At 62.8% G+C, this 230,686-nt stretch carries 210 protein-coding genes and 3 tRNA genes (1 of these 213 cut by a window edge); 86 read left to right on the forward strand and 127 right to left on the reverse strand.

The window, feature by feature from the left end:
- Positions 1-9: 9 nt before the first annotated feature.
- Genes H6955_18505 through H6955_18535 form a run of 7 tightly spaced genes read right to left on the reverse strand, consistent with a single transcriptional unit; the run spans position 10 to position 8,105 of the window.
- Positions 10-1,380 (reverse strand): HAMP domain-containing histidine kinase, encoded by a 1,371-nt coding sequence (locus tag H6955_18505; GenBank protein MCP5315557.1) that lies wholly within the window; start codon positions 1,378-1,380, stop codon positions 10-12.
- Positions 1,377-2,042: a response regulator transcription factor gene (locus tag H6955_18510; GenBank protein MCP5315558.1), complete on the reverse strand. Its 666-nt coding sequence runs from the start codon at positions 2,040-2,042 to the stop codon at positions 1,377-1,379. Before H6955_18510 ends, H6955_18505 begins: the two co-directional genes overlap by 4 nt.
- Positions 2,042-2,362, reverse strand: a complete 321-nt coding sequence (locus H6955_18515; protein ID MCP5315559.1) for a PepSY domain-containing protein — start codon at positions 2,360-2,362, stop codon at positions 2,042-2,044. The genes H6955_18510 and H6955_18515 overlap by 1 nt, the downstream gene beginning before the upstream one ends.
- 59 nt (positions 2,363-2,421) lie before the next feature.
- Positions 2,422-2,727 (reverse strand): DUF3240 family protein, encoded by a 306-nt coding sequence (locus H6955_18520; protein MCP5315560.1) that lies wholly within the window; start codon positions 2,725-2,727, stop codon positions 2,422-2,424.
- Position 2,728: 1 nt separating this feature from the next.
- Complete coding sequence (locus tag H6955_18525) at positions 2,729-5,803, reverse strand: efflux RND transporter permease subunit (GenBank protein ID MCP5315561.1); 3,075 nt, start codon at positions 5,801-5,803, stop codon at positions 2,729-2,731.
- Positions 5,803-6,888 (reverse strand): efflux RND transporter periplasmic adaptor subunit, encoded by a 1,086-nt coding sequence (locus H6955_18530; protein ID MCP5315562.1) that lies wholly within the window; start codon positions 6,886-6,888, stop codon positions 5,803-5,805. The genes H6955_18525 and H6955_18530 overlap by 1 nt, the downstream gene beginning before the upstream one ends.
- Positions 6,885-8,105: a TolC family protein gene (locus H6955_18535; GenBank protein ID MCP5315563.1), complete on the reverse strand. Its 1,221-nt coding sequence runs from the start codon at positions 8,103-8,105 to the stop codon at positions 6,885-6,887. The genes H6955_18530 and H6955_18535 overlap by 4 nt, the downstream gene beginning before the upstream one ends.
- A gap of 236 nt (positions 8,106-8,341) precedes the next feature.
- Between H6955_18535 and H6955_18540 the strand changes: the two genes are divergently transcribed.
- Positions 8,342-8,764, forward strand: coding sequence for a hypothetical protein (locus H6955_18540; protein ID MCP5315564.1), 423 nt, complete (start codon positions 8,342-8,344; stop codon positions 8,762-8,764).
- 133 nt (positions 8,765-8,897) lie between these two features.
- Here H6955_18540 and H6955_18545 read toward each other — a convergent pair whose 3' ends face one another.
- Positions 8,898-9,392 carry a hypothetical protein gene (locus H6955_18545; protein MCP5315565.1) on the reverse strand — a complete coding sequence of 165 codons (495 nt, stop codon included), beginning with the start codon at positions 9,390-9,392 and terminating at the stop codon, positions 8,898-8,900.
- Positions 9,393-9,850: 458 nt separating this feature from the next.
- Positions 9,851-10,039 (reverse strand): acetyltransferase, encoded by a 189-nt coding sequence (locus tag H6955_18550; GenBank protein ID MCP5315566.1) that lies wholly within the window; start codon positions 10,037-10,039, stop codon positions 9,851-9,853.
- Positions 10,040-10,384: 345 nt separating this feature from the next.
- On the opposite strand from H6955_18550, the gene H6955_18555 reads away from it, so the two are divergent.
- The gene (locus H6955_18555; protein ID MCP5315567.1) at positions 10,385-11,401 is read left to right on the forward strand and encodes a hypothetical protein; all 1,017 of its coding nucleotides are present in this window, start codon (positions 10,385-10,387) and stop codon (positions 11,399-11,401) included.
- Between the two features lie 64 nt (positions 11,402-11,465).
- Positions 11,466-12,167, forward strand: coding sequence for a hypothetical protein (locus H6955_18560; protein MCP5315568.1), 702 nt, complete (start codon positions 11,466-11,468; stop codon positions 12,165-12,167).
- A gap of 39 nt (positions 12,168-12,206) precedes the next feature.
- On the opposite strand, the gene H6955_18565 is transcribed toward H6955_18560, so the two are convergent.
- From H6955_18565 to H6955_18575, 3 genes are all read right to left on the reverse strand, one after another.
- Positions 12,207-12,368, reverse strand: a complete 162-nt coding sequence (locus H6955_18565) for a DUF3096 domain-containing protein (protein MCP5315569.1) — start codon at positions 12,366-12,368, stop codon at positions 12,207-12,209.
- A gap of 102 nt (positions 12,369-12,470) precedes the next feature.
- Positions 12,471-13,280: a PDZ domain-containing protein gene (locus H6955_18570; GenBank protein ID MCP5315570.1), complete on the reverse strand. Its 810-nt coding sequence runs from the start codon at positions 13,278-13,280 to the stop codon at positions 12,471-12,473.
- Positions 13,281-13,944: 664 nt separating this feature from the next.
- Complete coding sequence (locus H6955_18575; GenBank protein MCP5315571.1) at positions 13,945-15,591, reverse strand: methyl-accepting chemotaxis protein; 1,647 nt, start codon at positions 15,589-15,591, stop codon at positions 13,945-13,947.
- Between the two features lie 755 nt (positions 15,592-16,346).
- On the opposite strand from H6955_18575, the gene H6955_18580 reads away from it, so the two are divergent.
- Both H6955_18580 and H6955_18585 read left to right on the forward strand, forming a co-directional pair.
- Positions 16,347-17,501: a glycosyltransferase gene (locus H6955_18580; GenBank protein MCP5315572.1), complete on the forward strand. Its 1,155-nt coding sequence runs from the start codon at positions 16,347-16,349 to the stop codon at positions 17,499-17,501.
- 8 nt (positions 17,502-17,509) lie between these two features.
- On the forward strand, positions 17,510-18,499 hold the full coding sequence (locus H6955_18585) for a glycosyltransferase family 2 protein (protein ID MCP5315573.1): 990 nt from the start codon (positions 17,510-17,512) through the stop codon (positions 18,497-18,499).
- Between the two features lie 6 nt (positions 18,500-18,505).
- Here H6955_18585 and H6955_18590 read toward each other — a convergent pair whose 3' ends face one another.
- Complete coding sequence (locus tag H6955_18590) at positions 18,506-19,258, reverse strand: glycosyl transferase (GenBank protein ID MCP5315574.1); 753 nt, start codon at positions 19,256-19,258, stop codon at positions 18,506-18,508.
- A gap of 260 nt (positions 19,259-19,518) precedes the next feature.
- On the opposite strand from H6955_18590, the gene H6955_18595 reads away from it, so the two are divergent.
- The 12 genes from H6955_18595 to H6955_18650 all read left to right on the forward strand — a co-directional run bounded on the left by H6955_18595 (position 19,519) and on the right by H6955_18650 (position 33,178).
- Positions 19,519-20,877, forward strand: coding sequence for an O-antigen ligase family protein (locus H6955_18595; protein ID MCP5315575.1), 1,359 nt, complete (start codon positions 19,519-19,521; stop codon positions 20,875-20,877).
- Between the two features lie 31 nt (positions 20,878-20,908).
- Positions 20,909-21,367 (forward strand): DUF2231 domain-containing protein, encoded by a 459-nt coding sequence (locus H6955_18600; GenBank protein MCP5315576.1) that lies wholly within the window; start codon positions 20,909-20,911, stop codon positions 21,365-21,367.
- A gap of 605 nt (positions 21,368-21,972) precedes the next feature.
- Positions 21,973-23,790 (forward strand): asparagine synthase (glutamine-hydrolyzing), encoded by a 1,818-nt coding sequence (gene asnB, locus H6955_18605; protein MCP5315577.1) that lies wholly within the window; start codon positions 21,973-21,975, stop codon positions 23,788-23,790.
- 488 nt (positions 23,791-24,278) lie between these two features.
- Complete coding sequence (locus H6955_18610; protein ID MCP5315578.1) at positions 24,279-25,115, forward strand: phosphatase PAP2 family protein; 837 nt, start codon at positions 24,279-24,281, stop codon at positions 25,113-25,115.
- A gap of 189 nt (positions 25,116-25,304) precedes the next feature.
- On the forward strand, positions 25,305-25,820 hold the full coding sequence (locus H6955_18615; GenBank protein ID MCP5315579.1) for a hypothetical protein: 516 nt from the start codon (positions 25,305-25,307) through the stop codon (positions 25,818-25,820).
- A 287-nt stretch (positions 25,821-26,107) separates the two neighbouring features.
- Positions 26,108-26,785 carry a response regulator transcription factor gene (locus tag H6955_18620; protein ID MCP5315580.1) on the forward strand — a complete coding sequence of 226 codons (678 nt, stop codon included), beginning with the start codon at positions 26,108-26,110 and terminating at the stop codon, positions 26,783-26,785.
- Positions 26,786-26,828: 43 nt separating this feature from the next.
- The gene (locus tag H6955_18625) at positions 26,829-28,730 is read left to right on the forward strand and encodes a HAMP domain-containing histidine kinase (GenBank protein ID MCP5315581.1); all 1,902 of its coding nucleotides are present in this window, start codon (positions 26,829-26,831) and stop codon (positions 28,728-28,730) included.
- 513 nt (positions 28,731-29,243) lie between these two features.
- The gene (locus tag H6955_18630; GenBank protein MCP5315582.1) at positions 29,244-29,597 is read left to right on the forward strand and encodes a PepSY domain-containing protein; all 354 of its coding nucleotides are present in this window, start codon (positions 29,244-29,246) and stop codon (positions 29,595-29,597) included.
- A 60-nt stretch (positions 29,598-29,657) separates the two neighbouring features.
- Positions 29,658-30,443 carry a hypothetical protein gene (locus H6955_18635; protein MCP5315583.1) on the forward strand — a complete coding sequence of 262 codons (786 nt, stop codon included), beginning with the start codon at positions 29,658-29,660 and terminating at the stop codon, positions 30,441-30,443.
- Complete coding sequence (locus H6955_18640) at positions 30,440-31,204, forward strand: hypothetical protein (protein ID MCP5315584.1); 765 nt, start codon at positions 30,440-30,442, stop codon at positions 31,202-31,204. The genes H6955_18635 and H6955_18640 overlap by 4 nt, the downstream gene beginning before the upstream one ends.
- Positions 31,205-31,232: 28 nt before the next feature.
- Positions 31,233-31,895, forward strand: a complete 663-nt coding sequence (locus H6955_18645; protein MCP5315585.1) for a response regulator transcription factor — start codon at positions 31,233-31,235, stop codon at positions 31,893-31,895.
- Positions 31,892-33,178 carry a two-component sensor histidine kinase gene (locus tag H6955_18650; protein MCP5315586.1) on the forward strand — a complete coding sequence of 429 codons (1,287 nt, stop codon included), beginning with the start codon at positions 31,892-31,894 and terminating at the stop codon, positions 33,176-33,178. Before H6955_18645 ends, H6955_18650 begins: the two co-directional genes overlap by 4 nt.
- An 877-nt stretch (positions 33,179-34,055) precedes the next feature.
- On the opposite strand, the gene H6955_18655 is transcribed toward H6955_18650, so the two are convergent.
- Positions 34,056-35,036 (reverse strand): AraC family transcriptional regulator, encoded by a 981-nt coding sequence (locus H6955_18655; GenBank protein ID MCP5315587.1) that lies wholly within the window; start codon positions 35,034-35,036, stop codon positions 34,056-34,058.
- 212 nt (positions 35,037-35,248) lie between these two features.
- Between H6955_18655 and H6955_18660 the strand changes: the two genes are divergently transcribed.
- The 3 genes from H6955_18660 (at position 35,249) to H6955_18670 (ending at position 36,826) form a co-directional block, all read left to right on the forward strand.
- Positions 35,249-35,641 carry an ester cyclase gene (locus H6955_18660; GenBank protein MCP5315588.1) on the forward strand — a complete coding sequence of 131 codons (393 nt, stop codon included), beginning with the start codon at positions 35,249-35,251 and terminating at the stop codon, positions 35,639-35,641.
- 68 nt (positions 35,642-35,709) lie between these two features.
- Positions 35,710-36,204 (forward strand): DUF1772 domain-containing protein, encoded by a 495-nt coding sequence (locus tag H6955_18665; protein ID MCP5315589.1) that lies wholly within the window; start codon positions 35,710-35,712, stop codon positions 36,202-36,204.
- A gap of 88 nt (positions 36,205-36,292) precedes the next feature.
- A complete protein-coding gene (locus tag H6955_18670) occupies positions 36,293-36,826 on the forward strand; it encodes an adenylate kinase (GenBank protein ID MCP5315590.1) in 534 nt (177 codons plus the stop codon).
- A gap of 67 nt (positions 36,827-36,893) precedes the next feature.
- On the opposite strand, the gene H6955_18675 is transcribed toward H6955_18670, so the two are convergent.
- A complete protein-coding gene (locus H6955_18675) occupies positions 36,894-37,634 on the reverse strand; it encodes an SDR family oxidoreductase (protein MCP5315591.1) in 741 nt (246 codons plus the stop codon).
- Between the two features lie 126 nt (positions 37,635-37,760).
- Positions 37,761-38,684 (reverse strand): LysR family transcriptional regulator, encoded by a 924-nt coding sequence (locus tag H6955_18680; GenBank protein ID MCP5315592.1) that lies wholly within the window; start codon positions 38,682-38,684, stop codon positions 37,761-37,763.
- Positions 38,685-38,804: 120 nt separating this feature from the next.
- On the opposite strand from H6955_18680, the gene H6955_18685 reads away from it, so the two are divergent.
- From H6955_18685 to H6955_18700, 4 genes are read left to right on the forward strand one after another with little or no spacing between them, the layout of a single operon-like run.
- Positions 38,805-39,350, forward strand: a complete 546-nt coding sequence (locus H6955_18685) for a peroxidase-related enzyme (protein ID MCP5315593.1) — start codon at positions 38,805-38,807, stop codon at positions 39,348-39,350.
- A gap of 59 nt (positions 39,351-39,409) precedes the next feature.
- A complete protein-coding gene (locus H6955_18690) occupies positions 39,410-40,042 on the forward strand; it encodes a pyridoxamine 5'-phosphate oxidase family protein (protein ID MCP5315594.1) in 633 nt (210 codons plus the stop codon).
- Entirely contained in the window at positions 40,039-40,509 is a 471-nt protein-coding gene (locus H6955_18695) for a nuclear transport factor 2 family protein (protein ID MCP5315595.1), read from the forward strand. Before H6955_18690 ends, H6955_18695 begins: the two co-directional genes overlap by 4 nt.
- Before the next feature lie 56 nt (positions 40,510-40,565).
- Positions 40,566-41,150, forward strand: a complete 585-nt coding sequence (locus H6955_18700; protein MCP5315596.1) for a sigma-70 family RNA polymerase sigma factor — start codon at positions 40,566-40,568, stop codon at positions 41,148-41,150.
- A 124-nt stretch (positions 41,151-41,274) separates the two neighbouring features.
- Here the strand turns inward: H6955_18700 and H6955_18705 are convergent, their stop codons facing one another.
- Together H6955_18705 and H6955_18710 are read right to left on the reverse strand one after the other, a co-directional pair.
- Entirely contained in the window at positions 41,275-42,192 is a 918-nt protein-coding gene (locus tag H6955_18705) for an NERD domain-containing protein (GenBank protein ID MCP5315597.1), read from the reverse strand.
- Positions 42,193-42,441: 249 nt separating this feature from the next.
- The gene (locus H6955_18710; protein MCP5315598.1) at positions 42,442-42,984 is read right to left on the reverse strand and encodes a DUF2380 domain-containing protein; all 543 of its coding nucleotides are present in this window, start codon (positions 42,982-42,984) and stop codon (positions 42,442-42,444) included.
- Between the two features lie 431 nt (positions 42,985-43,415).
- Here H6955_18710 and H6955_18715 point away from each other — a divergent pair, with 431 nt between their 5' ends.
- Complete coding sequence (locus H6955_18715) at positions 43,416-46,655, forward strand: FG-GAP repeat protein (GenBank protein MCP5315599.1); 3,240 nt, start codon at positions 43,416-43,418, stop codon at positions 46,653-46,655.
- Positions 46,656-46,663: 8 nt separating this feature from the next.
- Complete coding sequence (locus tag H6955_18720) at positions 46,664-46,942, forward strand: hypothetical protein (protein MCP5315600.1); 279 nt, start codon at positions 46,664-46,666, stop codon at positions 46,940-46,942.
- Positions 46,943-46,988: 46 nt separating this feature from the next.
- Here H6955_18720 and H6955_18725 read toward each other — a convergent pair whose 3' ends face one another.
- Positions 46,989-47,882, reverse strand: coding sequence for a hypothetical protein (locus H6955_18725; protein ID MCP5315601.1), 894 nt, complete (start codon positions 47,880-47,882; stop codon positions 46,989-46,991).
- A 317-nt stretch (positions 47,883-48,199) separates the two neighbouring features.
- On the opposite strand from H6955_18725, the gene H6955_18730 reads away from it, so the two are divergent.
- Positions 48,200-48,649, forward strand: coding sequence for a hypothetical protein (locus tag H6955_18730; GenBank protein MCP5315602.1), 450 nt, complete (start codon positions 48,200-48,202; stop codon positions 48,647-48,649).
- Positions 48,650-48,652: 3 nt separating this feature from the next.
- On the forward strand, positions 48,653-49,195 hold the full coding sequence (locus tag H6955_18735; GenBank protein MCP5315603.1) for an RES domain-containing protein: 543 nt from the start codon (positions 48,653-48,655) through the stop codon (positions 49,193-49,195).
- Between the two features lie 31 nt (positions 49,196-49,226).
- Here the strand turns inward: H6955_18735 and H6955_18740 are convergent, their stop codons facing one another.
- Together H6955_18740 and H6955_18745 are read right to left on the reverse strand one after the other, a co-directional pair.
- Positions 49,227-50,357, reverse strand: a complete 1,131-nt coding sequence (locus H6955_18740; protein ID MCP5315604.1) for an endonuclease/exonuclease/phosphatase family protein — start codon at positions 50,355-50,357, stop codon at positions 49,227-49,229.
- A 185-nt stretch (positions 50,358-50,542) separates the two neighbouring features.
- A complete protein-coding gene (locus tag H6955_18745; protein MCP5315605.1) occupies positions 50,543-51,997 on the reverse strand; it encodes a DUF4403 family protein in 1,455 nt (484 codons plus the stop codon).
- 174 nt (positions 51,998-52,171) lie between these two features.
- On the opposite strand from H6955_18745, the gene H6955_18750 reads away from it, so the two are divergent.
- Entirely contained in the window at positions 52,172-55,642 is a 3,471-nt protein-coding gene (locus tag H6955_18750) for a TIR domain-containing protein (GenBank protein MCP5315606.1), read from the forward strand.
- Between the two features lie 102 nt (positions 55,643-55,744).
- Here the strand turns inward: H6955_18750 and H6955_18755 are convergent, their stop codons facing one another.
- On the reverse strand, positions 55,745-58,093 hold the full coding sequence (locus H6955_18755; GenBank protein ID MCP5315607.1) for an esterase-like activity of phytase family protein: 2,349 nt from the start codon (positions 58,091-58,093) through the stop codon (positions 55,745-55,747).
- Positions 58,094-58,324: 231 nt separating this feature from the next.
- Entirely contained in the window at positions 58,325-61,069 is a 2,745-nt protein-coding gene (locus tag H6955_18760; GenBank protein ID MCP5315608.1) for an ExeM/NucH family extracellular endonuclease, read from the reverse strand.
- Between the two features lie 703 nt (positions 61,070-61,772).
- On the opposite strand from H6955_18760, the gene H6955_18765 reads away from it, so the two are divergent.
- On the forward strand, positions 61,773-61,982 hold the full coding sequence (locus H6955_18765) for a hypothetical protein (protein ID MCP5315609.1): 210 nt from the start codon (positions 61,773-61,775) through the stop codon (positions 61,980-61,982).
- A gap of 140 nt (positions 61,983-62,122) precedes the next feature.
- Here H6955_18765 and H6955_18770 read toward each other — a convergent pair whose 3' ends face one another.
- Both H6955_18770 and H6955_18775 read right to left on the reverse strand, forming a co-directional pair.
- Entirely contained in the window at positions 62,123-62,527 is a 405-nt protein-coding gene (locus tag H6955_18770; GenBank protein ID MCP5315610.1) for a hypothetical protein, read from the reverse strand.
- 126 nt (positions 62,528-62,653) lie between these two features.
- Positions 62,654-63,106 carry a hypothetical protein gene (locus tag H6955_18775; GenBank protein MCP5315611.1) on the reverse strand — a complete coding sequence of 151 codons (453 nt, stop codon included), beginning with the start codon at positions 63,104-63,106 and terminating at the stop codon, positions 62,654-62,656.
- Positions 63,107-63,319: 213 nt separating this feature from the next.
- Here H6955_18775 and H6955_18780 point away from each other — a divergent pair, with 213 nt between their 5' ends.
- The 3 genes from H6955_18780 to H6955_18790 all read left to right on the forward strand — a co-directional run bounded on the left by H6955_18780 (position 63,320) and on the right by H6955_18790 (position 67,302).
- Positions 63,320-64,522, forward strand: a complete 1,203-nt coding sequence (locus H6955_18780; protein ID MCP5315612.1) for a BtaA family protein — start codon at positions 63,320-63,322, stop codon at positions 64,520-64,522.
- Positions 64,519-65,229 carry a methyltransferase domain-containing protein gene (locus H6955_18785; GenBank protein MCP5315613.1) on the forward strand — a complete coding sequence of 237 codons (711 nt, stop codon included), beginning with the start codon at positions 64,519-64,521 and terminating at the stop codon, positions 65,227-65,229. Before H6955_18780 ends, H6955_18785 begins: the two co-directional genes overlap by 4 nt.
- A gap of 216 nt (positions 65,230-65,445) precedes the next feature.
- The gene (locus H6955_18790) at positions 65,446-67,302 is read left to right on the forward strand and encodes a pyruvate kinase (protein ID MCP5315614.1); all 1,857 of its coding nucleotides are present in this window, start codon (positions 65,446-65,448) and stop codon (positions 67,300-67,302) included.
- Positions 67,303-67,375: 73 nt separating this feature from the next.
- Here the strand turns inward: H6955_18790 and H6955_18795 are convergent, their stop codons facing one another.
- The 22 genes from H6955_18795 to H6955_18900 form a co-directional block, all read right to left on the reverse strand.
- Positions 67,376-68,665 (reverse strand): glycerophosphodiester phosphodiesterase, encoded by a 1,290-nt coding sequence (locus tag H6955_18795; GenBank protein ID MCP5315615.1) that lies wholly within the window; start codon positions 68,663-68,665, stop codon positions 67,376-67,378.
- Positions 68,666-68,852: 187 nt separating this feature from the next.
- Positions 68,853-69,269, reverse strand: coding sequence for an HNH nuclease family protein (locus tag H6955_18800; protein ID MCP5315616.1), 417 nt, complete (start codon positions 69,267-69,269; stop codon positions 68,853-68,855).
- A gap of 240 nt (positions 69,270-69,509) precedes the next feature.
- On the reverse strand, positions 69,510-69,719 hold the full coding sequence (locus H6955_18805; GenBank protein ID MCP5315617.1) for a hypothetical protein: 210 nt from the start codon (positions 69,717-69,719) through the stop codon (positions 69,510-69,512).
- Between the two features lie 139 nt (positions 69,720-69,858).
- Positions 69,859-71,334 carry a metallophosphoesterase gene (locus H6955_18810; protein MCP5315618.1) on the reverse strand — a complete coding sequence of 492 codons (1,476 nt, stop codon included), beginning with the start codon at positions 71,332-71,334 and terminating at the stop codon, positions 69,859-69,861.
- Positions 71,327-71,902, reverse strand: coding sequence for a serine/threonine protein phosphatase (locus H6955_18815; protein MCP5315619.1), 576 nt, complete (start codon positions 71,900-71,902; stop codon positions 71,327-71,329). The genes H6955_18810 and H6955_18815 overlap by 8 nt, the downstream gene beginning before the upstream one ends.
- Before the next feature lie 136 nt (positions 71,903-72,038).
- On the reverse strand, positions 72,039-73,304 hold the full coding sequence (locus H6955_18820; protein ID MCP5315620.1) for an inorganic phosphate transporter: 1,266 nt from the start codon (positions 73,302-73,304) through the stop codon (positions 72,039-72,041).
- An 86-nt stretch (positions 73,305-73,390) separates the two neighbouring features.
- On the reverse strand, positions 73,391-74,071 hold the full coding sequence (locus tag H6955_18825; protein MCP5315621.1) for a TIGR00153 family protein: 681 nt from the start codon (positions 74,069-74,071) through the stop codon (positions 73,391-73,393).
- A 406-nt stretch (positions 74,072-74,477) separates the two neighbouring features.
- Positions 74,478-74,942 (reverse strand): hypothetical protein, encoded by a 465-nt coding sequence (locus H6955_18830; GenBank protein MCP5315622.1) that lies wholly within the window; start codon positions 74,940-74,942, stop codon positions 74,478-74,480.
- 3 nt (positions 74,943-74,945) lie between these two features.
- A complete protein-coding gene (locus tag H6955_18835; protein ID MCP5315623.1) occupies positions 74,946-75,188 on the reverse strand; it encodes a hypothetical protein in 243 nt (80 codons plus the stop codon).
- Positions 75,189-75,308: 120 nt separating this feature from the next.
- Positions 75,309-75,551 (reverse strand): hypothetical protein, encoded by a 243-nt coding sequence (locus tag H6955_18840; GenBank protein MCP5315624.1) that lies wholly within the window; start codon positions 75,549-75,551, stop codon positions 75,309-75,311.
- A gap of 19 nt (positions 75,552-75,570) precedes the next feature.
- Positions 75,571-77,382, reverse strand: a complete 1,812-nt coding sequence (locus tag H6955_18845) for a Na/Pi symporter (GenBank protein MCP5315625.1) — start codon at positions 77,380-77,382, stop codon at positions 75,571-75,573.
- A 245-nt stretch (positions 77,383-77,627) separates the two neighbouring features.
- Positions 77,628-78,899 carry a 2,3-bisphosphoglycerate-independent phosphoglycerate mutase gene (apgM, locus tag H6955_18850; protein MCP5315626.1) on the reverse strand — a complete coding sequence of 424 codons (1,272 nt, stop codon included), beginning with the start codon at positions 78,897-78,899 and terminating at the stop codon, positions 77,628-77,630.
- 40 nt (positions 78,900-78,939) lie between these two features.
- The gene (locus tag H6955_18855) at positions 78,940-80,121 is read right to left on the reverse strand and encodes a hypothetical protein (protein ID MCP5315627.1); all 1,182 of its coding nucleotides are present in this window, start codon (positions 80,119-80,121) and stop codon (positions 78,940-78,942) included.
- Positions 80,122-80,327: 206 nt separating this feature from the next.
- Complete coding sequence (locus H6955_18860; protein ID MCP5315628.1) at positions 80,328-80,597, reverse strand: hypothetical protein; 270 nt, start codon at positions 80,595-80,597, stop codon at positions 80,328-80,330.
- A gap of 97 nt (positions 80,598-80,694) precedes the next feature.
- Complete coding sequence (locus tag H6955_18865; GenBank protein MCP5315629.1) at positions 80,695-80,925, reverse strand: hypothetical protein; 231 nt, start codon at positions 80,923-80,925, stop codon at positions 80,695-80,697.
- Between the two features lie 146 nt (positions 80,926-81,071).
- Entirely contained in the window at positions 81,072-82,085 is a 1,014-nt protein-coding gene (gene gnd, locus H6955_18870; protein MCP5315630.1) for a decarboxylating 6-phosphogluconate dehydrogenase, read from the reverse strand.
- 98 nt (positions 82,086-82,183) lie between these two features.
- Positions 82,184-82,678: a DUF1269 domain-containing protein gene (locus H6955_18875; protein ID MCP5315631.1), complete on the reverse strand. Its 495-nt coding sequence runs from the start codon at positions 82,676-82,678 to the stop codon at positions 82,184-82,186.
- 334 nt (positions 82,679-83,012) lie between these two features.
- Positions 83,013-84,413 carry a sigma-54-dependent Fis family transcriptional regulator gene (locus tag H6955_18880; GenBank protein MCP5315632.1) on the reverse strand — a complete coding sequence of 467 codons (1,401 nt, stop codon included), beginning with the start codon at positions 84,411-84,413 and terminating at the stop codon, positions 83,013-83,015.
- Positions 84,406-85,854, reverse strand: a complete 1,449-nt coding sequence (locus H6955_18885; GenBank protein MCP5315633.1) for an ATP-binding protein — start codon at positions 85,852-85,854, stop codon at positions 84,406-84,408. The genes H6955_18880 and H6955_18885 overlap by 8 nt, the downstream gene beginning before the upstream one ends.
- Before the next feature lie 463 nt (positions 85,855-86,317).
- Positions 86,318-87,319: a hypothetical protein gene (locus H6955_18890; GenBank protein MCP5315634.1), complete on the reverse strand. Its 1,002-nt coding sequence runs from the start codon at positions 87,317-87,319 to the stop codon at positions 86,318-86,320.
- A 284-nt stretch (positions 87,320-87,603) separates the two neighbouring features.
- Entirely contained in the window at positions 87,604-88,221 is a 618-nt protein-coding gene (locus H6955_18895) for a cytochrome b/b6 domain-containing protein (protein ID MCP5315635.1), read from the reverse strand.
- 176 nt (positions 88,222-88,397) lie between these two features.
- Entirely contained in the window at positions 88,398-89,030 is a 633-nt protein-coding gene (locus H6955_18900; protein ID MCP5315636.1) for an NAAT family transporter, read from the reverse strand.
- Positions 89,031-89,425: 395 nt separating this feature from the next.
- On the opposite strand from H6955_18900, the gene H6955_18905 reads away from it, so the two are divergent.
- The gene (locus H6955_18905) at positions 89,426-92,278 is read left to right on the forward strand and encodes a bifunctional transaldolase/phosoglucose isomerase (GenBank protein ID MCP5315637.1); all 2,853 of its coding nucleotides are present in this window, start codon (positions 89,426-89,428) and stop codon (positions 92,276-92,278) included.
- Between the two features lie 177 nt (positions 92,279-92,455).
- On the forward strand, positions 92,456-93,097 hold the full coding sequence (locus H6955_18910) for an OmpA family protein (GenBank protein ID MCP5315638.1): 642 nt from the start codon (positions 92,456-92,458) through the stop codon (positions 93,095-93,097).
- Between the two features lie 280 nt (positions 93,098-93,377).
- On the opposite strand, the gene H6955_18915 is transcribed toward H6955_18910, so the two are convergent.
- Positions 93,378-94,850, reverse strand: a complete 1,473-nt coding sequence (locus H6955_18915; GenBank protein MCP5315639.1) for a DHA2 family efflux MFS transporter permease subunit — start codon at positions 94,848-94,850, stop codon at positions 93,378-93,380.
- Positions 94,851-94,880: 30 nt separating this feature from the next.
- Positions 94,881-95,867, reverse strand: coding sequence for an HlyD family secretion protein (locus H6955_18920; GenBank protein MCP5315640.1), 987 nt, complete (start codon positions 95,865-95,867; stop codon positions 94,881-94,883).
- Between the two features lie 718 nt (positions 95,868-96,585).
- Here H6955_18920 and H6955_18925 point away from each other — a divergent pair.
- Positions 96,586-96,729, forward strand: a complete 144-nt coding sequence (locus tag H6955_18925; GenBank protein ID MCP5315641.1) for a DUF3096 domain-containing protein — start codon at positions 96,586-96,588, stop codon at positions 96,727-96,729.
- A 131-nt stretch (positions 96,730-96,860) separates the two neighbouring features.
- Here the strand turns inward: H6955_18925 and H6955_18930 are convergent, their stop codons facing one another.
- The 6 genes from H6955_18930 to zwf all read right to left on the reverse strand — a co-directional run bounded on the left by H6955_18930 (position 96,861) and on the right by zwf (position 103,715).
- Positions 96,861-97,295, reverse strand: a complete 435-nt coding sequence (locus tag H6955_18930; protein ID MCP5315642.1) for a TusE/DsrC/DsvC family sulfur relay protein — start codon at positions 97,293-97,295, stop codon at positions 96,861-96,863.
- 126 nt (positions 97,296-97,421) lie between these two features.
- A complete protein-coding gene (locus H6955_18935; GenBank protein ID MCP5315643.1) occupies positions 97,422-98,660 on the reverse strand; it encodes a sodium:proton antiporter in 1,239 nt (412 codons plus the stop codon).
- An 85-nt stretch (positions 98,661-98,745) separates the two neighbouring features.
- A complete protein-coding gene (locus H6955_18940) occupies positions 98,746-101,100 on the reverse strand; it encodes a glycosyl hydrolase (protein MCP5315644.1) in 2,355 nt (784 codons plus the stop codon).
- 82 nt (positions 101,101-101,182) lie between these two features.
- Positions 101,183-101,767, reverse strand: a complete 585-nt coding sequence (locus H6955_18945; GenBank protein ID MCP5315645.1) for an Hsp20/alpha crystallin family protein — start codon at positions 101,765-101,767, stop codon at positions 101,183-101,185.
- Positions 101,768-101,778: 11 nt separating this feature from the next.
- Positions 101,779-102,207: a hypothetical protein gene (locus H6955_18950; protein MCP5315646.1), complete on the reverse strand. Its 429-nt coding sequence runs from the start codon at positions 102,205-102,207 to the stop codon at positions 101,779-101,781.
- Complete coding sequence (gene zwf / locus H6955_18955; protein ID MCP5315647.1) at positions 102,204-103,715, reverse strand: glucose-6-phosphate dehydrogenase; 1,512 nt, start codon at positions 103,713-103,715, stop codon at positions 102,204-102,206. The genes H6955_18950 and zwf overlap by 4 nt, the downstream gene beginning before the upstream one ends.
- A gap of 719 nt (positions 103,716-104,434) precedes the next feature.
- Here zwf and H6955_18960 point away from each other — a divergent pair.
- Together H6955_18960 and lepB are read left to right on the forward strand one after the other, a co-directional pair.
- Positions 104,435-105,136: a glutamine amidotransferase gene (locus H6955_18960; GenBank protein MCP5315648.1), complete on the forward strand. Its 702-nt coding sequence runs from the start codon at positions 104,435-104,437 to the stop codon at positions 105,134-105,136.
- A gap of 111 nt (positions 105,137-105,247) precedes the next feature.
- Positions 105,248-105,928 carry a signal peptidase I gene (gene lepB, locus H6955_18965; protein ID MCP5315649.1) on the forward strand — a complete coding sequence of 227 codons (681 nt, stop codon included), beginning with the start codon at positions 105,248-105,250 and terminating at the stop codon, positions 105,926-105,928.
- A gap of 32 nt (positions 105,929-105,960) precedes the next feature.
- On the opposite strand, the gene H6955_18970 is transcribed toward lepB, so the two are convergent.
- Both H6955_18970 and H6955_18975 read right to left on the reverse strand, forming a co-directional pair.
- Positions 105,961-108,057, reverse strand: coding sequence for a HAMP domain-containing histidine kinase (locus H6955_18970; protein ID MCP5315650.1), 2,097 nt, complete (start codon positions 108,055-108,057; stop codon positions 105,961-105,963).
- Positions 108,058-108,061: 4 nt separating this feature from the next.
- Positions 108,062-108,760 (reverse strand): response regulator transcription factor, encoded by a 699-nt coding sequence (locus tag H6955_18975; GenBank protein MCP5315651.1) that lies wholly within the window; start codon positions 108,758-108,760, stop codon positions 108,062-108,064.
- Between the two features lie 217 nt (positions 108,761-108,977).
- On the opposite strand from H6955_18975, the gene H6955_18980 reads away from it, so the two are divergent.
- The 7 genes from H6955_18980 to H6955_19010 all read left to right on the forward strand — a co-directional run bounded on the left by H6955_18980 (position 108,978) and on the right by H6955_19010 (position 114,779).
- A complete protein-coding gene (locus H6955_18980) occupies positions 108,978-109,526 on the forward strand; it encodes a PspA/IM30 family protein (GenBank protein MCP5315652.1) in 549 nt (182 codons plus the stop codon).
- Positions 109,523-110,095: a hypothetical protein gene (locus H6955_18985; protein ID MCP5315653.1), complete on the forward strand. Its 573-nt coding sequence runs from the start codon at positions 109,523-109,525 to the stop codon at positions 110,093-110,095. Before H6955_18980 ends, H6955_18985 begins: the two co-directional genes overlap by 4 nt.
- A gap of 12 nt (positions 110,096-110,107) precedes the next feature.
- Positions 110,108-111,325 (forward strand): VWA domain-containing protein, encoded by a 1,218-nt coding sequence (locus H6955_18990; GenBank protein ID MCP5315654.1) that lies wholly within the window; start codon positions 110,108-110,110, stop codon positions 111,323-111,325.
- A gap of 264 nt (positions 111,326-111,589) precedes the next feature.
- Positions 111,590-112,099, forward strand: coding sequence for a DUF1269 domain-containing protein (locus H6955_18995; GenBank protein ID MCP5315655.1), 510 nt, complete (start codon positions 111,590-111,592; stop codon positions 112,097-112,099).
- Positions 112,100-112,231: 132 nt separating this feature from the next.
- Positions 112,232-113,065, forward strand: a complete 834-nt coding sequence (locus H6955_19000) for a universal stress protein (protein MCP5315656.1) — start codon at positions 112,232-112,234, stop codon at positions 113,063-113,065.
- A gap of 244 nt (positions 113,066-113,309) precedes the next feature.
- Positions 113,310-113,783 (forward strand): hypothetical protein, encoded by a 474-nt coding sequence (locus H6955_19005; protein MCP5315657.1) that lies wholly within the window; start codon positions 113,310-113,312, stop codon positions 113,781-113,783.
- A gap of 213 nt (positions 113,784-113,996) precedes the next feature.
- Complete coding sequence (locus H6955_19010) at positions 113,997-114,779, forward strand: hypothetical protein (GenBank protein ID MCP5315658.1); 783 nt, start codon at positions 113,997-113,999, stop codon at positions 114,777-114,779.
- An 81-nt stretch (positions 114,780-114,860) separates the two neighbouring features.
- On the opposite strand, the gene H6955_19015 is transcribed toward H6955_19010, so the two are convergent.
- The 7 genes from H6955_19015 to recJ form a co-directional block, all read right to left on the reverse strand.
- Entirely contained in the window at positions 114,861-115,124 is a 264-nt protein-coding gene (locus H6955_19015; GenBank protein ID MCP5315659.1) for a succinate dehydrogenase assembly factor 2, read from the reverse strand.
- A gap of 73 nt (positions 115,125-115,197) precedes the next feature.
- Positions 115,198-115,890, reverse strand: coding sequence for a succinate dehydrogenase iron-sulfur subunit (locus H6955_19020; protein ID MCP5315660.1), 693 nt, complete (start codon positions 115,888-115,890; stop codon positions 115,198-115,200).
- Positions 115,891-115,900: 10 nt separating this feature from the next.
- The gene (gene sdhA / locus H6955_19025) at positions 115,901-117,661 is read right to left on the reverse strand and encodes a succinate dehydrogenase flavoprotein subunit (protein ID MCP5315661.1); all 1,761 of its coding nucleotides are present in this window, start codon (positions 117,659-117,661) and stop codon (positions 115,901-115,903) included.
- Positions 117,662-117,761: 100 nt separating this feature from the next.
- A complete protein-coding gene (gene sdhD / locus H6955_19030; GenBank protein MCP5315662.1) occupies positions 117,762-118,103 on the reverse strand; it encodes a succinate dehydrogenase, hydrophobic membrane anchor protein in 342 nt (113 codons plus the stop codon).
- Positions 118,100-118,480: a succinate dehydrogenase, cytochrome b556 subunit gene (gene sdhC, locus H6955_19035; GenBank protein ID MCP5315663.1), complete on the reverse strand. Its 381-nt coding sequence runs from the start codon at positions 118,478-118,480 to the stop codon at positions 118,100-118,102. The genes sdhD and sdhC overlap by 4 nt, the downstream gene beginning before the upstream one ends.
- A gap of 179 nt (positions 118,481-118,659) precedes the next feature.
- A complete protein-coding gene (locus H6955_19040) occupies positions 118,660-119,178 on the reverse strand; it encodes a DUF615 domain-containing protein (GenBank protein MCP5315664.1) in 519 nt (172 codons plus the stop codon).
- On the reverse strand, positions 119,162-120,910 hold the full coding sequence (gene recJ, locus H6955_19045; protein MCP5315665.1) for a single-stranded-DNA-specific exonuclease RecJ: 1,749 nt from the start codon (positions 120,908-120,910) through the stop codon (positions 119,162-119,164). Before recJ ends, H6955_19040 begins: the two co-directional genes overlap by 17 nt.
- An 18-nt stretch (positions 120,911-120,928) precedes the next feature.
- Between recJ and H6955_19050 the strand changes: the two genes are divergently transcribed.
- From H6955_19050 to H6955_19060, 3 genes are all read left to right on the forward strand, one after another.
- Positions 120,929-121,606, forward strand: coding sequence for a 4'-phosphopantetheinyl transferase superfamily protein (locus tag H6955_19050; protein ID MCP5315666.1), 678 nt, complete (start codon positions 120,929-120,931; stop codon positions 121,604-121,606).
- Positions 121,607-121,684: 78 nt separating this feature from the next.
- On the forward strand, positions 121,685-122,677 hold the full coding sequence (gene galE, locus H6955_19055) for a UDP-glucose 4-epimerase GalE (GenBank protein MCP5315667.1): 993 nt from the start codon (positions 121,685-121,687) through the stop codon (positions 122,675-122,677).
- Positions 122,674-123,474 carry an undecaprenyl-diphosphate phosphatase gene (locus H6955_19060; protein MCP5315668.1) on the forward strand — a complete coding sequence of 267 codons (801 nt, stop codon included), beginning with the start codon at positions 122,674-122,676 and terminating at the stop codon, positions 123,472-123,474. Before galE ends, H6955_19060 begins: the two co-directional genes overlap by 4 nt.
- Here H6955_19060 and H6955_19065 read toward each other — a convergent pair.
- On the reverse strand, positions 123,468-124,292 hold the full coding sequence (locus tag H6955_19065) for a trypsin-like peptidase domain-containing protein (GenBank protein ID MCP5315669.1): 825 nt from the start codon (positions 124,290-124,292) through the stop codon (positions 123,468-123,470). The two genes, H6955_19060 and H6955_19065, sit on opposite strands and share 7 nt — an antisense overlap.
- On the opposite strand from H6955_19065, the gene H6955_19070 reads away from it, so the two are divergent.
- Positions 124,291-125,880: an acyl-CoA ligase (AMP-forming), exosortase A system-associated gene (locus H6955_19070; protein MCP5315670.1), complete on the forward strand. Its 1,590-nt coding sequence runs from the start codon at positions 124,291-124,293 to the stop codon at positions 125,878-125,880. The genes H6955_19065 and H6955_19070 overlap by 2 nt on opposite strands.
- Positions 125,881-125,919: 39 nt before the next feature.
- Here the strand turns inward: H6955_19070 and H6955_19075 are convergent, their stop codons facing one another.
- Genes H6955_19075 through H6955_19085 form a run of 3 tightly spaced genes read right to left on the reverse strand, consistent with a single transcriptional unit; the run spans position 125,920 to position 127,838 of the window.
- Positions 125,920-126,768 carry a hydrolase 1, exosortase A system-associated gene (locus H6955_19075; protein MCP5315671.1) on the reverse strand — a complete coding sequence of 283 codons (849 nt, stop codon included), beginning with the start codon at positions 126,766-126,768 and terminating at the stop codon, positions 125,920-125,922.
- A gap of 7 nt (positions 126,769-126,775) precedes the next feature.
- Entirely contained in the window at positions 126,776-127,585 is an 810-nt protein-coding gene (locus H6955_19080; GenBank protein ID MCP5315672.1) for a hypothetical protein, read from the reverse strand.
- 7 nt (positions 127,586-127,592) lie between these two features.
- Positions 127,593-127,838 carry an acyl carrier protein gene (locus H6955_19085; protein MCP5315673.1) on the reverse strand — a complete coding sequence of 82 codons (246 nt, stop codon included), beginning with the start codon at positions 127,836-127,838 and terminating at the stop codon, positions 127,593-127,595.
- 249 nt (positions 127,839-128,087) lie between these two features.
- Between H6955_19085 and H6955_19090 the strand changes: the two genes are divergently transcribed.
- Entirely contained in the window at positions 128,088-129,881 is a 1,794-nt protein-coding gene (locus H6955_19090) for an asparagine synthase (GenBank protein ID MCP5315674.1), read from the forward strand.
- 21 nt (positions 129,882-129,902) lie between these two features.
- On the opposite strand, the gene H6955_19095 is transcribed toward H6955_19090, so the two are convergent.
- From H6955_19095 to rluC, 7 genes are all read right to left on the reverse strand, one after another.
- Entirely contained in the window at positions 129,903-130,814 is a 912-nt protein-coding gene (locus tag H6955_19095; GenBank protein ID MCP5315675.1) for a polysaccharide deacetylase family protein, read from the reverse strand.
- A 97-nt stretch (positions 130,815-130,911) separates the two neighbouring features.
- Positions 130,912-131,625, reverse strand: a complete 714-nt coding sequence (phoU, locus tag H6955_19100) for a phosphate signaling complex protein PhoU (protein MCP5315676.1) — start codon at positions 131,623-131,625, stop codon at positions 130,912-130,914.
- 84 nt (positions 131,626-131,709) lie between these two features.
- Complete coding sequence (gene phoR, locus H6955_19105; GenBank protein ID MCP5315677.1) at positions 131,710-133,005, reverse strand: phosphate regulon sensor histidine kinase PhoR; 1,296 nt, start codon at positions 133,003-133,005, stop codon at positions 131,710-131,712.
- On the reverse strand, positions 133,002-133,706 hold the full coding sequence (gene phoB / locus H6955_19110) for a phosphate regulon transcriptional regulator PhoB (GenBank protein MCP5315678.1): 705 nt from the start codon (positions 133,704-133,706) through the stop codon (positions 133,002-133,004). Before phoB ends, phoR begins: the two co-directional genes overlap by 4 nt.
- Before the next feature lie 64 nt (positions 133,707-133,770).
- Complete coding sequence (locus H6955_19115; protein MCP5315679.1) at positions 133,771-134,730, reverse strand: S49 family peptidase; 960 nt, start codon at positions 134,728-134,730, stop codon at positions 133,771-133,773.
- A 3-nt stretch (positions 134,731-134,733) separates the two neighbouring features.
- A complete protein-coding gene (locus tag H6955_19120) occupies positions 134,734-135,414 on the reverse strand; it encodes an HAD-IA family hydrolase (GenBank protein MCP5315680.1) in 681 nt (226 codons plus the stop codon).
- Positions 135,404-136,357, reverse strand: a complete 954-nt coding sequence (gene rluC, locus H6955_19125; protein MCP5315681.1) for a 23S rRNA pseudouridine(955/2504/2580) synthase RluC — start codon at positions 136,355-136,357, stop codon at positions 135,404-135,406. Before rluC ends, H6955_19120 begins: the two co-directional genes overlap by 11 nt.
- Positions 136,358-136,836: 479 nt before the next feature.
- On the opposite strand from rluC, the gene rne reads away from it, so the two are divergent.
- Complete coding sequence (rne, locus tag H6955_19130) at positions 136,837-139,365, forward strand: ribonuclease E (GenBank protein MCP5315682.1); 2,529 nt, start codon at positions 136,837-136,839, stop codon at positions 139,363-139,365.
- A 14-nt stretch (positions 139,366-139,379) separates the two neighbouring features.
- On the opposite strand, the gene H6955_19135 is transcribed toward rne, so the two are convergent.
- Positions 139,380-139,862 carry a low molecular weight phosphotyrosine protein phosphatase gene (locus tag H6955_19135; GenBank protein MCP5315683.1) on the reverse strand — a complete coding sequence of 161 codons (483 nt, stop codon included), beginning with the start codon at positions 139,860-139,862 and terminating at the stop codon, positions 139,380-139,382.
- Between the two features lie 53 nt (positions 139,863-139,915).
- On the opposite strand from H6955_19135, the gene H6955_19140 reads away from it, so the two are divergent.
- Positions 139,916-140,203: a hypothetical protein gene (locus H6955_19140; protein MCP5315684.1), complete on the forward strand. Its 288-nt coding sequence runs from the start codon at positions 139,916-139,918 to the stop codon at positions 140,201-140,203.
- Here the strand turns inward: H6955_19140 and kdsB are convergent.
- The 6 genes from kdsB to H6955_19170 all read right to left on the reverse strand — a co-directional run bounded on the left by kdsB (position 140,192) and on the right by H6955_19170 (position 145,661).
- The gene (gene kdsB / locus H6955_19145; GenBank protein MCP5315685.1) at positions 140,192-140,956 is read right to left on the reverse strand and encodes a 3-deoxy-manno-octulosonate cytidylyltransferase; all 765 of its coding nucleotides are present in this window, start codon (positions 140,954-140,956) and stop codon (positions 140,192-140,194) included. The two genes, H6955_19140 and kdsB, sit on opposite strands and share 12 nt — an antisense overlap.
- 3 nt (positions 140,957-140,959) lie before the next feature.
- The gene (locus H6955_19150) at positions 140,960-141,145 is read right to left on the reverse strand and encodes a Trm112 family protein (protein MCP5315686.1); all 186 of its coding nucleotides are present in this window, start codon (positions 141,143-141,145) and stop codon (positions 140,960-140,962) included.
- Positions 141,138-142,193: a tetraacyldisaccharide 4'-kinase gene (locus H6955_19155; protein MCP5315687.1), complete on the reverse strand. Its 1,056-nt coding sequence runs from the start codon at positions 142,191-142,193 to the stop codon at positions 141,138-141,140. The genes H6955_19150 and H6955_19155 overlap by 8 nt, the downstream gene beginning before the upstream one ends.
- A complete protein-coding gene (locus tag H6955_19160; GenBank protein MCP5315688.1) occupies positions 142,123-142,551 on the reverse strand; it encodes a biopolymer transporter ExbD in 429 nt (142 codons plus the stop codon). Before H6955_19160 ends, H6955_19155 begins: the two co-directional genes overlap by 71 nt.
- A 4-nt stretch (positions 142,552-142,555) precedes the next feature.
- Entirely contained in the window at positions 142,556-143,167 is a 612-nt protein-coding gene (locus tag H6955_19165; GenBank protein MCP5315689.1) for a MotA/TolQ/ExbB proton channel family protein, read from the reverse strand.
- A gap of 115 nt (positions 143,168-143,282) precedes the next feature.
- Complete coding sequence (locus tag H6955_19170) at positions 143,283-145,661, reverse strand: DNA internalization-related competence protein ComEC/Rec2 (GenBank protein MCP5315690.1); 2,379 nt, start codon at positions 145,659-145,661, stop codon at positions 143,283-143,285.
- A gap of 183 nt (positions 145,662-145,844) precedes the next feature.
- Here H6955_19170 and H6955_19175 point away from each other — a divergent pair, with 183 nt between their 5' ends.
- Entirely contained in the window at positions 145,845-146,375 is a 531-nt protein-coding gene (locus H6955_19175) for a DUF2062 domain-containing protein (GenBank protein ID MCP5315691.1), read from the forward strand.
- Between the two features lie 15 nt (positions 146,376-146,390).
- On the opposite strand, the gene lolD is transcribed toward H6955_19175, so the two are convergent.
- The gene (gene lolD / locus H6955_19180; GenBank protein MCP5315692.1) at positions 146,391-147,074 is read right to left on the reverse strand and encodes a lipoprotein-releasing ABC transporter ATP-binding protein LolD; all 684 of its coding nucleotides are present in this window, start codon (positions 147,072-147,074) and stop codon (positions 146,391-146,393) included.
- The gene (locus tag H6955_19185) at positions 147,067-148,314 is read right to left on the reverse strand and encodes a lipoprotein-releasing ABC transporter permease subunit (GenBank protein MCP5315693.1); all 1,248 of its coding nucleotides are present in this window, start codon (positions 148,312-148,314) and stop codon (positions 147,067-147,069) included. The genes lolD and H6955_19185 overlap by 8 nt, the downstream gene beginning before the upstream one ends.
- A 147-nt stretch (positions 148,315-148,461) precedes the next feature.
- Between H6955_19185 and H6955_19190 the strand changes: the two genes are divergently transcribed.
- From H6955_19190 to H6955_19200, 3 genes are read left to right on the forward strand one after another with little or no spacing between them, the layout of a single operon-like run.
- The gene (locus H6955_19190) at positions 148,462-148,746 is read left to right on the forward strand and encodes a hypothetical protein (protein MCP5315694.1); all 285 of its coding nucleotides are present in this window, start codon (positions 148,462-148,464) and stop codon (positions 148,744-148,746) included.
- 8 nt (positions 148,747-148,754) lie between these two features.
- A complete protein-coding gene (locus H6955_19195) occupies positions 148,755-149,813 on the forward strand; it encodes an agmatine deiminase family protein (GenBank protein MCP5315695.1) in 1,059 nt (352 codons plus the stop codon).
- Positions 149,810-150,697 carry a carbon-nitrogen hydrolase gene (locus H6955_19200; protein ID MCP5315696.1) on the forward strand — a complete coding sequence of 296 codons (888 nt, stop codon included), beginning with the start codon at positions 149,810-149,812 and terminating at the stop codon, positions 150,695-150,697. The genes H6955_19195 and H6955_19200 overlap by 4 nt, the downstream gene beginning before the upstream one ends.
- A gap of 27 nt (positions 150,698-150,724) precedes the next feature.
- Here H6955_19200 and H6955_19205 read toward each other — a convergent pair whose 3' ends face one another.
- Both H6955_19205 and H6955_19210 read right to left on the reverse strand, forming a co-directional pair.
- The gene (locus H6955_19205) at positions 150,725-151,225 is read right to left on the reverse strand and encodes a cyclic nucleotide-binding domain-containing protein (protein ID MCP5315697.1); all 501 of its coding nucleotides are present in this window, start codon (positions 151,223-151,225) and stop codon (positions 150,725-150,727) included.
- 277 nt (positions 151,226-151,502) lie between these two features.
- Positions 151,503-152,327, reverse strand: a complete 825-nt coding sequence (locus tag H6955_19210; GenBank protein ID MCP5315698.1) for a DUF3530 family protein — start codon at positions 152,325-152,327, stop codon at positions 151,503-151,505.
- 266 nt (positions 152,328-152,593) lie between these two features.
- Between H6955_19210 and H6955_19215 the strand changes: the two genes are divergently transcribed.
- From H6955_19215 to H6955_19250, 8 genes are all read left to right on the forward strand, one after another.
- Complete coding sequence (locus H6955_19215; protein ID MCP5315699.1) at positions 152,594-152,746, forward strand: hypothetical protein; 153 nt, start codon at positions 152,594-152,596, stop codon at positions 152,744-152,746.
- 102 nt (positions 152,747-152,848) lie between these two features.
- Positions 152,849-153,505: a rhodanese-like domain-containing protein gene (locus tag H6955_19220; protein ID MCP5315700.1), complete on the forward strand. Its 657-nt coding sequence runs from the start codon at positions 152,849-152,851 to the stop codon at positions 153,503-153,505.
- 120 nt (positions 153,506-153,625) lie between these two features.
- Positions 153,626-154,099, forward strand: coding sequence for a DsrE family protein (locus H6955_19225; protein MCP5315701.1), 474 nt, complete (start codon positions 153,626-153,628; stop codon positions 154,097-154,099).
- A gap of 94 nt (positions 154,100-154,193) precedes the next feature.
- Entirely contained in the window at positions 154,194-157,727 is a 3,534-nt protein-coding gene (gene mfd, locus H6955_19230) for a transcription-repair coupling factor (protein ID MCP5315702.1), read from the forward strand.
- Positions 157,728-157,737: 10 nt separating this feature from the next.
- Complete coding sequence (locus H6955_19235) at positions 157,738-158,367, forward strand: hypothetical protein (GenBank protein MCP5315703.1); 630 nt, start codon at positions 157,738-157,740, stop codon at positions 158,365-158,367.
- A gap of 109 nt (positions 158,368-158,476) precedes the next feature.
- Positions 158,477-158,617, forward strand: a complete 141-nt coding sequence (locus H6955_19240; protein ID MCP5315704.1) for a hypothetical protein — start codon at positions 158,477-158,479, stop codon at positions 158,615-158,617.
- A 308-nt stretch (positions 158,618-158,925) separates the two neighbouring features.
- The gene (locus tag H6955_19245) at positions 158,926-159,411 is read left to right on the forward strand and encodes a hypothetical protein (GenBank protein ID MCP5315705.1); all 486 of its coding nucleotides are present in this window, start codon (positions 158,926-158,928) and stop codon (positions 159,409-159,411) included.
- 107 nt (positions 159,412-159,518) lie between these two features.
- On the forward strand, positions 159,519-160,358 hold the full coding sequence (locus H6955_19250) for an NYN domain-containing protein (protein MCP5315706.1): 840 nt from the start codon (positions 159,519-159,521) through the stop codon (positions 160,356-160,358).
- Positions 160,359-160,481: 123 nt separating this feature from the next.
- On the opposite strand, the gene H6955_19255 is transcribed toward H6955_19250, so the two are convergent.
- Positions 160,482-161,408, reverse strand: coding sequence for a hypothetical protein (locus H6955_19255; protein ID MCP5315707.1), 927 nt, complete (start codon positions 161,406-161,408; stop codon positions 160,482-160,484).
- An 805-nt stretch (positions 161,409-162,213) separates the two neighbouring features.
- On the opposite strand from H6955_19255, the gene H6955_19260 reads away from it, so the two are divergent.
- Positions 162,214-162,615 carry an OsmC family protein gene (locus H6955_19260; protein MCP5315708.1) on the forward strand — a complete coding sequence of 134 codons (402 nt, stop codon included), beginning with the start codon at positions 162,214-162,216 and terminating at the stop codon, positions 162,613-162,615.
- A gap of 258 nt (positions 162,616-162,873) precedes the next feature.
- Here H6955_19260 and H6955_19265 read toward each other — a convergent pair.
- From H6955_19265 to gltX, 4 genes are all read right to left on the reverse strand, one after another.
- Positions 162,874-162,949: transfer RNA gene (locus H6955_19265), tRNA-Glu, on the reverse strand.
- 15 nt (positions 162,950-162,964) lie between these two features.
- Positions 162,965-163,040: transfer RNA gene (locus H6955_19270), tRNA-Ala, on the reverse strand.
- A 74-nt stretch (positions 163,041-163,114) separates the two neighbouring features.
- Positions 163,115-164,788 carry a glutamine--tRNA ligase/YqeY domain fusion protein gene (locus H6955_19275; GenBank protein MCP5315709.1) on the reverse strand — a complete coding sequence of 558 codons (1,674 nt, stop codon included), beginning with the start codon at positions 164,786-164,788 and terminating at the stop codon, positions 163,115-163,117.
- Between the two features lie 28 nt (positions 164,789-164,816).
- Positions 164,817-166,217: a glutamate--tRNA ligase gene (gene gltX / locus H6955_19280; protein MCP5315710.1), complete on the reverse strand. Its 1,401-nt coding sequence runs from the start codon at positions 166,215-166,217 to the stop codon at positions 164,817-164,819.
- 223 nt (positions 166,218-166,440) lie between these two features.
- On the opposite strand from gltX, the gene H6955_19285 reads away from it, so the two are divergent.
- Positions 166,441-166,515 (forward strand) — tRNA-Val (locus H6955_19285).
- 188 nt (positions 166,516-166,703) lie between these two features.
- Here H6955_19285 and H6955_19290 read toward each other — a convergent pair.
- Positions 166,704-167,357 (reverse strand): VPLPA-CTERM sorting domain-containing protein, encoded by a 654-nt coding sequence (locus H6955_19290; GenBank protein ID MCP5315711.1) that lies wholly within the window; start codon positions 167,355-167,357, stop codon positions 166,704-166,706.
- Between the two features lie 577 nt (positions 167,358-167,934).
- Here H6955_19290 and H6955_19295 point away from each other — a divergent pair.
- The 4 genes from H6955_19295 (at position 167,935) to H6955_19310 (ending at position 171,303) form a co-directional block, all read left to right on the forward strand.
- A complete protein-coding gene (locus H6955_19295) occupies positions 167,935-168,129 on the forward strand; it encodes a hypothetical protein (protein MCP5315712.1) in 195 nt (64 codons plus the stop codon).
- Between the two features lie 364 nt (positions 168,130-168,493).
- On the forward strand, positions 168,494-169,327 hold the full coding sequence (locus H6955_19300; protein MCP5315713.1) for a PEP-CTERM sorting domain-containing protein: 834 nt from the start codon (positions 168,494-168,496) through the stop codon (positions 169,325-169,327).
- Between the two features lie 173 nt (positions 169,328-169,500).
- The gene (locus H6955_19305) at positions 169,501-169,929 is read left to right on the forward strand and encodes a hypothetical protein (protein ID MCP5315714.1); all 429 of its coding nucleotides are present in this window, start codon (positions 169,501-169,503) and stop codon (positions 169,927-169,929) included.
- Between the two features lie 798 nt (positions 169,930-170,727).
- Positions 170,728-171,303, forward strand: a complete 576-nt coding sequence (locus tag H6955_19310) for a hypothetical protein (GenBank protein ID MCP5315715.1) — start codon at positions 170,728-170,730, stop codon at positions 171,301-171,303.
- 55 nt (positions 171,304-171,358) lie between these two features.
- On the opposite strand, the gene H6955_19315 is transcribed toward H6955_19310, so the two are convergent.
- The gene (locus H6955_19315) at positions 171,359-172,633 is read right to left on the reverse strand and encodes a class I SAM-dependent methyltransferase (protein ID MCP5315716.1); all 1,275 of its coding nucleotides are present in this window, start codon (positions 172,631-172,633) and stop codon (positions 171,359-171,361) included.
- 206 nt (positions 172,634-172,839) lie between these two features.
- Between H6955_19315 and H6955_19320 the strand changes: the two genes are divergently transcribed.
- Positions 172,840-173,835 (forward strand): NAD(P)/FAD-dependent oxidoreductase, encoded by a 996-nt coding sequence (locus H6955_19320; protein MCP5315717.1) that lies wholly within the window; start codon positions 172,840-172,842, stop codon positions 173,833-173,835.
- 168 nt (positions 173,836-174,003) lie between these two features.
- On the opposite strand, the gene H6955_19325 is transcribed toward H6955_19320, so the two are convergent.
- A complete protein-coding gene (locus tag H6955_19325; protein MCP5315718.1) occupies positions 174,004-174,306 on the reverse strand; it encodes a hypothetical protein in 303 nt (100 codons plus the stop codon).
- On the opposite strand from H6955_19325, the gene H6955_19330 reads away from it, so the two are divergent.
- The 3 genes from H6955_19330 (at position 174,301) to H6955_19340 (ending at position 175,928) form a co-directional block, all read left to right on the forward strand.
- Positions 174,301-174,609: a ribulose bisphosphate carboxylase small subunit gene (locus H6955_19330; GenBank protein MCP5315719.1), complete on the forward strand. Its 309-nt coding sequence runs from the start codon at positions 174,301-174,303 to the stop codon at positions 174,607-174,609. The genes H6955_19325 and H6955_19330 overlap by 6 nt on opposite strands.
- 115 nt (positions 174,610-174,724) lie before the next feature.
- Positions 174,725-175,339 (forward strand): BMC domain-containing protein, encoded by a 615-nt coding sequence (locus tag H6955_19335; GenBank protein ID MCP5315720.1) that lies wholly within the window; start codon positions 174,725-174,727, stop codon positions 175,337-175,339.
- 16 nt (positions 175,340-175,355) lie between these two features.
- Positions 175,356-175,928 (forward strand): NUDIX hydrolase, encoded by a 573-nt coding sequence (locus tag H6955_19340; GenBank protein ID MCP5315721.1) that lies wholly within the window; start codon positions 175,356-175,358, stop codon positions 175,926-175,928.
- Between the two features lie 34 nt (positions 175,929-175,962).
- Here the strand turns inward: H6955_19340 and H6955_19345 are convergent, their stop codons facing one another.
- The 17 genes from H6955_19345 to H6955_19425 all read right to left on the reverse strand — a co-directional run bounded on the left by H6955_19345 (position 175,963) and on the right by H6955_19425 (position 193,452).
- Entirely contained in the window at positions 175,963-177,012 is a 1,050-nt protein-coding gene (locus H6955_19345; protein MCP5315722.1) for a LysR family transcriptional regulator, read from the reverse strand.
- A gap of 407 nt (positions 177,013-177,419) precedes the next feature.
- Positions 177,420-178,046 carry a ParA family protein gene (locus H6955_19350; GenBank protein ID MCP5315723.1) on the reverse strand — a complete coding sequence of 209 codons (627 nt, stop codon included), beginning with the start codon at positions 178,044-178,046 and terminating at the stop codon, positions 177,420-177,422.
- A 9-nt stretch (positions 178,047-178,055) separates the two neighbouring features.
- Positions 178,056-178,319, reverse strand: coding sequence for a 4a-hydroxytetrahydrobiopterin dehydratase (locus H6955_19355; protein MCP5315724.1), 264 nt, complete (start codon positions 178,317-178,319; stop codon positions 178,056-178,058).
- A gap of 32 nt (positions 178,320-178,351) precedes the next feature.
- Entirely contained in the window at positions 178,352-178,828 is a 477-nt protein-coding gene (locus H6955_19360) for a bacterioferritin (protein ID MCP5315725.1), read from the reverse strand.
- Between the two features lie 35 nt (positions 178,829-178,863).
- Positions 178,864-179,181 carry a BMC domain-containing protein gene (locus H6955_19365; protein ID MCP5315726.1) on the reverse strand — a complete coding sequence of 106 codons (318 nt, stop codon included), beginning with the start codon at positions 179,179-179,181 and terminating at the stop codon, positions 178,864-178,866.
- Positions 179,182-179,248: 67 nt separating this feature from the next.
- Positions 179,249-179,539 (reverse strand): BMC domain-containing protein, encoded by a 291-nt coding sequence (locus tag H6955_19370; GenBank protein MCP5315727.1) that lies wholly within the window; start codon positions 179,537-179,539, stop codon positions 179,249-179,251.
- 41 nt (positions 179,540-179,580) lie between these two features.
- Entirely contained in the window at positions 179,581-179,874 is a 294-nt protein-coding gene (locus tag H6955_19375) for a carboxysome peptide B (GenBank protein ID MCP5315728.1), read from the reverse strand.
- A complete protein-coding gene (locus H6955_19380) occupies positions 179,875-180,129 on the reverse strand; it encodes a carboxysome peptide A (protein ID MCP5315729.1) in 255 nt (84 codons plus the stop codon).
- Complete coding sequence (locus H6955_19385) at positions 180,129-181,640, reverse strand: carboxysome shell carbonic anhydrase (protein MCP5315730.1); 1,512 nt, start codon at positions 181,638-181,640, stop codon at positions 180,129-180,131. Before H6955_19385 ends, H6955_19380 begins: the two co-directional genes overlap by 1 nt.
- A 24-nt stretch (positions 181,641-181,664) precedes the next feature.
- Positions 181,665-183,890 (reverse strand): carboxysome shell protein, encoded by a 2,226-nt coding sequence (locus tag H6955_19390; protein MCP5315731.1) that lies wholly within the window; start codon positions 183,888-183,890, stop codon positions 181,665-181,667.
- Positions 183,891-184,018: 128 nt separating this feature from the next.
- Positions 184,019-184,360, reverse strand: coding sequence for a ribulose bisphosphate carboxylase small subunit (locus H6955_19395; GenBank protein ID MCP5315732.1), 342 nt, complete (start codon positions 184,358-184,360; stop codon positions 184,019-184,021).
- Between the two features lie 54 nt (positions 184,361-184,414).
- A complete protein-coding gene (locus tag H6955_19400) occupies positions 184,415-185,830 on the reverse strand; it encodes a form I ribulose bisphosphate carboxylase large subunit (GenBank protein ID MCP5315733.1) in 1,416 nt (471 codons plus the stop codon).
- Positions 185,831-186,029: 199 nt separating this feature from the next.
- Positions 186,030-186,356 (reverse strand): P-II family nitrogen regulator, encoded by a 327-nt coding sequence (locus tag H6955_19405; GenBank protein MCP5315734.1) that lies wholly within the window; start codon positions 186,354-186,356, stop codon positions 186,030-186,032.
- Positions 186,353-189,469, reverse strand: coding sequence for a DUF2309 domain-containing protein (locus H6955_19410; protein MCP5315735.1), 3,117 nt, complete (start codon positions 189,467-189,469; stop codon positions 186,353-186,355). Before H6955_19410 ends, H6955_19405 begins: the two co-directional genes overlap by 4 nt.
- Positions 189,466-190,224: a hypothetical protein gene (locus H6955_19415; GenBank protein ID MCP5315736.1), complete on the reverse strand. Its 759-nt coding sequence runs from the start codon at positions 190,222-190,224 to the stop codon at positions 189,466-189,468. The genes H6955_19410 and H6955_19415 overlap by 4 nt, the downstream gene beginning before the upstream one ends.
- Before the next feature lies 1 nt (position 190,225).
- Positions 190,226-191,905 (reverse strand): NADH-quinone oxidoreductase subunit L, encoded by a 1,680-nt coding sequence (locus tag H6955_19420; protein MCP5315737.1) that lies wholly within the window; start codon positions 191,903-191,905, stop codon positions 190,226-190,228.
- 536 nt (positions 191,906-192,441) lie between these two features.
- Positions 192,442-193,452: a response regulator gene (locus tag H6955_19425; GenBank protein MCP5315738.1), complete on the reverse strand. Its 1,011-nt coding sequence runs from the start codon at positions 193,450-193,452 to the stop codon at positions 192,442-192,444.
- A gap of 504 nt (positions 193,453-193,956) precedes the next feature.
- Between H6955_19425 and H6955_19430 the strand changes: the two genes are divergently transcribed.
- Complete coding sequence (locus H6955_19430; GenBank protein ID MCP5315739.1) at positions 193,957-194,613, forward strand: hypothetical protein; 657 nt, start codon at positions 193,957-193,959, stop codon at positions 194,611-194,613.
- Positions 194,614-194,675: 62 nt separating this feature from the next.
- Here H6955_19430 and H6955_19435 read toward each other — a convergent pair whose 3' ends face one another.
- The 5 genes from H6955_19435 to H6955_19455 form a co-directional block, all read right to left on the reverse strand.
- Positions 194,676-195,893, reverse strand: a complete 1,218-nt coding sequence (locus tag H6955_19435) for a glycosyltransferase, exosortase A system-associated (protein MCP5315740.1) — start codon at positions 195,891-195,893, stop codon at positions 194,676-194,678.
- Positions 195,894-196,032: 139 nt separating this feature from the next.
- Positions 196,033-197,130, reverse strand: a complete 1,098-nt coding sequence (wecB, locus tag H6955_19440) for a UDP-N-acetylglucosamine 2-epimerase (non-hydrolyzing) (protein ID MCP5315741.1) — start codon at positions 197,128-197,130, stop codon at positions 196,033-196,035.
- A gap of 389 nt (positions 197,131-197,519) precedes the next feature.
- A complete protein-coding gene (locus H6955_19445; protein ID MCP5315742.1) occupies positions 197,520-198,848 on the reverse strand; it encodes an MBL fold metallo-hydrolase in 1,329 nt (442 codons plus the stop codon).
- Positions 198,849-199,213: 365 nt separating this feature from the next.
- Positions 199,214-199,885, reverse strand: coding sequence for a spondin domain-containing protein (locus H6955_19450; protein ID MCP5315743.1), 672 nt, complete (start codon positions 199,883-199,885; stop codon positions 199,214-199,216).
- Between the two features lie 456 nt (positions 199,886-200,341).
- Positions 200,342-202,951, reverse strand: coding sequence for a PAS domain-containing protein (locus H6955_19455; GenBank protein ID MCP5315744.1), 2,610 nt, complete (start codon positions 202,949-202,951; stop codon positions 200,342-200,344).
- 402 nt (positions 202,952-203,353) lie between these two features.
- Between H6955_19455 and H6955_19460 the strand changes: the two genes are divergently transcribed.
- Entirely contained in the window at positions 203,354-205,111 is a 1,758-nt protein-coding gene (locus H6955_19460) for a glycosidase (protein ID MCP5315745.1), read from the forward strand.
- A 49-nt stretch (positions 205,112-205,160) separates the two neighbouring features.
- Complete coding sequence (locus tag H6955_19465) at positions 205,161-205,982, forward strand: HAD-IIB family hydrolase (protein MCP5315746.1); 822 nt, start codon at positions 205,161-205,163, stop codon at positions 205,980-205,982.
- A gap of 39 nt (positions 205,983-206,021) precedes the next feature.
- Here H6955_19465 and H6955_19470 read toward each other — a convergent pair whose 3' ends face one another.
- Both H6955_19470 and H6955_19475 read right to left on the reverse strand, forming a co-directional pair.
- Positions 206,022-207,065, reverse strand: a complete 1,044-nt coding sequence (locus tag H6955_19470; protein MCP5315747.1) for a M48 family metallopeptidase — start codon at positions 207,063-207,065, stop codon at positions 206,022-206,024.
- The gene (locus tag H6955_19475; GenBank protein MCP5315748.1) at positions 207,065-208,261 is read right to left on the reverse strand and encodes a DUF898 domain-containing protein; all 1,197 of its coding nucleotides are present in this window, start codon (positions 208,259-208,261) and stop codon (positions 207,065-207,067) included. The genes H6955_19470 and H6955_19475 overlap by 1 nt, the downstream gene beginning before the upstream one ends.
- 299 nt (positions 208,262-208,560) lie before the next feature.
- Between H6955_19475 and H6955_19480 the strand changes: the two genes are divergently transcribed.
- Positions 208,561-210,198 (forward strand): diguanylate cyclase, encoded by a 1,638-nt coding sequence (locus H6955_19480; GenBank protein ID MCP5315749.1) that lies wholly within the window; start codon positions 208,561-208,563, stop codon positions 210,196-210,198.
- A 50-nt stretch (positions 210,199-210,248) separates the two neighbouring features.
- Here H6955_19480 and H6955_19485 read toward each other — a convergent pair whose 3' ends face one another.
- Positions 210,249-212,570 carry an EAL domain-containing protein gene (locus H6955_19485; protein ID MCP5315750.1) on the reverse strand — a complete coding sequence of 774 codons (2,322 nt, stop codon included), beginning with the start codon at positions 212,568-212,570 and terminating at the stop codon, positions 210,249-210,251.
- Positions 212,571-213,028: 458 nt separating this feature from the next.
- Positions 213,029-213,634, reverse strand: coding sequence for an STAS domain-containing protein (locus H6955_19490; GenBank protein ID MCP5315751.1), 606 nt, complete (start codon positions 213,632-213,634; stop codon positions 213,029-213,031).
- On the opposite strand from H6955_19490, the gene H6955_19495 reads away from it, so the two are divergent.
- Both H6955_19495 and H6955_19500 read left to right on the forward strand, forming a co-directional pair.
- A complete protein-coding gene (locus tag H6955_19495) occupies positions 213,633-213,989 on the forward strand; it encodes a hypothetical protein (protein MCP5315752.1) in 357 nt (118 codons plus the stop codon). The two genes, H6955_19490 and H6955_19495, sit on opposite strands and share 2 nt — an antisense overlap.
- Positions 213,990-214,316: 327 nt before the next feature.
- Positions 214,317-215,051, forward strand: a complete 735-nt coding sequence (locus H6955_19500; GenBank protein MCP5315753.1) for a c-type cytochrome — start codon at positions 214,317-214,319, stop codon at positions 215,049-215,051.
- Between the two features lie 25 nt (positions 215,052-215,076).
- Here the strand turns inward: H6955_19500 and H6955_19505 are convergent, their stop codons facing one another.
- The 5 genes from H6955_19505 to H6955_19525 all read right to left on the reverse strand — a co-directional run bounded on the left by H6955_19505 (position 215,077) and on the right by H6955_19525 (position 221,009).
- Entirely contained in the window at positions 215,077-215,412 is a 336-nt protein-coding gene (locus H6955_19505; GenBank protein MCP5315754.1) for a cytochrome c, read from the reverse strand.
- A gap of 12 nt (positions 215,413-215,424) precedes the next feature.
- Complete coding sequence (locus H6955_19510; GenBank protein ID MCP5315755.1) at positions 215,425-215,757, reverse strand: cytochrome c; 333 nt, start codon at positions 215,755-215,757, stop codon at positions 215,425-215,427.
- Between the two features lie 345 nt (positions 215,758-216,102).
- Positions 216,103-216,552, reverse strand: a complete 450-nt coding sequence (locus H6955_19515; GenBank protein MCP5315756.1) for a CZB domain-containing protein — start codon at positions 216,550-216,552, stop codon at positions 216,103-216,105.
- 295 nt (positions 216,553-216,847) lie between these two features.
- Positions 216,848-219,361, reverse strand: coding sequence for an EAL domain-containing protein (locus H6955_19520; protein MCP5315757.1), 2,514 nt, complete (start codon positions 219,359-219,361; stop codon positions 216,848-216,850).
- A gap of 4 nt (positions 219,362-219,365) precedes the next feature.
- On the reverse strand, positions 219,366-221,009 hold the full coding sequence (locus H6955_19525; GenBank protein ID MCP5315758.1) for a FecR domain-containing protein: 1,644 nt from the start codon (positions 221,007-221,009) through the stop codon (positions 219,366-219,368).
- 267 nt (positions 221,010-221,276) lie between these two features.
- Here H6955_19525 and H6955_19530 point away from each other — a divergent pair, with 267 nt between their 5' ends.
- Together H6955_19530 and H6955_19535 are read left to right on the forward strand one after the other, a co-directional pair.
- The gene (locus H6955_19530; protein MCP5315759.1) at positions 221,277-222,221 is read left to right on the forward strand and encodes an aldo/keto reductase; all 945 of its coding nucleotides are present in this window, start codon (positions 221,277-221,279) and stop codon (positions 222,219-222,221) included.
- Between the two features lie 6 nt (positions 222,222-222,227).
- Complete coding sequence (locus H6955_19535; protein ID MCP5315760.1) at positions 222,228-222,881, forward strand: hypothetical protein; 654 nt, start codon at positions 222,228-222,230, stop codon at positions 222,879-222,881.
- 5 nt (positions 222,882-222,886) lie between these two features.
- Here H6955_19535 and H6955_19540 read toward each other — a convergent pair whose 3' ends face one another.
- Positions 222,887-223,321, reverse strand: coding sequence for a hypothetical protein (locus H6955_19540; protein MCP5315761.1), 435 nt, complete (start codon positions 223,319-223,321; stop codon positions 222,887-222,889).
- A 488-nt stretch (positions 223,322-223,809) separates the two neighbouring features.
- Here H6955_19540 and H6955_19545 point away from each other — a divergent pair, with 488 nt between their 5' ends.
- The 4 genes from H6955_19545 to H6955_19560 all read left to right on the forward strand — a co-directional run bounded on the left by H6955_19545 (position 223,810) and on the right by H6955_19560 (position 230,286).
- Positions 223,810-226,713 (forward strand): cytochrome C, encoded by a 2,904-nt coding sequence (locus tag H6955_19545; GenBank protein MCP5315762.1) that lies wholly within the window; start codon positions 223,810-223,812, stop codon positions 226,711-226,713.
- A gap of 228 nt (positions 226,714-226,941) precedes the next feature.
- Positions 226,942-227,565 (forward strand): TlpA family protein disulfide reductase, encoded by a 624-nt coding sequence (locus H6955_19550; protein ID MCP5315763.1) that lies wholly within the window; start codon positions 226,942-226,944, stop codon positions 227,563-227,565.
- 111 nt (positions 227,566-227,676) lie between these two features.
- Positions 227,677-228,072, forward strand: coding sequence for a hypothetical protein (locus H6955_19555; GenBank protein ID MCP5315764.1), 396 nt, complete (start codon positions 227,677-227,679; stop codon positions 228,070-228,072).
- Between the two features lie 258 nt (positions 228,073-228,330).
- The gene (locus tag H6955_19560; GenBank protein ID MCP5315765.1) at positions 228,331-230,286 is read left to right on the forward strand and encodes a YcxB family protein; all 1,956 of its coding nucleotides are present in this window, start codon (positions 228,331-228,333) and stop codon (positions 230,284-230,286) included.
- Here the strand turns inward: H6955_19560 and H6955_19565 are convergent.
- Positions 230,283-230,686: the 3' end of a hypothetical protein gene (locus tag H6955_19565; GenBank protein ID MCP5315766.1), read on the reverse strand. Its footprint extends 1,066 nt past the window's final position; 404 of the gene's 1,470 nt are visible here — the last part of the coding sequence; its start codon lies off the right edge, out of view; the stop codon is at positions 230,283-230,285. The genes H6955_19560 and H6955_19565 overlap by 4 nt on opposite strands.

Here is a 230,686-nt window from a genome sequence, read left to right on the forward strand (position 1 = left end):
ATCGCGGCGTCAAGCCGCGCGCGCCCGATAGGCCGGTAGCTGGACGCACACCTGAAGCCCGCCCAGATCCGATACCCCGAACTCCAGTTCGCCACCGTAGGCGTTGAGGATATCCTGCGCGATGGCCAGTCCGAGACCGGTCCCGGACGTCTGCTCATCCAGGCGCAGCCCCCGTTGGCCGATCAGGCGTCGTTGCTGCTCGGTGACGCCGGGACCGTCGTCTTCGATCAGGACCTTGCATTTATCGTCGCCCACGCTGCGCACGCGGACCCGGCTGCGTGCCCACTTGGTCGCATTGTCGAGCAGGTTGCCGAGCAGCTCGGCAAGGTCGGCCGGCGGCAGACGGACGTACTCCCGGTCGGGTAAGACGAGCTCCCAGGCAAGCTCTTCGCCGGTCGGCGTGCGTTGCAGGGTCTTGATCACTCCCCGCAATACTTTCACCAGGTCGGCATGCTGCTCGCGGGCGCCCGCCTCGCTGCGCAGCCGGGCCCGGATCAGTTCGCGATCGACGCGCTGGCGCATCGTCTGCGCCAGGTGCTCGAGATCGTCCGCCATGCCGGACTCACCCTGGGTGCGCAGTCGTTGTGCATCGGCGGTCAGGGCGGTCAGGGGCGTCTTCAAGCCGTGCGCCAGGTCGGCGGTCCAGGCGCGCGCCGCCTCGACCGTACGATCACGTGCTTCGAGGAGCTCGTTGATCTCGTCGACCAGGGGTTGCACCTCCTCGGGGAAGCGTTCGGTCAGGCGGTGATGCGCTCCGGAACGCACGGCCTGCACGCCCCGGCGAATACGATCGAGCGGAGAGAGCCCGGTCTTCACCTGGAACCAGCTCGCCAGCATCAAGGCGCCGGCCAACACGGCGATGAACGGCATCAGGTCGACGGCGAATGCGTCGCGCGCGGCGATCAGGTCGGTCCGATCGACGGCGACCACGACGCGCAGTCGATGCGGCTCGGTTGTCGGCAACACGACCACCTGTTGTTCACGTACCAGCAGGAACTGATCCGCCGGCCCCGGCAGCTCGTGACGATGTACGACACCCAGGGTCAGTTCGTCGCGCGGCAGTTTCAGCATGCTGTCCCACAGGGAGCGCGAACGAATCAGCACGTGGTGCTTGTCATCCTGTATCTGCCAGTACAGTCCGCTCAGCGGTTCGTCGAAGCGTGGATCGGACAGTGGCCTGGTCAGCACGAACCCTCCCGCGCCATCGGGCTCGATACGTCCGATCAACTCGGTGAGATAGGACTCGAGTTCCGCGTCCAGCCGGCGTTCGACGTGATGTCCGAACAGCTGCACCATCCCGAAGCCGGCGACGATCGATGCGACGCTGATCGAAATGGCTGCTGCAACCAGCAGCCGAATTCTCAGCGAATGCAGTTTCACGTTTCCGGCTTTTCGATCAAGTAACCGAAACCGCGACGCGTTTCGATCAGCTTGTTGCCCAGCTTCCTGCGGACCCGCCCGACCATCACCTCGATTGCGTTCGAATCGCGCTCGAAATCCTGCGAATACAGTTGTTCGGTCAGCTCGAGCTGCGAGACGACCCTGCCGGCGTGCTGGACCAGGTAGCTGACCAGACGATACTCCTGCGGTGACAGGTGGATCGGTTTACCGTCGACCGTCACCTGCATGCGCCGGGTATCGAGTGTCAGGGCACCGACCTCGATCACCGGGGTCGCCTGCCCGGTGGAACGACGTACGATCGCCCGCAGTCGTGCAAGCAGTTCCTCGATCCGAAACGGCTTGGGCAGGTAATCGTCGGCTCCGGCATCGATGCCCTCGACACGTTCGTTCCAGCTGCCGCGTGCCGTCAGCACCAGGACCGGAAAGTCCCGTCCCTCTTCGCGCCATCCCTTGAGCACCGCAAGACCGTCCATGCCCGGCAGTCCGAGGTCGAGAATCACTGCGGAATAGGGTTCTGTGCCGCCCTTGAACCAAGCGGCCTCGCCGTCGTCGACATGGTCGACGACATATCCCGATGTCTCCAGCGCCGAAACGACGCCTTCGGCGACCTTGGGGTCGTCTTCCACCAACAGAACGCGCATCAGTAGTCCGATTTCATGATGAATTCACCGGTGTGGGCATCCAGGTGAATCTTCTGCAACCGGCCCTCGGGATCGACGATCTTGAACTCGTAGACCCAGCGTTCAAACTCATACTCGTAGTGCGTCGCAACGATCTTTCCCGGTGTCACCTGATGCAGACGACGACGCACCTCGGACAGGGGCAGGGCGTCGCCGCGCGTGACCGCCTCGCGTGCCATTTCGTAGGCACTGTCGCGCTCATGCCAGCCGGGGTCACGCTCACGCTCAGCGGCGATCCCGGCCATCGCGATCAGCGCGATGGCCGTCACCAGAATGCCCATCCTGATATTGCGTTTCCGAAGCATTCGCAAAGCCTACACCGGCAAGAGAAATTCGGCCATCAGTCGAGATGGCCGGATTCGATGACCGGAATCAGCCAGTAGTGCATGCCGCTACCGTGAAATTCCTGCTTGATCTTCGTCAGCAGCAACTGGGCTTCAACGCACGGCAGGTGCAGCTTGAACAATACCTGTCGGCGCCGTCCGGCGACTTGCTCGCGGAGCGACATCGAATGTGCCGAACTCCCGTGCCCGGCGATCGGATAACTGGTGAAACCCTGTACGGTCGGCTGATCCAGCAACCAGTCGGTGACGGCATCCTCCACCTCGGGCGATACCACGATGTCCAGCAAACAGGTCTCGGTCATGTCAGGCTCCTTTCGGTTCCATGCCGAATCTGCGATACAGGATCGGCAAGAGGATCAGTGTCAACGCGGTCGATGAGATCAGGCCGCCGATCACCACGATCGCCAGAGGTCGCTGGATCTCGGAACCCGGCCCGCTGGCGAACAACAGCGGGACCAGGCCGAACGCCGCAATGCTGGCGGTCATCAGTACCGGGCGCAGTCGACGCCTGGCACCCTCGACCACCAATTGCCCGATCGGAATGCCCTGGGCACCGAGTTGGTTGAAATAGGTCACCATGACCACGCCGTTGAGTACCGCGATGCCGAGCAGCGCGATGAAACCCACGGACGCCGGCACCGAGAGGTATTCATTGGTGAGCCACAAGGCGACGATGCCTCCGATCATCGCGAACGGCACGTTGGTCAGCACCAGTGCGGCTTGGCGTACCGAACGGAAGGTCGTAAACAACAACAGGAAGATCAGGCCGAGCGCGACCGGCACGACGACCGACAGGCGTTGTGCGGCGCGCTGCTGGTTTTCGAACTCGCCGCCCCATTCGAAGTAGTATCCGGACGGCAGCTCGACCTGGTCTGCGACGCGCTGGCGTGCCTCCTCGACGAAGCCGACTAGGTCCCGGCCGGCGACATTGGCGACCACCACCGCCATGCGGTTGCCGCGTTCGCGTTGTACCGCCACCGGCCCCTCGGCCCGCTGCAAGGTGACCAGGGAGGACAGCGGCACACGCTGCCCGTCCGGCAGGGTCAGCTGCAGCGCACCGAAGACGGCCGCCGAGTCGCGCAGGTCTGCAGGTCCGCGCACGACCAGCGGTGTGCGCCGCGCACCTTCGTAGACGGTACCGACCTGGACACCCTCGACCTGGGCGCGCAGGCTGTCTTCGAGCGTGTCGACATCGAGGCCCAGGCGGCCTGCCGCCAGGCGGTCGACCTTCAACTCGTAGTACAAGGCCCCTTCGTTGCGCGGCGTGAACACGTCTTCGGCGCCCGCGATCTGTTCGACGACACCCACGATCTGTTCCGCGATCCGGTTCAGCTCATCCTGGCTGTCACCGAAGATCTTGATCGCCAGGTCTCCGCGTACCCCGGTCAGCATCTCGGATACGCGCATCTCGATCGGCTGCGTGAATGCATAGTCGACGCCGGGAAACTTCTCCAGCACCGTGCGGATCTCGGCGATCAGTTCGTCCTTGGTTTCCATGCGCCATTGATCGCGTGGCTTGAGCACCAGGAACGAGTCCGTCTGGTTGAGGCCCATCGGGTCCAGACCCAGTTCATCCGAGCCGGTCCGTGCCACGATGCCGGTCACCTCGGGCACATGCTCGAGGATCGCACGCTGCACGCGCTGGTCCAGCTCGATCGATTTCTCCAGGTTGATCGAAGGCAGTTTCTCGAGCTGCACGATCAGGTCGCCCTCGTCCATCGATGGCATGAAGGCCTTGCCGACCTGCGTGTACAGGGCGCCGGCGGCGGCCAGCATCGCGAGGGCGACGATGACGACCGTTCGGCTGTGCGCCAGGCTCCAATGCAACAGCGGCAGGTAGGTCGCCGATATCTTGCGGACCAGCCAGGGGTCTTCCTCTTTCGGCCGGCCGAGCAGGTACGACGACAGCACGGGTATGATCGTGAGCGACAGGACCAGGGATGCCGTCAGCGCGAAGACGATGGTCAAAGCGACCGGCACGAACAGCTTGCCTTCCAGTCCCTGCAGGGTGAGCAGCGGCAGGAACACGATCACGATGATCATGATGCCGGAAGTCACAGGCACGGCGACCTCGCGGGTGGCGCGATAGATCAGGTGCAGACGCGGCAGTTTCGCCTTGTCGCCATGGTGCGCGAGGGTTGTGACGATGTTCTCGACCACCACGACGGCCGCGTCGACCAGCATACCGATCGCGATCGCAAGCCCGCCGAGCGACATGAGGTTCGCCGAGAGGCCGAAGCTGTTCATCAGAATGAAGGTGGCCAGCGCCGCGAGCGGCAGAATCAACGCGACCGTGAGTGCGGCGCGCAGATCCCCCAGGAACAGCACGAGCAGTATGAGTACCAGCACGATCGCTTCCGTCAGTGCCTTGGAGACGGTGCCGACGGCACGTTCGACGAGGTTGCCACGGTCGTAGAACACGCGGATGTTCACGCCGGTGGGTAGGCTGGGTGTCAGCTCCTCGATCTTGGCGCGCACCCCCTGGACGACGTCGCGTGCGTTCGCACCCCGCAATCCCAGCACCAGGCCTTCGACGATCTCGCCGACGCCGTCGTGCGTGACGGCGCCATAGCGGGTCAGCGCGCCGAGACGGACGTCGGCGACGTCGCCGATGCGCACGGGTTGCGCCGGGTCGGCCTTGACGACGATCTGCGCGACGTCATCCAGGGTGCGGATGCTGCCCTCGGTGCGTACCAGTAGCGATTCTTCGCCATCGTTGAGTCGTCCGGCGCCGTCGTTGCGGTTGTTGCGTTCCAGGGCTTCGCGCAGCTGCATCAGGCTGATGCCGCGCGCGGTCAACCGGGTGTTGTCGGGCACGACCTCGAAGGTACGCACCAGGCCCCCGAGGGCGTTGACATCCGCGACTCCGGGTACGCTGCGCAGCGCGGGGCGGATCACCCAGTCGAGCAGTTCGCGCCGCTGCATCGTGTCGAGTTCGCCACCTTCGATCGTGAACATGAACATCTCGCCCAGCGGCGTGGTCAGCGGTGCGATACCGCCACTGATGTCGGTCGGCAGGTCACCCCAGATGGCATTCAGCCGCTCGCTGACCTGCTGGCGTGCCCAGTAGATATCGGTACCTTCCTCGAAATCCACCGTGATGTCGGTCAGCGCGTACTTGGCCACCGAGCGCAGCATCGCCTGGCGTGGGATGCCAAGCATCTCGACCTCGATCGGTGCCGTGATACGCGTCTCGACCTCCTCGGGTGTCATGCCGGGTGCCTTGACGATGATCTTGACCTGCGTGGTCGATACGTCCGGAAAGGCATCGATCGGCGTGCTGCGAAATGCCTGCCAGCCGCCTCCGATCAACACCAGCATCGACAGCAGCACCAGCAGGCGCTGTGTCAGCGCGAACTGAACGATTCTGGCGAGCATCACTCGACTCCCGCGGCGAGTGCCGCCTTCAATGCCACGGTACCGCTGACCACGACCTGGTCGCCTACCGAAAGACTTCCCTTGACATCCACTTCGTCGGCCTCGCGGTTGAGGACATGGACCGCAACGGCTTCGAAACCGTCAGGCCGCTCGATGAACACCTGGTCCACACCGTCGATGCGCAGCAGGGCCGGTGCCGGCACACGCACGGCGCTGTCGTCGGTCTGTTGGACCAGGCGCGCCTCGACGAACTGGCCGGGACGCAGCGCCTCGGTCCCTTCCCTGACCTCGGCCCTCACGAGGACACCCTGATCGGTGCCGTGCACCATGCGTCCCACGGTGATCACCTTCGCCGCGAGTCCTTGTGACAGCCGCACATCACTGCCGGGGCCGATATCGCCGAGCGCGTCCAACGGCACGTGCACCTCGACCCAGAGGCTGGAGAGGTCGCCGACACGGTAGAGCGGATCGGAAGCGGCGAGACGCTGCCCTGCGGTCGCCAGCTGTTCGAGGACGACCCCGTCGAGCGGTGCGGACACGTCCAGCGTCGTGGTCAGCTGCTGTGTCTTGGTCAGCGTGTCGATGGCGGATTCCGGCATGCCGGCCAACACCAATGCCTGGCGGTCGCGCGACTCGGCGGTCAACATCTCCCGGTGTGCGGACTCGCTCTCGAGCAGGCGCCGGCGGGCGACAATGCCTTCCTTATGCAGCTGTCGGTCGCGTGCCAGGGTCTCGCCGCTGAGCAGTCGACGGGTACGCGACTCGAGGTACGCAGCCTGCAGCTCGAGCAGCCCCTGGCTGCGCATGCGTGCAAGCGGCTGACCGGCCTTCACCGGTTCACCCTCGGCGACCAGCAGGGTCTCCACCACACCGTCCAGCGGGGCGCTGATCACACGGTGTTGGGCGTTGGGCACAGCGACCTTCGCGGGATAGGGTTTGCTCATCGGACTGCTAGCCGGCTGCACCGCAACCGTCTGGATTCCGAATGCAGCACGTTGCGCTTGATCGATCGGCGCTTTCTGCGCGGCATTGGCGCCGACAGTCAACGCAGCCGTCAGCATCATCGTGACGAGGCGTGTATTCATTGAGGGATCACTCCTTGGGCTTGATTGAGCCGGGCGACCGCCTGGCCAAGTTCCAGTTGACGAATTTCGAGATCGTGGCGCGCCGCCAGCGCGTCCGCCTGCGCCTGGAGCAGGCGGATCAGATCGGTCTCTCCGAGCGAGAAGGCACGACGGCTGAGTTTCAGGCTCTCTTCGGCAAGGCGGCTGCGCCTTTCGGTCTGGGCGGTTGCGGCCCTGGCACGTTCGAGCTCCAGCGCGGCGCGGGCCAGCTCGTCTTCGAGCGCGAGACGTGTCGCGGTGGCCTCGACCTGGGCCTGGGTCAGTGAAGCCTCGGCCTCGGCCAGGGCGGGGGCCGTGTGGCCGCCGGTGCCAAACGGCATGCTGATCTCGACACCGATCGCCGAGTCGTAGTCGCTGCCGGCCATGGCCTTCGCGCTCTTTCCACCCACCCAGACGCTCGGTCCGGTGCGGCGCTCGCTGCTGACACGGTCGCGTCGTGCACGCGCTTGTTCGACGCGTGCTTGGGACAGCCGCATGGCGGGGTGATCCTCGCCGATCTGATCTTCCAGCAGCGGTTGTTCCTGATCGGGCCGCTCGGGAAGATCGAGGCCGGTATAGCGGTCGAACAACAGGGCGGCCTGGCGGGCGCGCGTCTTGGCCTGCTCGGCGGACTCCTGGTGTTCGAGCAGCGTCTTCTCGGCCAGCAGCCGGTCTGAGCGGGGGAGCTCACCGGCCTCGACGCGACGCTGCACGTCGACGAATAGTTCGTTGGCCGCCTCGACGGCGGCTTGTGACTGGGCGGCCTCGCCGCGCGCAATCAGTGCCGACCAGAGCCGTTCGCGGACTTCGCCCGCGATATCCAGGCGCTTTGCGGACAGCAGGGCGTCAGACGCCGACAGCGCCTGTTCGCCCTCGCGCGCATAGCTGCCTGCATGACCCGGCAGCCAGAGCGGCAGTTCGACGCCGCTTTCCCATTCCCGGTAGCCAGAACCGCTGCCGACCGCATCGGTCTGGTATTTGATGTTGAAGGTCGGATCGCCGGATAGCGGCTGCGCCGCCTTGCGTTGCAGTGCCTGACCGACATTGCGTTCGGCATCGGCCAGCTCGACGCCCGGATTGCGCGCCAGGGCGGCGTCCAGCATCTCGGCCAACGACGGCGACGGCTGCGCCGCCATCGCCGGGGTACTGCAGATCAAGATGGCCACAAGACCCAGGTGGCTCAATCGTTCGTAAATCACCGTCACTTTCTCCTTGACCACGCGAAATGCCGCTCGGGCATCGCTCTGGAAGACGGTGGCGATTCGAACATGCGGCGGCTGACAGACCGCTGACATGCATTGTCAGCGAACGGTCAGCAGGCATCGCGTAGCGTGGTGGCCAGAGAGGAAAAGCGGTTTCGACACCCAACGGATGCGACATCAAACCCGAGGGCGCCGTGCAAAGCCGTAGCAGGATCAACCTAACGAGGCATCAGATGCAGAATAATCGTAAAACGCCAATGTGGGCGAAAGGGTTGCGTAGCGCGGCCATTCTGGGCGCTGCGCTCTATATCACCGGATGTTCGACCTTGAATCAGAGCGCCACCGCGGGTCACGCGGTACAGGTGGTCACCCAGGATTCACGGAACGGCCATGTGTCGATGGTGCAGACGCACGTGCTCGACGGGAGCGTCGCCGTGACCGGGTACGTCGAGAAGCCGTTCCCGATGCGCGGCATGATACCCGGGAGACTGCTGGTCACCGCCGTCGGCAGCGATGGCGGCGTATTGCAGGAGATCGAGAGCAACTACCACAGGCGTTCGAGCAAGTCGAAGCGCGCCTATTTCTCGGAAACGCTCGATGTCGATCCGAGTGCGATCGAGCTGGTACGGGTGACGCACCTGGGCATCGGGGAATGATCGTCGTGCCGGTCGACGGAGCGTTCTATACGCATCCCGTCGACCGGCAGATTCGACCAACGGTCAGGCGATGGCTGCGCGGAGCGCATCCACGGAAACCGGCCGCGCCGACGGCGCGACCGCGGGTGCCGAACTAGAAGTCGTCTTCGAGGTAACCGGAAAACTTCACCGACACCACGGACGAGCAGGTCGTAACGCTGCGGTTGAGCAACAGGTGCACAGACGTGCCCGGGTCGCCGTAGAGCTGCACCTGGGCGGACATCAGGTTTCTCCGGAAGTTGTTGCTGGACGAGTAGGAAGGGGCGATCGGCATATCGTGACCGAGTGCGTTGCCCCCGGTCGTCAGCGTGACCCGGGTGAACATGTTGAAGCTGCAGGACGTGGGCGCTGTGCTGGCCGACACGTATTCCAGGACGAAGCGCTTGCCGAGCGGCACGGTGAATATGCTGTTGTCGGAAGTCGCCACGGCGCCGTTGGCGAAGCTGATCACCGAGAAGAAGTTCACGGGCTCTTTGGACGGCGTCGTGCCGACGGGTTGTTCGACGACACGGACCGGCGTGGAATAGGCCGCAAGGGCGCTCGCGCTCAAGAAACCTGACAACACAAGCGTTGCGATAGCTGATTTCATCATCGTTCTCCTTTTTGTTTCCAATCGATGGGGTCCCCAGCGGCGGAACCCGCCGATCCCTGCGGGAGTCGCCGAGCCTGCCGTCTCAGCCATGGACTGCGCCGAGTGTTCGCGACCGCCTTTTCAGGTGCCAGCCACCGTCAGTGGGAATCGCTGGCTGCGACAGCCAGAGGTCGACCCGATGTCGTCGGGCACAGCCGGCGCAGTCGTTGATTGAACAGCCAAAGCAGGAATTACGCCACGAAGACATTCACACGAATTGTCAATCACTTGATGGCTTTTTCTCGACCAGTACTCAATATGGGAGACCCTGAATGTAAAGAAACTCGACAGTCGGATGGGGTGTCGGGATCGGGGGTGCCGGGCGAGGGTGCGCGACCGGTCAGGTGCTGATCCAGCGCGACCCAGCTGCAGGCGGCCGGCGCTGCCCATCGGCGATTCCGCGCCGGAACCCGCTGTCACGGGTCCTCTCGGTCCGCCGCTGTGGTCAATAATGGGCGCAAGTCCAGGCAGCGCATCGCCTGGATCGCGAGTTCCCAACGGCCTTCCGCGCACAGGCCGCTGATGCCAGCGCTTTCGTACGCCTCCAGCGCCGCCGCGATGCACCCCTGGCGCACCGATTCGGCCAACTCCGCTTCGTTCTGCATCGTGCCTCCTTCGTACCCGCATCCACCACCTGTCGAAGATCGCGATGGAAACTCTCTCCGGGTCATCTTTGTCGAAACAACTGCACCACAGCATGTAGATGCCATCAATGCGCCCGCGCGAAACAGGTGTCGCAACGACGGCGCCCTGAGGCGTGGCTTGTACCGCCCGGGCAGAACATGCAAGGTGACAGGGTACCCGACGCTGTAGGTGGTCGGGCGGGAGCAGGCCGGTTGAAGGTGCACGACAACTACCGGAACGCATGCGGCAGGGCCAGGGGTACGGCGCAAGACGCGCTAGCGCGCCGACCCATTCATCGGCATTGTGAAGCGATTCGGTCGCGGGCCGTGCCAACCGCGATGCTGACGCTGATGCTGATCGCCGGTGCCACCTCGGCCGGTGACGCGACGCAGGCGGATTGCGAGGGACCGACCGCAGACGTCGAGCGGATCGAGATCATGTCGCCGGCCGGACATTGGCGGCGCGAGGAATTCGCCGAGATGGTGCCGGCGATCCGCCTGCCGACGACCCATGACACGAGCGATGTCATCCGGGTATTTCTGAAGGTGCCGTCGGGCGCTCGCATTGCCGCCAGGATGCTGCCCGACCAGCGACGTGCGACGCTGATCTTTCCGCCCGGCACCCAAGCGGACCGCGTGGAGATGTTCGCTTTCCAGAACCCGGATGGCGCGTCGGAGGAAACGGTGGTCGACGTACGCGGGACCACGATCGATGACCAGGGTCGCCAGCGTTTTCATGCGCTTCGCCCGGAACACGGGGGCGCACAGGCGCCGGTTCTCGGGTGGTCGTGGCCGGCGGGCGACGAAGACGCGCGGAATCTGGCGACCTGTCTGCTGATGCGGCTCAGCCGGCAGGCACGCACGCCGGTCGGGCGCCCACCGCTGGACGACGAAGGCCTGCGGATGTTGCAGCGCCTCAACGACTGCAGCCGTTGTCACCTGGCGAATCACCAGCGCGACCACTCCATCCACCACGCGCCGATGCCGCGACGCGAGACGGATCAGTCCGGCTTCTATACGCCGTTGTCGGTGCTCAACGATGCGGTGGCGCTGGCCGCCACCAGGCCGTTGGATCTCAATGCCGGCGATCCCTACGTGAGCGTGAGCTGCGATTCCGGTCCGGCGATGCTGGCGCGCGAGCAGGGATGGATCTGGTACCGCTGCGCGGACGACAGCGTACCGGTCGGACGGCGGGACATCAGCGCAGGCCTGCGTGATGGCGACAGTTACACCAGGTCAGTCTGCGCCGCGCGACGTTACCTGTTCGAACACATGGACCAGGATGCCAGGAAGGCGTTTGCCGAAGCCTTTGCCGTCTGTGGTATCGGCCGTGACCACCGTTGATGTGTGCGTCGACCCGATGTTATCCAGGGTCGTCGTGCCGAAGACAAATCCAGGAGAGAGATGTATGAATGGAACGTTGCGTACCCGGGTCCTTGCGCTCTTGCCCGCCATCATGTTGGCGCTGCCGTCTGCACCATTCGCGGCAGACAACGTCAAAGACACCGCCCATCCCGAGGTGAAATCCGGGACCTATTGCCCGGACGAGGCATCCACCTTTCTTGTGCTGGAGGAGCTGACAGTTGCGATCAAGAGCGTATCGCAAGCGCGTGAAAGTCTACTGGTCCTCAGTGATGTCGAGGCCGCGACAACGTTGCTCACGCGGGCCGATGCCGCGCTGGCGTTGGCCAATGGTCGTGGATCCGGCGCGCGTGTTGCGAACCTGATCGACGCGGCGCTTGCAGCGAAAAGGGACGGGCAGCCGAAGGCGACGCTGACCTGGATGTTGCCCATACGGCTCGCGCTGAAAGGACTCCCCGACGATCCGGCACGCAGTGCGGCTGCGCGGCACATCGACAGTGCGGAGGCCATCATTCAGGGCCAGGAAACGGGTGACGTCGTCAAGACCCTGCTGCAGGCAAAGCAGTACCTGATGTGCGACCCTCTGCACATACCGCTGCGGCAGGCGCTATCCCACCTGGCGCGACTGCGCAGAGACATCGCCGCCGGCACGAAACCATCCGACGACGATTTTTCTGTCGAGATCGATCAACTCAATCGCGCGATGGACTACGGCCTGCGCCATCTCAACGAACTCGAAAAGCGATGATGGCCGTGCGCAAGCCGGGCACGACGCATCGTGCAGCCTCTACCATGGCCCGAAGCCACCGCGATGCCCCAACAAGCCGATCAAACCGATCATGATCAGGTACAGCGCGACAATGTAGTTCAGCACGCGTGGCCAGATCAGAATCGCGATGCCCGAAAGCAATGCCAGCAGCGACGGTACGATCAAGATGTTGCCAGGCATTCGGCCCTCCCGTGATTTGAGATTTTGGCGAATGGTCGACCAGGCCGTGCTTATCGGCCTGGCCCAACGACTTACGCCTTGCACGCCGGTATCCGTGCGCGATCAATAGTCCGGCCAACCCTCGAAAGCCCGCGGTCTGAACGGATGTAGACCGAACATGGGTCCGCGCATGAACGGGACATCACCCCGCGCGGACAACGCCTCGAGCAGTTGCGACCGCTCGACCGAAGGCAGGTCATCCGCGTGGGTGAGTTGCTGCCGAATGGCTTCGCGTGTGCCGGTGAATGTCTTGCTCACCAGCTCGCCATTCGAATCCAGGTAACCGATCCTGGCCTGGTAGGTCCCGTCATCCAACTTTTTCAGCGACAGCTCGTCGAAACGCTCCCAGCCACGCGCGGCATCGTCCGACCGGAATCCGTACGGTTGGAAGTGATTCCTCGGCATCGACATCCAGGGCGAACGGGGCCCCGGGATACCAGGCGCCGCAAAGTCCGCGACCTGTCGCTGTCCAAGCGTTACATCGACCTCCTGCAAGGTGCCTCCGCGGACGACCGTCAACACCGCCTTGCGGTTCGGCGCGTCCGCCCTGACGAGCCGACTCAACTGGTCGGCGGAATAGAGTTTTTGATCGTCGTACGACAACAGGATGTCGTAAGGCTGTAGTCCACTGGCAGCAGCGGGGGAATCGGCTGCGACATCGCGAATCATCACACCCTGTCCACCTTGCAGCACATCGCCAAGCTGAGCGCGGACCTCGTCGCTCACCGGCACCAGGCCAATGCCCAGGTAGCCACCACCATTCTCCAGCTGCGCGGCCGGTGCCGCGACCGTATCCGGGGCCGCGACACTCACGCCGGCGATCGGCAGCAACATTGCAACGGCGAGCGACAAGGCCAAACGTTTGGTCTTCATGATCACAACCTCCTCGTGGATCAATTCACTCGATTAGATTGGCTTTGCCGCGCGTTGTTCCCGATCCTCGGATGAACGACGGAGGTACCGTGCGCCGGGTACACGCGTCTTAACGCTCGCTTAACATTTCTCCAACCGGTATCGCCCCGGGGTGTTGGTTAGGGGACCGCGAGTACGTATCAGGGAGCAGGGCAGTCCCTTGTGCTCGCCGCGCTGGCGTGCCCAGTGAGACCAGCCTTTCGCGGGCGCGGTACTGGACTCCTGCCTGCACCACGGGATGAACGCGTTGATGCGGATGCCGGGAAGCAGTGCCATCTGCAACAGCCGCGCCGGGGATCGCATCAGGGGCAGGGGCATCGACTGAGAGGCGGGTGATCGTGCGCACTTTTCGGCGGAAAGCGCAGGGAAGCCACCAGGCCGGCGGGGCGGCCCGCTCGTACGGGTTGCACGCGCCCAAATACGCGCAGGCGTTCAACGCGACGATCGCCACCTGCCTGCCGGTGCGACACAAAAATGGAGCGCCCGCTTCGCGCTTGATCTCAACCGGTTACCGTGAAGGACAGCAACTCGGCGAAGTTCGAAACCCGAAATCGGCCATTGCGGTTAAGAGCGGTTTGGACGACTCCTAGACCGCGGATCGCTCGACCCGGCGAGATACCGCCTCTCAGATCTTGAAGTTCTTCACGACCGCGTCGAGTTCCTCGGCTTGTTCCGACAATGTGCCGCTGGCGTGTGAAACCTCTGCTGCGGTCTGCGCCGAGAGCGCCGCGGTCGCGTTGATTTCGGTGACGTTGCGATTGATATCCTCGGTCACAACGGTCTGTTCCTCGGCCGCGCTCGCGATCTGCGTGTTCATATCGTTGATCGAAGCGACAGCTGCGGCAATCTCATTGAGCGACTGTTGCACCGACTCCGCCCGCTCCACACCGAGCGTGACCTTTTTCTGGCCTTCGGTCATCACCGTCACGGCACTGCGTGCTCCCGCCTGCAGCTGCTCGATCATGGCCTGAATCTCGGTGGTCGACTGCTGGGTTCGGCTGGCCAAAGTGCGCACTTCATCCGCTACCACCGCGAAACCACGGCCTTGTTCACCGGCCCGCGCGGCTTCGATCGCAGCGTTCAGTGCCAGCAGGTTGGTCTGTTCGGCAATGCCGCGAATCACATCCAACACCGAACCGACCTTTTCCGATTCGCCCTCGAGTCTCTGGATCACCTCGGCCGCGCGCGCGACATCCTGTGCCAATTCGTGGATCGAGGCCAAGGAGTCCTGGACACGCGCGTTACCGCTTCTCGCGTCGGCATCCGCACGGCCCGCCGAACTCGCCGCGTCCGAGGCGCTCTTCGCGACCTCTTGCACCGTGGCCGCCAGTTCATTCACGGCGGTCGCCACCGAATCTGTGGCGGTATGCTGGGCAGCCAGCATCTCCTGTGCCTTGTCGTTGAGTTGAGCCAGTCGTCCGGAGCCGTCTTTCACGGTGCTGGCGGTTGCGGCCAGACGCGAGATCAGGTCGTGCAGCTTGTCGAGGAACTGATTCAGGCTGCTTGCGAGGTGGCCGAGTTCGTCTTTGCTGTCGGCCGGGACGCGCAGCGTCAGGTCACCATTGCCGTTCGCCAGGTCGTCGATCGTATGGATCACCCGACGAAGGGGGCGGGTGATCAGGGGAGGGAAGACGAACGCCAACAGAACGCATACCGCCAAACCGGCCGCCAACGACAGGGATTGCATCCAAAAGCTGCTGTCGACGCGGTCATGCGCTTGACCGACTGCGGCGGCGATCTCTTTCTGAACCTGTTCTGTGAGCTGGTCGAGCACGTCGCGCATCGCCCCGAACTGCGCCTCGCCTTCGTTGAAGCTCAGCTTGATGGCATTGCTCCTGCCGACCGGGCCGCCTTCGCGACGTTGTCGCTCGATCTCACCGGTGGTGGTCGCCCAGTTACCGAACAGCGCCTGGAACTCGTCGGCCCGGGCGCGCGCCGTCTCCGATTGCGTGGTTTCGAAAAACTTCGTCGCCCGCGTCTGCGCCTGCTCGATGTTTTCGTCATGCATCGCGGCCAATTGTTTGAATTCGTCCGAGTTTTCGTCGACGAACATCATGCTGCGCTCGGCGACCAAGGCCTGATAGAGATCGCGATCCGCCTGCAGCAGGTAGTCGAGTGCCTTGACGTACTCATCGGCCAATTGGTTGACGGTCCCGCCCAGCTGTCCAACTTGGCGCATCGCGAGCGTCGCGACAGATGCCAGCAGTACGGCCAACACGGTAATCGGCAAAACCAGCTTCCAACGAAAGCCCAGATTGTTAAACCACGACATAGCGATACCTCCGCGATTCCGCCGTTTGCTTCGCCTCAAGCCCGTCCATTTCGATGTCGATCGTCATGGCGCCGACCGCTTCTGGAAAACTGTGTTGCGACTTGGACCTAGTGGTAGTTACTAGCGCCGCGACGGCGGCGTACTTTAATTGGCTAGGAGTTATCGCCCTTGGGCATGCGCCGGAGTCGTTAGGGTGAATGGGATGCGGACCGTCGAACCGAGACCCGGAGGAATGCGGCGGCTTCGTCTGACGACAATCCGCACTCGTACTGAAGTGACCGCAGGGAGGACAAATTGTCCGCAAGGTAGTTTTCGCGGAATCAAGGGGACTTGCTGTCGCGCCTTGTCACAGCGGGCCTCCGGGCCGACTGCCCCCCATCCGTGAATGCGCATAATACATATTATGTTAAAACTTAAGTGAAGGCGATGGGACCGAGTTGAGAATAAGTTCAAGTGTTTAAGGCCACCAATTCATCCAAGTCCGCCTCGCGCGGCATAATTGTTTCCCGCATCGTGCACGCGTAGCTTTTCCGCTGGCAAAAGAATGGCCCCTCAGCGCTCACCTGCTGACAGTGATACGTCGGTATCTTTAGTGCCACACGCTTGCGCCTGGACCGAAGATGGCGCCATCGATCAAGAGATGGGACGCGTTCGTGATCCCGGGCGATTCGCCGCGACAAGGTATGGTGTGCAGCAAACGGATAGGATGGACTCTGTTTCCCGTTGGGTCGGCAAGGCCCCCACTTCGAAGGTCGATGTACGATCCAAACCGAATTGCGTGCTTCTTTTCCACATCCGGCCACAGCGGTGTAGATCGTGCAGCCCGGCATCTGATTCCAGCCCTGGCGCGAAGGGGTTACGACGTAGACCTGCTAAAGGTTCGCCGTCATGGGCCGCACCTCGATTGTGAACACGGTGAGTGTCCCCCCGGTGTCGCAATCGTCGACCTCGGGTCTCGCCATACGTACGGCAGCCTTGGAGCCGTGGTGCGTTATCTGCGTCGCACCCAGCCGGCAGTGCTGCTCGCCGACAAGGATCGGGTCAACCGGACAGCGCTGTTAGCTCGTTTACTGTCGCGGCAAAACACGCGCCTGATACTGTCCTCAGGGACGACGATATCGATCGACCTCGCGACCCGCGGGGCGCTCGAACGCTGGGTGCAACGCAATTCCATGGGTCGGCTGTACCCGCTCGCCGACCGTGTCATCGTGACCAGCGCCGGCGTGGCCGACGACATGGCCTGTTACACGGGGCTCGACCGGCAGCTCATTAGCGTCGTACCGTCCCCGGTCGTCCCGGAAACGCTGTTCGAGAACCGCCAGCACCCACCCGATCATCCCTGGTTCGGTGATCCACAGAGGCCGTTGATCCTTAGTGTCGGGGAACTGTGTGCCCGCAAGGGCTTCGACGTGCTGCTAAAGGCCTTTGCCCGAGTACGTGCGACGCGGCCATGCCGCCTGATGATCCTTGGTCGCGGCAATGCGCGAGACCGCTTGCTCGCGTTGGCCGGCGAGCTCGGGGTTTCAGAGGATTTTGCGCTGCCCGGTTTCGTCCGCGCGCCTTACGCCTGGATGGCCCATGCCAATCTGTTCGCCTTCACTTCCCGCTGGGAGGGCCTGGGATTCGTGATCATCGAGGCGCTGGCCGTGGGTACCCCGGTAGTCGCAACCGACTGCCCAAGCGGCCCGCGCGAGATACTCGCGAATGGAAGCTACGGTGAACTCGTTGCAGTGGACGACGATGCCGCACTGGCGCGCGCGATGCTGGCGACCCTGGACGCACCGCCGGCACGCGAATTTCTCCAGAACGCTGCGCGCCCGTACGAGATCGAAGCAGCCACAAACGCGTATCTCGATGCGTTCGGCCTACCCCACAAGGCACTCCGGGCAAAACCGGTGGCCAAGCCATGACGTACCCGTTGGGCCCACCGGATCCCCGTACCGCGGAGAGATCGCCGCGCACTGCAGAAGGCTCAGGCGGTGACATCCATGACGGGCCAATGTTCACAATATTTGTTCCCACCTATAATCGGGCGTATTGTCTGCCGCGCGCGTTGCAGAGCGTCGCGGAATCCAGTTGCCAAGACCTCGAGGTCGTGGTGGTGGATGATGGATCGACCGACGACACTCCTGACGTGGTACGCGGGTGGCAGGGGCGCGTTCCGTATCCACTGCGTTACGTTCACCAGCCCAACGGCGGCAAGGCGAGTGCCCACAACCACGCGCTGGCGGTCGCCGAAGGCTACTTCTTCATCAATCTCGACTCTGATGATTCGCTTATCCCTGGGGCGCTCGACGCGATCTTGGCGGAGTGGGCATCGGTGCCTGCGGACCGGCAGGCGGAACTATCCGGGATCGCGGGTTTATTGATCGAGGAGGATGGCAGCATCTCCGGAACGCCCTATCCGCTCGACCGCGTGGATTCTGACTACCTGGCCATCCATGCGCTTGGGCATATCCACGGAGACAAGCGCGAGGCGACCCGCACCAGCGTCCTGCGAGAATTTCCGTATCCGATCATCCCGGGCGAACGCCACGTGCGCGATAACCTGATCTTCCGACGCATGGCGCATCGCTACCAGACGCGCTTCGTCAACCTGCCGCTGGTGCTCGGACGCCGTGAAGCCGACGGGATCACCGCGAATATCCGCCACTTTCGCGCGCGCAACCCGCGTGGCATGCGCCTCGCCTTTCTCGAAGAAATCACACTGCACGATGCTTATGCCGACGCCCGTCAGCTGCGGCGCAACTCGATACGGTATATCCGCTATTCCCTGCACAGCGGAATCGGCCCGCTGCGCCAGTTTCGGGAGATCAAGCACTTCGTCGTCTGGTTTACGGCCTTGCCCGAAGGCGTCATCGCCTGGCTTGGCGATCGGCTGAGGCGACTGGTGCAGCGCCATCCATGAGCCGCGTCACCGTCGGCGCAGGTGCATGTGTCTGCGGACGAAGTTGCGCAGACCGTGTTTCATGACCCGGAGATAACGACGATCCCCCGGCAACCCGATGTGCCGCCCACCTCCAATGTGCTCCACATAGACCTCGTCGAGCGTGACGGCGAAATAACCGAGGTCACGAAAGTGCTGCGCGACTGCCGCCTCGCTGCCCAGTTCGGTCAGCGAACCGACCCGGGCAAAGTCCGACATGCGCTTCAGTGTTGGATTGAATGTGAACCCCTGGCAACTGCCCATCTGGTCCAACACGAGGCGATGATACGGAATACCAGTCGGCGACGTCCTGCCTTGCGGTTCGACCGGATGTCCGCTGGTCTCATGCAGGCCACGCAGCCAGACATTGACGATGCGCGAATCGAAATCAAGCAGATCGAACGATCGCTCTATGAATCCACCACGCATAAACTTCCAGTCGTCCTCACAGTGGAACACGTAGGGGGTATCGACCTCCGCATAGGCGCGCTCGATGCTGCCAATCTGCCCGAGTTTGGGGTCGTTCACGAGAACGATATCGAAGATATTGCCGAAGCGACGCCGGACGAACCGTGCCATGGCCTCGTCAGCTGCATCTTCGACCAAGATGTAGCGGGCAATCGGATAGCTGTTGAGCGCCAGAAAGCTATCGACCGTCGTCTTCAGCAGGTCGGGCCGGCCACAGCTGGTAATGACAAAACTGACCGCGCGCGCGGAAGATTGCTCGGATACTGTTGTCATCAGTCAGTAAGACCTATGACAAGGGCCGATTCGCGATTTAAGATCCAGCCAAGCATTGAAAATTCGTCCAGTGATGGAAACGCGCACGTGTCTTGATCGGCCTTGGGCGATAGCCTAGTGGTCGACTAAGCGGCCGGTCAACTCGCCGAACCGTTGCTCGCCACCCTCGAACTCAGTAGATGCCACCCTGAATGCGACACACCACCCGCTCAGAATCATCGACAACGGAAATAGTCGTTAGTACCGCGGAACGTGTCGCGATGCTCGGCATCTACCTTTTCGCGTTGGCGGCCGCACCAAGCGCTGCGGCGGCGAATGTGGGCATCGTGCTATTCACCCTGGCTTTCTTCTGGCAGGGCCGGTCGCTGTGCCCCCTACTCACCGAGCCCGTCGTCCTGCTCGGACTGCTGTTCGCCGCCTTCGTGACAATCCACTCGCTGTTCTGGTACCTGCACGCACCCGATTCGGACTATGCCAGCATGGTGCTGCGCAGCGCGGGCGACTGGATCAAACTTTTGTTCTTCATCCCCTTCGCATGGTGGCTCAGCTCACGACCGCAGGAGATCGGGCGCATCCTGTTCATTGCGGCCGTCGGCCTGGCCCTCGGCTTCCTGCACAAAATCAACTGGCCCGTCCTCGACCAAGGTTTCCTGCACCGCCAGTTCACGGCGTATCTGCAGCCGCTTGCGATGGGCCTGTATGCGGGTGTCGCCGTGCTCGGCCTGCTGACTTGCCGCTCGCCGTTGCTGCGCCGATGGCGCGCCGGGCCGAGGCGGTGGCTGGCCGTCTTTGGCTATTTGACGCTCGTCGCCGTGCTGGTGGAACTGTTGATCCTGTCGTACTCACGCACAGCCTGGCTTTGCTTTGCGGCGGGTCTGATCCTGTTGGCGCTTCGCTATGTGTTCCTGTCTCAGCGTGAGCACGCCCTCCGCAACTGGCAGATGGGCCTGTTGGCTGGGCTCGTACTGTTCTCGCTCTTGGTGGTAAACCTCGACGACCTGAGAGATCGCATGAATGCCGAGGTGCCGGTGATCGAACAGATAATCGAAGGCCAGTTCAGCGAGGACGCACGCGGTTCGATCGCCGTCCGGCTACATGGCTGGCAATTCGCGCTCGAATCATGGCAACAACGTCCCTGGTTCGGCTGGGGGGCGGGGACCAGCCACCTGCTGATTCCGGCCAGCGGCCTGCCGCAACTGCGCGTCGGCAACCTCTGGTTGGCGCATTTCCACAACACTTACCTTGAGCTCCTTTTCCAGTTCGGCGCCGTGGGGACGCTGCTGTTCCTTTTGCTGTTGATCGCGCTGGTGGTTGGCGCAATCCGCAGCCGCAGGGCCACGCACCTTTCCTCCGTTCGCGATGGATGTGCCTGTCTTTATCCCCTGCTGTTGGTCGCCGGCGTCTGCACCGCAGCGTGGGTCCTGGCCGACCACCGAGCCACCAACCACGACTGGCGATTCTTCTGGATGCTCCTAGCCGGTAGCGCATTCGCACTGCATCTTTCCGCCAGCGCTCGGGCAGTGGGCACGGCACACGGCGCCCATTCGGCTACCGTCGCCCAGCGCGATTCTGCCCGCCCCCTTCCTTCAGATCGTGTTAAGGCAAGGCGCGCAGAATAGTCGCCCTATCGACTGTTTGAAGGTAGCGTTCATGTTGGACATCGCTCATATTCACCCGATGTTGGTGCATTTTCCGCTGGCCCTGTTGCCGTTGGCGGTCACGGCACAGGCGATATCGCTGGCGACGGAAGGCGGACTATTCGGACGAAACTGCAGCGCACGGATGGGGATGGGGATTCTGGCAGTGACCGCCGTCGCGGCAATCCTTGCCGCGATTTTTGGTGACATGGCATTCGACCAGGCGCTGGCCGCAGGAGTCCCCGAGGCAGCGATGGAAGACCATGAGCACCTGGGAATGCTCAGTGCCATCGCGCTTGCCGGACTGGCCGCCGTCGAGTCAATCTTATACTTGCGTAGCGACAACTCCCGGCTCATTTCCGTCCTTCTCCTGATCGCCGGATTCGGCCTACTCTCAGTCTTGCTGGCAACCGCCTGGTTTGGTGGTCATCTAGTCTACGATCTCGGCATCAACGTCGCGCAGGACCTCTGACGATTGATCCCCGTGCTGCCGCCCACACGACTGAAGCGGTCATATCCGAATCAGCCCTTTTGCCCCTCAAGGTGTTCACGCCCGGACACCTTGTGGCGTTGGCAGGTTGTTGATGGAGACCCTACGCCAAAGCACCGGAAACGGGGGCAAATCATATCGGACCTCGCCGTATGGGCCTCGAACGACGCCTTTCGTGAGTCTCCCGGCACCTATCGATAATCGGCTGTAAGCGGAGAGCCTACCGGCCCTGATACCAGGGCCGTCACGGCGTTCCGAATGCATCCGGCACTCGCCCACTAAGTGGGCCGCCTTCTCCATGAACCGTAACCTTGCCATTCGGTAAGCTGGTCGCAAGGTTCCCGCAATCTGCTCTCTCCTATCCTGGATCGACTTGGTCAATCGCCCCGATTGAACGCCACCGGAGATCCTGGATGACCCGTTCGAAGCATTCCCACTTCCCGAAACCGGGCATCGGCGCACGACGTAAATCAGCGACGTCCGTCGGTTGCCTGACGATACCGCGGCCAAGTCGTGCACCAGCCGCTGGTCCCTTAACCGGCAACTGGAAAATGCCATCACTGGTCGCGGGCTGAGGTGTAGCAATCATGTGTGGAATTGCCGGATTCGTCTGCGATGGCCCTGGCCCTGATGTCGCCCGACTCTGGAAAATGGCCAGAATCCTTCATCACCGCGGGCCTGACGACGCAGGGATTCATGTCGATGAGAACATCGGATTGGTGCACACGCGGCTCGCGATCATCGACCTCGAAGGCGGCCACCAGCCGATGCACGATGACGGGAACACATTGGCGTTGGTTGCGAACGGCGAAATCTACAACCACGTCGAGTTGGCGCGGGACCTCAAGGCGAAAGGGCGCACATTCGAGACCCGCTCTGATTCAGAAACCATCCTGCACGCCTACGCTGTCTATGGCCGCGGGTTCCTGCAGCATCTGAACGGCATGTTCGCCCTGGCATTGCACGACAAATCGAAACGTCAGGTCATCCTCGCGCGCGACCGTCTGGGCATCAAACCCCTATACTTCGCGCAACTCCCCAATTGTGTCGTGTTTGCATCCGAGATCAAGGCGATCCTGCCCTTTCTCGATCATGCGCCAGCACTCGACGCCGACGCGTTCATTCAATACCTCGAGTTTCAATTCAGCACCGGGAGGCGCACCCTGGTGCATGGCATCCAGCGCCTGCTGCCCGGCGAAGCCATGGCCATCGACAGCAACCTCCATATCGAACGCTGGCGCTACTGGTCACCGCTCGACGCCAGACCGAGAAACCGTCGCTTCGAAGAGGCCGCGGAGGAATTCGACGGCATCATAGAGCGGGTGATGACAGAGCATCTGCGCGCCGACGTACCGTTCGGACTGTTCCTGTCGGGCGGCGTGGACTCAGGCGTGTTGGCCGCAATGATTCACAAATACCAGGACCGCCCGATCCGCACATTCTCGGTTGGCTATCGGGGAACGCGCTTCGTCGGCGAACTCGAGGACGCGAGCAGGATCGCAAACCTATTTGCGACCGAGCACACCGTGCTCGAACTCGAAGACAGGCAGATCCTCCGGCGCATCCCGCACATGGTTTGGGCCAATGACGAGTTGATGCGCGACTACGCGTGCCTGCCGACCTCGATTCTTGCCGAGCAGGCCAGCCGGGAGGTCAAAATGGTTTTCACGGGTGAAGGTGGCGACGAGGTGTTCGCCGGCTATGGGCGCTATCGCAAGTCGCCGCTCGAACGCCTGCTGAACCGCACTCTCGCCCCCGGCTCCGGCGGATTCCGCACGCACGGACAATGGCACCGACGCTATGCTCGCGATGCTCTCGGCCCTGGGCTCGCGAGGGCACGCCAGTCGGTTCGTATGCCGTTTGTCAGCGCCTGGAAGGAGACGCCGTCCGACTGGAGCGACGTCCAGCGCAGCCAGTACACCGACATGACCACCGCGCTGCCGGACAACCTGCTGGTCAAAGCCGATCGCATGTTGATGGGCTTCGCCCTGGAGGGTCGAGTGCCGTTCCTGGACCATCGGATCGTCGAATTCGGTCTTTCCCTGCCGGATGACCTCAAGGTGCAGCCCCACCAGGGGAAGTGGTTCCTGAAGCGCTGGGCGGAACGCCATCTGCCCAGCGATCATCTGTATCGCAAAAAACGTGGCTTCAACGTGCCGGTTGGTGAATGGCTGCGCGGTCCCTTCCTGGAGCAACTCGCTGGCAAACTGATTGCCAATCGCGCTATCGGCGAATGGTTCAATGTCGACGGGGTTAAACGTCTCATCGACGATCAAAGGCGCGGCCGTCACGCCACCCGCGAAATCATGGGACTGACACAGTTCGCAATCTGGCATCGGTTGTTTATCGAACGCTTGGGAGAAAAGCCCTCCCCGGATGAAGATCCGCTGGCATGGATTGCGTGAACTTCACATAGCCACAGCCCGCGATTCCTGTTTGCGCAACATATCAGTGCAGATTCGACCGCTCGCATTTCGCTTGCACACCAGGGCCCGGTCGCGTCGTTTCACAGCATGAGAGACTTGCCAGGTGCGACGACGCGATTAGCGAGCGCGAGACATCGCGCATGCCCCAACCTACCGCCCCTGGGCGGACGGGAATCGCTGATCGCCTTCCGAGCTCAACCTTGCCAAATGGTAATGTTCGCCTGGCCGCGTTGTAACGCCGTCGTCGTTAAACTCATCCTCCGATTGATGCGACTTTGGAGGGAACGGCATCGGGTTTCACGAGTGCGGCGACAATTGCCGCTTTCACCCCTCCGCCACGCCGTCCAGTCACAATGCGAATGTGGCACATCCGATTGTGGGCTCGGAATCGTGCGTCCGGACCGAGTCAGCACGAAATTGCGCGCGGAGCATTTATTTCGGAGTGCGCCTTGCAGGCGAAGGCAACCATGCAGATCTCCCTTTCCTTGCAACCGCTGCACAAAACCACGCAAGCCGCAATTGATCGGCTCTCCAGACGCGATCGCAAAGAGATCGCCGAATTGCTCTGGCTGTCCATGGCATTCGTCGTTCTTGCCTTTGGTTTGGCGATCGCGACGGGGGGTTATCACGGCGGATTCGAAACGCTTCACCGGTTGAGTCAAGCCGCATGGCCGGATGAGATCTGGAAGTTGATTACTTGGTTCGGTGACGGACGGGTATTGATCGTCTTTAGCCTGCCCTTCGTTCGGCGACGCCCCGAGATATTTTGGGCACTGATCGTGGGCGTGGTGATCGCCGGTCTTTACACCCGCGGCGCGAAGATCCTATTCGACGTTCCGCGACCGCCGGCTGTATTGCCTCCAGACGAGATTCGAGTCGTCGGGCGCGTTCTGAAACACGGTAGCTTTCCTTCTGGACATACTCTGTCGGCATTCTTGTTCGCGGGAGTACTGTTCGCATTCGGCAACCGATGGCGGGCTCGCCTGCCTTTGCTGGCCGCCGCAACGCTCGTTGGAATCAGCCGGGTCGCACTCGGGGTACATTGGCCGCAAGACATCATCGCCGGCGCATTCAGCGGATTGTTGCTCGCGGCCGCCGCCGTGGCATTGACCCGGAAATGGCGCGTGGGTTTACAGCCGACAGTACACCTGGTCATTGTGGCGACAATGCTGATCGCGATGCTGACGCTGCTTTATGATAACCAGAGCAATCCGCCGATGCCCACACTCGTTTACCCGCTCGTCGTCATCGGCGTGACGTCAATTGCTGTGCAGTATCGTGATCTGGTCTCAATCTCCCGATAGCACCCCAGTCTCGACGTCGAAAGCAGCAACGACTCCGCAATCCTGCTTCTCCCATTCGCCAAGCAGTCATCTTGCCTGCGTGCAACCTTTCCAACTGGTAACTTGCAAGCGAACCTTGAGCAAGGTGGGCAATTGGATACTCAACCCACCGAATGCAGACATTTGAACGCTCGACGTCAGGAAAAACCCATGAACGCGCTTCGAACGGCCACGATGGCTATCGGCAGCTTATTGGCAACTAGTGGTTTCGATGCACTTGCCGTCGACCTTAGGAGTGATCGCGCCACACTGCCTGCCGGCATCCAGGTCACCGAAGCCGTCACGATTGCACAACTACCGACCGATGTTCAGGGCGGATCAATCGGAGCCGACAGCGGCTGTACGCAGACGATACTGGACACCGTGAAGCTCGACGCCGCCGATGCAATTCGGATCGCCACCATGGCGGTCCCAGGTAGGGTTATGGCAGTTCAGCTCGACGAGGAAAACGGCTTCCTGATGTGGGAGGTGTCCGAATGGGGCGCCGATGGCCGAAGGATTCAACTCAAGCTCGACGCCGGCAACGGGCGCCTGTTGGCTGCGGAGACTGGAGATGACTTGGGCGCTGATGACCGTGGCCGCGCGTGCGAGCCCGGCCGAGATCAACGCCACTGGCAGTTCTGGGATGATGACGACGATGAGGACAGGTGTGAGGTTCACGACTGACCCGGCCGACCGGCCCGATAACCGACAGTGCCCCGCGTAGGCAGGCATCGTGCTCAAGCCGCCTCGGCAAGGCTGAACGGCGCGGAGGAAAGTCCGCCTCACTTCAGCCCACCCGCATCCCGATCCACTCTGCCCATGGCATGATCGACGTCGCGCAGAGGCAGCCCCGGTGGCCATCGTTGCACGCGACAAGATCCAACTGATCCAGCTCCTATCAAGACGCCGGCCGGCCGCAGATTCGTGTATTGCAGCTGTGGCAGCTACCGACAATCACCTAGAATATCCAGATGCATCTTCTGATTATCGAAGACGACCGTGAAGCCGCCGCTTGGCTGATCAAGGGTCTGCAGGCCAACGGACATGTGGTTGACCATGCGATCGATGGTGACGACGGCCTGCATCTCGCGATTGCGGGTGAATACGACGTCGTTATTGTTGACCGTATGCTGCCCAAGCGTGACGGGCTTTCGATCGTTCGCATGCTGCGCGCGGATGGCAATGGCACACCGGCTCTGATCCTGAGTGCGCTCGGCGAGGTCGATGATCGAGTAGAAGGTCTGCGTGCCGGTGGTGACGACTATCTCGTCAAACCTTATGCCTTCGATGAACTGATCGCTCGATTGGAGGCGCTCACCCGTAGGCAAAACGGCTCGGAACCCGCAACCCGTTTGAAGATCCTTGACCTTGAACTCGACCTGACCACCCACCGGGTCACTCGAGCCGGGCAATTGATCCGTCTGCAACCCAAAGAGTTGCAGCTGCTCGAGTATCTGATGCGCCACAGAGACCAGATCGTGACGCGCAACATGCTTCTCGAAAACGTCTGGGATTTCCATTTCGACCCGCAAACCAACGTCATCGACACGCAGATTTCACGACTTCGCGCCAAGATCGACAGATCTTTTTCTCCACCGTTACTGCACACCGTCCGTGGTCGCGGCTACCGGCTCAGCGGAAATGAATAGCCGATCACGGTCGAACGGAACACGCGGCTCGTTGCAGCATGCGTTGCTCTACCTCTTGATTGCCGGCGGCGGACTGGCTGTCGTGTACTGGGCCTACAGCTTTTTCTTTGATGCCCAGGAGAAGACCAAGCTTCGGCACGACCTTGCGTCATTTCTGGAAACATACAATGCCAAAGGCAAAGAAGGCATCGAGGCATTGCTCGACGCCAGAGAATCAACGGCGAATACGGACCGTGACAGATTCCTAATATACGTCGATGAATTTGGGAAACGAGTTGCGGGCGATCTCAAAGAATGGCCAGCAGGTGCGCGCGCAGACAATCAGGTCGAAAACATCCAGTTTGACTTCGATATTCTACCTTACGTGCTGGAGGATCACGACGGCGACTGGCTCAGCATTGGTACGACCTTCGTTGATGGCAGCCAGCTTGTGATGGTTCAAAGGGTACAGAGCGCTGAGGACCGGCAGGAGATTTTCTTCGACATCTTCTTGGCAAGCATTGCGGGCTTGATGTTGATGCTGGGGTGGAGAGCAATTCATCGCACGAAAATGAACCGACTGCTGCGCACCAGTGCGATTCGCCTCTCACTGCGCTATACCCTGTTTTATATTCTGATTGCAGGTGGCGGGCTAGCTGTCCTCTACTGGACCACCAGCCGGTATGTTGACGTTCAGATTCGGGCTGGCCTTCAGCAACACCTGACGGCCTTGCAGAAAAAGTACGATGCAGATGGCGCTGCAGGAATCAAGAAGACGCTGGATGTCAGTGACTCGGACGCCGCCGCCGACAATCATCGATTCACTTTGTATATCGACAGTTCCGGCAATCGAATTGCCGGTGACCTGAAAGGGTGGCCTGCAAACGCGCAAACGGATGGCCAAGTCACCAACATCTGGGTCGAAGACGACTTCATTCCAAATGCGCCGGAAGACCACGACGGCTATTGGCCCAGTGTTGCCACGATCTTCGACGACGGTAGCCGCCTTCTGATTGTTCAAAGCGTAAAGAGCGCGGAAGAACTCCAGGATTTCATCGTCGGCATTTTGATTTCGACGTTGACAACTATCATTGCCTTGACCCTCTTGCTGGGTTGGAGATTGGGTCGTCAGCTGTTGGCGCGTGTAGACCAGGTTAACGTGACGGCTGGAAGAATCCTTGATGGATGCCTCGACAAACGAATTCCCATTACTGGTGCGGGTGACGAATTCGACGAACTCGCGAACAAGCTCAATGCGATGCTGGATCATATCAATCGCCTGATCCACGGTATGCGTCAGGTTACGGACAATGTGGCGCACGATTTGCGACGGCCATTGACCCGTATCCGAAGTCGGCTCGATTTCGTATTGCGCGAACCGCGCGATTCGATGGCGTATCGAGAATCGCTCGAACAGACGCAAAAAGACATCGAAGACGTATTGAAGACCTTCAATGCACTACTGGAGATTGCGCAGGCGGAAGCCGGACATTTCCGCGGAGAATTGGGCCCATTGGATATATCGGCATTGGCAACCGAATTGGGAGAGATGTATGCGGATTTTCTCGCGGAGCATGGTCAAGCGCTGTCTCTCGCAATCGACGCTGGACTCTGCGTATATGGCAACCGACAGTTGTTGGCGCAGGTGATTAGCAACCTGATCGAAAATGCTCACAAACATGCGGGCGCAGGGGCCAGGGTGGAATTGCGCGTTTGGCGTGATGGTAACGAGATCGCTCTTGCCGTTTCCGACAACGGCCCCGGCATTCCCGAAGACAAGAGGCAATATGTTCTGCAACGTTACACGCGCCTAGATGCGGCACGCAGCACCACTGGTAATGGGCTCGGTTTAAGTCTCGTGAATGCTGTCGCACGACTCCATGCGGCTGGGCTTTCGCTCGAGGGTAGTGCACCCGGTTTAACTGTGTCACTGCGCTTTCCGTCCCGGAAATGTCCATCACGGTAGCGCATCTCGTGTTGGGCGGCCCCGGGCACGGTAGACACTTCCGGTCTATGAATTCAGCCTAAGGAGGAAGCCCTACTGGGCTAACCCCGGTCCAGTGGGCACTTTCGCGCTAGAAGCCGTCGGGTGAAGATTCTTACCCGTCTGCTCTGGGTCGCAAGCGGTCGTTCGACCTAATTCTCGTCTTGAAATCCGCTTCGGTAGTACGAGTGACCGCCGGGGCGGGTACGACCTAGGCGTGAGATTGTAGACAATCATTAGCGACGCGCCGTGGCGCCAGTTTATTGGTGGCAAATGTCCCGCCGAACGCCGAGGTCGTTCATGACAGTCGCTGGACGCTTTCCCCACGACCTCGCGGTGTGAAGTGCCCTTCCACGGCGAAGACCTGGCAACTGCCTCCTCGTCACTGCATTGGCAACGGCTTGTAGCCTCCGCGCCCCCGCTAATTCTCAGCTAATTCTGCTGCTCTACCTTCGGCATCCATCAATCGATGCACTCAAAGAAGGAGACACGCAGATGAACCGTAAAACCCAATTCGCCATTGCCGCGGCCCTGCTGATCGGTGCCACTGTTGGCGCCGCCTATGCCCTTGTGGCGGAACAGAACGACGCGCTGGGCATTTCCGAAGCGAAGGTCAGTCTCGCTCAGGCGATCGCCGCTGCGGAGCACGACGTTGGCGGTAGGGCCTCGCGCGCCGAATTCGAACGCGAGCCCGGCAAAGGACTTTTCCAGGTCGAGGTGGTAAACGGCCAGACCGTGATGGACGTGACCGTCGACGCCTCAAACGGCGAGGTCCTCTCGGCCGTCCTCGATCGCTTCGATGGTCTGGGCGACGACGATGACCGCATCGATCACGAAAAAGCCGACTGAGCGGAACCGGGACCCACAGAGGTCCCGGTTCTCCCCGACTTCAAATCCAAGAGGCTCCCTATGCCAATCGCACTCCGTGACGAAATGCAACCGCTGCTGAACAAGGTACCGGAAGTCACACTGTTCTTCTGGATCATCAAGGTCTTCTCCACCACCGTCGGCGAGACCGCGGCAGACTATCTCAACTTCAATCTACACCTCGGTCTGACCGGTACCTCGGTCGTGATGACCGGCCTATTGCTGGGTCTGCTGATCGCGCAGGTCAAAGCCGAGCGATACATCCCGTGGCGATACTGGTCGACGGTGGTCCTGATCAGCGTGGTCGGCACCCTGATTACCGACAACCTGACGGACAACTTCGGCGTCCCACTGGAGGCCACGACGCTGGGTTTCTCGCTCGCGCTGGGACTAACCTTCCTGCTCTGGCACCGCAGCGAACGCACGCTGTCCATCCATTCCATCTTCACCCGCCGCCGCGAGCTGTACTACTGGGCAGCGATCCTATTCACCTTTGCGCTAGGCACCGCGGCTGGGGATTGGGTCGCCGAGGGCCTGAACATGGGCTTTATCGCCGCCGCCATCCTGTTTGGCGGTCTGATCGTGCTGGTGACACTCGCCCATTACTGGCTTGTACTGCGCGCGGTTCCGGCATTCTGGATGGCCTATGTGCTGACCCGTCCGCTAGGTGCGGCTTGTGGCGACCTGTTGATCCAACCGCCCGCCGATGGAGGTTTAGGCATGGACAATATGTGGGTCAACGCGGCCTTTCTGATCACCATCGTCACACTGGTACTTTATCTGACCTTCACCCGCAAGGACGTCACCGAGATGAGGGAATCCGCATGAAAGAAGTAACAAACGCGCAGGAACTAGCGGTCAAAGTGCCGCAGTTAACCCTGGCATTCTGGGTAGTGAAGGTACTCGCGACCACCCTGGGCGAGACCGGCGGGGACACCCTATCAATGTCGTTGAACTTGGGCTACCTGATGAGCACTGGTATCTTCGCGGCCCTGTTCGTGGCGGCCGTGATCGCGCAGGTGAAGGCGCGACAGTTCAAACCGGTGATCTACTGGGCAACGATGATCGCGACGACCACGGTCGGTACGACCATGGCGGACTTTGCGGACCGCTCGCTGGGTATCGGCTACACAGGCGGCTCGGTGCTGCTGCTGACGCTGCTGATGGCCTCGCTGATGACCTGGAAAAGAACCCTGGGTTCGATCTCAGTCGACAGCGTGTCCAGTCCGGCCTCGGAATTGTTCTATTGGGTGACCATCCTGTTCTCACAGACCTTGGGAACGGCCCTTGGCGATTGGACTGCGGACACCGCCGGGCGTGGCTACGAGGGCGCGGCCCTGATATTCGCGGGCGGGCTGGCACTGACGGCGCTGGCCTACTACCGGACCCGAGTCTCGCGTACCCTACTGTTCTGGGCCGCATTCATCCTGACCCGGCCTCTGGGCGCAGTAGTCGGCGACTTCCTCGACAAGCCTTTGAGTGCGGGCGGCCTGGGGTTGAGCCGATTCGGTGCCACCCTGGTATTGTTGGTCGGCATCGCTGTACTCATGGTGTTGTTCCGCCAGCAGCCGGCCAGGTCGCATCACTGAGGAAACCGCGGAAGCCAGGACAACTACCATGCGCATCCTCCTTGTCGAAGACGATCCGATGATTGGCGAGGCCGTCGCCATTGCGTTGAAGGACGCCGCCTATGCGGTCGACTGGGTTCGCAACGGGACGGCCGCGTCGCATTCGCTGGCCATCGACGAGCACCAGGCCGTACTGCTGGATCTGGGCCTACCGGGGCGTGATGGGTTGGATGTCCTGCAACGCTTGCGCAGAGCAGGCCGGCGCATCCCGGTGATCGTGATCACTGCACGCGACGGACTTGATGACCGTGTCCGAGGTCTGGACTCAGGTGCCGACGACTACCTGGTCAAACCGTTCGACATCCCTGAACTGCTTGCGCGGCTGCGTGCGGTGATCCGCCGCCAAGGTGGACATGCCGACGCAGTCCTGAGCAACGGTAGGGTCAGCTTGGATCCAGCGACCCGAACCGCGTCCAGCGACCTGGCCAAGGTCCAACTCAGTGCGCGGGAGTTTGCCCTGTTGCATGCCCTGTTGCTGCGTCCGGGCAACATCCTCGGACGCACAGAGCTGGAGGAACGGATCTACGGCTGGAACGAAGAAGTCGAGAGCAATGCGATCGACTTCCTGATCCATGCAGTACGCAAAAAGCTGGGCAGCTCGGTAATCCGCAATATACGCGGCGCGGGCTGGATGGTGGACAGTCCGATATGAGCCACTCCCTACAACAACGTCTTGCCCGCATGCTCGCGGCTGCGATATTGGTCGCAGGGGTGGTCGCTGCGATGGCTTCATTCGTGTTGGCCTACCTGGAAGCCAGCGAGTTCCAGGACGAAACGCTCCGCCAGATCGCGGTTATTGGCAGTCGTGGTACGGAATCGGTCGCGGCGACTGTGGTGGCGGCGTCCAGTGATCCCGAATCGCGTGTGCGGCTGTATCACCTGCCGGCGACCACCGTGCCGGATTGGGTGACCCCCAACATCGGATCGGGATTTCACACGCTGGACAGCAATGACGGCACTGTGCGGGTATTCGTGCGCCGCGACGGCGACACACGGATCATTGCTACCCAACCGACCGAGGCCCGCGATGAGCTCGCGATCAATAGCGCACTACGCACCTTGGTCCCGTCGATGTTGCTGGTCCCGCTGCTACTATGGATGAGTGCGCGCCTGTTGGCCCGGGAATTCAATCCAATCAATCGGCTTGCGCAACACGTCGACGCTCAGTCTCCGGACAACCCGCAGGGTATCGAGCATACCGGGGTCCCTGCCGAGATCGTGCCGTTCATCCAGGCAATCAACCGCCTGTTGAAACGCACTGCGCAACTGATCACACAACAACGTCGTTTCATTGCCGACGCCTCACACGAGCTTCGTAGTCCGCTGGCGGCGCTCTCGCTACAGCTGCAGAACCTCGACCAAGCGGGGAGTTACGAGGAACTGCGAGCTCGGATAGCTCCGTTGCGAGCAGGCGTTGAACGTGCACGCCAGTTGACGACCCAACTCTTGGATCTGGCTCGCAGCCAGACCGATAGCGATCGAGCAGCTACGACAGATTTGCCAGTTCTGGTACGCGAGCTGTTGGCTGAATTCCAACCTCACACCGAAGCCAGGCAGATCGATCTGGGTCTGGACGAAATCGAGTCCTTCGCGCTGTGCGCCCCGCCCGAATCGGTTCGGTTGGTCCTGGTCAATGCACTCGATAATGCCTTCAAGTACACGTCGCCGGGCAGTGAGGTTACAGTGCGTGTGACGCGTGACGGCGAACACGGCCTTGTCGAGGTAATCGATCAGGGTCCTGGCATTCCGCACGATCAACGCGAGCGGGTATTCGACGCCTTCTACCGCCTGCCCGGCAGTCGCGGGATCGGCAGCGGCCTGGGTTTATCTATCGCCTCCGAAGCCGCCACGCGCAGCGGCGGTACGATCGAACTGCACAGCGGTCCGAGCGGTATCGGACTGGTGCTTCGATATCGGTGCCGAGTATGTCAATGACATCCACTTGCCAGCTTTGCCAATGCAGGGCATGAGGAAGTGAAACACGACCCACGAAGGACGCAACGGCATGCACAACATTCGGCGCGCTCAACCGCTGGGAAAATAGAGGCGACGCACGCTCTTCTCCCACGTGCACCAAACCGATTTGTTGCCTATGTGCGCGGGGCGTTCGACCAAATGTTTGTTGCCCTTCACCAGCTCTTATCATCCATCCCAGAGGTTAGTATTGGCACTCAATGCCATTCTCCAACCTGTTGATATTCAGATATAAGCTTCGAGCCACAAGTGCGCCATTGCGCGCGTCACCGCGCCGTCCCTCGAGTGCCAGAAAGCTCCAACAACTTTGTGGCAGCCTGCGACGCCATTTTTCACTGTGAATCCTTGCCAGGACCTTCTTGTCTTGCGGTGGTTGCGTCCCCGCCACGAAGAACTACCCAGATTGCTGGCCCGCCCAATCCAAGAGCGACGACCAGCAGCGCAATGTATGGCACATACTCGTCCATTCCTACGGAGCCTCGCGAGGATGCAGATGTAAGCATCGGAGTCGATTCACAAGTGACAACGATTGTACGACCGTCGCCGGTACTTTTTGCAGCGGTAGGTCGAATCTCTTGGTTCTTTGCCTAGACCGCGCGAGATGCGCAACCATGGGCTCGCGCCCAGGACTGTTCTTTATCGGTATGCTTGGAATGGGCATCGCAACCTATTGTAAAGCGTCAATCTCGCATCAATAGAATTGCCAACTGATCAGCCCACCTCACGCCTCTTCGATGAAAATGAGCGCGTCACGCCTGTCGCGACGATGGTGTTGCCCGCCTTGTGCACCCAGAAGACCAAGATTACGTTCGCGGAGCCGAGATTGCTCAAATGACAGTCACCGCACACCGGTTGCCGCGTCTTTGTGACCACTCCGGCGAACATGGCCCGGTGAAGCTTCGAACGTTCGCTTGAAGGCGCGGCAGAACGCCGCTTCGGATTGGTAGCCGAGTTCTTCGGCGATCTCCGCCACGGGCCTGGTCGAATCTAACAGTCGGATCCTGGCCACCTGCATGCGCCACTCGGTCAGGTATCTGCCGGGCGACACCCCTACCAACTGGGTGAACCGCGCGGAAAACGCCGATCGCGACATGGCTACCGCATCGGCGAGCGTCGCCACGCCCCAGTCGTTCGCTGGGTCCTTGTGAATCAAAGCGAGTGCCCGTCCGATCTGGCGATCACGCAGTGCGCCCAACCAACCCTGATCGGCCTCCGGCGAATGCTCCAGCCAGGAGCGTATCGCCTGGATCACCACCACGTCGGCCAGGCGCGTAATGACGGTTTCACCGCCCGGTTTCAACGAGGCGGCCTCACTCGCGATGAAGCGCAGCGTGCTTTGCAGCCAGCCGCCGGCATCGTCGTGCCAGCCGTCGATGTGAATGGCCTGCGGCAGCAGTCGCAACAGATGCTGCGCCGCGATGTCATCGAAGCGAATCACGCCATACATGGTCTGGGTGAGTTCGCCACCGCCGCCATGTCGCATGTGCTCGTAGCGCTCGCTGATCTTCTCGACCGGCAGGTCAAACAGCGGTTCCGGCCGCAGGCGTGGGTCACTGCTGACGATGTGTGGCACGCCGTGCGGGATCAGTGCCAGGTTCCCTTGATTGAGCAGCCGTGGCTCTGCGTCCGCGACCTGCAGCCAGCAGCGACCCGAGGTGACCACCAGAAACGTCATGACGCCCTCGAGATTCGGGATTTCGATCGAGAACGGCGCCGTGAACTCTCCCCGGCAGTAGAGCGTGCCGGTCAGGCGCAGCATATGCAGGGTTTCGCCCAGCGGATCTGCGGATTCCGGCAGTACGGGACTCGGTTTGGCCATCGACGACCTCGGCGCGGCTGGATTCGCCCAACATCCACAGCGTAGACGATCTGCATATCTTTGGCGACATTTAGGCATTCAAGATCTTGGATGTCACGCCTAAGCTTTTCTCACGCCAACCGACCGATGAGGGAAGTCCCATGCAAGCCACCGGCCCCGCTCCTTGTATCACGCGGTCCATTGCGCCCCGCTCCGTGAGCCACGAGGCACTGATGCATCGATTCATCGACCGCGTGATCAACGAAGGCGATTACTCAGTGCTCACCGACCTGCTTCACCCCGACTACGTCTACCGTGCGCCTGGCCAGGAACTCCACGGTGTCGAGGCGATCCGCGCCGTGCTCGAAGCCTACCGCTCGGCACTCCCGGATCTGCACATCGGCGTCGACGACCTCGTTGCAGCCGGTGATCGGGTGGCGATCGCTTTCACCCTCACCGGCACTCACGCCGGTACCCTGATGGGCGTCGAAGCCACCGGCAAGCGAGTGAAGATCAATGGCACCTTGTTCAGCCGGCTGGAAGGTGGTCGGATCGTCGAGGAATGGGAGGTCATCGATCAGCTTTCGTTGTTGGCACAACTCGGTGTTGTTTCGCTGCCCGGCTGAATCGGCGAGCAGGATCTGACACGAGGCTATCGCTTTCGAATCCGGTTTTTTGAGGGAGGAGTGATCCTATGGGCTTGTTCGACACCGCACTGGTACTTTCGACATTGCTTTGTACATTGGTGGCCGGATTCGTATTTGCTTTCGCTTCGGTCATCATGCCGGGGATCAGGCGTTTGAGTGACCGCGACTTCCTGCGGGCGTTTCAAGCGATGGACCACGTGATTCAGCGCAACCAGCCTTTCTTCATGCTGGTCTGGCTCGGTTCCGTCGCGAGTCTGTTGGTTGGCCTCCTGCTCGGCTCCTGGCACCTGGAGGGTATCGACCGCCTCCTGCTCGTGGCTGCTGCGGCTATCTATCTGCTCGGTGTGCAGCTGCCGACGGCGGCGATCAACGTCCCACTGAACAACAGGCTGCAGGAACTGGATCTCGATTCGCTGGGCGAATCAGAAATCGGCGAGGCACGCGTGCTTTTCGAAGCCCGCTGGATCAAGTGGAACCTGATCCGAACGATTCTCGCCGTCTCAACGGCTGCGTTGCTGATGCTTCTGCTGCTCAGACTCTGAGCGACGTGACACGATCCGCCTGCGGCGGGTGCCTTCCATGCACAAATTGGGATACATGGAATGTGGCTCAGTGAGTAGAGTGTCTGAGATGAAGAGAGTGGCGGTTTTTGGCAATGCCGGCGGCGGCAAATCGACACTGGCTCGGCGGCTGGCCGGCATCACCGGTTTGCCGGTGCACTCACTCGACACCATTCGATACAGGCCCGGTGGTGGCGAGGTGCCTTACGAGGAGTACCGTCGGATTCATTCCGAACTGCTACGTGGAGAGGAGTGGATCATCGACGGTTTTGGCTGCGTGCCATCTGCCTGGGAGCGTTTTTCGATTGCTGACACCTTGATCTACGTCGATCTACCACTATTCACGCACTACCTCTGGGTAACAAAACGTTTCGTGAAGGGCCTGGCCGTAACGCCCGAGGGCTGGCCCGAAAACAGTCCGATGTGGAGTGGCACATTGAACAGCTATCGGGTACTTCGGCGCTGTCATGAAAAATTGACTCCCAGATACCGGCAGTTGGTTGCAGAGCAGGTCGACTGCAAACGCGTGCACCACTTGAAATCGGCCAGCGGCATGGCCGCTTTTCTCGATGCCGTGGCCAATGAGTATTCGGAGATCCGCTGACGTGACACCCCACCATCGCGTGCACCCGGCGACCTGATTCGAATCGGGCCAAGGGGACCGCTTGGCACTATGTGGCGTCGTAGACCACGGGCATCTGCCCGCGCCACCGGGACCAGACGCCGTCGTCGGTTATCAGGTCCGCCATGAATCGTGCAACGTTCAATCGACTCGTTCGACCCGGATCGAAGATGGCGCTCCGGACCGGGGACGCGAACGCCTGATACGCTGTCGAACTTGTGTCGCGAGTGAGCGTGTCCGGGCGGACGACACACCATTCCAGTGCGGCGTCGTTTTGACCGATGTCCAGCCGGAGCAGGTCCGCTGCCCGCTCGTTGTCGGCATGCGGCGGTATCAACAGACGAATCACGCTGATCACAGCGCGGTGGCCGGGTGTCAACTTCTCCTGGAGATCCCGGTTGCTGTTGCCTGCGGTATTCATCAACACGAACCGGGCAGGTTTCTCGCCGGCGCCCGCCGCCAGCGCCCTGGTCAGCCGACGAGTCGCTTCGGTAACGAGGCGATACGGCGGCCCGAACATACCTTTCAGGGACAGGGTGTGTCCCAGGCATGAGGCGGCGACATCGCAGCCATCCGTCAGTTGATTCAGTTCGCTGTCGTCGAGGTCGAGCAGACTGGCCTCGATCGTCGAAAGGCGTTGATGGCTGCGCAGGGCCTCGGGCAGCCCGTCCCTGGACCGCACGACCGCCCTGACCTCGCATCCCCGGGCGAGCAACTGCTCAACCAGCAACCTGCCCGTCGCCCCGCTGGCACCAACGACAAGGATCCTGTTGTCTTTCGGTGGCTTCATCATCCTCTCCATTGCTCGATCGCCCGCTTCGCGAAGCATCGCCGACAGATCTGCAGAAGTTCAGATCGTCGTGGGATTCGACATTGTTGCCCTCACCTTCCATGGTGAGAACCTTGTGGATCGAGGCTAACCGCGCCCGGCTTCGCTGATCTGGCGAAGCGTCTCCCTGAGCCGCGGTGCGGCGAAATCGAGGAAACGCCGCATCTTGAGTGGCATGCGGCCGCGCGACGCGTGGATCAGATGGACCGGCGCCGGCTCCGGCTCGTAATTCTCGAGCACGATCTTCAGCTCGCCACGGGCGACAGGCTCTGCCACCTGATAATGCAACAGCCGCGTGACGCCGACGCCCTGCATCGCCGCCTGTGCTGCGGCCTCGGTGGTCGTCACGGCGAGGCGCGGGACGACCGGAATCTCGAGCGCCGTGTCGGAACCGGCAACACGGTAGCGCCAGGCCGGCGACGGCAACGGAATCTCCACCGTAACGCACGGATAGCGCAGCAGGTCTTCCGGCCGCTCCAATACGCCGTACCGCGCCAGAATGGCATCGTTCGCGCAGGTCACTGTGCGCATGTCACCGATCGGTGTCGCGACCATCGAGCTGTCCGGCAGCCTGCCGAATCGCACGGCCATGTCGACGTGATCGTCGATCAGGTCGACATTGCGGTCACCGAGGTGCAGACGGATGCTGATCTCGGGGAACGCGGCCAGGAACTCGGCGACGACCGGCAGCACGTGCAGCCGCCCGAACATGATCGGCGCCGTGAGCACCAACTCGCCCTTCGGCTGCGTGAACTCGCCGGCCGCCTCGCGTTCGGCCTCGTCGACCTGCTCGAGGATCCGACGCGCCGATGCCACATAGGCGATACCGGCATCGGTCAGCGTCAGTTTGCGCGTGGTGCGGATCAGCAGGCGTGCACCGAGCAGGGTTTCGAGGTCCGACACCTTGCGACTCAGCGTGGCCAGCGGCACGTCCAGCGCCCGCGCCGCGGCCGAGAAACTGCCCCGCTCGGTGACCGCCACCAGCATCGCCATGGCTTCGAGTCGGTCCATAGATTATCTCAGTTTCCGGAACTGTGGTTCTTGATAATGGCGGATTATCTTTCTTTTCGGAAGCGCCTAGTGTTCTTTTCAGCGGCCCGATGGGGGCCCTCAACCCGTAAGGAGAACACCATGTCACGCATCGCCATCCCGTCCCTCGACCATGCACCCGCGGCGTCCAAGGCCACACTCGACGCCGTGCACCGGCAGCTCGGCTCGGTCCCCAACCTGTTCCGCCTGATCGGCCTCAGCCCCGCCGCGCTGACCGCGTATACCGGCTTCAACGGCGCGCTGACCAAGGCGCTGGATGCCAAGACCCGCGAACGCATCGCGCTGGCGGTCGCCCAGGTGAACGGCTGCGACTACTGCCTGTCCGCCCACACCTATCTGGGCCTGAGCCTCGCGAAGCTCGGGCCTGACGAGGTCGCCCTGAACCGTAGAGGCACGTCGTCCGATCCCAAGGCCCACGCCGCCGTGCACTTCGCCGCCAAGGTCGCGCGCGAGCGCGGTCACGTCGGCGACGCCGATCTAGCCAGCGTGCGGGCGGCCGGCTTCAGCGATGCGCAGATCGTCGAGATCGTCGCCCTGGTCGCCGAGAACAGCTTCACGAACTACCTCAACGAGGTCGCGAAGACGGATATCGATTTTCCCGAGATCCGGGCATCGCAAGCCGCCTGACGTCAACGGCCCGGGACGGCGGTCCCGGGCGCCATTCACGATTCGCCCGGAGACTCCGCATGGCCTACGGCTTCCTCGACATCGCGCTGACGCCCAGTGTTCGGAAGGTACAGGAGCAGATGAATGCCGATGGGATCTGGTCCGACTTCAAGGGCCACCGCGCGTTCGATCGCTTCAGCGACAACGTGGCCGGCTACATCGCCGAACGCGACAGCTTCTATTTGGCGACGGTGTCCGAGACCGGTTGGCCCTACGTGCAGTACCGCGGAGGTCCACAGGGCTTTCTGAAGGTGCTCGACGAGCGCACGCTCGCCTTCGCCGACTACCGCGGCAACCGGCAATACATCAGTACCGGCAATGCCACCGCAGACGGTCGCGCCTGCCTGCTGCTGATGGACTACGCACAGCGTGCACGGCTGAAGATGTACGTGCACGTCGAGGTGCTCGCGCTCGATGCCGACCCGGACCTGACACGGCAAGTATCGGTAACCGGCTACAAGGCGCGGCTCGAACGCGTCTTCCGGCTGCATCTGCAGGCCTACGACTGGAACTGCTCACAGCACATCACCCCGCGCTACACCGAGCAGCAGATCGGCGAAGCGGTGCGTCCGTTGCGTGAGCGTCTCGACACTCTCGCCTCCGAAAACGCCAGGCTGCGTGCCCGCCTCGCCAACCATGGAGAAACGCCATGATCCATCAACGCCCTCCACTGCCGCCGTTCACATCCGAAACCGCGACGCAGAAGGTCCGCCTCGCCGAAGACGCATGGAACAGTCGCGATCCGGACAAGGTGTCGCTGGCCTACACGCCTGACAGTCGTTGGCGCAACCGTGCCGAGTTCCTGCAGGGTCGCGACGCCATCGTGCAGTTCCTGCGGCGCAAGTGGGACAGAGAACGCGACTACCGCCTGATCAAGGAGTTGTGGGCGTTCAGCGGCAACCGCATCGCTGTGCGCTTTGGCTACGAATGGCGCGACGCCGCCGGCAGCTGGTTTCGTGCCTACGGCAACGAGAACTGGGCGTTCGACGACAACGGTCTGATGCGCGTGCGTATCGCCAGCATCAACGACCTGCCGATCAGCGCGTCGCAGCGTTTGTATCACTGGCCGCTGGGGCCGCGACCCGACGGTCACCCGGGCCTCAGCGCACTTGGTCTGTGACACCGGCTACCACCGCACCGCAACGCGACCAATCGATCACGATAAGGGAATTCACCATGAACGCCGCAAGCAACGACTCCACTGCCCGGCCGATCACAGTCCGGAACGGTGCAGCGACGAACCCTGTCGCCGACGCGCGCACGGGAGGTGAAGCCCACCCCGGTGAACAGGACCGCAGGCGACGGTTCGACGAACTGGTCGCCGTGCACCTGGACGACCTGTTCCGCTTCGCCTACTGGATGTCCGGCGACCGCACCGTCGCCGAAGACGTGGTACAGGAGGCGTTGATCCGCGCGTGGAAGTCGATCGACCGGCTCAACGACCGCAAGGCGGCAAAGGGCTGGCTGCTGACGATCGTTCGCCGCGAGAACGCACGGCACTATGGACGCGCACCGCTGCAACAGGCGGAGCTAGATGACGACAAGCTGGCCGCCCAGCGAAACGACTATGACACGTCAACCGAGGCCTTCGTGCTGCGCGGCGCTCTCGACCGGCTGCCACTGGAATACCGCGAGCCGTTGCTGATGCAGGTCGTGTACGGCTACTCGCAGAAAGAGATTGCCGAGCACCTCGGCATCTCCAATGCCGGTGCAGGAACGCGGTTGTTTCGTGCGAGGGAGAAGATGCGGGAGCTGTTGTGAAACGTACAAAAGATCGACAGGGCGTTTCAGGCTCGATGAGATCCTTGGTCGTGCGCCTGGGCCTGTCTGTTGGGGTTCAGTGGAATCGCTGGTTGCCCAGAAATCGGCACTCTCGCCAACCCTCCTATCTCATTGCCTTGAATGACCGTGGTGCCACATCCCTGCACTGTCCTTCAACCTGGTGCGCAATACGCTGCACCATAACGTCCGACAACAGCGGGCCGCGGAAATCGACGATGGCCTGCTTCGATTCCTTGGCGTTGAACACAAGAACGTTGCCGATTTTCTTGCGTTCCACGAACCAGCCTGGGATCACCACCGCCGCTTTGACCGTGACGACTTCGCCCACGGCGCTGGCAAGCCACTTGGCGAGCCAGGCTGCCTGACGCTCGGCTTGCTCCATCGGCCCAATCTCGGTCCATGTCGGAAATATGAGCCGAGTGCCATCGCAGATCACCGTCGAGTCTGCTTTGCCGGCCCCGGTGTTGGGTTTCGAGCGCGCCTTCGTCTCGATGGCGAAAACGCCGGACTTTCCAATCACGATGTGGTCGATGTTGAACTGCTCGCCCGGGAAATCATGGAAAACGCGAAACCCGTGAAGCATCAACTGATTGAGTTCTTGCCCCACCCCCAACTCACCTTCGTACCCCAACCGCAGTTGACGAATCCTTTGGAAGGACTGCACCGCTTTGCGCGCGACGACGACTATGCCCCCAATACCGGCAATGGCGTAAAACACCCAACCTGACGGCGAAAGCGGCCTGTCGTTGAAATACGCTTGGCCCAACAACGCCGTATAAAGCAGTGGCGGCCAGATCATGGCCGCAACGAACCAACCCATGAAGTCCAGTCGGAGGTCTTCGATTTGCTCGTAAAGGGTGTGCCCCGGGCTGCGGAGAAACTCGCGCGGGAACGGTGAGCGTTTGCCGTGATTGAGCTTTTTCTCTGACCGGCTGAGCACCAGATAAATAATGAAGATGCCGGCGGCCATGAGAATCACGGGTATCCATGGCGCTACGAGTGTCCTGATCATCCATTCCATTGGGATCGCCCCTGCGGTTTTGCATTCTGTTTGGCTGTGTTTGTTCCGTCCGAGCCACCCCGGTTACGAGGTTTGATAATAATCCTTTATCCGCCCGTCGACTGGGACGAGGTATACAGGGAGATCTTCGAGCAGGCGGAAAACTTCAAGAAATACCGGGTTGCACGATAGACTTCGCCGTCAAGTTCGCGGGAAACACGCTTGCGCAAAGGTTTTGCTTTCGCGCGTTTGAATGCCCACCCGTCTCGGTCAACGCGCTTCGGCAGGTCCATCCGACAGCGGTGTCGAAGAGAGCACACCCTGCAGCGTCTTCACGAGAAAGCCGGCGGCGCGTTCGAAGGCCTTGTCGTTGTCGCCGCGAAAAGAGAACGAACGATCCAGCAGCAGGCGCTCGGCATCGAGGTCGAGTACCTGGACCCTGCCCCATTGCACCAGCGTGCTCATCTTGTGGATGCCGCCATAGATCAGCAGGCGCGCATCGGCTTGCCGTGCGGCATCGATCAAACCCGCGTTGGCCCCGCTGCCCGCGCTGCACACATGCCGACCGCAGGTGATCTCGACGATCTGCAGTCCCGCCTGCGCCACCAGCCGCTGCTTCAGGATCTCGACGAAGGTCCGCATGCGCCTGGTATGCGCCTCGCTCTGGTCGATCGCCTCACCTGATGTGTCGAAATAATCGAAATCCGCAACCGCAGCCGCGATGGGTGGGTTCCTCGCGGGCGACGGCGCAGTGGCCAGACAGGGCGCAGCCAGCATCAGGAAAACGACAGCGGTGAGCAGAAGTCCTGGCATCTGGTTCCATTGGTGCGTACGAGCCCGAACAGTTCGCCGGTCGACTCGTGTACCCGAGTATAGTCCGCGCGACCCGCTCTGATTACGGCTTGTCCGGGTCGTCTCGATGCCGCGGTACTTCGACCTCCGTTTCGGGCACGAACGCTGGTGGTCGAAGAGGCTCCCGGAACACGTTGTCTGCTTCATGTCACGGATGAAGGGTCCGTCGCAACCATCCACATAGACACTGCTCTATGTCGGCCGTTCACTCAATGGTTCGTGCCCCTTCCTGTGAATTCTCCCAATGTCGGCGCGGCTTTCGAGCGGGTGAATGACCTGCAGACCGTCTTGCACGATCCACCGCCAGGAACTACTTTCGAATAATCCACGGATTTTGTCGCTGACTGGGCGATCGCTTGCGTGCCGGACCGGCGCCTGAGCAGGGAGGCACGATGCAATATCGAACAATCCCCTTCGCATTTCGGTTCATCATCTCCGTCGTTTGCTGCGTCCCTGCGGCCACCTTGGCCGATCTGAACGGGATGTGCACCGACGAGATCATCATCGGACGCAACCGTGACAGCGGTGCCTCGCCGAACATGGACATGCGTTGGACGGTGATCTCGGATGCTGCCGGCGGCTTCGACACACTGAACACGGCCGGCACCGGATGGGGTGGTTTTCGCGACACCACGGCACTCGCCGCGGGTGATCTTGACGGTGACGGGCTCGACGAGATCATCGTGGGCCGGGACAACGGCGTCAATGAACGCTACTTCGTCTACGACGACGCCAATGCCGGTTTTGTCGAGATGCTGACCGGTGGCGACGACTGGGGCATCGGGCGTCGCACCAACGCGATCGCGGTCGGCAACGTCGATGACGACGCGGCGATGGAGTTCGCGATCGGGCGGGACGGCCCGACCGGCTTCCGCTATCGCATCTACGACGACGCCGACGCAGGCTTCGCCGCCCTGCACACCGGTGGCGACAGCTGGCCGAACGATCGCGACGTCACGGCGCTCGCGTTCGGCGACGTCGATGGCGATGGTTTCGACGAACTGGTCGTCGGGCGTACCGGCGGCGCCGAACAACGCCCGCGCTGGATCGTCGTCGACGATGCGAGCGGCGGGTTCGCGGAACTGCTGGCGGCGGGTGGTGACTGGGGCGAGGAACGCTCGGTCACCGCCCTGGCGACCGGCGACGTGGACAACGACGGGCGCGACGAGATCGTCGTCGGTCGGTCCGCGGGCGGCAACATGCGCTGGGAGGTGTTCGACGATGCCGACGCCGGTTTCGCGAGCATCCTCGCCCTGGGTGCGGCATTGCCCGACGACCGTGCGGTGACGTCGCTGGACCTCGGCGACGTGGACGGCGACGGACTGGACGAGATGCTGGTCGGATTGAATGCCGGCGTCGGCAATCGCGTGGTGCTGTTGGACGACGGCCTGCGCGACTTTCAGCTGATGCGTGACTCGGACGGCAATACCGTGAACTTCGCGTCGGACGGCTGGGGCGGCGAACGCGCCGCGACCGCGGTGGCCTTCGGCGACGTCGATGGTGATGCCGTCGACGAGATCGTGATCGGCCGCAGCCCCGGCGGCAACGAGCGCTGGTTGGTGTTCGACGACCGCTTCGGGGACTACCAGGAGCTGTTCGCCGAAGACGGCTGGGGAGACGGCCGCGGGGTGACCGCGATCGCGCTGCGCTCGCACCGGCGAACCGGCGCGGACCGCGACCAGGACGGCATCTTCGACGACTGGGAGACCGACGGCATCGATATCGACTGCAACGGTACTGCCGACTTCACGCTGGTCGGTGCAGACCCGGATCGCAAGAACGTCTACGTCGAGATGGACTACATGCAGAACCATCTGCCGGACCCCGACGCGGTGCAGGACGTGATCGACGCCTTCGCCAATGCGCCGGCGAGCGTGGGCAATGCGGACGGGTCGCCCGGGGTCATCCTGCGTATCGATATCGGTGAACAGATCACCGAACAGAACAACATCAACACCTGGACCGATTTCGACACCCTGCGCGCCGCGAACTTCGGCACCCCGGCCGAACAGGCCGATCCCCTCGCCCTCGCGGCCAAGGCCCTGGTCTACCGCTATGCGATCGTGGTGCATGCCCGCGACGGCGGCAACAGTTCGGGGCGTGCGAAGCGCGGCAACTTCGTGGTCTCACTCGGTGGTGGTCCACCCTGGACGGTCGTCGGCGGACACCGGGTCGGCTCGCGGGCGCAACAGGCGGGCACCATCATGCACGAGCTCGGGCATACGCTCGGCCTCGCCCACGGCGGCAACGAAGGCACGAACTGCAAGCCGAATTATCTCAGCGTCATGAACTATTCGTTCCAGACACGCCTGATCCCGAACTCATCGCTGCCGGGTCCGCGTCTGGATTACTCACGCAGTGCCCTGCCCCCGCTCGACGAGGCGGCGTTGGTCGAGGCGGTGGGTATTCAGGACGGTATCGACAGCACCTTCTGGGGCTCGGACGGCGTGAACCGTCTGATCGCGCCCGGCTCGGGTCCCATCAACTGGAGCGGCAACACCAACCCGGACGGCACACCGATCTTCGACATCGGTAGCGTGGCGGTCGATATCAATTTCACGCCGACCACGGCCTGCACGGCCTCGCCGAACGAGGAGCTGGGCGGCTACGACGACTGGGCGAACCTGCGCCTGGCGATGCGCAGTTCGAGCGGTGACCCCAGCGACGAGGTGACGTTCCCCGACGACGAGCTGACCGGCGAGGATGCGATCGTCTTCGAGTCCTGTGCCGACAACGAGGACAGCGCACGCTGCACCAACCCGCCCTATGAATACGCTGCGAAATTCGTCTGCGGCACGCAGGCCGACACCGATACCCTGCGTCTGGTGCCGGGCCTCTACGGCACGACCATCAATATCCATAACCCGAACGACCCGCCGGCGCGTTTCCACAAGAAGGTGGCGGTCAGTTATCCGCCGGCCGAGCAGCGCGCGGGCGAGATCCGCCAGATGGGTGAGGACATCCTGCAGTACGACGAGGCGCTTAAGGTCGACTGCGAAGACATCCGCGAAAAGGCGTTCGAGGGCACTTTCCCTGCACCCTACGTGGAAGGGTTTGTCGTGATCCAGGCCTATGCGAGCCTGGACGTGACCGGGGTCTACACCTCGGCGTCACTGACACCCAACGGCGGACCCGGAGCACACAGTTCCATCGACGTCGAACAGATCCGCGAACGGCCAAAGGGTGTCGATCTGCAGATCGTCAAGTCCGCCGAGGAATTCGTCACCCACTTCGGCGACCTGGCACTGCACTGGATTCTCTACACGGTGGAGTTCACCAACGGCGGCCCTGCGACGGCGACGGACGTACGGGTGCGCGACGAGCTGACCCTCGAGCTGAACGATGCCGAGGGCTTCGCCGGATTGCTGCCCGCGCCTCTGGACCTGCCGCCCGGCGGCACGCTCGACAGTCTCGAACAGACCTCGCTGACGGATTCGGCCGCCGAATATTCGGTGGGCGACATCGCGCCGGGGACGCAGCGTACGCTGCGTTTCTGGGCGGTTGCCTTTGCCAGGGCCACAGCGCAACAACCGCTGGCAATCCTGCGCGACACCGTGTCGATCCGCGCCGGCGAGACCGACCTGATCGGCGCCGACAACACGGACGTCGTCGATACCCTCATCCTGCCCTAGGTACCGCCATGACTCGCATCGCTATATTCATCGCCGCTTTCATCGTGCCCCCCCTGGCGTTGTCGGGACAGGCCGACAGGACGGGCCTGCCCGAGCACACCCAGACGGTGGCCGATGCCTGTGGTGATATCGCCCGCCGCGAGATAAAGAAGGCCGCCGGCAAACTGGACAAGTCCCCTGGTCGCGAGGCCGAACGCCGCATGGCGACCGCCAAGGCGCGCTTGCTCGCGAACGACTCGGTGGAGTCGATGCTCCGCTGTGTCATGCTGCGCCAGGCGCGTCGATGAGGTCGCTGAGATGTCCTTCATCGGCATCTCCATCGCGTTGTGGCCGTCAGCCGGTCATCCCTGTCCAGAAAGACGGACCTTTCGCGAGGAACTCGTCGTAACGCATGTAATGTGAGCCGTCGCACGAGAACGTCAGGCTGACCATCCCATTCATGATGTTCAGCGAGGCGGTGCGCAGGTAGATGGTCGTGTCGACCGTGCGCAGTGCCTGCATGGCGCACAGGATTCGCACGATGTCCGCTTTCGGGATCGCCGCATCCCCGGGATAAGGACAGGACGCGTATACCAGGCAGATGTCCGGGTCGCTGAGCACCTCGTGATCGAAGATGCGATAGCGCATCGGATCGTCGATCGTCCAGATCGTCGCCTGACTGCTGGAGAAGTGGATCTGGCACTGGAAGACGCCGCGTTCCGTCAGCAGCTCCTCGAGTATCGATAGTGCAACCGACATGTTGCGATCCATCGGACTCTCGGTTCGGCTCTGCTGGAACAAGGTGCTGCGGATGGCCGGATCGCCTTTCACCTGCCGCCAGTCGTTCGGCTCACTGTACAGGGCCGATGTCACCGGCAGGCCGCGCAGGTCGAAATCCGCGCCGAGGTAGCCCCGCGTGCCGACCCCGGAGACCACCACCTGCAACGCGGTCAACGAGGGGTGATGTGTCGCCAGCCCGACATATGCATCGGACAGCAGGAAACCCCAGGCGGGCATCGATTCCTTCATATAGGGGCGCTCGGCCCGGTTGCGGCCGAAGTGGCCGGGCACAATCCCGGTGATGCCGACATTGTCGCTGATCTGCCTGCCGTTGCTTTCCAGCACGTACAGATGGCTGCAGTAAGGAATGCTCGAAAAACCGGCCAGCAGTACCGCGTTCAACCGCTCGCGTTCGCCCCAGACCGAGATACATCTGTCGGCCAGCAGCCCGAGCGGCTCGCGCAACATGCGCGCCAGTTCCTCGCGCTGCCGGTAGACGCCATCCTTCCACGAGGTCGAGTTCTGTTCGACGGCGTGAATCCCCTGCACACCTGTCTCCGAGTTGCTACTCATACTGCCTGTCCTCCGTAGCGAGGGAGTCTGCCTGACGGCAAGACTCCTTCTCGGTCGATCCATGATACTGCCAATCTGCAGGATCGTAATCAGCGTACGATGTCTTTGTGACAACGCGCCCGGCAACGGGTTCCGCCTGACACCGCGACCGCGTCCAGGCGTCAAATTGACAAATGATAGCGGTTGACATACGGTAGCGGGCAGGAGGAACCATGCCCAACCGAGCCGTTCAACGACAACGCGACCCCAAGGCGGTGGCCGAGGCACTCTTCGAGGCACACAAGGGCGAAGAGGCCTGGCTCGACGCCTTCTCGGAGCACCTGGATCGACAACGGGCGCGCGACGCACTGGCGCGGACCCTCGAGATCTGGGACCTCAGCCAGTCAGAGGCGGCCCGGGTCCTGGGCGTCAGTCGGCAGGCGGTCGGTAAATGGATGGAAAAAGGCGTGCCCGCCGAGCGGGCCGGGCTTGCGGCCGATCTCGCTGCGGCGACCGATCTCCTGGTGCGCTATCTCAAGCGCGATCGCATTCCGGCGGTCGTGCGCAAACCCATCCCTGCGCTCGACGGCGTCTCGTTGCTGGACCTGCTCTCGCGCGATGGCAGCGCGGCGGTGCTGGAGGCCTGTCGGCGGATGTTCGATTTCCATCGGGTCGGCGACTGATCGGTGCCGCTGCGCAAAGAGGCACTGCGGAACGAACACAGCTGGTGGCGGATCGCAGACCCGGCCTGGTCCGACCCGCTCGACGCCACCTTTGCGATGCGCCTGGGAGGACGCTGGAATCCACCGGGCAGCTTCCCCACCCTGTACCTGAACGAAGATCTGATCACTGCACGCCTCAACCTGAGACGTTTCATCGCCCTTTGGCCCTATGAACCGGAAGACCTGCGCGACGACACGGGACCGGTGCTCGTCGAGGCGCACCTGCCAAGGAACCAGACCGTCTGCGACTGTCATACCCGCCAGGGCATTGCGGCGGCCGGGCTGCCGTCCAACTACCCGCACGACCGGGATGGCAAAGCGGTGCCACACGTGGCCTGCCAAGCCGTCGGCATGCGGGCGAAGTCCGAGGGGCTGAGGGGTGTGCGCGCACGCTCCGCGGTGACCCCTGACGGCGCGGGTCGCGAGTTGGCCTGGTTCCCGGCGATTGTCTCGAGCAGGGCGCGCCTGGTGCAGCGGTTGAGTTTCGAGCGCTGGTTCTGGAGCTGAACGGCAGGTTTGATCGACGGCGTGTGAATGCTCAGGTCTCCTGCAGCAGTCGATCGAGATAGGCCCCGCTTCCGTCCGTCTTGAGCCTCACCCACATTGGAAAATGATCGGAGAACTGGTAGGTCCGCCACTCCAGATAGACTTTCTTGAGTTTTCGTTCGTCAGCCGCCTTTCGTCCCGCGGTCGTCTTGCTCTTGACAAAATCGGCATAGTCATCGAACTGGGAGGGACGAAACACGTGGGTAAAGATCGGCACGACGCCGGCATTGCGCTTGAGGGGATCATCCGAGCGGCTGTCCACGTACTCCAAGAGGTCGGGTTTGGTCTTGAATCCGATCTGGTCGTAGTGCTTCTTCGTACCGGTCGTGGGATTTTCCTGCAGGGCGCGTGGAACGACGAAGCCGTTATCGGTCAGTGCCTTCATCGTCTCGTGATCGGGGCTGACGATATTGAAATCGCCGAGCAGGAAAAGTGCTCTGTCGTCACCGAGGGCGCGGTCGGCACGCTCGCTGAGATACTCGGCGATGGTCTCGATCTCCTCGATCCGCTGGTCGAGCTCCTCGCCTGCATCGTCGCCGTAATAGATATGGACCGTACAAATGTCGAACTTCAACCAGCCTGATCGAAAGGAGGCGATAAAAGGTGTCCGCCTGAACTGTTTGCCGGCAATCACCTTCTCTCCCCGAATCTCCAGCGTTGCCTCGCTGATCAGCAACTGAGGCGGTAGGACGATCTCGCCGGCCACTTTCTCAAAGTGCACCTTTCGTCGGTCGAAGACGAACGTCATGCGCTCCCCGTTGCCACCGATGGAGCGGTCCGTCTCGTCTGTGGCGATGTAGTCCCAGTCCGGGCCAAGGATGTCCATCACGTGGCCGAGCTCGTCGAGCTGATTGACCTCCTGCACGGCGACAAAATCGAAGCGCGATATGACCTCGGCAATATAGAACCATGTCTCGGGCAGCCGCGGTCCCCAGCCGCGCCGCTGGGGCACCGGCTTGCCAAAGTCGCGGATATTCCAGGTCGCGAGCAACAGGTTGTCCTCCGCGTCTTTCGGTGGCACGGATCTGTCGAGCTGGTCGCGCAACGCGATCAGGTTCCTGGCGGCACGCTGTCGTTGCGCGGCATCCTTGATCTTCCAACGCAGGCGGTTATAGAAAGGCATCAGTCCCCCCCGCGGCGCGATCGCCGCTGGCTGTTGCACACCTCAAATGATAGGCAATCGATCGATTGGCCGGGTGACGTTCCGGCGGGCGTCTCGGGCTGCCGCCTGCGCCTTTGCGGGCACGCTCGTCGATGGCGAGCCCGCGCGATGTCGCCAGATGCCGGTCGCCAGGTGACGCGATCAGCTCATCGTTTCGGGAGATCGATCGCTGTGACACTCGCGTCGAGCGCGGCCTGAACCGTGAACGCGAGCAGCAGCGAATCCTTGGTCGGCAGTATCGCGTCCGCGGTGAGGCGCTGGACATCGATCTTCGCGGAGACGCCCGCCGGCAGGCGATCAACCAGTTGGGTGGCGGTCTCCTGGGCGTCGCTGCGCGCCGCCGCGAGCCAGGGCGAAAGATCCACGGTGGCGAGCCTTTCCAGCTGTCTGAGCATGTCGCTTTCATACAACCACGCGATCGCCTTCACCGCAGCGCCGCCGGCGATCGCGTAGCGCAGATCCTGCAGCGAGAGTCGAGTCCCGTCGACGTCCAGCACGGGCTTCGCGATCAGCGAAACGCGCCCTTCGGCGCGATCGAGCCAGGAGTGGCGCGCCGACAGGTCGACTTCCATGAGAATGGACTCTCCCGTGGGTGACAAGGTCACCCGCGTCGGCCGTACGTCGCCGCCACCCGCGACCGGTATCGATGTGTCGCGCACCTTGTCGGTGATCTCGGTCGACAGCGCCGCCCAGGGCAACGCCGCGACCACCGTGGCATCGAGTGCGCCGCGCTTGAGCGGGCCGATCCGGGCATTCGGCAGCGGCGTGACCGGATTGTCCGGCTCTTTGTCCGCGTAGATCAGTTCCGACACGAAATCGAACCCGACGCCGACATGGATCGCATCGCGGCCGATACGGGCCTGGGTCAGGCGCGCCACCGTGGGTCTGACGCGCAGCCAGACGGCGGGTTGCTTCAGCAGCTGCCGGGTCAGGAACAGCTTGCGCCACGCGGCCTCCGCCTCGCGTCTCAGCGACCGATCGGTGGCAATCCGCTGCTCGAGTTGACTGATCCAGCGCGCCTTCTCCCTGTCCAGCACGCGCCTGACCTCGTCGCGAACCGACACAGTGCCGAGGTGCTTGATCGGGATGTCGGCACGACGCACAACGACGTCGCCCGCCAGGTTTGCCTGAACCCGCCAGTCCTCGAGCACATGCGGCTGCCCGGACAACTGCAGCGCGCTCTCGACGAGAGCGGTGGCACCGACTTCCTTCTTTGCCAGCACGACGTCAATGACGCCGGACGCGTGCGCCTGGCCATTTGCGGCGACTGCGAAACGCAGGCGGCCATCGCCGGTTACGCGAATGGGCCCGCGGTCCACGTGCCAGGTGATGCGGTCACCTTTGAGAAGGTTCGTGAAATCGGTTTTCTGCCCCGTGAAGCGCGGGGGCACGGCGGCGTTGACCGCGTCCTCCAATGCGGCAAGCGATACCGTCATGGGCACGAAAAGGGTCGAGGTCCGACGTGGCGGCAGGGTCACCCTGGCCGCTTCCCGCACGAAACCGGTCTCGTGAATCGGCGTCGTGAAGGTTCGGTCGGCGATAAGGAGTGCGGCCGCCACGAGCGCGATACCGGCCAGGGTCAATGCCAGGAACCATTTCATCGCCATAAGGTAACCTTTTCGCCCCGCCCTCGCAGGCCGGGCTTTTTTTGGGGCGACGCGGCCACCGGTCGGCGCCTGTGGCAACCTGCCTGACCCCTGTCGGGCAGCGATGTGGGGTACCCGCTGTGTTTGTTGCTAAGCTCGAAGGCGAAGTGAGCGTGTCGCGGGCAGACCATGGCAGGTACGGGCCGATCCAAGGTTTTCATCTCGTATTCGCGGGCGGATCTCGCGTTCACTGACGAACTCGTCGCCGCACTCGCGCTGTCCTCGGATTTCGAGATCCTGATCGACCGCATCGGTATCGGTCACGGTGAAGAATGGCGCCAGCGTTTGAGCAGGCTCATCGTCGAATGCGACACCATGGTGTTCGTGCTTTCGCCCGACAGCGTTTCTTCCGAAGTCTGTGCGTGGGAGATCAAGGAGGCGCGTCGACTCTCCAAGCGGATCATCCCTATCCTGTGGCGCGCGGTCGATTTCTCGAAGGTCCCGGAGGACCTGAGCGCCATCAACGCCGTTCCGTTCGACCGCGAACATGCCGTTAGCGGCCTGCCGAAACTCGTGGCTGCGCTTGAGAGCGATCTTGCATGGTTGCGAGAACACACGCGGCTCGGCGAAAAGGCCGTGGAATGGGAACTGTCCGGACGCGCCCCGGCTTACCTGCTGCGCGGAGCCGCGCTGGTCGCTGTCCGGCAATGGCAGAACGAAAAACCCGTCAACGCGCCCGCGCCGACGGAACTCCAACATGCGTTCATTCAAGCCAGCGAGGAGGAAGATAGCCGCCTGTTGAGCGATGAGCGCAGGCGACTGGAGGAACTCGAGAAGGCGAAGGCGATCGCGGAAGCGGAACGCGACGCCGCGCAGACCGCCCGCGCCAACGAGGCCAGTGCGGCCCGCCGCGTCGTCCGCGCCACGACCGTCGGCCTGGTCGTCGCGCTGGTGTTGTTTGCCGTGGCTGCAGCCACCGGCTGGGTCGCCTACCGGAAGGCACAAGACGAGCGCGTTGCCGCTGAGCGGGCGGAACAGGAGGCGGCGCGCGCGTCATCGGCGGCCGCGAGCGCCGACGCTCAGCGGGACACGGCCCTCTTGGTCCAGTCGCGGTTCCTCGCGCGTGCGGCGCGCGAACATCTGACGCAGGGCGACGTTGCCAACGCGCTCGGCCTGGCCCGGGCCGCGCTTCCCGCCGATCTGACGGCGCCGGATCGTCCGTTTGCGATCGAGCCTGTGCAGGTGATCTTCGATGCCTACGGCAAACTCCACGAGTTGGCGACGCTGCGCGGACATACGGCAGGCCTGGATGGCGTGATGGCGTTGTCCGGCGAACGCATGCTCACCTGGGGTCGGGACGGCACGCTCCGCTGGTGGGGCACGGATGGCACCCTGCTGAAGACAGTCCTCGCGCACCAGAACCCGACAGAGCCGGGCAGCTCCGAAGATACCGGCGTGCACGGGGTGTTGCGCCTGCAGGATGGCCGGCTGTTGTCCTGGGGCGTCGACAAGACCGCCAGGCTGTGGAACGACGACGGCCGCTTCATCGAAACCTTTCTCGACGAACCCTCTTGGATCCGATTCGAGCGTCTCGACGATGGCCGCATCGCGGCGCTGATCGGCAACGAATACCGCGTCTGGAGCCCAGGGCTGGAACCGCTGATCGTGCTGCGCAGTCCGCTGAAGCAGATCATGGGTGCGCGCTTGTTGAGCGACGGTCGCTTTCTGACGTGGCAGCAGGGACCGGGGCGCGAAGCCGGCAAACTGGCCTACACCGCGATGTCGTGGCACGCCGACGGGACACCGGACGCGGTGCTGGAAGGTCACGAACACAACCTGCGTGGCGCATTCGAACTGACCGACGGGCGGATCGTGACCTGGGAGAACGGACCCGCCGTGCACATCTGGTCCGTCGAAGGAAAGCTCGAAACGGTGATCGAGAAAGCCCATCTGTATGGACCACAGGGCGCTTTTGCGCTGCGCGACGGTCGCTTTCTCACCTGGGGCCAGGAAGCCCTTCACGACAACGTCTGGTGGGCGCGCCTGTGGACTGCGCAGGGCGACTCGGTGCCGCTGATTGCGGCAAGCGATCTGCCGCTGCAGGGGTTCGAGTTGGCCGATGCCCGCCTGCTGCTCGGGACCAATTCCCGCACCCCGACCATCTGGCGCACGGACGGCACGCGTGGCCCGGTGCTGCGCGGTCATGAGAAACCGGCTTATGCCGCCGCGCAATGGCCGGACGGGCGCATCGTCACCTATGGCGCCGACCGCACCGCCCGCGTCTGGGGCCGGGATGGCGCGCCGTTGCTGGTATTGCGCGGGCATGAGGCGGGCGTATCGGGCGTGCAGCGGCTGGATGGTGAACGCCTCTTGACCTGGAGTTTCTGGGACCGCACGGCGCGGGTCTGGAGCGAGGCGCCGTGGCCGCGCAGCGAGCTTCACCTGGAAGGCGGAGAAGCCGCAGGCGTCCAACAACTCTCCAGCGGCGACATCGCCGTGCACACGAACAGCGGATCGATCGTGCTGTACGACACGGACCTGCGACCCGGTCCCGTGTTGCGCAACGAGTCGCGTGACGTTGCCGGCCTCGTCGAGATGCCGGATGGCCGGCTGTTGACCCTGGGCTCGATCTTCGTCGACCGCCAGTCCGGACCGGCGTTGCGGATCTGGAACCGTGCCGGCGAAGTGATCGGTGACCTGGCAGGCCCCGATGCCGAATTTCTGCATGTCGCAACCACGCCCTCTGGTCGGATCCTTGCTTTCGGTCGGTCCGGGCAGGTGTGGCTGTGGGGTCCGGACCTGCAGTTGGTCGGCAGGCGCGAAGCGACCGGCACCACACAGTTCTACCGCGTCGTGGCGTTGCAGGGCGGGCGCTACGTCACCGTGGGCGACGACAACCGTCTGCAGCTGTGGAGCGCAGAGGGTGAGCCGGGCAAGGTGTTCAACGTTCACGAACCGCTCGCGCCGAAACAGATCGTCACTTTCGGTGACGGACGGATACTGACCACCTTCTGGGGCGGGCCGCCGCGCATCTGGGAGGCCGACGGCGAGCGGGGATCACCGCTCGGCCTGGGTGAAGCCTCGGCTGCAATGACGGCGACGCCACTGAAAGACGGCGGTATCTTGCTGAACGGTATCGATGGCCGTCTGTTTGTCGTGAGCCCGGGCGGCGCAGTCACCGAAGCACAGTATCCTTCGGGCGCCGACGGGCGGTATCGACAGCGTCAGGTGTTGCCACTGGCGGACGGTCGCCTGCTGGTGTCGACGTCCGGTCGGGACACGCGCATCTGGAACACCGACGGCACTGCAGGACCACGGGCACTGGATGGGCCCGTGTCCGGCGCCCAGTCACTGTCCGATGGTTCCCTGCTGGTATGGCCGGTGGGACGCAACGATCTGCAGATCATTCGACCCGACGGTGAGCCCGGGCCGAAGCTCCGCGGACACACGTCGCCCGTCCGGCGGGCGTTTCAGCTGTCCGACGGGCGCGTCCTGAGTTGGGCAAAGGATGCCACGGTGCGGATCTGGCCCGGGTCCATTGCCCAAGCCGTCGCCTGGGCGGACGACGTGATCGCGAGGCTCCAGCCCCTGACCTTCGGCGAGCGGTGCGACTACTACCTGGAGCCGCCGACAGGGTGCGCGAAAGTGGGCGAACCCTGAGCACGCGATGCTCTACCGGCGTCTGGGTTCGACGACGTCACTGGTCGCGAAATACGAAGCCCCGCCAGATGGCGGGGCAAACGAGCAATGGTTTACACCGGTTTAGTCGGTGCCGAACGAGGTGTAGTCGCCGAGGAATAGGAACACCGTCTCGCCCGGGGCATCGTCCACGCCGTCATTGTCGGTGACCGCATACAACTGCTGGTCAGCCGAGATCGCGAAGCCTTCGAGTTTCTCTGCCGTCCAGATGCTGTTGGCAGCGATGGTGTCGGTCAGATTCCTGACCAACACCTTGTCGACGGTTTCCAGCGATGCCCCGTACGGCTGGAAGTTCGCCGACGCCAGATCGACCTCGAAGATCGCTTTGAGTTCTGCATTGGGCGGCGTGCTGTCGCCCCAGCCCTTGTCGCGCTCGATCACCCAGAAGGTGCCGTTGGGCATGGCCGTGATGCCGGACAAACCGATCCAGTCACCCGCGTTCTCCGCCTCCAGCGGGTAGTGGACGAAGGACCAGGTGCCGGTGCTCACGTCGTAGCGGCCGATCTTGGTGTTCACCTTGTCGCTATCACCCTCTTTCGGCCAGGCGCGCTGGATCGCGACGTACACCAGTTCACTGCCCGGCGCGCCGGTGACGGCAATGCCTTCAATGCCGTTGCCGCGACGCTCATCGATCAGGTCGGCCGGCAGTTCGATACGCTCGAGCACGCTGCCATCGGCGGGATCGACCTTGAGCACCAGGTTGTCGCGGCCGCCGGGCGTCTGGCCTTCGCTGCCCAGCCAGAAACCGCCGTCCGGACCGACGGCCACACCTTCGAGATCGAGTGGGTCACTGCTTCTCACCTCCAGACGATCCGTGATCAGTGCGGGTCTGTCGGAGACGTCGATCTTGTAGATGAAGCCCTTCGCCAGGTAGGAATCACTGACGGCATACAGGACGTCCGGGTCGCTCGGATCACCGACCAGATCGGACAGGGCCACCCAGGGGATCGGCAGACCGTTGGCGTCGTCGGCCGATACGATCTGCGGATAACTGGCCTCCCCTTTCCGACGCTGGTAGATGTTGATCATCGTCGGGATACCGGCGTCGAAAACATCGGTTTCGGTCGAGGCCACGAACAGGTTGCGCTGCGGAATCGCCTTGAGGCCTTCAGGGCCGATGCCGGTGGGCAGCACCTGCTGCAGTTCCGCCGTGACGCCGTGCATCTTGTAGACGCCGACCGCGTTGGAACGCTCAGAGCCCACGAACACTAGGTCGTCGCGCCCATAGCGCCCAAACTCCACCGATTCGGGTTCGACACCCTTGTTCTCGGAGCGGCCTTCGTTGTAGTGACCGGCGCTGACCAGGGTGTGTTCGAACGATTCGTATGACTCGAACTTGACCTTTCCGGCGGTGTTGAACACGGTGAAGCCGCGGCTGCCGCCCTCCTCGCCGGATGCGTCCTCGTAATCCCCTTCGTTGGCGGTGGCGAACAGCCCGTTGCCGATCCAGGCGACGGCGTCCGGCTCGCGGCGCTTGGTGATATCCGAGTCCAGGTTGATCAAGTCCTCTTCCTCGGTATCGACGTTGCGCAGGTCCACCTCGCCGGCCGGGAAGTGCTTGACCACCCTCGCATTGCGCAGGTTGACGATGGCGACGTGGTTGTTTTCCTGCAGCGAGACGACCGCCATGTTGGCGCGATTGATGTCGACGAACTCGGGCTCGGGGTCGTCCGCGGCGAACATCCCCGGCAGACCGGCCAGGTTCACATCGCGCGTCGTCCAGTGCCGTGGTCTGCCCCTCATGTCGATGACGACCAGTTTGCCGGGGACCGGCGCACCACTGGCGGTCAGGTCGCAGGGGTCGCTGGTGTCGGTCACCGAACCCTGCGGAATCAGGCCGTCGCTGACGTCTTCGTTACGCTCGTTCTCTACTACCACCGCGGCATAGCGGCCGTCGGGGGAAACGGCGACGGAATCGGGCTGCCCGCCCATCGGGAGCTCGGCGACGATGGTGCGTCTGGCGATGTCGATGACGACCAGCTTGCCGCTCCAATCGGTGATGAAGCCGATGTCTTCATCGTCGTCGGCGCAGTACACCGCTGCGGTGGCCGAGGTGTTGACGCCGGCCAACGCGTAGCGACCGTGCACGGCGACGCTGGTCGGTTCGCCGTCAAGCAGCACGACACCGTCCTCGGTCGGGTTGGCGGGATCGGTAATGTCGACAAAGCCGATCAGCTTCGAGGCCGAGTCTGTGTAGACCAGTCCTCGGCCGTTCTTGGTGACGTCGACGATCTCGGCGACTTCGCTGACGATCTCATCTGTGCCGACCGTGACGCGGTTACGTGTCACGTCGAATGTGGCGACATGCTGGAACATCTGGGGCGCGCTGTGGTGCCTGCCGTGACCGGCATGCGCGGCGTGAGCACAGACGAGGACCAGCGCGAGGCTGGCGGCAAGTGGTTTGAGTTTCATTAGGTGCACAGTCCTTATTGGTTATTGCGTACAGCGGCGAAACCGTAGCAGGAAGGTGTGACAGAAAAACGAAGCCTGGATGACGGCATGTCCCTATGCCGCATCGCTGGACAGCGCCGGTACGAAACCGCTTCGAGGGTAGCGGCGAAGCGTTGATTCGCAGCAAGTCAATACCGCGGTATGCGAGGGCCCACACCGGGTGTTCGACCCGGTGTAGCCTCCCGACGCCGATCAGTCGTGACCGCCCCTGTTCGCCGGGACGTGCACCGTTGCGGTTGCGGTCCTGACGTTGCCGGCGTCGTCGGTCGCTTCGTAGGTCACGGTGTAGACACGCCCGCGCCGGGGATCCGTGCGTTCCGCCCGCAGCAGAAAGGTCGTATCGTTGAGGATGACGATATCCTTGTCTTTGCGACGAGTCCCGTGACCACCATCGGGGTCACTCGACGTAACGGAGAGCAGCTTCACGTCCGGCGACCGATCGACGTTGTCTCGTGCGAACACGCGTGCGTGCACCCGCACGTACTTGTGATTCGCAGGCCACAACACCTTCGGGTTCAACCGCACATGCAGCCTTGGCGGGACGCTGTCGAGTGCGAGCCCGACGACAACCGGGTCGTGATCGGAGTTTCGCGCCGGCGAGTCGCCATCGAAGATCGCCGCATCTCGCCCGAAGTCGAGGTTGTAGTCGATCGCATCCGCCTCGTCGGCGTTGACGTGCCATTCCGTGACGCCGCTGACCTGGCCGAGCAACGACGCGCCGGCGAAGGCGTAGTCGAGCGTACCCGTCTGGCCGTCGAAGACATAGGAATGGGCCTGTTCAGCGACGAATTCGCGTGCCAGATCCACGTAGCCGTTGGACTCGAGCGTCGCGACCGGGTCCTCCATTGCATAGGCGTTGAAGTCGCCCACGACGAGGAAATCCGGGTCCGTCGAATGCGTGGGGTCGGTAGCCAGCCAGTCGGCGAGTGCCTGGGCTGCAGCGGCCCGTGTGTTGTTCCAATAGCCCTGCCCATCCATCGCGTCGACGTCTGCGGGGCTTATCGAGGGGTCGGCATCGAGTCCGGACGCACCCTTGGACTTGAGGTGATTGACAACCAGCGTGAAGCGCTCGTAGCTGGCCGTTTCTTCAAAGGTCTGCGCGAGCGCAGGCCGGCTGCGCTGCAGGCCGGTGTCGTTCGGATCGGTGAAAGCGGGATCGTCGAGGATCGCCGCTTGCCCCACCGGGTTTACCCGCGCAGGCCGATAGATGATACCGACGGAGATGGCGTCAGTGCCGACAAACTGTGTGCCGGGTTCGATCCAGTCGTATTCCGGGCTGCCGGCGGCGGTATTGAGTGCTTCGACGAGGTACGCGATCGCATTGCCGGGAGCGCCTGCTGCGAAGTCGTTCTCCAGTTCCAGAAGGCCGAGCACATCCGCGTCGATCGCGGTGACCGCGCGTACCAGCTTGTCGGTCTGTCGAGACAACTCCTCTGCACTGTCCGCGCCGCGCGGGTCGCTGCCGTTCGCGGTCACCTGCGTCCCCTGGTCGATCGTCGCGAAGAAGTTCAGCACGTTGAGGCTGGCGACCTTCAGCGTCCCACCGACGGCCTCCGGAGACGACGGGCGCAGGTTCTGCTTTTCGAACAGGTTGTCACCGTCGCGGATCGCGCGCACCCGCCAGGTCGATCCCGATGCGGCATTGCCCGCCCACTTGTAGTCCAGCACGCCCGTCAGACCGGAAATGGTATCGCCCATCCGGATATCGCTGGCTGTGGTGAACACCGGCCCGAAACCGTCCAGGTTTCCGATGGGAGCATTCTGAACGCTTAGGCCGTCGTCGTAGATGATCTGCCGCGCGCCGAGCAGTTCCAGGTGCCATTGATAGTCCAGCGCATTCGGTGTGCTGTACTGGGTAAACTGCTGAGGCCGTTCGCCCTGGACGAGCTTGATCTCGTTGAACCGGTCCAGCTGGAACATCTCGTTGATCGTGAGCGCGTCCGAAAACACCACCCGCATGCCCTCGTACGACTCCAGGTCAGGTTGTGCGAAGCCGTTCTGGCTCGTCGTCACCGCCGCCGCGGGCAATTGCACCTCCGCGGGACTGGGCAGTGCATGACCGGAGGACAGGAGCGTGATGCCCGTAATATCGGAAATCTCGGTCTCACCGAAGAACTCCTCGACGGTGCCCGTGACGCGTACGCGGTCGCCGATGTTCACGTCGGTCGCCGGGCTGCCGCCATCGAATACGAAGATGCCCTCGGAAGTGCGCGCGTCGCCATCGCTGTCGGTATCTTCCTCCTGGAGGAAGAAACCGGCCAGGTTCCGTGCCTCGTCTGCATCGCCATTCTGGAAGTCGCCAACGACGATCGCTTCGACGGTGACCGGTTGACCGACCAAGGGACTCGTGTCTCCAAGGCCCTGTACATCGCTGATTCGATAAAAGGCCGGTGGGTTTACGACCACGCCGCCGGCGTTGACCGCCCCAAAACTGCTCGCTACCGGCCCCTCCCAGACATCGGACACCCGCTGCAACGACTCGCCCGGTGCGGTCCCACTCGATTCCGTGACACCGATGTCGCTGCTGGTCATGCCATCGGCAGGTCCACCGACTGCGACGAACACCCCCTCATAGCTCAAGAACTCGAGCACACCACCATCCGGGTCGACCAGCGCAACCCCGTCCGGCGAACCGTTCTGCAGGCCATTGACCGGGTAGTTCACCGTGATCACGCCGACACCGTCTGCGAGGTCCGGTATGGCTCCGGACAACGGCGTCGTGGCATACGGCGCACCACCGTTGCCGTTGTAGAGCACCAGGCTGTAACCGGTGAGATCGACACCGGCCGGGCCGGTGATCTCCACCGCCTCACCCTCGTCGGTGCCGGCGTTGTCGTAGTGGATCTCACTGATGTACACCTCGGCCATGGCCGAGCCAACAGGACTGAGGACAGCGAGCAGAACCAGCGGCTGCAAGAGGGGGTGGATGGCGTTCACGATGCACCTGTCGGATGTAATGTCTGATGATCGCGGCCGATCCTAGGTGTTCAGCGTGACTGCCGCATTGCACGTGGGTTGCGGTACGGTTTCCGTGACGTGACCCGACAGGAGGTGCCCCGACCGTGTGGCGCGCCTGGATGGTCGATCAACCAAACTGCCATGCGGCGGCGGTTACGTCTTGCGCAATCCGCATGTGCGAAGGTGATAGTTGACGCGCGCGAGACTACGTCGGACAAAGAATGAAGACCCGCTTCACGCGGCCTTGTACCGCCAAGCCGATCGGCGATTCCACTTTGTCAATCGTAGGTATCGGAACGGTCGCACCAGCACGCATATCGAAAAAGGATCAATGGGCGAACACGCGCCCTGAACTCGTCGCTCAGCAGCGCATTCCGCAGGCACACGCACATGCGGGTGCGATGCCTGAACCACAATGCGACCTTTCCCAGGCTTTTCAGCATGTCACTACCCCGCCAACTCTGGCGCAAGTTAACGCGGGTGTGATGTGTCGAGCATTGACAATTTCACTGCTGCGGACCGAAATCGTGACGTGCTGCATACCGGGCGTAGTGGCCTTGGGTGCGCAGAACCCCGCCGTGTCGCGTCCGCATCGATGTTGACCATTGCGAAAAATCTTTGTGGTCGAGAATCGATCGGAGGTACTCTTTATTTAGTCCCGAGCCATGCTGGAGTACACACGATGTCCTGGTCGCCTCCCGCCTCCCCATCCCGGTCGGTCGGGGCAAGGATCGCCTACTGGCAGGCCATTCTCGAGCTGCCACCCGAAGAGCCGGGCGCAGCGCAGCTGCATGCGATGGCCACCGAACGCCTCATGGAACTCGAAGAGATCGTCTCAACCCTGGCTGAGAGACGTATCCCCAGGCTGGGTGGCGAACCGCCATCCGACTGAGTACCGCCGGTCGAGCGCCACGGCGGAAAGGTTGGGGTGGCGCCGCAGTGGGGCCGCTGGTCGCTTAGTTTGGGGCGATACGACGCCCCCATATAGACCACGTAGTGAATTCGAACGAGATCCCGTCTGCCGAAACGCGATCAGTCGGCGGCCGGTTTCTCCGGGCTCGCGTGATTTTCAAGGCATTTTGCCTGCTGCAATCGATTGACCTCGAGTTGGATCATCAACTTGCGCCGCTGGGCCGGACGCTGCTCGGTCGCCAACTCCGCGTTCAGTGCAGTCTCCTGTGCCTTCAAACGCTCAAACACATCGTTAAGGCGGCGCGTCTCATCACTCTTGCGACGTGGAGCCGCGTCGATGTGGCCCAGCATCCGCCGTAGGGACTCGGTAAGGTGCATGTTCGTATTGCAGATCCGGCGATTCAAGTCGTTGCCATCTAGACTGCAGTATGCAAGTGACAGCAGCATGACAATGGCATGACAGCGCACGATGTTGCCGATTCGACCGTCGACGTCAGACTCCCTGCAATCGACGGGCGTGGCCAAAGAAAGATCGCGCCGTACCGGCGCGCTGAAATGACGTGTTCGTTACCGGGTTCAAACGCCGGCGGGGGATGCGGCGCCGGCTTCGGGTCGCGTGCAAGACCGCGACTGCGACCGCGCCGCCCGGCGCTAGTAGCCCCCGAGCATGGTCATCACCCGATCGCGCACCGCCCGCATCTCGTCGGCGGCGCTGTGCGATGCCGCCACACCGGCCAGGATCTCCCCCGCCAGATAGCGCGCATAGTCGGCGCCCGTCGCAACGGCTTTCTCCAACAGCTGCAACATGGCGTCGAGTTGGGCGCCGTGCAGCCCCAGGTGGGTATCGCGGATCCCCAACCGTTCCTTCTCACGCTGCAGGTGGATCACCGGATGATCTGGCTGGGTATCGATCAATCGCACCCTGCCCGCGTCGAAGGCGATCTGCAGTAAGCCGATCGGCATGCAGTGCAGATCCAGGGGGTCGTCGAGCGAATGCGCGTGAAGCCTGCCGGCAGGATTGACGACAATCCACCGCGCATTCGGGCCTTCTCCGCCCAAGGCGGTCACCGGTCCTTCATAGATCTGGCTTTCAGAGATGTCCACGTGGCTTCACCGGTTGATCGTCGGGGAGCCGGATTCTAGCCGAAACCTCATCATCGTCGTCACCGTGCCGCGGAAATTCGCTGCCGCGGCGCATTCGACCGACGGCCGAATCGGCAACGGGGGTTCGCAGGGTGGTGTCTTGGTGGCGACACTCATCTGTCACGTTTGCACTTTAATGTCGGCCGCGCTTTTCACTCAAACCTGACCGAGCTCATGCCACTGAAGACCCCCCAGACCCTCCTCGACCGCATCGATCACCGGGTATTCAACGCGATCTATTCACGCGCCCTCGTCTACAACACCTGCTGGGAGGATCCGGCGGTCGACCGGCTGGCGCTGAATATCGGCCCCGAAGACAACCTGCTGGTGATCACCAGCGCGGGCTGTAACGTGCTCGACTATGCGCTGGTCGGCCCGCGCAGGATCCACGCGGTCGATGCCAATCCGCGGCAGAATGCGTTGCTGGAACTCAAATTGGCCGGCATCGCGCAGCTCGATTACGACGATTTCTTCTGCGCGTTCGGCAACGGCTATCACCCGCGCATGCGCGAGCTCTACCATGACGCCCTCCGTGCCCGTCTTTCACCGTTTGCCAGGGTGTTTTGGGACAAGCGGGTCGGCTGGTTCGGCAATCCCAAAGGCAGCTTCTATTTCCACGGTCTTTCCGGGATCGTCGCACGGGCATTTCGGGCCTATCTCGCGATGCGGCCGCGGCTGGCGACAGGTATCCGGGACCTGTTTGGCGCGCAGGACCTCGACGAACAACGACGCATCTACGACACTCGCGTGCAGCCCTTGATGTGGACACCCGCGGTCAACTGGACGCTGTCGCGCCAGCTGACGATGAGCATGCTGGGCGTCCCCCATCCGCAGCGCAAACAGGTGATCGATCAACATCGCCACGGGGTTGCGGGGTTCGTGCGTGACTCGCTGGAATACGTGTTGCGCAACCTGCCGATGCACACCAATTATTTCTGGAACGTCTACGTGCATGGCCGGTACACGGAAACCTGCTGCCCCGAGTACCTGAAGCGCGACAATTTTGCCCTGCTGAAGGACGGTCTGGTCGACCGGATCTCGTTGCACACCTCGACGGTCACGGAGTTTCTGCAGGCCACGGATACCCGCATCTCGAAGTTCGTGTTGCTCGACCACATGGACTGGATGAGCTCGTACTATCCGGAGGCCCTGGCCGAGGAGTGGCGCTATATTCTGCGCCGCGCCACGCCTGCAGCCCGCATCATCTTCCGTAGCGCGCATGCGCAGCCGGCCTATCTGCAGCAACTGGAGCTGGGCTCCGCCGGCACCCGCCTGCACGATCATCTGCTGTTTCACGGTGCACTCGCATCACACCTGCAGCAGATGGACCGGGTGCATACCTATGCGGGGTTTCACGTCGCAGACGTCATCGCATGATCGCCGCCGAGATCCAGGTGATCTGGCACCTCCTGCTCGGTCAGCGACACCGCGGCTCGCACGCCGAACGTCTGCAGGCCTTCTATGCGCCGCAGGCCGGGCACTACGACAGGTTCCGCGAGCGCCTGCTGCACGGCCGCGGCGAACTCATCCGGCACCTCGCCCCGGGCGCCGGCGCGCACGTTGTCGAAATGGGTGGAGGAACAGGACGTAACCTACTGTTTTTCGGGGGCGAACTCTCCACCTTCTCGTCCGTCTACCTGGTCGATCTCTGCCCGGCCCTGCTGAACCAGGCGCGTGCTCGCGATCTCCCCCGGAACGTGACCTTGGTCGAGGCGGATGCGGTCAGCTGGCGCCCCGATCGAGCGGTCGACTGCGTCTATTTCTCCTATGCATTGACGATGATCCCCGACTGGCGCGGGGCGATCGACAATGCGCTGGCGATGCTGCGACCGGGAGGCCGGCTCGGCGTCGTCGATTTCTACGTCTCCGAGCGCGCCCCGGCCGCTGGGATGGTCCGCCACGGTCGCTTCGCCCGCTGGTTCTGGCCGCGGTGGTTTGGCCACGATGGCGTCCGGCTCGACCCGGCGCGCCTGGCCTATCTGCGCAGCGTGCTGCCGCGGCACCAGCTCACCGAGCGACGCGCACCGGTGCCCTATCTGCCGGGTCTGCGCGTACCCTACTACCTGTTCGTCGGCGAAACCTGACCGCTACGGGTTGCCCGGAACGACAGGCGACTGTCGGGCGCCGTCCACGCCGACACCGCACCTCGTGTCGAGTGCATGACCAAGGCTTGTCACATTCGTTACAAGTTGCCGTGGTAGAAATGCCCGCTTGGGCGCGAAGGCCGATTGGCCGATCACGCGCCCGGCGGCAAGCAGCGAACCGCCTTCCCAGCTGCGCGCATGACACCTTTTGCAACAATGGATGACCAGATTGAGTCGCGTTTTCTGAGACGGCTGATACCCGAGGTTGAAAAACTTCTGCAGGACGCTGTGGATTTCGAGCTGTTGTACGCAGCGGAACTCGAGCAGGTCGACCCCGAGTTCCTCGACAGCGCGCGCAATCTGCTGCACTACCTCGGCGTTCGCCGTCACGATATCCGCAAGTTGCAGGAGCATCTGTCCAGCCTCGGTCTCTCGTCGCTGGGACGCATGGAGGCACACACCCTGGCGACCCTGAACGCGGTGTTTGGCGCCTTGCATCGACTGACCGGGGACCAGGCACCGGAGGCCATCGAGCGTCGCCCCCCGGTCGGCTTCCGCAGCGGGCCGGCGCTGCTGGCCGACCACGCAAACGCACTCCTGGGCAACCCGCCGGCGCGCAGTCCCGGCAGGATCATGGTCACAATGCCGAGCGAGGCGGCGCACGACCCGGACCTGGTACGCGCCCTGCTCCAGGCCGGGATGACCAATATGCGCATCAACTGCGCGCACGACGGGCCCGCGGCCTGGGTGGCGATGGTTGGGCATCTGCGGCGCGCGGAACAGGAACTCGGTGTGCACTGCCGGGTGCTCGCCGACCTGGCGGGTCCGAAGCTCCGTACCGGCACGATCGGCGGCGGCGAGCGGATCGTGAAGGTGCGCCCGCAGCGCGACAACCGCGGCCGAGTGGTTACGAACGCCCGGGTCTGGCTGCATGCGAGCGATACGTCATCGCAGGCACCGGACGACGTCGATGCGGCGCTGCCGATCGATGCCGGGCTGCTCGACCGGATGGAAGCGGGCGATCGGCTGGAATTCCGCGATACCCGCGATCGGCGGCGCCGATTGACGGTCACCACCCGCCATGATCAGGGTGCGATTGCCGAATGCGACCGGACCTTTTATCTAGAGGCCGGTCACCCGCTGCAGTTGAAACGCCGTGGCCACAAACTGGCGGTGGGCGCTGTCGGGTCACTGCCCGAGTCGGCCCCGACGCTGACGCTGTATCGCGGCGACCGCCTGCAGGTGACGCGGGAGGAGCTGCACGGTCACCCTGCCGTGCGCGATGTCAGTGGCCAAGTCGTCGCACCGGCGCGCGTCCCCTGTACGCTGGGTGCGATTTTCAGCCGGGTGCAGGCTGGCGAGCGGGTCTGGTTCGACGACGGCAAGATCGGTGGCCGTATCGTGGCGGTCAGCCAGGACGACTTCACTGTTGAGATCGAACATGCGCGCGCCAGTGGCTCCCGCTTGCGTGCCGACAAGGGCATCAACCTGCCGGATACCACCTTCGACCTGCCGGCATTGACCGCGAAAGATCTCGATGACCTTGCGGTCGTCGCGCCACACGTCGACATGGTCGGCCTGTCGTTCGTTCGCCGACCGGATGATATCGAACTGCTGGTCGATCGCCTCAACGATCTCAATGCCGGTCATCTCGGGATCGTGCTCAAGATCGAAAATCGCCGCGCCTTCGACCGTCTGCCGCGCATCCTGCTCGCCGCGCTGCGTTCGCCGCCGGTGGGCATCATGGTGGCTCGCGGTGATCTTGCGGTGGAGATGGGTTTCGAACGGCTCGCCGAGGTGCAGGAGGAGATCCTGTGGATGTGCGAGGCGGCGCACGTGCCGGTGATCTGGGCGACCCAGGTCCTCGAGGGACTCGCCAAGACGGGTGCACCGTCGCGCGCGGAGGTGACTGATGCGGCGATGAGCGGCCGGGCCGAGTGCGTGATGCTCAACAAGGGGCCTTATATCATCGACGCGACACGGTTCCTCGGCGCAGTTCTCGACCGCATGGCGTTTCACCAGTCGAAGAAGTCGTCCACGCTGCGCCAGCTGTCGGTCTCACAGATGACCTGACCCCGTCGCGATCCCGTCCACTGGGCACCGACCGCTTAGTGGGCTCCGGGTGTTCCCCGGAGCCCGATGCCGATTATCGAAGGCCCATGCAGTTCGCGTAGTAGGTCACCGTCGCCGGCCAGTCGGAGAAGATCCCAAGTATCTTCACCTCGCGGGCCAGTACGTCCAGTGCCAGGTACATGTCGCTGTCATTCTGCACGGCGATCCCTTGCGGATCGAACTGATAATACCAACCACCCTTGGCCGCCCCTTGGCGCAGGTCAGCGCGTTCGAAGGTCCAGGTGATGATCTCCAGGCCGGCCCGCTTGATGTCCCTGGCGTAGCGCGACGGCACTATCCTGCCATTGTCGGTCACCGACAACAGGGCCCACATCGGTGGCGCAAAGATGCGGATACCCTGTCTGCGCAGGTCCTTCAGTTCATCGAAGCTCAGCCGCTCGATCGCCGGGTTGGCTGTGGGGTCGATGCTGTCCAGAAACACTGCCTGTCGGCCGAAGCGCGGGTTGTTCTGAATCCAATACAGCACGTCGTCCTTGTTGAACGACTGCACCCAGGCATCGCGCGGATGCACACCACCGTCGATCAATTCGTCGACGAAGCGCTGCGCATAGGCCTCCTGGCTACCGAAGATCGCGTCGATGCGATCCTGGTGCTCGGCACCCTTCAGCTCGGGGGTATGCTTGACGCCCAGTGCCTGGTTCAATGCGATGCTCTCGCGGAACGACAACACCTGTGCACGCCCGGTGTACAGATTGGTACGCCAGTCCGCAGTTCCGCCGAGATAACCCTCGGCGCTCGCGGCGCCAGGATTGCTCGCATCCATCTTCGCCTGCAGTGTCTTGAATTCGTCCAGCGTCAGATCGCTGGTGCAGCACTTCGGCGGCGGCGACTGACCGGGCCCGGTCCATGGCACGGTACATTTGGCATTGAGTGCGGTTGTGACAATGTCCGTCGTGGTGTGTAGATCGCACTCACTGTGACGACAGACCAGTTCGCCGTCGGCGGTGAAGCTGACGTCGCATTCGACAAGGCCCGCGCCCATGCGCGCGCCGGCACGGTAGGAAACGTCTGAGTGTTCTGGAAACTGCATCGCCGCACCACGGTGGGCGATTGAGAAGTCCGTGCGATAGAAGGGACCGTCCTGGCATTGCATCAGCCGATCCTTCAGGCGTCCCTCGCCCAACCCTTCGACCAGGTAGTATGGACGCGGGCCGAGTTGCACCGCCTGATCAGCGTCACCCGAGTCATGCCAACCGCCGCCATGGCCGCCGCGGTCATCGGCGCCGCCACCGGCGTTGGTGTGGCCGGCCGTCACCGCCAACCCCAACGCCATCACCGCGAAGAAGCCCTTGTTACTCTTCATCCAGTCATCCCCTTTGTACGAGTCAGTTCGATGCCGTAGCGCATCGCCCCGGGAGTCTGGATGCCGATTGTTTAGTTCCAATGGCGGATTCTTTGCCCTGCCGTGAACGCCAGGCACTGGTACTTCAGTTGGCCGGATACCGACCTCGTGAGGCGTCGTGAAAGCGGACGAGAAAACGGTGACCCGCTCAATCCTTCTTGTTGAGCAGTCCCTCGAGGTCTGCAAACGGCCGGTAACGGGTCTCAGAGGCATTCTTCGCACCGGAACCCGCGTTGCTGCCTGTCTTCATTGCCGCCATGTGTTCTTCGTACTTCTGATGCTCGTTGTCGTGGCAATAGAGGCACAGCAGCTCCCAGTTGCTGCCGTCGGGAGGATTGTTGTCGTGATCCATGTCCTTGTGATGGACCGTCAACTCCTGCAGGTTGGTGCGGGTGAACGTGCGTCCGCAGCGGCCACACACCCAGGGAAACAGCTTTAGCGCCTGCTCACGGTAACCGCTCGCGCGTTCGTCGCTGGCGCGTCGCGCATCGGCGACGACCCGGTCGAGCTTGTCGGTATCGATGGCGCGGCCGGTACGGCCATGCCTGGGCGGGTCTTGGGCCATGGATCGTTACTCCCGGATTGACGGCGTCGGTTGAGCCCGGCCGCCGGACAAGGAGATTCTAGGCCGCGATGGGGTCATGGGCCACCATCGCAAAGGTCTGTCCGCGCCCGTGTTACGGGTGCCGGACAAGGCAATTCGGAAAGATCTGCATTCAGGCTCGGCCCGGGACGCCGGATCGAACGTCGATGGCACCGGCCGTTCGCAGGCCAGCGGTTCCTGTTCAGGTTTGGACCGCTTCGCTTAGAGAAGTCGTTCGACGACGACGAATGCGAGCAGCGCGAAGACGATCACCGGAAAGACGACACTGCAGACGCCCGCAATCGTCTGCGCGACGGTGACCCAAAGGGGCTGTGTTTCCCAGTCGTCGCGGATCTCCCGCCGGTATCCGCGGTCGAACAGGTATTGCCAACCCGCAACGAGGTTGATCGGTGGCCTGGGGGCAAGCAGCATGGTGATACCTCCATAGCATGGAGTACGGACATGCCTGCAGTACGGACCTGTATTCTTTCAGTGTGATGACGCAATTGTTGCACTCAGGTTGCAATCGCCAGGACGCACAGGCAATCGATGCGGTGCGCGGCGGCTGGGCTCAGGTGCGCACCAGACGCATCTTCTTGAGTTTTTTCCCTTTCGCCAGGTGGTTCACCAGTCTGCGCAGCGGTTCGACGGGGTACTTCAATGGCCACATGTGCTTGCCGATACGGGCGAATGCACCGACCCAGGCATCGTTGGCGCTGTACAGCACGTGGTGATTGTCGGTACCGCCGACGTTGAGCCAGTAGGTATTCTTCTGGTCCATCGGGGTATGGCCGACGATGAATGGGGTTTCGGGCGGCAGGCCCAGGGCCTTGCGGAAGCGTTTCACATCACCCTTGGTGTAGCCACCGGGCCGGTTGCGCCGCTGCATGCGGTTGCGGGTCATCTCCTGGGCGAGTTCCGGATGCTGATGGATGTCGATCAACATCTCGCGCGTCACCTTGTTACCGGGCGGCGCCGCGTGGACGGCGCAGAAATCGGGTGAGGCGACCACATAGGGCAACAGGTCGTAGAAGCGCTGCATCGCGTTCCGGTACTCCTTGCCACGTGCCTCCCGCAAGGCGCGTTTCCACAGCAGCCCCTGGGGCACCCCGCCCTTGCCGACGTCTTCGGCGAAGCTGTCATGGTTGCCGCGAATGAAAAAGAACCGCTCGGGGAATCGCAGCTTGAGGCGGAATATCAGATCCATGATGAGTATCGAACCGTTCATCTTGTCTAGCGACTTGCTGCGTTCGGAATGCACGGCGTCGCCGATGATCACCAGGCAGGCCTCGCCGCGCTCCAGCGCACGCAGGAACCCGTTGTGGCTGAGAATCACCAGCAGATTGTCGATCTGCGCATGCAGGTCCGCCACGATGATCGGGGTCAGCTCCGCCGGCAGTTCCAACAGGCCTCCCGGAAGACCGCGACTGTCGCGCGGACGGAAGGCCTCCTGTTCCATCAACTGATTCACCTGGTTGATCAGCGTGAGTGCCTCGGCCTTGCGCAGCGGCTTCAGCGCGCCGCCGTAGATCTCCACGAGGTGCTGCAGGCACGCGAGCCGCTCGCTCTTTTCCTCGTTCAGCATCGGCGAGATGCAGGTGCCAACCGAGGTCTTGTCCTTGAAGACCACCGCGTCGCCATCATGCACCAGGCGCAGATGCTCCCGCTCCACGTCGTCGGTGTAGTCGAACAAGGCCAGCTGATTGATATCGTCGCGCCCAAGGGTGATCTTCTGCCCGGGTTCCAGGCGCAGGAATCCGCCGATCCCCGGGCCGGAATGATCCGGATCCTCGAGCAGGAAATTGGGAGGGCCGGCCTCCTTGTCGGAGGCCACGAGAGGATACTCCGGATACAGGTGCAAACGTTTGCCGTTGCTGCCGCCCATCTTCAGCTCGATCGGGAATCCCTCGTACGGGACACGCACGCTGTCGTCCACCAGTCGATAGGCCTTGCGCAGTTTCAGCAGGCGGCAACGTGCCAGGCCCGAAAACGCCCGTCGAATGCGCTTGAGCAGAGCGGGTTTGACTTCGGGCGATGGCTTATCCATCGGTGAGCTCCGTATTCACGATGCAGGCGGGAGGACTACCGATGCCCTCCCTGATATAGACCCGAACGCCGCTACGGCACAAGTGCTGTGCGGTCTGGCGGAACACCTCCAACTGCGCCTCCACCAGTTCCAGACTCAGATTGCGGTCGACCGGGTGGCTGCCATGACGCGCGCGTCGACTGCGTTGTTCAAACAGTACCTCGGCCGGCGGGAGCAGGAACTCAAAGACGTAGCGCTGCCGCCAGTTGACCGAAAGGAAATGCCGCTTGGGCGGCGGTATCAGGATCCTCGAAAGCTCCAACTCGGGATGCGGACTCGCCTGCAGCCATTCGGGGTCGATGACCGCCAGCGCTTTCTTGTATCCCACGAACGGGAAACCCAGATGGATCTCGCGTGGACGGAACGCCAGCGCCTGGTCGGTCCACCACCGCGGCCGACTGAGGTCGAGATAGCCCTCCTCGGACCACCCGCCCAGCTTTCGGATCAGGGTGCTCTTGCCCGCGCCTGGAGGTCCGGTGACCAACACGTGGCCGAACTTCACGTCCAGGGGGAACGGCAGCCCCTTCATGTAGTGCAGTTCCGTACATATCCTTGTGACACATTCGTGCATGGGGGCTTAGGGGCACCGGCGGAGACCGGCCAAATACTTCCTGGTTACGAAGGGGCCGGGATCCGCGGCAGCGGGTCCCGGGTTCCCCCGAAGGCTAGCCGAAAATGCCCTTGAACACGTAGAAGAATATCGCGGCCAGGATGCCGCCGGCCGGCAGTGTCACGACCCAGGAGATCACGATGTTGCCGATCACCCGCAGGTCGAGGGCCCCCAGCCCGCGTGCCAGCCCGACGCCCATCACCGCACCCACGGCGATGTGAGTGGTCGATACCGGCAGGCCTGTCTTGGAGGCCAGCACCACGGTGGTCGCAGCCGCCAGCGTCGCGCAGTAGCCGCGGGTCGGCGTCAGCTCCGTGATCTTGGTGCCGATGGTCTGCATCACCTTCCAGCCCATGGTGGCCAGACCGACCACGATGCCGGCACCGCCGAGGATCAGTATCCAGATCGGCAATGAGGCCTTCTGACCGACCTCGCCACCGCTTTGCACGATCGAGACCACCGCGGCCAGCGGCCCGATGCCGTTCGCGACATCGTTGGAGCCGTGAGCGAACGCCATCGCACAGGCGGTGAAAATCATCATCGGCACGAAGGCCTTTTCGACGCTGGCATAATGGAACTCGCGTTCCGCCATCTCGTCCACCTTGACGCGGTTGATCATCATCCTGCCGATCGCGGCAACGATCAGGCCGAAGACCACGGCGATGATGAAGCTTTCACCCATCGAAAATTCCAGCTTCAGGTGCTTCAGCCCCTTGAACAGCGTGACAAGGCTGACGACGAAACCAACCAGGAACACGTAGAAGGGACCGTAGGTCTTTGCCTTGGCGAACGGGTTTTCCGCATTCAGGATCAGCTTGCGGATACTCATCATCAACACCAGCGCAATGACGCCACCGAGCAACGGTGAGACCACCCAGCTGGCGACGATCTGGCCGATTTTTCCCCACTGTACGGCATCCATGCCGATGCCGGCGATCGCGAACCCGACGATCGCACCCACGATCGAGTGCGTCGTGGACACCGGCCAGCCGCGGTAGGACGCAATCATCAGCCAGATGGCCGCTGCCAGCAGCGAGGCCAGCATTCCGTACACCAGCAATTCCGGCGAGCCGGTAATCGCCGAGGGATCGATGATGCCTTTTCGGATCGTCTTGGTCACGCTGCCGCCGGCGATGAAGGCACCGGCGAATTCAAAAACGGCGGCGATGATGATCGCCTGCTTCACCGTGATGGCGCCGGAGCCCACCGAGGTGCCCATCGCGTTGGCGACATCGTTTGCGCCGATCCCCCAGGTCATGTAGAGACCGAAGATCACCGCCATGACCATGAAGATCATGCCGTATTCGGAGATGGTTTCCATAACTGTTACCTAGCCTTGTTTTTAGCACCCGCTGTGCGCGGGAGATGCGGGATGGTCTGCGGCATTCTCGAAGACACGGCCGACACTCAGCGTGCGATCAGCAATCGCAGCCGGTCGCCGACCTTTTCGGCATAGTCGGCCAGGTCGCCGATCCATTGGATCAGCTGGTACCAGAACATCACCGACACCGCTGACATGCTGTCTTCCTGTGCGAACAGGCTGCGAGCCAGCTGCATGCCCATCTCGTCGGTTTCGTCCTCGATCTTGTTGAGGTCGGCCACCATCTCTTCGACCTGGCTCGCCTCGCGTCCCCTGAACCCCATCTCCACCAGTTCGTCGAGCTCTTCGATGATCTTGCCCGCGTGGTTGCAGGTGTCGACGCAGCGGTTGACCAGCGCCATCAATGGTTCCGCCATGCCCGGCGGCACCTCAAACCTGCGCTCGGTCAGCAGGCCGGCGATGTCCTGGGCGGTATCGGCGATCGAATCCTGCATTGCGAGCACGTCGAGCAGGTCGCGTCGATCGACAGGCATCAGCAGGCTCTTGGGGAGATGCCCACGCAGCTGGTTCTTGATCTCGTCGGCGGCCTGTTCCTTATCGAAGATCACCGCCTTCTGGGCCTCGAGTTTCGCCCGATCGCCGTCCAGCAGCGCCTGGAAAAGCGCCGGTACCTCGGCCACGCATTCGACCACCACGCGCATGTGCGCCTGTATCGGCCGAAAAGGAGAGCGGCCGAAAAGGGCTGCAAACGGATTGGTCGACTTCATGCTGTTCATCCTCCCGGGGGAAACCGAAGTTGAATATCTCCACCGCCCACACCGAATGGCGGGACGTGACAACAATCTGCTCTTCGAAATCTTCGCTTCGAATCGTGCTTCTATTTAAAAAAATGATCCCTCACGGGCCGTTAGGCAAGGCGCGCCGAGGCATCATTCGGCGTTTTTGTCATATTTCCGCAACTTTTCTGACATCGAACAAATTCGGTCCCTCGAGCACCGAAATACCGGTCCGGCCGCATGCAAGACGAGTGCCTCATTTTCGGACGTTTCGTGGAGAAGTCGCCGAGAAGACGCGAGGTCGGAATACCGCGATCGAAGGCGGTGTCGTCACACGGCCCCGCCGTTGGTGTCCGGGGGACACCAAGACCCGCCGCGCGACCAGCGCAGTCGGTAGTCAGTAGTTCGCAAACAGCCGGTTGAGCCGGGTGCCCAGGCGCTCGAGCGTGGCCAGCAGGTGGTCATACTGGACCTTGTCCCGTGTAAACCCGGACCGGCCATCGACGCCCGTATCGCGGTAGGCCGACTCGTCCTGTCGAAGGTTCGTGAAGATCAGGTCGAGCCCGGCGATCGCCTGGCCCAATGCCTCCGCGTAGTCGGACAGCACCTGTTGCAACTCCCGGTCCCGGCCTTTCGTTGCTTCGTTGCGCGTCATGTCTTTGATCTGGAGCTTGAGCGTGACGAGTTCGTCCTGCAGTCCTTTCAATGACTGCGAGAACTCACCGTAGGCACGCTGGCGATGTCCGCGCAGTGCATCGATGATCAGTCGGAACGACGCAGCGCCGAACAGGGCATTGTGGATCGCGTGATAACGATGATGCACATCAGCCACCGCACACCCGATGTCAACGATGCCAGACACGTCTCAAGGTCCTTTCGGGTCTCTGCGCAGATGCGTTCGGTATTGGATCTTCAACCAGATCCCCACGACCAGCAGGCCGAGGGCGATCGAAACCAGGATAGGGTCCAGCCTGCCGTCAATGAAGAACACGATCGCGAGGACGGCCACGCTGACCCAGAACGCCATCACCGCCGCCACCCATCGCGTCTTCAGACTATTCCTTGCCCGCGTCCAGTCTGCCGACACGTCAGCATCGTTCTGTTTCATGCCATCCTCAATATCGCCGGGCGGGTGCGGGAGCCGGGAAACGGGACACCAATCAGGCCGTTCAACGTGACCTGCCGCTGCGGATCGGTTGTCGGAGGGCCGATATGCGGCCGGAATCCGCTACTTCAGCTCCTTGAGCGCCTTCAGGCCTTTCTTACGCTGTGCGCGAATGACCGCAAGATGCTTGCGTATCTTTTCCTTGTCACTTTTGTTCTTTTCCGCCTCGAGCTTGTGTACCAGTTTGCGCTTGCGCTTCTTCAGCTTCTGCAGGATGTCTTTGAGGGACTTCTTCTTGTCTCGGCGCTTCATCTTTTCCGCGCTGAGTATCTCCTCGGCCTTTTTCAACAGCTTGGGCGTTTTCATAAGATATCGAGTCCCGCATTCATGAATCGTGGTGTTCCAGCTCGGATCTCAACTCCTCGATCTCGTCTTCGGTGAGGGCCAGCTCCCGCTCGACTTCCCTCATCGAGGCATCTCCGGTGGCAAACAGCACTTCACCCATCTGTACCAGGTTCTTGGCGACATCGTAGGCATAGGTGGCGTCGTTCATCAATGAAGTCGCCATGGGGGCGGTGATCTTGTTGTCCCGAATGAGTTCTTCGAGGACGCCATTGCGTGTGCTGTCCTGGTCTTCCATTTCCACCTTGAGCGTGTCGAATGACAGCACTGCCAGGGGATCCTCGGTATGCGCACGCACCTCGGCCAGATGACGCAGGACCTCGCCCAGCTGTATACGAATCTTGTTGTATTCGTCGCGAATGGCCGCGTTGTCCGACGCGACGTATCGCGCCAGGTTCTTGTGCATGTGCTTGGTGTCCTTTATCGCTTCGACCATGTCACGGCCGGCGGCGCGCAAAGCGAACAGCGTATTGGACTGCTCTTCGTTCATCGTCACTTGAGCCCTGCTGATGAAATTGACGATCTCGCTGTACAGTCCTTTGACGGTGGTGTTGTACTCGTCGTCCAGGTCGATGGCGATCGGCTTGCTGGTCCGCTTGACGACATCGGCGAGGTCCAGATCCGAAAGTATGTCTTTGCGGTGCAGGCTGAGGCCGTGCGCGATTATCGCGAACGCGTTGTCGTACAGACGCAGGGTCTCTTTCCTCACCGCCTCGATGGCCGTGTCCGGCAGCTCGATGACCGAGTCGTTGAGGTACATCGGCACTGCTGCGGCCGCCGCCTTCTCGGGCATCGTTCGCATCAGGAAACTCACGAGGTGATTGATGAACGGCATCATCACCACGATGCCGATCGTGTTGAAGACACTGTGGAATACGGCGAGTTTCAGCGTGTAGTCGTCGTCGGCGATGCCCACCGACGAGCTGATCAGATTGACCCCCTGAGCGATCTGGTGGATGAACGCGATGGCGATCAGCGCGGTGACCATGTTGAAGATCAGGTGGGCCGCCGCCAGGCGCTTGCCCTGGATGTTCGAACTCATCGAGCCCAGGATGGCGGTGATCGTGGTGCCGATGTTGGCGCCGATCGCAAGCGCCAGGGCGTTTTCGTAGGTGACCTGCTGGGCAGCCAGGGCCGTGATGATGATCACCAGGGTCGCATGACTGGACTGCATGATCACCGTCGCCGCGACGCCGATCAGCGTGAACAGGAATATGCCCGCATAGCCTTCCACCGCGAAGGCGGTCAGGTCGATGGTGTCGCGAAACGCCTCGAAGCCTTCCTTCATGTGATGGATGCCGAGGAACAGGAAGCCCAGCCCGGCCAGGACGTATCCCACACCCTTGAGGTTCTTCGAGCGTTGGAACACCAGGATGATGCCGAATACCAGCATGGGCATCGCATATGCCGATATCTTGACCTTGAGCCCGAAGCCCGCGATCAGCCAGGCGCCGGTCGTGGTACCCAGATTCGCACCGAAGATGATCCCTATGCCGGCCGCCAGTCCGATCAGGCCGGCGCTGAGAAAGGAGATCGTGATGACGGATACCAGCGAACTCGACTGCATCAGCGTGGTGGTGACGACACCGAAGCTGAGCGACTTCCAGAGCCCCTCCGTGGTCTTGCGCAACAGCCGTTCGAGCAGGCCGCCGGTAAAGGCCTTGAAACCGTCTTCGAGCGCGAGCATGCCAAACAGGAAGATCGCGACCCCGGCGGATATCTCCTTGAAGTCCGGACTGATCCAGAAACCGTACGCGAGGATGGCGAGGATTGTCGGGAGTATTATCTTTTTCATAGCATCATGGGCGCCATCGCCAACAAGGAAGCTTGCACAACCAAAGGTATCCGTACCGCCGATCGTGTGTCCTCGTGCGGTGTCTCACGTCGCGTCCCGGATCGCCGCTTTCAGCGACGAACTCGAAGATCTCGCCGAGGTATCGGCAGGTCGCGCACTCCAAGGAATGCTAGCACAGGCAAAGCGCAGGCCCGTCGACGCGTGTAACTCCCGGGTGAAGGCGCGGCCGATCGGCTTGGCGGTTGTCAATGAAACAGGTAGTCGCGGTCACATGGCCGGTAGTTGCTCACGACCCCCATCGCGTCCAGAAGGCCGAGTAGAAAAGCCGTCGCTGAGATGCGTCCCAAGCCACCGGCGATGCATGCAGACTCGTTGAATGCGGAGACCTGGTCACGCCGCCCGTTGGGTGCGATGGTAAACGCCGGTACGGGGTCGCCGCAGTGGCGGCCGCGGTTGCTGTCGGTGGAATGATCGCCGGTGACCGCGATCGCGAGATCCGGGCGCCGCAACGCGTCGAGCATCCGGTCGACGCGTTCCAGGCAGGCTTTCTTGCCCAATGGATCGCGGTCGTGGGCGCAGATGTCCGGACCCTTGATGTGCAGGAAGACGAGGTCCCGATGCTCGAGTTCGGCGAGTGCGGCGGCGAGCTTGCCCTCCAGGTCGGTGTGCGGCAGGGCGCTGAATCCCGGTTTGCGGACCGTGTGAAAGCCGAACAGCCGACCCAGTCCCTCCACGGTGCGTTCGCCGGCGATCACCGCAGCGTCAACCCCCAGTGAAGTCACGAGGTTGCGCAAAGGTGCCACGCTGCCGGGACTGCGCGTGATGATGCCTGTAGCGGGGAGCAGGCCGCGCGCCTCCCGATCGGCATTCACCGGATGTTCCACCAGCCGACGGTGTGCCTCCTCGACGAACCGGTTGACTGCACGCGCTGTGCGCTGCGCCGCCTCGTCGGTAGCATCTGCAGCCGTTGCGGGCCTCACGCCCGCACTCATGCGGCCGCTACCCGGATCGGTATCCGAAACCGCGCTCGACAGGCCTGCGCCGCGCAGCAGGAGCACCGCACGGTGCTGGGTCGTCGGATACAGGCTGCCCGTGATCCCGTCACCGAGCGGGATATCACGCAGCGCAGCCGCGAGATCTTCGGTCTGCTCGAGGATACGACCGCTGCGGCGGTCGCGGATCTGCAACCTGCCCTCCTGCGCTTCGAGGGTTGCGAAATTGCAGCGAAACAGGACATCCCCCGGCTGCACCGGCAGGCCGATGCCCGCTGCCTCGACCGGACCCCGCGCAAGAACGGTCGCATCGGCGGGTGCCAGACCCATCAGGACACCCGTTCCGATATGGGTGCCAACGGGGGCACCGGGTGAGAGTGGATCAATCATCCCGGCAACCCCGTCACGCGCCATTCGGTCGAGGACCGGCAGCGACGCGGCCTCGAGCGGTGTCTGCCCCTGCAACTGCGGACAGCTGCGGTCGCCGACGCCGTCGAGAATAATCATCAGCCCCTTGTACTCCACCTCTACCTCCCCGGGATGCCTCTGTACCTTGCCCAAGATTCTAGGGAAACACCCGCTTCAACGTCGGCTCGAGCCTGACCGAGAGATGGTCACCGATGATCCGGAGGATCTCGGCAATCGTGCTCTCGCGATCGTCATTGACCACGATGGGGATCCCTTCCCTGTCGGCCTCGGACAACAGGTACGACTGCAGTTGCCAGATGGCATCGAAGCTTTTCAGATAGCGCTGTGCGCGCCGCTGCATCGCGCTACTGCTGCGACCACGGATCCGCTTGCGCAACACCTCCTGTTTCAGGATAGCCAGCATGATCGGCACCACCACGATATCGTCGCTGTCGCGCAGCCGTTTCACTGTCGTCGCATCGATATGCACGCCCTCCAGCACCATCGAGACACGCTCGCGAACCGCCCGCTGGACCACCGCCTCGCAGGCCACCGCCAGCAGGCCGGTCTGGCCACGATACCCATTGGAGATCTGGTCCTCGAAGTCCGCGGCCCCGGCTGCGTCCGGCAAGGCGCGCCACGCATCGAATGATGACTGGTGGAGGATCGGAAGCAGGCGCTCGGGCATCATCATCCGCATGACCTCGCGCAACATGTCGGTCGATTGGGTGCGGAAGATATCGAGACGGCTCGCCAGTTCGGTCGCAAGCGTGCTCTTGCCGGTCCCTGCGGTGCCACCGATCAACAGCAGCAGCGGTGTACCGCTGCGCTTGAACCGGCGCCAGACCAGGTAGCGCTGTGCCGTTCCCCTGTCGATCTCCCGGGCCAGCATGCGATAAGTCAGGCGACCCAGATAGGATTTGCTGATCTCCTCGCGCTGGCGGGCCAGGAGATGACGGCCGATCAGGCGGCTGAGGTAGCGCGCATCTTCCGGTGCCATGCCGCACAATTCCAGCGACTTGCTGTGATCCTCGATCGAGTACGGCGCCAGATGCCCCTCTTCTCCGCGCACCGTGACGGTACCGGCACCCTCCGTCCGTGATTCATAGCGTTCGGCAATGTCGTCCTTGTGATACCTGCGCAGTCGTTCCGCCACCAGGTCGCGCAACTTCCAGGTCTGGACCTCGGACACGTCACTCAAGGCATCGCGCACCTCGGAGGCGAGGTCGTAGGCCTCCTCGAAATCGAGGCCGATATCCTGCAGGGAACGCGTCAATATCCCCCTGAGAAAAGGGACCTTGGTTTCCTCATTGGAATCAATGACCAGGAGTTTTGCCATAGGGTTCGCGCCCACGCCCTTTCAGTCGATCGAAGTCGGAGGGCATCGCCACCCCCACGGTTAACTTTAGTTTGTCGGCGGCACATCGAGCAGCCCTTCCGATCACAAATCCTGCATCAGTGGCATCCGCGGCGCGACAGCGAACGACAGGTGTGAATGCGCCCGCCGCGTCGCCGTTGGTCTGCAGGGGATTGCGGGGCGTTCTCTCAGTGCCCGGCCTCGGCGAGCGCCGCCCGCAGCGCCCGCAACTCGGCCGGCAGTCCGTCCGGATCGGCCTCGATCAGCGGCGCGAGATCCTCGTCGAGCAATTCGCGCACGCGCCCGCGGGGATCGCCGCGGCGCGATTCGGCGACCAGCAGTTGCCAGGCGGCCTTGAATGTTTCCGGATGCCGTCGGCCCAAGGTCGCGCGGCAATCCGCGAGATGGGTGTCGAGGCGTTCGGCGGCGATGTCCAATTCGCCGAGGCCGATCAACACGGCGGCGAGATTGTTCACTGAGTCTAGTAAAGCCGGATGGGCGTGCCTCGACAGCCGGCGGGCCTCCGCAGCATTCCGGAAAAGCCTTGTCAGCAGCCTATTGCGATGCCGCCGCTGGTGCAGCGCGCTGCGTCTCAAGTTTGTCAACGGCGTCTTCGTCCAGTATCCACGTCAATCGAGCGTCGGGATCGTTCACCCCGTCTCTGTAGGTGGTGGTGAGCGCCCCGTGAACAGTCTCGCCTGCCAACGCCATATCGGGTTGCGGATTCTCCAGTGCCGCCAGGGCGGCGCGAATTCGAGCGTCGATATCGTCGAGTTGCGCAAACAACAGTCACGTGTCCACGGTTCCCGCGTGCTTGACGACTGCGGCATCGAGACAGGTCGACCGTCTCGGTCACAGACGCTCTCGATACCGACGACGCGGGCACAGTCAGACTGCCGTGACGAGCCCTTTCCGATATGGGAGAAACATCGCTATCCGGCCCCTTTTTCCGCATGCCCACCGAATTGCCAGCGCATCGCTGACAACAGCCGGTTCCGCAGGTCGGTGGAACCGCGCGAGGCGAATCGACCGAACAGGGCGGTCGTCAATACCGGCGCCGGTGCACCGATCTCTATGGCGGCCAGGGCGGCCCACCGCCCTTCGCCGGAGTCGGAGACACGCCCGTCGAAACGTTCCAGCCCTGGATCACTGCGCAGTGCCTGTGCGGTCAGATCCAACAGCCAGGATGCGATCACGCTGCCGCGCCGCCAGACCTCGCTGACCTGCGCGACATCGATGTCGAAGCCGTACATCTCGGGTTCCTCGAGCGGCGCCGTTTCGGCGTCGGCACTCACCTCCAGGCGGCCGGCAGCGGCGAGCCGGAGGATATTGAATCCCTCGGCATATGCTGCCATCAGGCCATACTCGATCCCGTTGTGGACCATCTTCACGAAGTGACCCGCGCCCGATGGACCACAGTGCAACCAACCCTGTTCTGGCGGTGACGGTTCACCCGTGTTGCCCGCCGTGCGCGGTGCGCTGAAACCCGGTGCCAGTGTCCGAAACACGGGCGCCACCCGGTCCACGGCCTCGGCGGCACCGCCGATCATCAGGCAGTAACCGCGCTCGCGTCCCCACACACCACCGCTGGTGCCGACGTCGAGGTAGTGGATGCCCTGTTTGGACAGGCTGGTGGCACGCCGCTTGTCGGCCGTGAAATGACTGTTGCCACCGTCTATCAGGATGTCGCCGCCGGCGAGCTTCGAGGTCAGCCCATCGACCAGGCCGTCGACCGCAGCGGCCGGCACCATCAACCAGATCACCCTCGGCCTATCCAGTCGGTCGACCAATTCGCCGATGCTGCCCACGCCGACGGCACCTTTGGACTCCAACGATTCGATGGCCTGTGCCGAGCGATCATGTACTACGCATCGGTGTCCGCCGGCGAGCAGACGCTCGGCCATGCTGGCCCCCATGCGTCCCAGGCCGATCATGCCTATTTGCATCTTGTACCTCCGCCTTTTTGTATCGAGTGGGTTGGAATACCGACAGATGCCATTGCGCGGCCCCGGGTGCTTTGGTCGACCGTTTGGCGATGCGGCACTCAGGACTCGATGACAGCAGTCTCCGCTGCCATTTCCTGTTCCATCAGCTGCTGAGCCCGGGCCACCTGCTGCGTGTCGCCATGCGCGATCACCAGGAAGCGGTCGGCCCTGACATGACGCTCGTACTTGATCACGTCCTTTTTCGGCAGGCCCAGGCTCACGAGCGCAGCCCCCAATGCGCCGATCCCCCCAACCACGGCGGCGCCCTCGGCCGTACTCACGAGCAGATGAATGAAGGGACCAGCGGCGGCAACCGGTCCGATGCCGGGAATCCAAAAGAATGCCGAGCCGAACAGCAGGCCCCAAAGTCCACCCCAGAAGAGGCCGGCCCCTCCCCAGGTCTTCACCCGGTCACCGGCCGTATAGAACCCGACCGGCCGTTCTTCGGAGTGATAGCCCTTGCCGACGATCGACAGCTGGCGCAGTGGGAAACCGTTGGACTCCATGGTCTTCACCAGCTTTTCCGCCTGTTCGTGCGTATCGAACACGCCGATGGCGGCCTTTTCGAAGGCACTCGTGTGGGTCGAAGCCTCGGCTTTCGGTCCGGTATCGTCGAGATCAACCGATGGCTGCGCGTGTGAGGATTCGGTGTTCATGATGTCGCTCCTTGTTCACAGATGCTGGGGCCTGTAGCGAATCGCCATACCCGGCCCCTCGGTGAACCATGCGGAGCATGCAGCGTGCCAGCCATAGCGGTGGTCTGCTGCAAGGTTTTGCGGGCGCAGCGAACGCCGCAATGCCGACACAGCGGTGAAAATGAACCGGGGCTTCCATGCGACTGGGGGATTCGAACCGCCTCGACCGGGTCGATCTGCAGGAGGGTCTCGCTCAGTCGCTCGTCTTCAAACCGTATTTCTGCACCCGGTAACGGAGCTTTTCTCGCGTCGTGCCGAGTACCCGCGCGGTCAGACTGACGTTGTCGTCGTTGCGCACCAGTGCCTCGGTCAGGATGCTGCGCTCCATCTCCTCGAGACTCATGCTGCCATCGAGCGGCAGGCAGATGCGATCGCTGTCGATCTCCGCTCCGGGCACCACCTGCCCCTGTGCCGAGTCGCGGTCGTCCAGATGCAACCACCGTTCGGAAAACGTCGGCCCATCGGCCAACAGGACACAGCGCTCGACGAGATTGCGCAGTTCGCGCACATTGCCCGGCCACGAATAGCCGGCGAGACGTCGCCACACGGTTGACGGCACGGTCTCCACGCGCTGCCCGGATCGGGCATTGAACTCGTCGATGAAGGCCGGCAACAGGTCCTCGAGGTCTTCCTTGCGGTCGCGCAGCGCGGGCACCGCCAGCCGGAACACCGCCAGTCGATGGTACAGGTCGGCGCGGAAATCCCCGCTGGACACACTGTCTTCGAGGTCGCGGTTGCTCGCCGCGATCACCTGGAGGTCGACTTCCAGTTCCCGGTCACCGCCCACGCGGCGGATCCGGCGGTCCTCGATGGCCTTGAGCAGTTTCGCCTGGAGATCCAGGTCCAGCTCGCCGAGTTCGTCCAGAAACAGGGTGCCGCCATTGGCCTGCTCGATGAGCCCCCGCCGCCGGTTCCTGGCGCCCGTGAAGGCCCCCGCCTCGTGGCCGAACAGTTCGGCCTCGAGCAGTTCCCGCGGAAGCGCGGCGCAATTGACTTCCACCAGCGGACCTTCGGCTCGCGGACCGGTATGGTGAAGGATGCGCGCGACCAGCCCCTTCCCGGTACCGGTTTCGCCGCTGATCAACAACGCCGAAAAAGGTACCCTGGCGAGTCGTGTCAACATGTCGCGCACGTCTTTTGCCGCCGGGCTGTGGCCGATGAATGCTGCCGGTGAGAAACGGTTTCCGCGCGCGCGCCCTTCATCCTGCAATCTCCTTTGTGCGCGCGCGCTGCGTGCCGCACCGGACACAACGATCTGCAGGCGCTCCTGCTCACAAGGCTTTTCCAGAAAATCAAAAGCTCCGAGCTTGAGCGCCCGCACCGATTCCGGCACCCCGCCGAACGCCGTCAGAAAGATCCATTCGCCGGCCATCCCGCGGGCGCGCACCTTTTCGAGCAGGTCGAGCGCATTGCCGTCCGGCAGATTCATGTCGGACAACACGACCAGGGGCTCAAGGTTGCGTTCGAACAGCAGGCGCGCGGCGGTCGCAAGGTCCGCTGCCAGTAAGGTCTCCCAGCCGGCGTCGGAAAATTCGTCGCACAGCTCCGCGCCGAGCAACGCCTCGTCCTCTATGACCAGCAGCGTGTCAGGCATTGTCATGATCCCCCGATTCAACGGCCGCGCCGCATGGCAGCGACATCGTGACCTGCGCACCCCGGGGTGAGCGGTTGTCGAGCTCCAGTTGTCCGTCCAGGTCGCGCACGAAGCGACGCACCATCGCCAGCCCAAGACCGGTCCCGCCGATGCGTCCGGTCGCGAAGGGACGAATCCCCGCCATCAGGGTCTCTTTGGGAAAACCCGGGCCGTCATCGGAGACGCTCATCACCAGATGCCCGTTTCTGCGGGTCGCCGAGACCTCCACCCGCCCCTCTTCGCCCTGTATCTGGACCGCATTGAGCAACAGGTTCAACAACGCCTGCCGGAACCCGGCGGCCGGCAGCACACAATGCAGGCCTTCGTCGACACTCACCTGTAATGCGAACTGACTCGGTACCTGGTAACGGAGCAGATCGAGGAGCTCGCGCACCGCGGCGGCGATATCGACGTCGACCATGGGCTCCGGGGCGTGGCGGGCAGCGTCCACCTGCTCGGTCAGGAGGTGATTGATGCGCTGCAGTTCCGAGATCACGGACGATATTCGATTCGCTTGATCGCCGTCCGCGATCTTGTTGCGCAGCTTCGAACACGCCAACTGTATGCCTGCCAGCGGGTTGCGCAGCTCGTGCGCCAGCCCCGCAGAGACCGCGCCGACCGCGGCAAGCCGCTCGGCCCGTGACAATTCGCGACTCTGCGCGAGCAGGGCTTCGGTCGCGGCGCGCACCCGCTGTTCCAGCAGGCGCTCACGATCCTGGTGTTCGGCTTCCAGTTCCTGCAGGCGGGAGACCATCGCGTTGTAGCTCTGAAACGCGGGCCGGGCCAGTTTGGTGGTATTCAGCAGGACCTCATCGGAAACCAGGCGAAAATCGCGTCCCGACAGCCGGTTGAGCAGATGTTGCAGATCCTTCAACGGTTGTGCCGTCCTGCGCTGCAACCAAATCGTTGCGATACCGCCCGCCAAAGGCAGTACCACCAACAACAGGACCGCCAGGCGCAGTTCCATCCGGGTGCTTTCGGTCACGTTCAGCAACAGCAGGTCGTGTTGCGCGCGTTCATCGGCGAGTACCGATCGCAGTTCGGTCAGTGTCTCGAACAGCGTCTCCACCGCGCTGGAGCCTGATGCCGTGATACGGTCGGCAACCCCGGCCAGACGGCGGTTCGTGTCGGGGTGCAGGGCGCCTTCAAGGGCAGCCACCTCGTGTAGATCGCCGCGAAGCCTGTCCATTTGCTCCCTGCCGACCCGTGCGCCTCGCAGTCCCTCCAGCAGGGTCTGTTCCATCGCCAGTCCGACGTCCTGAATGCGCGCGATATGCGCCAGGTGCTCCTGCACCGGTTGCAATCGTTCCAGATTGCGCCAGGACATCGCCACCAGCCCGCTGAGTACCAGGAGCACCAGCAGTGCCGAAAGACCGAGTGGGAGCCAGAAAAACTGCCGCATTGGAAAACGGCCCGAAGATTTGTGCGTCAACGATCCGAGCATTGCATACCCCGGACACCCCTGCCTCTATGATTGTCCCCGGTCATCGCGAGCACTCCGTATTCCCAAGGGTCACGCGGCCACCGTTTCCCTCATGTTCACACTGCAAACCCTATGCCGTGGCCCAGGGGCCCGCGACGCTGGATGGAGGCGCGGTCCAGCGACCCGACCTGGTTCACTATACGCAATGCCTGGTTGACTTGAACCACGCACATGACCCCAAGACACCCCGGCCACGGCGATCGCGCACCCGGTCTAGCCCGGAAAGGCGTCGGCGCGCGACAGACGTGATCGGTTGGCGGCGTCGCTGCCAGACAAGTAACGGGTCGCCGCCGACAAACCGGTGGACCTACCCGGGCCCCGGCCTGCCGTTTGAAAGGCCTCAAGACTGTTTCGGCCTCTGCCCAAGCGAATCCCCGCCCACTCATGGATTGCCGATCGCCGAAACATGCCCTCCAATACCATCGATCAGGTCATACACCGCATCGGCAGTGATCGGGTCACGCCGTGACAGCTTCAACGCCTGCTCAGCGAACTCGCTTCCGCCCGGTAGCGCCTGCAGATCCACGGAAGTGACACGCAACCATCGTCGGGCGAATTCCGGCCCATCACTCAATGCCTTGACAGCCCGGACCGCGTCTTCGTAGGCGGCGATCCAGTTGTTGGCCTTTAGAGTTGTCACCCATCTGATGCTCGCAAGTGCACTGCGCATCGCTTCGCTGATGCCCTGCCAATACGGAGGAGCGGGGTCGAGTGTACTCTCGGCCGAGACCAGATCACCACGGATCTTGCTGAGAGGTAACAGCGCAAAGCGGGTTGCCACGGCACGTTCCAGTCTGTCGAGCGCAGTCCGGGCGCGGGCCCTGTCGCTGTTCCACGCGGCGGTCTTCCCCTGTTCGATCGCCGATGTCGCCGCGTGATAGCGTTCGGCGGGCAACGAGATTCGGAACCCATCCAGCTCCGCCTGCAGCGGCACCCAGAGTTCCCTGTCGATCGAGTTGTCGTGGCGTTTGAGGTCTTCTCTGATGATGGCCGATTGCTGCAGCAATGCATGCATTGCGGTTGGCTTGTACAGAGCATCGACGATGTTGTTCGCGTTGTTCAATCCGAGTCGGGTATCGATTTCGTTGTGCTGTTGTGCGGAGCGCAGCACCATCAATAGATCTTTGTACAGTGCCCGCGCCGTCCCCAGCGATTTCCTATCGATGCCTTCTATGGGGCGCACGGTCTCGACTGCAGTCGCGCCGGAAAAATGCTGTGCAATCGTCGTCGCCTCCGTGTTGGAGGAGAAGCCGTTCGCCGGAGGACCCGGGAGTGGCGGCGGTGTTGCGTCCATTGCGGTATTGTCTGCCGCTTGCACAGTGGTCATGCATAGGGTGCCGATCAACAGTACCGTTGCGAATCGATTTATCGGGTGACTATTCATCAATACGCCTCCAATCGTCGAATGTGGGGTCTCACTGCTTCCCGACGGAGTACCGAGTCGATCCGGATCCGACCTGCAAGGTGGTTGGCGTGACTCGCGAACCGCATCCGCTGTTCAGCAGGCGTTCACGGGAACCCGTTGCAGATTGGGGGCCACCAGTCCGCTGCCCGGGATCCACCTGCCGGAGACCGCGCCACTCGGCCCGTGTTGCCTCGCATGCGGTCGACTTGGGTCTATCGGTTCAGTGGCGTCGGCGCAGACTCCCGAGTGCCCGCGCCCGTCGGTCAGTGGTGGCGCCGGCCCGGAAGCGGGAACCTGAACATGCGGCGCAGGGTGTCGTCGCCCTGCCAGTGATGGATTAGCGCCATCGCCACGTGCCCCACGACGTAGACCCACATCAGGGTCCCGGACGCACGATGCACAAGCAGGGCGCCTTTCGAGTACCCGGTCAATTGGCCGTTGGTAGACATCCCCAACCAGACGAGGGTGCCGGTCAGGGCCATCAACAGGGTGCACAGCGCACCGAGCCCATGGATCGTGCGAGCGACCGGCTCGCTGTCGACGGCGGTCGGCATGCACCTGCTTCGCAAGGCCGCGAAGGCGCCCAGGCCCGCCGTCAGCAGGTCGCGACGTCGGACAGGCGTGAACCACGGGTACAACGCACCCGGACCCTTCTCGCGGCGACGGATGGCCAACCACAGGAACCATGCGAGCACCCAAGGCAACAGGAACATCCCCGAAAACACATGGACATCGAATCCACCTGCCGCGATCGACGGACGCGCAAGGCCCGGCCGCGGTCTCTGCATGAACGTCGCCAGCAGCAGTTGCATACACACGCCTGCTGCGAGACCGAGGTGCAGAACGCGCGTGACGACTGAGGGCGGGAGCGGTCGATTCAAGTTCTTTCCCCTGGAACACCCGTGCCGGTTCGATGTGTCAAAGGTCGCTTGGCGCAACACTGCGATGACACCCGGCGCATGCAGATGCTGATCGCCTGATATCCCGGGGTGCCAAGACCGCGGTGGGGCTACCGAGTATGCGCGGGCCTGGGCCGCCAACGGGCGGCCCGCGGTTTTCATCCCAGCCCGGGCAGAAGGACCTTCAGGCCGTGCGTGATGAACTCCACGGCAATGGCCGCGAGCAGCAGCCCCATGATACGCGTGGCAATGTTCATGCCGGTCGTGCCCAGGACGACCGCAACGCGGTCACCGACCCGGAGCGCCAGCCACACCAGTCCTGCGACCAGCCAGACCTCCAGCACCAGGAGGCCAGTACCGGCCCAGCCCGTTCCCGCATGGGCGTAGATGATTACAGTGCTGATGGCGCCAGGTCCCGCCAACAAGGGTATCCCCAAAGGCACCACCCCCACCTGCTCCTTTTCGTGCGCCTCGTCGGCCTCCTCGTCAGTGTGACGTGCGCCACTCATCCGGGCATGCAACATCGCGATCGCCATCAACAGGATCAACACGCCGCCGCCGACCTTGAAGGCGGGCAGACCGATACCGAACAAGCGCAAGAGCGTCTCTCCGCCCAGCGCGGATGCGCTTAGCACCGCGGCAACCGTGAGCGCCGCGCGATGCGCGGTCGCACGGCGTTGTAGCGGATCTTCGCCACCGGCGAGCGCGGCGAACGCCGATACCGCCAGCAAGGGATTCACGATGACGATGAGTCCGACCAACGTATGCAGCCCGTCCATCCAATCCACCATATCGATCGCCTCCGCCAAGCTGTTCCAGCATCTCCGACAATGCGCAAGGATCGTCGGTCAAGCATCCCTCCGCCGCGCGCCTGCCGCCTACGCACCGAGTCCTGGGTAACCGGAACATCCGTGGCGGATGATCGGCTCTTTGACCGGACAGGTTACCCAGCATGCACGATCCGGTCCGGACAAACCGGCACTGTTCGAGGCGCAAGGCACCCGGAACGGCCCCCGATCAGTGCGTGCATGGTGGCTGTCACCCAGGTCCAGTGGTTGATTCCCCCCAGTGGGCCCCGCACAACGGCCTCGATGTCTTGCCGCTCAGCGATTGCGGGCGCCTGCGGAGATGGAACGGACCTTGAATGTGCGGAGGTAGAACCCTTCTCGCACCGGAGGATACCGCGATGAACGCAATCAAGGCGCTCGGCACACTTGGCCAGTCGGTCTGGCTGGACTCGGTCCGTCGGGCGTTTCTCGACAGTGGCGGGCTCCAGAGACTGATCGACGACGATGGTGTTACCGGTGTGACGACCAATCCCGCGATCTTCGAAAGGGCCATCGCCGGTAGTCGCGACTATGCTTCGGCCATCGCCGCACTTGCGTACCGCGATACCCTGGACGACGAAGCCCTGTATGAAAGCCTGGCGATGGCGGACGTACAGCGGGTCGCAGACTTGTTGTTACCCGTGTACCGACGCACCAACGGGCGTGAGGGCTATGTCAGCCTGGAGGTGTCGCCGTTGTTGAGTCAGGACACCTTGGCGACGGCCGCGGCCGCACGGCGTCTGTGGAAGGAAGTCGATCGACCCAACCTCATGATCAAGATCCCAGCTACGGCTGCTGGTGTGCCGGCCTTCGAGGAACTCGTCGCCGAGGGATTGAACGTCAATGTCACGCTGTTGTTCTCGTTGGACACGTACGAACAGGTGGCTGCGTCGTACATCCGGGGTATCCAGGAAAGACACGCAGCCGGTCAGCCGCTCACGTGCTGCGCATCGGTTGCGAGCTTCTTTCTCAGTCGCATCGACACGGCGGTGGATGCGCACATCGAGGCACTGCTGGCGAACACGCACGACCCTGTGGACCGTGCGATCCTACAATCCGTGCGTGGACAAACGGCCATCGCGTGCGCGCGCCTGGCCTATCAACGTTGGAAGGCGATGTTCAACACGCCGGGTTGGAAGGCGTTGGAGGCCGCCGGCGCTCGGCCTCAACGTCTGTTGTGGGCGAGCACCAGCACCAAGAATCCGGCATACAGTGATGTCAGATATGTGGAAACCCTGATCGGGCCGGAAACGGTCAACACGATTCCACCCGCGACGCTGGATGCATTTCGCGACCATGGACATGCACAGGTTTCGCTCGAAGAAGGCGTAGATGCAGCGGCACTGACCCTGCGCAACCTGGACCGACTGGGCATCGATCTGAGCGCGCTCACCGCCGATCTGTTGGCAGAGGGGCTCACGCAGTTCTCTACGGCTTACAACCGGCTGCTCGATGCGGTATCCGCGGCAAGGACCAGGGTCCTGACGACGCCGGCCGACAGGCAAAGCGCGCAACTACCCTCTGTCCTGAGTACCCGCGTGCGCCAGGTACTCAAAGATTGGCGCGACGATCGCAAGGTGCAGCGCCTATGGTCACGCGACGCCACGCTCTGGACCGGACGTGGAGAGAACAAATGGCTGGAGTGGCTGGACATCGTCCCCGCACAGATCGGGCGCCTCGGCGAACTGCGAAACATAGGACACCTGTTCGAAGGCCGCTATTTCAATCATCTGGTATTGCTGGGGATGGGGGGCTCCAGTCTCGCAGCCGAGGTGATCGCTGGCGTGCTCGGCAATGCACCCGCTCACCCCGAACTGATCGTGCTCGACAGTACCGACCCTGACCAGCTCCAGCACATCGAACAGAAACTGGACGTCGCACGCACCTTGTTCATTGTGGCCAGCAAGTCCGGCACGACCTTGGAAACCCGGATGCTCGCAGACTACTTCCTCGAGCGGGTGGCCAACGAGATCGGTCAGCATCAGGCAGCAAGCCACTTTGTCGCCATAACCGATCAAGGGTCACCGCTGGAAAGATTCGCCTCGGCACGGGACTTTCGGGCGATTTACCATGGTCGTCGCGGAATCGGGGGTCGGTACTCCGCGTTGTCCGACTTCGGGATGGTCCCGGCGGCGATGCTCGGAGTCGACATCGAACGCTTTCTGGAGCGCACCGCCGTTATGGTGGAGGCCTGTTCGGCCGCAACCCCGGTCGAAGAAAACCCGGCAGTCGCATTGGGGGTGCTGTTGGGCACGGCTCGGCAGGCGGGCTGGGACAAGGTGACCTTTATCGCCACTCCCGGCATCGAATCGCTGAGCGCCTGGCTCGAACAACTGCTGGCCGAATCCACCGGAAAGCTTGGCACAGGACTGATTCCCGTCAGTGGCGAGGATGTCGAACCACCCTCACGGTATGGAGAGGATCGCCTGTTCGTGCACCTGCGCATAGCGGCCGATGCAGACCCTGTTCAGGATGATGCCGTCGACCAGCTGAGTGCTGCAGGACATCCCGTTCTGCGCATTGATGTCGACGATCGCTACGATATCGGCCAGGAATTCTACCGATGGGAGATGGCGACCGCTGTCGCGGGCGCCGTGCTGCATCTCAATCCCTTTGACCAACCGGACGTCGAAGGAGCCAAACTCGCGGCACGCCAACTGGCCGTTGACGTTACGCGTCGCAGCGGGCTGGCGGACGGAACTCCGGTCGCCGACAGCAACGGACTTTCCCTGTATGCGACGGCGGAGTATGCGGCAGCCCTTGGCAGATTCCCGGGAAGCACCGATCGGTTCAATGGGTTGTTGGCCGCGCACCTGGGACAGCTGAGACCGAACGACTACTTCGCCCTGCTCGGATACCTGGATCGAGCCGACCCCGAGGTTGCGCAGTTGTTGGAACAGATTCGACACGCGGTGCGGGCGCATCACCGAAATGCGACCTGTGTTGGCTACGGTCCACGGTACCTGCACGCGACAGGCCAGGTCTACAAGGGCGGACCGAACACCGGTGTGTTCGTGGTGCTTACCCGAGACGTGCAATGCGATCTGCAACCATCGGACAGTGGGCCGAGCTTCGGTACCACGCAACTGGCGCAGGCGATCGCTGATCAGCGGGAGCTGGCTGCCCGCGGACGCCGTGTTGTACGGGTGCACCTCGGTGCAGACCCGGTTGCCGGACTCCGGCGCCTGCTTCGGCTGATCCAGGGCCAGTGATTGGCCGATATTCCCCGGTTCATATTGACCAAAGCGCTGTGTCGAACTCGGGCATGCCAACAAAGTACCGCACGATAACCGTGCCGTCCCGGTGGCATCGAGTTTGCACCGCGGAGTACAGGCCCGCTTTCTCGCCGGGTCGACCGTTCGTTCCAATCGAAATCGAGGAGAATCATCATGCGAGGCACCAAAAAAAACGTGTTCAGTACGCTCGGAGTTTCCCTGTTGACCGCGGCATTCGGTATCGCCCAGCCCGTTGTCGCTGCCACCGCATCCGCCTACCTGACCGACGGATCGGGTCAACCGGTACGCTCGGGTGCCGGAGGCTGCGTCGACAGCGGCTCATGGAAGGAATCGATGCCTACCTGTCCCGAACCCACATTGGTCGTCGAGGAAGGACGGGCGATGATCGTGTTTGCCGCCGATGACTCGGCATTCTTTGGATTCGACAAGGTCAAACTCAGTGACGAGACAAAAGCGGATCTCGACAGCATTATCGATGCGGTGGAGGATGCCGACCTGATCCACGCCGTCACGATCACAGGGCACGCAGATAAACTGGGACCGACTCCTTACAATGAACGGCTCGCACTGCGCCGCGCTCAAGCCGTCAAGGACTACCTCGTGTCCAGGGGAATCCCGGCCGAGCGCATCGCCACCGCCAGCGATGGAAGCTCCGCGCCGCTCGTGACCTGTCCGGGGATCCGGAGTGAAAACAAACTGATCCGTTGCCTGGCGCCCAACCGTCGAGTCGACATCGAAGCCGTGCTCGCCGACTCCGTGGACGTCGCCACCGTGTCGCTGACGCCCCCTGGTTGATGGGTAGTTGCCGGACAAAGGATCCGGCAAACGCCGCGTAACGTTACTTCCCTCTTCCCCGGTCTGTCCCCAATGGACGTCCGGGGTTTCTTCGACGGGACAAGCGGCCCGACGCGGACCGACGAGCGCCGTCGTCGCGGGCACGCCGCGGATCCCTATGCCAGCTGGACATCTCTTCGGCGGTCGGCCTAATGGGACATCGCCCAACATCACCGGCAGGTTTCACCGGTGTCGCTGAACTCGCGCGGACATCGCGCGCAACCGGCTGACGGCGGTCACACTACTCGCGGCGTAGCAGCAACAGCAGCGGGGCAATCAGCAGAAAACTCGCGGCAATCAGCTGAAACACCTGGGCGAATGCGAGCATTGACGACTGGCGAGCCAGTTCCTGCGCCAGGCGTGCGGGCGACAGTGGGCTGTCGATATCCAGAGACTGGGTTGCCAACCATTGGTGCAGCGCAGGATTCATCGGATTGATGTGCCCACCCAGTTGGTGCCAGTCGGCCTGACCGAAGCGTGTATACCAGGTGACCGCGATGGACACCCCCATGGCGCTGCCGATCGTACGCGCCAGGTTGAAAAGACCGGCACCTGCATCGGCCTGTTCGCGCGCCAGGGAGCCGTAAGCCATCGTCGACAGCGGGACGAAGATGGCCCCCATGCCGAGTCCCTGCACGACGCCCGGCCAGATTACCCAGGCAGGACTGATATGCAGGTTGTAGCCTGCCATGATGCCGGTCCCGGAGGCCGCGAGCAGCATGCCGATGCCGACCAGCCAGCGATGATCGACGCGAGCGGTCAATCGCGACACGATCGCCATAGAGGCGGCGGCACCGAGCGCGCGCGGCGCCATCACCAGGCCGGTCATCTCGGCCGGGTAGTGAAACAACCGCTCGAGCATGATCGGTTGCATGGCGACCGTGCCGAACAATCCCAGGCCGAACACGAGCATCATGCCGGAGGCGACTGCCAGGTTGCGATCACGGAACAGTCGCAGATCGACGATCGGCCGGGCGACACTGAGCGAACGCACGATGAAGGCGGTGATGCCGACCACTGCGGTGATCGTCAGCACGTCGATCAGCCCCGACTGCCACCAGCCTTCCTGGTTACCGCGATCGAGCAGTGTCTGCAGGCTGCCGATGCCCACGACCATCAACGCTGCACCCAGCCAGTCGGTGCCGACCGAACGCCGTGCGGTCTCGTCCACATACCGCGCAACCAGTACCAGATTTGCCAGACCGACAGGCAGGTTGATGTAGAACACCCAGCGCCAGTCGAGCTGTTGAGTAACGAAACCACCCACTGTCGGTCCGAGTACGGGCCCGAGCATCATGCCGATCCCCCAGATCGCCATGGCCTTGCCACGCTCGTCCGCCGAAAAGGCGTCAACCAGAACGGCCTGAGAAAGGGGGATCAGCGGCGCGCCCGCAACACCCTGCAACAAGCGAAACACCACGATCTCGGCGAGCGACGAGCTTTGGCCACACAGCGCCGACGCGACGACGAAACCGGCGATGCCGAACAACAGAACGCGGCGACGCCCGAAACGTCCTGCCAGATAACCCGTCAACGGGATGGTCACGGCCTCGGCAACGATATAGGCCGTCAACACCCAGGTCACCTGATCGGCGGTTGCGCCGAGCGCACCCATCATGTGCGGCAGTGTCACGTTGACGATGGTCATGTCCATGATGACCATGACCGTCGTCAACATCAGCGCCAGTCCTGAAAGTATGCGGTGGGTACCCATCGTCGACGTCGTCAGCGTGGTCCGTGCCCGTCAACCTGCCGGACCATCGGCGGCGATGGTGACGTGACTGCTTCCGCCGAGACGCAGTCCGGCCACTGGATCAAGGATGCGCAAGCGAACCGGAAAGCGTTGCGTGACCTTTACCCAGTTCCCCGTCGCGTTTTCCGGCGGCAACAGGGAAAATGCCGTGCCCGACGCGGGGCTCAGGCTCTCGACCGTTGCTTCGAAGGTCTTGCCCGGCAGCAGGTCGACCGTGACCGACGCGGATTGCCCGGGTTGGATACGGACCAGGTCGGTTTCTTTGAAATTGGCGTCCACCCAGACCTCATCGGATTCCACCAGCGCAAACAATGGTCTGCCGGCGTTCACGAAGCTTCCTGGTCGAACGGTCAGGTCCCCGACAATGCCGTCCGCCGGCGCCAGTATGCGGGTATGTTGCAGATCGAGCTTCGCCTGGCCCAGCGTCGCCTCGGCCGCACGGATCGCGGCATTGGCCTCGCCACGGCCACCTCGTCGGGCGATCGCAGCCGTCAGTTCGGCGTTGGCAGTGGCCACATTGTCATGGGCGCTTTTCAATGCCCGCTGCGCAGTGTCTCCCTCGTCTTTCGACGCCGTCCCTTTTGCGACAAGGTCGCCGACGCGCGCCGAATGTCTCTCGACCTCATGCAGGGCGGCTTCGGCGGCATCCACCTGAGCCTGAGCCGCAGTCACCTGGGCATCAGCGGCGGCCAGCGTGTCTCTTGCCTGTTGAAGCCGTGCGTCGGCCTCGTTGGCGGCGAGCCTGAACGGCCTGGCATCGAGCTCGAACAGCACATCGCCTCGCCTGACCGCCTGATGGCTGCGCACTTGGACGGTCTCTACCGTACCGCTCACTTGGGGTGCGATCTGGACAACATGCATGCCGAGGTAGGCATCGGCGGTCGACGGGTGAGCACGAAGATAGGTGTCGTAATACCAAGCGGCGGCACCACCGATGGCCAATATGCCGATGGCAAGCATCACCCGACGCAGCTGCATTTTTCCGTCTCCCAGGTATGTCGGTGTAGCCGATGACCCGTCGCCTTGCGCAGCGGCTTCGCGCACGACGCCCGCATGGCTACGGGTCGCTGTATGGAACCTTTGCAATCGCCTTGCCATGCAGCGACAGACCCTTCGGGTCGCAATGGATGACAGGTTCAGTCTGTCCCCAAAGGGCCAGGGCATGGAAAGTGCTGAGACCGCGTGTCTTGTGTCGTGGCTTGGTGATCCGTCTGGATATCCGGTCACCTGTTCGTGGTGCCCTTGACCCAGCGTGTGGTGCAAATTAACCACCCCGCACCCGGCCGTTCGACTGCACACGCTGCTGCGTCGTTGATGGTTTGGGCACCCAGCGGTCTCTGGGTGACCAACCGGCATGGCGAAGTCGTGGATCGCGTCGAGTGGTCCGCAACGATACGTTCGTCGCGTCGATCGGCACCGCTGCAGTTGGCGACCCTGTTTCGATGGCTGCAGGCACGGCAACGCCGGCACGGCACAGCTCCGGGTGCTCCAGTTCTGGACCCACCTAGCCCTGGGCCTGCCGTCACACGTGGCAGGAAATCAAGGCACGCTTCGTGCTGGCGTGTATTGACACCGGCACGCGGGCAGGATGCGCCGCCTCGCGAGTCAGTGCCGCATCGCGCTTTTACTGCAGCGCAGTATGCTCATAGAGGCATATTCTCGAACCACCAAATCGACGGAGACCTGTGTTATGGACATGACTCTGCTTTCGCCGCTTGTTTCGATCCTGTCCGGCATCGCCATCCTGGCTTGGCCGCGCCTGCTCAGTTACATCGTTGCCTTTTACCTGATTTTGTTTGGCTTGATGGGAATCATCCCGCGCCTGCAGATGGGCCTTTAGGCCGGAATGCTGGAGGCCGCGCGCGTCGCTGCTTGCTCGAGTGTATTGCTGCCAGAACTACAATGATCTCGATCACTGTGAAGGCACGCCTATCGATCCGGTGCCTGATCCACGCAACTGGATACTGACCATCAGTGGCCCCTGAAGGACCGTTCGCGCCTGGACTGCGCCGATCGAGCACGCGCAGAGCGGGTCACGCGCGTGTCACCAGCGGATGTCGGGAAAGTCTTCGATGGTGTGTCGGGTATGGGCACACCCGCGATCGCGCAGCCCTGCAACACAGGTCCGCCGGGAAACAGCGTATACAGCCATCGCATGCCACCTTCGTCGATGAAGGCCGCATCCAGCATCGCAGCCAGTTTGCGCGCCTCGCGCGGGATATCGCGCTCGACCTGAATCTGTCTCAAAAACAAGATCACCCACCAGTGCTCTCGCGTCATCTCGATGCCCAACCGCCGTGCCGTCATGCAGGCCTCCTGGCGGTCCCATTCGACCGGATCCTGGTGGCGATCGACCGGCTCTGATACCGGGTCGCCGGTGACAATGCTGTTCGACGGATTGGACATTGCAATGCTCCTTGTTGTCGGTGAGGGATGGGTATCCCTGGGTTGAAGTCGGCAGCTTCCGTGGCAACGACCGTTGCGACGGAGCCTGGCCACGAAAACACATGCAAACGAACGGCCACATTGGCGTTAGGCATCACCGATGCCCTCCCCTTGCCTGCCCCATCGCGAACGCTGTATCCAGCCGAGCGAGCCTCCCTGCACCAGCAGGGCGAAAACGACGACCCCATAGGTGGCCGCAACCAACAGGTCGCGTTCGGCCACGATCGGCAGAGACAGGGCCATCGCCACTGACAGGCCGCCACGGAGGCCGCCCCAGACCATCATTCCGAGCGAAGCGGGGGAGATTCGCCACCAACGGCGCAGCAGCCCCAATGGAATCCCGATGCTGATCAGTCGCGCCAGCAAGACGATCGGTATCAGCACCGCGATGACGGCGAGATAGCGTTGATGAAAATGCATCACCAACACCTCCAGCCCGATCAGCATGAACAAGACCGCATTCAGGATCTCGTCCAACAGGTGCCAGAATAGGTCCAGATGGTGACGTGTCAGGATCGACATGCCCCGGCGTCCGTGGTGACCCACGATCAAACCCGCGACAACGACCGCAAGTGGCGCCGATATCCCCAATCGGTCCGCGAGGGTAAAGCCGCCGCTGACCAGGGCCAATGTCAACAGAATCTCCACTGTGTATTGGTCGACGCGACGCAGCAGGCGCGAAACGAGCCACCCGGCAAGCACTCCGAATGTGATGCCACCCAGCATCTCTTGCGCCAGCAGTAACGCGATCCCGCTTGACGACCGTGCCGCACCGCCTCCTATCAACGGCAACAGCAAGAGAAACAGGGTCACGCCGACGCCATCGTTGAACAACGACTCCCCCGCTATCTTGGCCTCCAGTCCCTGCCCGGCACCCAAGCGCTTTAGCAGCGCAAGGACCGAGATCGGATCCGTGGGTGATATCAGGGCGCCGAACAGAAGGCAGTACTGCCAGGACAGCGGTTGCCCGACCCACTGCAGGGCCCAATAGGTGCCAAATCCCACGATGACCACGGACAACGCGACGCCGAACGTCGCCAGAACCGCGACGATCAGCGCGTTACGACGCAGTTCTGCGAAGTCAACCGACAGAGCGCCCGAAAACAGCAGGAAACCGAGCAGCCCGTGCAACAGCGTAGAGTCGAAATGTACGCGTTGGACCAATGACTCAGCAGGACGAACCAGTTCGACACCCAGGGTCTGCAATATCACCAGGCCCAAAGAAAACACCAGCGCCGCGGCCATCACGCCAACGCTCGAGGGCAGCTTGATCCAACGGTTGTTGAGATAGGCGAAACACGCGGTCAATGTCAGCAGTACCGCCATCACGACCCAGATGCTCACGACGGGCGGTCGTCCAGACCATGTTGCAACCCGCGCATAGCGCACCTCCCATTCGGATCAACTCCGGTCAGTCTGCGGTGATCTCCATTCGAAAATCTTCGCCGTACCAGCGCGCGTCGTCCTTCCAGCGCCAGGTGAACTCCAGGCTGCGCCGGGGTCGCAGGTCGCCGCTCGCCAGATGCACTGCATGCAGACCGAGTCCGAGCAAGCGACTCGACTGGTCACGCACCCCGGTCCAGCCATCCGAGCCCCAATGCAGCGACACCGGTCGATCGAACAGCAGCAACAGGTGCTTGCCGTTGGGGACCGTCCTGGTCGGGGCGCCCGGGGTCCAGATCCAGGTGTCCGCCTGCGGCCTTGTCCCCTGATAGCGTTCCCACACGCTGTCTGGGCGATCGAAAGGGCGTCCCAGAGTGCGCGAGGCAACCAGTTTCACGAACTCGCTGTGCGCCCAGACCAGCGGCATCGCCGCACCGTTCGGTCGACCTGGATGAAGCCCGCGGTCCGGCAGCGCATCGGTGTCCCAGACCTGTTCGGGCAGCATCCCCTGCCCTCCCGTCATCTTGCTCGCGGCCTGCAGATAGGGCATGGGATCCTCCCCGGCGCTCAACGCGAAGTGGCCGCGCTCGCAGGTAAGCAAGGGCCACCCCCGCCCGATACCGGCACCGTCGAACGGACTGCCGTCGGCATGTTCGCCGTAGCCGTCATAGGTGTAGCGGTGCCATACCGGCCCCGACGGGGTATCGCTGCGCAGCAGGGCGTCGGCGACCCTGACGGAATCGCGGATCCATGGATCTTCGGCGCGGCGCAGACCCAGCCTTACGAGTTGCAGAAAGTCCAGCGCGACTTGTTCGTCGGCCGGCCAATCGACGTTGTCACGCCTGTTCTTGATCGGCAGGGCCCTGGCCAGGGCCTTTGGGTCGATCAGGCTATCGGCAGGTGCCTCGCGGACGTAGTACGCGGAGACACCGTGGCGCCGGGCCAGCCGCGTATCGACGGCCAGGGTCCATTCTTCCAGCCTGGAGTTCCAATAGTCCGCAATCTGCAGCGCGAGTTCGGCGTCGCGCTCCGGCATCAGATCCGCGCCGGCGACCAGCGCGGCGATGCAGACGGCGAGCGTGAAGGTGTTGACCCCGGCGTCTTCTTCCCAGCGGTCCTGTGGGCTGGCCGGCCCATGGCGTGCGATGAACCCGAGCGCGCGGACCACCATGTCGGTCACCGGTATATCGTGCAGGGCCCGGCGTTCGTTCAGCGCCGCGGCCAGCAATACCGGGAAGGCGGTTTCATCCAGCTGTATGCCATTCCAATAGGCCTTGCCACCCAACCATTGGTTCTGATGCCAATGACCGTCGGCGTTCTGCGTCGCGATCAGGTAGCGCAACACGTTCCGCGCCTCGGCCTCACCACCCAGTGCCAGCAGGGCTGTCGCAGACTCGACCAGGTCCCTCGGCCACACCAGGTGGTAGCCCCCGCGTTCTTCGCCGCTATTGCCCCAGGGCACCGACAGGCTCGCCACCATCGCACCGCTGAAGGTCTTGTCGCGGTGGCACTTGAGCACCATCGCGGAGGTTCGGTGCAAGGCGGCGAGGTTTTCCGGCAGCGTGGGACATGGTGCCCGCCCATTGCGTTCTCGATGCCACTGTTCCCAGGCGAGGGTCTGCTGCTGGCGTACCCCGTCGAACGACTGTGCGAGTGCGGCGACAGCCAGCGTGGCCGCGGCCTCCCTGGATGTCGCAAGGCCGAGCGCCAGGGTTGTGCGGCGTTGCAACTCACCGGCGAGTGCCACATTGCCTGGACCTGCACTCCCATGCTGCCAGGTCATGCGCCCGTGCCTGTCGAAGTCCTGCCAGAGATCGGTTGCACCCACATACCCCGCCGAAACGCGACGGTACCCATCGATGAACGTATCGTCGACAGCACTCAACGCCAGTCCGAAAGGGCCCTGCTCCGCCCACAGGATCGTGCGTCCACGGTAGCGTTCCGCCCATGCACAGTTGTCGCGTCCACTCCCACCCAGGCGCGGTGCCAGGACCACGTAGGGTCTGAGGCGCGCATCCCCTTCCAGCGTCGACTTGATGAGCAGGACGTCGCGTTCAGGGTCCGGACACAGGCGCAGTTCGAGGGTGAAACGGCGGTGCCGATGGGTGATCGTGGGAAGCGGGGTACCCGGTGTCGGCAGCTGCAGATCGTATGCGGCCAGTCGCTTGACCTCGACCCAAAACTCCCGGTCGTCGGCGACGATGAAACCCAGATCGCGTATCTGCGGTATATCGATACGCGGGTAGTAGACCTCGTTGACGATCCCGTGTCCCAGCGTATACCAGAGACGCGCGGATCCCATCGCGGTTCCCACCAGGTCCTTGTCACTGCTGCACCAGGTCGGCGGTATGCCGGGGGCGCCGGGAGCGGGCGTCGACTGCATCATTGAGTTACCGGCAGGCGACAACGGGGTGCGCGTCGCACGGCAGCGTTGCATCCCGTTGTCCGACCCTGCCTGACTGCCTTTACGATGTCAGTTTGGGCAGGGTCACCGTCAGCACCCCGTCACGAAACCGCGTCTGCATGCCGGTGGCCTCGACCGGTCCGGGCAGCGTGAAGGCCTGTTGGAAGCTGCTCGCATAGCTCTCCTGCTGGATCACCTGGCCGTTTTCGGCGGTCTGCTGCTCACCGCCCTGGGATTGCGAAGAGATGCTGAGCAGGCGCCCATCGAGCTTGACGTTGATGTCCCCCTCGCTGGCGCCCGGAATCTCCGCCTTGACGACATAGCTGTCGCCCTGCTCCTCGAGTGTGACCATGGGCTCGCTTTGCTGCACGTTGCCGACTCCTCCGGCATTCACGTCACTCAATGCGCCGTTGAACATCTGGTCCATCTGCGCCTGCATGCGCATCATGTCGGCATGCAGGGTGGCCCAGGGGTCGCGCCACTCGAACCGGGGCGCGGGAGTCCTCTCGGCCTGTTGCGGGGTGGCCTGTGGCGCACCTTGCGTGGCCGCTTCGGCGGGCGTGTCCGCTTGCGCCCCGGCGGCACCGAATGCGCCGAGCAGTGCGATTGCCATCAGGTTGCGTGACAGTGAGCTTCTGTTGTTCATGATGTGTCTCCTCATTGACCTTGGCGCTCCCGCCTTGCCGCGGCACGATCATGGCCGGGCACGGAGGCAAGTGCGCGTGCGTTGACATGGCACGTCTCACCATCTGAAACGTGCCGCCGAAAAAGCAGATAGGGGGCGCCCGCAAACGCGATCAGCGCGCCGCCGGCAACCCAGGGACTCACGACACTGAGCAGGCGGTGAAGCGCTGCCGCATGTCTGTCGAGCGTGTCTATGCCAAGGACCCGGACCGAAACCCAGCGCGTCGAACCGAGCAGATCGGCGGCGAGGAACCATCGCCAGGGCATGCGGGCGCTGCCGACGACCAGGCCGTTCAGGGGCATCCCGGTACTCTCGAACATCACCGCACCGGCCAGTGCGACATAGCCGCGGCGATGCAGCCACGGGTCGGCCTCCGCCGGGATGTGCGCGGTACCGGTCATCGGCCCGGCTCCTGCAGCGTGGGTGCCAGCCAACTGCGGCCGTCGCGACTGATCAGACCCTCGGCGGACTCGGGTCCCCAGCTTCCCGCCGGATAGTTGGGGAAGTCCACCGCCGGGTAGGCCTGCCAGGCGTCCAGGACGGGCTGTAACAGGCTCCAGGCTGCGTCGATCTGATCGGCGCGCATGAACAGCGTCTGGTCGCCAGCGAGGATCTCGAACAGCAGCGTCTCGTAAGCGGCGGGTACCGGGGTACGAAATGCCCTCTGGTAGGAAAAACGCAAGTCGGCCGGTGCCAGCGTGAAATGTGCGCCCGGCACCTTCACGTTCAGTTTCAGGTCCATGCCCTCGTCCGGTTTCAGCCGCAGCACCAGCCGAACCGGATGGTGATCTTCCCCCCCACTGTACGGATAGGCCTGGTGAGGGACCGGCCGGAACCGGATCGATACTTCCGAAACGGACTGTGCCAGACGTTTGCCGGTGCGCAGATAGAACGGAACACCCTGCCAACGCCAGTTGTCGACGAACAACTTCAGTGCTGCGAAGGTCTCGGTACCCGAGGTCGGGTCGACACCCGGCTCTTCGCTGTATCCCCGCACGAGCGTGCCGCCGACCCACCCTGGTCCGTATTGGCCGCGTGTGGCGAATTCCGAGACCGCGTGTTCAGGAATCGCCCGCATCGCGCGCATCACGTCCATCTTGCGGTCGCGCAGACGGTCTGCTGCAAAGCTCGCCGGCGGCTCCATCGCGATCAAGCAGAGCAACTGCATCAGATGGTTCTGTACCATGTCGCGCAGTGCACCGGCGCCTTCGTAGTAGCCACCGCGGTGCTCCACTCCGAGCGTCTCGGCGACGGTGATCGTCACGTGGTCGATGTAGCGGCGGTCCCATATGGGCTCGAAGATCGGGTTGGCAAACCGCAACGCAAGGATGTTCTGTACCGTCTCCTTCCCCAGGTAGTGATCGATCCGATACAGCTGTGACTCGTTGAGCCCTTCCCGCAGCAGGGCGTCTATCTGCCGGAAACTGGTCAGGTCCGACCCGATCGGCTTTTCGACCACCAGTCGGGAAAGTTCGCGGTCCTTGACCAGGCCTGCCGCGGCGAGCCCTGCGGCAGCCGGCTCGAACACCGCAGCCGGGGTGGCGAGGTAAAACACGCGCTGTGGTGTCGACGTGAAATCGGTGGTCGCGGCATCTATCGCCGGGACCAGTCCAACATAGGCCCCCGGGTCCGCGAGGTCGGATCTGTGATACCGGAGCCTTCGGGTGAATGCCTGCCAGGTATCGTCGGTGGGCGGCGCGGTCCGCCCGAATTTCTTGCAGCCCGACCTGAGGCGATCCGACAGCGCCGTCGTGGACAGTTCGGTACGGTCGACCGCGAGGATCGCGAATTGCTGCGGAAGATTGCCGGCCCGATGCAGTTCGAACAGCGCCGGTACCACCAGGCGGCGCGCCAGGTCGCCAGCCGCACCCAGCAGCACGAACAGGGTTGGTCGCTCGGTTGCCATCATGTTTCGATTCGTGAACATAGTGTCTGACTTGCTGCCTGTGTCCGGGCCTGCCACGCGAGTGCAGCTACTCGGCTGTGCCACCGCCGTTCGCATGTCCCGGCGTACAGCACGTTGCAGTCAACGTGCCATAACACATTTGCGCCTGATTTCATGCGGTTGCGGCGACTTTGCAGCGGCGCCGGGCAGGCGCTGGTGCAGGTCAACCAGGGGCCTTGGGGATGGCGAACCAAACCGTGGTTGGCCGATGCTGGAGGTCTTCCGGCGCAGTGCGCGCGACCCGATCGACCATCACCGTGTCGGTCGACACCCAGATCGATGGCAGGAGGTGTTGGGCGGAGAACCGGTCGACATCATCACCCGAGGACGATCGCTGCATGCCGTGACCGGGTCGCCAGCTCCCGTCCGTCGAACGCCCGGAGGCCTAACCGGATCGTGGGTCGGCAGTCGGCATCGAATGCGCAACCCTCCCGGCACGCGCTGCCCCCTTGTGCGCTGGCGTGTGCGACTATCGCGCTGGTCGACGGACTGGTGTCGGCGCATGTGGTGATGCACCATTCCGTGGACGGCGCTCGGTAAGGATCTACGGCAATGCACGCGAGAACGCCGACGACGTCGCTCAGCAGAAGGTCGCAGCCTCGTCGGCTGCTCCAGCGTTACCGGGACCCACGAATGCGCCCGGTGAGGCACTCCCGCAAATCCGAAGCACGAAGGTACTCGCAGTGAAGTCCGCACAAGTCATCCGGCACATTGCATTTGAAGACCTGGGCGCGTTCGAGGCGCCACTCGCAGACGCGGGTTATGCCATCCGGTACTGCGACGTCGGCGTCGACGATCTGGGCAGGATCGACGCCGACACCACGGACCTTCTCGTGGTGCTCGGCGGCCCCATCGCGGCCTATGCAGAATCGGCGTACCCGTTTCTGACGAGCGAACGCCGACTGATCGCCCGCCGTCTCGCACGCGGACGACCGACGATCGGCATCTGCCTCGGCGCCCAGTTGATCGCGAGTGCGGCTGGGAGTCGCGTCTATCCCAGCGGTGGCGTGGAGATCGGCTTCGCACCGATCACCCTAACCCCGGCTGGACGGGCATCCTGTCTCGCGGCATTCGACGACGATCCAATGACACTGCATTGGCACGGTGACACCTTCGATCTGCCCCGGGGCGCCGAACGGCTCGCATCCACGACGCTTTGCGAGAACCAGGCGTTCGCCATAGGCCGCAACATCATCGGCTTCCAATTCCATCCCGAGGCCGATGCCCACCGGATGGAACAATGGTTGATCGGGCACGCGGTGGAACTCGCGGCGGCCGGCATCGACATCCCTGAACTGCGTATCCAGGCGCAACACCTTGCGCCCGGTCTGACCGCCAAGGCAGCGCAAGTCGTCGAGACCTGGCTGTCGCAGCTCGACGATTGATTCTTTCGGCCAGGTCGTTCTGCCAGCAGCTCGCGGGCCCTGCAATTCCTTTGAACTTGAAGACGCGTGATCGGTCTGCGAAAGTGACCAAAGACGATCAGTGGGGTTTGGATGCGCACTTGGCTCCGTGAAAATCGCGGCTTCATCCTGTTCCTGGTGCTGTTCGGACTGTTCCGCACCGGCGTCGCCGACTGGAATCCGATCCCCTCCGGTTCGATGAGGCCGACGCTGCTGGAAGGCGATGTAGTTCTGGTGAACCGCCTGGCATACGACCTCAAGCTGCCCCTGACCGATCTCGTACTGGCGCACCTCGGCGAACCCGAACGGGGCGACATCGTGACCTTCTCGCGACCCGGAGATGGCACGCGTCTGATCAAGCGTGTCATCGGTGTGCCCGGCGACCTCGTCGAGATGCACGGCAAGCGTCTGTACCTGAATGGTGCGCCGGCGGATTACCGTTTGCAGGCACGCTTCGCGGAACCCGTCGATGGTCGGGGCGAGGTGCCCGCTTTGCGGTTGCACGAACGGTTCGCCGGAACCGGGTATGACGTCCAATGGCTTGCCGGCGACGCCCCGGCGTCGAGCTTCGGCCCGCTGCGCGTTCCGGCCGGTCACTACCTGATGCTCGGGGACAACCGTGATCGAAGTGCCGACTCGCGATTCTTTGGTCCGGTCCCGCGCGAGGCCCTGATCGGCCGCGCGGAACGGGTGCTGGTGTCGGTTGCCTACCAGGAGGACTGGTCTCCCCGCCTGAAACGTTTCGGACAGTCTTTGGCGGCGAGTTCCAAGTGAGGTAACCGCAGGGCGGCGGACCTGTCTGCCCGTCAGCCTCCCGCGGTACCGGGTAGGCTGAAGCGGAACTCCGCGCCCGGGTCGACGTTGACGACATCGACCTTGCCATCCATCGCCGCGACCATCTGGCTGACCAGCGCCAGGCCGATGCCGGTGCCCAGGGTCTCGCGCGTGAGTTCGCTCTCGGAGCGGTAGAACAGACGGAAGATCTTCTTCATCTGATCCCTCGGAATACCGGGGCCATAGTCGCGTACCGTGAAGACCACCGAGCCGTCGCGCTGACGGTGGCAACCGAGATCGATTGCCGGTCGCTTTGCCTTCGTGCTGAACTTGATCGCATTGTCGATCAGGTTGATCACGATCTGGGTGAAGTAATCGCGATCGGCGTTCACGGTGGCGGATGCCACGTCGTCCGGGCAATCGAGTCGTAACGTGAAGCCCGCACGTTCGACACGCGTGTCGATCTTTGAACGGACCGTATTCATCAGTTCTCCGGCGGACACCGGCTTGAGGCTCGCCTCGATATTATTGCGAGTCATGCGCGCCAGTTGCAGCACATTGTTGATCAGGCGCGTGAGGCGCTCGCTTTCGTCGTGGATGTAGTCGTAGTACTCGCGCTTCTTTTCCTCCGGTGCCCATCCCTCACGCAGCATCTCGCCATACATCCGGATCGAGGTCAGCGGCGTCTTCAGCTCGTGGCTGACCGCGGACACGAAGTCCTGTTGTTGACGTGCCAAGCGGATCTGCCCCAGGCCGAGGCGATACAGCAGGAAGAACCCGCCACACAGTATCAGTGCGAGGACGACCGCCAGCCAGGTCACGATGGCGCCTCCAAGTGTGGCCGGCAATCGATTGATGCTGAAGATCAACTGCAGGTCGCCGAATGGTGCGCCCATGCGGGTCTGATACAACAGGTCGCCACGCAGATCGCTGGCGCTGCTGTACAGCTCGCGCGCAGTCCCGCCGCTGAACGCGCCGACGACATCGCCCTGGAAGGCGGCGATCAGGTCGCTCATCTGCGACAGTGCGGTCGCCCGGAACGCCTGTTCGATCATGCCCTTCAGAAACGCCTGCTGATCGATCAACAATCCCTGGACGTAGCGCTGGCCGTCTCGCCATACCTTGCGAAACAGTACGAAGTGCCCGCTCTCCAGGCGGCTGAATTCGAACGGGTCGATCTCGCTTTCGAACACGTGGATGCGCCGCTTGGCGGCTGCCTCGTCGGCAACGGCCGGTGACGCGGCAAGCGACGGCGGGGCCGCGGGTACAGCCTGCGGCAACGCACTCAGTTCCTTGCGCACCTCTCGGGATGCCGCCTGTTCGGCCTGGGACACCACGGTTCGCGGTGACTTCCGCTCGACGGCATCCGCCTCGAATTGCTGGTCAAGGCGGAGGTCCTCGACACGCCCCAGCGTTTTGGCGGCCTTCCTCTGCCTGCCCGGCTCACCCGGTGCGGCCGCGCGATTGAGCTGATCGAATACCGCCTGTCCAGATACCGTCACCTCGGGCGCGATCGAAGCGGCGGATGTGACGACAGGCGCCGTACCCGGCACCCGTACCTCGTCGGTAGCCTGCACTTTACCCATGGACGCCTCTGACGCGGTCTCCGCTTCTTCATCGAGTCCACGTCCGCCAGTCGCTCTGACCAGTCGATTGCGGCCGAGGATCGAATGGATCCGTGTTGCGAGCTGAACACGTTGGCGCAACTCGGCACCGTTGATGCCAAACGCCTCGGCATCCGTCCCGGTCGGCGGCAACAGGGGCGTACTGAAGTCGCCCTCTGCGTCGACCTGGAAATAGCCGATGGCACCGGGCAGATCGATCGACAGCGGGAAGTCGGCCAACGGCGATCGCTGCACGAAGTTCGCAGACGGATCACCCGCAGCGACCAGGAAGCCGTAGTCCGCGAACCCGCGTGCCTCTTCCGTGCCGAGCCGCTCATCGAGCGCGGTGCGGATACGGTCGCCCAGTTCCTCGGCCATCTGGCGATACTGATGAAAGGCTTCCCATTTCAGTTGGCCGTAGGCATGAGCGATCAGCAACGCGGTCGGCACGGCAAGCGCGACGAAAAACACGGCCAGCCAGAGGCGCAGTCGTCGTGGCGAAAGCCCGCTCAACGTACGTCGCACACCCTCACCCACTCAGCAGCCGATAACCCGCACCGCGCACGGTCACGAGATAGCGTGGATCACCGGCCTGCGGCTCGATCTTGCGCCTCAGCTTGGCGATATGGATATCGACGGTGCGTGTCTCGAGGTCTGCGTTTCTTGAGTAACCCCAGACCTTGTTGAGCAGCTCTTCGCGAGACACCGGGCGGTCGTTGTTGGCGTCCAGGTACTGGAGGATCTCGATCTCACGGCGGGTAAAGGCACATGACGCCTCGCCACACTGCCCTGCGAGGTTGCGCGTGTCGATACGCACGTCGTCACCCAGCCGGATCTGCTGCCCGACCGACGTGTTCCGGGAACGGCGCAATACCGCCTGTACGCGCAACACCAGTTGTGCGACCGAGAAGGGCTTCGCGACGTAGTCATCGGCGCCGAGCGAAAGGCCCTGGATGATGTCTTCGTCTTGGGTCTTCGCCGTCAGCATGATGATCGGCTGGTCGCGATCCTCTGCACGGATCCTGTCGCAGATCTCGAAACCGTCCATACCGGGAAGCATCACGTCGAGCAGGATCATATCGAACCGCCCACTGAGCGCCATCCGCAGTCCCGATGGCCCGTCTGCGACGCTGTCGACTGCGAAACCATGGTAGACGAACACGTCGGTCAACCCGGCGCGTATCGCGGCTTCGTCTTCGACGATCAGAATGCGATGTTTGGTGTCCATGCTTACCGGTGGATCGAACGATGGCGATCGGCCCGCACCGAGGCATGGCGCGGTCGGATACCAGGTCTCTTCGAAAGCTTATCAACTCCCGGCACAGGTGCACTGTAAAACTTTTGTAAACGGATTCCGCGCGTTTTTACCAAAGCCCGTCTGTTGCCCTTCCGGGGTGCTTCCTAGACTGAACCCGTATTTCAGAGACACGGACCGGGAGGCCGAGATGGCATTGATCACGCGCATATCACGATTGTTTCGAGCGGACGTCAACGCGGTCCTGGACCGCATCGAGGAACCCGAACTGCTGCTCAAACAGGCGGTTCGCGAGATGCAGGAAGCGCTCGATCTCGATGTCCAGCGGCGCCGATCCATCACCATGGAGTTGCAGCGCATCGGCACCCTGCAGGCGGAGACCGACGCGCGTCTCGCGCGCACCGCCGATGAGCTGGACCTGTGCTTCGCAAACGGCAACGAGAATCTCGCGCGGGTATTGCTCAGACGTCGCCTCGAATCCGAGGCATTTGCCCGGTTCCTGGAGCGCAAACGCGAGGAACTGCAGGCCGCGGCCTCCGATCTCGCGCGGCGGATCGACGAAAACCAGGGGCGCCTGGACAGCATGCGTCAGAAGGCGGCCGTGTTCGTCGCCCGGGAAGACAGCAGCGGAACCGACGGCGCCTGGACCGAATCGGCGTTTGCACGCCAGTTCGTCGTCAGCGACGACGATGTCGAACTCGCGTTGCTGCGCGAGCGTCAGCAGCGGGTGACGTCATGAAACGGCCGACCTTCCTCGAGGGCGCGGGTGTCGCGCTGGTGACCAGTGCGCTCGGCGGCATCGCGTTCCGCAGCCTGGCCACGCTGTTCGCAGCCGGCACCGTCGCCCGTCTACTGATCGCCGGTATCGGTCTGCTGTACATCCTCTATCTGCTACGACGCAGCAGCGAAACGGTGGGCCGCATCGCGGTGGTCTCGCTCTGGCTGGTCGGCACGATCGGTGTCTGGATGCTGGGCCTGAGTCTTCCGCTCTACCTGGCGGCCTACCTCGGCTTCATCTGGCTGGTGCGCTCGCTGTACTTCCATTCCAGCCTCTTCCCTGCAATCGCGGATCTCGCGCTGGTTGCGTTCGGCGTGATCGGGGCCGGATGGGCCTGGCTGGAGACCGGCAGCCTGTTTGTCAGTCTGTGGTGCTTCTTCCTCGTACAAGCGCTATTCGTCGCGATTCCAGGAAGCGTTGGTCGGCAGTCGGCCGCAATGAACAGCGGCCACCGGGCGGACCGTTTTCAGTATGCCTACCGGGCCGCGGAGACGGCGATCGGCAGGCTTTCGACCACCCATCATTCGTAGAGGAGAATGGCAATGAACCCGAAGATCATCGCGTTGGCAATGTTCGCCTTCACTGTCGGCGGTATCGCACTGTATCCGGCGACCCAGCAACCCGGTGCCACCGGCAACCCACCGGTGCCACCGGCCCTGCACAAGCCGGTGTTCGATCCGACCGCTCGTGAACGCCCGAAGATCGAGGTGGTGTTCGCACTCGACACCACCGGCAGCATGGGCGGCCTGATCCAGGCGGCGAAGGAAAAGGTCTGGTCGATCGCGACGACGATGGCACAGGCGAAACCCGCCCCCGAGATCAGGATCGGGCTGGTCGCCTACCGCGATCGCGGAGACGACTATGTCACCAGGGTGTTCGACCTGTCGGAAGACCTCGACACCCTGTACGCGACATTGATGGATTTCACCGCGGGCGGCGGCGGCGACGAGGCGGAAAGCGTCAATCAGGCACTGTTCGATGCGGTCAACAAGGTGTCGTGGAGCAACGACCAGAGCGCGTACAAGGTTGTGTTCCTGGTCGGCGATGCGCCACCGCACATGGACTACCAGGACGACACCAAGTATCCGCAGACCCTCGCAATGGCGAAGGCCAGGGGGATTGTCGTCAACACCATCCAGGCCGGCAGCCGCGACAACACGCGGAATGTCTGGATTCAGATCGCTCAGGCCGGAGCCGGCCAGTACGCACAGGTGGAACAGAACGGCAGCGCCGTGGCGATCGCCACACCGTTCGATGAGCGCCTCGCCACGTTGTCGGCAGAACTCGACGAGACACGGTTGTATTACGGTAGCGCCGAAGAAAAAGCCAAGCGGCTGATGAAACAGGAAGCGGCAAAGAAGCTGCATGAAACGGCATCGGTCTCGGCACGTGCACGGCGTGCAACCTTCAACGCCACCGACAGCGGCGAGACGAACCTGCTCGGTGAAGGTGAACTGGTCGAAGACGTCGCCAGCGGACGGGTAGATCTCGACGCCCTGCCCGCTGCCGCCCTGCCCGAACCGCTGAAGGCGATGGCGCCGTCCGAACAGAAGCTGGTGATAGAACAGACCGCGAAACGGCGTGCTGAACTCAGGCAACAGATCGGCCAGCTGGCCGCACAACGCGCCGATTTTCTGAAGGCGCAGGTGGAGGCGTCCGGCACGGCCGATGCCTCGTTGGACAACCAGCTGTACGACACCATCCGCGAGCAGGCCGCCGGCAAGGGATTGCGCTACGAGGCGGACGCCCCGGCCTACTGATCGCCGACTCCGTGCACGCGACGCGGAGTGGCCCGACGGCGGGTCACTCCGCGGTCGTGAGGCCGGCCTGCCGGCGGGGGATCACAGGGCCGCAAAGTGCGCCTTGGGCCGGCGTTCTTCACGCCGCGTATCCGGCAAGGCGCCGCACACAATCGCAAGGGCCGAATCAAGGATGTTCTATCCTTATCACTAGGAGGCGGTCGAATCGGGCCGCGTGGACTTGATCGAACAAAACACTTGAATTACATATTGGAGGTCATTGCAATGCGTAGAATTTATTTTCTCGTTCCAGACCTCAATACCGCAAAGGCGGTAACCGACGAGCTGCTGCTGGCACGCATCGAAGAACGTCATATCCACGTCATTGCGCGCGAAGGCACCGAGCTGGGCAATCTTCCCAAGGCCTCGTTGCTACAGACCAGCGACGTGATCCCGGCCGTCGAACGCGGTCTGGCGGTCGGCGGCGCCACCGGCATCCTCGCCGGGGTGGCAGCGGTCAGCTTTCCACCGGCCGGACTGGTACTCGGCGGCGGAGCGATCCTGGCGACTGCATTGATTGGATCCGGTATCGGTGTCTGGCTGTCGAGCATGATCGGTGTGGACGTGGCGAACAGCCAGATCAAGCAGTTCGAGGGAGCGATCGAAAGCGGCGAGCTCCTGTTCCTGGTGGACGTTCCAAAGGAACGCGTCGAGCAGATCGAGGCGATGGTGAAATCGCATCACCCGGATGCCGACATCGAAGGTACCGAACCGCATATCCCGGCATTCCCCTGATACGGGGCGACGCCATCACCGCCTTTTGCACCGCGTGCAGAGCGGCGGTGATCTGATCATCCGCAGAGAGGTATCCTTGCCGATCGGAGGGCATCCGGCGGGTGCCGCAGTAACGCTGACGGAGGGACAGTCATGATCCGGCAAATGCCCGTACAGGAAGAGAACATCGTGGCCTTCCGACTGAGCGGGAGGTTGACGCACGCCGACTACCAGGAGTTCCTGCCGCGTGTCGAACAGCTGATCGAGGAAAGCGGCCGGATTTCGGTGCTGCTCGAGCTCGTGGATTTTCACGGCTGGGACCTGGCCGCCGCGTGGGACGACTTCCGGCTGGGGATGAAACATGCCCAGGATTTCGAGCGCATCGCGATCGTCGGACACGGCACCCTGCAACGCTGGATGGCGCTGATGGCCAAGCCCTTCACGAGCGCCCAGGTCAGTTTCTTCGAGGAAGAACAGATCGGCGATGCCTGGGACTGGCTGCGCGAGCCGAGGCGTGAGGCGAGGCTCGATGCCGCGACTCCCACACCCTACCGGCACATCCTGGTCGGTGTGGATTTCTCGGCACATTCGGTACGCGCCGTACGCCGTGCCCTCGACCTGGCGAAGCGCCACGGTGGCCGGGTGAGCCTGGTACACGCGGTGGACGCCTACGTCTATTACGACCAGACGGTGGATCCCGTCGCTCCGGTCGACCTCAACCTGGAACAGGAACTCGTCGACGCCGCCGAAGAGCGGATGAGCGCGATGCTGACGGAATTCGCTGCCGACGGCCTCTCGGGCAGCGTGCTGCTCGGGTCACCGAAGCGGGTAATCCTTTCGCAGGCCGAGGGTCTGCATGCCGACCTGATCGTGTTGGGCACGCACGGCCGCCAGGGCGTGGCCCGCCTGCTCGGCTCGACGGCCAGCGGGGTGAGTCACAGCGCACGCTGCGACGTGCTGATGGTGCGTATCGACGGGGCGCGGTGACGATGCGCGCGATCGTTGCCCCGATAAACCGTATGGCACGCCAACTGTCGAGTTGAGTTGGCGTCCATTTCGACGCGGCGCCGCCTGCAAGCCGTCGATGACCCCGGTCGACGGGGTTCCGTCGAATGTTCGTCTCGACACATCGACCACCAAGGCTATGCTCGGTTGGAGGCATGCCTTGCCGAAAGGACCGGCGGTCCGTTTCCGTCACCGCTTCGCCCGATTCACCACCGAGGGTTGAACGATGAAACACTGTGCGTTTGTCTGGCTACTGGGTCTGTCCGCGCTGTTCGGCATCGCGAGGGCCGACGCCCTTTCCGAGGCGAGCGCCTTGTTCGAGCGATACGTGGCGCTCGAGCACGCGTTCGACCCGGCAGTCGCCGATCTGTACGCAGACGATGCCCTGATCGTGAATACCCGTCTCTATCCGAACGGCGAGTCGGTCGAGTTGAAGGTCCCCGCAACCGAGTACAAGATGCTGATCCGGCAGGCGATGCCGGTTGCCAAGGCGACCAATGACACCAGCGAGTACAGCGATGTCACCTACGTCGAGGAAGGTCGGGGGTTCCGCGTCCACGCGCGGCGGCACTCCAACCTGGAGCAACACACCAGCCCGTTGACGCTGTTGGTGGAACCCGACGCACAGGGGCGCTGGGTGATCCGCGAAGAGCTGTCGGAATCGCTGGCCGTTCCCCCGCGACCGCAGACCGCGCAATGACCACAGCCAGTGAGGCGGTGGATGTGTGAGCACTGCCGCGCGGCCTGTTCGACCGCCACTTCGAGGTAAGGCCGGGCGTCCGTGATCGCGATGCCGGCGCGGTCGATCGTGGGGACCCCATGGCCTCTGTTCAGGGATACGGCAGGTCCGGCAGAATGGCGCCGGGGCGTGCTTCCGCGCCCCGACCATCGAATATCCGCCAGCGAGGAGCCCATGTCGAACGGTCTGCTGATGTCCGCACCCATCTCGGTTTTCTTTGCCGTCGTAACGCTGATGATGCTGGCGTTCTTCGAGCTCGGATTCAGGGTCAATCGGTTCGCGCGTTCGGACACCGATGAGGCGGCGTCTTCTTCGCTCGGACCGATGGTCGGCGGCTTGCTTGGGATGCTGGGTTTCGTCCTCGCGTTCACCTTTTCGATGGCCGCTTCGCAGCATCAGGCGCGCAAGCAGGGCGTGATCGACGACGCGAACACCATCGGCACCGCCTTTCTGCGTGCCGATCTGCTGCATGAGGCATCGTCCGCAACCGTACGGAACCTGCTGCGCGAGTACGTCAAGATCCGGGTCGAAGTGGTCGAGGGTGGCGACATGGCCACTGCCCTCGCCCGTACGGCCGAACTTCAACGCCAGTTGTGGCACGAGGTCGTCGCGGTCGCCAGGGCAACGCCAGACACCAATTCAGCGCTGATGGTGCAGGCGATGAACGACGTCATCGACATGCACGAGAAGCGTCTCGACGCGGCGTTACGCAACCGTATCCCCAATTCGGTGTGGATTGCACTCTCAGCGATCACCCTTTTGACGATGGCGACGCTGGGGATACAGGCAGGCCTGAGTGGCAAACGGCGAATGGCTGCGGTGGTGCCATTGACAGTAGCGTTTGCGGTGTTGGTCACGCTGGTCATCGACCTGAACCGACCGCAGCAAGGACTGATCAAGGTGAGTCAGGCGTCGATGATCGGTCTGCAGCAGAGCATGGGCGAAGCGACGAACTGAGCGGGCCGCATACTGCAGGTCGACGATGTCGGGACACTGCGGCATCAAGACGGGCCAATCGTGGCTGGGCCTGGCGCGCTATCACCCTTGGCGTTCGCCTGGCATCCGGATTCGGTCGATCAGCCGCTGCCATGCGGGATCGGGATGTGCCTGGCCATTCAACAGCCATAGCTGGAGCTCCGGGTCCTGGGCGGTAAGCAGTTGGCGAAACAGCTGCTGTTCCGCGTGGTCCGCGGTGGCGTAGAGGTCGTTGAGGTAACGCTCGAGGACGAAATCGAGTTCGAGCATGCCGCGTCGGCACTGCCAGCGGAGCTGACCCAGGTTCGATCTGTCTCGGTCGGTCATCGCCTCACCATGGAACCGATCTCGGTGCAGTGAGTCGTCGCCGGCGACGTCCTGCAGACACCGCGACCGGCGTTCAGACCGCGTTTTTCAGCATCAGCGTCTTGATGTGGCCGATCGCCTTGGTCGGATTCAACCCCTTGGGACAGACCTCCACACAGTTCATGATCGTATGGCAGCGGAACAGCTTGTAAGGTCCTTCCAGCGCGTCGAGGCGCTCGTCGGTGGCCTGGTCGCGCGAATCCGCCAGGAAGCGCCATGCCGTCAGCAGTGCCTGGGGGCCATGAAACTTTTCGGGATTCCACCAGAACGAAGGACAGGCGGTGGAGCAGCAGCCGCACAGAATGCATTCGTACAGACCGTCGAGTTTGTCGCGCTCGGCGGGAGACTGCAGGATCTCCTGCTCCGGCATCGGATCGTTGCGCACCAGCCAGGGCTTGACCGCCTTGTACTGCTGGTAGAACTGCGTCATGTCGACGACCAGGTCGCGAATGATCGGCCGACCCGGGAACGGGCGTACCTCGACCGGTTCCTTGAGTTCGGAGACGGGCGTGATGCAGGCGAGCTTGTTGGTGCCGTTGACGTTGACGCCATCCGAACCGCATACGCCCTCGCCGCACGAGTGGCGGAACGCGAACGACTCGTCCAGACGTTTGACCTCCAGCAGGGCGTCGCGCAGCATCATGCCGCGCGTGACCTCGATGTCGAATGCCTGCATGTACGGGCTGGTGTCGGTCTCGGGATTGTAGCGGTAAACCAGAAATTTCATCGCACGCCCCTCAGTACACGCGTTCTTTGGGTGGGAAGGACTCGACCGTGAGCGGCTTGGTGCGGACCGGCTTGTAGTCCATCCGGTCGTCGTCGCGGAAATACAGGCTGTGCTTCATCCAGTTGGTGTCGTCACGGTTTGGATAATCGGGACGCGAATGGGCACCGCGGCTCTCGCTGCGCATCAGCGCCGAATAGGCGATGGCGATCCCGGTGTCGAACAGGTTTTCCAGCTCCAGGGCCTCGACGCGCGCGGTGTTGAAGACCTTGGAATGATCGTGCAACCGCACGTCCGGCAGCTTGTTGCGCAGCGCTTTGAGCTTCTCGACGCCCTCGCTCATGATCTCCTCGGTACGGAACACGCCGGCGTGGTCCTCCATGGCCTTGCGGAATTCATCACGCAGTTCGCGCACCGATATGCCGTCGCCCTTCTGGTCCCACCGTGCCAGGCGTGCCATCGCCGCGTCGACGCTCGATTCGTTGAGCGGACGGTGGTTGCGCTGCTCCTTGAGGTTCTCGATCACGTCGAGCCCAGCGGCACGGCCAAACACCAGGATGTCGAGCAGGGAGTTGCCGCCCAGTCGGTTCGCGCCGTGCACCGAGACGCAGGCGCACTCGCCGGCCGCATACAGGCCCGGCACGACCTCCTCACCAGTGCCCTGCGGTACGATCACCCGGCCATAGGGATCGGTTGGAATACCACCCATCACGTAGTGCGCGGTCGGGAACACCGGTAGCGGTTCGTGTGCCGCGTCGACGCCGGCGAAGATCTTGCCGCTCTCGCGGATACCGGGCAGGCGCTTCGCGATGATCTCCTCGCCGAGGTGATCCACCTTGAGCAACACATGATCGGCGTTCGGCCCGCAACCGCGGCCCTCCTTGACCTCGGTGACGATCGCCCGCGACACCACGTCGCGGCTGGCGAGGTCTTTCGCATTGGGGGCATAGCGTTCCATGAAGCGTTCGCCATCCTTGTTGACCAGATAACCGCCCTCGCCGCGCACGCCCTCGGTGATCAACATCCCCTTGCCGGCGATCCCGGTCGGGTGGAACTGGAAGAACTCCATGTCCATCAGGGGTATCCCGGCGCGCAATGCCATCGCCGTGCCGTCACCGGTATTGATGTGTGCGTTGGATGTGGTGCGGTAGACCTGGCCGCAACCGCCGGTCGCCAACACCGTCGCCTTGGCCTCGATCAGCAGCGGTTCGCCGGTCTCGATCTCCATCACCAGCGCGCCGAGGATCGCGCCTTCGTCGTCGCGTATCAGGTCGATCGCGAAATACTCGTCGAAGAAATGCGTACGCGCGCGCACGTTCTGCTGATACAGCGCATGCAGGATCGCGTGCCCGGTACGGTCGGCGGCGGCACAGGTGCGCGCCGCCTGGGCACCACCAAAATCCTGGCTCTGTCCACCGAACGCACGTTGGTAGATCTTGCCGTTGTCGAGCCGGGAGAACGGCACGCCGTTGTGCTCCAGTTCGTAGACCGTGGGGATCGCCTCCCGGCACATGAACTCGATGGCGTCCTGGTCGCCGAGATAGTCCGAGCCCTTTACGGTGTCGAACATGTGCCAGTGCCAGTTGTCTGGCAGCACGTTGGCAAGCGCCGCATTGACCCCGCCCTGTGCGGCCACCGTGTGCGAGCGCGTCGGAAACACCTTCGAGACGACTGCGACCCGTGCGGCGGTGTTCGCCAACTGGATCGCGGCATTCAGTCCGGCGCCACCGGCACCGATGATCAGGGCGTCAAAACGTCGTTTGTTCAAAGCCATCGTGCATTCCAGCGCAGGACTCGGTCCCGGAGATAAAGGTTGTCAGTTCAGCGAAAGCCGCGCGCGTGGCGCAAACCGGCATCCGCGGGTAGCCGGTTCGTCAGGCAAGACGGACCAGGATCAGTGCCTGCGCGGCCCACAGACCCAGTGCGATCAGCCCCAGCGCAACGCCACCCAGCAGGGCCGCGCGTATCGCAATGGGATGCACATAGTCGATCAACACGTCGCGCACGCCGATCCAGGCATGCATCAATACGCACGCGACAAACAACAGCAGCGCGACACTCACCCACGGAGAACCGATCCACGCACGCCAGGCGATGTGATCAGCGGGCGCGGCAAACGCGAGGACCCCGACCAGGTACAACGTGAAGAGGCCGACATAGATCGCTGTCAGGCGCTGTATCGCCCAGGCGCGCAATCCCGAGGCCTTGCGACTCACAGCACTGCCCCGGCGAGCAACAAGCCGAGAATCGGCCCGGCAATCACGACAGCGAGCGCCGACTGGCCGGCGACCGCCTTCTCGACGCCGACGTCGACGTCGATCAGCAGGTAGCGGATACCCGCCAGCAGGTGATGCATCAGTGACCACATGATCAGGAACACGAACACCGAGCCGACCAGTCCATGCAGGCTCTCGCCGGCCTGCGCGTAGCCCGCTGGGCCCGCCAGAGAAAGATCCAGCAGGTAGATGAGGTACGGCAGTGCGATCACCATGAACACGCCGGTGGCGCGGTGGATGATCGACATGATGCCGGCGATGGGGAGCTTGATCTTGAAAAGGTTGAGATGGACCGGGCGGCGCACTGTGGTCGTCATTGCGGGGGCGGTTCCGTTTCTTGCGATTAACGTTAAGTAATAGCCTATTTAGGGGAGTTCACGACAGAAATCAATTACCCGTACGGACGTGCGTCCTAGGCGCTGTGCTGCGCCGCAACAAAACTCTCCCGTTTCCGTGGGCTTACGCCACCCGCCGTGTCGGACCGATGCCTGAGTATTTAATTTTTTTCGATTTCCATCGCCGGGAGGCGATCGCGCAGATGGCGGAACAGGCGCCGTGCCGCGCCGGCGGCCGCACCGCTGTCGCGCTGTCGAATCGCCTCGCGCACCAGTTGCCGGACCGGTTGCCGCTCGAGCTCCGGAAACTCATCGAACAATGCCTCGAGCGCGGTGTCGCCGTCGTTGATCAGGCGGTCGCGCCAGCGCTCGCATCGGTGCAATGCGCGATTTGCCTCCACCTGCCCCGCGTGCCGATCCGCCAGATAGGCACGCACCTCGCCGAGTTCGGCGTCGTCCATGAACTTCACGCAATGCTTGATCTGTCGATTGCGTGCTCCGGACGGGCGCATCGGCCGCACCAGATCGAGTGCCGCACGCAGCTGCGGGTCGACGCCAAGCTGCTCCAGTTCGCGGTTGCTGAGCCCCACCATCTCGTTGGCGAGATCCTGCAGGGCAAGCAGTTCGCGTTTGCGTGCGGATTTGCTCGGTCGCTGCCGCTCGTCATCTTCCGACATCATCGGCCCCCTCCAGGTATTCGATACGCAGCTGCAGACTGGACCGCCCCTGCCACAGGTTCTCCTCCAGGCGGTAGGCGGCATGGATCGCCCCGGGCATCTGCGGCAGCTGTTGCACGGCGTTGAACGCGATGGCGTCCAGCAGTTGATCGTTGCCCGGCACACGCAGCACCAGCTTCCAGTGGCGCTCGCCCACGATCCGGCTGCTGACGACCTCGAACCGGTCGTCGAATGTCGGCTCGGGAAATCCCTGTCCCCAGGGACCGCCCTGGAGCACGACGCGCGCGGTGTCGAGATTCAGATCGCCGGGTGCCAGTGCACCGTCGGAATGGATCACCGCGTGCAGATCGTCGGCGGTCAGGTGACGCCGCACCACCGTGTCGAAGGCCTGCGCAAACGCATCGAACGCATCGGCCTCGATCGTCATCCCGGCGGCCATCGCGTGTCCGCCGAAGCGCTGCAGCAATTCGGGATGACGTACCGCAAGCTCGTCGAGGGCGTCGCGTATATGCAGGCCGGGAATCGACCTCGCCGATCCCTTCAGGGTACCGTCGCCCACCGCAGCGAACGCGATGACCGGTCGGTGATGGCGCTCCTTGATGCGTGACGCGAGAATCCCGATCACGCCCTGGTGCCAGTCTTCGTGAAACAGGCACAGTCCCCAGGGCAGATCGTGCGCTTCGGCGGGGCCCCAGTCGGCGAGCATCGCCTCGGCCTGATGTTGCATGTCCTGTTCGACGCTGCGACGTTCGCGATTCAGGTCGTCCAGCGCACTCGCCAGGGCCCATGCCTCGTCCGCGTCGTCGGCGAGCAGGCAGCGGATCCCCAGTGCCATGTCGTCCATCCGTCCCGCGGCATTCAGTCGCGGACCGGCGGCGAAACCAAGGTCGTTGGCCTGGGCGCGTGCCGGGTCCCGCCCGGCGACGCGCAACAAGGCCGCGATCCCCGGCCGGCACTGGGCGCCGCGTATGCGCTGCAGTCCGTGATGCACGAGGACCCGGTTGTTGCGATCCAGTGGCACGACGTCGGCGACCGTACCGAGTGCGACCAAGTCGAGCAGCTCGGCCATGTTCGGTTCCGTCAGCCCACGGCGTTCGAACCAGCCGCTGGCGCGCAGATGACTGCGCAGCCCGAGCAATACGTAAAAGATCACGCCGACACCGGCGAGGGCCTTCGACGGAAACGGATTGTCAGCGAGATTCGGATTCACGATCGCATCGGCCTCGGGCAGCACGCTGCCGGCGAGATGGTGATCGGTCACCACCACGCCCCAGCCCAGTGCGCGTGCCGCCGCGACCCCGGCGACACTCGAGATGCCGTTGTCGACCGTGACGATCAGATCCGGGCGATAGCGCTTGGCGTGTTCGACGATCTCCGGCGTCAGGCCGTAACCGAACTCGAACCTGTTGGGGACCAGGAAATCGACTGCCGTATGGCCGAAGCTGCGCAACGCCGTCAGGGCCAGCGCGCAACTGGTGGCGCCGTCGGCGTCGAAATCACCGATGACCAGAATCCGCTGTCCCTCGTCCAGTGCCCGGGCCAGGACCTCGACGGCGCGATCCAGCCCGCGCATGCGATCCGGTGGCACCAGTGTCGGCAGCGTGCGTTCGACGTCGGCCGGGTGGTCGACACCGCGTCCGCGGTAGAGCCGCCACAACAGCGGATGGACCGCCACCGGCCCAGGCGGGTCGCCGGCTTGCCGTTCTTGGTTTGCGCGAATGATGGTCTTCAGCATCGGTGGTCGGGTATCGCGGTGACCGCGTGGGCATCAGCATATCAGCAGACTTGCACCGATGGCGCGGATGCGCTGTCGTACTACACCATGTACCCAACCGTGCACCCCGACTGGCGCATACCACCGGCCGTTCCGACGCTCGACGAAGGCCAGGTCGACATATGGCGGATTCCGCTCGATACACCCGCCACCGCGCATGCCGACGCGCACCAAGCGCTCGCAGTGATCCTTGCGGCCTACCTCGGGCTACCGCCAGGACACCTGACGATCGCACGCCCACCGGGCGGCAAACCTGTCCTGGAGGGTGTCGATCCGGCGATCGATTTCAACCTTTCACACACCCGTGGCATCGCATTGCTCGCGCTGACCGGCAGTGGACAGGTCGGCGTCGACGTCGAGGCGCAACGACGGCTGGACAACCCCTTGCGACTCGCGCGCCGGGTGTTGTCCGGGGATGAGTTGTCGGTACTCGAGGGCCTGCATGGGGCACAGCGCCTGGCGCGCTTTCTCGATCTCTGGACGCGCATGGAGGCGCGCCAGAAGGCGCTCGGTCGCGGCATCTTCGCCGACCCGGTAGATCCCGGCTCACTGACCTGCCTCGGACTGACGATGGACCCGGGGCTGTTTGCGAGTGTCGCGCTGTCTCCCCCCCGTGGCGATCTGCATCTGCGCTACTTTGATTACCGTCACCCGTGAATCGGTCACCGGCAACAGGTATCATTGCGCACCCCCGCGGTTCGCGAAACGGCAAACGCTCGACGTAAAGGACAAGGCATGGCGGCAAACAAGATTCTGGTCACTGGCGGAGCTGGTTATATCGGCAGTCACACGGTCCGACAGCTCGGTGAAGCAGGCGAAGACGTCGTCACCTTGGACAACCTGACGAAAGGCTTCCGCGATCATGTCCTGTACGGCGATTTCGTCGAAGGCGACACCGCGGACAAGGCGCTGGTAAGTGGCCTGCTGCGCGAACACAGGGTCGACACGGTGATCCATTTCGCTGCGCATACCATCGTGCCGGAATCAGTCGCCGATCCGCTCAAGTACTACCGCAACAACACCTGTGCAACCCGCAATCTGCTCGAATGCTGTGCAGAGGCCGGAGTAAGGCACTTCGTGTTTTCGTCGACCGCCGCGGTGTACGGCATTCCGGAATCGGAGCAATGCTGGGAGGAGACTCCGACGGCACCGATCAACCCGTACGGCATGTCGAAGCTGATGAGCGAGCATATGCTGCGCGACCTCGGCGCGGCCAGCGACCTGCGTTTCGTGATTCTGCGTTACTTCAATGTCGCCGGTTCCGACCCGGAGGGCCGGATCGGTCAGTCGACACCCGGGGCGACGCTGCTGATGAAGGTCGCCGCCGAACAGGCACTCGGCAAACGTGACGCGCTGTACATCTTCGGTACCGACTACCCGACACCGGACGGTACCGGTATTCGCGACTACATCCACGTCGAGGATCTTGCGGCGGCCCACCTCAAGGCCGTCGACCACCTGCGCGCCGGCGGAGCTTCGCAGGTCCTCAACTGCGGTTACGGCCACGGATACAGCGTGCGCGAGGTATTGGATACCGTACAACGCGTACACGGTGCACCGCTGAACATCATCGAGCAGGGCCGGCGCGCGGGCGATCCGCCGGCATTGATCGCAGGGGCGACCAAGATCCGTGAGGTGCTGGGATGGGAACCCCGCTACGACAACCTCGAGGAGATCGCGCGCAGCTCCCTGGACTGGGAACGCAAACTGGTCGAGCGCGGCCGGTGAGCGACCTGCAGATCCTGGTCCTGGCGATCGTCCAGGGCCTGACCGAATTCCTGCCGATCTCAAGTTCTGGCCACCTGATCCTGTCCCCTTACCTGTTCGGTTTTGCCGACCAGGGGCTGGCTTTCGACGTTGCGGTGCACCTCGGCTCGCTGACCGCCGTGCTGGTCTATTTCCGGCGCGACGTCTGGCAGATCGCACTCGCCTGGCTGGGTTCGCTGGGTTCACGTGGGCAGATGTCCGAACAGGCGCGTCTCGGTTGGATGATCATCCTGGCGACCCTGCCGGTGGTCGTGGCCGGTCTGGCGTTCAAGTCGCTGGTCGAGGGCGAGTTGCGAGCGCCCTGGGTGATCGCCGCCACCACCATCGTGTTCGGGCTGCTGCTGGGTGTGGTGGACCTGCGTGCCAGGCGTTCCCGCAGCCTCGACCGCCTGACGATGAACGATGCGCTGCTGATTGGCGCCAGCCAGGTACTCGCGCTGGTTCCGGGAACCTCGCGTTCGGGCATCACCATGACCACCGGGCTGTGGTTGGGCCTGACCCGTGAGGCGGCATCCCGTTTCTCGTTCCTCCTGTCGATCCCGACCATCCTGGCGTCCGCGACGCTGGTGACCAAGGATCTGCTGGAAGATCCGGCACCGGTCGACTGGAGCGCGCTCGCGCTGGGGGTCGTGTTGTCGGCGGCCGCCGCCTATCTGACGATCTACTTCTTTCTGCGCTTCATCGAGCGGGTCGGCATGTGGCCCTTTGTGCTCTACCGACTGTTGCTGGGGGCGCTGATCTTCGCCCTGGTTTACTGAGGTGCCCGCTTGAGCAGTTCGCGAACGAACTGCACCGGGATGGCGTAGCTGATACCGGACGGATGCTCGATCGCCGCCTCCTTGGTGCCCTTCACCAATACGCTGTTGACCACCCCGAGTACCTTTCCGCTGGCCTGATCGAACACCGGGCTGCCACTGTTCCCGGGATAGGCGGTGGCGTCGAGCTGCAACACATCGTAGGGGTCGCGCATCGCCTTTATCATCTTCGCGGTCAGTACCTGCGATCCCAGCTGTGGCGGGGCCACCGGGCTGATGGCCGATACGATGCCGCGATGCGTCACCGGGTAGAGTCCCAGTGCCATGCCGATCGGAAATCCCGTAAAGGCGATCTCGGTGCCTTCACGAACCGGCGCTTCACCGGACAGGCGCAGTGCCGGCAGAGGTGTCGTGATATACAGCAGCGCGAGGTCGTGCACCGCATCGGTCGCGACCACCTTGGCCGGATGGAACCGCGCCTTGCGACCGCGGCCCGAGAACACCGCGAGCTGTTCGCGCTTCGCATCGTCGAACTCTTGCGGAATCACGTGATGGTTGGTCACGACCAGATGGCCGTTGTCCACGACGAAGCCGGTCCCCAGGAACAGCTGCCGTGGACTACCGCTGGGACGGAAGGTGCCGACCGCGACGACCGAGGGTTTGATGGCGTCGATCGTGTCCGCGAGGGTTGCACCCTGCGCCACCGGGAACGGAAGAAAGATCACCAGCAGCAGCCAGCTGAACAGGCCTGCAAAGATCCCGCTGGACGGGCCGCGCCCGAAGCTATACTCAGTTTTTTTTCGGAGCAACAGATTGTCCATGGCGTTCTTGCTTCACCAGTTGATCGTCGAATCCGCGCGGCGCGCACCCGACGCGCCGGCACTGTTCTGGAAACAGGAGCGCCTCGACTACGCGGCGCTCGGCGAAGCCGTCGCGCAGGCCGCGGCCGGTCTGCGCGCCCTCGGGGTCGACCGTGACCAACGCGTTGCAGTATACCTGCCCAAGCAGTTCGAGACGGTGATCGCCATGTTCGGCAGCATGGCCGCCGGCGGCGTCTTCGTGCCGGTCAATCCGGTGCTCAAGCCGGAGCAGGTCGGCCACATTCTGCGCGATTGCGCGACCCGCATCCTGATCACCAGTCCCGACCGCGCACTTCTGCTGGCAGAGACCCTGGCCACCTGCCCGGACCTCGAACACCTGGTGGTCACCGGCGAGGTGGCAACGCTGACCTGCTGCCCGGACCTGCAGGTCACCGCTTGGCGCGCGATGCTCGGCGCGGCCGGGTTCCCACCGTTGCGTCGCATAGACGCGGATATGGCGGCAATCCTTTACACCTCGGGCAGCACCGGCCGGCCCAAGGGTGTCGTGCTGTCACACCGCAACATGCTGGCCGGCGCCCAGAGTGTCGCCAGCTACCTTGGCAATTCCGCCGGCGACCGGTTGCTGGCGGTGCTCCCCTTCAGCTTCGACTATGGGCTCAGTCAACTCACCACGGCGTTCCTGGTCGGCGCTTCGGTCGTACTGATGGACTACCTTCTGCCGCGCGACGTGATCCGGGCCGTGGTCCGACACACGATAACCGGCCTGGCCGCCGTGCCGCCGCTGTGGAACCAGCTGGCGGTGTTGCCCTGGCCCGAGGAGGCCGTACGAAGTCTGCGATATATCACCAATTCGGGGGGGGCCATGCCGGTACCGACCACCCAGGCGTTGCGCACCGCGCTACCGGACACGGCGGTGTACCTGATGTATGGACTGACCGAGGCGTTTCGTTCGACATTCCTGCCGCCCGATCAGGTCGACCTCCGGCCCGAGTCCATGGGCAAGGCGATCCCCAACGCGGACATCATGGTGGTACGACCCGACGGCAGCGAATGCGATGACGACGAGCCGGGCGAACTGGTCCACCGTGGCGCACTGGTCGCGCTGGGTTACTGGGGCGACCGCGAAAAGACCGATATCCGCTTCAAGCCGGCGCCGGGCCAACCTCCCGGTATTCCGAATCCGGAACTCGCAGTCTGGTCCGGCGATCGGGTCCGTCGCGATCGCGATGGCTATCTCTATTTCATCGGCCGCAACGACGAGATGATCAAGACCTCGGGATATCGGGTAAGTCCTGGAGAGATCGAGGAGATCGTGTTCCAGGTCGCTGGCGTGCAACAGGCTGTCGCGCTGGGCGCGCCGCATCCGATGCTCGGTTATGGCATCGTGTTGCTGGTTCAAGGTGATCCGGCGACGCTCGACAGCGACGCAATCCTTGCGCACTGCAGAGTCCATCTGCCGATGTTCATGTTGCCGGGTCACGTCGAGATCATCGCCGAGCTGCCGCGCAATCCGAACGGCAAGATCGATCGTTCAGCGCTTGCGCAGCGCTATGCAGAGGTATTCACCGCTCGCCGTACGGATGGTTGAAATGGCAATACCGACGGTTGCCGTCGCCCGGAGGTGCGGTCAGTCGCCGAGATTCGCGATCCAGTCACGCGACCATTGCGCCACCTGGGTACGCCATGCCGCCCGTGAAAAGGTGTGATCGGCGTCTTCGAGCTTGCGCACTGTGACCATCGAGGACTGCAGCCAACGTTGCCATTCGAGCGACTCGGCGACCTGGCTCTGATATTCCTTGGCCGTCAGGTCCTGGCCACTGAGTATCACCAGTGTCTGACCACGGAAGCCGAGCTGCGCTTCGCGAAATCGCCAGGGCAGTGAATGGGTGTCGCCTGCGCCACCGGCATTGCCGCTGTTGCGCAGGTAGCGCAGTTTCTCCGCAAAATCGCGTAGCGCCGCGCCAAGCCCACCCCGCAGCGAGGTCAGACGACGCCAGAAGGCACCGCTGAGTGCCCGCCGTGGGTAGTAGTGCCGCATGAACACCCTGGCGACGCCTTCGGTGGTCCTCACCCAGGGATTCAGCGCGATCTGGCCCACTACGCGCGGATCCTCGCCCGCATAGAACGCGTTCGCGGTGGCGGCGTCACACAATCCCCAGAGTACCGCGCCCCGCATACCCGGCTGTTGCTCGAACAGCACATCCAATGCGCAACGGATATCGTCGGAAATCCCCTCGAAATCGCGCATCGCGCCGCCGCTGTCACCCATACCCCGGTAGTCGAAGCGAAAGACCGGTATACCGGCGGCCGCGAGGTCACGCGCCAGCAGTACGAATTGGCGATGACTTCCGACCCGGTACTGCGGTCCGCCTACGACCAGCAGGACGCCGACCTCCGGCTGCCCCTCGACGGCATGCATGATCCCCAGCAACCGTTCGCCGGCGCAGTCGAAATAAACGGGCTGTTCGTTGACCACCGTGGTCCTACCGCGAGAGGCAGCGCGTGACCGCCTGCACCATACCGGGACAAGGGGCAAGTTCCTGGGTGGACCAGAATTCCTCGCAATCGGCGTGGGTGACACTCACCGGAATCCCCGCCTCGACCCAGGTGTCGCGTACACCCTGGCCGGCGGTTACGCCCACGCGGTTGGCACGCACGCTCAGATCGACCCAGTGGATCCGATCGACATCGTTGGTCGTCATCCCGTACAAAGAGAGTTCCTCGAGCTCGTGGACCAGCTGCCAGGTCATCGGGTAACCACCGATCTCCAACACTTCGCCGGCCACCAGACGCTGCTTGAGCTTCGTGATCGTGCCGCCCCGACCGCCGCCTTTCAACGCACTGGCGAGATGCAGGCGAAAGGTCTGATTCAGGAGTTGCTTGCCATCGAGCAGTGGATTGATCAGTACCAGTGATCCCACCCGGTAACGCAATGCCGCGTCAACCGCGAACAAGGCACCGGCGCGCAGGCCGACGATGTCCACGGTGCCATGCGGACTGAGCCTCTCTATCGTCGTGTCGATATCCGAGCGCCAGATATCCAGCGTCGCATCGCCGAAATCGCCTTCACTGTCACCGGTGCCGTACAGATCCGGCATCAGCACATTGTGTCCCGCGCTGCCCAGGGCACGTACCACGGCGGCGAGCACGTGCCGCGACTTGTTCATCTCGTCGGCGAACGGCGGCAGTATGACGACACTGCGACCTGGGCCGGCTGCCTCATCCGAGATCGAACCCGTGCAGAAAAGCCTGCCCGCGGTACCCTCTAGAAAAAAAGCGGTGGGATTGTTCACGCAGCCGTCAGATCTTGCTCTCGACGAAGGCAGTCAGATTGCCGAGTGTTTCGAAGGTCTCGCCGGTGATGTCATCGTCGTCAACCGTAATACCCAAGCGATTTTCGAGCGCGGTAATCACGCTGACGACGGCCATCGAGTCAAACTCGGGGATATTCCCCAGCAAAGCGGTCTCCGGCTCCAGTCGTACTGTGAGGTCGCCCAGTCGCAAGACATCACCAACGATCTGCCGGACTTGTTCGAACGTCCCCATCGGAAAAGCAATCCTAACGATTTTAAAGGTGGGTGGCGGTGGCCGATCCGCAGAGTATATCAAAGCAAATGCCGCCGATACGCTTGGGAGGTCGATGCGCCTGGTGCATAATCGGTCGACCTGTCCCCAGGTCACGGACAAGCACGATACCCGCTCCCTCTTGAAGGTGCGTCAGCAACCGCCGTATCCCCAGGCTGAATAATGGACCGCTTAACTATCGCCGGAATCGCCGGCCACTTCGCTTCCGACATGCAGGGTACGCCGAATCAGCCGTTCGACCGGCTGCTCGATGTCCGCGCACCCGATCAGGAACTGACCGGCATCGTTCTAGCCGGGCTCGACGGCGCCGTGGTCGAAGGCTGGTCACTGGTCGACGGAGACCTGGGCTGCGCGGTCTCCGGCAATCTGGACTGGCTGGACTACGAGATCGCCGACCACCAGTTGAAGCACGGTCCGGCACAGGCGCTCGCTCACGCCTACCGTCGCCACGGCATCGATCTGCTGAGCAAGGCCGGCGGTCGTTTCGCGCTGCTGGTCTGGGATCGCGCAAACCGGACCGCGGTGATCGCATCTGACCGGTTCGGCCAGATGCCCGTGTACTGGGCCCGCCACGGCGACGGAAGTCTGGTTTTCGCGCCCACTGCGACCGCGGTAAATCGTCTGCTCGGTCGCTCGCCGCAACTCAGCGACCAGGGCATCTTCCATTATCTCTATTACCACATGGTCCCCGGACCTGGCAGCGTGTTCAGCGACATCAACAAGCTGATGGCGGCCCAGGCACTGATCTATCAGAACGGCACCTGGCAGGTGCGCCGCTACTGGGAACCCGAGTTCCGCGAGAACGCGGATGCATCGCTGGCCGAAGCCGGCGAAGAAATGCTCGGCCTGTTGGCCAGTTCGGTTGCGCGGCTCGCCGATGACGTCGATACCGGCGCGTTTCTGAGCGGTGGCCTGGACAGTTCGACCGTGGCCGGTCTGCTCGCGCGGGCGAGGCCGCGACCCAAGACATACTCGATCGGCTTCGACGTGGAGGGCTACGACGAGATCGGTTATGCCAGGATCGCCAGCGACCAGTTCGGGACGGATTTCCGTACCTACTACGTCACCCAGGAAGACGTGCTCGAGGAGTTGCCGCGCATCGCCGGTGCCTACGACGAGCCGTTCGGCAATTCCTCCGCGCTACCCGCCTATTTCTGTGCGCGTTTCGCCGCTGCCGAGGGTCGGCAGCGCCTGCTGGCCGGGGATGGCGGTGATGAACTGTTCGCCGGCAATGAGCGATACGCCAAGCAGATGGTGTTCGAGCGCTACGCTCTGCTACCAAACTGGACCCGTGCCCTGCTGTTGGAACCGCTGATTTACCGTGCAATGCCAGGCGGCATGCGCCTGGTCGGCAAGGCGCGCAACTACGTGGAGCAGGCCAGAATCCCGCTGCCGGAGCGTCTTCAGACCTACAACTTCCTGTCGCGTTTCGGTGCCGCTTCGATGCTTAAGCCCGATTTTCTCGCGGCGGTCGATCCTGAGTTCCCAAACCAGCTGGACCGGGATCTTTACCACCATCCGCGTGACGCCTCGCGGCTCAACCGAATGCTGTATCTCGACTGGCAACATACGCTCACCGACAACGATCTGCGCAAGGTCAACCGCATGTGCAAGCTCGGCGGGATCGAGGTCGAGTACCCGATGTTGGACGACCGGCTAGTCGAGTTTTCGACCCGCGTGTCGAGCAGTCGCAAGATGCGGGGCAACCGTCTGCGTGATTTCTACAAACGCGCGGTCACCGGGTTTCTGCCACAGGCGATTATCGACAAGCCCAAGCATGGATTCGGCCTGCCGTTCGGCGTCTGGATGGCCGAACATCCCGGACTGCAGCAACTCGCGATGGATAACCTGGCGAGGATGAAACGCCGGCCTTACGTACGCACAGAGTTCATCGACGATATCGTGCTGCGACACCGTGAACAGCATGCCGGCTACTACGGTGAGTTCATCTGGGTCCTGATGATGTTGGAGCTGTGGCTGACCGCGCAGGGCATCGAACCCTAAGCCGTCGACGCGCGGCGCCCGTCACAGCCACCCGTGGTGACAACGCGCCAGGTCTATCGAGAACCTGGTCAGATTGGAATGCCAGGGGGTGAAGCGAGGGATCGCATAGGGATCGGTCTTTGCATCGAGCGTTCCCCAGTCTGTTGCCACGGCCGCATCGAAACCCGCCTCTTTGGCAAGACGTGCGTGCTCGTCGCGGTAATCGCGATCGCGCCGTCCGTTCGGATAGGCGAACAGCCGCAATTCCTTCTGCACCAGGCCTTCGAGATCCTGTTTGCCGCCGACGATCTCCGCGCGTGCCGATTCCTCGTCGAGTACGGCGAGGATCGGATGGGTACGGGTATGGCCACCGAGTGTGACGCCAGGCGCGTCCGCCAGCTCCCGCAATTGCGCTGTGGTCATCATCAGGTCGTCGGGCAGCGCCGGGACGCGGGCTGCGAGCGCCTCGACGCTGGCCTGCCGCTGCGTCTGCGGCAGATGCTTCCAGGCGGCGATGGTTGCCGCCGCCGCTGCACGCCGTGACGGCCAGTCCGTGAGTTCGAAGGTTCCGCCATCCGGCAGATCGACCTCATGGGAGCCGTTCGGCAGGCGCCGCATGGTTTCGATGATCGAATCGTTCCACATGCGTCCACCATCGAGAAACCCGCTGGCCACGAAGAAGGTCGCGGGCGCACCGAATTCGACGAGGATTGGCAGCGCGACCAGAAAATTGTCCGCATAGCCGTCATCGAACGTGATCGACAGGGTGCGTCCGTTCAGATCGCCTGCGTGGGCACGGTGCACGGCCTGTTGCAGGCTGATGATCTCGAAATGCCGGGTGAGCATGCGCAACAGATCACGGAACCATGCCGCGGTGGGCTCGTCGGGGCTCATCGGATCCACGTCGCGCAGCACGCGGTGGAAGATCAGGGTGTGATGGCGAGCCCTGCGCATGCTCGCGGCGATCAGGCCGACGTTCACGCCGATCTCCGAGAAGCGGCCTTTCGCACCCAGTGCGCGTCGGCAGGAACCCCACCCATCGTCGGCTGCATCATTCGCCGAGTTCTTTGCGAATCTGATCGAGACTGGTGTGCCGAACGTCCTTACCACGGACGAAATAGATCACGTATTCGCAGATGTTGCGACAGCGATCGCCGATGCGCTCGAGTGCGCGTGCCGCCCAGATGAGGTCCAACACACTGGGAATCGAGCGCGGATCCTCCATCATGTAGGTCATGCTCTGCCGCATCACACTCTCGTATTCCCGATCGATGTTGACATCTTCGTGTGCGACCTGCAGCGCCGCGTCGGTATCCATGCGCGCAAAGGCATCCAGCGCACGATGCAACATCTGCTGTACCAGGCTGCCGAGGTGGGCAATCTGGCCGTAAAGGTTGCGGCCGTGGTCGGCGCGGGCCGCACTGATCGCCATACGGGCGACGCGCTTGGCTTCGTCCCCGATGCGTTCCAGATCCGTCGTCGTCTTGATCACTGCCAGGACCAGGCGCAGGTCGCTGGCGGTCGGCTGTCTCAGCGCAAGGATCTTGGTGCAACTCTCGTCGATCTCGACGTCCATCGCGTTGACCTTGTAGTCGTTCGATACTACCGACTCGGCTCCCTGCGACTCGCCATTGTTGAGCGCCGCGATCGCCGCTTCGAGCTGCTGTTCGACCAGCCCTCCCATCGCCAGGACGCGCGACCGGACGCCTTCCAACTCGGTGTTGAATTTCTGCGAATAGTGGTGTTGTAGATTGGAGGTATCCATGGCGCCCTCGACTGGCTGACCGGCCCGACCTGTCGTGCCGGATAGATGCAAAACTCAATGCGGCATCGACGTGGCCTGATTCTATCAGTCCGCCAGACGCGACGCCGGGAAAACGCAGGTGAAGTGGCTTCCTTCTCCGAGTCGACTGTTGATATCCAGCCGGGCATCGTGCCGCTTCAGGACGTGCTTGACGATCGCCAGACCGAGCCCCGTACCCCCGCGCTCCCGCGAGCGCCCGGCATCGACGCGGTAGAACCGTTCCGTCAGGCGCGGCAGGTGCTCGGCGGCAATTCCCTCGCCGGTGTCGCTCACCTCGAGCACGCTCTCGACGCCCCGGTCGCTCCAGCGCAGGGTGACTCGACCGCTGGCTGGGGTATGGTTTACGGCATTGACCGCCAGGTTGGTGATCGCACTGCGCAGCTGCGTGGCATCGCCGAGCACCCGGCGCGAAGACAGCACTTCGCAGCGGATCTCGGCAACCTCCGTGCGAAGCGCCTGGCATTCGTCGGCGACCTGGTGCAGTAGTTCACCGACGTCCACGGGGACAGGCGCATTGCGCGTCGATTCACTTTCCAGGCGGGCCAGCAGCAGCAGGTCCTCGACGATCCTGCGCATGCGCGCGCTCTGCTGGGCCATGATCTCCAGCGGCCGCTGCAGCCGCGGGTCGTCCAGATCGGGCATGGCCTGCAGATTCTCGACGAAACCGCTGAGCACAGTGAGCGGTGTGCGCAGTTCGTGCGAGACATTGGCGACAAAATCGCGACGCACGCGTTCGAGGCGTACACGCTCGGTGATGTCCTGCGCCAGCAACAATACCTGGCCGTCGCCGTAGGGTGCCAGGCGCATCTCCAATCGGCTGTCCGCATTGCCCGGCGCGGCTGTCTGGACCGTGCGGGAATAGTCGGCGGAGCGAATGAACTCGATCGTCTGCGGATTGCGAAACAGGTTGATCAGCGGCTGGCCGATGTCCTTGGCCGTTTTGAGGCCCAGCAGGCGACTGGCCGCATCGTTGAACCATCGGATACGGCCATTCGCGTCGAGTGCAACGGTGGCGTCGGGCAACGCCGCGGTCGATGCGGAATATTCGTTGACGAGTTCGTTGAGGCGCTTTTCCCGCTGTGCCTGACGGGCCGATACGAGCGCTATACGCGAATAGATGTCACCCCAGATCCCGAAATGGTTCGGCACGGCGTTGACGTCGCGCTCGCCCAGCCAGTCGGCCAGCCGTTGCAGGTTGTACAGATTACGCAGGGTGTAGGCGAGCAGCGCCAGCAGCAGGAACGGCACCACCTGATCGACAAGAGCGCCCGCTGCCACGGCAACGGAGAGCAGGAGGATGATCCGCCAGAATTCCTGGATCCATCCTCGGCGCGGATTCAATTCGTGCGTACCGAGAAGCGGTAACCGACCCCGCGAACCGTCTGTACCAGGTTTTCCAGACCAAAAGGTTCGAGAGCCTTGCGCAACCGCCGGATATGCACATCCACGGTGCGCTCCTCGATATACACATTGCGGCCCCATACGAGATCGAGCAGTTGAGCGCGCGAATAGACGCGCTCCTGATGGGTCAGAAAGAAGTGCAGCAGTTTGAACTCGGTCGGTCCCAGGGAGACCGGCTGATCGTCGGCCAGCACCCTGTGCTGCACCAGGTCCATCTCCAGGCGGTTGTCCACCCGGATCAACTCGCTGCTGTCGCTTCCGGCCCGCCGCAGCACTGCCTTGATCCGCGCCAGCAGTTCACGCGTAGAGAACGGTTTGGTGACGTAGTCGTCGACCCCCGCCTCCAGGCCCTGTACCTTGAAATTCTCTTCATCCCGCGCCGTCAGCATGATCACCGGGATCTCTTTCAGGCGATCATCGCGCTTCAGCCACTTGGCGAACTCCAGGCCGCTCATCCCGGGCAGCATCCAGTCGAGCAGGATCAACGATGGATTGTCGTCGGCGACCAGCGCCTGGGCCGCGCTCCCGCTTTCGGCCTGTGCGACCTCATAGCCGGCGCCCATCAGCGTCGCCGCGAGCAGTTCACGCACGGCAGACTCGTCCTCAACCACGAGAATGTTCGTTGCCGCCACAGATTTCATCCTGGTCCACCAATTCGCGCGACATTACAGTGCGCCTGTGTGACAAGGATATTACGGTTGGGCTTCAACGCAGCTGCAGACTCCCTAATCCGGTCAGCGCGGACAACGTCTCGGCGAAGGACGCCCCTATCCGGTCGGCGAGCCGCTCTATCGGATCTCCCTTGGCTGTGAAATCAACGATATCTTCGGCGCCGACGACCTCGCGCGCGACATAGCCGGCACTGCCGATGGCATCCGCGAGCCCGAGTGCGATGCCCTCATCGCCGCTCCAGAAAAGGCCGCTGAACAGCGTCGATTCATCGCCCTTCAGCCGATCGCCGCGCCCCTCCCTGACCGCAGCGATGAATGTCTGATGCAGTTCGTCGAGCAGGTTCGCGGCGTGTTGGCGGTCGAAATCCGTCAGCGGACTGAACGGATCGAGGATCGCCTTGTGTTCACCGGCGGTCATCAGGCGCCGCTCGATGCCCAGCTCATGCATCGTGTCGACGAATCCGAAGCCGTTCATCAAGACGCCGATCGATCCGACCACGCTCGACTCGTTGACATAGATCTTGTCGGCCGCCGAGGCCACATAGTAGCCACCCGAGGCACACACGTCCGAGACGACCGCGTACAGGGGGATCTTCGGATACTTTTTCCGCAGGCGGAGGATCTCCTTGTGGATATCGCTCGACTGGACCGGCGAACCGCCGGGCGAGTTGATGCGCAGGATCACCGCCTTGGTGCTGTCATCCTCGAAGGCCTCGCGCAGGCCGGTCACGACGATGTCCGCCGACGCCTTGCTGCCTGGCGCTATCACCCCCTCCAGTTCGACCAGTGCGGTGTGCCCTTCGCCACCGATCGCCTTCGACGACCAGTCCTTCGGCAGCAGCAGGAGCAACACGACCGTCACATAGGCAAAGGTGAGCAGTTTGAAGAATATGCCCCAGCGTCGAGTCCGCCGGCGCTCGACCAATGCATCGCTGGCCAGCCTTTCGACCAGATCGCGATGCCATGCTGCGTTCGATTCCGTTTCACGTTCCAACTCTCAGACCCCCGTTCCTTCCCGTACCACGGCTTGCTGCAGCCACTCCGCCAGCGCAAACAGGTCGTCGAAGCAGGTCAGCGCCCCTTCGCTCAGCAGGCGCTCGGCGGCATGGACACCATGGCCGACACCCACGGCATCGACGCCGGCCGCACTTGCCATCTGCATATCGTACTCCGTGTCACCGACCACCAGCGCCGCACCGGGGGCCGTGTCCAGGTCCGTGAGGATATCCTGCAACATCTGCGGATGCGGCTTCGAAAACGCCTCGTCGGCGCAACGCGAGGCGTGGAAAAACCCACCCAGTCCGCTTTCCTGCAAGGCCCGGTCGAGCCCGCGCCGGCTTTTACCCGTCGCGACTGCGAGCAGTCGACCCTGACGATGCAGCGACTCGATCAGCTCGCGCGCCCCGGCAAACATCGGCGCCGCGTCGACCGCGTCTCCCAGCCAATGTGCGCGATAGGCATCGGTCAGCGCGGCGACCCCGCTGCGATCGAGCGCCGGAAACAACCGCTGCACGGCCTCTTCGAGACCCAGCCCGATGATGTCCCGCGCCGCTGCCCTGTCCGGTACCGCGATCCCACAATCGCGCGCGGCCAGCTGCATGCATGTGACGATGCGCGCCTCCGAATCCATCAGCGTGCCATCCCAGTCAAATACCACCAGTTCGTAGCTAGCGCCCATCCAGGCCCTCCAATACTTTCTGCAGCTCCGCCGGTAGCGGCGCCTCCACCCGCAGTCGGCCGGGCGTTCCGGGCCAGTCGAAGCGCAGCGAGACCGCGTGCAGGAACAATCGGCGCAATCCGAGCTCGCGAAACCGCCGGTTGAGTGTCTGATCGCCGTACTTCGGGTCGCCAAGAATCGGTGTCCCGTTGGCGGCCGCGTGTACCCGGATCTGGTGGGTGCGCCCGGTCTCCAGGGTTGCCTCAACCAGGGTTGCCTCCGGGAAGCGACGCACAACCTCGAATCGGGTTGCAGCGACCTTGCCCTCCGGGTCGACCCGCACGACCCGCTCCCCTCCGCTCAGGGTATTTTTCTTCAACGGCGCATCCACCCGCCAGGCGCCTTTGCGAATCCGCCCTGCCAACAGTGCGAGGTAGCGCTTTTCGATTCCTCCGTGCCGCTGGAGTTCCTGCAAGCGGGTCAAAGCGCTGCGACGCTTGGCGACCATCAGACAGCCGGAGGTGTCACGATCCAGGCGATGCACCAGTTCGAGATAAGGTGCTTCGGGCCGGGCGCTGCGCAGTGCCTCGATCGCCCCGTGCGAGACCCCGCTGCCGCCGTGCACCGCCATCCCTGAAGGCTTGTTGATAACCAACATTAAATCATCTTCGTAACATATCGATTTTTCTACGAGTTGCTCTAGGTTCTTCGTCACCGTGCTGGGCTCGCGTACGGCGACCCGCAGCGGTGGGATGCGCACCACGTCGCCCGCCCGCAGGCGATACGCCGGTTTGCTACGGCCCTTGTTGACCCGCACCTCGCCCTTGCGCAAAACGCGATACAGCCAGGTGCGTGGTACGCCCTTGAGCCGACTGATCAGGAAATTGTCCAGACGCTGTCCGTCGTTGGCTTCGTCGACGGTCACCAGCTGAACACCCGTCGATGTGCCCCCGCCCTCAGTCATGCCCATTGCCGTACAGCGAAAAATAATGCATCTATCTGAATATTTGGTATATTTCGGGTCAGCCCCGGCCCCCGGCGGCGACCCCGAGGGTCGCCCAGCCAAACAGCCCCGGCGAAAGAGTTTTCAGCCTCGGGAGGATTCCCGATGCAAATGGCGCGCATGCATGCGGCGCAATCCTCATCAAAGTTGCACCGCAACCCGCGAAGAGCAGCGCGCATCCGCTACCCCAGGGATGCTACCTGACCCCATGCATGCAGCGCCAGAAAATAGCGGTATGACTGAAAGTTGACGAGATCGCCGGCCCCTATCAGGGCCGCGGCACGTCACTCGGTCTGCCAAGACTGAATTTGCTCTCGACCGAACAGTTCGGGTCCGCGCTGGCCCCTGCCGACGAGTGATCGCGTGGCGTCCACGCGGTCCCCTCGCTGCATGCGGCTGGCGGCCACCCGTGCTGTCGTCGGGGCCACAAGGAATAACGAATGAAGCGTATTCTGATCAACGCAACTCAGCCCGAAGAGTTGCGCGTCGCCATCGTCGATGGCCAGAAACTCTACAACCTCGACATCGAGTCTCCCGGCCGGGAGATGAAAAAGGCCAACATCTACAAGGGCCGCATCACCCGGGTCGAACCCAGCCTCGAGGCCGCCTTCGTCGACTACGGCGCCGAACGGCATGGCTTCCTGCCGATGAAGGAGATCTCGCGCAGCTACTTCAACAGCGAGGCGTTCGATGCCGGCAAGCGCAACATCAACGAGCTGCTCAAAGAGGGACAGGAGGTCATCGTCCAGGTCGAGAAGGAAGAACGCGGCAACAAGGGGGCCGCGCTGACCACATTCCTCTCGCTGGCCGGCCGATACCTCGTGCTGATGCCGAACAATCCGCGTGCCGGCGGGGTGTCGCGGCGCATCGAGGGCCAGGATCGGTCCGAACTGCGCGAGGCGATGAGCATGCTGGAGATCCCGGAGGGGATGGGCCTGATCGTGCGCACTGCCGGGGTCGGCAAGATCGCCGAAGAACTGCAGTGGGACCTCGACTATCTGCTGCAGTTGTGGAGCGCGATCGAGCAGTCCGCGGCCGATCGCAAGGCGCCGTTCCTGATCTACCAGGAAAGCAACGTCATCATCCGTTCGATCCGCGACCACTTGCGCGCGGATATCGGCGAAATCGTCGTCGACAATGCCGAGACGCATGCCCAGGCGCGACAGTTCATCGAACAGGTAATGCCGAAGTACCTGCGCAAACTGCGTCTGTACGAGGACGAGGTGCCGCTGTTCTCGCGTTATCAGATCGAGTCGCAGATCGAATCGGCGTTTCGCCGCGAACTGCGCCTGCCATCGGGAGGTTCGATCGTGATCGACCATACCGAGGCGTTGACGTCGATCGACATCAACTCGGCGCGTGCGACCAAGGGGTCGGACATCGAAGAGACCGCACTCAACACGAACCTCGAGGCCGCCGAGGAAATCGCCCGACAGCTGCGGTTGCGCGACCTGGGCGGTCTGTTCGTGATCGATTTCATCGACATGACGCCATCGCGCAATCAGCGCGACGTCGAGAACCGCCTCAAGGACGCGATGAAAGAGGACCGTGCGCGGGTTCAGATCGGTCGCATATCGCGTTTCGGCCTGCTCGAGATGTCGCGCCAACGCTTGCGTCCGTCGCTCGGCGAATCGGCACACCAGGTGTGCCCACGCTGCGATGGTCACGGTTATATCCGCAGCGTGGACTCGCTGGCATTGTCGATCCTGCGGATCATCGAAGAGGAGGCGCTGAAGGAGAACACCGGGCGGGTAACCGCTCAGCTCCCGGTCGAGGTCGCGACCTACCTGCTGAACGAAAAACGCCAGATGATCGTCGACGCCGAGGATCGCCACGATGTGAGCATCGTGCTGATTCCGAACCGCCAGCTCGAGACACCAAAATACGAGATCACCCGCGTCCGCCGCCAGGAGATGCGCGAGGAGGAGGCCCCCAGCCACGCGCAGGAAAAGGACTTCACCCCGCAGACGTTGCCGCCGGCGGAACGTGCCCAGCCGAGAGCCGAACAACCCGCGGTGCGCAATATCGCGCCGGCCACGCCCGCACCGGAGCGGCCGGAACCCGTCCCTGCCCCCGCGGCGCCGATGCCGGTCGGGCCTGCAACGGCCGAGAGCGGTTTCATCAAGCGCCTGTTCAGCAGCATCTTCGCGCCACGTGAAGAGACCGCGGCTCCGCACGCCGAACCCGCGGCTGAAAAAACCACCGAGGCCGCACCGGCGAAGCGCGAAGATAAGGAGCGAACCGCGGGTAGCAGCCAACGGCGCGGTAACCGATCCGGCGAACAACGGCAGCCTCGCAGTCGACGTGGGACACGCAGCGGTCAGGCCGCGCGTACGCAGGACAAGCCCGGAGACAATGGGAACAGGCCAAAGACCGCGGGCGAAGACAAGCCCGACCGGCAGGTCACAAAGACGGCGGAAGCGGCCGGTGGTGATGAGGATTCAGCGGACACCGGTGTGAAGCGGAGCTCGCGGCGCGGACGGCGTGGCGGCCGGCGGCGACGCAGCAGCGGAGACAAGGCGACCGCCAACGGGGGATCGACGACCAACGAGCCGGTAGCGACCGGGCCATCGGCCACGAACGCCCAACAGCCGCCGCGTGGCGGTGCGGGCGACGCGCCGGCGTCGACGCGTACCGCGAACAGCCGTTCTTCGGACGACGTCGCCCCTCCGGCGGCCGCAGACAAAGCGCGCCCGAGCACCGTGGACAGCGCGCCCCCCGTTGCCCAGGACGCTGCGCCGAAGCCGGCACCCGCCAAACCGGCACCCGTCCCCGAAGCGGCCACCGGGACCGCGCCGCAGGCACCGGCGGCCAAACCGCCGGTCGTCAGCGAGCCACCCAAGGCGCAGGTGCCGCCACCAGATGCCGCCGCACGCGCGAGCTCGATCGAGCGCGCCGTCAAACCGAGCGGTGAGGCGGAGGCGAAACCGCAGGCACCGGTTTCGAATACCCCGCCCGGAGACGACTAGAGCGTCCGGCGGCGTCAGCCCTCGTCGAGGTGGCGCCGCCGGATATCGTCCAACAGGCCTTGGGCTGCGGCTTCGACCATATCGAACACGCGCTCAAATCCGGACGGACCGCCGTAATAAGGATCGGGTACCTCGCGGGTCCGCATCGCAGGTGCGAAATCCATGAACATCTGGATCTTTTCGGCCTGGGGCCCGCTGGTCAACTCGCTGAGTGCGATGAAATTCTCCTGGTCCATCGCCAGCACATAGTCGAACACCTCCAGGTCTTCCGCAGACACACGCCGCGCGACCAGGTCGGAGAGATCGACGCCGCGCCGGCGCGCGGTCTCCTGCGCGCGACGGTCCGGCTGACTGCCAACGTGGTAGGCATGGGTCCCGGCGGAATCTATGCTGATCAGATGACCCAACCCTTCGCGCTCGACCAGATAGCGGAACACACCGTGCGCGGTCGGCGACCGGCAGATGTTACCCATGCAGACAAACAGTACCTTTACCATGCCCTTCAGCCCCTGCCCTCGACACACCACAGACAACGAAACGACTTTTTAACATGCACACCGACAGTCTGCACCGCAGGCTCCGCCAATTGATCGGCGAACGTTTCGATTACCTCGGCGAAGTCTGGATCCTGATCGAGGTCCTGATCGACGACGACAGTGTGGTCCTGCGCCGTTGCGAACATTGCCGGCCGAACAGCGTGCAACGCAACGCCTATGGCGTGCCGAACCGTCGCGTCAGCGACACCCTGACCCTGCGAATCTCCGACAGCTCCGGCGAGTCCTATTCAGAAGACATCCTGGTGCTGCTCGAAGGCCGTCAACCGGGCTCACCCGCGTAGCGCGGCCGTGACCCGGGCGAGGTCTTCGGCAGTGTCGATGCCTGGCGGAGGCATTTCTGCCGCCGTATCGACGGCAATCCTGCCTCCGTTCCACAGCACCCGCAGCTGTTCCAGCGATTCTGCGCGTTCGATCGGCGAGACCGCCAGTCGCGCATAGCCGGCCAGGAATCCGGCGCGGTAAGCGTAGATCCCCAGGTGGCGTCTCACACCGTCGATCCAGGCAGGTTGCGGTGCAACGCCTGGATCGAACAGGTCACGCTTCCACGGAATCGGCGCGCGACTGAAGTACAGTGCGTAGCCCTCCCGGTCGGTCACCACCTTGACCACGTTGGGATCGAACAACTGCGCCGGGACATCCAGTGCCACGGCCAGGGTGGCCATGTCGGCCGCCGCGTGCGTGACGAGCGCGTTCGCCGTCTGGCTGAGCAACGCCGGCGGCATCAATGGCTCATCGCCCTGCAGGTTGACCACCAGGGTGTCTTCGTCCCAGGCACGCAGCGCGACGACCTCGGCAATCCGGTCGGTGCCGCTCGCGTGCGCCGCCGAGGTCATGCAGACGTCGGCGGTGAATGCACGCGCTGCCGCCTCGATGCGGGGATCGTCAGTGGCAATCACGACCTCGTCGGCCCCGCTCTCGCATGCACGTTCGAACACGTGCTGCACCATCGGCTTGCCGGCAATCGCCAGCAACGGCTTGCCGGGCAGGCGCTGCGAGCCGTAGCGGGCGGGGATTACGACCTTGAAACCGGCCATCGTTCAGTCCGCGACTTCCTCGTCGGCGGGCAGTTCGCGCGCCTCCTGCTCAAGCATCACCGGGATGCCGTCGCGGATCGGGAATCCCAAGCGATCGACCTTGCAGATCAACTCCGCGGCGTCGGGCCGATAGACCAGCTTGCCTTTGCAGACCGGGCACACGAGGATGTCCAGCAGTTTCTTATCCATCGACGATGTCCTTCAATGCAGTGCTCAAGCGGTGGACGAAGGCCGCATCGGGTTGCGCGTCGATACGCACGACCCAACAGTTGCGGCATGGCAGACGGCGGCATTTTACGGCATCTTTCTCGGTCATCAGTACCGGAGCACCGTCTTCGAAACACAGATCCTTGTCGCGGAACCGGTGGTGATCGGGAAACGGATGGGGATCTACGTCCAGTCCCATCCGGTCCAGCAGGTCGAAAAAGCGTTGCGGGTTGCCGATGCCGGCAAGTGCGTGTACGCGTTGGCCCGAAAACTCCGCGAGGCGGGTCTGCGCGTCACCCTGCAGGGCATGCAACACCGGTTGATGCAGCTTCATCGAGAACTCGCCAGCACCACCCTGACCGTTGACCACGACCATGTCGACCCGGCGCAGACGCGATATGGGCTCGCGCAAAGGCCCGGCGGGCAGCGGCAGGCGGTTGCCGAAGCGGCGCTCGCCGTCGATCACGGCGATCTCCAGGTCGCGCCCCAGCGCATAGTGCTGAAGCCCATCGTCAGAGATCACGATATCGATGTCGGTATGCTCAAGCAGCGCCTGCACCGCCGCCGGTCGGTCCGGACCGACGCACATGGGACAGGTGGTCGCCGCCGCGAGCATCACCGCTTCGTCACCGACGGACGCGGGATCACTGTCGGGCCGCACCTGTTGCGGCCAATGGCGTGCCCGACCGCCGTAGCCGCGCGACACGATCCCCGGTTGCCAACCCTGCCCGCGCAGGTAGCGCGCCAGCCAGATCACCAGGGGCGTCTTGCCGGTCCCTCCGACGGTGATGTTGCCAACCACCAGCACCGGTACCGGGAATCGGGCTACCCGTAACACCCCTGCCCGGTACGCCGCGCGTCTCAACCCGGCGACGGCCGCGAACAACAGCGCCAGGGGAGACAACAGCAGTGCGACGGGATTGACGGTTTGCCAGTAGCGATCGAGGCGTGGCACCAGGTCATTCCGCCTCGGGATCCGACTGGCGGGCGACGAAACTGAGGCGCGACATACCCAGCTGCCCGGCGACATCGAGCACGGTCATCATCGCCTGCAGAGGCGCGCTCCGGTCCCCGGACACGACGATCGGCAGGTCGGTCCTGCCATCGGCGATCTTCTGCATCGCGCGCCGCAAGGTCGCGGCGTCGTGGGTCACCAGTTCGCGCTCGTTGACGTAGAACTGTCCTTTCGCATCGATCGTGATGTCGATCTTTTCGGCCTGCTGCTCGGTGGTATCGGTCACCGCGGCCTGGGGCAGATCGACCTTCAGCCGGGTCTGTTTGTCGAATGTCGTCGACACCATGAAGAAGATCAACATCAGGAACACGACGTCGATCAGCGGCGTGATATCGACGCGCGGCGGTTCCGGACGGCGGGGGCGCAGCTTCATCGACTCAGCGCTCGCGGTCGCCGTGCATCACTTCGACCATCTTCAGCGCCTGCTCCTCCATGCCCAGGACGATTCGGTCGACACGCCCGCTCAGGTAACGGTGGAAGATCACCGCCGGGATCGCCACGGACAACCCCGCCGCGGTGGTGATCAGGGCCTCGGAGATACCGCCGGCGAGCACCGCAGGATTGCCGACGCCCGCATCGGTGATCGCACTGAACACCTTGATCATCCCCAGCACGGTGCCGAACAGACCGAGCAGCGGTGAGATCGTCGCAATGGTACCGAGCGTGTTGAGATACCGCTCGAGCTCGTGCACCACCTGGCGGCCCTCCTCCTCGATCGCTTCCTTCATCACATCGCGAGGATGGGTCCGATTGACCAGACCGGCCGCAAGGACACGGCCGAGGGACGAGTTCTTGCGCACTGTCGCGATGTGCGCAGCGGTGAGCTGATTGTTCTGGTGCAACTGCCAGATCTGCGCGACCAGGTTCGTCGGCAACACCTTGCGCCGGCGATATGCCCACAGCCGTTCGACCACAATCGCCATCGCTATAACAGAGCAGGCGATGATCGGCCACATGACCCATCCGCCGGCCTTAACGAGCTCGAGCACGTCGGGTTTACCTCCACAGGGACAGACAACGGGCCCGTGAGGCCCTCTTAAAGCTCATCGACAGGTGCCTACGGCGGAGACCCGGCGCCGCCCGGCGGTGACGCTGACGACGGTTTCAGCGCTCGTCGCAACCGCGGATCGGATCGGGATCGTCTGGCGGGCACCGCGATCGATCGCCGGATGATACTGCAAGCGGCGCCTCGGCTGAACCGTCGACATGCCACCAGAACCTCCGCCCGTTCACGCGTTCGAACGAGGGTGCCGACAATCCCTCGATTGCCGAGAAACGAAAGCCGATGGCGCCGGACGTCGCGGTGTTCAATCCACGTGCGCCTGCTGTGTGCCAGCGACGCACCACTTCCGGTGCAGGAAAACCGTAGCGATTCGCCCAACCCGCGGTATAGACCACGTACCCGGGTTGGGTGGCGGCGACGAACGGCAGGCTCGACGAACTGCGGCTGCCATGGTGCGGTGCGACGACCACATCGCTGTCCAGCGGCCGCCCATCGACTACGAGTCGCCGCTCCACGGGTTCCTCAATATCACCGGTCAGCAGCAATGATCCGCCCGGGTTCACAACCCGCAGTACGCAGGACGCGTCATTGCCGCGGCGGTGCCGGGCATCTGGCGGGTGTACGAATTCGAACGATACACCGTCCCAGCGCCAACGCTCACCGGCCCGGCACAGGGCCGCACCCACATCGATACGCTGTGGTTCGCCCGATTCCACCCGACCGACCTCCAGGGATCGCAACACGTGTCGCAACCCGCCCGCATGGTCCTTGTCTCCGTGACTCACCACCAGGCGGTCCAGGCGTGCGATGCCACGCGTGCCGAGGAAGGGCACCACGACGGCCTCGGCGGTCGAAAAGCCGCTCGGAAACTCCGGGCCCGTATCGAACAGCAGCGCATGACCACGTGTCTCCACCAGGACGCTGAGCCCCTGCCCGACGTCCAGCACGTGCACAATGAAGTCACCGTCCGGCACACGCGGCGCGAGCGGCAGCCAGGGTGCGGCCAGCAACGGCAGCATCGCCCAGCGCATCGGTACGCCGTGCGGTGCCAGCAGCATCCCGGCGGCGATGGCGTAGGCCAGCAGCCCCGGCCATGCCGTGTGCGCGCGCAACGGCAGTGCCGCGGCACCATCGGCGGCAAGGTACAGGCCCTGTTCGGTCAGGTCGAGCAGGCCGCCGACCGCTTGCAGCATCCCGCTGCCGAGATCGGGGACAAGGCCCAGCAGTACGCTGCCCAACAGGCCGAAAGGTACGATCAGAAGACCGAACAGCGGCACCGCGACGAGGTTGACGAACGGCCCCAGCGCGGCTCCGGGCATGCCGAACGCCGCAAGCACCGGCCACAGGGCCAGGCTCAAGGCAAACTGCACGCGAACGGCGATCCGCCAGGTGGGCAACGCCGAGGTGTGCCGTGCGACCGCGAGTATCACCAGCACCGCGCCGAACGACAGCCAGAATCCGGCCGATACCACCGAAGGGGGATGCCAGATCAACACCACGACTGCGGCGGCCGCGAGTATCCGCGGCGTGTCGCAGTGGCGGCGCAGCAGGAGCCCACCGGTCACCGCCAGCAGCATGATCAGCGCGCGCTGGGTAGGCAGCGCCATCCCGGCCATCAGGGCATAACCGAGCGCCAGGCAGATGCCGACACAGGCACCGGCGATGCGTGCCGGAAACCTGCTGCACAAAGTGGGAATGCGTCGCCACAACCATCCGACGCCGACGAAACCGATACCGGCCAGAAGGCCGATGTGCAAGCCGGAAACGGCCATCAGGTGACTGGTCCCGGTGGCGGCGAACAATCCTTTGGTGTCGCGATCCAGGCGCGAGCGATCGCCGAGCACCAGCGCGCGCAGCACGCCGCCGGCGAAATCGGACAGCGGCAGCGCTTCCATGCGGGACGCCAGGGCGCTGCGCAGCCGCGTTACGACGCAACAGCCGGCGTCAGGCAGGCGTGCCGCGGTGAGCGTCGGATCGACATAACCGGTGTAACGGATTCCCTGCCAGTACAGCCATCCCTCGTAGTCCCAGGCCCCCGGCGTCGCGTAGCCGTGCGCGGCGCGCAGGCGAACCGGCAGACGCCACACGTCGCCGGTGGCGATGTCCGCCGGGTCGTGCCAGCTCAGCCGCAGACGCCATGTCCCCTCCGCTAGGGCACCCTGGTCTTCTATGGTGCGTGCCACCAGCACGAAACTGGCACGGCGCGCCGATCGCTCAACCAGCGAGACCACCTGCCCCTCGACCCATAGCCGCATCTGCGGCCGTTCGACGGGCAGTTCCGGAGGGACGGAGAGCAGCGCGTACGATTGCGACCAGAGGAAACCGAGAACGAACGCACCCGGAAAGATCCGCAGACGCGGGACCCGGAACAGCATGGCGGCGCACGCGACCAGGACGGCCAACCAGGGCCATCCGGGCAGATCGGGCATCAGATGCAAAGCCAGCACACCGCCGGCGAACGACATGGCGAAACGCAGCACATCCCCTCCGTGGAACGCGATCGGGCCTCCTGCCCGTACGCCGGACCCCTGATCCGGCGGCGACTTCATTCTGTCACAGGCGGTGGCTGTAATGCGTGCGGTTTCAGAACCGAAGGTCGCGGACGCTGTAGTAAACAGCACGAAATCCGTGCTTCAATGGTCGGCCCCAACTGCACGAACCCTATGCCCAGGCACCTCATAAAGCGCTACACGCCCGATCCTGCGGCACTCAAGAAGCACAAGTACCTGCGGCATCTCGGCGCACTACTGCACGACGAAAACCTCTGGCACCTGAACCGCCGCTCGGTCGCCGGCGGCGTCGCCTGCGGGCTTTTCTGGGCGATGATCCCGATACCGGCGCAGATGGTGGCCGCGGCGTTCTCGGCGGTGGTATTCCGAATCAACCTGCCGATCTCGGTCGCCCTGGTTTGGCTGACCAATCCGATCACGATGCCGCCGGTGTTTTATTTCTCGTATCTGGTCGGCACCTGGCTGACCGGAACGCCGGCTCATGTCGGCGAATTCCAGCTCTCGCTGGAGTGGATAGCCGCGGAGATCGACGCGATCTGGAAACCCCTGTATCTCGGGAGCGTCGTGGTCGGCACCCTGCTCGCGGTGATCGGATACGCGGCCGTACGCCTGTATTGGCGCTGGCACGTCTTGAAACGTTTTCGCGCCCGAGGCGGACGACGTAAAGAGGCACCGCAGCGTTAAGACGGGTCCGCGCGGTTACGCCGCATACAGCCGACCGTCACGCAGGGTAAGCACACGGTCCATGCGCGCCGCCAGTTCCATGTCGTGCGTGACGATCACGAAGCTGGTTCCCTGTTCGCGGTTCAGGTCGAGCAACAAATCATAGAGCGCATCCGCGGTCTGGCGATCGAGATTGCCGGTCGGTTCATCTGCCAGCACGCAGGCCGGGTTCGAGACCAGGGCACGTGCCACCGCAGTACGCTGCCGCTCACCACCGGAGAGTTCCGCGGGCTTGTGACGCGTACGCGCCCCCAGCCCCACTCTCTCCAACAAAGCGAGCGCCCGCGCCGCGGCCTCGGCGGCGCCTACCCCGCGAATCAGCAACGGCATCGCAACATTCTCGAGCGCGCTGAATTCCGGCAGAAGGTGATGGAACTGGTATACGAAGCCGATCGCGTGATTGCGCGCGATGCCGCGCCGCTTCTCGTCCAGCGTGCTGAACGGATGCCCAAGCAGATTCACTGTGCCGGCGCTCGGCTGATCGAGGCCACCGAGACAATGCATCAGCGTACTCTTGCCCGAACCGGACGATCCGACGATGGCTACCTGCTCACCGCGCCGCAATGCGAAGTCCAGGTCGTGCAATACCTCGATGCGTGCCGGTCCGCTGTCGAATGCCTTGGCCAGACCCTGGCATGCCAGGACGGTCTGCTCATTCATAGCGCAGCGCCTCCGCCGGTTGCGTCCGGTACGCGCGCATCGCCGGAGGCAGGGTCATCAGCAGGCTGAGCAGGAAAGACCCGGCACCGACCAGCAGCACGTCGAGCCATTGCACATCGGACGGCAACTTGGCGATGTAGTAGACGCTTGGATCGATGAACTGGACGCCGAAGGTTCGCTCGACCGCGGCAACAGCGCCTTCGATGTTCAGCGCCAGCGCCAGGCCGGCCACCACGCCGATCAGGGTGCCGATTGCACCGAGCGTCGCCCCCTGCACGATGAAGATCCGCATCACCTGCCCGGGGCTGGCGCCGAAGGTCTTGAGGATGGCGATGTCGCTCTGCTTGTCGACCACCATCATCACCAGGGTCGAGACGATGTTGAAGGCGGCGATCACGACGATGAAAAACAGCAGCAAACCCATCATGCGCTTTTCCATCTTCAGCGCCGCGAAGAAATTCCGGTGGTAGTCAGTCCAGTTGAGTACGCGATAGCGACCCTGCAGCGACTCGGCGAGTTCCAGCGCGACCTCACGCGCCTGCCAGACGTCGTCGATCCGCAGACGGACGCCAGTCACCGCGTTGTCGAGTTGCTGCAGTACCGCGGCGTCTTTGATATGCACGATCGCCACGCCGCGGTCGTACTCGCCCATGCCGACCTCGAACAGCCCGGAGACCGTAAACCGCTTCAGTCGCGGCATGCTGCCGGCGACTGTCACGCTGATCTGCGGCACGATCACCGTGACCTTGTCGCCGATATTCACGCCGAGCACACCCGCCAGTTCACGCCCCAGGATGATGCGGAACTCGCCGGGCTGCAGATCCGACAGGGAACCGCTGACCATGTGCGCGCCGACGTCGACGACCTCGGATTCGAGGGCGGGATCGACGCCGCGAATCAGCGCACCCGTGACTTCGCGCCGATGGCTCAGCATCGCCTGCCCCTCGATATAAGGCGCGGCACCGAGCACACGCGGATTCCGGCGCGCCTGCGCCATCGCCTCCCGCCAGTCCGTCATGCGGCCGTCCAGGGCCTGCACATCGCCGTGAGAGGCCATGCCGAGAATGCGTTCGCGGACCTCTTTGTGAAAGCCGTTCATCACCGACAGCACAGTGATCAACACCACGACGCCAAGCGCGATACCCAACGTCGAGATCAGTGAAATGAACGAGATGAAGTGGTTCCGCCGCCGCGAACGTGTGTAGCGCAGGCCGACGAAGAGCGACAGAGGGTGATACATCCACGCATTAAATCACAAAGCACCTGCGACCGAGCCACGCCGCGATTTGTCGGTGCGCATTTCCTGGTTAAACTGCGAACTGGCCGGGCCGGCTGTCTGCGCAGGGCGCAGCCGATGCCGGCGCAGAACAACTGACGGGAGCTGACGATGAGGGGACTTGGAGCGGCATTCGCCGTGTTGCTGGGCGCCGTATCCGCGACGCACGCCGACACGCTGCTGATCGAGGCGGTGGACAAGGCGCCGCCGAACACTGCGGCGGGACTACCGCGGCCACACACCGGCCAGAACATGGCCGACGTCAAGGCCCAGTTTGGCGAGCCGGCCAGTACCCAACCGGCGGTCGGTGAACCACCGATCACGCGCTGGGCCTATCCCGGTTTTACCGTCTATTTCGAGCGCGACCGGGTGATCGAGTCAGTCGTCCACCGCTAGTGGCCGCTATGCAGCGAGCGCGTCTGCCTGCCGAATGGGAACCGCAGGCCGGAGTGATGCTGACCTGGCCGCATGCCGACAGCGACTGGCGCGACGAACTGGCGCAGGTCGAACCGGTGTTCGCGTCGATCGGTGCGGCGATTAGCCGCCACGAAGCACTGCTCTCGGTCTGTCAGACACCCGAGCATGCGCGGCGGGTCGGGAAATTGCTGCGCGCCGCCGGCGCCTATCCCGACAGGATGATGTTCGCATGTGCGCCGGCCAACGATACCTGGGCACGCGACCACGGTCCGCTGACTGTCGTCGATGGCAACCGCGCGGTATTGCATGACTTCGTCTTCAATGGCTGGGGCGGGAAGTTCGATGGCCGGCTCGATTCCGAGATCAACCAAGCATTGCACCGCCGGTCCACGTTCGGCAACGCGGAGCTGCGCCGCCACGACCTCGTCCTGGAAGGCGGTGCGATCGAGACCGATGGCGCGGGCACCCTGCTGGCGACCCGATCGGCCGTGATCAGTGCAACCCGAAATCCGCAGCTCGATCAGATGGCCATCGAACGCCTGCTCGGCGAAACCCTGGGCTTCGACCGTTTCCTGTGGCTGGATCACGGCGACATCGCTGGCGATGATACCGATGGACACATCGACACCCTGGCGCGGTTTGCCGACGCAGACACGATTCTGTACGCGAGCGCGCCACCGGGCGACGCCGACCACGCCGGCTTGGCGGCGATGACCGATGAGCTGCGCGCGCTGCGCACGCGCGCCGGGCAGCCTTATCGTCTGCTCGAATTGCCCTTCCCCGGCGTCCATCGTGATGAGGATGGCCGTCGGCTGCCGGCCACCTACGCGAATTTCTTGATCGTCAATGGTGCGGTCCTGCTGCCGACCTACGCCGTGGCCGAGGATACCCGGGCGGTCGCCATCGTGCGTGCCGCATTTCCGGGACGCGAAGTGATCGCCATCGATTGCCGCGCGATCATCCGCCAGAATGGCAGCCTGCATTGCCTGACGATGCAGTTCCCGTCACAAGTCGAACTGCGCGACAGCCTGGAGTCCGCCGCATGACACAGCGCCGCATCACCGCCGCCCTGATTCAACACGCCGACCAGGGAGACGCCGCCGCGAATCTGGAACTGATTGCCGAGGAGATTGCGGCCGCATCGCAGCAAGGTGCGCAGCTCGTGTTGTTGCAGGAACTGCACAACGGGGCCTATTTCTGCCAGAGCGAGGACACCGCGCAATTCGACCTGGCGGAGCAGGTACCCGGTCCCAGCACCGAGCGGCTTGCCGGAATCGCCCGGCGCCATGCGGTGGTGATCGTGGGCTCACTGTTCGAGCGCCGCGCACCCGGCCTGTATCACAACACTGCGGTTGTGATCGAGCGCGACGGCCGACTGCTGGGCCGGTACCGCAAGATGCACATCCCCGATGATCCGGGCTTTTACGAAAAATTCTACTTCACGCCGGGCGACCTCGGATTCACCCCGATCGACTGCTCACTCGGCCGGCTGGGGGTCCTGGTGTGTTGGGACCAGTGGTACCCGGAGGCCGCCCGCCTGATGGCCCTGGCCGGCGCGGAACTCTTGCTGTACCCGACCGCGATCGGCTGGGACATGCGCGATTCGGAAGCCGAACGCGAACGCCAGCGCGACGCCTGGCTGACCATCCAGCGCGCGCACGCGGTCGCCAACGGGATTCCCGTGCTGAGCTGCAACAGGGTTGGCCACGAAGCGGCGCCGGGTCGGGACGACCCGGGCATCCGCTTCTGGGGCGGTTCGTTCGCCTGCGGGCCGCAGGGCGAATGGTTGGCGCGCGCCGACGACCAGCCGCATACGCTGCTCGCCGACATCGACCTGGCACGCAGCGAAGACGTGCGCCGCATCTGGCCGTTCCTGCGCGATCGGCGGATCGACGCCTATGCGGACCTGCTGCGCCGATACATCGACTGAGACCTGTTCACACCGCAACCGGGGGCGTTAATAGCGCCCGTGCTGTTTGCTGATGTAGTTCGACATCTCGACGTATTGCGCGTTCATCCGACCGAGTATCCGGTGGGCCGTACGCACGACCGCGCGCATGATCTGGTAAACCAGCTGTGGATCACGGTCCATCAGGCCCTCCAGGTCCCTTCTGTCCAGGGCGATCAGTTCGCAACGTGACAGCGCCCGGATGGCGGCACTGTGTGCGACGCCGTCGACGAAACCCAAAATCCCGGCCATGTCGCCGTGGTGCAACAGTTGCAGCGTGACCGCATCGCCGCCGCCTGTCGGCTTGAGCACCTCCAGGCGCCCCTTTGCGACCACGTACAGGGTTTCATCGGCGTGCCCCTCTTCGAGCAGCATCGCGCCCTCGTCGAGGCAGATCGCACCGGCCGCATCGGCCAACAGGGCACACTGTGCGTCGCTGAGGTCGGCACCGAGCGGTGACTCGCGAATCGTCCGGGCACTGACCACCGTGGTATCAATGACTTGGCTCATGATGGCGTTCCTTCTCGTTCGTTGTCCGATTCTGCCGGCGGCGCCCCACCGCGCTCTGTGAGCCCGGCACGCACGCCGGGGAACAAGCCCTCGTCCCTATTAAAATTATAGTGAAGCCCGCGACCTTCCCCCGTCTCGGCTCGATCACACGCGGCGCGCGCGGTAATTGCTGATGGTTTCGCTAAGGAATTGAGATGGTCGTCTCAGCCGGCTGGGTATCCGCGGTTGTCCAGTCAAGATCGAGCCGGCCGCCGATCGACCAAACCCCGACCCGCCGTCAGAGCCTGTCCAGCCAGTCGGCGACCGCCGCGGTCAATGCGTCGCCCCGGTCGACGAAATAGTGCCCGGCATCGCCGACGACGCGCTGCACATTCAACGGATGCCCACCACGGCGCATGGCCGCGAGCCGCTCGGGCGCGAGGCGCTGAACCGCCCGATAGTCGTGCTCGGCATACAGGTCGAGCATCGGTACCGCCAGACGCCCGAGTGCAAAGGGTTCACGCATCGGTTGCCCCGCATCGGTCGCCCCCATCCCGATACCGACGAATGCGTCCAGCAATTGCGCCGCCAGCGCCGGCCGCGCATTGATCCAGTGCTGCGCCATGTGCGAACCGCAACTGTGCGCCAGCAGCACGACCTTGCCGCTCGACAGCGCGCGCGCCTCGGTCAACGCCGCCTCGATCCGCGGCATCGCATCCGGAAAGATCTGTACGTAGTCGTCGTATTGCGCCTCCTTGTCCAGGACCGGCATCTGCACTGACAGGGTGTCCCAACCGAACGCCGGCAGACCCACGCGCAGCGGATGCACGACGTCGCTCCAGTCCGGGTGCATTCCGCGCCCGTGCAGTATCACGACGATGCCTTTCGCCGGCGCCATCGCACTTTGCGTATGGATCCCGAGGAACGCCTTGTTTCCGGGCAGCCCGATCTGCAGCGGTTCGCCATCGAGGATGGCATCGACGATCTCGGCGGCCATGCGGTGTTCGCGCGCGACGTCGGGCACGATTCGCCCGGTTTGCAGGGCATGGCTGGAACCGGTCAGCGCCACCAGCAACGCCAACACCGTGTTGCGGATTGGCCGCGAACTACTGCCTTCGTGCACGGTCAGATCTCCAGGTGGCTGTCGTTACTCGTCGGACGTCGCCAGGCAAAGATTAAGCGCAGCCCGGGACAACCGTGAGCAACACAATGTTTTTGAATTGAAAATTATCATATTGCTTGCCAGGTGACGTGTCGATCGGAGGTCGGTTGCGGTATATTCTGCGACGACTCGCATCGAGGCATTGGCAGGCACGGCGTGCGTTTTCGTGGCAGGCCCACGGCGCGCTCCCGGCCCTATCCGGAATGCATCACTATGGAATCAGCATCATGCGAATATTGTGTACCGTGTTGACGCTGGGACTGCTCGCCGTGGACCTGCCACCCGCTATCGCGGCCGCGCAGGACGATGGCGCGGGACAGCCGCCCCCTGACAAGAGTGGCGAGCAGAAATCCGCCAACGAAGAACCGGAATGCGAGTAGGTTGAGGCGCACACTCGACCGACTCGCTTGCTGCGGCTCGCGCGGCATCCGCCATGCGGCGAGCACGCGGTCTCGACATCACGTATAGGAGGAATTTCGCGGATGAAACTGATACGCCTGGGCATGATCGCGACGCTCGCGGTGGGTTTGCTGTCTGCAGGATCGGGCATCGCGGCCGACCTTGCGGTGGGAATCACGCGATCGATCGACAAGCTCGAAGGAACCCTGGACGGCAAACCGTTCGTGATCGTGCGCAATCAGGACCAGAGCAACACGGTCAACCCGGCATTCGCGAAGACATCGCGCAAATGTCCCCCGTTCTGCATCCAGCCGCAACACCTGGCCGAAGGTGTCGAGACGATCGGCGAACTTGAAGTCCTCGGGTACATCGAAAAGATCGCTGCCGGCGACAAGAGCGTCCTGCTGATCGATTCACGCACGCCGGACTGGGCCGCAAAAGGCACCATTCCCGGTGCGATCAATGTCCCGTGGACACGGCTGAACCCGTCCAAGGGCGCCGACCCGATCTCGATCACCGAGATCCTGACGAACCTGTTCGGTGCCCGCGACCTCGAAGGGCTGTGGGACTTCGACGACGCCAAGACCCTGGTGTTGTTCTGTAACGGCATGTGGTGTGGTCAGTCGCCCAACAACATCCAGAATCTCCTGCGCTTCGGCTACCCGGCACACAAGATCAAGTGGTACCGCGGCGGCATGCAGGATTGGGAGATTCTTGGGCTGACGACGGTCAAGCCCTGACCACCGACACGCGATGACCGGTGGTGTGGTGACCCGCGCACACCGCGGGTGCCACCGCCGGTCGGCCGTCATCGGGAGAGGTGCGCCGTGATACAGAGGTTGCTGCCACTCGTGCTGCTGATGCTGATCCCGTTTGCCGGCGGGCGTGCGGGTACGCTCGCCTACCCCGAGTACCAGGATCCCAAGGCGGTGTTCGAGTTCTTCTTCTCCGATCCCCGTCACATCGACAGCGGGCTCTACTGGATCCGTGCCTACGTTAACCCGTTGATCGAGGAACCCTACAACCTCGCGCCGGAGTTCATGCAGATTGTCGTGGTGATTCACGGTACCGAGATCGTGACTCTCGCCAAACACAACTACGCGAAATACCGCGACAGCGTCGAGCGCATGCGCTATTACGCGAGCCTCGGCGTGCGCTTCAAGGTCTGTGGTCTGGCCGCGCAGGACTATGGCTACGATCCTGACACCTTTTACGATTTCGTCGAGATAGTGCCTTCCGCGATGGCTGAGGTGGCCCATCTGCAGCAACAGGGATTCGGCCTGGTCGTGCCGCAGATCCTCGACAAGCGTTTCTCGATAGAAGAGATCCGCTGAGCGGTCGGGGGATGTCGGCGAATGCCCGGTCTTGACGGGTCGCCAGGCCCTGAACGACCGGACGCAGCGTGGCCGGGAGGCGAGGCACAGTGCCATGGGGCACGATGTACATCCACCCCACCTCCACCGCCGGGTTGTGCGACAATCTCGCCCCCGCCAGCCGTTACGACCAGCCGTGAGTTCTACCGCACCGCCGCTTCCCACTCGCCCGGAAAACCTCGTTCACTGGGGACGTTGTGCCGGCGCCGGCGCAGGGTATGCAATAGCCCGTGCGGTCACCGATGCCACCAGGCCGCTGTTGGTCATCACGGCCGATGTCCAGGCCGCGAACCGCCTCAGCGAGGAGATCCGCTTCTTTCTCGACGATCCGGCCACCGAGGTACTCGGGTTTCCCGACTGGGAGACCCTCCCCTACGACGTGTTCTCTCCGCTGCCCGAACTGGTGTCGCAGCGTTTGCGTACGCTGCACCGTCTGCGCGCCCTGCAGAAGGGCATCGTCCTGGTACCGGTCGCCACGCTGCTGCAGCGGTTGCTCCCGCCGGCCTTTCTCGACGCCAACAGCCTGCTGTTGACGACTGGCGAGGAGCTCGAACTGGATGCGTTCCGGCATCGGCTCGAGGCCAGCGGCTACCAATGCGTATCCCAGGTGATGTCGCACGGCGAATTTGCCGTCCGCGGTTCGCTGATCGACCTGTTCCCGATGGGCAGCGAGCAGCCGTTCCGCGTCGACCTGTTCGACCGCGAGATCGATTCGATCCGCATCTTTGACCCGGAAACGCAGCGGACCAGTGAAAAGATCGATCGCATCGAGCTGCTACCGGCGCGTGAATTCCCGCTCGACGAGGCCGGCATCGCACATTTCCGCAAGGCATACCGGGAACGTATCGAGGGCGATCCGCAACGCAGCCTGATCTATCGCGGCACCAGCGAAGGCATGCCACCGGGAGGGATCGAGTACTACCTGCCGCTGTTCTTCGAACAGACTGCGACGCTGTTCGATTACCTGCCGCCGGACAGCATCGTGCTGTCGGAGCGTGGCCTGACCGACCAGGCCGCGAATTACTTCGCCTCGGTCGGCGAGCGTTACGAGCAGCGGCGATACGACATCGAGCGTCCCCTGCTGCCACCTGCAGCGCTGTATCTGGAAAGCCACGAACTCGCCGAGCGTGTCGCGGCCCACCCGCGCGTGGTCATGCATCCGGCGAGTGCCGGGGACGCACATTCCGCCGGCGAGACAGCGGACCTCGCAAGCGCGCCGGTCCCGCCGGTCGGTATCCAGGCCAAGGCCGCGAACCCGGCCCTGCTGCTGCACGGCGCGATGCAATCGACCCGCGCGCGCACGCTGTTCGTCGCGGAGACACCGGGGCGCCGCGAGGCGCTGCTCGATACGCTGCGTGGCTTCGGCATCCACCCGGAGTACAGCGAGAGCTGGCACGACTTCGCCGCGGGCACCGCATCACCATGCATTACCGTCGCGCCGATCGAAAACGGTGTCTGGCTGTCCGACGCGGGACTGCTGTTGATCCCCGAGGCGCTGCTGCTTGGCGAACGCGTCAAACAGCGCCGGCGGCGCAAAGGACAGGACGCCGACCAGATCGTGCGCAATCTCGCCGAGCTGACGATCGGCGCAGCGGTCGTGCACGAAGAACACGGGGTCGGGCGCTTTCTCGGCCTGCAGACGCTCGAGGTATCGGGCCAGAAGACCGAGTTCCTGACCCTCGAATATGCGCGCGGCGACAAGCTGTATGTCCCGGTTGCCTCGCTTCACCTGATCAGTCGCTACACCGGGGCGTCACCGGAAACCGCGCCGCTGCACCGGCTGGGCAGCGACCAATGGGAAAAGGCGCGGCAGCGCGCAGCCGAGAAGGTCCGCGACGTCGCCGCCGAGCTGCTCGACATCTACGCGCGACGCGAGGCCCGCCAGGGCACCGCCCTGCCCACACCGCACGACGAATACCGCAAGTTCGCCGCCGATTTCGAATTCGAGGAAACCCCCGACCAGCAGGACGCGATAGACGCGATCGTCACCGACATGACCTCACCACGCCCGATGGATCGCGTCGTATGCGGCGACGTCGGTTTCGGCAAGACCGAGGTGGCGATGCGTGCCGCGTTCATTGCCGCGAATGCGGGCAAGCAGGTTGCCGTGCTGGTACCGACCACGCTGCTCGCCCAGCAGCACTTCCAGAATTTCTCCGACCGGTTCGCCGACTGGCCGATCAAGGTCGAGAGCCTGTCGCGATTCCGCTCGGCGAAGGAAACCACGCAGTTGCTCAAGGGACTTGCAGACGGCCGCGTGGATATCGTGGTCGGCACACACAAGCTGCTCAGCGAGGGCGTTCGGTTCAAGGACCTCGGCCTGGTCATCGTCGACGAAGAACATCGTTTCGGCGTGCGGCACAAGGAACGCCTCAAGGCGCTGCGTGCCGAGGTCGACATCCTGACGCTGACCGCCACACCGATCCCGCGTACGTTGAACATGGCGATGTCGGGACTGCGCGACCTGTCGATCATCGCTACGCCGCCGGCCGCCCGCCACCCGATCAAGACCTTTGTCAGCCAATGGAACGACCCGCTGATCCGCGAAGCCTGCCAGCGCGAGATCAACCGCGGTGGTCAGGTCTACCTGCTGCACAACGAAGTGTCGACAATCGAAAAGGCGGCAAAACAGATCGCGGAGCTGGTTCCCGGTGCACGGGTCGAGTTCGCGCACGGACAGATGCGCGAGCGCGAGCTCGAACGCATCATGCGTGATTTCTACCATCAACGCTTCAATATCCTGGTCTGCACGACCATCGTCGAGAGCGGGATCGACGTGCCGAGTGCCAATACGATCATCATCGATCGTGCGGACAAGCTCGGCCTCGCCCAGTTGCACCAGCTGCGTGGCAGGGTCGGCCGCTCGCATCACCGCGCCTACGCCTACCTGATCACGCCGCCGCCGAAGGCCATCACCGCGGACGCGCGCAAGCGCCTCGAGGCGATCGAGTCGCTCGAGGAGCTCGGCGCGGGATTTACGCTCGCGACCCACGATCTCGAGATCCGCGGCGCCGGCGAGTTGCTGGGCGAAGAGCAGAGCGGGCAGATCCACGAAATCGGTTTCACGATGTACACGGAGATGCTGGAGCGCGCAGTCCAGGCGATCCGCGCCGGTCGTCAGCCCGAGCTCGATCGCCCGCTGGATCACGGTACCGAGGTCGATCTGCACATACCGGCGTTGTTGCCGGACGACTACCTGCCCGATGTCCATGTTCGCCTGATCCAGTACAAGCGCATCGCCTCGGCGGATTCGGCCGATGAACTGCGCGATCTGAAGGTCGAGATGATCGACCGCTTCGGGCTGCTGCCCGAACCCGCACGCAATCTTTTCGACGTCACGGAGCTCAAGCTGTATGCGCAGCCTTACGGCATCCGCAAGATCGAGGCCGGGCCGGCGGGCGGGCGGATCCTGTTCGAAGCCGAACCCAAGATCGACCCGATGCGCCTGATCACGCTGATTCAGACACAACCCAAGGCATTCAAACTGGACGGTGCGGAACGACTCAAGTTCTTTGCCGATCTGGACGACCCTGCAACCCGGGTGCCCTCGGTCAAGGCAATGCTTGACCAAGTGCTCGGTATCCAGTGAACTGCACGCCATGAACAGAATCATTGTGCTGGCGTCCCTGTACACGGCGTCGATCTGGTTCGGCTTGGTCGCAACTGGCACGGCGATTGCTGCCGCCGACCCCTACAAGTTCGAGATGATTGTCTTCGAATGGCCTGCGCGGGCCGCCGAGCGGCCTGCGCCACCACCCGGCGTGACGCCGCCACAGACGGCGACCCTCCCCGAACGTCACGTGCTGGGGCGCCTGGAAGCGATCGCCTCGGCCAACAAGTCGCTCGGCCCGGTCGCGTACACGCTCGGGCGCAAAGGGATGATCGTGCACAAACACCTGGCCTGGGTCGAAGTCCCGCGCGGACTGGATGCTGATGCCTGGTATCAGGTCGGTGATGATCGCGTCGGTGGCCAGGTACGGGTGACCCGTGGACGGTACCTGCATCTCGACGCCGATCTTTCGCTACGTGACGGTCCGGGCGGCATTCCCTACGACGCGCACTTCGAACGCCGCATGCGTAGCGACGAGCTGCATTATCTCGACAGCCCCCATCTCGGGATACTGATTCAAGCGACCCGTATCGAACCCACGGTTTCGCCGGCGGCCGACGATGGTGCGAGCGGCGAACCCAAACCGGCACAGCCCGCCACGATCCCTCCGGCCAGCTGACGGCCCAGGCTTCGCGAACCTGCAACCCGATTGACATTGGGCTGTCAGATCTCCTCCGCATACTGCGCGCCGGGAAATCGCCCGTTCCGGTATCTGTTGGTGGTGCGCAATGAACCTGGAGAGACATCTGCTCGAGGGGTTGAAACTGGCGGCGTTGCTCGCGGCTGTCGCATGGGTGGTCTGGAGCATGCCCGAGCATGATGTCGCCCAGGCGTTGCGGGACGCCGGCAAGCCCACCGCATCCCGTTGATCGCTTTCCCAATCGCCGCGGCCCCGATGCCCGGCGGTGCCCGACCGCGGGCCTGCAGTTCCGCGACAACGAGCCGGGAGCCATTGCTGGATCCTTGACCGGGGCGGCGACCCCGGATCGACACCGGACAGGGCTCATGGCGCCTGCTCGGATTTCCCCAAAACGTCGTCGCCGATCGGGCGCATAATAAGAACGAAGCGACGATCGCCCCACCAACGCCGGCGTGAACGGCATCCCGGGAAAACGCGGCCGCATGACGGTGGGCCGGCGTCGCAGCGCGCAACGCCGCCATGCGGAGGGCCACCCAGATGACCATACCCATCCAGATATCCGAGCACGTATCCACCGGCCTCTCAGCGCTGATCAACGAAGTCCTGGGAGACGAGCAACTGGCGCAGCCCGCGACCCTCAGCGAGGTGCGCGAACGGATCATGGCACCGATCAAGACCGCAACAGTGCCGTTGAACCGGTTTTCATCGGATGAAACGGAGCAGCTTCGTGAAGAAGTCGATGCCCTGATCGACGAGTTCGGCGAAGATGCACTCGCGGTGCGCTTCCAACGCCCCTGGGCCAGCGAGGCGTTGTCGCGGCTGATGACGGCTGCGATGGAGGATACCGACACACTCACCCTCGACGGGCTGCTGGAGGGCGCACAACGCGGACTGTTGGCGCATCTGATCGGCAACGGCGAGATCGACGATGACGAGGCGCAGACCCTGATCAGTGAGTTGCAGGCGCTGATCGGCCACCACGGACCGGACACCTTGGTCGAGGAACTGATACACGAACCCTGATCGATCGCACGGCAGCGGACGATCCATGACAAATGGCGCGCCCTTCTCTCGGGCGCCGCCGTCTTAAGCGTGACACTGCAAGCCACCATCACCGGAATCAATGAACAATGACAGGGAAACCAGACACCCAGAACATGGCCGTCTTCTGTGACTTCGAGAACGTTGCGCTCGGCGTCGAGGACGCGAAGTATGCCGCCTTCGATATTCAGAAAGTGCTGGAGAGGCTGCTGCTGAAAGGCAATATCGTCGTCAAAAAGGCCTACTGCGACTGGGAGCGCTACAAGCGATTCAAGGCCGTGATGCACGAGGCCGCATTCGAATTGATAGAGATCCCGCACGTCCGCCAGTCCGGCAAGAATTCCGCCGATATCCGGATGGTCGTCGATGCCCTCGACCTGTGCTATACGAAGTCGCATGTCGATACCTTTGTGGTCATCAGCGGCGACTCCGATTTTTCGCCCCTGGTCAGCAAGCTCCGTGAGAACAACAAGATCGTGATCGGCGTCGGGGTCAAACAGTCGTCGTCGGACCTGTTGATCGCCAATTGCGACGAGTTCATCTACTACGACGACCTGGTGCGCGAAGACGAAAAACAGCGCAAGGCGCGGCGCCGAGCCGCTGCCAAGAAGGCGGTATCAAAGAAATCGGGTGCCGCCAAGGCGTCCACCGAAGGTGCGGAGCTGGAACAGAAACAGCAGACCGCCGTGGACCTGGTGATCGAAACCGTCGAAGACCTGTTCGAGGAACGCGGTGAAGAAGACAAGGTCTGGGGCTCGATGGTCAAACAGGCCCTGAAGCGCCGCAAACCGGGGTTCAACGAGACCTATCACGGCTTCCGCACATTCGGCAAACTGCTCGAGGAAGCCCAGGCGCGCGGTCTCCTGGAACTCGAACATGACGAGAAATCCGGAGGCTACATCATCAAGTCGTATGCCCACGATGACTGATACCCTGGAGGCCCCAGCGGCAACGCAGCGCGACCGCTCCATTCACCCGCCCCCAGGTGCATCTGCGGTGGTTTGGTCGGCGGACGCGACGGTACCGGGGTCAGGTGACACACAGCGCGTGGATCAAGGCGTCTTTCGATCCCATTCGAACTCGGTGACCACCTCGGACGAGAGCAACAACGACGACGACACATTGATATTCAACTGGCGCGCACGCGCCAGGCTGATCGCAGGATGACCGATCACGGTCGGTTTGACCGGCAACCGGGCGGGTGATCTGCCATCCACCAGGATGGCTCGGGCAAGCCGCCCCGCGGCCAGACCCTGCTGCCGCTCGGATACCGTCACTGACGCCAGCACCCCGTGTGCCACGCGGTCGATCCAGAAGCTGATCTCCGGCAGACGACTGTTTTCCACCACCCATCGCTGTACCTGCTGGTACGGCACGTTGCTGTCTGCACCGTCGCTCAGACCGAAGATCCCCAGATACACGACCCCGTCCGCCATCCCGTCGTAGGCTTTCACCTTCTGCTGAAACGCCGCAAAGCTGGGGACGCGGTCCACGGCCACGAGCCGGGTGTCCGCCAGCTGGGGCATGGCCAGCCGGATACGCTCGATCACGGGCCCCCAATGCGCGCCTTCATCGGTGATTACGGCCAGACGCCGGACATTCGGCGCGATCGCCTGCAAAAGCTTTACCGATGCCTGGAAGTGCTCCTGCTCGAGCACACCGGTCACGTTCGACGCACCGGCGACGCCGTGATCGGCCAACGCCTGATTGACGCCGCTGAACACGAAGGGCAGCGATTGGCCTGCATAGTGCCTGGCCACGTACGACAGCGCTGCATCATCCGAGGTGTAGACCAGATCCGGCCGCCAGTGCTCGATCAATGCACGTGCCTCGGCGCCCTTTTGCTCCTTGGCCTCGACGCTGTTGTTGTGCTTGATGTCCATCTGGAAGATCTGGTACTCGGCCTGCACATCGCCGAGGCCCTCTTTGAAACCGGCCAGTTGGCCGTCGGTCCATCGCCATGGCGAATCAAAACTCATGATGTGCAGTATCCGCAATGGCCGGTCCACCCCAGGGGTGTCCGCAAAAACGGGTGGCTCGAAACCGACCAGTGCAGCCGATAGGAACAACGTCAGAAAAAGCAGTTTCGATCGCAATCGGAACATGTCGGGACTACCTCGATCGCACAGGTGGCAGGGTGTGGCTGCAGCAGTGCCAATCCGCGGCACAGCCTGCGGGTTCAGCTGAACTTAGCGGCCGGACGACCCTGTTGTTTACCACCGCAGGCACCGCTGTGAGACTCCGGCCGGGTGATGCGAAAGTGCAAAACGAGAATCGGAATTCCCGGGATACCGATCCTGATATCGACAAAGGAGCGTCACCCGGACACTGTCTTCGACCGCGACCCGGAATGCAGCTTCACGGTCGTCCGTTCGAGGCGTCGACGCTTTCGAGCGAAGGGAAACGGCGGCGGCAGGAAAAAGCACGTCCGGTTGGCCCCGGCGGCTCCTGCGGCAATTTACCAATACACCGTGAGCACAGATTGCGAAGCAACCGAGGCCAGCCGGACGCGCTTCCACTCAGGTTGTCGACCCGGTTACGCCTTGGTTGAACAATTCGCGAACGCGAGTCCCCTAAGGGAACGATCGGACTGACCCTCCATCAACCACCCAGGGAGCCATTCGGTTTGTCTCTGTAGCGCCCACGCATCGCGGTGCGAATCGGCTGGACACATGATCCAGCACAACGGGGCGTTGACTCCGACGCCGTTTTGGTTGAATTTTCCTGTCGGTGAGTCGCCGTTAGGGCGACGGTGGATCGGAACAAGCGGGAGAGGTCGTGCCCATGGAGATCAAGGTTACGTTGGAAGGCGGCAAACGGGTTTCCACGCAGATCGGTGATCACCTGATCATGACCGACCAGCCGGCAAAGCACGGTGGCGATGACGGAGCGCCGGCCCCCTACGACCTGTTCCTCGCGTCGATCGGTACCTGCGCCGGCTTCTACGTCCAGTCCTATTGTCAAAGCAAGGGCATCGACAGTTCGGGCATCGACATCACCCTGGTGGCCAGGCGAGACCCGAAAAATCAGAAAATCACCGGCTTTGTGACAACGATTCACGTACCCGAGGATCTGCCGGAGAAGTTTTATCCGGCACTGGAAAGGGCCGCGGCTCAGTGCGCGGTCAAAAAGACCATCATGAGCAACCCCGAATTCATCGTCGAGACTGCGATTCGACCGACCTGATCGTCGCTCCGCAGGCAGCGGACTTTCGGCTGCCGGGCCTATGATCGCCTGTGACAGGCGCAATCGACAGGCCAAGGCGATCTGATCAACCCTTACGATTCGCCGGCCTCTGCTCGCCGTGACGCTTGTGCATCCATCGAATGGCCGCCGCACCGACGTCGACCGGGACATTTTCACGACCGTTGCCCATACACCGGTCGGAAATAATCTTCGCCAAAGAAAAACGGCCCAGGATTCATCCTAAGCCGTTGATTCAAATGGCGTCCCGTAGGGGAGTCGAACCCCTGTCGTCGCCGTGAAAGGGCGATGTCCTAGGCCTCTAGACGAACGGGACGTAAAACCAGTTTTTTGGTGGAGCCAGGCGGGATCGAACCGCCGACCTCAACACTGCCAGTGTTGCGCTCTCCCAGCTGAGCTATGGCCCCTCAAACGAGGCGCGTATGGTATTTCAGCCTCCTTGCCTTGTCTAGCTTTCGCGGCCATTTTTTTGCCCCGCGCTTCAGCCCGCATCGATCTTGCTCCAGGAGTCGCGGAGCGACACGATGCGATTGAACACGAGACGCCCCGGTGCACTGTCCTTGCTGTCCAGGCAGAAATAGCCTTCGCGCTCGAACTGAAAACGTTCGTCACTCGCCACATGCGCCAGCGCCGGCTCCACGACACACTCGCGGAGCACGCGCAGCGAATCCGGGTTGATGTCCTTGTGGAAATCGTGATCCTTGCCGGGTTCGGCAATGCTGAACAATCGGTCGTACAGGCGTATCTCGGCACGCACGCCCTGGCTTGCCGAGACCCAGTGAATGACGCCGCGCACCTTGCGCCCTTCCGGGTTGTGACCCAGGGTTTCCGGATCGTAGGTGCATCGCAACTCGATGATGTTGCCAGCATCGTCCTTGATCGCTTCGTCGCAGCGGATCACGTAGGCATTGCGCAGCCGGACCTCCCCACCGAGCACCAGGCGCTTGTATTTCTTGTTGGCCTCTTCGCGGAAATCGGCACGGTCAATGAACACCTCGCGTGTGAATGCCAGTTCACGGGTGCCCATCGATTCGTCCTTCGGATGATTGCTGGCCTGCAGCAACTCACTGCCATCCCCGGGATAATTGGTGATCACGAGCTTGAGCGGGTCGAGCACCGCCATGCGACGTGGCGCCATCGCGTCGAGATGCCCCCGTATGCTGTTCTCCAGCACACCCATCTCCACCGTGCCTTCCGATTTCGTGACCCCGATCGCCTCGCAGAAGCTCCGAATCGACTCCGGTGTATAGCCACGTCTGCGCAATCCTGCGATCGTCGGCATACGTGGATCGTCCCAACCCGCGACGCGCTTCTCCTGTACGAGTTGAGTGAGCCGGCGCTTGCTCATCACGGTGTACTCGAGATTCAGGCGCGAAAACTCGATCTGGCGCGGATGACAATCGATGACGATGTTGTCGAGCACCCAGTCGTACAAAGGTCGATGATCCTCGAACTCCAGCGTACACAGCGAGTGCGTGATGCCCTCTATCGCGTCCGAGATCGGATGCGTGTAGTCGTACATCGGGTAGATACACCACTCGTCGCCGGTCTGATGATGGATCAGGCCATGCCGGATGCGGTAAAGGGCCGGGTCGCGCAAGTTGATGTTCGGCGATGCCATGTCGATGCGCGCCCGCAGGGTCCGACTGCCGTCCGGAAACTCGCCTGCCCGCATGCGTTGGAACAGATCGAGGTTTTCCTCGATCGGTCGATTGCGGAAAGGACTCTCCCGGCCCGGCTCGGTCAAGGTGCCGCGGGTCTCCTTCACCTCCTCCGCCGTCAAGTCGCAGACGAATGCCTTGCCTGACTTGATCAACTGGACAGCGTGTTCGTAGAGCTGTTCGAAATAATCCGACGCAAAACGCAACTCGGTCCAGTCGTAACCCAGCCACCGGACGTCTTCCTTGATGGCCGCGACGAATTCCTCTTCCTCTTTGGCGGGGTTGGTATCGTCGAAACGCAGGTTGCAGGTGCCCGGGTAGTCCTGCGCTATGCCGAAGTTGAGCACGATCGACTTGGCGTGCCCGATATGCAGGTAACCGTTCGGTTCCGGTGGAAAGCGGGTATGGATGCGCTGGTGTTTCCCGCTGGCCAGGTCCTTGTCGATGATCTGACGAATGAAGTTGGTCGGAGCGTTACCGGATTCGCCGCTCATAAGCCTGCTCTTAGCCTCTTGCAATGTTTCAGCGTGTGCATCGAATACGTTCGATCGCCTTGTCGATGCGCCGGACGGTCGCGGTGCGCCCGACCAGGTGCAGGGTCAGATCGAGATCCGGCGACGGCGCGCCACCGGTGACGGCGACCCGCAGCGGCATCGCAACCTTGCCAAAACCCACACCGAGCTCGGCAACCGCGGCCTCGACCGCCGCGTGAATCGGCGCGCGCTCCCAATCCACGACCGCTGCGAGGTTGTCACGCACCTGGTCGAGCGCCTTGTCGGCATCCGCCTTGAATGCCTTGGCCGCCGCCTTCTCGTCGATGACCTCGAAATCACGGTAGTAGAACGCCGATATCGCGGCCAGCTCGACCAGCGTGCTGGCGCGTTCACGTTGCGCCTCGATGACCGCCAGCAGATCCGGGCCGGTCGCCGGGTCGATACCGAGGTCGCCGAGGTGCGCAGACAACAGGTGCGCGATACGTGCCGGATCGGCGTCCTTCAGGTACTGCTGGTTCAACCAGCGCAGCTTTTCGGTGTTGAAGGTCGCCGGTGAGCGGTTGACGCCACTGAGGTCGAACAGCTGGATCATTTCGTCGAGCGAAAAGATCTCCTGATCGCCATGCGACCAACCCAGACGCACCAGGTAGTTCAGCAGCGCTTCGGGCAGATAGCCGTCACGCAGATACTGCATCACGCTGACCGCACCGTGCCGCTTGGAGAGGCGTGCGCCGTCGTCACCGAGGATCATCGGGACGTGGCCGTAGTGTGGGACCTCCCATCCGAGCGCTCGCAGCATGTTGATCTGGCGCGGCGTGTTGTTGATGTGATCATCGCCGCGAATCACATGCGTGATGCCCATGTCGTGATCGTCGACCACGACCGAAAGGTTGTATGTCGGCGAGCCATCGCTGCGGCGGATCACCAGATCGTCCAGTTCGCCGTTGCTGACCGCGACCCGGCCCCTGATCAGGTCGTCGAGCACGACCTGGCCGTCCACCGGATTGCGAAACCGGATCACGTGCGGCAGATCCGACGAGACATGGCGGTCGCGGCAGTGGCCGTCATATCGCGGTTTCTCCTTGCGCGCCATCTGCTGCTCACGCAGGGTCTCCAGGCGTTCCTTGCTGCAGTTGCAGCGGTAGGCCAGCCCCTTGTCGAGCAACAGACCGATCACCTCGTTGTAACGCTCGAACCGGTGGGTCTGGTAAAACGGGCCCTCGTCGTATTCCAGTCCGAGCCAGGTCATTCCTTCGAGGATCGCGTTGACCGATTCCTGGGTCGAGCGTTCGAGGTCGGTATCCTCGATACGCAGTACGAAACGGCCGCCATGTCTGCGCGCGAACAGCCACGAAAACAATGCGGTACGGGCACCGCCGACGTGCAGGTAGCCCGTCGGGCTGGGTGCGAAGCGGGTCTTGATCGACATGAGGCGGTGAAATAGTCCGTTGAAGCCCGGGATTCTAGCAAGCCGGAGGCGAATGAACAGCGTGGCGGTGCCCTGCCTGCGTGCCTTTGGGCGCCGGGCGACGGCCCCGATCGAGCGGCGGGCGGCTTGTGGACGCCGGGCGAAGCGTATAACATCTGCCCGCCTCACGCAGGTGCAAGGCCGCGGCCGCACGGGCCGGACCGTGGTCCTTTCCGAATCTGTCGGGCGCGTAGCTCAGTGGGAGAGCACTGCCTTCACACGGCAGGGGTCGCTGGTTCGAACCCAGCCGCGCCCACCAATCCAATCAACAATATACATGTGGACCTCAGACCGAGATCTACGCTAAGACACGCGCTAGGTACAAGTTTAGGTACAAAGCAAGTTTTGGACGAAACTCCGCGATTGAAAACGCCCGCACAAGGCGGGCGTAGCGAGCGTGTCTAAATTCCCTTATTGAAGTCGCGGTACGTCGCCCGCAGTAACTGCTCAGCGATTGCTACGTCGCCTGGCCGCTTGGAACCCCACCATTCCTGCAGCGAGCAAAAACAGGCTAGCCGGCACAGGTACATCACCGCCGTCCGGCGGCTCCCTACCGATCTCGAACGCGATGTTGTCCAACGCAAGGTAATCTAGCGAATTGGCGGACAAATCCGCCTCAAGGGAGACGAGGTTTTTACCTTCCAGCGCGGTGCCGGCAAATGTCAGACCGAAATCCCAATCTAGACCACCGGCCCCCGTGGGAGAAATTTGTATGACAGCGGAATAACTGACACCCGTAAGATACTCAATGCCAGTGAACTCCACGGTTCCAGCGGTTTCGTTGGAGCCGTCGTTTGCAGAGGTCCAACCGTCGAAGCTTGTGATCTGGAAATAAGCGTCGGCAGTGTCAATCTGAATGAGACCGGTACTGGCGACGGTGCCGCCGTCGAAAGAACCCGTGCCTAGCCAGTTGGCGGAATTACCCGCTCCGAAATTGCCAAAGCCTTCCACCACCCAGTCGCCGGTGACGGAAAAGTCAAATCCGCCCTGCGAAAACGTGGTGGCCCCGACGGTGTCCGATTCGAAATCTTCGGTCACTGGTACAGCGAATGCCCCAAACGATATGCACGCAAGAGCGATCAACACAACGAGTCTTTTCATTAGTTTCTTCCTCATTGCCCCAATTTTCTGGGTAGCCACTTGTCGATGGAGGGCCTGCTCATTGTTCGCAGATCCTCAAGGCCATCGAACAGTGCGGCAAATGCAATGATCGTGCTAAGTTTTTTACTTCCTGAAAAAACAGAAAGATAGCTCGACAGGCAGTCGTGGAAGTCGAGCAATTGTAAAAGTTGCTGACGTTCTCGAGCCCAGCCTGCGCCCTTCTCACACGCTGAGATACGAGCGTCTCAGACCGTGATCCAATCCAGTCGCTTGCGAATTAAACCGTAGAAAGTGAGTTTCACTTGGGACGCTGATGCCGGTGGGTGCCAGGTGTCGATCGGGGCAAAAGAAAGCGCCCGCTAGATTGCGGGCGAAACCACGAAGTCGACAGGAGCGTCCAAAGCCTAGACCCGTTGCCAGGCGCGCTCAATTGATCCAGGTAAAGAAGCCAAGTCAGACCCCGGCACGGCTCGCTACCTCGGACTACCGACTCACCCATCGATCACCCCAAACTTGAAGCTTCATAGTATTTTTCGTGATACATAGGCTTTCGGCAAAGCAGAAGGAGCGGCAAGAAATGACTACCGTCATGGTCAAGAAAGGAGAATACGACTTTCACCAAATCGTCGTTATCCAAGGCCGGTTCATGTTCGACACCCGCAACGAGTGCCTGAGAGTGCTGGATCTGATGCCGGAAGGAATCAAGCGCGTCACGATCGACATGACCCGCACGGATTATCTCGATAGCGCGGCACTCGGCATGCTGATTTAAGCACGTCAGAAGTTCGCTGGTGTCGAACTCGGGTTAAAGGTCAAAAGCGGCAGTCCGGTGAGCCAGATCGTGGACGTCGCGAATTTTCATAAGCTCTTTGCTTGCGAAACGGTTTGATGGTCTCGGAGTAACAACGCCAGCGTGAGGCGGGCGTGACCATCAGAACGCCCCGATAGCCTCACTTGCCAAAGCCGAACATTTCACTGACCAAGGCAATCCGGGACTAGGTCGATTGTGAACATACACGCGTCAAACGTTTTTACATTTTCGGAATCCAAATCATGTAAGTGTTTGATCTAAATAGGAGGGCACAGAACTTGCCTATCAAGGCAAAAAACGCTTTCTTATCCGAGGAGACAATAACATGAATAGTGCCGTGACCCGTTTCGCCGTTGGTTTTGGAACCTTGTTGTTCGCTGCAAGCGCGAACGCATACTTCGTCCGCCCTGTTGTCACGTTCGGCTCTGGAACTCTAATCGACGGACTCATTGTAGACGGGGCCACACAAAACGACGTGGGCTTTAACGATGCCGCCCGACAAGCACGCTCCGACGTCAATCTGGCGACCGGAGAGATGAAGCTGTTTGCTGCGGCCAGCGGACCGAGCACTTCTGCGTCAGGCCAAGGAATCATGGGCGATACTGTGACGTTCGTAAACGGCATGGGAACAGATGCCTACTTTTCGTTTGGCCTTGATGCCGTTTTGGATGTTGATGTGACAATCGACACGCTCGATTCGCCGCTGTTCTCATGGCGGGTGACCGTCGGCGTATTCGAACGAGGGCTTGTCGACTACACCGACTGGTTCGGCAGATCTGGCGAAGCCCTGTTGTTTGAAACAGCTACAGACTCCATAAGCGATCCAATGGCCGACATCGTCGGGATGCCGATAAACGCTTTTGTGGACGGCACATTGATACTCCCGACGAATCGCGAAACCTATGACGTGTTTTACCAAGCGTCGCTGTTTGGCGGTTCCGGTTCTCTCGGGCAGATCGCATCTTTCGTGTTCGATGGAGAAAACACGGCTACAGCCGGCGTAGACGTAGCCCAGGGCGTAGAGGTCTATTCTGGCTCCGGTGTATTTCTGGGTTTTGGTGCCGATCCCAATGCGGTCCCAGTCCCCGCTACGATCGCGTTGCTTTCTGCAGGGTGGATCGGTTTCAGCAGAAGACGGAAGCGTACGATCGCCAACTAAGTCAGAAATCCAGCAGCAACCCTCAGCCACGTACAGCGAAGACTCTGTTCGTCCGGTATTGTGGCTGGCGGTTCAAGCTGGCCAATGCGATTGCGCTCGACCGATTCATCGCAGCCGCCGCCACTCCCACGTTTGAACGGCGATACTATCGTGCTCCGGACGGTTTCGCATTGGTGACTCGCCTCGAACAAACAGATGCTGACGGAACACCGCTGGCAGAAGGCACTCGCTATTTGTTACCCGGTGACGACCGCAATTTCAGTTTTGTCGATTACGTTCGGTCACTGTTCTTCGTCCCCGATGGCTACTATCGCTTTATCGCATTCATCGTGACCGATCAGCCGTATACACCGACTCAGGAGGTTTTGCCTGAAGATGAAGCTATCGCTCGTTTGCAAGGTGGTAGCGTTGCCCTACCTAATGTCTACCATGAGATGCAATTTACTGATGCGCACCGTCTAGATGCTTTGATCTACGAATTTCACATTACCGCGCATACTGACAACGTCAAACCGGTTTTGCCTGGGCGCCTGCCGCCAAACACCCACGTCGAAAAATCCGGCCTGTTGACGGCACTACAGCACTCGCTGTTAGACCATTGAATGTTTTCACCCGTTGCTCGTGTAGCGATTGCCGAGACATGGCAGCATCATGACTGTTTGCTCTGGTTTCTCTTGGTATCGACGGGGTCTTGGCTTTCTTCCTGGGCAAACACTCTGACTGCCCGCAAATGTGGCGAGAGAATGCGATTGATGTCGGTCGCCGTCCTGTCGGCGACATCCGCGGGATTGTATAACCGCTGGTTGGTTCCGCTTGGCATTGGCAATCAACTGCCGTAGTTCGTGCTCTGCATTGCGCTTGAGAAACGGGATTGCCTTCGTCACATGGCTTTCCGACCAGGAGTCCAGCGGCGGGAGCAAGATTCGCGCTCCCACGCGAGAACCTATTCAGGCAACTCCGAATCATCGGCTCAGGAATACCTCGCGTCGGCATCTCCTGAATCACACCGCCCGCATTGCCGGGAGTGAACAACTGTTTGCCGAGCTGGTCGATGGACGCGTCACTAAGCCCGGAAAGCGACTTGATCGAATGATGGTTCCTGAGAATCAGTGAGCCCCTCTTCACACGGCAGGGGTCGCTGGTTCGAACCCAGCCGCGCCCACCAATCCAGGCGATCGCCTGGCAATCAATACACGTATCGACCAAGCGTCCCCGACGCTCCCCTGTCATAGCGTTACTGCACCAATTCGCGAACATGCGGCGTGTGGCGATGACCCCTTTCCGAAACCTTCGATCAAGCCTATCCGGACGCTGCCGATACCCGGAAAGCGGCAGTCGAGGATACGCTGCCCCCTTTAATCCCTCGTATAGCTCGGAAACTCTTTGCTACAGGAAAGACAATGGCTACGAAGTCCACACTTCCTGATCACGGCGGCGCGTCGGAAAGCCCTCCGCATGGTCATCTGAGGGATCTGATCGATTTCCTGCATCATCTGCTGCTTACAGTGACGTCACACATGTGGCACCGCCGTATCCGTGACAAGACGACGGGTGAACCCAAGGACAAGCACGAGATCTGGCAAAAACTCGCAATCCATATCGAAGAAATGCCGGTGGAAGAAAGGCCTGCGACAGCCCATGCTGCAGAAACCTCGAAGCCGGCTGGTGCGGGACTGGATGCCTCTTCGGTCAATGTGTCGCCTCAGACTCCGGAGCGCGGCGAACTGGGCAGATACTATGTGCAAAAGACGATCGCCGGCCACCCGCACATTGAAGAAACCCTGAAGGCAAACACTTTCGAACATATCAATATCGCCTGCCGGATTGCCAGACAGGGCAACAAGAAAGGCGCGAAGGTGCGCATCCGCCTTGCTGAAGACGCCATGCACACCGCCAGTCGATTTCTTTCCGACCAGGCGTACGAGGATTTCCGCAACGAGGTGGAGCGCCATCTGCAGTCTCTTGTCAGGACCTGACGGACGACTGGCGCAGCAGACATCTTCGCTTCTCCCCCCCGGCACCGTGTCCGATTCAGAAGCCGCCGTCGCGGTAGACAGCGGCGCGTGACCAGGGGATGTCGTTGCAGCCCTTGCGCGCGAACAGCACCTGGAACAGTTGCAGGTGGCCGGTGGTGAACGCCAGCTCAGACGCGGCAAGGTAGAACCGCCATGCGCGCAGGAATTCCTGTCCGAACGTCTTCAGAACCGTCTCTTGTGCACTGTCGAAACGCTTCAGCCAGTGCCGCAGTGTCAGGGCATAGTGCAACCGGAGATTCTCGACATCGAGGACCGAGAAGCCGCTGGGCCCGAACAGCGGCATCATCTCGCCGAGCGAAGGTGGGTAGGCCCCGGGAAAGATATGGCGCTCGATCCAGGTGTTCAGTGGCCCCGGTCGATCAGTGCCGATCGTATGGATCAGCCCTCTGCCGTCACGATGGAGACTGCGATCCATGACCGCCGCCAGTTCCGGATAGTGCCGCGGCCCGACGTGTTCGAGCATTCCGATCGATACGAAGGCGTCGTAGCGTCCGTCGATCTCCCGGTAGTCGCCGTCGACGAACTCGACCAGATGGGTCAGTCGCTGTTCGACTGCACGCTCACGGGCCCATTCCAGCTGCGATTTCGAGATGTTGAACGCGCGCACCTTCACCCCGAAGTGCTGGGCCATGTGCAGCGCCAAAGCACCCCAGCCGCAACCGGCCTCGACGACGCGCTCGCCCGGGCGCAGCTGCAGCTTGCGGCATACAAGGTCCATCTTCGCGACCTGTGCTGCCTCCAACGAGGTCTCGGGTGTCGGGAAATAGGCACAGGTGTAGAGCATCTTCTCGTCCAGCCACAGCCGGTAGAAGTCGTTGCCCAGGTCATAGTGGCTGTGGATATTGTCCCGCGCGCTGGACGGCGAACCTGAACGCGGACGCAGCACGGCGGAGTGCAGGCGGCGGCGCAGTGAGTTCGGCTCGAGGTCGAACCGGTGCCACTGCACGACCTGGAGGACGCGTTCGAGGTCATCGCCCAGGCCTATCCGCCCCTGCACATACATCGCCGGGAACTGATACTCGGGATCGATCATCAGCCGCCACAGTGCAACACGATCGGCGATGTGCAGGTCGCAGACGGGCGTGACACCGCGCGCGCTCACGCTGGCGCCGTCCCACAGGTCGCAACGCAACGGCATTCGCCCCAGAGATTCAAGCAACCTGCGGAGCAGGTAGCGCTCTACTGCCAGCGACTTTCGATCGTTCGCTGACGCCGGCCCGGTGACCCCGCGCAGCACCTCTTTGCTTCCCGGCGGAGGCCCAGCAGACATGTTCTTCTCGCCGCCCATCGCCAAACGCCCTCATCCCTAGTCGGGCCGACAGGCCTCTGCCATGGGCACCGTCGGACTTGCCGTGGTCCCGCATCCGTGGACGCGCGACCCTTGCGATCTCCCATGCATAAGTTAACAAGCTCGTCCCGGCAGTGCCAAAATCGGATCAACGAATCGGGTTCACAAGGCCATCGCCGGAGCATCGGTTGACATACTTTGACGTCATCATCGTGGGCGGTGGTCCGGCGGGATCGACCTGCGCCTGGCAGCTGCGGCGGCGCGGCCTGGACTGCCTGATCCTCGACAAGGCGCGTTTTCCGCGCCTGAAGTTGTGCGCGGGATGGATCACGCCAGAGGTCGTGACTGATCTGGAAATGGACGTCGCGGCCTACCCGCATCGCTTCCTCAGCTTTCCGACGACCCAGGTCCACGTCTTTGGTGTGACGGCGCCGCTGCGCTCGCCACAGCACTCGATCCGTCGCTACGAGTTCGATGACTGGCTGTTGCAGCGTTCCGGGGCGTCCCATATCCAGCACGAAGTCAAGCGTATCGATCGGCGTGCTGACCGCTTCGTCGTCGACGATGCGTTCGAATGTACCTACCTGGTCGGCGCCGGCGGAACCGGCTGCCCGGTGTACCGCACGCTGTTCCGCGCGGCCAATCCGCGCGCCAGACTGCTGCAGGTCGCGGCGCTGGAGCACGAACTGCCGTGTGACTGGCAGGACGGAGATTGCCACCTGTGGTTCTTCGCGAAGGGCCTGCCCGGTTACAGCTGGTATGTGCCGAAGCAGGACGGCTATCTGAATCTCGGGGTGGGCGCACTCGCGGCCAGGTTGAAGCGCAGGGGCCAGCACCTCGGCGACCATTGGGAACATTTCATCGCGGCGCTGCGCCGCCGGGGGTTGATCCCCGACGCCCTCGCGCCCTCGCCGAGCGGTTACTCCTACTATCTGCGTGACCGGGTCGATATCCAGCGCCTCGGCAATGCCTTCGTGATCGGAGACGCGGCCGGACTGGCGACCCGCGACCTGGCTGAGGGGATCGGGCCAGCGGTACGCAGCGGCATCAGGGCGGCGAACGCCATCACCGACGGCGCCGACTACACCATCGACGCGGTGCCTGCCTACAGCCTGCCGCCGGGTTGGAAACGCCATGCCCTCGAGTATCTGCTCGTCGGTCGTGATGCAGGGTCTGTAGGCTGACACGGCGCGGTGGATGCAACGACCTGTGCGTACGGGATGGTTTCCCGACCGACTCGGACCGCGTAGCGCCGGGGTTGTACTGGCAGCGGTTCGAAATCGCACGGGAGAGCTTCGCGTACCCGGATCTTTTTATCGACGATCATCGATACATCCAATCGAAACTATCACTTATTCCTTACAACGCCGCAGCGGATATAAATGATGCCGTACCGGGTCGGCGGTCGAGGGAACGACCGGCGGCCCGATTTTTCCGTCGCACCTGGAATGCGTGCAGGTATCGAGGTTGAAATCGATGAATGTCTGCATACCCATAGCGTATAGATCGAGGTTGATGGCAATGACGGCAAATTGCAATTTCAGTTGCGCGTCGCCAGTGTCTACTCTCGTCTCGCCGAGTCGTACCCGCGTGGCCTTTGTACCGGTGCGGCGCTCGGCAGGTAAATCCACTACCCGCGAGACGAGAATATGCAAGCTGATAAGCAGAACGTCGGTAGCCAGGCACCCACAGATCGCGCGCTGGGACAGATCGGACGCTGTCTGCGCCAGGGCTGTGTGATCTGCATCGAGCACACGCCCGCAATGGCGCCGCGCTTCACGCCGTGGCAGGTATGGGGACAATCGAGTTGTTACAACGGAGACTCATTGAAGATCTATCGTGAAATCGAGCACTGCCGCACGAGCCACGCAGATCATCACATACGACTGAATATCGAGGACTACAGCTGTCATAGTCGCTTCTCTTTCGTGGTGCACAGCCCACCCGGCCGCGGGTAGCTGAACCGCGTTCCCGAACCCGGTCCAGAGGTCCGGCACCACGGCGGAGCGGCGCACTCACCGACACGCACGGTGGTGACAGGCGTGGCCCCGTCGGCCCTGGCCTTTGAACCGGATGATCAAACTCAGAACCTACGTCTACATCGATTCGCTGCAGCCGCAGCTGGCCGCCTACATGGCAACGGTATCGCAGGGTTTCCTGCCGGTACCCGGCGATGCGTGCCTGTGGGTCGAGGTGTCGCCCGGCATGGCGGTGCATCGCCTCACCGACATCGCACTCAAGGCGACCCGCGTGCACCTCGCCCAACAGGTGGTCGAACGCGCCTACGGCTCGATGGTGATCCATCAGCGCGATCAGAGCGACGTGCGCGAAGCCGGCCGCATCGTGCTGTCGAACATGAATGCGACGGTCCACGACCGCCAGACGTGCCGGATCGCCTGGCAGGAGGTGATCCGGGGCATGACCCCGGACCACACCGTGCTGATCAACCGCCAGGACCGACGTGGCTCGATGATCCTGCCCGGGCAGAGCATGTTCATTCTCGAGACAGAACCGGCCGGGTACATCGTGTACGCCGCAAACCAGGCCGAGAAGGCCGCCAATATCACGCTGATAGACGTGCGTGCCGTCGGTGCCTTCGGACGCCTGATCCTGTCCGGTCGCGAGGGCGACGTGGACGAGGCGGCCGCGGCCGCGATAGCAGCGGTCGAGAATCCATCCGGGACCTGACGATGGGAGCACGCTGATGCACCGCCGCGAACTGCTTGCCCTGCTCGATGCCCACCAGACCCGCTTTCAGGAAGAGGCGGCATACCTGGCGCGCGCGCGGGACTTCGTGACTGAACATGCCGACTGCTTTCACTGCGACCTGTGGCCCGCTCACGTGACCGGATCGGCCTGGGTGGTCAATCCGCGGCGGGATCAGGTGTTGCTGATGCACCACCGCAAGCATGATCAATGGTTTCAACCGGGCGGACATGCCGACGGCGACGCCGACATACTGCGCGTCGCGTTGCGTGAGACCTCGGAGGAGACCGGACTGGACCCGTCGCACATACGGCTGGTCGACGGGGCCGTGTTCGACGTGGACATCCACAGCATCCCGGCGAGCGAGCGCGGGCCGCAGCACGAGCACATCGACGTCCGCTTCCTGGTCGAGATGGACGATGATCTGACAGTGCCCGGCAATGATGAATCCCACCAGGTGCTCTGGGTACCGTTGCACCGCGTCGCGCGGTTCAACAACAACCGCTCGACGTACAGAATGGTCGAAAAAACCCGCCGCCTGCGTGGCGTCGGTCACCTGGCCACCGCTTAGGCCGCACGGCCAGGCGGTCGGTTAGGGAACGCGATCAGGCCTTTGAACGGGCGCGCGCCGGGGCACTCGACTTCTTCACGGACTTGAAGTCTTTGCTGAGCTTGGGCCACAGCGATTCCATGCGTTCGCGCATGCGCGGTTCGATCTCGAGCGCGTATTCAAGGAAGGCCTGCGCGACCAGCGACAGTTCCTTTCCCTTCGGGTGTACCAGATACCACTGGCGCATGATCGGAAAACCCTCGACATCGAGGATGGCGACCGGGCCATCGGGACCTTCCAGCGTGAGCGTATGCAGCGACTGCACCGACAACCCCAGTCCACCGACGATCGCGTGTTTGATCGCCTCGTTGCTGCCGAGTTCCATGCGCACCATGGGCCGCAGTCCCAGCTTGTCGAAAGCCTTCAAAGTCGCATCGCGAATACCGGAACCCGGCTCCCGTAGAATGAACGGTTCCTCGGCAATGCGTGAAAGCGGGATGTTTTTCTGGCCCACCAGCGGATGGTTGCGCGGCGCCATCACCACAAGCGGGTTGGGCGCAAACGGAAACGCCTCGACCGCGAACTGATCGCTCGGCGCCTGACCCATGATGTACAGGTCATCCTCGTTCGCATTGATGCGATCGATGATCCGGTCACGGTTGGAGACCTTGAGGGCGACCTCGATTCCGGGATAGATCTGGCAGAACTCGCCCAGGATCTCCGGCGCAAAATACTTGGCGGTGGTAATGACACCGAGTCGCAGGCGGCCCCGCTTGATGCCCTTGAGGTCGGCCATCTTCATCTCCAGGTTGGCCAGGGTCTCGAATATCTTGCGGCAGGCCTGATAGAGCTCGAGTCCCGCCTCGGTCGGGCGGACGTTGCGTCCGACATGCTCGAACAGCGGCAGACCCATCGAGTCGGCGAGTTTCTTGATCTGCATCGATACCGTCGGCTGGGTCAGGAACAGCTCTTCGGCCGCGCGGGTGAAGCTGCCGAGCCGGACGATCGCCTCGAAGACCTGCAGTTGGCGCAGCGTTGCATGCCGAATCAGATAATCCGGCATCGCGGCCGGTGGCGTGTACGTCTGGTCGCTGTAAGGAGGCATCAATGGTCCCTAATGTGTGTTCGATTCACTGCTCGGTGTGTCGACCGGCCGCGACTTCATGGTCGCGCCGTCTGCATCCGGTGGACGCGGATGTCGATCACCCCGGGCATCATTATCCCCCGGAGCGCGCCGCCGGACATCCGGTCGTTCGGAGTATCCACGTGCCCACGGGACCGGCCGGCGTCAAGGCAATCAATCCGGCCAGACGCGCCGTGCAGCCTGGTAGGGGTCTCTGGTGTCTGTCGCCTGAGAAGCAGCATCCGGTTTTACCGGCGGGCTGCTCTTTGCGGCCGGTTGCCGGCGCGCCGTCGTCTTCGCGGCTGTGCCCTCGCCACTCTGCCGTGTGGCGCCGGTTTTGGTGCGTCGGATCGACGCGACAAGTTTGTCGCCCGTGTTGTCTTTCGCAGTCATACGCTCAATACCTCCTCGATGAGTTGGCGAATCTCGTCGGCAGCCGCTGCCCCCTGGCTACCCAGGTCCATCACCGTGCGCCCCTCCAGGACGCTGCTGCGATAGACGACCCGGCGCCTGATCGCAGTCTGCGCTGCAGGCAGCCCGAGTTCGGCGAGTGCCTGGTGCATCAATTGTGACAGCTTGGTGCGCGGCTCGAGCTGATTGATTACCAGCACCGCGCGCAGATCTGGATTGACCCGTCGCACGTCGCCCACCTTGTCCTCGATGTGCACCGTCGCCCAGATATCCAACGGCGACGGCTGCACGGGGATCAGCGCGATATCGCACGAGGCCAGCACCTGCTCGGTCTGCACGGCGTGTACAGAGGGGGGACAGTCGACCACCACGTACCGGTGGTGCGTTCGGGCACCGCGTATCGCCTCGTCCACTTGGTCGACGGCGTCGACGACCGGCACGGCGTCTTCGCGTTCCGCAAGATCGCGCCATTGCAGGGACGACCGTTGCGGATCGGCATCGAGGACCACCGTTGGTGCTCTTCGAAACAACGCAGTGGCCAGGTTGACACAGAGGGTGGTCTTACCCGCCCCTCCCTTGTTCCCGACCAGAGCGATAACCGGCATCGCCGGCCGTCACGCGGCCGCGCCGGTCGGACACAGCTCGTCGAGGAGTGTGGCGAATCGGCGTTGTTTGTCAGCCAGCGACGCACTGCCCTCGTCCGCATGGATCGTGATGTTCACGTAGTCGCGGCCGAAGCCCATATCGGGATACAGGCCCTCGCGTTCGGAGAGCTCGGCAGCACAGTCGAGAAAGTCGCGCAACGCGAGATAATTCTCGAATTCGTAGCGCCGTTCCAGTCGAGCCGGCCGTGGTCGTTCTTGCCAAGGTTGGTTCATCAGTAGTCTCCTTGAGGGCCTATGCAGTGGGTTCAGCCGCGGACCCGATGTTCGCGGGACTCCTCCAGCGGGCGATCGAGCTCCTGCAACCATTGCGTCAACTCCCGCGCGTGCGCCTGTTCTTCATCGAGCAGGCCCTGAAAAAACACCCGATCGTCGTGGCTGCCTATGCGTGCAGCGTGCGTGGCGGCGTCCAGGTACAGCTGTACCAGTTCCGTCTCGAACACGAAATCAGCCTGCAACAGCGACCGCAGGTCGCTGCCCAACTGGACCGGCCTGAGCTGCGAGGCGTTCGGTGCCACACCGAGGGCCAGCATGCGCGCGATGATCCGTTCGACATGCTGCATTTCCTCGTGCGCCTCCTGACGCAGGTGCCGCGCCGGTTCGTCCAGCCCCCAGGTCGCGACGAGTCGCGCCTGGGTGCTGTACATCTGGACCGCCGACAGCTCCAGGCTCAGGGCACGGCCCAGGTAGCCCAGGATGCGCTGGTCGGTGCGTGGCGCCGACATCAGTCCACCTCAGTCAAGCCGCGTCGCCGATCGACTCAGGCCGCACGTGCCGACGTCGACTCGCCACCGGTCGGCAGCACGGGTTCGACCTCGCGGTGCGGACGCGCGATGATGTGCGCGGCAACCAGACCGTCACCGACCCGCTCGCAGGCGTCGGCCCCTGCGCGCACCGCGGCGTTGACCGCACCGGTCTCGCCACGCACCAGCACGGTGACGTAACCGCCACCGACGAATTCGCGACCGATCAGGCGGACTTCGGCCGCCTTGGTCATCGCGTCAGCCGCCTCGATCGCCGGCACCAGCCCGCGCGTCTCGATCATACCCAGTGCAATACCGTAGTTTTCACTTGCCATTTTCTAATCTCCGTTATCGAAGTAAGGATTCATTTCCCGGCACCGCGTGGACACGCGGTTGCCGATGTCATTGCTTGCCGAGTACCGGCTCGACCTCGCGGTGCGGACGCGCAATGATGTGCGCCGCCACCAACCCGTCACCGACGCGTTCGCAGGCGTCGGCCCCTGCACGTACCGCAGCGTTGACCGCCCCGGTCTCGCCACGCACCAGAACCGTGACGTAACCACCGCCGACGAATTCGCGCCCGATCAGGCGGACTTCGGCCGCCTTGGTCATGGCATCCGCGGCCTCGATGGCGGGTACCAGCCCGCGCGTTTCGATCATGCCCAGTGCGATACCGTAGTTTTCACTTGCCATCGTTGTGTCTCCTGCTGACTTGCTTGTTTGTCATCACAATCTCAAACCGTTGCCGGTGTCTCGTCGCGTGAGGCTGCCGGCGTCCCGGGTTGTTCATCCCAGTGATCGATGATGCCGCCGATCGTCAGATCGGTAAGCACATCGAAATCACCCGCGGCGTAGCGTGCCGCCGAACCGCTGACGGTGAACACCTGGTTACCGCTCCGCGCACCGACCGGGTCGACCGCGACCTGGCGCTTGCCGGTGGCATCGCGCAGCACGCGGAGGCTCACCTGTTTCAGTCCGTCCACGCGACGCGTGCACACCAGCGGCGACTCGACCTGGAAGATCTCCATTCAGCTCTCCTCCGTCGGCGGCCATCGGTCGATGATGCCGACGATGGTCAGGTCGCTCGGGTATTCCTTGCTGCCCGCTGCCTCGCGTGCCGCGGAACTGCCGACGCAGATCACCCAGTCACCCGGGATGCAGCCGACCGCATCGACCGCGACTGCGGTCGCTGAGCCGTCTCGCACCACTTGCAGGTGCTTGTGCTCGAGGCCGGGAATGCGGTTGGTTGCCACGAGCGGCCGTTCAACCTGACAGATCTTCATCAGTGCCCCCCCGCCTTGGATGCGGCGTGCGCCGTGCACGCGAGCACCTCGATCGGCGCATTTGCGTTGCAGTCGCGCACCGCCTGCATCACGTGCAGCATGCCGCGCTGCGCAAGTTCGGTATAACGTCCCTGCAGCGCATCGGTCACGCGTTGACAGTGCTCAATCGCACGCTCGCGTGCGCCCGGCACCTGGCCGTGGTAGTCGAAGCGCACGACAATCGGCACCGGCAGGCCATGTTCGACGTTCAAACCGGTGAAGATACGAATGCCGACGTCGAGATCCTGCGTGGCCTCCTCGACCGTGTCGAGGTAGGCGAAGTACATCAGGTTACGCAGCTGGATCTCCTCGAAACCGACCCCGGCGCCGATGAAGCGTTCGGCATGCCCGATGTCTTCGTAGTGCCGGCCGTGGTACCGGCGTACGTAGGCGATCTGCGACAGGTTGTTCTCGATCAGCCGGGCGATCAGCTGCGCCATGCCCGGTGCGACGTCCGGCGATGTCGTGCGCACCGCGTCATCGATCGAACGGATCGCCTGTGCAGCCTGCTGACGGGCGCTCGCATCGTAGATTGCGAGTGCGTCTACGAAGCGCTCGAGGTCGATCGCGCCGGTGCCGTCCGGTACGTGGACACGGATCGCGTCGGTGTCGGTATCGACGCCGATCAGCAGCAGGTCGATGGACGCCCCGCAGCAGAAGCTGTTCTGGATGGCGCGCTGAAAATCCAGCAGCTTGTTGAGCCCTGCGGTCGCGGCGCGCCTATCGTCCGAGCCGTGCGCGGCGCAGCCCTGGTGCTGCGGATCGACCGAGCTGAAGTGGTAGGCAACCACCTTGAGGTACCGGGTCGGTGCGTCGGCGGTGTTCGGGCGCCCCTCGCGGTAACGCAACATCTCGGTCTCGACCCACTTCTGGATGCTGTCCTCGACGTCGAACATTGCACCGGCATACGACTTGCGGCGCACCGCGCGGTGCGGCAGACGCAACACGTAACGTATGACATGCGCCAGGCGGCCGTCGGCGCACGGCGAGACGTCCAGCGTGTGAAAGCCGCACGACTGCAGAAACGCATCGAAATCACCACTGTCGTCAGCGGCCAACGGATCGGCGGCGAAAAACGCGTCGCAGAACCGACGGTAGGTCGCGAACACGCACCAGGCGAAGAGGCGACGCATGTCGAGCTGTTCGACCCATGCATCGGCAAGGATCTCGGGCGGCAGCTCGAAGCCAAGCTCGCGCCGTGCGATGTCTTGCGCCAGAGTCTCGAAATCCTCTTCGTGCTGCAGCGCTGAGACGCGCTTCAGGGTCGGCACGATGGCCTCGAAGGCCGACTTGACGCCATGCTCGTAGTCGTACAGCCGGGCATTCTCGTGCTCACGGCACAGCACGTGGGCGACCTGCCCCGACGGGCGCACGCCGCCACCGGTCCCGCCGACCGCGCCGGGCCGGCGCAGCGGCGCGGTGCCGGACGCGCGGACTTGACGGCTCATCGATGGATTGAATGCGCGTTGCATCGCTGTCTACCCTTGTGCCGTCACTCAACCGCGGGCGCCGCCCGAGTAGGTGATCAGCGCGCCTTTCTCGGTATTCCCGCTGCCACCGGTCACCTTGCTGACAGGCTCCGGCACATCTTCGTTGCGGGCGCCGGCAACACGCCCGGCCATCGCGTTCATTGGACCGCCGCGGCGTGTCTGGTTGCGAGCCTTCGCCGAGGTACCCTCGGTACCTGTGACACGATCACCGCGATCCCAGTCGTCGCCGGTGATCTTCAGTCCCGCGCTGATGCCCTCGCCCGTGATCCGCGACTTGACGCGCCCTTCAACCAACGGCGCCTCGACCTGGATGTCGCTGTTGACCGGTTCGCGGCGGCCGAAGCGCGCCTCTTCGGTGCCGGTCACGCGGCCTGCCGCCTTGCCGAACGGCCCGGTGATCTGGCCCGCCTCGTAGTGCGAGCCGGTCACGCCGCCACCAGCCTGCGGCGCCTCAGCCGCGTGCATCGGCGACGTCACGCTGAACGCGCCCCACGCGGTTTCACCCAGAGGTTGCGGGAAATCCGGGCTGCCGGGTTCGGCGGCGCTCGCCGGGCATGCCGCGGCGGCCTGGTCGGCACCGACGTACGGCGTGCCGCTGACGGGCTCACACGCACCCTTGCTGTCGCCGGTCATCTTGCCGCCCACCGACGGCTGCAGGCCGGTCATGGGCGCACCGGACTGGCGCTTGCTGGGACGCATGCGTGCATCGGCGCCAAAGTAGTTGTCGGATTCGCAGTGATTGCGGTACTGCTCGGCACCGGCATAGGGCGTGCCGGTGATCGTCTTGCAGGTGCCCGGCTCGTCACCGGTCACGCGCTGCGAACGGCCGGTCATCGTGCCGCTCACGGCCTTGCCACCGAAAGTCTGCGATACACCGATCTTCCGGTCGGTCGGCGCCGGCGTCGCGGCGCAGAAGTCGCGGAACTGTTCCTGGCCGAGGTAGTCGTCGCCGGTTACGTTGCGGCAGCTGCCGGCCTCGTCGCCGGTCATGCCCTGACGCCGTCCGACCATGGTGCCGGTCACGCTGCCACCGCGCAGGGTCGCACTCTGGCCGACCTTTGCCGGTGCCTGCCCGTCGCCGAGCTGCATGTACTGGGTGCCCGTCAGTGCGCGCTGCGCCCCGACCTCGTCTCCGGTCACCTTGTCCGAGCGGCCGACGTTATTGCCGGTGACGCCCTTACCTTTACGGGTCTCGCTGCGCGAGTGCTTGGCCGGGCCTGCTTCGCTGCGGGTGCCGCAGAATGCTTCGGCCTGATCGGCGCCGACGTACTCGGTGCCGGTCACACGCTTGCAGGTACCGGGCTCGTCACCGGTCACCTTGTTGCTACGCCCGACCTCGTTGCCGGTCACGCTGTTGCCGCGCGCGGTCGGACTCACACCAACCCGGCGGACACCTTTGCCCGGCTCGCTCTGGCAGTACTCGCGGAAGATGTCGGCACCCATGTATTCGGTGCCGGTCACGGCGCGGCAGGTGCTCGGCTCGTCGCCGGTCACGCTCTGGCTGCGGCCGACCATGGTGCCGGTCACGGTCTGGCCATGCGTGGTCTCACTGGCACCGACCTTCCACGGAGCATCCTGTGCTGCCGCGGCAGGCCTGCTACGCGCCGGGCGCTGGCGACCGGTCGGCTCGGACTTCTTCTGTCCGGCACTGCCACGCCTGCTGCGCTGCTCACGGAGCACGCGCGCCAGTTCGCGGCCGGTCAGGTCGGGGTTCGTGGCTCGCGCAGTCTGCGCGGCCGTCATACCCGACGCGCTCATGCCCGCCTTGCCACGCGTCGACTGTGCGCGGCGCCGTGCGAGCGAAGCGGCGCGTCCGGGGTTCGACGCAATGCCAGGTCGACGCGGGCCACGCGGCTTGCCGCGACCATTGGCAGGTGCCGGCCTGGCCTTCGCTGCGGAGACGGCACTGTCGTCCTTGCAACCGCAACCGCAACCACTGCGCTTCGAACCGGATCGCGTGGTTTCCGCCTGCGATGCCGTGTCAACGGCGGGTGCCGGGCGTGGCTGCCCGCTGCGGACACGGTCCTTGCTGTTCACTGCGACCTTGCCACGGTTTGACATGGCCTTGCGCCGTGCCAGCGACGCGGCCCGGCCCGATGCAGCACCGGATGCCGGAGCCGGCATGGCGGCGCGGGACGCCACGGGTGCAGCCACAGGCGCAGGTGTGGGATTCGACGCTGCGCCGGCTTTGGGTGCCGGCGACGCCAGCGCTGCCTTGCCGGCACCCGACATCGCCTTGCGCCGCGCCAACGCCAATGCCCGACCGCTCAACCCCTGTGCACCGCCCTGCTGTTTCATGCTGTCACCCGTGTGTGTCTTGCTGCTGTTCGCCGCTTTCCGTGGTACCCGTAACCGTGCCGTCAGGCGCGCCCCTCGTAGACCACAAACGCGACACCCTGGCTCTGGGTGTAGTTGTCGTAGCCGAGCAGGCGCACGTGATGGTCGGGATAGGCGCGGTGACAGGCCTCGAGTTCGGCCACGACGTTGCCCAGGTCCTGCTCACCGAAGAACGGCAGCTTCCACATCGTCCAGTAGTGGTTGAACGAGTTGCTCGGGTGCTCGTGTTCGATCGCCGGGGTCCAGCCCTGCGCGATCAGGTACGCGATCTGGTCGTAGACTTCGTCCTGCGTGAGCTTGGGCAGGAAACCGAAGGTCTCGAGCGTCTGCGCTGTCTGGAAGTCACCCATGGTTGTGTTTGGCATCAGTCAATCCTCATTAAACAAAGCTGAGTTGTAAGCGTGGTTGCGCACCGGCGATCAGCCGACGTCGAGCTTGTCCACGGTGTCGAACTCGAACTTGATCTCTTTCCAGGTCTCCATCGCAATCGCCAGCTCGGGGCTGCTCTTCGCCGCCTCGGTCAGGATGTCGCGTGCCTCTTTCTCGATCTCGCGGCCCTGGTTGCGAGCCTTGACCGATGCCTCCAGTGCGACGCGGTTGGCCGCAGCACCGGCCGCGTTGCCCCACGGGTGCCCCTGGGTACCGCCACCGAACTGCAGCATCGAGTCGTCGCCGAAGATCGTGACCAGCGCCGGCATGTGCCATACGTGGATACCGCCGGACGCAACCGCCATTACGCCTGGCAGCGAACCCCAGTCCTGGTCGAAGAACACGCCGCGCGAGCGGTCTTCCGGTACGAACGATTCACGCAGCTGGTCGACGAAACCCAGCGTGGATTGGCGATCGCCTTCGAGCTTGCCGACGACGGTACCGGTGTGCAGGTGGTCGCCGCCCGACAGGCGCAGGCATTTGGCCAGCACGCGGAAGTGGATACCGTGCTTCGGATGACGGTCGATAACAGCGTGCATCGCGCGGTGGATATGCAGCAGCATGCCGTTCTTGCGACACCAGTTCGCGAGGCCGGTGTTGGCGGTGAAGCCGCCTGTCAGGAAGTCGTGCATGATGATCGGGCAACCGACTTCCTTGGCGAACTCGGCGCGTTCGTACATCTGCTCCGGGTCCGGCGCGGTGACGTTAAGGTAGTGACCCTTGCGCTCACCGGTCTCCTGCTGTGCCTTCTGGATGGCTTCGCCGACGAACTCAAAACGATCACGCCAGCGCATGAACGGCTGCGAGTTGACGTTCTCGTCGTCCTTGGTCATGTCGAGGCCGCCACGCAGGCATTCGTACACGGCGCGGCCGTAGTTCTTGGCCGACAGGCCCAGCTTGGGCTTGATGGTGGCACCCAGCATCGGGCGGCCGTACTTGTTCAGACGGTCGCGCTCGACCTGGATACCGGCCGGCGGACCGCCGCAGGTCTTGATGTAGGCGATCGGGAAACGGATGTCTTCGAGACGCAGGTGACGCAGTGCCTTGAAGCCGAACACGTTGCCGACCAGCGAGGTCAGCACGTTGACCACCGAACCCTCTTCGAACAGGTCGATCGGGTAGGCAACGAACGCGTAGAACGACTCGTTGTCGCCGGGCACGTCCTCGATGCGGTAGGCGCGGCCCTTGTAGTATTCGAGATCCGTCAGGAGTTCCGACCACACGGTACTCCAGGTACCGGTCGAGGATTCGGCGGCCACCGCGGCGGCGACCTCTTCACGCGGCACACCGGGCTGGCCGGTGCACTTGAAGCACGCAAGCAGGTCGGTATCGAGCGGCACATAGTCCGGAGTCCAGTACATGTCGCGGTATTCTTTTACACCCGCGTCATATGTCTTAACAGCCATGATCAACTCCTGTTCGGTTGCTGGGTTGGCGGTGAGATAAGCGTTCCGTTGATGTGTGACGAAGCATAGGTAGACAGCAGGTGATGCTTCCAATAAATCCTATCTTCGAATTTGATAGATCAATATCTATGTAAGTGGTGGCACGGGGATGCACGGCGCGCACCGGCGTACCGCCGGCATGTCGCGGCATCACGAGCGGTCAACCTCGAAACTTGACCAGGCGCGTGACCTGGATATCGGAGATGAACACCACACCGGAGTGCTCGTTGTAGAACGGTGCGAAGCCCTGAAGGATCGGGTTGACCAGCTCTTCGGGCACCGCGGCGATGATCATGATCAGCACGTCGTCCTCGTTGAACATCAGGTGCCCCTCATGGAAGCCGTGGCTGCCCTTGCCCGACAGGTTGTTGATGATCGTGTAGCCCTTGACACCGGCACGGTCGAGCAGGTCGGTCGCAAAGCTGCGGTGTTCTCCGCCCAGAATGATCTCGAGCTTCTTCAACGGGCTGAAGTTGAGGTTCTTCATAGACTGCATGGCTCCTGGAAAATCGGGTCGACGTCGCCTCCGACAAGCGCTTGCCGCCACTCGCCGTCTTCGTACAGGCACACGGTCGATGTCTCGGGGTCGATGATCAGCAGGCGAATCCAGCCGTTGCGCACCAGGCGCTTGACCGCGACGACGCCCTCCACGGCCTTGACCGCGTGTTCGAACGGCGCCTCGATCACGGTAATCAGGCGCATCGGTTGGTGGTAGGGTTGGCCACCGTCGAGGACGGTCTGAGCCGGCAGGCCGGTCCGCAGATCGCTGAGGTTGCCGGTCATGACGCCAAAGCGCCCGGCGACGTTGTGGTAGACCTTGCTGCCGCTGCCGAAGCGTTCGTTGTCGACTGTCGAAAAATAGTGCTCCATGTTGATCCACTGGCCGACGACCAAGGGTCCGGTCAGGATGTTCTCGAGCAGACGGCGCCTGGAATCGACGCGATAGTCGTAAGAGTGAAGGAAAGCCCTGCCGTCCAATCCCTTCGATTGGGTCAGGGAGCGGCGGCCGATGACGAAATAGGCGTTGCCCGAAAGGCCCCACTCGGGCCTGACCTGAGACCAGTCCATCGCATTGCGGCGCGCCAGCCGCGACGCAGCGGCCGGATCGACCGCCTGCCCCGGCGCGGTGAGCTTGGGCACCCGCTCTTGGGCGCATAGGCGGGATGCGGCACTCAGGCCGCTGCGCAGGCGATCCAGGTAGATCAGGTGCGATGGCGGTAGCAAGGCCAGATCGTGCAGGCTGATCTCGTCGGTCGTGGTGTTGTGCAATGCCGGTACGAACCAGGCGTCATCTGGAATATCGATGCCCTTGGCCCGCAAACGACGACGCACCTCCGGCTTGTTCGCCATCTGTGCGAGTACCCGCGCGCTCACCAGGCCGTGACTGCCGCCGCAGGCACCGCAATCGAGAGCGGACTCGTAGGGGTTGTTCTCCGAACGGCTGCCGTGCCCTGTCAGCAGGATGAAACGCGAAAATTCATCGGTCAGCCCGATCGACTTCAGCGCTTGGGTGACGAATCGCGTCTGCTCGTCCAGGGAAAAGCCGATTCGGCCGAGGCGTTCGAGTTGCAGTTGCGCGAACGACTGGTTGATCCGGTAGGCGCTGCGCAGGCGACCCACAAACGTGTCGATGCGGTCTTCGTTCAGCGCCAGCGCGGCACCGAATTCCGGGCAGCTTGCCTGGTGATCCAAGGCTGCTTCGCGCAGTTCGCGTACCATCGTATCGGTGATCCGCTCCGGTTCGAGCTCAAACTCCTGTTCGACCGCCTTTACGATCACCGCCCGCTGTACGGCGCGAACGATCGAGTCGGCCTGCTCGCGGCTCAGCTTGTCGATCACCAGGTGCGTCGGGGGCTTGAGTTCGTGCAGACGCTCGCGCCATCGGTTGTAGCCGGTCGGCAGCAGTGTCTTGCCGACCATGTCGAATCCGAACAGCAGTCCAATCGCCTCGACAGTGACAAATGGTGTCAGCACGGACTCTTTCAGTTCGTGCATCGCCTTTTCCAGCGCGCTGAGCGCCACCGCGTCGTGCACGCCCGTCGACGTCATCTCGAGCACCAGGTTCTTCGGCGTCAACAGTACCGGACACAGATGGTTCTCGCTGCCCTTGCCCAGTTCCATGAAACTGACCGGCACACCGAAAAAGCCTGCTATGCCATAGGTCTCGTAGTCACCGACGGATTCGAGATTGCGGCGGATCCGCTCCGAGCGGGTATCGATACAGAACATCGCCTTGGCGAACGGCCGTTTCTCACGCGGAGGCGCAGAACCTGGATTCAGACCACGCAACAAACCCGCGATGGCCCTGGCCTCCATTGCCTCGAGCCAGACCATGCCCTCGCGGTTGCGAAAATCGCGCATCGCTCCCAGCAGCGCGTGCAGCTCGTCGAGAGACAACGCGTGTAGCGCCTGCGAGGCCCCGAGTCGATCTGCGAGTGCGACCAGACGGGCGGCCTGACGCTCGGCTTCGAAGCGGCGCTTGCGTTCGCGGTATTCCACAAACACCTTGGCCAGATGCCGTTTGTCGCGGCGCAAGAGTGCATCCTCGAGATCATGTGCCATCGCAACGAAATCACCCGGCGCATGGAACTCGGATCGCAGATAGGCCTGCTGCGGATCGCTGTGCACCGTTTCGGCGAGGCCACCGACCGTGTACGACCGCCCATCATGGATTCGCTTGCGCAGAAGCGTGAGGGCCAGCAGCATGCGCACGGCGACATAGTCGACGAGGTCACCAGGGTAGCGTTGCTCCCAGTAATAGTGGCCGGCGTTCGAACGCCATCGGATGAATCCCGCCCATCCGTGAAGACGCGCCAGTTCCTGGGTGAAATATGCCACCCAGTCCTCTTCAGGGACCTGCAGCTCGGCCAGGACGCGCGCAATGACGGTCTCCGGGTCGGCATCCATCGGCTTTGCCGCATGCCGTAGCAGGCGTTCCAGCGTTTGCCGCACGTCCCGACCTGCCACGTCGAGCCATGCTCTGAAAAAACCGCGTTCACGGTTCGGCATCACCCAGATCGACTGTCCTTCATCGAAGAAATCCAGACAGGCTCGAATGACACGTTCGTCGAGCTCGGTGCCGATCGTGGTGCCGTACAGGGCGTCGACCACCTCGTACAACGGTCGCTCGCGCAGCAGATGTTCCTCGAGCCATGCAACGAGCGTTGCGGCGTCTGAGTCACTACGCGCCGGCAGCGTTGATCCCGACAGCACGCTGTGGACGTCGGCGGTGTCGGCGAGGGTCATTTTCTCGACCGTGACCCGGTCGTGTTCGGTAAGTTCGACCCACAGCCATTCCGTGAGGTCGAAGGGCAGCGCCGGGGAATGTTGCTCCACGAAGCCCCGCACGCCGTGCCTGAGTATGCGTTCGTCAACCTCGCCGTTGGCAAGGTATCGCCGGTATGTGGACCTGGGGAGGAATCCGCGTGCATGGAACAGCCGCGAACCCTTTTCCACGGCCTGCTCGAACGGCAACTGTTCGAGTCCGTGCAGGGGGTTGTGGTGGATGAACGCCCGCATTGGCCAGAAAAACGGGACCGGCTCGCCGGCGACGTAGATCATCGCCCGGACACGCAGCTTTTGACCGATCGGTGGACTCATGGCAGTTGCCCCCAAGCCAACAGGCCGGCGAGTATCAGCAGCAGCAGCACGAGGCCGAGTGCGATGTATGCCGATCTACTGAGATCGGGTTTCGGATCGGCGCATCCCGGTCCCACCACCAGCCCGCGCGTGATGCGCGCACCGGACCAGGCCCACAAAAGCCAGACCAAGAGCACCGCGAGCGCTGCCCAGGGCACCACGGGGAGTGCCTGCGTGACGGTCTTCAGCAGGTTGAAGAAGCCGGGGAAGACCGGTGTGGCGACGGCCGCCAGAATCGCAACGACCAGGATGCCGGACAGCCTCGGCAGGTTCTGCGCCAGTCCGCGGACGGCACCGGCATAGGCGGCGCCGAAGATCGATTCGACGCGCGCGACCAACCACGCCAGAAGCACGAACGGGGCACTGAACCCCGCAGCCTGCAGGGCCAGGTCGCGCCCGTCATCTACGAACAATGCCGACAGCCACAGGAACGACCAGGCGGACGTCGCCATGTGTGACGTCCATAGGCCCAGTTCACGCAGCGACACCGCCCGAAACGCGTACAGACACGCGGTCAACACGGCCCAATACACCAGCCATACCGGCGGCACCTGCCCGGTCGCGGCGAGCAGCAACGCGCCGATCTGCGGCCACAGCAGCAGAAGTCCCATGCGCATCCAGACGTTGTCCATCTGCGCGAACAGTCGGTTGAACACCATGCTGAGCGGAAACAACGGCAGAAACACGGCGGCGATCAGGAAGGCGATCATCGACATCTCAGGACCACCTCAGCATCACATTGAGGCGCGTCGCCAACCGAACCAGAAAGTCCGACAGACGTGCGTAGATGCCGGCAACGAAGAACTCGCGCGCCACCAAGGTGTAGAACGCCAGCCACAGCGTGCTCAACCGGCCCTCTCCGCCACGGCCGTTTTGCTCGGCGTAGTAAGTGACCAACCACCCCAGCACGACGACCAGAGTCATCAGAATGACCAGGGTATCGAACCAGAAGATATCGATTCCCGCCGCGTTGTAGATGGCGGACCTGAATTCGGGATCCGGGTACAGAAAAACATCGAATGCATGGCTGATCAAGGTGTAACCGACCACAACGATCGTGAAGGAAAACAGGATCATGCCCATCAGGCGCCAGATGTTCTCAGTACGCATGCGGTAGGTGGCGAAGATCAACTGCGCGCCGGTCACCCAGCCGAAGAACAGCAGAACGACCGCGCCCTGTTTCTGGAAGAAATCGTTGGCGACCAGCCAGTGCGCCAGCACCAGTATCGTGACCGGCACGACGAGCGTGATCGCCGCCATCAAAAGCCAGGGTTGCCGCCGCCGTGCAGGTCGCCGTTCGACGACGAAGGTGTACAGATCGTCCTTGGGGACGCCGTCGTCCTGGCGGGCCTCGCTGATGACCCCACCTGCACCGAGGAAGAGTGTCCCCTTGAACAGACCATGGGCGATCAGGTGGTATACCGCGAGTGAGAAGGCACCGACACCGCACTCCATGATCATGAAGCCCATCTGCCCCATCGTCGAATAACCGAGGGCCTTCTTGATGTCGTTCTGCGCGAGCATCAGTACAGAACCGATGACCGCGGTCAGCAGGCCCACGACAAAGATCCAATGCAGCACACCATCAGTCGTGACGAACAGCGGGGCGAAGCGGTTGATCAGGAACCCCCCCGCGTTCACGATTCCGGCGTGCATCAATGCCGAGACCGGCGTTGGACCGCTCATCGTGTACGGTAACCAGGTGTGCAGTAGAAACTGCGCGGACCGGGCAAACGCGGACAGTGCGATCAGCGCGGCGACGGTCTCTGCCAATGGCAGCCCAAAGACGGTCTCGAGATCCGGCGTGGCTGTGAGTCCGCTGAAGATGGTACTCAGCGACCAGCTGTCGAATGCCTGGTACAACAGGCCGGCCGCCAGCAGCAGCGGCAGGTCGCCGAACCGGTAGGTCATCAGGGTCCAGGCCGCATAGCGGTACGCCGTGTCGCTCGACGAGTCCTGACCGAGAAGGAAGTACAACAGTACGCCGATCAGATGCCAGGCGACCAACAGCGTGATCAGGTCGCCGGACGTGACCATCAACAGCAGTGCCGCGGTCATCAGCCCCAGCAGCACGAAGAAGCGAGAGTAGCCACGCTCTTCCGCCATATAGCGCAGCGAGTAGACATGAACGATCAGGCTGATGCCGGACACGACAAACGCCATGAGGCTGCTCAGCGGGTCGAACCACAGCGTTCCCCAGGACGGGCCGAAGCGGATCTCGCCTGCCGGTAGTCCAGCGATCGCGAACCCCAACAACGAGGTTGCGACCGCAAAGGTCGCGAGTGCAGCCAATACGCTGATACGGGCACTGGCACGATGTAGCCTCGGCGCCGACAGATGCGCCACTACCGCCCCCGCCAGGGGTACCAGCACGACCAGCGCAACCAGCTGTTCCATCAGCCCGTTCCTCCGGGTCTGTGGCGACAACCGGCAAATCGGCAGGGTGGCGACACGCGAACAAAGACCTTCACAGGGACCTTCGTGTCGGCATCGCGGCGATGGCTTTTAATCGATCTGTGGGTCATCACGTTCGTCAGGAAACTTCGTCAAGCGAAGTCTACGAACCGTGAAGCCAAGATAAATTCGATAATTCAAATTGCAGCGATAGCTTATCGTCGATGGATGGGTAGATTCGAGCGACGGCTGGCGCGCGGCTCGCCGCCATTCGGTCCAACCCTGCGCAACATCCTGCAAACCTCGCGTGTGTCGCGTGCCCGACTGGCTGTCGCTTTTGACCCGTAGGTCGCCTTCAACCCGGAATCTCTCGTGCAATGGGCAAGCGAACGGCGCGGTTTCGGAGCTGAAAGGTGTGCGATGAATGGTCAAGCAACAGGCGGTGTCGACCGGAACCATCCACTGGGCTCAGAACACGCTGTCTGACGCGACCAGGCTATGAGACGGGACAGGATCACCTCGCAGTCCGCCGACGGCCCTCAGCCAGGCGAACGGTCGGGTTCTGACCAACGCCGCTGGATCGCGAAGACATCTTCGGTGCATTGTAGAAACAGATCCACCAGCCGCCGTTCAAAGCGCTTGTGCGCATTCGCACGGAGATAATCGAGTGCCGCCTCGTTGGTCCAGGCCGGCTTGTAGGGGCGTTCATTGGTGAGCGCGTCATACACGTCCGCGATCGCGACGATCCGCGCACTTTCCGGAATGTCGGCGCCCACCAAGGCGCGCGGGTAGCCGCTGCCATCCCAACGTTCGTGATGGGCGAACGCGACTTCCCGGGCGAGCCGCAAGAGCGAGGAGTCGTGCTCACCGATGATCTGAGCCCCGATCCAGGGGTGCCGCCGCATGATCTTCCAGTCGCCATCGTCGAACGGTGCCGGCTTGAGCAATACGCGATCCGGGATTCCGATCTTGCCGATATCGTGCATCGGCGCTGCGTGCAGCAGTTCGTCGGCCCGCTGTTCCGGCCAACCGGCAGCGAGCGCCAGCCGGTGTGAAAAATGGCTCATGCGGATGACATGCAGACCGGTCTCGTTGTCGCGGTACTCGGCCGCACGGCCGAGCCGGTGCACGATCTCCAGGCGCGTGCGCTGGAGTTCCTCGACCTGCACGAGTGACAAGTGGGTCCTGACCCGCGCACGCACGATCGACGGACTGATCGGCTTGCTGATGTAGTCGACGGCACCGGCGGCGAACCCCTCCGATTCGTCACCGACGTCGTTCCTTGCCGAGACGAAGATCACCGGGATACGTCTGGTGGTCGTGTTGGCCTTGATGATTCGGCACGCCTCATACCCGTCCATTGTCGGCATCATCACGTCCATCAGGATCAGGTCCGGCTGCATGCTCTCGGCGAGCTTTGTTGCGGTCAAACCGTCCTTCGCGACCAACAGCCGATATTCGGACTGCAGCGCCTCACGCAGAATCTGCAGGTTGGACACTTCATCGTCCACGAGCAGAATGCAGTGACGTACCTGCGGGGTCTGTTCCATGCCCTCTTCCCGATACTCCATCCGTTTGACCGCTGTCGCAGCTGCGACGCCCCTGAATCGCGCCACCGCGCGTCCGATGCGCACCGCGTCGTCTCGACCGGTTCGATGTTAGCGCACTCGCCCCAGTGAGCCCTGCACTGCAGTGACTCGGGATGGCACAGGATTCAGGATTGGTCGCCACCGCAAGGCCACAAGATCGGTACGGTCTGCGTAGACAAACTGTGACGGGCGCCTCCGAATGCGCTGCAGATCAGGATTTGGGATCTGGAATGTGTGCGCCCAGCTCCGTCCTTGGTGGCCAGGCCCCGCGCGCGACCGCCGCGTTGCCGGTGTCAGGATTTTTTACCAATGTCCCTGGCGAAGTTAGGGGTAATAAAAATTACTGCTTTATTTGCAATCACTTACCTTCTTCGCACAGATTTTGCTTGGACATTGTCGTCCGCCGCCCCGAGACGACCGAACGGCTACCGGGACAGCGATCAGTTTGACGACTGGAGTACAACAATGAGATTCAAACGCTATCTGCAACTGGCGGCGTTCGCCGCACTACCGCTGTTTGCGGCACAACAGGCTGCCGCCGTGGTCATCGATTTCGATGCGCTGCCCGCCGGCACGCCGGTAACGACCATCAGCGGCGTCACCTTCAGTTCGAGCGTCAATGCGCTCGGTTACACGCTGGAGGTGTCGGATCTGTACGATACCGACTCCGGCGAAAACTATCTCGCGGTGGATGATCCCGATCCCATTGGTGATGGGGTGTTCCTCATGGGGGATACGATCACGCTGGACTTCGCTGCACCCATTACCTCGTTGAGCGTCAGCTTCATCTCGACACCGCTTTTTCCGGATTGGGGAAGTCTCTTCAGCATCGAGACACTGGTCGGCACGGCGGTCAACACCCTGCCGCCCGATACCACCCTGCTCGATGGCGGTGAGGTGTACCGTGTGACCTTCAGTTCGGCGACTGCGTTCTCTTCGGCGACGCTGGCGTCCCTGGTGATTGCCGATCCACCGGACCCGTTCTTCGGCTCGCTCTATGCATTCAATATCGACACCATCGAGTTCGAGTTGGCCGATGGCGGCACCGTCCCTGTGCCGGGCAGCCTGCTGTTGTTGCTCGCCGCGTTGCCTGCGCTGCGGCGCTGGACGTCGCACAGCTGATGCGGATCGTGCGCGGAAGTCGCGCACGCTGGAACGACGGATGAGTCTGGACGGGTGCTCGCTTAGAGCGCCCGTCCCAGGGCCCTGCCGTAGATGATCTTGTAGTTGGCGATGCTCCTGTCCCAGTTGCGTTCCTGTTCCACGAAACGCCGGCCATTGGCGCGCATCGCCGCGCCCCGATCGTGCAGGTTCAGGGCCGCCAGCGCCTTTTGCGCCAGATCGGCCTGATCTTCGGCGCGAAACAGAAAGCCGGTCTCGCCGTCCTCGATCAGTTCCTTGTGACCACCCACGTCCGAAGCGATGAGCAGGTGGCCTTGCGCCATCGCCTCCAGAGGCTTCAGGGGTGTCACCAGATCCGTCAGGCGCATCGCGTGGCGCGGATACGCGAGTAGATCGACGAGGTCGTAGTAGCGACCGATCTCGGCGTGCGGCACCCGGCCGACGAACACCACGCTGTCGGCAACGCCCAGATCGCGTGCCTGGGCCCTCAGATTGGCCTCCTGGGGACCACCACCCACCAGCAGGATACGCACGTCCGGTGCCTGTTCCAGGATCCGGGGCAGCGCGGCCAGGAGCAGGTCCAATCCTTCATAGGCATAGAAAGAACCCAGGAATCCGATCACCCGATTGTCTTGCAGGCCGAGTTTGGCTTTCAGTTCCGGATCCGGACCGCGACTGAGGCTGAAGTGATCGATATCCACCGCATTCGGCACCACGCCGATCTTGTCGCCCGGGATGCCGCGGCCGGTGAGGTCGGCTCTGAGCCCCTGGCAGATCGTGACCACCTGATCGGCGGCGCGCACAGCCCTGGTCTCCATCGACCGGGTCAACCGATAGCGCAACCCGCCCTCTCTCTGGGTGCCATGGTCTACCGCGGCGTCTTCCCAAAACGCGCGGATCTCGTACACCACGGGAATCCCCAGGGCCTGCCCGACATGAATGGCCGGCCAGGCATTCAGCACGGGAGAATGCGCATGCAGGAGGTCCGGCCGCAATTGCCTGGCCAGTTCTCCGAGCCGCGCCTCGGTCGCCTGCATCATCGCCCACTGGTTGACGACCGGCAGCCGACTGAACAGACCATGCGGTTGTGGCGTGCGATGGAAGCGCAGGCCGTCCGCTTCCTCTTCCAGCCCCTGGGCATCGATCTGCTTGGGGCTGGTGAGGTGATGGGTCTCCCACCCCAGGCGGCGTTGGCCACGGAGGATGTTGGCGCTGCGGAAGGTGTAACCTGAATACAGCGGCAGCGAATGGTCAAACACATGCAGGATGCGCAGGCTCATAGGGTCTTCCCGCCCGTTTTCTCGTCGTCGCGCAGCGGCGCGCGACCGGATGGATAGGGGTTCATCGCTGACACGTCAATATCGGCATGCTGCCATCGGGACGGTCACGATTGGCGGATGTGTCGTGCATGCCGATCGTCTAGCTCAAGTCGTCCAGCCAACGCCTCAGGAAGTCGGCGATACGCCGTGCCGCCTGGCCGTCCCAGAACTCCGGGACGCGCCCGCGCTTCCCCCCCGTGGCGAGCACGTCTTCGAACACCGGCCAGATCTTTTCGGGCGCTGGGCCGGTAAGGGTATTGGTACCCTCTGCGATAGTGATCGGACGCTCGGTGTTGTTCCGCACGGTGATGCAGGGCACGCCCAGTGCCGTGGTCTCTTCCTGCAATCCTCCGGAATCTGTGATGACCAGGGTCGCGTCGCGGGTCAGCCCCAACATCTCCAGATAGCCCTGCGGTGGCAGCAGTCGGATACCGGGACGCTCCAGCAGCGCCGTGAAGCCGAACTTTTCCGCGGTGGCGCGCGTGCGCGGATGGATCGGAAACACCACATCGACGTGCTCAGCCACCCGGTTCAAGGTGTCGAGCAGACCCTTGAAGACCGTCCGCTCATCGACGTTCGAGGGCCGGTGGAGTGTCACCGCAGCATAACCCCGCGCGGGTCTTCCCCCCAGCGTCGTCGCGGCAGGCACGGCACGTTCCAGGTGCATGCGTAGCGTGTCGATCATCACGTTGCCGACAAAGTGCACCCTTTCAGCAGCAATCCCCTCTTTCTGCAGGTTGGCCTCGGCCTCGCGTTCGGTCGTGAAAAGCAGGTCGGATATCTGGTCGGTCAAGACGCGGTTGATCTCTTCGGGCATGGCGCGGTCATAGCTGCGCAGCCCCGCCTCGACATGGATCACCTTGATTCCCTTCTTCGCGGCCACCAGGGCGCAGGCGATCGTCGAGTTCACATCCCCGACCACCAGCACCGCCCTGGGTCTCTCTTCATCCAGCACCGGCTCGAAGGCACGCATGATCTCGGCGGTCTGAACCGCGTGGCTGGCCGAACCGACCTCCAGGTTCACATCCGGTCGCGGAATGCCGAGTTGCTCAAAGAAGCTGTCGCTCATGGCCGGATCGTAGTGCTGACCGGTATGCACCAGCTTGGCCTGCACGCCCCTGGCGGCAAAAGCGGCCATGATCGGGGCAATCTTCATGAAATTGGGCCGCGCCCCGACGATACAGAGTATTTCAGTCATTTGATTGGTCTAGACACGCGTCGGCAGAAATCTGGACGGACCGCGGTGCAGCGAATTCGGAGCATTGTTCGATCAAAGCAGTCCCTGGTGGTCGGTGTCCGGCGTGGCACGGCGCCCGGAATCCGGCATGGTATTGGAAATCTGTTCATCTAGGGAGGGCTGCATTGCCGACTACACCACCGAAGGGCGTGACGCCACATTCCCGTTGCGCCTTTCGGCTTCGGCGGGCCTTGAACAGCTATCGGGACCTTGCAGCCAACCTTGAACAGACTTTCGCGGCGACCGCCCGCAGGTGCGACGAGTCTACCGCATGCCGGCGATGCCGACCAAAGCCGAGGTCAGCGCTGTTGCCGCCGTGAACAACCGCCGGCGGGGCGTCGACGGCAGCGCTATTCGAACTCCATGGCCCTGAATATCCGGCTGGCATTCAGCCGCGCAAGCTCTTCGTAGGTATCGAGATGCGCGTAAGCGGACTGGTCGATGGCCGACGCGTCGACCAGGGTACCGCCGTTTTCGATCAATGCGCCCACCTGCTCACGCATGTAGGCAAGGTAATCCCGGGTATACCGACGCACCTCTGACATCGTGGTCGGCACCCCGTGCCCGGGCACCACGGTGGTGGCGCCGAGCGCTTCGAACTTCTCCCAGGTGTCCAGCCAGGCTGCGGTATCGGTATTCTCGAAGACCGGCAGCAGTCGTTGATGGAACGCAATATCACCGGCGATAACGATTTTTTCGTCCGGTAACCACACCGAGATATCGCCGGGGCCGTGTGCCGGACCCAGGCGCAGCAGTTCAATCCGACGTCCTCCCAGATCGATCACCAAGCGCTCGCTGAACGTCTCATCCGGTAGCACCAGTCGGGTGCCCATGCCCTTGTCACGCAGACGCGTCAGGACCCGTGTCTGGATCGCCTCGCCGTGTGCCTGCAATTCGGCGAGGGCCTCCTCATGGGCGATGATCTGCGCACCCTGCTCCTTCCAGTACGCCGAGCCCATGGCGGCGTGGCCCTGGCCGTTTTCCAACACGACGTATTTCACCGGCTGGTCGGTCAGGCGCATGATCTCTTCGTGCAAGGCGCGAGCCAGCAGGTAGTTCTCTCCCGCATTGACCACCAGCACGCCATCGGTTGTGATGACAAACGACAGGTTGTTGTTGTGTCCCGAGTTCTCATAGCTCGGCGGCTGGGTCGCGCCAATCGCCGACCACACACCGTCGGCGACCTGTTGTGGTCGACGGTACAGCATCGTATCGAGAGCGAGATCCGGGGCCTCGACCGGCAGACCCGCATCGCGCCAGGCGAAGAATCCGTCGGCATAGTTGCTGACCTCGGTATAGCCCATCTCCCTCAAGGTCTTGGCGGCCAACGGACTGCGCTCGTTGATACCGCAGTAGACGACAATCGGGGTGGCCGGTTCCGGAACCAGGTCCGGGACCCGAAACTCAAGCCAGCCACGGGGGACGTTGTAACTGCGGGGACCGTCGATCATGCCCCCACGCAGCAGGATCTCTCGTGGGGTACGCACGTCGATGAGGACGGTGTTGGGGTGTTGCTCGAGTATTTCCTGCAGCTGCGTGGTCGTGATGTTGTCGATCTCGGCGTTGACCCTCTCGAGGGTCTGCCGACCCGTCTGGATATCGGCCCGCACCATGCTCGAACAGAGCAGCAACATCACCAGGGGATTCTTTGCCCACTCTTTGATCGCGTGACCACGCATGGCGGGTTCCTCCGAACAAATGCTTCATTGATGTACTTGCATGCAGGCATAAGACCTCAGCGTCGCGCGCGCCGCCCAGATCTTCTCAGCGGAACAGGCGATTGGACCGTCTCGCCCGCAAAGCTGGCCAGACAAGCTGCCGCCCCCTGCGCCGCGTCGTCCTGCGACAGCAATTATGGCGCAACCATCCCCCGCACGGCCAGCCGAACCAACCCGCTGCTCGGCGCGTCGGCGTGCCGGGGCCCCGTCACATTCCGCAGCCGGGATCTGCCCCGCCAGGGTCTCCTCGCCCATCGTGACCCAGAGGGCTGCGGCCCCGGCATCGGGGTCGCAGCAGTCATTACTGATCCTCGGAGCGGACCGGGTCAGCGGATACGGCGAGCCGAGATGCGGGCCACCGGATTGCGCCAATCGTGGATCGCCGGATCGAGTCCGTCGCCACCGTGCACGCCTCTGTGCACGTGCACGAAACCCTCACCGTCCGCCACGCTGACGCCTTCACCTCCACATGCCGGTCCCGGCACGTGCAGGCAGGACTCGTCATTTTCCTCACTACCCGCGTCATACGCGGGGACGATCCGTAGTGTTTCGCCACGCGGCCTCGGCAACGGCATGCCGTCTGCAGCGGCGAATCCGTCATTGGTATTCACCAGCATCGTCGCGACGCTCAAGACCGTTCTGTCTGAACCACGCACGATCACGCTGATGGAAGCCCCGGGGGGCACGACATCCGCCGCCGTCTGCACATCGCATACACCGGGATCGTCTTCCAGTTCACCCGTCAACACGCTCGTATCCCCTCCTTCCGCCAATACTGCCAGGCCTTCACCGGCCGGTTCACCGACCGCGTACAGGTGCCTCGACGGCACGTGTGTCGCGGCCAAGGGTGGAGACAGTACCTGCGCGTAGGTCATGTTGGTGATCGTGACTTCGTACGCCTTGTTGCAATGCCCGACAGCGTTGCCCAGCGCGTGTGCTGCGGTGCCGGCCGACAACAGGCAGGCTGCGATCACCGCCCTCTCGATCTCTTTGCTCATTCCCATCCTCCTCCGTTCATCGATGGATGCAGGCAACAGAGCGGAGTCCAACGCAATGTCGGTGTCACGTCTGAGCCTGTCGACAGGAAAGACCGCATGAGTCGGCAATCGATTGCAGGGTACCGGATCCGGTCACTCGGCAAAGGAAAGATCGCAGCAGCGACCCAATACACCCGGCGTGGCCTGGAATACCATTTGTGCCGCTTCGCAGCACACCCGTCGGGCGAGCCGCCATTGTCGCAGGGGATGCCGAACCCGACCCACGTCACGTTGTGCGCAGGGCGGAAGCTTCGTGATCATTGGAATACCTGACCCGGCAAAAGCCGGTGCGGCCTCGAAGATGCGATCGGCGGTCGATGCGCCCGAAACCGCAGACCGTCGATCCGACCCTGTTGTGATATTCAGTACATGCAGCACCGACAGCGTATGCGTGAACCATTCATCATCCGGTGTCGGTCAATGGAAGAATGCCATTCGATCGAGCATCCTCGCGGCCCGCTCCTTGAGCCCGGCGGATGCCGCCGAAGTCTCTTCCGCGAGTGCCGCGTTGCGCTGCGTCAGCTCATCGATGCTGGAGACGGCCTGGTTTACCTGGCTGATACCACTTGCCTGCTCCTCCGAGGCCGCAACGATCTCGGCGACGATCGCGCCAACCTTCTTGACACCGGTCACGATGTCCCCGAGCACTGCTCCAGACTCATTCACCAGTTCCGTTCCTGACTTCACTTTTTCGACGCTGTCATTGATCAACTCTTTGATCTCGCGCGCTGCTGTCGCGCTACGTCCGGCCAGGTTGCGCACCTCGCCGGCGACCACCGCAAAGCCCCTGCCCTGGTCCCCGGCCCGCGCCGCCTCGACCGAGGCATTGAGTGCCAGCAGGTTGGTCTGGAACGCGATCTCATCGATGACCGCAATGATCTCGGCGATCTTCCCGGAAGAACTGCTTATCTTCTGCATCGCGTCCACCGCGCGCGCGACAACATCGCCGCCTTTCTCGGCAGAAACGCGTGCACTCGATGTCTCCTGGTTTGCAACGCGGGCGTTTTCGGCATTGTTCTGCACGGTCGAAGTGAGCTGCTCCATGCTGGCCGCAGTCTGCTGCAGATTGCCCGCCTGCTGTTCGCTGCGGGCAGACAGGCTGTCGTTCCCCGCCGAAATCTCACCGCTCGTGCGATCGATCTCCACCGCGAGACTGCGGAGTTCTCCGACCGTATCCGCAAGGCCCCGCACCGTTCGATTCACATCCTCCTTGAGCGCACCGAAAGCGCCCGCATATTCCGCATCGATGTGCGCGTTCAGGTCGCCATCGGCAAGCGCACGGAGCGCACGCGCGACGTCACCGATCATGTCCTGAAGCTCGCCAACGAGCGCATTGAATCCCACCGCCAGATCCTGGTAGAAACCGGATTTGCCCTTTTCCTGGATTCGTTGCGATAGATCGCCGTCGCGTACCGCGCCCACCAGTTGGTCGATCTCCCGCTCTATCGCGACCTCGTCGGTACGATCCGCCCACTCCACCGCGGTACCCAGTTGCCCACCGCTCGAGTCGATCACCGGGTTCGTCACGATGCGCAGCGTGCGACCACCGATCGTGAACTCGGTACGCCCGGTGTTCTTCGAATCCGTCGGGATACTCGTACCACCGTCTGCCGCCGCACCAAATTCATCAAAGTTCAGACCGGTGAGTCTGCCGGGGTCAAAATCCCGAATCTTCGTTCGGATCGCCGCATCTGCCTTCCGGAACAGCTCGGTCGCTGCGCGGTTCGTGTACACGATCTCTCTGGTGGTATCGATCACCATGACACTCGACGAGACATTGTCGAGCGCCGCGCGGATACGAAAGTTTTCCTGGGCGACTTTCCGCTCCTCGGCGATTCGCCGTTCGGCATCTGCGCGCTGCGCAAGCTCGTCCGTGATATCCCGCCACTCGGTGATGCTGCCCAGGTACTCGCCTTCGTGCGAATAAACGGGATTCGCACTCAGCACCAGGCTCCGATCGCCCATCTCGGTTGCAAAGGTGCGCCCTTCGAGAAGTCTTTCGCCGTAGGCATTGCGGACTTTCGGATCGTGCAGAAAATCGACGACGCTTCGGCCGAGCAAGCCGGCCGCGTCGAAATCCGGATGCTTCTGCCGCACCGCCTCCTGGATCTCTGCAAACAGAGCACCTGCGGCATCGTTGATATAGATGAGCACATTGTTTTCGTCTGAAACGGAGATCGCCGAAGACGCGTTGTCGAGTGCCGACCTCATGCGCCCGTTCTCCTGGGCGGCCTGCTGGATTTCATCCAGCTGCTTGGCCAGCCGTTCGCGCATCCGAATCAATGCGGCATACACGCCAGTTGGCGGAGCTTTTCCCGGCTGTTCATGACTGGTGAGGTCGCCTTGCGCAATGCGACCCGCGATGCCCTCCAGTTCGGCCGGATCGCGTCCAACCTGGCGCAGCACGCTGCGGAAAACAAACGCAAGCGCCGTTACAATCGCCACGAATGCCGCCAGACCTATCCAGGTCGCGATCGCCAGCACCTTGAGCGACCCACGCGAGCGCTCGTTGCCGTCGGCCACCGCCTGGCGCACGCGATCCATGAACGGATCGATCTGACTGGCCAGCTGCTCAGCGGCCTCGTCGAATTCGCCCATCATCGCGTTGCCACCGGCAGGACCGCGGTCGATGTAGGCCTGCGCCATGCGCTTGCCAACACTGTAATACGCGGTGAAAGCCGGACGCATCGCAGCATATTCGGCCCGGTGTTCGGCATCCATCCGCTCGAGCTCACCGATCAAGGCTTCAAATCGGCCAGCATTGTCTGCGGCTTCGTCGAATCCGTCGTTCAAACCGTCGAGCCCGCGCGTGGCGCTGATATCCGTCAACCATTGTTGAACCTGCACGACACTCAGCTTCAACTGGTGCGCACGGTCCATGATCTCGACATCACGGTGCAGCAGTTGATCCATTTCGCCGGTGACCTGTTTCTCGCTCGCCAGGATGATCCCGAACACTGCCAGGCTCAGTATCAACATCGTTGCACCTGCCCCTGACAGCAGCACCTGTAGTTTCATATGTCGCATTTTTCGTCCCGGTAAGTCCGCCGTTCGGCCCACGGCCTCTGTTCGAGTGCCAATCGTTCAGCTATCGGCAGCTCGCTGTATTAATAAACCCAGGTTAATAAGGTTTTCTGGCGGGCCCCGGCTGCCGATCACACAGCCCGGCAGAGCGCGCCGGGTCCCGGCGACGGGCCTGAATCGTGCGATACTTCGGTCTCAAAGCATCTCCATGGCGGCCGATAAACGAGAACGAGACCGTCGATGGGTTCGGCCAGCGCTGCAGCCACCCTCGAAAGATTGCGATCCGCCTTGACCCGAACAGGGGCGGCATTGGAAGGTAGCGAGCCTGGCGCGACCGGCGGTTTCCTCTGGAAAAGCACGCTGGCAGATGCAGACGATGTAGAAAACAATCCGAAAGGTACTTTCATGACGAAAGCACGCGTCCCTGAAGTGCAATCGCTACCGAACGGAGTGATGCTGAACGCCTACCCCGACAGCATCGGGACAAGACTCGCGGACACGGTGGCACTGCTCCGAAGACCCGAATTCGAAGGCGCTTTCTCGCTTTTCTACATCCTGCCGACATTTTTCCATAGCGACCTCGATCGCGGCTTCTCAGTCATCGATTACGACATCAATGAGGAGTTGGTCACTCCGGAGGACCTGCGACAACTGGACGACCTGGGGATCGGTATCAAACTCGACCTCGTGCTCAATCACCTGTCGGTACGATCGCCTCAGTTCAGAGATCTGCTGGCACACGGCGAGAACTCCGCATATCGCGACTTTTTCATCGACTGGGACGAGTTCTGGCGCGGACATGGCACCGAGCGCCCGGACGGTTATGTCGACCCGCACCCGGAACACCTCGAGAAGCTGTTCATGCGCAAACCCGGGTTGCCGATCCTCAAGGTACGATTCCCAAGCGGCGCATTGAAGACCTATTGGAATACCTTCTATCAGAAGGTGGACTTCGACGAGATTACCCTGAGCGACTTCGCAGGCATAGACGGCCTTGAGCCTATGCTGGCGGAAACCATCGTCAATCACGTGAAGATTGCGATCGCGGAAAAAGGTTATCTCGAAAGCTCTGATCTCGTGCACTTTCCCGATCTTCAAGACAAGATCATCGGAGCGATATGCAGCAAGCGCGACTATCTGGGGCAGATGGATCTCAATGCGAAATCGGAACTCGTCTGGGATTTCTACGATGCCACGCTCGACAAGCTCAGCGGATTTGGCGCACGCATCATTCGTCTGGACGCGTTCGCTTATCTGCACAAAGCTCCGGGAGAACCCAATTTCTTCAATCGCCCCGGCACCTGGGACTACCTGCATCGTTTGCGTGGCATAGCCAAAAAATACGGCCTCACGATCTTTCCAGAGATCCACGCAGAATTCGGTGCCGGGATACATGAAGAAATTGCGGCCGAGGGATACCCGTTCTACGACTTTTTCTTTCCTGGCCTGGTGATCGATGCGCTCGATCGCGGCCGTAACGAGGGGCTTTTGCGCTGGATCACCGAGGTACGCGAGAAAGGGTTCCAAACGATCAACATGCTGGGATGCCACGACGGCATACCGGTACTCGATCTCCGCGGCAAACAGCTGAATGGTACGCACCGACCTGGCCTGCTGAACGATGCCGAGATTGACGGGACGGTTGAGCGGATCATCCAACGCGGAGGTTTGACCAAGAACCTTTACGGGGCGGATGGAAAGAAGATCGATTACTACCAGGTGAATGCAACCTTTTTCAGCGCTCTGGGAGAGGATGAGAGAAAACTGCTACTCGCACGTGCGATCCAGTTGTTCATGCCAGGCGTCCCGCAGGTCTGGTATCTGGATCTGTTCGCCGGAAAGAACGACTACGAGGCCGCCAGTCAGGGGCGTACTGCCGGCCACAAAGAGATCAACCGCACGACGCTGAGCATGCAGGCTATCGAGAGCCGCCTCGAGAGCCCGATCGTAGCCGATCAACTCGCGCTGATCCGCTTGCGAAACCGTTCGCCTGCGTTCGGCGGAGAGATCCAGTTCAAGGGTTCCGGAGACCACGGACTGGAGATCACCTGGACACACCCGCTGGCCAGTGCGAAACTCGAAGCCGATCTCGGAAGCCATGATTTCACGGTATCGATCGACGAAGGGGACGGGGTACGCGTGTTCATGACCAATCGGTCTTGAACCATCCGGTCGGCGCCCATCGCCGATGACCGATTACATCCAGGAACACATGACCAAGAGAATCCTAGCCACCGATCTGGACCGGACCCTGTTGCCCAACGGCAGTTGGCCGGCAGACCCCGGGGCCATCCCACTGTTCAACGAGCTGACTCAGGACGACGACGTGTTGCTTGTCTATGTGACGGGCCGCAACCTCGACCTGACTGAGGACGCGATCCAATCCTTTGGGGTGCGTTTCCCCGATGTCTTGATCGGCGACGTCGGGACCTCCATTCGACGACGCGTGGCGAACGGCTGGACGACCGACAATGCCTGGGTCGAACACGTCAGGCAGAGTTGCCCCCGCTGGGACGCGCAAGCGGTGCGCAACGCACTGGCGGGGGTTGAAGGGCTCGTCGAGCAGGAAGCTGTGCACTGCGGGCCTTTCAAGCAGAGTTACTACGCGGATCACGATCGGAGTTCCGAGATCCTGCAACTGGCCAAGGACCGCGCTGAAGGCAGGTTCGACGAGGTATTCGTATACAGCTTCGATTCGCAGAGCGGCGCCGGGCTGCTCGATCTACTGCCGAGGAGTGCGACCAAACAGACCGCTTTGGAGTTTCTTGCGGCGCAGACCGGCATCAGCAAGTCCGACGTCGTATTCTGCGGGGACAGCGGCAACGATGTGTTCCCGCTCACCGCGGGTTTCAACGGCGTCATGGTGCGCAATGCGGATGAACAACTGGTCGCGAGCGTACAGAAGGCCAAATCGATGAGGCCTGACTTGCGGATCTACCACGCACAAGGTGGGTTCAGGGGACTGAACGGTTACTATACCGGTGGGGTGATCGAGGGCGCCTATCATTACGGTTTCTTTGGTGATTTCGACTAGGTGCCAGGCGCTTCTTCAACACCTGCGCCTCCAGGATCACTATCGCTTTCTCCCCGATTCGATCAGCTCTCGGAGCGGTTGCATCCGCTCCTTCCCGAGCGGGTGCGTGGATAGGTAATCGAGCCAGTTGGTCTCCTTTCGCCCGGCAGTCTTTGGTTCCTCACCGGCGGTTTCCAGTCTCGACAGGATCTCGATCAACTGGGTTGCATCCATGTTGCGCTCCAGCATGGCGCCTACCGCGTACCGGTCCGCCTCGGTCTCCATGTCGCGGGAATACGAAGTGCTGACCAACACCGTGGGTAGCGAAACCAGCAAGGAGTTTGCGGATGACACATCTCCTGCGATGAGCACCAGCAATGTCGCCAGTCCGACATTCTGCAACGCCCCGCGCAGACCATGCCGACCAACCACGTGACCGATTTCGTGCAGCATCACCGCTGCTATCTGTTCGTCGTTGTCGGCCAGTGCGATCAGCCCGTCGGTGAGAATCACGGTTCCATCGGGCAATGCGAAGGCATTCGCCCCTATCGGACCGCTGAATCTTATCTGCAGATTATATGCGTCGCCGTCGGGAGCCATTGCCGCAAACAGATCAACGATCTCCCGTTGACGCGCCAACGGCAGTTGGCTTGGTTCGAGCAGGTGCCGGTCAAGTATTGCGAGCGTTCCCTGCCCCAGGGATTCATTGATCTCGGCAGGCAATGCATACGCGGCTCGTGTCGCCAGCCAGGGAACTCCCCAGGTGACGAACCCGTACGCAAACAACATCGTAAAGAGCGCCGCCGCAATGACGTAGCGGATGTTCGCTTCCAGGCGGTGCACGGCGGACCCAGAGCGACTGGCGTGCCCGAAGTCGTCGATCCATTGATCCACGATGTCGTTGTCCTTCGTCTCGAAACAGCCACCGCCGGGAAAGTTGAGATAACGATGGGAATTGCCGATCCGCGGACTGATATCGATCGCGCTCAATGTCACGCCCTCGATATCGGCCTCCGGGCAGGAAACGTCGCCGGCATCGTCGATCCAAAGCTGTGCATCGACCTGCCTGGAGTCGGTTCCCCGCTGGAATCGACCCCGGAGCATCAGATGCCGACTTCGAGATCGAACACTTCGCCGAATTCGTCACCTAGTGCGCTTACATTCCTGCGCCGCGCCGCGGCGAATCCATCGAGGTCCTCGCTGGCGACAAAGTCGAGATTGCCCAGATGATACCGCGCCGACCTCACCTTGGCCCAGGCGACGCCCAGGCCCAACGTTGCCACGATGATCAGCAGATTGCTGAGATAGAGCCATGTCATTCCTGCCGTCGTGAGCCTGGCCCGAAAGCCGTAACGCTCCGCCAACACGGTGTTGCCGTAGATCAGATTGAAGCGCTGGGTCTGGAAATAGGCATAGATCACGGTATACGCAGGCACCAAGAGCAATAGTATGATCCCTTGTGAGAGCAACAACATCATCGCCTGCCCGGGATCCGCAACACCTCCGGTCGTGGACTGATCCGCCATCAGCGTCACCGCCTGACTACCCAGGGCACCCAGCAACGCGGCAACCAACATCACAATACCCATGCCGAGCAACAGGCTCATGCCGTAAACTCTGTAGAACCCCCCGGCCCTGCCCGCGTAGCTGAACATGCTGTCACCGTAGCGACTGTTGTCTACGTAGAATTTCGCCGCAATGTAGGCAAAAAAGGGCAGTCCGAGAACATACGCCAGAATCGCGATGGTGATACCGATCGCCGCGCTCCCATTACCGCCCGTCGTTGCCACGGCTCCAAAACCAAAGGTCGCCATCAATACGATCAACGCCAACGTCGGTGCAAGAAATACCGCGTAGGCCTGCCGGTAGTTTGGGACGAAGCCGAAGGCAACATTGCGATGGACGCTGTTGCCCAGCTTGAAGGCCATCGCCCGCACGATGATCGCAGGCATCGCGATGATGAACAGCAGCAGCATTGCGAGCGCCAACATCGGCGCAAGTTCCTGGGCCAGCGAAAACACCACGAATCCGGCCACCGCGACCATACGGCCTTTGAGAATCGTGAGAGGCTTGGCGGTGTATCGAAACGAGGTGTCGTCGAGCAACGTATTTCCATAGAAATACTGCTGGGTGCGCACTTTGGCCCATGCCGAATAGATCCCAAGCGTCAGCACCGTCAGCAGGACGTTCACGATCCAGATTTTGAAGTACTCCCAGCCGTTTCCGGTGAACCTGAACCCGAGCACCCGCCCCGCGTCGGCATTCTCTGCACTGAGGTTTGCATGGATGTTGTCTGTCATTCCCTGGCTCCCGATGCGTTCGACGAGCGACACCATGTCGCTCCGTGCCCAATGCGTATCGGCTAACCCATGTGGCCTTTAAGGTAACAGGGAATATTCAGTCGCCTGCTTCCCCCCTGCACCCCGGTTGTGAACCACGAACCAGGTGCGCCCTTGGCCACAAGCTGCCAGTTTCCGGAGGCAGACTGATGGCCGGTTCCTTTGCAGTGGTGCCGCGGAAACCGCAATGGCGAATCCAATTCGGCCCCTAAAGTCCCTACGAAGAACGCCGAAAAAGCACAAAACCAAGAAAAAAAGAAATGCAATCTGAAACAGAGTTGTCACCGTCGGCGTCCAGCTCGGAGGACGCGCACATCACACGGACTTACGGGAACCTGATTCCGTGGGTCGGTGGCCTACTGTGCATTTTTTGTTATGTCGTGCTGTTCTTCTCGATCAACCACACGGATACGTTGAACCGGCTCGATTCGACCCTCGTCGACATCGAGCTGAACGGCCGCAAGATGCGCCTGATCAGCGAAATGATGGAGATCGCACGCTCCCGTACCCGCATCACTTCACAGATTCTCGTAACGTCCGAACCATTTCAGCAGGACGAACTCAGGATGCAGCTGGACCAGCTGGCCAGCCGCTTCGCCGCGGTACGGACCGAACTCGTGGCCCTGCCACTGGACGCCGTTGAGCGTCGGGTTCTGCTCGAAGAGCAGCCGCGCATCGTCAAGGAGATCCTTCCGGCCCAACGCCATGCGGTGGAACTGGCGCTCAACGGCACCCCTGATCAGTTGGCGCAGGCGCGTCGTCTGCTGTACGGCACCGTCATTCCGGGACAGACCCGGATGGTCGATTTCCTCGGCTTGCTGATAGGGCGCGCACAGGAACGCACGACGCAGATCGCTCAACACACGCTTGGCGCATCGAACCAGAACAAGCTGAAAGGCATCGTAACGATCATCGTCATCCTCGGTACCATGTTGTTGCTGGCAGGTTTCGTGATCGCGCGCGAACGCCGCATCCAGGCTGCACTGAAGAAATCGCACCTCGGATTGGAGATGGCGATCACCGAAAGGACCGCGGAGCTCAGTGAGGCCAAAGACGACCTGCAGCGACAGATCGAGCTCGTCGACAGGTACGTGCTTACCTCGCGCACCGATCCGGACGGCATCATCACCTACGTATCGAGTGCCTTCTGCGAGTTGACCAAATACGATGCCAGTGAACTGATCGGAAGGCCCCACAGCGTGGTGAAGCATCCAGACACACCACCCTCCGAATACGCCGGACTGTGGAAAACGATCAAGCGGGGAGGAACCTGGTGCGGCGAGCTTCGCATGCTGACGAAAGACGGCCAGCTGCGCTGGATGGATGCCCACATCGAGCCCGAGTTCGATACGCAGGGTCAACTCAAAGGTTACGTCGCGGTCCGCCAGGACATCACCGACAAAAAGCGCATTGAAAAGCTGTCATTGACAGATCCGCTGACGAAACTGTGCAATCGACTCCGGCTGGATGGTGCACTGGGAGGCGAAATCGAGCGCTCAAGACGCTACCAGCATGCATTGAGCGTCATATTGTTCGATATCGATCACTTCAAGGAAGTCAACGATACCTACGGTCACCAGGTCGGTGACGAGGTCCTGGTCGCCGTGGCGGGCATCGTGCAAAACGCCGTGAGAAACACGGACATTGCCGGTCGTTGGGGCGGTGAGGAATTTCTGGTCATCTGCCCCGGAACCGGACTACAAGGAGCCTGCGAACTCGCAGAGCGCATTCGTTACGCGATAGCCCGATTCGACTTCGGCCTGGCGGGTACGCGTACCTGTAGCTTCGGCGTCGGGTTGTACCACGACGGTATGAACAAGGACGACCTGCTGGCCATCGCCGACGACGCGCTTTACCGGGCGAAGCGTGGCGGTCGCGACCAGGTCGCTGCGGCCTGAACTCAGCAGCTTGTCGTCACGCAGCGACACCTTCGGCGGATGATGCACGATCAACCGTGCCGCTCCTGCACGGCCGCTTCCGTTAGCAGTCTACGACCGACCTCTTCGGCGGTTGTCGGTTTGGCGAACAGGTAACCCTGCAGGACGTCGCAACCGGCGTTACGGAGAAGGTCTGCTTCAGCCGCGGTTTCGACCCCTTCGGCAACGATGCTCATCCCCAGCGTCCGACTCAGCGACACTATCGTCTCGATGATCGCCCTTACACTGCGGTCACTGGTGGCTTCCTGAACGAAACTGCGATCGATTTTCAGCACGTCGGCGGGCAGGCGCCTCAAGTACGAAAGACTCGAATAACCCGTGCCGAAATCGTCGATGGCGATGGTCAACCCCATTTGTCGCAGGTCTCGCAGAATCGCCAGGCTCTGTTTCGGATTGCTCATGATGAAGCTTTCCGTCACTTCGATCTCAAGCAACGAGGTATCGATGCCGTGTAAAGAGGTTTCCCGACGAATGAGTTCGACGAGATCCTCTCCAAGCAACTGTCGAGCGGAAACGTTCACTGCCACGCGTTGCCAACCCTTGCCCTGCCTCGCCCACGCCGCGATCTGCCGACACGTCTCCGCGATCACCCATCCCCCGATTTCGCCGATCAGGCCGGACTCCTCGGCAACAGGTATGAAGCGATCTGGCGGCACCGTGCCACCGTCGGTCCTGTGCCACCGCAGCAGTGCCTCGAAGCCCAGTATCCGACCGTCGTGCGCACCGACCTTGGCCTGGTAGTGCAGGCTCAGCTCCCTTCGCTGAATGGCTTCTCGCAGCGCCAGTTCCAGGTCCAGACGCTGCCTCGCCTGCTCGGCAAGCCGGGCATCGAAATAGGCATAGGTATTCCGCCCCGCCGCTTTGGCCGCGTACAGCGCCATATCGGCATTTCTGAGCAACTCGACCACCGCATCGCCGTCTCTCGGAAAGACAGCGATACCCAGCGAACTCCGCAGGACGATCCGGGCCTCCGGAAACTCGAATGGCTCATGAAACGTGGCCAGCAATCGGTCGGCGAGTACGGCACAATCCGCCGGATCCCGGATGTCTTCCATCAACACGACGAATTCGTCGCCACCTACGCGCGCCAGAGTCGCGTCGCTTCCCAGGCAACCAAGCAAACGGCGACTGACAGCAGTGAGCAACCGATCGCCGGTCAGGTGGCCGAACGCGTCGTTGACCGCCTTGAAGTGATCAAGATCGAAAAACAACAGCCCGAGACTGTGTTGTGCTTCCCGCGCTCGGGCAATCCCGGATTCGAGTCGTTCCGTCAACAGGCTACGATTCGCCAGGCCGGTCAACGCATCGTGTCGTGCCTGGAACAGCAACTGCTGGTCCTTTCGGTAGTCGTCGGTGATGTCATTGAACACGGACACGAAATGGGTAATGGTCCCATCTGCGTCACGAACGGCGTCCATCGTACGGCGCTGTAGAAACTCACTGCCATCGCGGCGCACGCTCCACAGCTCACCCTCCCACCTGCCGGTGTCCCGCAACTGCGTCCAGAGGTCCTCATAGAACGCGTGATCCTGATGAGGCGACCGCAGAATGGACGATGGCTGCCCGATGACTTCTTCCGCCGGGTATCCCGTGATCTCGGTGAAAGCCGGGTTGACCTCGACGAAATGTCCCTCCGGATTGAAAACTGCAACGCCCTCCGCGGTGTTTTCGATCGCCGCAAAAGCGAGGCGTATACGCTCAGTGCGTTCTTCGACCTCCTGCTCTAGCCGGGCGTTGTTGTCCAACAGGGCGTTCTGAGTCTCCAGCAGTGCGGCATTCAGTCGGCTGAGCTGCGACTGCTGGCCCCTGAGGTCGCCGAGAAGGGCTTGATTTTCGAGTAGCCTGCGTTGAGAAACGATCAACAGCGTGCGCGCCTGCGTGTGACTGATCAACATCACCGCCAGGAACGAGAAGCCCAGCATCGATAGCACCGGGCCCGACACCGAGACTGGATAGATCATTACCGACGCGGGTGCAAGCATACTCACGATGTAAAACCGGGCCGGCCATGCCAGCGGCGCCAACACTGTCGTTGCACCGCCGGCCATTCCCGACAGCACGCAGATGACTGCAAGTTTTTCGACCTCGTCGGCGGCTGGAAAGGTAAGGACGGGCACCAAGGTCCACAACGCTGCCGTGAGCACCAGTGGCACCGTAAACACAAGCTCGCGCATCCGCAGACCGAAGCGGTTCGCGTCGCGTGCATGGCTTACGATGAATCCGGCACGCAGCATCAACAGACCGGTCATCGCGGCAAACCACCAGGGGGCTATCAGCTCGCGCGTGCCCAGCCAATGGATCACGCCAAGCGAAAGCACCGCGATCGCGGTCATTGGGATACCACCACGGCTTTGCCGGAAAGCCTGATCGATCAGGCTCGCACGCAGCGATTCACGGTCCGCCTCACTGACTGAGCGGTTCCGGTCGCTATATCGTGGCCGATACTGGCCGTTCATGACAGGCAAGAAACAGATTCCGTGAGGGCTCGATCGTCCGGGCTACCGGGCCACTTCGTCCGCAAGACATCTGCGCAATGCTAACAGCCCGATCCGAGGAAACGTATTCGCTCAACTCGACACGCGAACCCGCGATCCGGTGGCAAGGGCCGCACGCGACCGCGTGAACGAACGCCGTCCCATTGCGTCAATATCGGCCAAATTCGCGAAATGCTTAGCCCGCCGACGCAGTCATGGCCCGCAGGTCGAGGCTCGCTTGCATCATCCGAACGATGTCCTGGACACTGCCTTCATTGCGCCCGTACGAAATCCGCAGTTCTGCGTCGCTGCGATGTTCAGGGTTCATTGACAGGGATACGTCGACGCTGCTGGATATCGCGCTCGAGAATATCGATCACCTCGCGAAAGGCCTCGGCATTCGCCGCATCGATCTCGGACAGGCGCCGGTGCGCATCCAGTACCAGATCCGCAAAAGCCCCGGCGCCATCTCCCTGCTCTGTCAGATCGGCCAGGTTGCCAACCTCACCTACGGGTTCACCACGCAATTCGAACAGGCGATCAAAACAGACCCCCAACAACGTGGAGGTCACAGCTGCCTCGGTGGTCACAATGATCGGCCGAGGTTTGTCCTGTTCACGCGACCAGTTGGCGATCCTTACCAGGACACCCAGGCAGGTGCTGTCGATCTTTTCCGCCTCGGTCAGATCGACGTAGAACCTGTACGTGTCTTCAGCTTCAAACGCGCGGTCCAGCAGTGCGTTGAGCGCGGGTGCCATCGAATAACGCAGATCGCCGCCCAGCTTGATGAACCAGGTCCCATGATCTTGTGCGTAGCGCGCAAAGTGCTCGGGCATCGTCATTCCATCCGCTCGATAACGGGCATAGATATCGTCAGGATAGGCGCCCCCGGCTTCCAATCCCAGCGCACGAAGCAGGTCCATGCGCGACAGCCCCGGCCGGGATGCCGCGATGAGCAGTTGCGCACGTTTTTCGTCCAGCCGGCGGCCGGCCAGGACCGCTACAACACGGTCTTCGATACGCGCCAAAGATGCGCTCGCCGTGTGGCAAAAGCTGCTGCAAACCGCGCCAGGCTGCGGCATCCCGCTCCAGTCGCTCGGCGTCGCTCTCACCATCGTGCTGCGGAACGCGAAATCCGCTGCCTGGGAGATAACTGACGAAATTGAAATGCGTCATTGGGTCATCCTCGACCACCAGTCGGCGAACCCGATTGGTTGCCCTGCGACATATAATCGAATCGCGCCGCGTAACCCAGCCATATTCTTGATCGGCGCGTGAAACACCGGGACGTAACGCATATCCGATTTGCGCAATCGTGCAGTTGCCTGTTCGCCCGTTGAACCGGTCAGCACGATGAATCGCACCTCCGGCGCAGGGCCACGAAGCTGCGGTATCGCCTGGGTTCCATCGCCGCCCGGCAGGCGGTGGTCCACCATGCGGACATCCCTGGGGTCCCCGTATTCCACGAAGCTCAGCGCCTGTTCGACGCATGCGTGACAGACGCCGACATACCGCCCTCCCCCAGGACAGCCGCGAGGCTGTCGCAGATCCATTGCCCATCATCAACAGATCCGTTGGCGCTCCCGGTCTGCAAGACCAGCCACTGTGCATCGCCTGCATTCGGTTACAATATGGCTGATAGGCCGCTGCGGCATCGCCAATAACCATGGCCACCGAATTTTCGCAAACAGGAGAAACACCGAGATGCGCCACGCCCTTACCCTGGCAGCACTGCTCACCGCCTTGGCCCAGTCCTCCAACGCGGGCGATGCGCCGGGATTCGAGTGGACCCAGGAAAAATTCGACCTGGTTGCCGCCGCGGACAGTGCCGCAGGGGAAGCGGTAGCTCAAAAATACCGCTGCCGAAAATGTCACAATGACACCGGAGTCAGCGACGACGAAGACGTTCCGACGATCGCCGGTCAGCGCCCCACCTATATCTACAAGCAGCTCACAGACTTCAAAGACGAGGTTCGCAGCGACGAAGACATGCAGAAGGTGGCGAAAAAGCTCTCAGAACAGGACATGGTGAATATTGCGGCCTGGTACAGCCAACAGCAGCGGCCCGCCATGGTGGGCGGCGACGCACCGTTGGTTGTCAAAATCTGCGACAGCTGCCACGAGAAGGACATTGTCGAAAAGGACGACCGCATCGAGGTCGCGCCGGTGATCACCGGACAGGTCCGCAAGTACCTGAGAAAGTCGATGCAGGCCTTCAAACAGGCCGACCGCAGCAACGACTTGTTCAGCCGCATGCAAAGCGTTTCGCACAAGCTGAACAGTGAGGAGATCACCCGGCTGGCGCGTTACTATGGCGCCTTGGAACCCGACGTCGACTGACAGCCGTGCGGCCTCCCGGCCGGCGTCACTCGTTGGGAAGGACCTCCAGCACATTGGTCTCCTGGCTGGAGAACCATGCCGCCAGGTCGCGCATGTCCTGGTTGCTGAGATTGGCAACCATGTTCCCCATCAGCATGTCCTTGCGCCGGCCGCTTTTGTATTGCTGTAGTGCCTGAAACAGGTACGATTCGTACTGCCCTGCCAGACGCGGGTTCGCGCCGATCACGCTGTTCCCGTCGGCGCCATGACAACCTGCACACACCGCGGATTTCTCTTTGCCCGCCTGCGGATCGCCGCCCGCCTGCGCCTGTCCAGCGCACGTCGCCACAGCTACCAACGAGAGATAGATTGCTGCTTTCATGATCTCATCCATTCACTTGCCGACAGACGAAAAGTAGGCTGCGATGTCCGCGATGTCCTGATCACTGAGACTCTGTGCATTGCCTTGCATTGTGACATGCGCGCGTGTTCCCGAGCGGTATGCGAGCAGCGCCGAGATGATATAGGCCTCGTTCTGCCCCCCGACCTTCGGCACGTGATAGTTGGGGTAGGCATTCGAATACGACGGAATCGCATGACATCCCAGGCAGGTATCCGCCTTCACGCGGCCGCGCTCCGCATCGCCGTCGATGGCATGCGCGCTGGTGGCCGCCAGCCCACCCAGCAGTAAGCCCGCAACCAGTTTTCCACGCAACAATGACCGCATATCCCCCCCTTGTCGTATGCCGCTTCGCGGTTTCGCGAGTATACGCGGATCCCGCTGATTGTTCGCGTTGAAACGGGACAGAATAGTCTATGGACAGCGGAGAGCCGCTCAGGGCGGCGACCGGCCGGCAGGACGGTCGCCCTGGAGGAGATGGGGGATACTGCCAGCGAAACCCGGGGCTCAACAATGCCCCGACCAACCCCGCCGGGGCCTGCACGCGGCAAAGGAAGCCCCGGTAGGGTTGCGGACGGAATCTGTGGTACCGATCACGAGCGACGCGCGAACTGCGATACGCCGCGAAACACGGCGCGCATCAAGGACGACGGGAGCGGTCGACGCCGACCGTCAATACACGGCGGCCAGATCTTCCTCAGTCATCTGGCTCACTTCCTGCTCGAGCAGATTGATCGCCTCGAGCAACGTCGACGAGACGGCGAGCAGCTTTTCCATCAATTCTTCCGCTTCCGCCTGGTGTTCCTTCTTTACCTTGGCAGTGGACTTGAACATCTTCTGCAGAACACCGCGGTCGTCACTACCAAACAACAGCTTGAAGATCTTCATATAGATCTGATGCAGCATCTCATGCGGCGTATCGATCGCCGAATACGCACTGAGCGAGGCGAGTGCCTGGCCCGGCCCGTGATACCAGCGTCCAAATTTGCAGTCGGTATGGATCACCGGCACATGTGCCTGCTCGACTGGAATGCCCACAATCAACGCCTGCGCGTAAGAGCGCCATTGAATATGCGCCGACTTTGCCTGGCGCAACTGCAAGAGAGCCTCTTTCTTGTTCATTTCCACCCTCGATCTTGGTTTCGAACACCGGCGCTGCATAGATTGCAGGCGCGTGTAATCAACACCAGTCCGTGGCCGGAGCAACTACGTCGCGGCGTCAATCTGCCGGAACGAACTCAAATCCCTTGGGCTGCTGGAGGGTAGTGGCGTTCGACGTGGGTTTATCTTTAACTACTGGGGAAAATAAGGTTTTTGTCGCCAGTTGGGCGGGAAATGCCCCCGCACGGCAATGACCGACAGACATAATCGACAGAGGGTCCTCGAGCGCCGGCGCCGATCGTGCCGCAAAGCCAGCTCAGCCGGTATTGCGCACGTCCGCACCCGGCGGCACGCGCCTGTCCGAACCGCGCGCCTTGCGCGATGGACTGCCGAGCAGAAAGGTGATGTCCCGCGCCGGCATCGGCTGGCTGAAATAGAAGCCCTGCAGTTCGTCGCACCCCTGTTGCTTGAGGATCGCGGCCTGATCCTGGGTTTCCACACCTTCGGCGATCACATCCAGCTTCAACCGTTTCGCCATGCTGATGATGGTCGCGGTGATCTCCCGAACGTCGTCGTTGACGGCGATCTCGCGCGTGAACGACTGGTCGATTTTGATGCGGTCGAGCGGAAAGTGCTGCAGGTTGCTGAGCGAAGAGTAACCCGTACCGAAGTCATCGATCGCCAGGCCGATCCCGAGTTGCTTCAAACGGCGCATCGCGGACGTCGCCTCTTCCAGGTTGTGCATCAAGGTGCTCTCGGTGATCTCCAGTTCCAACATTCGGGGATCGAGGCCGCTCTCTGCCAATGCACTCTCCACCTGCTCTACCAGGTGTTCGTCGGCGAACTGCAGCGGCGAGAGGTTGACTGCGAGGCGGATCGGGCGTTCGGCAGATGCATTCCATCGCTGGGTCTGCTCGCAGGCGGTGTGCAACACCCAGGTGCCGATCGTCTGGATCAGACCGGTGTGTTCGGCGACCGGGATGAAGGTGCCGGGGAATACCAGCCCGAGTTCCGGATTGTGCCATCGCAACAGCGCTTCCAGGCCGATGATGTGAATTCCGCTGGCATCGACCTGAGGCTGGTAGTAGACCTCGAATTCACGACGCTCGATCGCATAGATCAGGGCCTGTTCCAGGCGCGATCGTGCGTGTACCTCGCGCGCAATCTCGTTGGAGAAGACGCACGGTACCGGGCTGTGCTCGATCCTCGCGCGAAACATCGCGATATATGCATCGCGCAACAACGCGTTGCCATCCGCGCTGGCCTCAGGCCACAGGCTGAGGCCGATTCGGGGCACGAGAAACACTTTCGAATCCTCTGCAGGCAGCGGTTCCCTCAGCGCCTCGACGAGGTTGTTCGCGACATCCAGCGCCTCTGTGACGCCATTGATTTCCCGCAACAGTATTCCGAAGTCGTCGCTGTTCAGATGGGCCACCAGATCCCCGCTGCGTACGACCCGACCGAGGCGCGTGGCAACGGTGCGCAACAATTCGTCTCCGTCGAGCCGACCGACGATCTCACCGGCTGCCCCCGACCATTTCACATGCACGATGACCAGCGCGGTCGTGCCGGCCGTCTGATCGCCGGTCTGAAGTTGTCGCAGCTGTTGATCGAGCACGAACTGGTTCGGCAGATCGGTGGTCACGTGATGCAGCGCCTGGTGTTCGATCCGGACCTCGAGATTTCGATTGATGCGTATCTCGCGAACCAGGGTCCAGGCACCCCACAGCGGAAACCCGAGAATGATCGGCGCAATCGCGGCACTGGGTGGAAACCAGATCTGCCAACCGACCAGCAGAAATGCCGTGAACGCGAGCACGAGCGCCACACACAACGGAAACAGTACGACCGCCGTTCGATAGCTTGGGGTCAACAACAGCATCACCGAAAGCAATGCGACACCAGCACTCAACCAACGATAAGACGTGGAATCGATCTCGCGCGCCAATCGTCCACCAAGGATGCCACTGAGAATATGGCCGCTGAGTTCCACACCGGGCATTCTGCGATGTTCAAGCGATACCGGCGATGCCAGAAAGTCACCGAGACCGGCCGCAATCGCGCCGACCAGCACGTACTGGCCGCCCAGAGTTTCGGCCAGGTCGTCATCTTCGAGCACCTGCTGGAACGACACCGTGCGGATCGCTCCCCGCCGCGCGTCGAAAGGCACGAAATAGCGATCGCTGCGGGCCCAACCGAGAATCTCCCCGTCCGACGACACCGGTCGTTCATAGAACGGTCCACTGCCCCCGCCCACCTCGGCGATCGCCAGTGCGAATGCAGGCCAGTGCGGTGTTCCCAGACCCGCATACAGAAAAAAGCTGCGCGACAGACCGTCCACATCCACTTCGACGTCGGCATGACCCAACGCAGCAGCGGAAGCGGCAAGCCTCGGGATCGGCAACACCTCGGAGATCGACTGTCCCGCGATGGGATGACTGGGCGCCACCGCGAGGACCGTTCGACCATTGCTCTGCATCGCCTCGGCCAGGAGACGGTCTGCCTCAGAATCGTCTTCCTCGAGCTCGGCGAACAAGACGTCATAGCCAACTGCACGCGCGCCGGCCTCTGTCAAACGCTCCAGCATGCGCGCGTGCACCCTTCGCGACCAGGGCCAGCGTCCCAGACGCTGCAGGCTGAGGTCGTCGATCGCCACGATCGTGACCAGTTCACTCGCCCGGTGGTCACTGGCACGAAGAAAGTAGTCGTATACGAGATAGTCGATACGCTGCAAAGTGTTGTTGCTGGCCAAAAGATACGCGAACGCCATCGCCAGCGTGGCCGTCAGCAGTATGCCCGGATGCAATCGCTTCAGGACCCGACCCGCCATCGTGTTACAGCGCCAAGAGCCCGATGACACCGATCAACGGTACCACCCACCAGCTACGATCCGGCGGCGGGTCGATGCGTTGCACCGCACCCCAGGGTCCGACAAAGCCACCCGACTCCACACTGCGGACACGCAGGTAGCGCACCTGCCCTGGCATGGGGTCGAACGCGAGCTGCGCCTCCGCACTCCGCTGATCGATCTCGAGGTCCTTGAACTGTGGATCCCTGGCCAGTTGCACGTCGTAGGACTGACCGGCATCGCCCGGTTTCCAGGAGGCCACGATACGGCCGTCATCCGTGGCCTCGACCCCGGCCTCGACGGTCTCCGGTACCGGTTTCAACTGCCAGGAGCGGGAAACGCTCGGTGGCCCGACCTCGCCGCTGTCGGAGACGCTCATCACCCGCCAGTGATAAACACCTGGCGAGGCGTCTTCCGCGGTCGGGAACCGCGTGCCGTCCACGGATTCCTCGACGACCAGGGGAGCCGTGAACCCTGCATCGTTCGCGATCTCGATGCGATAGCTCTGTGCATCGGACGATGCACTCCATTGCAGTTCCGCCGCCGTGCCACGCAGGGTCTTGCCGTCGGTCGGCTGCAGTGGCACAGGCGGCTGTGGCCGGGTATCGATCACCACGGCTTGAACGGTTTGCTCACCCTCCAGTCCCAGGTCGTCGATGCCGCGCACGCGCACAAAGTATTCGCCGTCCGGCAGATCGGGCAGTGTGACCCGCGCGCGCTCGACCACACGATCCCACACCAGCACGGCGAAATCCTGACCGGCACTGATCTCCGAGCGATAGGCGCGCGCGCCCTGCACGTCCTGCCAGACGAGCGGCCAATTGAGTTCGCGGATGCGCGCCGCGGGCGGCTGCAGCTGCGGAGCGGGCAGCAAGCGCCGCGGCTTTACGGGTGCCTTGCCGACCGCGACCTGAGTACCGAAACCTGCAGGGACCAGATGTGCCTTGCGTCCACCGGATACCCGGACCTTGCCCTTCAACACCTCGATGTTGGAGACCTGCGCGCCGTCCTGTACAGCGGCGCGATACTCGGTGCCGCGCACCGCACTGATCGCCGAGGGGGTTTGGATCTCGAACCGAGATCCGGGCCCGGCAGCCGGCCTAACCCGGGTATCGAGCCGTCCTTCGATCAAATGTACCCGCGAGTCGACCATGCCGGTCTCCCCGTGTGCACTCAGATGATCGAAGCGCATCTCACTCCCGCCGTACAGGGTAAGCACACTGCCGTCGGCGAATACCACCGTGGCAGTGCTGTCCGCCCCGGTCCGCAGGCTGTCGCCGAGCCGGATTTCCGCCCCCTCCGTCACCTGGGCCTTGCGACTGCCGTCGGCGCGTATCAGTTCCACCGGCCCACCGGCCGCCGCCAGACGCGCCGGCACCGGGTTGGTGCGGATCCATTTCATCGGCACCCGCAGTCGTGTCCCCGGCTGCATACGTCGCGGTCGCTGGACGGCGTTCAGCGTGCGGAGCTGTTCGAACCGCAGCGGTGTGTCGAGGTATTTCTCGCTGAAATCCCACAGATTGTCGCCATCGGCGACCGTGTAGATCCACATCTCCTCGGCTGTTCCGACCGCCGGATGAAATATCAGCAGAAACAACAGTCCGTGAAGGATTCTTCCATGTGCGAACACCGGCCCACTCCCCTTTTTTCGTTAAGTATAGTGGCGCACCGCCTGCGAGGCCGAGCGATGTGTCGAGCCCACGAGGCGGCGGTCGGTGATCCGGGCGCCGACGGGTGGTGCCTGGGTTTCGATCCGGAAATAGGCTCCCAACGGGCCCCGTCGTCCTGGACAGACGGTACCGTGATGGCAAACAGGCGCCCGCACTCCGACCCCCGCGAGCACCGCTCCTGTGGGTCATGGTTCAATAACACACTTCCGTTTCAACGGAGGATCCCGATGTCAGACGATGCAGACGCAGATCCTTGGCTGATTGACCGCAGGCGGTTCCTCGGCACACTCGCGGGCCTGGTCGCCGGAGGTCTGGCGGCACCGCACACCGTTTTTGCGACACCGAGCCTGCATACGCGACCTATTCCCCGTTCCGGCGAATCGCTGCCGGTGGTCGGCATGGGGACCTACATCACGTTCAACGTCGCGGGTGACGAATCGCTGTTGGCGGAGCGCCTCGAGGTGATGCGCGCGTTCTTTGCTGCCGGCGGTGGACTGATCGATTCCTCACCGATGTACGGCTCTTCCGAGGCGACTATTGGCCACTGCCTCGCGCAGCTCGGTCACCCCACCGGCATGTTCTCCGCAACCAAGGTCTGGACCTGGTTTACCAGCGATGGTGACGCGCAGATGCAGGAATCACGTCGGCTGTGGCGCATTCCGCAATTCGACCTGATGCAGGTACACAACCTGCTCAGCTGGAAGGACCATCTGGCAACCATTCGCCGCGACCGCGATGCCGGCTTGGTGCGCTACATCGGCATCACGACGTCGCACGGACGCCGGCATGAAGACATGGAGGAGCTGATGCGGACCGAGGCGCTGGATTTTGTCCAGTTCACCTACAACATCGTCGACCGCGAAGCAGAGAAACGGCTGCTACCGCTGGCCGCCGACCGGGGCATCGCGGTGATCGTCAATCGACCCTTTCAACGCAAGGCGCTGATCGAACGCTTCGGGCGTCATCCCTTGCCGCCCTGGGCCGCTGAGATCGGCTGTAGCACCTGGGCGCAGTTCCTGCTCAAGTTCATCGTTTCACACCCCGCTGTGACCTGCGTGATTCCTGCAACCTCACGAGCAGATCACATGCGTGAGAACATGGCGGTACTCAGCGGTCCGTTGCCGGATCCGGACATGCGACGGCGCATGGTCGACCACGTTGCGACCTTGTGAACCGGCATGCTGCCCTATTCCTCCGAGGTCCTGTTCACGCTGTACGAGCACTACCTGCACGCGTGGCTGCCTTACAACGCCGGTGTGTGCGCGGCGATGCTGCTGGCATGCGTTCTGATCTGGTCACGACTCACATTGTTGCGACGGATCTCCTGTCTATCCCTGGCCTGCGGCTGGTTGTGGGTCGGCGTCGTGTTTCATTACGGCTACGCCGCGCAGATCGATTTCTCTGCGCGGTTATACGCCGCGCTGTTCGTGATCCAGGGCGTTGCACTGCTGGTCTACGCGATCGCGCGTCCATGCCCGCGTTACCAGTGGCCATCTGACGCTCGCGCAGTGATTGCGCTGGTCCTGATCGCCTGGTCCGTCGGCGTCTATCCAGTAATGGACATCGTGTCGGGCCACGCTGTCGGTACACCACGGTTGGTCGGCCTGGCACCGACGCCGACCGCAATACTGACGCTCGGCCTTTGGTTCGGCGTGCGCGAATCCATACCGCGCACATTGTTCGTCATACCGCTGATCTGGTGCCTGATTGCGGGATTCACCGGTTGGGTGCTGCACGATCCAGCCGACCTGTTCTCACCCCTGGCGGCGATCGCAGCGCTGTTCCTGCTTCGGCGACGACAGACTGTAAGGCCGATGACACCAAGACGCTGACCACATCATGCCGCATCGGCGCCCTGAATATGCCAGGCGCGCCAGGTCCAGACGAAACTTGCGAGGTCCTGGAACGCGAACGCGAGTGCGAGCCCGCCGGGCACGACGTCGAGATACCAGAACACGGCCATCAACGGCGGCACCAGGGGTCGATCAAGCAACGAAGCAAACACAAAGCTGTGCGCGTTCAGTCGGCCACCGACCACATATAGCACACCGATCCCGCTGACCAAGACGCCGACCAGACGGAACAGATTGGCGGCTTGCGCAGTGGCCGGTTCCCCGCCGAGCAGTACCAGCATGCTGCCCGGCAAGAGTACGACCACGATGCCCTCCAACAGCACCAGCCAGCCGAATGCCTCGACGGTCTCCGCTGCATGCGTCTGCACCGGCGGATTCCACAACCGTTGCAACATCTCGTAAAACGAAGGCCTGACCATGACCGCCGCCCCCTTGTGTGATATCTCAGCGACCTTCGATAGACCTGCGTCCTCCGCAGTCCCGAACAACGCTTGTCTGCAAGCAGGATGATCCATATCCAGAATACGAACGAGTTGCGTTGGACCAAATGCTTGTAGGAATTTTCCCCGGGGCCACTGAATCACGCGGCGCGCACTAGGCAATTCGCATCGTTCGAGCCGGCTGTTTCGGTTCTCGTATTTGGGAATGCATCACCAATAATGAGAATGTCGCGGCCACTCGGAACAATGTCCCTGGAGAACTGTGACTCCCCGCATGCTTTACGCAGCAAAACCGCACAAAACGGACGCTTCTTAATTTTCACTTAAGGTTTCCGTGGCTAAGGTTAGGTCGCCGAGACCAACGACCGGGGAAATGTCGTACCCGGAAACCAACCGATAGCTGAAGAGGGGATGCTATGTACTCAACGGGGAATGCAACGACACGCCACAGCCTGCGGCTCCTGCCGATGGCGTTGGCGCTCTGTCTTGGTCCACAGGCAGTCTGGTCCGATGACGATGATTCTGAACGACGCCGTTCGAGCTCGGATTCTTCGAGCCGTACCGCGGCCTCATTCGATATCACGCGCGCGCGTTACCGATCGGAGCGACGCCGGGTCGAGGTCGAAGGAGACGGACAAAGCGATCTGCGCGTCGCAGTGGTCAATGCATTCGATACGGATCAGATACTCGGTGGTGATCGCGTCGAAGACGGGGAATGGAGCGTTCGCGCATCGCGCCTCAGCCCGGTGCCCTGTCGCGTGCTCGCGACTCAGGCAGACGGACAGGTTGTCGAGGCCGACGTGCAGAACGCGCCATCGAACTGCGCCCCCAAAGCGCCGGTCAATCCGCCCCCCGCCACACCATCGCTCAGCATCAACAACGTCACGGTCAACGAAGACGCCGGCAACGCCTCGTTCACCGTGAGTCTTTCAGCGAGCAGTTCGCAGAACGTGCGCGTCGAATACGCTACGCGCAACGGCACTGCGACTTCGGGTCAGAACGCTGACTATCTCGAATCCAACGGCACCCTGAATATCCCGGCTGGCACCTCCGTCGCGACCGTGAACGTCCCAATCAACGACGACTCGACCGAGGAGCCGAACGAGACGTTCTTTGTCGATCTCAGCAGTCCGGAGAATGCCACGATCGCGGATGCCAGTGGGGTATGTACCATCGTCGACAACGACGGCTCGCAGCCGCCACCACCCCCGCCCCCGCCGGCAGGTGACGTGTCGATCAACTCGACCAGCCAGAATTCGGTGGCGGGCTCCGCGGCCGATCCTTACTTCGTGGGCCCGGTACCGGAACAGCCCTTTGTGGGCAACAACACCCACAAGGTTCTGGCGATCAATGATCTCGGCATGCACTGCGGCGACCTCGATACCCGTGTCGCCAGCATCCTGCCGCCGTTCCAGGTCCTGCTGACCCAGGTCATCGCACGCGGTGGAGAACCCGACCTGCTCGGGCCGGGACAGGCGACGGTCGAGTATTCCGCAGTGGCCAACCCGAACGACCCGATCCTGAGTGACCCGAATGCATTCCGCGGTGTCACGCCGGACGGCGATGTCTACAAGACGAATTTCTGGGATGTCGCATCGGCGGCCTACGGACCCTTCTACCCGCCGGGCGTCCTCGACGCCTTCTACGACCCGAACGATCCCGACGCCAACAAGGACATTGGCTTGCCGGTACCGAACGTCGAGGAGTTGTATCTGGGCAGCGGAGCACTGGTGGCTACGCAGCACGCGATGCCGGGTCTGACCGGGGCCTATCTGCAGAACGTGCCTCAAGTCGCTGAAGAGTTCTACAACGACAAGCCGTTCTTCATGAACTTCCCGTTCGGCTATGTCGCCCAGGACCTCAACTGGTTCGAGGGTGCCGGCGTGCCGTTTGCGGCATTCGACGACTTCGGCCGCGAGAACGCCTACCCGCTGGTTCGGGTCCAGGCCAAGGTCGGCGACAATGTGGTGGCCACCACCGACACTGTCTTGCCGATCTCCGGCGAGGCCAGCTGTAAGAACTGCCACTCGGCCGACATCGACGTGAGCCCGGAGACACCGCACGCCGGATCGGCGTTGCCGTCGGTTAGGCCGGTGGCGACCCAGATGGACGACCCGGCGGTCGGCGACCTCCCGGTCAACGTCAGCATCGAGTACGCAACCGACCTCAACATCCTGCGCCTGCACGATGAAAAGCACGGCACCGACCTCGAGGGCGCGCAGCCGGTGGTCTGCCAGACCTGTCATTACACGCCGGCACTGGACCTGGCACATGTCGGTCCCAAGGGTGCAGGCGATGCCGATGCCAACGGTCGCACCCAGCTGACGCAGAGCACGATGTCGAACGTGATGCACGGCCACCATGGCGAGACCGGGAAGTTCCCGGAGATCCCGCCCGCGATCCAGGCGGCCGACGGCAGCATCACCAACCAGGCCGCACGCCTCGCCGCGCTGGAGCAGAACTGCTACCAGTGTCATCCGGGCAAGAACGTGCAGTGTCTGCGCGGCGCCATGTTCAATGGCGGCATGTTGTGCAGCGACTGCCACGGCGGGCTGGCCCAGGTCGGGAACGACTTCTCGCGAGACGTATCGCCGACCAACGATGGGCTGGACAAGTTCATCCTCAGCGGCAACTTCTACGACCCGAACGACCCGCAACCGCGCGTACCCTGGGCCAATGAACCGGGCTGTGGCTCCTGCCATACCGGTGATGCGACCAGCAACCTGGCCGGCACGACGGGCACCCGGGTCAATACCCAGGACGCCAATGGCAACGCCGATGGTATCCGTCTGCGCCAGGCGTTCCGCAACGGTGACAACAAGGCCACGCCGATCGTACCGGGCAACAAGCGCTTTGCCGAACCGGTGGTACCGGCCAGCTTCAACGGTACGCCGAACAACGGTGCGGGTAATCCGCAGCTGTACCGCGTAAGTACCGGGCACGGTGGGGTCATGTGCGAAGGCTGCCATGGTGCAACCCATGCCGAGTGGCCGAATGGCAATCCGAATGCCAACGACAACGTGACTGCGAACCAGCTGCAGGGTCACACCGGGACCATTGCCGAGTGCACCGTCTGCCATGAGACTGGGCAGCTATCTAGCACCACGCAGGGCGGACCACACGGCATGCACCTGGTGAATGATCGACGCTTCTACGACGACGATCATGAAGACCTCGCCGAGCAGGAGAATGGCCGGCCAGGTGGCGGCACCTGTGCCGCCTGCCACGGTGCGGACCATCGCGGTACCGTCCTGTCGCGTGCAGCGGCCGATCGCACCTTCAACGTGGAGGGCAGGACCGTGACCATCCAGAAGGGTGAGCCGGTTGGCTGCGGTCATTGCCACAGCATCAGCGATAGCTTCGAGGACTGACCGACGACGCATCCCCGGCCCGGCACGGACGCCGCCGGGTTATCGCCATCAACAGCATTCGCAGCCGGGCACAAGCGCAGCCCGTGCTGCGATACCTCGGCCGCCCGCTTGGCCGGCCATAAGCCCTTCATCCTCCAAGAAGGGCTTTTTTTTGTCCGGGCGCCCGGCCGAATGGCTGCCTACAATGGGATGCACGCCGTGGCAGGGCGTCCAACGAAGGAGGCGCAGATGCGCAGTCTGGCAAAGTGCGGAGACAGATTTGGGCGGATCGTCGCACTCGTGCTTGCACTCGCGCCCGGGATGGCAAGCGCGGCCGAACTCACGCCGGTCCCCGCGCTGCCACCGGCCCCGCTCGGGCTGGTCGACCTGGATGGCCGTCGGGTCGACCTCGCGGCTCTCCGCGGCGAGGTCGTGCTGGTCAACTTCTGGGCCAGCTGGTGTCGACCCTGCGTCGACGAGATGCCGGGCATCCTGCGCCTGCAGCAACAACTGCGCGACCAGCCGTTTCGGGTGGTCGGCATCAATGTTGGCGAGGCCGAGCGGCGCGTGCGCACCGCCGCAAGGCGCATGCGCCTCGATTTCACGATCCTGCTGGACAACGACAGCGTGACGTTTGGTGCCTGGGGGGGACAGGTCCTGCCCACCAGTTTCATCCTTGATCGCATCGGCCGCATCCGTTTCCGGGCGGTCGGTCCCCTGGACTGGGACGATCGCGACATCGTCGCGACGCTAAGGCGCCTGGCATCCGAAGGTGGTCGATCCACGGTCCGCGCTACACTGCCGGCTCCCGCCGAGCGATCCGCCGCGACGGCCCCGCCCGACACCCCGGCCTGCCACGCGTCCGCCTGCTGAGCATCGATCCCCATTCTGCCAACGGGCCCGATCGCTGTTAGGATCACAGCGAATCCGTGCACCACGCGGCCGCACGCCCCCTGCAATCCGGCAAAAACCAGAACCGACTCGATGTCGCACAGACAAGCGCACCCAGCGCAGACGCGCTTCTTCCCCGGGCAACGCACGCTCAATATGCTGCTGCGCGCGGCCCACCTGGTCGGCATCGCCGGTATCGGGGCAGGTTTTCTGTTCGGCCTCGAACGCACCGCCTGGGATCACTACTGGCTGCTGACGCTGTTCACCGGCATCGGACTGACCGCGCTGTATCTCTGGTCCAGCATCTCCTGGCTGTTGGAACTCAAGGGATTCGCAGTCCTGCTCAAGGTCGCGCTGCTCGGTCTGGCCTTGGTTTTACCGGAGCACCGCGCCGGTCTGTTCATCACGATCATCGTGATCTCTGCCTTGAGCGCCCATGCACCGGCACGGATCCGCGCCTACCGCTGGATCGGCGGGCAACGGTCCTGACGGGCGTGCCCACGACATCCACTGCCGGGCTGGCCTGCGCCTGTGCGCCCGATGGCGGTCTGACGGCAGCTCTGCCGCCGGACCTGTGGGTAGCGCGCGGGAACGGTGACCGCGGCACCGATACAGAATCGGTCTGTACGACCGCTAACTTTTCCAGGATTTGACGCGGTCGCAGATGCCTGGCGTCTGCCGGCCAGAAACAGCATGTCCGACAGGTCGACGGTACCCGACAGACACAGTGATTCACGGAGGAACCCGGTGATAGAAACGCGCGAATTCAGCCTGAGCAAAGGCGAGTATCGGCGTTTTTTACGTCGACTCGTCATCGAACGTCACGCCTCGGCGATCGCGCTGGCGTGGTTTCTGGCGGCCACACTGCTGATCTACTACGGTGACATGTCGACCGCCGCTGGGTTCAAATGGACCTTGGCTAGCTGGGCACCGCTGCTGATATTCCTCGCGCTGTGGACCATCGGCATCGTCGCCTATCTGCCGATTCGCCAGTCCAATGCGCGCACCGCGGAAGCCGCGTACCGCGCGCACAGGGTGCGATTCGAGCCGGACTGCGTGCATGTCGAGGTCGACGACGGCAGTCGCTTGAGACTGGCGTACAGTGCCGTTGAACGCATCGATTTCGACGAGGAGTTCCTGCTGATTCGCCAGGACTCGGGGCTGGTCAACGCGGTACCACGCCGCGCGTTCGCCGATCCCGCAGCCGCCAACGCAGCGGTGGACCTTTTTCGGACGGCGGGCGCCGGCGCGACCGTGACCGGCCCCGGGCAGGCGGCCAACTACACCGGCGTTGCCGGGCAGTTGCGCGGTGTCTGGCACAACCTCAAAGGCGGCCTGCGGCTCCTGTTGTTCCGGCGCGTGACGCGCGACGCCTTCGCCGTCAGCGCCGACCAGATCATCCTGCTGTCGCTGTTGGCGGTCACGGTCGCGATCGGTGGTGAGTATCTGGGCACCGAAGGCACCGTGACGTTCAACAGCTACGGACTCCTCAGCGACGCGACCGCGAGGCTGCTGCTGCTCGCCGCCCTGTACCTGATTGCACGCCTGCTGGGCCGGACGAAAGATTTCCTGTTGTTTGCGGTGATCGTGCTCGGCATCGACCCGTGGGTGACCGGCATCCAGAGCGTCGCGGAAACGGTCGAAACCACCACCCTGGGCACGCTGCTGTCCGCAGCGACCATCCAGCTGTTGGCATTCTGCTGGTATGTCATCGCCTGGGTACGCGGCGCGCGGGTCGCGTTTGCCGGACATCGCGGCAGTGTGCCGGTATCGCTGCTGGTCTTGTTTCTTGCCGTGGTTGCCCCGGTCTCGGCGCTACCGATCAACACCTTCTGGTACGCGGAATACGACGACGCGGATCTGCTGCCGGACATCAACGTCGAAGAGGTCTTTTACCGGCAGCCGGGGATGATCGCCGCCACGGTCGATGATCTCGAACCGCAGCGACCGGGCGTGATCGACCTTTACCACATCGGTTTCGGCAGCGTCGCGTATCAACGCGTGTTCGAACGCGAGATCACACACGTGCGCGATCTGCTGGCGCAACGCTTCGACACCGCGGGGCGCGCGATCAGTCTGGTGAACCACGGTGACTCTGTGCAGCAGATGCCGATCGCATCGGCGTCCAATCTCGCATTGGCGTTACAGCACATGGCGCGCAAGATGGATCCCGACGAAGACGTATTGCTGCTCTACCTGACGAGTCACGGTTCGCGCGACGGTCAACTCGCAGTGGATTTCTGGCCGCTGCAGCTCAATCCCCTGTCGGCCCAGGGCCTGCGCAGAATGCTCGACGAATCCGGCATTCGTCGCCGGGTGATTGTCGTGTCGGCATGTTATTCGGGTTCGTTCATCGATGCGCTGGCTGACGACAACACCCTGATCGTTACCGCCTCCGCGCGCGACCGTAACTCCTTTGGTTGCAGCAACGAGAACGAGTTCACCTACTTCGGCGAGGCGTATTTCAAACGCGCCCTGCAACAGACCCATTCGTTCATCGACGGCTACGCGCTTGCCCGCCAGATCGTGATGGAGCGCGAGAAGGCCGAGAACCTGCAACCGTCGAACCCGCGCATCCATGTGGGCTCAAGGGTCAGTGAATTCCTGCAGCCGCTCGAACGGCGCCTGAACTCGCTGCACCAGGATCACGCCAGCGTTTCACGCCGCGACGTCCCCGCATCGTCTCGAGCCGGTGACGGCTAGAATCCGCCGCCGGTACGGAAACCTCCGCCACCTCCGCCCCCACGGTTGCCGAAACCACCGCCCGAGCCTCCGCCGAAACCGCCGCGGCCCAATCCCCCGATGATGTCGCCCAGGTCCCCCAGACCTCCGTTCCAGACGGTGCCACGACCGAAGCCGCCGGAACCGAAACCGGGATCCGAGTGACGTGGCTGGTAGCGTTGCAGCTCCTGCAACGCCTTCCACAGCATGCCGCGATCCAGCATGCCCGCCAGGAATTGTCCCAGCAGCAACGACAGCATGCTGTCGTCGGTGAATATCGAACCACTGCGGTCATAACGGCTGCGCTTGAAATCGACGCGAAGCCGCTCCAGCTCCTGCACTCTGTGCTGCTGCTGGGCGATGCCGTCGTGCAGCGCCTGGG

The sequence above is a fragment of the Chromatiaceae bacterium genome (assembly GCA_024235395.1).
In the GTDB taxonomy this organism is placed as follows: Bacteria; Pseudomonadota; Gammaproteobacteria; order Chromatiales; family Chromatiaceae; genus Thiosocius.

Coding starts and splice junctions, on each gene's coding strand:
- H6955_18510 (MCP5315558.1), bottom strand. CDS start 2,042: ATGCGCGTTCTGTTGGTGGAAGACGACCCCAAGGTCGCCGAAGGCGTC.
- H6955_18515 (MCP5315559.1), bottom strand. CDS start 2,362: ATGGGCATTCTGGTGACGGCCATCGCGCTGATCGCGATGGCCGGGATC.
- H6955_18520 (MCP5315560.1), bottom strand. CDS start 2,727: ATGACCGAGACCTGTTTGCTGGACATCGTGGTATCGCCCGAGGTGGAG.
- H6955_18525 (MCP5315561.1), bottom strand. CDS start 5,803: ATGCTCGCCAGAATCGTTCAGTTCGCGCTGACACAGCGCCTGCTGGTG.
- H6955_18530 (MCP5315562.1), bottom strand. CDS start 6,888: ATGAATACACGCCTCGTCACGATGATGCTGACGGCTGCGTTGACTGTC.
- H6955_18540 (MCP5315564.1), top strand. CDS start 8,342: ATGCAGAATAATCGTAAAACGCCAATGTGGGCGAAAGGGTTGCGTAGC.
- H6955_18545 (MCP5315565.1), bottom strand. CDS start 9,392: ATGAAATCAGCTATCGCAACGCTTGTGTTGTCAGGTTTCTTGAGCGCG.
- H6955_18550 (MCP5315566.1), bottom strand. CDS start 10,039: ATGCAGAACGAAGCGGAGTTGGCCGAATCGGTGCGCCAGGGGTGCATC.
- H6955_18560 (MCP5315568.1), top strand. CDS start 11,466: ATGAATGGAACGTTGCGTACCCGGGTCCTTGCGCTCTTGCCCGCCATC.
- H6955_18565 (MCP5315569.1), bottom strand. CDS start 12,368: ATGCCTGGCAACATCTTGATCGTACCGTCGCTGCTGGCATTGCTTTCG.
- H6955_18570 (MCP5315570.1), bottom strand. CDS start 13,280: ATGAAGACCAAACGTTTGGCCTTGTCGCTCGCCGTTGCAATGTTGCTG.
- H6955_18575 (MCP5315571.1), bottom strand. CDS start 15,591: ATGTCGTGGTTTAACAATCTGGGCTTTCGTTGGAAGCTGGTTTTGCCG.
- H6955_18580 (MCP5315572.1), top strand. CDS start 16,347: ATGTACGATCCAAACCGAATTGCGTGCTTCTTTTCCACATCCGGCCAC.
- H6955_18590 (MCP5315574.1), bottom strand. CDS start 19,258: ATGACAACAGTATCCGAGCAATCTTCCGCGCGCGCGGTCAGTTTTGTC.
- H6955_18595 (MCP5315575.1), top strand. CDS start 19,519: ATGCTCGGCATCTACCTTTTCGCGTTGGCGGCCGCACCAAGCGCTGCG.
- H6955_18600 (MCP5315576.1), top strand. CDS start 20,909: ATGTTGGACATCGCTCATATTCACCCGATGTTGGTGCATTTTCCGCTG.
- asnB (MCP5315577.1), top strand. CDS start 21,973: ATGTGTGGAATTGCCGGATTCGTCTGCGATGGCCCTGGCCCTGATGTC.
- H6955_18610 (MCP5315578.1), top strand. CDS start 24,279: ATGCAGATCTCCCTTTCCTTGCAACCGCTGCACAAAACCACGCAAGCC.
- H6955_18615 (MCP5315579.1), top strand. CDS start 25,305: ATGAACGCGCTTCGAACGGCCACGATGGCTATCGGCAGCTTATTGGCA.
- H6955_18620 (MCP5315580.1), top strand. CDS start 26,108: ATGCATCTTCTGATTATCGAAGACGACCGTGAAGCCGCCGCTTGGCTG.
- H6955_18630 (MCP5315582.1), top strand. CDS start 29,244: ATGAACCGTAAAACCCAATTCGCCATTGCCGCGGCCCTGCTGATCGGT.
- H6955_18635 (MCP5315583.1), top strand. CDS start 29,658: ATGCCAATCGCACTCCGTGACGAAATGCAACCGCTGCTGAACAAGGTA.
- H6955_18640 (MCP5315584.1), top strand. CDS start 30,440: ATGAAAGAAGTAACAAACGCGCAGGAACTAGCGGTCAAAGTGCCGCAG.
- H6955_18645 (MCP5315585.1), top strand. CDS start 31,233: ATGCGCATCCTCCTTGTCGAAGACGATCCGATGATTGGCGAGGCCGTC.
- H6955_18650 (MCP5315586.1), top strand. CDS start 31,892: ATGAGCCACTCCCTACAACAACGTCTTGCCCGCATGCTCGCGGCTGCG.
- H6955_18655 (MCP5315587.1), bottom strand. CDS start 35,036: ATGGCCAAACCGAGTCCCGTACTGCCGGAATCCGCAGATCCGCTGGGC.
- H6955_18660 (MCP5315588.1), top strand. CDS start 35,249: ATGCATCGATTCATCGACCGCGTGATCAACGAAGGCGATTACTCAGTG.
- H6955_18665 (MCP5315589.1), top strand. CDS start 35,710: ATGGGCTTGTTCGACACCGCACTGGTACTTTCGACATTGCTTTGTACA.
- H6955_18670 (MCP5315590.1), top strand. CDS start 36,293: ATGAAGAGAGTGGCGGTTTTTGGCAATGCCGGCGGCGGCAAATCGACA.
- H6955_18675 (MCP5315591.1), bottom strand. CDS start 37,634: ATGAAGCCACCGAAAGACAACAGGATCCTTGTCGTTGGTGCCAGCGGG.
- H6955_18680 (MCP5315592.1), bottom strand. CDS start 38,684: ATGGACCGACTCGAAGCCATGGCGATGCTGGTGGCGGTCACCGAGCGG.
- H6955_18685 (MCP5315593.1), top strand. CDS start 38,805: ATGTCACGCATCGCCATCCCGTCCCTCGACCATGCACCCGCGGCGTCC.
- H6955_18690 (MCP5315594.1), top strand. CDS start 39,410: ATGGCCTACGGCTTCCTCGACATCGCGCTGACGCCCAGTGTTCGGAAG.
- H6955_18695 (MCP5315595.1), top strand. CDS start 40,039: ATGATCCATCAACGCCCTCCACTGCCGCCGTTCACATCCGAAACCGCG.
- H6955_18700 (MCP5315596.1), top strand. CDS start 40,566: ATGAACGCCGCAAGCAACGACTCCACTGCCCGGCCGATCACAGTCCGG.
- H6955_18705 (MCP5315597.1), bottom strand. CDS start 42,192: ATGGAATGGATGATCAGGACACTCGTAGCGCCATGGATACCCGTGATT.
- H6955_18710 (MCP5315598.1), bottom strand. CDS start 42,984: ATGCCAGGACTTCTGCTCACCGCTGTCGTTTTCCTGATGCTGGCTGCG.
- H6955_18715 (MCP5315599.1), top strand. CDS start 43,416: ATGCAATATCGAACAATCCCCTTCGCATTTCGGTTCATCATCTCCGTC.
- H6955_18720 (MCP5315600.1), top strand. CDS start 46,664: ATGACTCGCATCGCTATATTCATCGCCGCTTTCATCGTGCCCCCCCTG.
- H6955_18725 (MCP5315601.1), bottom strand. CDS start 47,882: ATGTTGCGCGAGCCGCTCGGGCTGCTGGCCGACAGATGTATCTCGGTC.
- H6955_18730 (MCP5315602.1), top strand. CDS start 48,200: ATGCCCAACCGAGCCGTTCAACGACAACGCGACCCCAAGGCGGTGGCC.
- H6955_18740 (MCP5315604.1), bottom strand. CDS start 50,357: ATGCCTTTCTATAACCGCCTGCGTTGGAAGATCAAGGATGCCGCGCAA.
- H6955_18745 (MCP5315605.1), bottom strand. CDS start 51,997: ATGAAATGGTTCCTGGCATTGACCCTGGCCGGTATCGCGCTCGTGGCG.
- H6955_18750 (MCP5315606.1), top strand. CDS start 52,172: ATGGCAGGTACGGGCCGATCCAAGGTTTTCATCTCGTATTCGCGGGCG.
- H6955_18755 (MCP5315607.1), bottom strand. CDS start 58,093: ATGAAACTCAAACCACTTGCCGCCAGCCTCGCGCTGGTCCTCGTCTGT.
- H6955_18765 (MCP5315609.1), top strand. CDS start 61,773: ATGTCCTGGTCGCCTCCCGCCTCCCCATCCCGGTCGGTCGGGGCAAGG.
- H6955_18780 (MCP5315612.1), top strand. CDS start 63,320: ATGCCACTGAAGACCCCCCAGACCCTCCTCGACCGCATCGATCACCGG.
- H6955_18785 (MCP5315613.1), top strand. CDS start 64,519: ATGATCGCCGCCGAGATCCAGGTGATCTGGCACCTCCTGCTCGGTCAG.
- H6955_18790 (MCP5315614.1), top strand. CDS start 65,446: ATGGATGACCAGATTGAGTCGCGTTTTCTGAGACGGCTGATACCCGAG.
- H6955_18795 (MCP5315615.1), bottom strand. CDS start 68,665: ATGAAGAGTAACAAGGGCTTCTTCGCGGTGATGGCGTTGGGGTTGGCG.
- H6955_18800 (MCP5315616.1), bottom strand. CDS start 69,269: ATGGCCCAAGACCCGCCCAGGCATGGCCGTACCGGCCGCGCCATCGAT.
- H6955_18805 (MCP5315617.1), bottom strand. CDS start 69,719: ATGCTGCTTGCCCCCAGGCCACCGATCAACCTCGTTGCGGGTTGGCAA.
- H6955_18810 (MCP5315618.1), bottom strand. CDS start 71,334: ATGGATAAGCCATCGCCCGAAGTCAAACCCGCTCTGCTCAAGCGCATT.
- H6955_18815 (MCP5315619.1), bottom strand. CDS start 71,902: ATGAAGGGGCTGCCGTTCCCCCTGGACGTGAAGTTCGGCCACGTGTTG.
- H6955_18820 (MCP5315620.1), bottom strand. CDS start 73,304: ATGGAAACCATCTCCGAATACGGCATGATCTTCATGGTCATGGCGGTG.
- H6955_18825 (MCP5315621.1), bottom strand. CDS start 74,071: ATGAAGTCGACCAATCCGTTTGCAGCCCTTTTCGGCCGCTCTCCTTTT.
- H6955_18835 (MCP5315623.1), bottom strand. CDS start 75,188: ATGAAACAGAACGATGCTGACGTGTCGGCAGACTGGACGCGGGCAAGG.
- H6955_18840 (MCP5315624.1), bottom strand. CDS start 75,551: ATGAAAACGCCCAAGCTGTTGAAAAAGGCCGAGGAGATACTCAGCGCG.
- H6955_18845 (MCP5315625.1), bottom strand. CDS start 77,382: ATGAAAAAGATAATACTCCCGACAATCCTCGCCATCCTCGCGTACGGT.
- H6955_18855 (MCP5315627.1), bottom strand. CDS start 80,121: ATGGCAAAACTCCTGGTCATTGATTCCAATGAGGAAACCAAGGTCCCT.
- gnd (MCP5315630.1), bottom strand. CDS start 82,085: ATGCAAATAGGCATGATCGGCCTGGGACGCATGGGGGCCAGCATGGCC.
- H6955_18880 (MCP5315632.1), bottom strand. CDS start 84,413: ATGCCTGACACGCTGCTGGTCATAGAGGACGAGGCGTTGCTCGGCGCG.
- H6955_18885 (MCP5315633.1), bottom strand. CDS start 85,854: ATGCGGCAGTTTTTCTGGCTCCCACTCGGTCTTTCGGCACTGCTGGTG.
- H6955_18890 (MCP5315634.1), bottom strand. CDS start 87,319: ATGAATAGTCACCCGATAAATCGATTCGCAACGGTACTGTTGATCGGC.
- H6955_18900 (MCP5315636.1), bottom strand. CDS start 89,030: ATGGTGGATTGGATGGACGGGCTGCATACGTTGGTCGGACTCATCGTC.
- H6955_18905 (MCP5315637.1), top strand. CDS start 89,426: ATGAACGCAATCAAGGCGCTCGGCACACTTGGCCAGTCGGTCTGGCTG.
- H6955_18910 (MCP5315638.1), top strand. CDS start 92,456: ATGCGAGGCACCAAAAAAAACGTGTTCAGTACGCTCGGAGTTTCCCTG.
- H6955_18915 (MCP5315639.1), bottom strand. CDS start 94,850: ATGGGTACCCACCGCATACTTTCAGGACTGGCGCTGATGTTGACGACG.
- H6955_18920 (MCP5315640.1), bottom strand. CDS start 95,867: ATGCAGCTGCGTCGGGTGATGCTTGCCATCGGCATATTGGCCATCGGT.
- H6955_18925 (MCP5315641.1), top strand. CDS start 96,586: ATGACTCTGCTTTCGCCGCTTGTTTCGATCCTGTCCGGCATCGCCATC.
- H6955_18930 (MCP5315642.1), bottom strand. CDS start 97,295: ATGTCCAATCCGTCGAACAGCATTGTCACCGGCGACCCGGTATCAGAG.
- H6955_18935 (MCP5315643.1), bottom strand. CDS start 98,660: ATGGCGGTACTGCTGACATTGACCGCGTGTTTCGCCTATCTCAACAAC.
- H6955_18940 (MCP5315644.1), bottom strand. CDS start 101,100: ATGCAGTCGACGCCCGCTCCCGGCGCCCCCGGCATACCGCCGACCTGG.
- H6955_18945 (MCP5315645.1), bottom strand. CDS start 101,767: ATGAACAACAGAAGCTCACTGTCACGCAACCTGATGGCAATCGCACTG.
- H6955_18950 (MCP5315646.1), bottom strand. CDS start 102,207: ATGACCGGTACCGCGCACATCCCGGCGGAGGCCGACCCGTGGCTGCAT.
- zwf (MCP5315647.1), bottom strand. CDS start 103,715: ATGATGGCAACCGAGCGACCAACCCTGTTCGTGCTGCTGGGTGCGGCT.
- lepB (MCP5315649.1), top strand. CDS start 105,248: ATGCGCACTTGGCTCCGTGAAAATCGCGGCTTCATCCTGTTCCTGGTG.
- H6955_18975 (MCP5315651.1), bottom strand. CDS start 108,760: ATGGACACCAAACATCGCATTCTGATCGTCGAAGACGAAGCCGCGATA.
- H6955_18980 (MCP5315652.1), top strand. CDS start 108,978: ATGGCATTGATCACGCGCATATCACGATTGTTTCGAGCGGACGTCAAC.
- H6955_18985 (MCP5315653.1), top strand. CDS start 109,523: ATGAAACGGCCGACCTTCCTCGAGGGCGCGGGTGTCGCGCTGGTGACC.
- H6955_18990 (MCP5315654.1), top strand. CDS start 110,108: ATGAACCCGAAGATCATCGCGTTGGCAATGTTCGCCTTCACTGTCGGC.
- H6955_18995 (MCP5315655.1), top strand. CDS start 111,590: ATGCGTAGAATTTATTTTCTCGTTCCAGACCTCAATACCGCAAAGGCG.
- H6955_19000 (MCP5315656.1), top strand. CDS start 112,232: ATGATCCGGCAAATGCCCGTACAGGAAGAGAACATCGTGGCCTTCCGA.
- H6955_19005 (MCP5315657.1), top strand. CDS start 113,310: ATGAAACACTGTGCGTTTGTCTGGCTACTGGGTCTGTCCGCGCTGTTC.
- H6955_19010 (MCP5315658.1), top strand. CDS start 113,997: ATGTCGAACGGTCTGCTGATGTCCGCACCCATCTCGGTTTTCTTTGCC.
- H6955_19015 (MCP5315659.1), bottom strand. CDS start 115,124: ATGACCGACCGAGACAGATCGAACCTGGGTCAGCTCCGCTGGCAGTGC.
- H6955_19020 (MCP5315660.1), bottom strand. CDS start 115,890: ATGAAATTTCTGGTTTACCGCTACAATCCCGAGACCGACACCAGCCCG.
- sdhA (MCP5315661.1), bottom strand. CDS start 117,661: ATGGCTTTGAACAAACGACGTTTTGACGCCCTGATCATCGGTGCCGGT.
- sdhC (MCP5315663.1), bottom strand. CDS start 118,480: ATGACGACCACAGTGCGCCGCCCGGTCCATCTCAACCTTTTCAAGATC.
- H6955_19040 (MCP5315664.1), bottom strand. CDS start 119,178: ATGATGTCGGAAGATGACGAGCGGCAGCGACCGAGCAAATCCGCACGC.
- recJ (MCP5315665.1), bottom strand. CDS start 120,910: ATGCTGAAGACCATCATTCGCGCAAACCAAGAACGGCAAGCCGGCGAC.
- galE (MCP5315667.1), top strand. CDS start 121,685: ATGGCGGCAAACAAGATTCTGGTCACTGGCGGAGCTGGTTATATCGGC.
- H6955_19070 (MCP5315670.1), top strand. CDS start 124,291: ATGGCGTTCTTGCTTCACCAGTTGATCGTCGAATCCGCGCGGCGCGCA.
- H6955_19065 (MCP5315669.1), bottom strand. CDS start 124,292: ATGGACAATCTGTTGCTCCGAAAAAAAACTGAGTATAGCTTCGGGCGC.
- H6955_19085 (MCP5315673.1), bottom strand. CDS start 127,838: ATGGGGACGTTCGAACAAGTCCGGCAGATCGTTGGTGATGTCTTGCGA.
- H6955_19090 (MCP5315674.1), top strand. CDS start 128,088: ATGCAGGGTACGCCGAATCAGCCGTTCGACCGGCTGCTCGATGTCCGC.
- H6955_19095 (MCP5315675.1), bottom strand. CDS start 130,814: ATGCGCAGGGCTCGCCATCACACCCTGATCTTCCACCGCGTGCTGCGC.
- phoU (MCP5315676.1), bottom strand. CDS start 131,625: ATGGATACCTCCAATCTACAACACCACTATTCGCAGAAATTCAACACC.
- phoB (MCP5315678.1), bottom strand. CDS start 133,706: ATGAAATCTGTGGCGGCAACGAACATTCTCGTGGTTGAGGACGAGTCT.
- H6955_19120 (MCP5315680.1), bottom strand. CDS start 135,414: ATGGGCGCTAGCTACGAACTGGTGGTATTTGACTGGGATGGCACGCTG.
- rluC (MCP5315681.1), bottom strand. CDS start 136,357: ATGACTGAGGGCGGGGGCACATCGACGGGTGTTCAGCTGGTGACCGTC.
- rne (MCP5315682.1), top strand. CDS start 136,837: ATGAAGCGTATTCTGATCAACGCAACTCAGCCCGAAGAGTTGCGCGTC.
- H6955_19135 (MCP5315683.1), bottom strand. CDS start 139,862: ATGGTAAAGGTACTGTTTGTCTGCATGGGTAACATCTGCCGGTCGCCG.
- H6955_19140 (MCP5315684.1), top strand. CDS start 139,916: ATGCACACCGACAGTCTGCACCGCAGGCTCCGCCAATTGATCGGCGAA.
- kdsB (MCP5315685.1), bottom strand. CDS start 140,956: ATGGCCGGTTTCAAGGTCGTAATCCCCGCCCGCTACGGCTCGCAGCGC.
- H6955_19150 (MCP5315686.1), bottom strand. CDS start 141,145: ATGGATAAGAAACTGCTGGACATCCTCGTGTGCCCGGTCTGCAAAGGC.
- H6955_19155 (MCP5315687.1), bottom strand. CDS start 142,193: ATGTCGCCGGGCAGCTGGGTATGTCGCGCCTCAGTTTCGTCGCCCGCC.
- H6955_19160 (MCP5315688.1), bottom strand. CDS start 142,551: ATGAAGCTGCGCCCCCGCCGTCCGGAACCGCCGCGCGTCGATATCACG.
- H6955_19175 (MCP5315691.1), top strand. CDS start 145,845: ATGCCCAGGCACCTCATAAAGCGCTACACGCCCGATCCTGCGGCACTC.
- lolD (MCP5315692.1), bottom strand. CDS start 147,074: ATGAATGAGCAGACCGTCCTGGCATGCCAGGGTCTGGCCAAGGCATTC.
- H6955_19185 (MCP5315693.1), bottom strand. CDS start 148,314: ATGTATCACCCTCTGTCGCTCTTCGTCGGCCTGCGCTACACACGTTCG.
- H6955_19190 (MCP5315694.1), top strand. CDS start 148,462: ATGAGGGGACTTGGAGCGGCATTCGCCGTGTTGCTGGGCGCCGTATCC.
- H6955_19195 (MCP5315695.1), top strand. CDS start 148,755: ATGCAGCGAGCGCGTCTGCCTGCCGAATGGGAACCGCAGGCCGGAGTG.
- H6955_19200 (MCP5315696.1), top strand. CDS start 149,810: ATGACACAGCGCCGCATCACCGCCGCCCTGATTCAACACGCCGACCAG.
- H6955_19205 (MCP5315697.1), bottom strand. CDS start 151,225: ATGAGCCAAGTCATTGATACCACGGTGGTCAGTGCCCGGACGATTCGC.
- H6955_19215 (MCP5315699.1), top strand. CDS start 152,594: ATGCGAATATTGTGTACCGTGTTGACGCTGGGACTGCTCGCCGTGGAC.
- H6955_19220 (MCP5315700.1), top strand. CDS start 152,849: ATGAAACTGATACGCCTGGGCATGATCGCGACGCTCGCGGTGGGTTTG.
- H6955_19225 (MCP5315701.1), top strand. CDS start 153,626: ATGCTGATCCCGTTTGCCGGCGGGCGTGCGGGTACGCTCGCCTACCCC.
- mfd (MCP5315702.1), top strand. CDS start 154,194: ATGGGGCACGATGTACATCCACCCCACCTCCACCGCCGGGTTGTGCGA.
- H6955_19235 (MCP5315703.1), top strand. CDS start 157,738: ATGAACAGAATCATTGTGCTGGCGTCCCTGTACACGGCGTCGATCTGG.
- H6955_19240 (MCP5315704.1), top strand. CDS start 158,477: ATGAACCTGGAGAGACATCTGCTCGAGGGGTTGAAACTGGCGGCGTTG.
- H6955_19245 (MCP5315705.1), top strand. CDS start 158,926: ATGACCATACCCATCCAGATATCCGAGCACGTATCCACCGGCCTCTCA.
- H6955_19250 (MCP5315706.1), top strand. CDS start 159,519: ATGACAGGGAAACCAGACACCCAGAACATGGCCGTCTTCTGTGACTTC.
- H6955_19255 (MCP5315707.1), bottom strand. CDS start 161,408: ATGAGTTTTGATTCGCCATGGCGATGGACCGACGGCCAACTGGCCGGT.
- H6955_19260 (MCP5315708.1), top strand. CDS start 162,214: ATGGAGATCAAGGTTACGTTGGAAGGCGGCAAACGGGTTTCCACGCAG.
- H6955_19275 (MCP5315709.1), bottom strand. CDS start 164,788: ATGAGCGGCGAATCCGGTAACGCTCCGACCAACTTCATTCGTCAGATC.
- gltX (MCP5315710.1), bottom strand. CDS start 166,217: ATGTCGATCAAGACCCGCTTCGCACCCAGCCCGACGGGCTACCTGCAC.
- H6955_19290 (MCP5315711.1), bottom strand. CDS start 167,357: ATGAAAAGACTCGTTGTGTTGATCGCTCTTGCGTGCATATCGTTTGGG.
- H6955_19295 (MCP5315712.1), top strand. CDS start 167,935: ATGACTACCGTCATGGTCAAGAAAGGAGAATACGACTTTCACCAAATC.
- H6955_19300 (MCP5315713.1), top strand. CDS start 168,494: ATGAATAGTGCCGTGACCCGTTTCGCCGTTGGTTTTGGAACCTTGTTG.
- H6955_19310 (MCP5315715.1), top strand. CDS start 170,728: ATGGCTACGAAGTCCACACTTCCTGATCACGGCGGCGCGTCGGAAAGC.
- H6955_19315 (MCP5315716.1), bottom strand. CDS start 172,633: ATGTCTGCTGGGCCTCCGCCGGGAAGCAAAGAGGTGCTGCGCGGGGTC.
- H6955_19330 (MCP5315719.1), top strand. CDS start 174,301: ATGCAAGCTGATAAGCAGAACGTCGGTAGCCAGGCACCCACAGATCGC.
- H6955_19335 (MCP5315720.1), top strand. CDS start 174,725: ATGATCAAACTCAGAACCTACGTCTACATCGATTCGCTGCAGCCGCAG.
- H6955_19340 (MCP5315721.1), top strand. CDS start 175,356: ATGCACCGCCGCGAACTGCTTGCCCTGCTCGATGCCCACCAGACCCGC.
- H6955_19345 (MCP5315722.1), bottom strand. CDS start 177,012: ATGCCTCCTTACAGCGACCAGACGTACACGCCACCGGCCGCGATGCCG.
- H6955_19350 (MCP5315723.1), bottom strand. CDS start 178,046: ATGCCGGTTATCGCTCTGGTCGGGAACAAGGGAGGGGCGGGTAAGACC.
- H6955_19355 (MCP5315724.1), bottom strand. CDS start 178,319: ATGAACCAACCTTGGCAAGAACGACCACGGCCGGCTCGACTGGAACGG.
- H6955_19360 (MCP5315725.1), bottom strand. CDS start 178,828: ATGTCGGCGCCACGCACCGACCAGCGCATCCTGGGCTACCTGGGCCGT.
- H6955_19365 (MCP5315726.1), bottom strand. CDS start 179,181: ATGGCAAGTGAAAACTACGGTATTGCACTGGGTATGATCGAGACGCGC.
- H6955_19370 (MCP5315727.1), bottom strand. CDS start 179,539: ATGGCAAGTGAAAACTACGGTATCGCACTGGGCATGATCGAAACGCGC.
- H6955_19375 (MCP5315728.1), bottom strand. CDS start 179,874: ATGGAGATCTTCCAGGTCGAGTCGCCGCTGGTGTGCACGCGTCGCGTG.
- H6955_19380 (MCP5315729.1), bottom strand. CDS start 180,129: ATGAAGATCTGTCAGGTTGAACGGCCGCTCGTGGCAACCAACCGCATT.
- H6955_19385 (MCP5315730.1), bottom strand. CDS start 181,640: ATGCAACGCGCATTCAATCCATCGATGAGCCGTCAAGTCCGCGCGTCC.
- H6955_19390 (MCP5315731.1), bottom strand. CDS start 183,890: ATGTCGGGTGCCGGCAAGGCAGCGCTGGCGTCGCCGGCACCCAAAGCC.
- H6955_19395 (MCP5315732.1), bottom strand. CDS start 184,360: ATGCCAAACACAACCATGGGTGACTTCCAGACAGCGCAGACGCTCGAG.
- H6955_19400 (MCP5315733.1), bottom strand. CDS start 185,830: ATGGCTGTTAAGACATATGACGCGGGTGTAAAAGAATACCGCGACATG.
- H6955_19405 (MCP5315734.1), bottom strand. CDS start 186,356: ATGAAGAACCTCAACTTCAGCCCGTTGAAGAAGCTCGAGATCATTCTG.
- H6955_19410 (MCP5315735.1), bottom strand. CDS start 189,469: ATGAGTCCACCGATCGGTCAAAAGCTGCGTGTCCGGGCGATGATCTAC.
- H6955_19415 (MCP5315736.1), bottom strand. CDS start 190,224: ATGTCGATGATCGCCTTCCTGATCGCCGCCGTGTTTCTGCCGTTGTTT.
- H6955_19420 (MCP5315737.1), bottom strand. CDS start 191,905: ATGGAACAGCTGGTTGCGCTGGTCGTGCTGGTACCCCTGGCGGGGGCG.
- H6955_19425 (MCP5315738.1), bottom strand. CDS start 193,452: ATGGAACAGACCCCGCAGGTACGTCACTGCATTCTGCTCGTGGACGAT.
- H6955_19430 (MCP5315739.1), top strand. CDS start 193,957: ATGAGATTCAAACGCTATCTGCAACTGGCGGCGTTCGCCGCACTACCG.
- H6955_19435 (MCP5315740.1), bottom strand. CDS start 195,893: ATGAGCCTGCGCATCCTGCATGTGTTTGACCATTCGCTGCCGCTGTAT.
- wecB (MCP5315741.1), bottom strand. CDS start 197,130: ATGACTGAAATACTCTGTATCGTCGGGGCGCGGCCCAATTTCATGAAG.
- H6955_19445 (MCP5315742.1), bottom strand. CDS start 198,848: ATGCGTGGTCACGCGATCAAAGAGTGGGCAAAGAATCCCCTGGTGATG.
- H6955_19450 (MCP5315743.1), bottom strand. CDS start 199,885: ATGAGCAAAGAGATCGAGAGGGCGGTGATCGCAGCCTGCCTGTTGTCG.
- H6955_19455 (MCP5315744.1), bottom strand. CDS start 202,951: ATGCGACATATGAAACTACAGGTGCTGCTGTCAGGGGCAGGTGCAACG.
- H6955_19460 (MCP5315745.1), top strand. CDS start 203,354: ATGACGAAAGCACGCGTCCCTGAAGTGCAATCGCTACCGAACGGAGTG.
- H6955_19465 (MCP5315746.1), top strand. CDS start 205,161: ATGACCAAGAGAATCCTAGCCACCGATCTGGACCGGACCCTGTTGCCC.
- H6955_19470 (MCP5315747.1), bottom strand. CDS start 207,065: ATGCTCCGGGGTCGATTCCAGCGGGGAACCGACTCCAGGCAGGTCGAT.
- H6955_19475 (MCP5315748.1), bottom strand. CDS start 208,261: ATGACAGACAACATCCATGCAAACCTCAGTGCAGAGAATGCCGACGCG.
- H6955_19480 (MCP5315749.1), top strand. CDS start 208,561: ATGCAATCTGAAACAGAGTTGTCACCGTCGGCGTCCAGCTCGGAGGAC.
- H6955_19485 (MCP5315750.1), bottom strand. CDS start 212,570: ATGACCGCGATCGCGGTGCTTTCGCTTGGCGTGATCCATTGGCTGGGC.
- H6955_19495 (MCP5315752.1), top strand. CDS start 213,633: ATGCGCGACAGCCCCGGCCGGGATGCCGCGATGAGCAGTTGCGCACGT.
- H6955_19490 (MCP5315751.1), bottom strand. CDS start 213,634: ATGGACCTGCTTCGTGCGCTGGGATTGGAAGCCGGGGGCGCCTATCCT.
- H6955_19505 (MCP5315754.1), bottom strand. CDS start 215,412: ATGAAAGCAGCAATCTATCTCTCGTTGGTAGCTGTGGCGACGTGCGCT.
- H6955_19510 (MCP5315755.1), bottom strand. CDS start 215,757: ATGCGGTCATTGTTGCGTGGAAAACTGGTTGCGGGCTTACTGCTGGGT.
- H6955_19515 (MCP5315756.1), bottom strand. CDS start 216,552: ATGAACAAGAAAGAGGCTCTCTTGCAGTTGCGCCAGGCAAAGTCGGCG.
- H6955_19520 (MCP5315757.1), bottom strand. CDS start 219,361: ATGGCGGGTCGGGTCCTGAAGCGATTGCATCCGGGCATACTGCTGACG.
- H6955_19530 (MCP5315759.1), top strand. CDS start 221,277: ATGTCAGACGATGCAGACGCAGATCCTTGGCTGATTGACCGCAGGCGG.
- H6955_19535 (MCP5315760.1), top strand. CDS start 222,228: ATGCTGCCCTATTCCTCCGAGGTCCTGTTCACGCTGTACGAGCACTAC.
- H6955_19540 (MCP5315761.1), bottom strand. CDS start 223,321: ATGGTCAGGCCTTCGTTTTACGAGATGTTGCAACGGTTGTGGAATCCG.
- H6955_19545 (MCP5315762.1), top strand. CDS start 223,810: ATGGCGTTGGCGCTCTGTCTTGGTCCACAGGCAGTCTGGTCCGATGAC.
- H6955_19550 (MCP5315763.1), top strand. CDS start 226,942: ATGCGCAGTCTGGCAAAGTGCGGAGACAGATTTGGGCGGATCGTCGCA.
- H6955_19555 (MCP5315764.1), top strand. CDS start 227,677: ATGTCGCACAGACAAGCGCACCCAGCGCAGACGCGCTTCTTCCCCGGG.